Here is a 230686-nt window from a genome sequence, read left to right on the forward strand (position 1 = left end):
CTCGCCTCCCGGACGTCAGAGCGCGGACAACAGGCCGCCGAGGAACAGCAGCACGCAGATGCCGCCGTTGATCACCTTGTGCGACAGGAAGATCGCCACGAACTCGCGGATCGTCGCGCTCGGCCAGTAGTAGCGGGCGGTGGGCGAACCGATCACCTGGCCGTTGACCTTCTCGGCGCGGGCGATGCGCGCGGCCCGCATCACGTGGAAGTTGTTGGTGACCACCACGCACCGGAAGTCGGGCTTGCGCTGGGCCATGAGCGCCTTGCTGAACCGCAGGTTCTGCTCGGTGGTGCGCGACTGGTCCTCCACCAGGACCTGGTCCGCGGGAACGCCCTTGTCGATGAGGTAGTCCGCCATGGCCCGCGCCTCGGGCAGGTCCTCACCCGGCCCCTGCCCGCCGGAGGTCACCAGCACCGGCTGCCGTCCCTTCGCGCGCTGGGCCTCGAACACCTCGAGCCCGCGGTCGAGGCGGCTGGCCAGCAGCGGCGGGACCCGGGAGCCGAGCAAGCCCGACCCGAGCACCACGATGAAGTCGACCTCGGTCCGGTGCGGGAACTTCCCGTAGACGAACGAGTAGAGCAGGAAGCACACGAAGACGAACGACACGTAGAACAGCACGTTCCCGATCGCCTCCACGAGGGCCACCAGCGGCTCCCACTGGATGAGACCGGCGACGGAGGTCACCACGACCCACGCCACGATCCCGAGCCCGGCGGCCAGCGACAGCAGGTTGGCCACGCGCCTGCCCTCGCGGCGCAGCATGGTGATCCCGTTGGCGATGAGGAACACGGCGAGCACCAGCACGGTGACCGGCACCAGCAGCACCATGCACATGAAGAGCAGTGCCGCGGCCCACTCGGAGACCCCGGCCAGCGAGATCAGCCCTCCGGCGATCAGGAACATCAAGCAGAAGAACAGGTACACGCCGTTGCGCACCCGACGGCGATCCCGGACGAAGCTGATGACGAAGAGGAGGAACAGCGCAGCGGAGATGGCGAGGAGGAGCACGACAGCAGGCTAACCGACCGATGATCAAGGTCTCGCACGCCAGGTGCGATCGGCCTCGGGACGTCGGCTCCTCCGCCGCCCGCCGCTCACTCCTTCTTGTCGTCTTCGTCGACGATCTCGGCGTCGACGACGTCGTCGTCCGCGGTGGTGCTCTGGCCCGTCGTCCCGGCGTCCTGCGGTTGTTGGTGCTGCTGCCCGTACATCGCCTGGCCGATGCTCTGCGAGGCGGTCGAGAGGCGTTCCACCGCCGAGCGGATGCGGTCCACGTCGTCGCCCTTGAGGGCCTCGTTGACCTCCTTGATCGCGTCCTGCACCTGGTCGCGGGTGTCCGCCGGGACCTTGTCCGCGTTGTCGGTGAGCACCTTCTCCGTCTGGTACACCAGGGTTTCGGCGTGGTTGCGGGTCTCCGCCTCCTCGCGGCGCTTCCGGTCCTCCTCGGCGTGCGCCTCGGCGTCCTTGACCATCCGCTCGATGTCGTCCTTCGGCAGCGCCGACCCACCGCTGATCTTGATGGACTGCTCGCGGCCGGTGCCGAGGTCCTTCGCCGAGACGTGCACGATGCCGTTGGCGTCGATGTCGAAGGTGACCTCGATCTGCGGCACGCCGCGCGGGGCCGGCGGGATGCCGGTGAGCTCGAAGCTGCCGAGCTTCTTGTTGTGCGCGGCGATCTCGCGCTCGCCCTGGAAGACCTGGATCTGCACCGACGGCTGGTTGTCCTCGGCGGTGGTGAAGGTCTCCGAGCGCTTGGTCGGGATCGTGGTGTTGCGCTCGATCAGCTTGGTCATGATGCCGCCCTTGGTCTCGATGCCCAACGACAGCGGGGTGACGTCCAGCAGCAGGACGTCCTTGACCTCACCGCGGAGCACACCGGCCTGCAGGGCGGCGCCGACCGCGACGACCTCGTCCGGGTTCACACCCTTGTTCGGCTCCTTGCCGTCGGTGAGCTCGCGCACCAGCCCGGTCACCGCGGGCATCCGCGTCGCGCCGCCGACCAGCACCACGTGGTTGATGTCACCCACCTTGATCCCGGCGTCCCGGACCGCGTTGGCGAACGGCTTGCGGCAGCGCTCCAGCAGGTCGGAGGTGATCCGCTCGAACTCGGCGCGAGAGAGCGTCTCGTCCAGGAACAGCGGGTTCTTGTCCGCGTCCACCGTGATGTACGGCAGGTTGATGCTGGTCTGCGAGGAGCTGGACAGCTCGATCTTGGCCTTCTCCGCGGCTTCCTTGATCCGCTGCATGGCCATCCGGTCCTTGGTCAGGTCGATGCCGTGCGAGGCCTTGAACCGGTCCACCAGCCACTCGACGATGCGCTGGTCCCAGTCGTCCCCGCCCAGGTGCGTGTCACCCGAGGTGGCCTTGACCTCGACCAGGCCCTCACCGACGTCGAGCAGGGACACGTCGAAGGTGCCGCCCCCGAGGTCGAAGACCAGGATGGTCTGCTCCTTCTCGCCCTTCTCCAGGCCGTAGGCCAGCGCCGCCGCGGTCGGCTCGTTGATGATCCGCAGCACGTTCAGGCCGGCGATCTGGCCGGCCTCCTTCGTGGTCTGCCGCTGCGCGTCGTCGAAGTAGGCCGGGACGGTGATGACCGCGTCGGTGACCTCCTCACCGAGGTAGGACTCGGCGTCCCGCTTGAGCTTCATGAGCACGCGGGCGCTGATCTCCTGCGGGGTGTAGGTCTTGTCATCGATCTCGACCGTCCAGTCGGTGCCCATGTGCCGCTTGACCGACCGGATGGTGCGGTCCACGTTGGTGACCGCCTGGTTCTTCGCGGGCTGACCGACGAGCAGGTCACCGTTCTTGGAGAACGCCACCACCGAAGGCGTGGTGCGCGAGCCCTCGGAGTTGGCGATCACCGTCGGTTCGCCGCCCTCCAGGACGGCCACGACGGAGTTCGTCGTTCCCAGGTCGATACCAACCGCGCGCCCCATCCCAGACTCCTCTCCGACTCGCCCGCGTCGAGTCCTGCGAGGCCGACACCCCCAGTATGGGAAGGGCTCACCACCGCGGCCACCTGGGCAAACCGCGCAGGTGGGAGGGCTGTCAGCGGCTCACGCGGAGCGCGGCTTCGCCCGGACGTGCATGCGCTCGCCCTGCGGACCGAAGAGGCTCAGCACCTCCACCGGGGCCTCGCCCGTGCTGCCGAACCAGTGCGGGAGACGGGTGTCGAACTCGGCGGCCTCCCCCACCTTGAGCACCACGTCGTGCTCGGCGAGCACCAGCCGCAGCCGCCCGCTGAGCACGTACAGCCACTCGTAGCCCTCGTGGGTGCGCGGGTCGGGTTCGCAGCGCTGCACCCCGATGATCATCTTGAACGCCTGCAGGCCGCCCGGCTGCTGGGTCAGCGGCACCACCGTGGTGGCCTCGCCCAGCTGGTACGGCTTCATCCGCACCCGCGGGTCGCCGACCGGTGGCGCGCCGACCAGCTCGTCCAGCGGCACCTGGTGGGCGTGGGCGATCGGCAGCAGCAGCTCCAGGCTCGGCTTGCGCCGACCCGACTCCAGGCGCGACAGCGTGCTGACCGAGATCCCGGTCTTCTCCGACAGCGCGGCCAGGGTGCACCCGCGCTGCCGGCGGATGCTCCGGAGGCGCGGTCCGACCGCGGCGAGCACGTCATCCACGGTCGTATTGCAGAACCGGCAAAGCGGTTTGTCAACTCGGCGAAGTCGCGCGCACCGTGGTGCCCAGGACGGACAGGAGGGTGCATGACCGATCACGACTGGGCCGCGATGGCCGAGGTGCTCGAACTCGAGGGCGAAGCGCACCAGCCCTCCGTGCGGCAGGCGCTGGCCGAGTTGGCGGGACTGGAGCCGCGGCGGGTGGTGGACGTCGGCAGCGGCCCCGGAGTGGCCGCCTGCCTGCTGGCCGATGCCTTCCCCGAGGCGGAGGTGATCGCCGTCGACGGGTCACCGGAGCTGCTGCACCGCGCCGAGCAGCGGGCGCAGCGGCTCGGCGTCCGGCTGCACACCCGGGTCGCCGAGTTCCCGGCGGGGCTGGCCGACCTGGAGCCCGCGGACCTGGTCTGGGCGGCGCAGGTCCTGCACCACGTCGGCGACCCGCGGGACGCGCTGCACCGGCTGGTGCGCCTGCTCCGGCCGGGCGGCGCGCTGGCCGTCGTGGAGGGCGGGCTGCCGACCCGCTGGCTGCCGCACGACGTCGGGTTCGGCCGCCCCGGCCTGCAGGCCCGCCTCGACGCGGCGGCGTCCGAGCGGTCCCACCGCGAGCGCACCGCACTGCCCGTCCCGGAGTCCTGGGCGGACCTGCTGCGCGCGGCCGGGCTGGAGCGGGTGTGGAGCCGGACGTTCCTGGTCGACCGCCCGGCTCCGCTGGACGACCGCACCCGGCGGTGGGTGCGGGGCACGGTCGAGCGGTTCCGGCACGGCCTGCGGGACCACCTGGACGCCGAGGACCTCGCGACCCTGGACCGGCTGCTGGACCCGGCCGACCCGCTGGGGCTCGACCGCCGCCCGGACCTGTTCCTGCTCACCGCGAAGACGGTCCACTTCGGACGGCGACCCGCGGTCACGGGGTGAACGGCAGCGGCGGGGGCACCGGGTCCGGCACCGGCTGGCGCGGGGCGTTCTGCGAGCCGCGGACGTTGATCACGCTGCCCTTCGGCTCCGCGCAGTGGATGTTCTCGTTGACCGGGCCGGGAGACGTCTCGCTGCCCGGCCGGCGCGGGGTGTCCTCGTAGCCGCGGGTGCAGGCCATCGGGTTGAAGAAGTTCAGCGTCAGGCCGAGGTGCCCGGTCCCGTCCGGTGACAGGGTGTGCGTGAAGGACGAGACCACCGGCAACGCCACCAGCAGCTGCTCCACGCCCGCCGTGCGCACCTCGGTGAGCTTCATCGTGGTGAGCATGTTCGCCGCCACCACGCCGAAGTCGGTGGCCGCGCTCGCGAGCAGCGCGTCGACCTCGTGCGTGGCCTCCGGAGCGCGCTCGACGATCCCGCGGAGGTCGGGGTCGGACGCCGCGAGCCGCCCGGTGATCTGCCGCAGCCCGCTGCTGAAGGACCGGATCTCCTCGGTCTGCTCCTGCTGGGTGCGCAGCACGACGTCGGCGTGGGTGAGCAGGTCCGTGGTCTGCGGGAGGTGCTGGTCGGCGGCTGCGACGACCGAGCTGGTGGCGTCCAGCACGCGTTGCAGGTGCGTGCCGGTGCCGGTGAAGGCGGTGCCGACCTCGTCGACGACCGTGCGCAGGTCGTCGGTCGGGACGCTGCCGACCAACCGGTCCAGGTCCACCAGCAGCGATTCCGGCGGCAGCGGCAGCTCGGTGCGGTCCTGCTCGATGACGCTGCCCGCCTCCAGGCGCGGGCCGTCGGCGCGCTGCGGCCGCAGGTCCAGGTACTGCTCGCCGACCGCGGACCGGTTGGCCACCACCGCCCGGGTGTCGGCGGGGATCGGCGGTGCGGAGTCGTCGATGTGCACCTCCACGTCGATGCCCTCCTCGGTCAGCCGCATCCCGGTGACCCGGCCGACCGAGACGCCGCGGTAGGTGACCTCGGAGTTGGTGAACAGCCCGCCGGACTCCGCCAGCCGCACCGTCACCGGGAAGCCGTCGCCGCCGAACAGCCGGCCCAGCCCGGCGTACTCGCCACCGGTGTAGCCGATGCCGACCACGGCGAGGACGAGGATCAGCGCCAGGTGGACCTTGGTCTTGCGGCTGAACATCAATCGCCTCCCTGCTGGGGTGGGCCGGGCAGCGGCAGCGGCGGCAGCGGCGGGACCGGGGGCGGCAGCCGCAGGCCCGACTGGCCGGCGTCGGTGAGCCCGGGCAGCGGGAGCAGCGGCCCGGAGGAGCGCGTCAGGTTCTCGAGGATGCTGCCGAGGTCGATCTCGACGCGGACGTCGGCGTTGACGAAGTCGCCCTTGAGCGCGTTCATCGCGTACTCCGGGAACGGGTAGGTCATCAGGAAGCCGATGGCGTCCGGCAGCGCGTCGCCGGTGTCGGCGAGCCGCTGCAGCGTGGGCGCGAGCGCGTGCAGGTCGGCGAGCATGTCGTCCTTGCTGCGGTGGACGGTGTCGACCGCGACACCGGAGAGCCGGTCCAGCGACTCCAGCATCGTCACCAGCTGGTCGCGCTGCTCGTTGAGCACCCGCAACCCCGGCCCGATGTCGTCGAGCGCGGTCGCGATCGTGCCGGTCTGGTCGCGCAGCGTCGCCGACAGCCGGTCGAGCGCGTCGATGGCCCGGGTGATCTCCTCCTTCTGACCGTCCAACCTGGACACCGCTTCGTCCAGGTTCGCCAGCAGGGACCGGATCTGCTCCTCGTTGCCGGCGAAGGCGCTGTTGAGCTCGCGCACGATGTCCTGCAGCTGCGTCACCCCACCGCCGTTGAGCAGCATCGACAGCGCACCGAGCACCTCTTCGACCTGGGGGTTGCGGTTGGTGCGCTCGAGCGGGATCACCGCGCCGTCGGTGAGCTCGCCCGGCGCCGGGTCCGGGGGCTCGGCGAGTTCGACGAACTTCTCCCCCAGCAGGCTCGCCTGGCGCAACCGGGCCACGGCGTTGGCGGGCAGCCGGACGTCACCGTTGACCGACATGAACACCTGCGCCGTGGTGTTGTCCAGGCTGAGCTCGATGCGCTCCACCCGGCCGACCGGCACGTCGTTGACCTTCACGTGGGACTGCGGCACCAGGTCCAGCACGTCGGCGAAGTGCGCGCTCACCTCGTACGGGTGGTCGCCCAGCTCGGCGCCGCCGGGCAGCGGCGCGTTGTAGAGCCCGCTGAAGCCGCCCGTCGAACAGCCGGCCACCAGCAGCAGGGACAGCAGCAGTGCGCACCGCCTCACGGGTTGCCACCCCCGGGCACCTGGCCGACCAGCGGCAGCGGCGGCAGCTCCCCCTGCTGGACGTGGTGCAGGGCCTCGCCGACCGACGGCAGCTGCAGGGCGTCGTCGAGCAGCGGCGCCAGTTCGTCGCACGCCTTCTTGATCTCCCCGGGCAGCGGCTCGGGCGTGGTGTTCTGCACCAGCTTGCAGATCATGAGGATCGGCGACTGGGTGAGCTCGTTGAAGTGGCCGCGCACGCTGACGCTGCCGGAGGCCGCGTCGTAGGCGTTGATGAAGTTCGTCGCCCCCAGCGGGGCCACGTCCAGCACCTCCGCCAAGGCCTCCCGCTCGTCCACCAGCGCCTGCGTCACCCCGGTCAGGTTCTCGACGTTGGAGGCGATCTGCTCCCGGTTGTCCCGGATGAAGGTCGTCACGTCGCCCAGCGCCGCCGACAGCGACGACAGCGCCGCGCCCATCTCGTCCTGGTCCTCGGCCAGGAACCCGGTGACGTCGGCGAGCCGGCCGTGGAACTGGCGGATCTGCTCGTCGCTGGCGGCCAGCGCGGCGGTGAACCGGTTGAGGTTGTCCACGGTGGAGAAGAGGTCGCCCTGGTTCTCCTGGAGCGTTCCGGCGAGCTCCCCGAGCCGCTGGACCGTGGCGTTGAGGTCCGCCCCGTTGCCCTCCAGCACGTCGGCGGAGGTGCCGAGCAGGTCCGTCACCGCGCCCTCGCGGTTGGCGCCGTCCGGCCCGAGCGCCTCGGCGAGCGCCTTGGCGCTGCGGTAGAGGTCGTCCAGCTCCGCCGGGGTCGCCGTGCGGTCCTCCCCCAGCACCGCACCGGCTTCGAGCTCCGGTCCACCGGAGTAGGCCGGGGTCAGCTGCACGTAGCGGTCGCTGACCAGGCTGGGCGCCACCACCACGGCCTTGACGTCCGCGGGCACCGGCACGTCGTCGTCGAGGTGCATGTCCACCCGGACCACCTCGCCCTGCGGCACCACCGCGTCGATGCGGCCCACCTCGACGCCCAGCACCCGCACGCTGGAGCCCGCGTAGAGGCCGACCGCCTTGTCGAAGAACGCGGTGAGCGGCTTGCCCGGGTCGCTGAACACCCACCACAGGCCCGCGGCGGCCACCAGCACCAGCGCGCACCCGATCCCGACCAGCTTGCGCATCAGTCACCTCCGACGGGTCGGCTCGGCACCGGCAGCTCGCAGGACGTGGGGTTGGTCTGCAGCGGGCCGGCGTTGACCACCGGCGGCAGCAGCCCGCAGATGTAGCCCTCGAACCACCGGCCGTTGCCCACGGTGTTGTTGAACCCGCGCACGTACGGCGCCATCGCGGCGATGGTCCGCCCGACGTCGTCCTGGTTGCGCTGCAGCATCTCGGTGAGCTGGTTGAGCTGGTCCAGCGTCGGCTGCAGCTGCGCCTGGTTGTCGGCCACCAGGCCGCGCAGCTCGTCGGAGAGCCGCTGGGTGCCCCGCAGCAGCGACGAGATCGCCTCGCGGCGCTGCTGCAGCTCGGTCAGCAGCGCGTTGCCGTCGGAGACCAACCGCTGCACCTGCTGGTCGCGGTCGGCGGCGATCTCGGTGACCCCGCTGGTGCTGCGGAGCAGCTCGGCGAGCTGCTGGTCGCGCGAGGCGATGGTCTGCGACAACGCGGCGAGCCCGTCCACCGCCTCGCCGAAGTGCGCGGGTGCGCCGCGGAGCGTGTCGGCGAGCACCGCGAAGCTCTGCCCGAGCTGCTGGGTGTCGATCTGGTCGGTGGTGCGGGTGAGCTCGGTCAGCGCGTCGGGGATGTCGAACGGCGTGGTCGTGCGCTCCACCGGGATGGGCTCGGACAGCTCCTGCTCGCCGTCCGGGTGCAGCGCCAGGAACTTCTCGCCGAGCAGCGTCTTGATCTCGATGCCGGCCCGGCTGCGGTCGCCGACGTCCGCGTCGTCGACGCGGAACGACACCAGCACCCGGTCGCCCTCCAGCGCGACGTCGGTGACCTCGCCGCTGCGGATGCCGGCGATGCGCACGTCGTCGCCCGCGGAGAGCCCGGCCGACTCGGTGAAGTAGGCCTGGTAGGTGCGTCCGCCGAGCACCGGGAGGTCCTTGGCGAAGAACGCGGCCGCCGTCGCGCACACCAGCAGCACGATCGTCACCACGCCGACGACCGCCTGGTCGCGCTCCTTGAGGGGTTTCACGGCTTGCACCTCTCTGGCATCTCGGTCGCGGGGACGGGCAGGATCGGGACCTTGACGTCGAGCTCGGCGATGCCGACGGTGCCCGACAACCGGCACAGGTAGAAGTTGAACCAGCTGCCGTAGCTCACCGTCCGGGTCAGCGCGCCCAACCGGTCCGGGACGGTCTGCAGGTCGTGCTCGAGCTTCGGCATCTCGGCGTTGAGCACGCTGGTGAGCCGGTCGAGCTCGACGATGTCGCGCCGCAGCGGTTCCCGGGCCTCGTCGACCAGACCGCCGGTGGTGGCGGCCAGCTCGTCCAGCGCGGCGATGGCCTCGCCCACCGGTTCGCGCTGCTCGGCCAGCCCGGTCGTCAGCTGCTGCAACGAGCCGATCAGCTCGCCCAGCTCCGGGCCACGCGCGTTCACCGCGCTGATCGTGGTGTTCAGGTTGTCGATCACCTGGCCGATCACCTCGTCCTTGCGGGCGATGGTGCTCGTCAGTGACGCGGTGTGCGCGAGGAGGCTGTCCACTGTGCCCGCTTCGCCCTGCAGCACCTGGACGATCTCGGCGGACAGCTGGTTGACGTCCTGCGGCGAGAGCGCTTGGAACAGCGGTTTGAAGCCGTTGAACAGCACGGTGAGGTTCAGCGACGGGTGGGTGCGCTCCACCGGGATCTCCCCGCCCGGCGGGAGCACGTCCTCGCCTCCCTCGAGCGCGGCGTCCAGCGACAGGTACCGCTGCCCGGCGAGGTTGCGGTACTTCACCGTGGCCGAGACGTCCGCGGGCAGCCGCCGGTGGGAGTCGACGTCGAAGCCGACCAGCGCCTGATCGCCGTCGACCAGCTCCAGGTCGGTGACCCGCCCGACCTTGACCCCGGCGATCCGCACGTCGTCGCCGACGTCGAGCCCGGAGGCGTCGACGAACCGCGCGGTGTAGCGGTGGGACGCGCTGGACGTGGACGCGGCGATGGTCATCGCCAGCACCCCGGTCAGCACCACCGTGATCAGCGCGAACAGGGAGAGCTTGAGCAGCGGTGCCGTGATCGACCTCATCTCACCTCCACCTCGGCTCCGCGGTAGACCGGCCCGACCAGCAGCCCGCTCCACTCCGGGACGTCCTGGCGGGCGACGCCGAGCTGCGGCGCCAGCAGCGTCGAGAGCAGGTCCTGCTCGGCGGGCGAGTTCACCACCGACTGCGCCGTGGTCGGCGCGGGATCGGCCCACGGGAACACCTCGTCGCGGTCCAGCGGCGGTTCCGGGAACGTCGAGCCGTCCTGCACCGGTCCACCCGGCGGGTACTGCGGGAAGGTGTCCGGCGGTTCGACCCACGGGTAGCAGCGCGGGCCGCGCTGGTCGAGGTACTCCGGGTCGTCCTTGCCAGGCACGTACTTGCCGCGGCTGCCGGTGATCTCGATGGTGAACTTCGCGATGTTGGGGTGCTCGGTGCCCTTGCCGAACGAGAACTCACCGTTGGGGATGGAGTCGGCGAACTGCTTGAGCATGCACGGGTACTCCGGGGAGTACTCGGCCAGCAGCTCCAACGTGGACCGCGACGTGCTGGTGAGCTGGATGAGGTTGTCCTTGTTGAGCGAGAGGAACCGGTCCAGCCGCTCGGCGCTGCCGGTGGTGCTGCTGATCATGGTCTGCAGCTGGGTGCGCTGCTCGGCGATCGTCCGGCTGGTGGTGGTCAGGTCGCCCAGCGCCTGCACCAGGTCCGGCGCGGCGTCGCCGTAGGTGTCGGCCACCTCGTCGATGCGCGCGACGACCGACTCCAGCTTCGGCAGCGACGGGTTCAACCGCTCCAGGTAGCTGTCGAGCTGCACCAGCGTGTCGCCCAGCTGCTCGCCGCGGCCGTCGAGCGCCTGCGAGACCGCGGTCAGCGTCGTGGACAGCTTCTCCGGCTGCACCGCCTGCAGGACGGGCAGCAGGTCCTCGAGCACCTGCTCGATCTCGATGGCGGAACTGCTGCGGTCCTGCGGGATCACGTCGCCCGCCTCGAGCGCGCGCGTCCCGGCGGTCGGCGGGACCTGCAGGGCGACGTAGCGTTCGCCGAAGAGCGTCTTCGGCAGCAACCGCGCCGACGCGGTGGCCGCAATCATCTCCGCGTGCTCGGGCCGCAGCCCCAGTTCCAGCACCGCGCGGTCGCCGACGGTCCGCACCGCGCGGACCTCGCCGACCACCACGCCGCGCGCCTTCACGTCGGCGCCGACCCGCATCTGGTTGCCGATCCGGTCGGTCTCCAGGCTCACCGTCACGACCGGGGTGAACGCCTTGCGGTACATCGCGATGGTGCCCGCGAAGAACAACCCGGCCAGCACCAGGAACGCCATCCCGAGCGCCTGGTAGCGGCGCCTGCCCTCCCCGGCCCTCATCCGGAGATCCGCACGGTCGTGGTGGAACCCCAGATGGCCAGGCTGAGGAAGAAGTCCAGCACCGTGATGAGCACGATCGACGTGCGCACCGCCCGGCCCACGGCGACCCCGACCCCGGCCGGCCCACCGTGCGCGGTGTAGCCGAAGTAGCAGTGCGTCAGGATCACCGCGATGCTGAACAGGATCACCTTGCCGAAGGACCACAGCACGTCCTCCGGCGGCAGGAACAGGTGGAAGTAGTGGTCGTAGGTGCCCGCGGACTGGCCGTAGAAGGACACGGTGATGAACCGCGAGGCGAAGTACGAACCGAGCAGACCCACCACGTAGAGCGGGACCACCGCGGTCACCCCGGCCAGCACCCGGCTGGTCACCAGGTACGGCACGGTCCGCACGCCCATCACCTCCAGGGCGTCGATCTCGTCGGAGATCCGCATCGCGCCGAGCTGCGCGGTGAACCCGCAGCCCACCGTCGCCGACAGCGCGAGGCCCGCGGCCAGCGGCGCCACCTCGCGGGTGTCGAAGTAGGCGGCGATGAACCCGGTGAGCGCGGAGGTGCCCAGCTGGTCCAGCGAGGAGTAGCCCTGCAACCCGACCACCGCGCCGGTGGCCACGGTCATGCCGATCATCACGCCGAGCGTGCCGCCGATCACCGCCAGCGCCCCGCTGCCGAAGACGACCTCGGTCAGCAGCCGAGCGGTCTCCCGCGGGTACTTGCGCAACGTGACCGGGGCGAGGGCCACAGCGCGCAGGTAGAAGGACAACTGCCAGCCCAGCCCGGCGAGCGCGTTGCCGGGCGCGTGCCGGAAGCGTCGGCTCGCCGGAGCTGCGGTGATCGGTTCGAGCACGGCCATCGGCTCACAACCCCTTCGGTGGCACGAGCTGCAGGTAGATCCCGGTGAGCAGCAGGTTGATCAGGAACAGCAGCAGGAACGTGATCACCACGGCCTGGTTGACGGCGTCGCCCACGCCCTTCGGCCCGCCGGCCGGGTTGAGGCCCCGGTAGGCGGCGACCACGCCGGCCACGAACCCGTACACCAGCGCCTTGAGCTCGCTGATCCACAGGTCCGGCAGCTGCGCCAGGGCGTTGAAGCTCGCCAGGTAGGCGCCAGGTGTCCCGCCCTGCAGCACCACGTTGAAGAAGTAGCCGCCGAGCACGCCGACGACGCTGACCAGCCCGTTGAGCAGCAGGGAGACCAGCATCGCGCCGACCACACGCGGCACGATGAGCCGGTGGATCGGCGAGACGCCCAGCACCTCCAGGGCGTCGATCTCCTCGCGGATGGTGCGCGCCCCGATGTCCGCGCACACCGCCGACCCGCCCGCGCCAGCGACCAGCAGCGCGGTGATGAGCGGGCTGGCCTGCTGCAGGATGGCCAGCGCGCTCGCGGCGCCGGTGAAGGACTGGGCGCCGATCTGCTGGATCAGCGACCCGAGCTGCATGGCGATGACCGCGCCGAAGGGGATCGCGACCAGCGCGGTGGGCAGGATCGTCACGCTGGCGAAGAACCAGGCCTGCTGGATGAACTCGCGGAACTGGAAGGGACGCCGCGGGATGCCCCGCAGCACCGCCCACGCCAGCGTCGCCATCCGTCCGACGTGGACGAGCGCGCCGGCCCCAGCGCTGCGCACCGCCATCTGGTCCCTCCCGATCCGCGTTGATCCGGGGTGGGCGCCTCCCGTCGAGGAGCGGGGCGGGAGGCGCCCGCGACTCGCCGCCGGTCAGGCCAGCGAGTGCGTTGCCGTGGCGCCGCCGTCGGCGACGAACTCCGCGCCGGTGCAGTAGGAGCTCTCGTCGCTGGCCAGGAACAGCACCAGCTCCGCGATCTCCTCGGGCTGCCCGACCCGGCCCAGCGCGACCCGCTTGCCGATCTGCTCCATCGGCACCGGAGCGCCCACCGCGTCGGGGATCATCTGCGTGTCGACCGCGCCGGGGTGCACCGAGTTGACCCGGATGCCGTGCTTGCCCAGCTCCATCGCCGCGACCTTGGTCATGCCGCGGATGGCGAACTTGCTCGCCGCGTAGGCGACCATGAGCGGCATCCCACCGAGACCCTCCACCGAGGACACGTTGATGACGGACCCGCCTCCGTCGGACATCGCCGGGACGACTTCCCGCATGCCCAGGAAGGTGCCGATCTGGTTGACCCGGATGACCCGCTCGTAGTCGACCAGGCTGGTGTCGGCCAGCTCCGAGAAGTGCAGCACCCCGGCGTTGTTGACCAGCACCTGCACCCGGCCCAGGTCTCCCGCCGCGCGCACCGCGTCCACCCAGTCGTCCTCGGAGGCGACGTCCAGGTGCTGGTAGACGGCGGCCGGGCCGAGCTCGTCGGCCAGCGCCTGGCCCGCCTCGTCGGCCACGTCGGCCAGCAGCACCCGCGCGCCCTCGGCGACGAACCGCCGCGCGGCGGCCGCGCCCTGCCCGCGCGCCGCACCCGTGATGATCGCGACCTTGCCCGCCAACCGCATGTCACATCAACTCATCGGTCAGCGGCAGCAGCACCGTCTTCAGCTCGGTGTAGGCCTCGAAGGACGAACGGCCGCCCTCCCGGCCCAGACCGGACTGCTTGTACCCGCCGAACGGCAGGTGCGGCTCCACCTGGAACCCGTTGATGCCGACCGTCCCGCAGCGCAGCCGCTTGGCCACCCGGAACGCCCGCTGCACGTCCTTGGTGAACACCCCGGCGCCGAGGCCGTACTCGGTGTCGTTGGCCAGCCGCACCGCCTCGTCCTCGTCGCCGAAGGGCACCACCGTCAGCACCGGGCCGAAGATCTCCTCCTGGGCGATGGTCATCGAGTTGTCCGCGTCGGCGAAGATGGTCGGCTGCACGAAGTTCCCGGCGCTGAGCTCGCCGTCGGACCTGCCACCGCCGGTGACCAGCCGGGCGCCCTCCTGCTGCCCCTTCTCGATGTAGCCGAGCACCCGGTCCAGCTGGCGCTGGTTGATCAGCGGGCAGGACATGACACCGGGGTCGAAGGGGTCGCCGTAGGTGACCGAGCCCGCGATCATCTCGGCCGCGCCGATGAACTCGTCGTAGGCGTCGCGGTGCACCAGCGCCCGGGTGGCCGCCACGCACGCCTGTCCGGACAGCCCGAGGGTGACCATGCCCATCGTGGTCATGCCGGCCAGCCCCACGTCGGCGTCGGGGAACACGATGGCCGGGCTCTTGCCGCCGAGCTCCAGCGACACCCGCTTCATGGTGCCCGCCGAGGCCTCCACGATCCGGCGGCCGACCGCGCGACTGCCGGTGAAGCTGATCTTGTCCACCAGCGGGTGGGTGATGAGCGCTTCACCGGTCGGGTCGCCGGGCCCGGTGACGACGTTGACCACGCCGTCCGGCACCCCGGCCTCCTGCAGCAGCTCCACCATCCGCAGCACGCTGAACGTGGCGTGCTCGGAGGGCTTGAGCACCACCGTGCAGCCGGCGGCCAGCGCGGGGGCGAGCTTCTGCGCGAAGAGCAGGAACGGCGCGTTCCACGGCAGGATCGCGGCCACCACGCCGACCGGTTCGCGCAGCGTCATCGCGAGGTGGTCACCACCCTGGTACGGCGGGAAGGTCTCGCCGCCGGCCTTGTCGATCCACCCGGCGTGGTGGTCGAAGACGTCCGCGGCCACCTCGACCGACCCGGCGTAGACGGTGGCGAACGACAGCGGGACGCTGTTGTCCAGCGCCTGCCGCGCCCGCAGGTCGTCGGCGTTCTCCCGGAGCAGGTCGGAGCACCGGCGCAGCAGCCGGGACCGCTCCCCCACCCGCATCCCGGGCCACGGCGACTCGTCGAACGCGCGCCGCGCGGCCCGCACCGCCTCGTCGACGTCCTCGGCGCCGGCGACGGCGACGTTGCCGATCACCTCGCCGGTCGCCGGGTGGTGGTGGGTCCAGGTGCGGCCCGCTCGGGCCTGCCGCCACTGGCCGTCGACCAGCAGCAATCCGTCCTTGAGCCCAGCAGCGTCGCGGTGCTGCTGCACGGTCAGCGCCATCGCATCCTCCAGGGGAGTGCACAGCTCGTTGTGCGTACCAGGGCCGGACCGGTCCCGCCGCGGACTCGGTGCCGCGGCGGTGCGGTCGCTCGTCGTCTCGGTCCGCTCCTCAGGGGAGGGACATCAGTTCTGCGGCCGCGAAGACGCGCTCCGGGTCGCGGTCGGCGAAGTAGCTGCCGACGGTCTTGTCCAGCTCTTCTTGGGTCCACAGTGGTCCGCTGGTGTCGAACCGCTGCTCGACGGTGGGCGGGGACATCAGTGCGACCATCCCGCTGTGCACGACGAACACCTGGCCGCTGATCGCCTCCGCGGCGGGCGAGGCCAGGTAGACCACCAACGGAGCGACGTGGTCCGTCGACAGTGGATCGACGCCGTCCTCCGGCGGCGGGCCGAACACCTCCGCGGTCATCGCCGTCCGCGCGCGCGGGCAGATCGCGTTCGCGCGCACGCCCATGCGCGCCAGCGCACGCGCGGTGGAGACGGTGAGCGCGGCGATCCCGCCCTTGGCCGCCGCGTAGTTCGGCTGCGCCGCCGCGCCGAGCAGGAACGCCTCCGAGGCGGTGTTGATCACGCTGCCCCAGGTCGACCCGGTCTGCTTGTACTGGTCCCGCCAGTACGCGGCGGCGTTGCGGGACAGCAGGAAGTGGCCGCGGAGGTGGACCCGGACCACGTCGTCCCACTCCTGGTCGGACATCGTGAACAGCATCCGGTCCCGCAGCACCCCGGCGTTGTTGACCACCACGTGCAGCCCGCCGAACCGCTGCACCGCGGTGGACACCAGCTCCTCCGCGGTCTCGCCGGCCGAGACGTCCCCCCGCACCGCGACCGCCGCGCCGCCGTCCGCCTCGATCTCGGCCACCACGTCCGCAGCGCCCTCGCTGACGTCGTTGACCACCACCGCGGCGCCGGCGCGGGCCAGCGCGAGCGCTTCCGCGCGCCCCAGCCCCGCTCCGGCCCCGGTGACGACCGCGACCTTGCCCTCCAGGTTCCGCACCACCACTCCTCGCTGTCGCTCGTGCGTGCTCGCGCGCCGTCAGTCGAACTCGACGATCTGGCGGACGATCGCGCCGCCCGGCTCCTGCAGCGCGGCCAGCCCGTCGTTGATCTCGTCCAACCGGATGCGGCGGGAGATCATGCCCTCCAGGTCCAGCTGCCCGGCCCGCCAGAAGTCGAGCATCCGGGCGGTGTCGCGCCGCGGGTCGGACGAGCCGTAGAAGGACGGCAGGATCTTCTTCTCGTTGATGAACAGCTCTTGGGCGTTGAGCTCGACGGCCTGCTCCGGCCCGCCGGCGCCGACGACGACCACGCTGCCGCCGCGGCGGGCCGCGTCGTAGGCGGAGCGGATGGTGGCCGCCAGGCCGACCACCTCGATGGCGTAGTCGAAGCCCCGTCCACCGGTGACCTCGTTCTTCAGCTCCTCCAGGCCCTCCGGTGTGGTCGTGTGCGTGGCACCGAACCGCTTCGCCACCGCGTGCTTGTCGGTCACCGGGTCCACCGCGACGACCCGCGACGCCCCGGCCAACCGGGCGCCCTGGATCACCGAGATGCCCACGCCACCGCAGCCGATCACGACCACAGTGGACCCCGGTTCGACCTTCGCGGTGTTGAGCACCGCGCCGACCCCGGTGAGCACCCCGCACCCGACCAGCGCGGCGATCTCGAACGGCACGTCCGGGTCGACCTTGATGGCTCCGACGCTGGGCACCACGACCTCCTCGGCGAAGGCCCCGCAGCCGCCGAAGCCGAACGCGGGCTCGCCGGCGACCTCGAAGCGCGGCGAGACGAAAGCGGCCACGGTGTGCACCTCGCACAGGTTCGGCTGCCCGCCCAGGCAGTACGCGCACCGCCCGCACTGCGGCACGAACGACAGCACCACGTGGTCGCCGGGCTGCAGGTCGGTGACCGAGCTGCCGACCTCCAGCACCTCACCGGCGCCCTCGTGCCCCATCACGCCCGGGGCCAGCGCGGGCAGCCCGCCCTTCATCGCGGACACGTCGCTGTGGCACACCCCGGCCGCCCGGATGCGCACGCGCACCTCGTCGGGACCAGGCTTGGTGGTGGCGACGTCCTCGCGCACGTCCAGCTCGCCATCACCGATCTGCTTGAGCACCGCCGCCTTCACCGGTTGGTCACCTCACCGAGAGTCAGGGACTGTAACTCGCAACACACTAGAACGTGTTCTTTCACAGAGGCAAGAGCGATGTGAAAACCACGTGTCAACGAACGATTTGCACGTCACGGCGCATGGAACGTGTTCTCATCGATTCAGATGCGCACCACCACTCGGCTGCTCAACGACCCGTTCGAGCCAGTGTCACTGCTCCATTCGGTGCGCATCCGCTCGCCCAGCCAAACCTAGAACCAGTTCCGACGCGGGTACGCGACCGCACGCAGCCTTCCCACGAGCGACTTCTCGACCAGGGCGGCTCGACCGGACTATGGTTGGTGAAACATGTTTCATGACCGCAGGAGGGGTGCATGCGCATCGCCTACACACCCGAGCAGGAGCAGCTGCGCGAGGAGCTGCGGCGCTACTTCGACAAGCTCATGACGCCCGAGATCCGCGCGGAGCTGACCGCGCACGGCGACTACGGCGACGGCGAGGCGTACCGGCACGTGGTGCGGCAGATGGGCGAGGACGGCTGGCTCGCGCTCGGCTGGCCCACCGAGTACGGCGGGCAGGACCGCAGCACGCTCGACCAGCTGATCTTCACCGACGAGGCCGCGATCGCCGGCGCCCCGGTGCCCTTCCTGACGCTCAACAGCATCGCGCCGACCATCATGCGCTTCGGCACCCCGGAGCAGAAGGCGCACTACCTGCCGAAGATCGCCGCCGGGGAGATCCACTTCTCGATCGGCTACTCCGAGCCGGAGGCCGGCACCGACCTGGCCTCGCTGCGCACCACCGCCGACCGCGACGGTGACGAGTACGTGGTCAACGGCCAGAAGATGTGGACCAGCCTCATCCAGTACGCCGACTACGTGTGGCTGGCCTGCCGGACCGACCGCACCGCGAAGAAGCACAAGGGCTTGAGCATCCTCATCGTGCCCACCGACTCCCCCGGCTTCTCCTGGACGCCGGTGCGCACCGTCGCCGGACCGACCACCAGCGCGACCTACTACCAGGACGTCCGCGTCCCGGCCTCCGCGCTGGTGGGCGCGGAGAACGAGGGCTGGCCGCTGATCACCAACCAGCTCAACCACGAGCGCGTGGCGCTCACCTCGGCCGCCCCGCTGCGCTCCGCGTTGAGCGAGGTGGTGCAGTGGGCTCGCACGACCCGGCTGACCGACGGGCGCCGGGTGATCGACCAGGAGTGGGTGCGGCACCACCTGGCCCGGGTGCACGCCGGAGCGGAGTTCCTCAAGCTGGTCAACTGGAAGATCGCCACCACGGTCGAGCAGCAACCCGCGCCCGCGACGGCGTCGGCCACGAAGGTGTTCGGCACCGAGTTCGCCACCGAGGCCTACCGCCTGCTCATGGAGGTCCTCGGCAGCGCGGCCCACGTCCGGCAGGGCTCCCCCGGCGCGGCGCTGCGCGGGCGGATCGAGCGCATGCACCGCTCCTCGCTGATCCTCACCTTCGGCGGTGGCACCAACGAGGTGCAGCGCGACATCGTGGCCACCGTCGGACTGGGCCTGCCCCCGGCCAAGCGCTGACGCCCCACTCCCCTGCCTGCGGCAGGGGCCGGACTTCGGAGGAGAACCCGTGGACTTCACCCTGACCGAGGCGCAGGACGACCTGGCCGACCTCACCCGCAGGATCCTCGACGACCACGTGACCAACGAGCGGTTGCGCGAGGTGGAGCGCGGCGAGGACCGGTTCGACCGTGCACTGTGGACTCAGCTGAGCGCCGCCGAGGTGCTCTCCGCCGCGCTGCCCGAGTCCGTCGGCGGGGGCGGTTTCGGGCTGCTGGAGCAGTGCAGCGTGCTCATCGAGCTCGGCCGCGCCGTCGCGCCCGTCCCGTACCTGAGCTCGATCACCGCCGCCGCGTCGGCGATCGCGCGGTTCGGCACCGACCAGCAGCGGCTCCGCTGGGCCGCGCCCGCCGCCCGGGGCGAGCTGGTGCTCACCGCCGCGCTGACCGAGGAGCACAACCCGGACCCGCGCGTCCCGGCCAGCCGCGCCGAGCAGCACGACGGGGAATGGCGACTCACCGGCAGCAAGACGGGCGTCCCGGCCGGCGCGGTGGCCGACCTCGTCCTGGTCCCCGCGTCCACACCGGACGGACCACGGGTGTTCCTGGTGGAGCGGGACCGGCTGTCCGTGCAGCGCCAGCGCGTCGTCGACGGCGACAGCGAGGCCTGGCTGGACCTCGACGGCGTCCGGGTCGGCGAGGACCGGGTGCTCGGCGGGGCGGAGGTGCTCGACTGGCTGCTGACCCGCACCACCGTCGGGGTGTGCGCGCACCAGGTCGGCGTCCTCTCCCGCGCCCTGGAGCTGACCAGCGACCACGCCCGCGAGCGGGTGCAGTTCGGGCGGCCCATCGGCACCTTCCAGGCCGTGGCGCAGCGGCTCGCCGACGCCTTCATCGACGTGGAAGCGGCGCGGCTGACGCTGTGGCAGGCCGCGTGGCGGGTGGCCGAGGGGCTGCCCAGCGCGGAGGAGGTGGCCACCGCGAAGTTCTGGGCCGCCGACGCCGGGCACCGGGTCGCGCACACCGCGGTCCACGTGCACGGTGGGGTCGGCATCGACCTGGACCACCCGCTGCACCGCTACTTCGTCGCGGCCAAGCGCAACGAGTTCACCCTCGGTGGCGCGGAGGCGCAGCTCGGCCGGCTCGGCGACGCCTTGGCGGGTTGACATGACGCCCACCGTGACCGAGCTCCTGCTCGCGCGCGCCGACGACGGGCGGTGCGGGCTGCGCTTCGAGGACAGCTCGTGGACGTGGGCCGAGGTCGTGCGGCGCTGCGCGGAGCGCGCCTCGCTGCTGCGCTCGCTGCGCCGCCCGGGCCCGTTCCACGTCGGCGTGCTGCTCGGCAACGTCCCCGAGTTCACCTTCCTGCTCGGCGGGGCGGCGTTCTCCGGCGCGGTGCTGGTCGGCCTCAACCCGACGCGGCGGGGCGCGGCGCTGGCCCGCGACGTGCGGGTGACCGACTGCCAGCTGGTGCTCACCGACGCCGCGCACGCGGACCTGCTCGCGGACCTGGACCTCGACGTGCCGGTGCTGGAGGTCGACTCCCCGGCGTGGTCGGACCTGCTCGCCGAGCACGCCGGGGCCGAGCTCGCGCCGGTGGCGGCCGGACCCGACGACCTGCTGGTGCTGGTGTTCACCTCCGGCACCGGCGGTGACCCGAAGGCGGTCCGCTGCACGCACGCCAAGATCGCCTTCCCCGGCCGGATGCTGGCCGAGCGCTTCGGGCTCACCGGCGAGGACGTCACGTACGTGGCGATGCCGCTGTTCCACTCCAACGCGCTCATGGCGGGGTGGGCGGTCGGGCTGGCCGCGGGGGCGACCATCGCGCTGCGCCGGCGCTTCTCCGCCTCCGGCTTCCTGCCCGACGTGCGGCGCTTCGGCGCGACCTACGCCAACTACGTGGGCAAGCCGCTGGCGCACGTGCTGGCCACCCCACCGCGGCCGGACGACGCCGACAACCCGCTGCGCGTGGTGTACGGCAACGAGGCCAACGAGCGGGACCTGCGGCGCTTCGCCGAGCGGTTCGGCTGCCTGGTGGTCGACGGGTTCGGCTCCACCGAGGGCGGGATCGCCATCTCCCGCACCCCGGACACACCGCCGGGTGCGCTCGGCCGGCTGCCCGAGGGGGTCGCCGTGCTCGACCCCGAGACCGGGAAGCCGTGCGCCACCGCGGAGTTCTCCCCCGACGGGACGCTGCTCAACCCCGACGAGGCCATCGGCGAGCTGGTCAACACGGCCGGTGCCGGCTGGTTCGCCGGGTACTACAACGCCCCGGAAGCCGACGCGGAGCGGATGCGCGACGGCATGTACTGGAGCGGTGACCTGGCCTACCTCGACGCCGACGGCTTCTGCCACTTCGCCGGCCGCACCGCCGACTGGCTGCGGGTGGACGGCGAGAACCTGGCGACCGCGCCGATCGAGCGGGTCCTGCAGCGGCACCCGGAGGTCCGCGAAGCCGCCGTCTACGGCGTCCCGGACCCCGTGGTGGGCGACCAGGTGATGGCGGCGTTGGTCACGACGGGCGCCTTCACCGTCGAGGAGTTCGCGGGCTTCCTGTCCGCCCAGGCGGACCTGGGCCCGAAGCAGTGGCCACGCTACCTCCGCCTCGCGAGCGACCTGCCCCGGACGGCGACGCACAAGGTCCTCAAGCGCCAGCTGCAGTCCGAAGCCCTCGGCACCGAGGACCCGGTCTACCGCCGCAGCGACCGCGGCACGTACGTCCGCCACCGGGCGTGACCAGCGGTCCGCGGGCCCCCTGCCGGTGCGCCAGGGGGCCTGCGGGCCAGGTGGTCAGCGCAGGTCGGACAGCTTGACGATGGTCTCGTCCAGTTCGGCCAGCAGGTCGGCCATGACGTCGGCGACCGGCCGGACCTTGTTCATCCGGCCCACGACCTGCCCCACCGGCATCGACACCACGGTCGGGTCCGCGGAGCGTGTGATGCGCTGGTGCGCCTCGCTGACCAGGACGTTCTGCAGCGGCATCGGCAGCGGTTCCGGCGCGCCGGGCGCCGACCACGCGTCGGTCCACCGCGTCTTGAGCAGCCGGGCCGGTTTGCCGGTGTAGATCCGGGTGCGCACGGTGTCGCTGGAGCCCGCCGCCAGCAGCGCCTGCTGCGTCGCCGCGTTGCCCGGGATCTGCTGGTACTCCGTGGTGGTCAGCCAGTACGAGCCCATCCACGCACCGCTGGCGCCGAGCGCGAGCGCGGCCGCGACCTGCCGCCCGGAGCCGATGCCGCCGGCGGCCAGCACCGGGACCCGGTCACCGACCGCGTCGACGATCTCCGGCACCAGCACCATGGTGGCGATCTCCCCGGTGTGCCCACCGGCCTCGTGGCCCTGCGCCACCACGATGTCGACCCCCTTGTCGACGTGCCGCACCGCGTGCTCGGCCTTGCCGGCCAGGGCGGCCACCAGGAGACCGTGCCCGTGCGCCCGCTCGATGACGTCCACCGGCGGCGAGCCCAGCGCGTTGGCGATCAGCCGCACCGGGTGCCGCAGCGCGACGTCCACGTGCGAGCGGGCGACCGAGTGCAGCCAGCCCAGCACCCCGTCCTGCTTCTGCTCCCCCTCGGGCAGCTCGGGCACGCCCAGCTCGTCGAGGGTGCGGCGGACGAACTCCCGGTGCTCTGGCGGGATGAGCTGTTCCAGGTCGACTGCGGCGCCCTCGGTGGGGACCTTCGCCGGCATGACCACGTCCACCCCGTAGGGCTTGCCGTCGGTGTTGGCGTCCATCCAGTCCAGCACCCCGTCGAGCTCGTCGGGGTCGTTGAACCGCACGCAGCCCAGCACACCGAGCCCGCCGGCCCGGCTGATCGCCGCCGCGACGTGCTCGGACGGGGTGAACCCGACGATCGGGTGCTCGATGCCCAGGGTGTCGCACAGTGTCTTTCGCATGGCTCCTCATCGGTCCTCTCGGGAGTGCGGCCGCGAGATGCGTGGCCGGTCCTGCCGCGCGCGGCCCGTCAGCGCGGCTCCGGGGCGGTCGCGGGCTCGCGCACCTCGGTCGGCGGGTGCGTCGCGGTGTGCTGCTGGGCCCACGGGTAGTCGGGCTTGCCGCTGGGCGAGCGGGCGATCTGGTCGACCAGCCACAGGCTGCGCGGCACCTTGTACCCGGCGATCCACTGCCGCACGTGCGCGTCGAGGTCGGCGAGCTCGGGGCGCGCACCGGGCCGGGGCTGCACCACCGCGGCGACCCGCTGCCCCATCCGCTCGTCCGGCACGCCGACGACCAGCGCGTCGAAGACGTCCTCGTGCGACTTCAGCGCGGCCTCCACCTCTTCCGGGTAGACCTTCTCCCCGCCGGTGTTGATGGACACCGAACCGCGGCCCAGCATGGTGACGGTGCCGTCGTCCTCGATCCGCGCGTAGTCGCCCGGCACCACGTAGCGGGTGCCGTCGATCTCGACGAACACCTTCCGCGTCTTCTCCTCGTCCTTGTAGTAGCCCAGCGGCACGTGCCCGCTGCGCGCCAGCCAGCCGACCTCACCGGGCTCGGCGAAGGTGCCGTCGTCGCGCAGGACCGTGGTCGAGGAGTCGGCCTGGACCCGCGGTCCGCCGGACTGCTCGCCGTCGCCGGTGACCACGCCGATGCCGCTGAACCCGGTCTCGGACGAGCCGATGGAGTCGGTGAGGACGACGTTCGGCAGCGCCTCGACGTACTGGCGCTGCACCGACGGCGAGAACAGGGCCGCACTGCTGGAGATCGCCACGAGCGAGGACGCGTCGTAACCGCCCTCGTGGTAGGCCTCGATGAGCGGCCGGGCCATCGCGTCCCCGGTGATCGCCAGCACGTTGACCCCCTCCCGCTCGATGGCGCGCCACACCTCGTGCGCGTCGAACTGCGGGACGAACACCACCGGGCTGCAGGCGAAGAGGTTGCCGAAGCTGGCCCACTGCGCGGCACCGTGGATGAACGGGGCCGCGGGCAGCCGGACCAGACCACCGCTCTCGGCACCGGCGCGGGCCTGCTGCCACTCGTCCTGCATCGCTTCCCCGGTCATGAAGTCGATGCCGCCGCCCAGCACGCGCCAGACGTCCTCGTGCCGCCACATCACGCCCTTCGGCATGCCCGTGGTGCCACCGGTGTAGAGCAGGTACAGGTCGTCCGCGCTGCGCTCCGGGAAGTCCCGAGCACCGGACTGCCCGAACAGCGCGGACTCGTACTCGGTCCCGTCGTGGTCGAGGTCCGTGCCGTCCTCGATGACCAGGACTTCGCGCAGGTCCGGGAATTCCGGGCGGACCTCGGCGACCTTGTCGCTGAAGCGGCGCTCGTGCACCAGCGCCGCCAGGTCGGCGTTGTCGAAGATGTAGCGCAGTTCCGCGGGCACGTAGCGGAAGTTGACGTTCACCGGCACGGCGCGGATCTTGTAGGCCGCCAGCATGGCTTCCAGCGCCTCGATCCCGTTGCGGGAGTAGATCCCGATGTGCGAGCCGCGGCCGAGTCCGCGAGAGGTGTAGTGGTGCGCCAGCTGGTTGGCCCGCGACTCCAGCTGCGCGAAGGTGAGCCGTCGCTCGCCGCAGACCACGGCGATGCGATCCGGCGTCAGATCGACGGCGTGCTCGAAGAGATCTGCGATGTTGTACGCCACCCTGATGAAAGTAGAACGTGTTATCGTTGCGAGCAAGAACCCGAAGGGGCCAAAAGGGTTTTCCCGACAGAAACGGGTTCGCTCGCACGATCCAGACCCGTTCTTCCCCTTGACACAGCGGGGAATCCGTCACGCGGAAGGTTGACCATGACGTCGAGCACCGAGGTCGTCGAACAACCCCACTGCCTGGTCGAGCGCCGCGGGCCGGTGCTCGTGGTGACCATGAACCGGCCCGAGGCGCGCAACGCGCTGTCCGGGCCGATGCTGCAGATCATGAAGGAAGCCTGGGACGAAGTGGACCGCGACGACGGGATCCGCGCGTGCGTCCTCACCGGAGCGGGCGGTGCGTTCTGCGCCGGGGCGGACCTCAAGGCGATGACGCGGTCGCACCCCGGTGACACCGCTCGCGGCATGGACATGTCCGTCATCGAACCGCTGCTCAAGGGACGCCGGCTGACCAAGCCGCTGATCGCCGCGGTGGAGGGACCGGCCGTCGCAGGCGGCACCGAGATCCTGCAGGCCACTGACATCCGCGTCGCGGGCGAGAGCGCCCGGTTCGGCGTCTCGGAGGCGCGCTGGGGGCTGTTCCCGCTCGGCGGCTCGGCGGTCCGGCTGCCGCGGCAGGTCCCGTACACCGTCGCCGCCGACATCCTGTTGACCGGCAGGCACATCCGCGCCGCCGAGGCCAAGGAGATCGGCCTGATCGGTCACGTCGTCCCGGACGGGCAGGCACTCGACAAGGCCCTCGAACTGGCCGAGCAGATCGCGGCCAACGGCCCGCTGGCGGTGCAGGCGATCCTGCGCACGATGCGGGAGACCGAGGGCATGCCGGAGAACGAGGCGTTCACAGTGGACGCACGGCTGGGCATGGAGGTCTTCGCCAGCGAGGACGCCAAGGAAGGACCGCGGGCGTTCGCGGAGAAGCGCACCCCGCAGTTCCGCGCCCGCTGACCGGGCGGAGGGCGCCTCCCGCGCGGGGGCGCCCTCCCACCGCGCTCGGTGTCAGATCGCGCGGTCCCGGTCGGCCCAGTACGGGTCGCGGAGCTTGCGCTTGTAGAGCTTGCCGTTGGGGTCCCGGGGCAGCTCGTCAACGAAGTCGACGCTGCGCGGCGTCTTGAACTTCGCCAGCCGGTCGCGGGCGTGGGCCAGCAGCTCCTCGGCCAGCTCGGGTCCCGGCGCGACGCCCTCGGCGGGCTGCACGACCGCCTTGACCTCCTCGCCCCACTCCTCGTTCGGGACGCCGAACACCGCCACGTCCCCGACCTTGGGGTGCACCGAGAGCACGTTCTCGATCTCCGCCGGGTAGATGTTCACCCCGCCCGAGATGATCATGTCGCTCTTGCGGTCGCACAGGTACAGGTAGCCGTCCTCGTCCAGGTAGCCGACGTCGCCGAGGGTGAACAGGTCGCCGACGCGGGACTGCTCGGTCTTGCGGGCGTCGCGGTGGTACTCGAAGGTCGAGCTCCCCATCCGCATGTACACCGTGCCGACCTCGCCCGGCGGCAGCTCCGCGCCGTCGTCGCCGAGGACCTTGACCGTGGAGCCCGGCCACGGCTTGCCCACCGAGCCCGGCTTCCGCAACCACTCCTCCGCGCTGATCGCGGTGCCCCCGCCCTCGGTGGCGGCGTAGTACTCGATCACCACGGGCCCCCACCACTCCAGCATCGCCCGCTTGACCTCCGGCGGGCACGGTGCGGCACCGTGGATCGCCGCGCGCAGCGACGACACGTCGTAGCGCTGCCGGACCTCGGCGGGCAGCGCCAGCAGCCGGCGGAACTGGGTGGGCACCATGTGCGTGTGCGTCACCCGGTGCCGCTCGATCAGCCTGAGCATCTCCTCCGGGTCCCACCGGTCCATCAGCACCGCGGTGTGCCCCAGCTGGATGGAGTGCGTGACGAAGTTGAGCACGGCGGTGTGGTAGAGCGGTGAGCCGCACAGGTGGACGTGCCCGTCGAAGGGCTCGAGCCCGAAGATGCCGAAGAACCACGTGGCCGCGGCGGGCACCACGTCGGGGTCGGCCCCGGTCAGCGGGCGCCGGACCCCCTTGGGCCGGCCGGTGGTGCCCGACGTGTAGAGCATCGGCGAGCCCATCGTGCGCACGTCCGGCCGCTTCGCCGGTTCCTGCGCGCCGAGCCGGGAGAGCTGCTGGAAGCCCGGCACCTCCCCCACCGCGAAGCGCGCCGACGCGGGCAGCCCGGAACGCGCGGCGGCGTCGGAGGCCGCCGCGCCGAAGCGCTCGTGCGCGATGAACGCCTTGGCGCCGCTGTCCTCGATCAGGTACGCGACCTCGGCGCCGACCAGGTGCCAGTTCACCGTCACGACGTACAGACCGCACTGCAGGGCGGCGAAGTAGGCGGCCAGCAGGTCCGGGCCGTTGGGCAGCATGAGCACCACGCTGTCGCCCACGTCGAGCCCCATGCTCTGCAGGCCGCGCCCGTAGCGGTCGGCCGCCGCGGCGAGTTCGGCGTAGCTCACCGAGCTGCCGTCGGGGGCGACCACGGCCACCCGGTCCGGTTCCTGCTCGGCGATCTTCCACAACCCGATGTCAGACACGGTGGGACTCCTGTCGACGGTGACGGGGGACGATCCCACGAATGTAGAACGTGTTACAGTCGAGCGGCAAGACCCCGCACCCGAGGCGAGCAGCGCCCACACCGTCTACAGAGGACGTCAGCTCAGCTCCAGCGCCGCCGCGACGCTGCGGACGTGGTCCACCGAGCGGCACCCGACGAGCAGGGTGTCCACACCGGACTTCTCCCACTCCGCCACCTTCGCCCGCACGGTCGCGGTGTCACCGATGATCGCGATCTCGTCGACCATCTCGTCCGGCACCGCCTCCACCGCCTCCTGCCGGCGCCCCGCCCCGAACAGCCGCAGCACGTCGTCCACGACCGCGTCGTAGTCCATCCGGCGGAACAGCTCCGCGTGGAAGTTCATGGTCGGCGCTCCCATGCCGCCGATGTAGAGCGCGAGCGACGGCTTGAGCTTCGCCCGCTCGGCGGCCGGGTCGTCGGTCACCACCACCTGGCAGCTGGCGGCCACCTCGAAGTCCTCCCGGCGACGGCGCGCGCCCGGCCGGGCGAAGCCCTCCGCCAGCCAGTCCTCGTACATCCCGGCCACGCGCGGCGAGTAGTACACCGCGATCCAGCCGTCGGCGATCTCGGCCGTCTGCGCCACGTTGCGCGGCCCCTCCGCGCCCAGCCAGATCGGCAGGTCCGCCCGCAGCGGGTGGGTGATCGGCCGCAGCGGCTTGCCCAGCCCGAGCGACCCCGGTCCGTCGTAGGGCAGCCGGTAGTGCGGTCCGTCGTTGCGCACCGGCGCCTCGCGGGCCAGCACCTGGCGGACCACGGAGACGTACTCCCGCGTCCGCGCGAGGGGCTTGGCGAACGGCGCGCCGTACCAGCCCTCCACCACCTGCGGGCCGGACACGCCGAGACCGAGCACGCAGCGACCGCCGGAGAGGTGGTCCAGGGTCAACGCGTGCATCGCGCACGACGCCGGGGTCCGCGCGGCGATCTGCGCCACCGAGGTGCCCAGCCGCACGCGGCCGGTCCGCGACCCCCACCAGGCCAGCGGGGTGAAGGCGTCCGAGCCCCAGGACTCCGCCGCGAAGACCGAGTCAAACCCGACCCGTTCGGCTTCGAGAACGAGTTCCTCCGCGTTCTGCGGCGGCTGGGCCCCCCAGTAGCCGAGCTGCAGCCCGATCCTCATCAGCGGTCCTCCTCTTCCCGACGTCTCCACCAGCCCCCATCCTGCCGGGATGTTGCCCCAAAATCGAGAACATGTTTCACTTCAATTCGTGACTGGGCTCTCCGAACCACTCAGCGCACCGCTCGAAGTCGGCTTCGACTACACCCGCTCCCTGGGACCGGTGCACAGCCGGTTCGCCACCGAACTGAGCCGCCGCCGCATCGTCGGCGTGCGCGGCAGCGACGGCCGCGTCCACGTGCCGCCGATCGAGTACGACCCGGACACCGCCGCACCGCTCGACGAGTTCGTCCCGGTCGGCTCGCAGGGGACCGTGGTGAGCTGGTCGTGGATGCCGGAACCACTGGAAGGCCAACCGCTGCAGCACCCGTTCGCCTGGGCGCTCGTGCTCCTCGACGGCGCGGACACGCCGGTGCTGCACGCCGTGGACGTCGGCTCGCCCGAGGACATCCGCACCGGGATGCGGGTGCAGGTCCGGTGGGCGGAGCAGCGCGGCGGCGGGATCCGCGACATCGCCTGCTTCGAACCGGCGACCGGGACCCCCGCGGCACCGGACGAGGCCGAACCCGAACCGGTCACCATGATCACCGCTCCGGTGCACCTGCACTACCAGCACTCGGCTTCCCCCGAGGAGAGCCGCTACCTGCGCGGTCTCGCCGAGGGGCGGCTGCTCGGGCAGCGCTGCCCGCAGTGCGGGAAGGTCTACATCCCACCGCGCGGGGCCTGCCCCACCGACGGCGTGCCGACCGAGGAGGAGGTGGAGCTGCCGGACACCGGGACCGTCACCACCTTCTGCATCGTCAACGTGCCGTTCCTGGGGCAGCGCATCACACCGCCGTACGTCTCGGCCTACGTCCTGCTCGACGGCGCCGACATCGCCTTCCTGCACCTGGTCCTGGGCTGCGACGCGGCGGACGTGCGGATGGGCATGCGGGTGCGCGCGCAGTGGAAGCCCCGCGAGGAGTGGGGCTACACGCTGCAGAACATCGACCACTTCCGGCCCACCGGCGAGCCCGATGCGCCGTTCGAGTCCTACGCCCAACACCTCTAGGGCGGTCGCGGTGCCCGGCCTCGCGGGGCAGCACGGGGCCCCACGACCGGCACCCGGCCGGACCGCTCCGACATCCGAGACGCCGAGGAGTACACCGTGGCAGACGTAGCGGTCGTCGGGTTCGCGCAAGCACCGAACGTGCGCGCCACCCACGGCACCACCAACGGGGTCGAGATGCTGGTCCCGATCTTCCAGGAGGTGCTCGCCGGCACCGGGCTGAGCACCTCCGACATCGGGTTCTGGTGCTCCGGCTCGTCGGACTACCTGGCGGGCCGCGCGTTCTCGTTCATCGCGGCGGTGGACGCCATCGGCGCCTTCCCGCCGATCAACGAGTCCCACGTGGAGATGGACGCCGCGTGGGCGCTGTACGAGGCGTGGGTGAAGATCCGCACCGGCGAGGTCGACACCGCGCTGGTCTACGGTTTCGGCAAGTCCTCGGCCGGCGACCTGCGCCGGACCCTGGCGCTGCAGCTCGACCCCTACACCACCGCTCCGCTGTGGCCGGACTCGGTGAGCATCGCCGGGCTGCAGGCCCGGCTCGGGCTGGACTCCGGCGCGTGGACCGAGGAGGACATGGCCGCGGTCGCCGCCCGCAGCCTCGCCTCCGCCGGGCCCGGCGCGCAGCGCTCCGGGAAGGTCGAGGTGGCCGACCTGCTCGCCGAGCCCTACGTCGCCGACCCGCTGCGCAAGCACGACTGCGCTCCCATCACCGACGGAGCCGCCGTGGTCGTGCTGGCCGGCGCCGACCGGGCGCGGGAGCTGCACGAGCGCCCGGCGTGGATCACCGGCCTGGAGCACCGGCTCGAGTCCGGCAGCCTCGGCGCCCGCGACCTGCTCCGCTCCCCGTCGACCACCGCCGCGGCCCGCGCCGCCGGCACCGACGGGGTCGAGCTCGCCGAGCTGCACGCGCCGTTCACCCACCAGGAGATCGTGCTGCGGCGCGCGATCGGGCTCGGCGACGACGTGGAGATCAACCCCTCGGGCGGCCCGTTGTGCGGCAACCCGATGTTCGCCGCGGGGCTGGCGCGCATCGGCGAGGCCGCGTCCCGCGTGATGTCCGGTGCGGCGGAGCGGGTCCTGGCGCACGCCACCAGCGGCCCGGCGCTGCAGCAGAACCTGGTCTGCGTGATGGAGGGAAGGTCCTGATGGGCAAGCGGTTGGCGGCGGTCCTCGGGACCGGCCAGACGCACCACACCAGCAAGCGCCACGACGTCTCGATCGCCGGGCTGTGCCGGGAGGCCGCCGAGCGCGCGCTCGCCGACTCCGGCCTGGACTGGCCGGACATCGACGCCGTCGTGGTCGGCAAGGCGCCCGACCTGTTCGAGGGCGTGATGATGCCCGAGCTGCACCTGGCGGACGCGCTGGGTGCCACGGGCAAGCCCATGCTGCGGGTGCACACCGCCGGATCGGTCGGCGGCTCGACGGCCAACGTGGCGGCGAGCCTGGTGCAGGGCGGCGTGCACCGGCGGGTGCTGGCGGTAGCGTTCGAGAAGCAGTCCGAGTCCAACGCGATGTGGGCGCTGTCGATCCTGCCGCCGTTCACCATGCCGGTCGGCGCGGGCGCGGGCGGCTACTTCGCGCCGCACGTGCGCTCCTACATCCGCCGGTCCGGCGCGCCCGAGCACATCGGCGCGATGGTGGCGGTCAAGGACCGCCGCAACGGCGCGAAGAACCCCTACGCCCACCTCAAGCAGGGCGACATCACCCTGGAGAAGGTGCTGTCCTCGCAGGTGCTGTGGGACCCGATCCGCTACGACGAGACCTGCCCGTCCTCCGACGGCGCGTGCGCGGTGGTCCTGGGCGACGAGAGCTCGGCCGGCTCCTCCGCGGCGTGGATCCACGCCACCGTGATGCGCACCGAGCCGACCACCTTCGCCGGGCGGGACCAGGTCAACCCGCAGGCCGGCAAGGACGCCGCGGCCGCGCTGTGGCGGGAGGCCGGCATCACCGACCCGTTGTCCGAAGTGGACACTGCGGAGATCTACGTGCCGTTCTCCTGGTTCGAGCCGATGTGGTTGGAGAACCTCGGCTTCGCCCCCGAGGGCGAGGGCTGGAAGCTCACCGAGTCCGGGGACACCGCGCTGGGCGGGCGTCTGCCGGTGAACCCCTCGGGCGGCGTGCTGTCGTCCAACCCGATCGGCGCCTCCGGGCTGCTGCGGTTCGCCGAGGCGGCGATGCAGGTCACCGGCAAGGCGGGCGAGCACCAGGTGGACGGGGCGCGCACCGCGCTCGGCCACGCCTACGGCGGTGGGTCCCAGTACTTCTCGATGTGGGTGGTCAGCGCCCGGAAACCGGGGGAAGCATGAAGTTCACGCTGTCCGTGGCGATGAGCCCGCTGGACCAGCTCACCGGGCTGGCCCGCACCGCGGAGGAGTGCGGCTTCGACGCCATCGCCCTGCCCGACTCGCTGTTCTACTCCGAGCAGGTCTCCGCGGCCTACCCCTACACCCCGGACGGCTCGCGGATGTGGGACGCCGAGACGCCGTGGGCGGACCCGCTGGTGGCCGCCGCGACGATGGGCGCGGTGACCTCGCGGCTGCGCTTCTACACCTCGGTGCTCAAGCTCGGTCCGCGCAACCCGGTGCTGCTGGCGCGGCAGGTGGGCTCGGTCGCGGTGCTCACCGGTGGCCGGTTCGGGCTCGGCATCGGGCTCGGCTGGGCACCGGAGGAGTTCGAGTGGTGCGGCGCGCCGTACGCCAGGCGCGGGGCGCGCGTGGACGAGGCCATCGAGGTGCTGCGGTTGATCCTCGGCGGCGGGATGGTCGAGCACCACGGCGAGTTCTTCGACTTCGACCGGCTGCAGATGAGCCCCGCGCCGGAGGACCCCGTGCCGATCTACATCGGCGGGCACACCGAGCCCGCGCTGCGGCGGGCCGCCCGGGTCGGCGACGGCTGGGCCTCGGCGATGATGACCCTCGAGGAGCTGCGCACCACCATCGACCGCCTCACCGAGCTGCGCGCCGCCCACGGCCGCGCGGACGAGCCGTTCGAGGTCCAGGCGGTGTGCGTGGACCGCTTCGGCGCCTCGGGCTACCGGGAGCAGGCCGAGATCGGCGTGACGGACGCGATCGTGGTCCCGTGGCTGTTCGACGGCCACGGCTTCGACGCCGACCTGCGCACCAAGCAGGACTCGATCCGCAAGTTCGCCGACGAGGTCATCAGCAAGGTCTGACGCGCCCCATCCGGGGGTGCCAGGTCCAGGCGGACCTGACGGCGCCCGGAGGCCTGGGCGGCCTGCCAGGTCCAGGCAGGACCGGCGAGCCTCGCGGCCGAGGTCGCGACTGGCTGGACGTTGGCGGGGCACGGCTCGAACGCACCGGTGATGGGAGGGAATCGATGGTCGAGGGAGTGCACTGGTCGGCCAGCACCGAGCCGCACCCGGCGCGCGAGGCGGCGCTGAAGTCGATGAGCGCGGTGACCCGGGGCGCGAAGGACGAGTGGGTGGCGCTGTTCACCCCGGACGGCGTGGTGGAGGACCCGGTCGGGCCGTCGGTCTTCGACCCGGAGGGGTTCGGCCACCACGGCCACGACGGCATCGCGGCGTTCTGGGACGTCGCGATCGCCCAAGCCTCCCGGATCGAGTTCCACATCCACGACTCGTTCGCGGCCGGCCGCGAGGTCGCCAACGTCGGCAGCATCACGACGTACCTGCCGGACGGCAACGTCATGGACGCCGAAGGGGTGTTCGTCTACCGCGTCGACGAGTCGGGTCTCATCCGCTCCATGCGCGCCTTCTGGGAGTTCGACCGCGCCACGGCCACCCTCCGCCCCGCCGAGTGACGACACGAGGTGGAGGGCACTTCTCGCCGACCGGGTTGGCGGAAGGTGCCCTCCACCCTTCACCCACACGCGTCCCCGCCCCGGCGGCTACGCGACTCCGAAGGGAGCCGCTCACCACCGCGCAGCACCGGAACCGGTCCCCACCACGCAGCCCAGAACAACGCCGCTCCCCACCACGCCGCGCCGGGAGCCGACCCGCACCACCCAGCGCCGCAGGCGTGGAGTCCGCCTGCGGCGCTGGGGTGTGGGGTGTCGGTCAGGCGTACTGGACCTGGACCTCCTTGATGCCGTTGAGCCAGCCGGAGCGGAGGCGGCGGGGTTCGCCGACCCGCTTGATGTCCGGCATGTGGTCGGCGATCGCGTTGAAGATGAGGTCGATCTCCAGCCGCGCCAGGTTCGCGCCGAGGCAGTAGTGGGCACCGGTGCCGCCGAAACCGACGTGCGGGTTCGGGTCGCGGGTGATGTCGAAGCGCTCCGGCTCGTCGAAGACCTCCGGGTCGAAGTTCGCCGAGCTGTAGAACAACCCCACGCGCTGGCCCTTCTTGATCGGCACACCGCTGATCTCGGTGTCGGCCAGGGCGGTGCGCTGGAACGCCACCACCGGGGTCGCCCAGCGGACGATCTCGTCGGCGGTGGTGCTCGGACGCTCGCGCTTGTACAGCTCCCACTGGTCCGGGTGGTCCAGGAAGGCGAGCATGCCGTGGGTGATGGCGTTGCGGGTGGTCTCGTTGCCCGCCACCGCCAGCAGGATCACGAAGAAGCCGAACTCGTCGGCGGTCAACGCGTTGCCGTCGATGTCGGCCTGGACGAGCTTGGTGACGATGTCGTCCATCGGGCACGTGCGCCGTTCCTCGGCCATGGTGCTGAAGTAGCCGAGCATCTCCGCGGCCGCGGCGGTGGGTTCGATGTCGTACTCGGGGTCGTCGTAGCCGACCATCTGGTTCGACCACTCGAAGATCTCCTTGCGGTGCTCCTGCGGCAGGCCCAGCAGTTCCGCGATCGCCTGCAGCGGCAGCTCGCAGGCCACGTCGGTGACGAAGTCCCCGGTGCCGTTGGTGCGGGCCTCGGCGACGATGTGCTCGGCCCGCTCCTGCAGCGCCGCCTTGAGGCTGTTGATGGCGCGCGGGGTGAACCCGCGCTGCACGATCTGCCGCACCTTGGTGTGCTGCGGCGGGTCCATGTTGAGCATGATGAAGCGCTGCATCTCGATCTGGTCGCGCGTCATGCTGTCGTTGAACCGGATGATCGCGGTGTTCTCCCAGGTGGAGTAGATGTCGGAGCGCCGTGAGACCTCCTTGACGTCGGCGTGTCTGCTCACCACCCAGAACCCGCCGTCGTCGAAGCCGCCGCACCGGTTGGGCTGCTCGTTCCACCACACCGGCGCGGTCCTGCGCAGTTCGGCGAACTCCTCCAGCGGTAGCCGCTCGGCGAGCAGGTCGGGATCGGTGAAGTCGAAGCCCTCCGGGATGCGCGGTGCGACCACGGCTACCTCCTACGCGAGAATCCGATCAAGAACTGAAACGAGTTCTATGCTAGAGAGAAGCACATTCCTCGCGCCCAGTAAACCCCTGTAACTCGCGCCTGATCGAGCAAGAGGCGAATTCATCCGCTCGCGCGCGGCGAACACCTTGTCGAACAAAAGGAACATGTTCTAGTTTTGATCGACACTGCTGTGCGAAGGGAGGACCAGGTGGGCAACCCGGTGATCGTGGACGCGGTCCGCACCCCGATCGGCAAGCGCCGCGGCCGGCTCTCCGGCCTGCACGCGGCCGAGATCCTCGGCGTGGTGCAGCGCGGCCTGCTCGACCGCACCGGCCTCGACGCCACCGAGGTCGACCAGGTGATCGGTGGCTGCGTGACCCAGGCCGGCGAGCAGTCCAACAACGTCACGCGCACCGCGTGGCTGCACTCCGGCCTGCCGCACCACGTCGGCTGCACCACCGTCGACGCCCAGTGCGGCTCGGCGCAACAGGCCACGCACCTCATCGCCGGGCTCATCGCCGCCGACGCGGTGCGCGTCGGCGTCTCCTGCGGCGTGGAGGCGATGAGCCGGGTCCCGCTGCGCAGCAACCTCGGTACCGACGTCGGCACGCCGCGACCGGACAGCTGGGACATCGACCTGCCGAACCAGTTCCTGGCGGCCGACCGGATCGCCGCCCGCCGCCAGCTGACCCGCGAGGACGTCGACGCCTTCGGGTTGCGCTCCCAGGACCGCGCCAAGCAGGCCTGGCGGGAGGGGCGGTTCGACCGCGAGATCGTCCCGGTGCGGGTGCCCGACGGCGAGCTCGTCACCCGCGACGAGGGGCTGCGCGACACCAGCATGGAGGCGCTCGCCGGGCTGCGGCCCGTGCTGGAGGGCGGCCTGCACACCGCGGGCACGTCCTCGCAGGTCTCCGACGGCGCGGCGGCCGTGCTGCTGGCCGACGCCGACCGCGCGGCCGAGCTCGGCCTGCGCCCGCGCGCCCGCATCGTCGCGCAGTGCCTGGTGGGCGGCGAACCCTACTACCACCTCGACGGACCGGTGCAGGCCACGCAGCGGGTGCTGGAGCTCAGCGGGATGAAGCTGGGCGACATCGACCTGTTCGAGGTCAACGAGGCGTTCGCCTCGGTGGTGCTGTCCTGGGCGTCGGTGCACGAGCCGGACATGGACCGGGTCAACGTCAACGGCGGCGCGATCGCCCTCGGCCACCCCGTCGGCAGCACCGGCGCCCGGCTGATCACCACGGCCCTGCACGAGCTCGAGCGGCGCGACGCCACCACGGCCCTGATCACCATGTGCGCGGGCGGGGCGCTGGCCACCGCGACCATCGTCGAACGCCTGCGCTGACGCCGGGGCGCTCCGGGACCCCAGCCCCCGGAGCGCCGGGCTCAGGCCCGCGCTTCGTGCAGCCCGCCCTCGAGCACGGAGTCGAGCAGACGCAGCAGCTTCGCGGTCTCGCCGGGAGCGCCGAGCACCACGACCTTCAACCGGGTCCGCACCTCGTCGTAGACGGTGTGCACGCGCAGCGAGCGGGACGTCCCGCAGTCCCCGCCCACCGCGCCCAGCGCGAGGGCGCTCAGCCGGTCGGCCGCGCTCCGGTCCACGCCGTCGACCTGCACGATGCTCGACACCTCCGCCGAGGTGCCGCCGACGGGCTCCGACCGCCCGGTGAAGGCCTCCAGGGCGGCGCGCGCGATCCGGTACTGCTTGCCGATCCGCACCGCCTGGAGCCGGCCCGCGCGGATGTAGCCGCGCACCGTGCGCTCGTGCAGTCCGAGCAGGGCAGCCACCTGCTCCACCGAGTACATCTCTTCCGCCATCGCCCCGAGAAACTACTCGATCATGGAACCGGCGGCGCTCCGCAGCGGCCGGCTACATCCAGTCGTCGGGGTGCAGGCCGGTGAGGAAGGCGTCGAGGTCCGGCGGCGGTGGTTGCGACGTCGGGCCGAGCCCCGCGTAGGCACCGCGGTAGAACAGCAGCGGGCGTTCCCCGGTCGTCTCGCCCAGGGTCTCCACGCGGCCGACGACGATGTAGTGGTCCCCCGCTCCGTGCACCGCCGCCACGCTGCAGTCGATCCAGGCCAGCACGCCGTCGAGCACCGGCGCCCCGGACGGCGCCGGCCGCCAGCGCACCCCGGCGAACTTGTCCGGCGCGCTGCGGCCGAAGACCGTGCTCACCGACTGCTGGGACTCCGACAGCACGTTGACGCAGAACCACCCGGAGCGCTCCAGCACCGGCCAGGAACGGGACGTGCGCGCCGGGCAGAACAGCACTAGCGGCGGGTCCAGCGACAGCGCCGCGAAGGACTGGCAGGCGAACCCGACCGGCTGCGCCCCGTCGGAGCCGGTGATCACCACGACGCCGGTGCCGAAGTGCCCGAGCACCCGCCGGAACGCGGCCTGGTCCACCGCCACCTGTTCCACGCTCATCGGGCGCCGACGCTGAAGTCGTGGCCCCACAGGCTGACCGCGGTGCTCTCCCGCGCGATCCACTCCTCGTCGTCGACCTGGCGCCCCTCGCAGCCGAACTCCACGTCGAAACCACCAGGGGTCTTCATGTAGAACGACAGCATCAGGTCGTTGACGTGGCGCCCGAGCGTCGCCGACAGCGGCACCTTCCGGCGCATCGCCCGGTCCAGGGTCAGGCCCACGTCGTCGACGTCGGCCACCTCGACCATCAGGTGCACGATCCCGCTGGGCGTGGGCATCGGCAGGAACGCCAGGCTGTGGTGGCGCGGGTTGCAGCCGAAGAACCGCAGCCAGGCCGGCTCGCCGTCGGCCGGGCGACCGACCAGCTCCGGGGCCAGCCGCATCGAGTCGCGCAGCCGGAAGCCCAGCACGTCCCGGTAGAAGTGCAGCGCGGCGGCGTCGTCGTGGGTGGACAGCACCACGTGCCCGAGCCCCTGCTCCTCGGTGACGAACCGGTGCCCGTAGGGGCTGACCACGCGGCGGTGCTGCAGCGCCATCCCGTGGAAGACCTCCAGCCCGTTGCCGGAGGGGTCCTCGAACGTGATGAGCCCGTTCACCCGCCGGTCCGCCAGCTCCTCGGCCGTGCCCTCCTTGTAGCCGACACCGGCGGCCTCGAGCCGTCCCCTGACCTCGTCCAGCTCCTCCTCGTTGGCGACCTCCCACCCGGAGGACCCCAGCCGGTCCTGCTCGCCCGGCAGGATCACCAGCCGGGCGGGGAACTCGTCCATCCGCAGGTAGAGCGCGTCCGGGTCCGGGCCGCTGCCCTCGACCATGCCGAGCACTTTCAACCCGAACACCCGCCACGCCTCGACGTCGGTGGCTTCGATGCGCAGGTAGCCGAGCGAACGAATGCCCACGGCGGGCCTCCTCCCACGTGCCAGGACCTCAGTCGAGCAGGAAGTCCTTGGCGATCCGGTTGAACTCGTCGAACTTCTCCAGCTGGGCCCAGTGCCCGCACCGGCCGAACACGTGCAGCTGCGCGCGCGGGATCAGCTTGAGCGCGACCAGTGCGCCGTCCAACGGGTTCACCCGGTCCTCCCGCCCCCAGACCAGCAGCACGCGCTGCCGGAGCCGGTGCACCTCGCGCCACAGCAGGCCTTCCTCGTAGGTGTCCGGCTGCATGAACGACTTGCCCATGGCGCGCATGGCGGCCAGCGACTCCGGGGTGGCCGCGGCGGCGTAGCGCTCCTCGACCAGCTCCTCGGTGATCAGCGACTGGTCGTGCACCATGGTCCGCAGGAAGTCGGCGAGCTTCTCCTTGCTCGGCCCGGGCGGTGCCGCGAAGGCGCTGAGCTTGCGCACGCCCTCGGTCGGGTCGGGCGCGAACACGTTGAGGCTCAGCCCGCCCGGCCCCATCAGGACCAGCCGGCCCGCGCGGTCCGGGTGGTCGAGCGCGAAGCGGACCGCGGTGCCGCCGCCGAGGGAGTTGCCGAGCAGGTGCGCCCGCTCGATGCCGAGCTCGTCGAACAGCTCCCGCAGCGCCGAGGCGCTGTGCGTGAAGTACTGGCCGTGCTCGGTGGGCTTGTCGGACTGCCCGAACCCCGGCTGGTCAACCGCGATGGTGTGGAAGTCCTCGGCGAACACCGGGATGTTCCGGCCGAAGTTGCTCCACGCCGAGGCCCCGGGACCACCGCCGTGGAGCATGACCACAGTGGACTTCTCCGGGTCACCGGCCTCGTGGTAGTGCAGGGTCCGCCCGGACGGCAGCTTCGCGGTCCGGCTCGTGCTGTCGGAAGTGGTGGTCATACCATCGTGTCCTTCACCGGTTGGCCGAACTCTCCAGAACCGAACATCAGGTAGGCGCGTTCCAGGTCGTTGGCCGCGTGCACGCGCCCGGCGTGCGCGTCGCGCCAGAACCGCTGGATGGGCGTGCCCGTCCACAGCGCGCGACCACCGGAGTTCTCGAAGAGCCGGTCCACCGCCGAGATCGCCCGCGCGGTGCCGCGCACCTGGTCCCGGCGGGCGCGCAGCCGCAGCGAGAACGGGATCTCCTCACCGGCCTTCGCCAGCTCGTACTCCTCGGCGAGGTTGTGGGTCAGCTGCAGCCACGCCGCGTCGATCTCGCTGGCCGCCTCGGCGATGCGGACCTTGGCGAACGGGTCCTCCTTGACCTTCTCCCCCGCGAACGCCGCCCGGACGCGCTTGACCTGGTGCTCCACGTGCGCGTCGTAGGCGCCCTGGGCCATGCCGATGATCGGGGCGGTGATGGTCGACGGGTGCACCGTGCCCCACGGCATGCGGTACAGCGGCGCGGGGTTGACCTCGTGGCCCGGGCACCGGTTCTTCGACATCGCGAGGAAGCTCAGCGCGCGGTGCCGCGGGACGAACGCGTTCTCCACCACGAGGTCGTTGCTGCCCGTGCCGCGCAGGCCCACGGTGTCCCACACGTCCTCGATCCGGTAGTCACCGAGCGGCAGCAGGTAGGTGCAGAAGTCCACCGGCTTGCCCTCGGCGTCCTCCACCGGGCCGCCGACGAACGCCCACGTGGCGTGGTCGCAGCCGGAGGAGAAGCTCCAGCGCCCGTTGAGCAGGTAGCCGCCGTCGACCAGCTTCGCCTTGCCCATCGGCGCGTAGGAGGAGGAGATCCGGGTGTTCGGGTCCTCGCCCCACACCTCGTCCTGGGCCTGCTGCGGGAAGAGCGCCAGGTGCCACGGGTGCACGCCGAGGATGGAGGCCACCCACCCGGTCGATCCGCAGGCGCTGCCGAGGAGCTTGACCGCGGTGTAGAACTCCACCGGGTCGGCCTCGTACCCGCCGTAGCGTTCCGGTTGCAGCAGCGAGAAGAACCCGGTCTCCTGCAGGTCCGCGATGGTCTCGTCCGGGATCCGGCGCAGTTCCTCGGCTCGCTGCGCCCGCTCCCGCAGGTCCGGCAGCAGTCCCCGCACCCGCTCCACGACTGCTCGACTGTCCTTCATCGGCGCTCCCGTTCCCACACAGGCTAGAACATGTTCTCGTTCGTTGTCGACGGGCTCGGGGCCCGCTCCCGGGATCTCGTCACGAACTCCGCCGCAGTTCCAGGGCGATGTCGATGAGCTGGTCCTCCTGACCGCCGACCAGCTTGCGCTCCCCCGCCTTGACCAGCAGCTGGGCTTCGCTGACGCCGTAGCGCTCCGCTTGGCGCGCGGCGTGCTTGAGGAAGCTGGAGTACACCCCGGCGTAGCCCATCACCAGCGCCGAGCGGTCCAGCAGGCACTCCTCCGGCATGGCCGGGCGCACCACGTCCTCGGCGGCGTCGGTGATGGCGAAGAAGTCCACGCCGGTGCGGATGCCGAGCTTGTCGCACACCCCCACGAACGCCTCCACCGGCGTGTTGCCCGCGCCGGCGCCGAAACGCCGTGCGCTGCCGTCGATCTGCACCGCCCCGGCACGCGCCGCCGCCACCGAGTTGGCCACCGCGACACCGAGGTTCTCGTGTCCGTGGAACCCGACCTGCGCCTCGTCGCCGACCTCCGCGACCAGCGCGGCGACCCGCTCGGACACCTGTTCCAGCACCAGCGCGCCGGCCGAGTCGACCACGTAGACGCACTGGCAGCCGGCGTCGACCATGATCCGCGCCTGCGCGGCCAGCACCTCCGGCGGCTGCGAGTGCGCCATCATGAGGAACCCGACGGTCTCCAGGCCGAGGTCCCGCGCCAGGCCGAAGTGCTGCACCGACACGTCGGCCTCGGTGCAGTGGGTGGCGATCCGGCACACCGCGGCGCCGTTGTCCCGGGCCACCACGATGTCGTCCTTGACGCCGACGCCGGGCAGCATGAGCACGGCGATCTTGGCCCGCTGCGCGGTCTCCGCGGCGATGGTGATGAGCTCCTGCTCCGGCGTGCGGGAGAAGCCGTAGTTGAACGACGACCCGCCGAGCCCGTCGCCGTGGGTCACCTCGATCACCGGCACGCCCGCACCGTCCAGCGCGGCGACGATGTCGCGCACCTCGGTGGCGGTGAACTGGTGGCGCTTGTGGTGCGAGCCGTCGCGCAGCGAGGTGTCGGTGATGCGCACGTCGAGGGTGTCCGAATAGGACTTCGCGAGACCGGTCATCGCAGTGCCTCCCTCTGCACGAGCTGTTCGGCCACCCGCACCGCGGCGGCGGTCATGATGTCGAGGTTCCCCGAGTACGGCGGCAGGAAGTCGCCCGCGCCCTCGACCTCGACGAAGATCGCCACCCGCGCCGTGCCGCCGGTGGCGGCCGACGGCGGGTCGAACTGGGGCTCGGCGAGCAGCCGGTAGCCGGGCACGTACTCGGCGATCTCGGCGGCCATCCGCTCGACGGAGGCGGCGATCGCGTCGGTGTCGGCGTCGTCGGGGATCGCGCAGAAGATGGTGTCGCGCATGATCACCGGCGGGTCGGCCGGGTTGAGCACGATGATCGCCTTCCCGCGCCGCGCCCCGCCGAGCACCTCGATCCCGGTGCTGGTCGTGCGGGTGAACTCGTCGATGTTGGCGCGGGTTCCGGGGCCCGCCGACACCGAGGCCACCGAGGCCACGATCTCGGCGTACTCGACCGGCACCACCCGCGAGACCGCGTGCACCACCGGGATGGTGGCCTGGCCACCACAGGTGATCAGGTTGAGGTTCGGCGCGTCGAGGTTCTGGTCCAGGTTCACCGGCGGCACCACGTACGGCCCGACCGCCGCCGGGGTGAGGTCGATGGCGCGGATGCCGGCTTCGGCGTAGCGGGGCGCGTTGGCCCGGTGCACCCCGGCCGAGGTGGCCTCGAAGACCAGGTCGGGCCGGTGGTTGTCCAGCAACCAGTCAACACCCTCGGCGCTGACCGTCACGCCCAGGTCCGCGGCCCGCCGCAGCCCGGCGCTGTCCGGGTCGATGCCGACCATCCACCTCGGTTCGATGTGCGGGGAGCGGACCAGCTTGTGCAGCAGGTCCGTCCCGATGTTGCCGGACCCGACGATCGCCGCCGTCGCGGTGCCGCCCCGGTGGCCCGTTTCCCTCTCGCGTTCCGCGGTTCCTGGTGTCTGGTTCACGTCACGTCCCCTGAGGTGCGGTTGGGCAGGACTGGAGTCGACGGGGGTCGTCCCACCTCCTTCCCGAGACGTCCCCGCTCATGACCGGAACTCCAGGGACACCGAGCCGAGGTCGGCCCCGGCGCACTGGAAGTCGGCCCGGAACTGCTCGCCCGGGGCGACGTCGACCGCCCTGGTGCAGGAGCCGGGGAGCACCACGTTGCCCGCGCGGAGCTGGACCCCGTAGGCGGCGACCGTGCGGGCCAGCCAGGCGACCGCCGTCGCCGGGTTGCCCAGCACCGCGTCGGACCGGCCGCGCTCCACCGGTTCCCCGTTGCGCAGCAGGGTCGCGTCGATCGCGCGGAGGTCGACGTCGCCGGGGTCGATGCGCGCGGAGCCGAGCACGAACCCCGCGGACGAGGCGTTGTCGGCGATGGTGTCGACCAGGCTGATCCGCCAGTCGACGATCCGGCTGTCGATGAGCTCGATCGCCGGCACCAGCGCCTCGGTGCCGGCCAGCACGTCGGCCTCGGTGCACCCGGTCGGCAGGTCCGCCCCGAGCAGGAACCCGACCTCCACCTCCACGCGCGGCACGCAGTAGCGGCTGACGGGCACCGGTACGTCCTCGGACAGCCGCATGCTCGCCAGCAGGTGGCCGTAGTCGGGCTCGTCGACGCCCATCATCTGCTGCATGACCGGGGAGGTCAGGCCGACCTTGTGCCCCACCACGGGTTCGTCGCGGCGCTGCACGTTGATCAGCTGGATCTGGTAGGCGTCCGCGGCGTCGAGCTGCGGGTGGGTCTCCACCAGCGGCGGGATCGGGGCGCGGTCGACCTCGGCGTCCCAGAGCCGCTGGGCGAGCTCGGCGCGTGCCTCAACGGTCAGCATCGGTCAGCTCCTTCACCGAGTGGAGTCCGGCGCGGCGGCCGGAGAAGACGCAGTCGGCCAGCGAGAGCCCGCTGACGTAGGAGTTCGAGCAGATCCCCACCGCCGAGCGCCCGGCCGCGAACAGGCCCGGCACCGGATCGCCGCGCACGTCGAGCACCTGCCCGGTGTCCTCGTCGACCCGCAGCCCGCCGAGGGTGAGCATCGGGCACGGGTAGGCCACGGTGGGGCGCACCGACAGGTCCAGCAGCGCGTACGGCGGCTGGTCCAGGACCTGCACGAACTCCGCGGGCTTGCCCGCCGGGTCGGGCTCGCCGGACCGCGCCGCCCGGTTGTGCCGCTCCACCGCGTCCGCGAGCGCGCGCGGGTCGATGCCCGCCTTCCCCGCCACGGCCTCGAGCGTGTCCCCGGTGGCCGCGGTGGCGAGCAGGTACTCCGCCTGCAACCGCTGGAACCACACGGTCTGGCTGCGGAGCTGGCTCCGGGCGGCGCGGCGCACCCGCTGGTCGATGAGCAGCCAGGCGCGCCGGCCGTGCTCCTCCACGACCTCCTGGCCGAGCGCCGCTCCGTAGCGGGACTCGTCACCGATGCGCGTCCCGCTGGGTCCCACCACCAGTCCGGACAGCAGCGCGCTGGGCGGGGTGATGAACCGCCACGCCGACACCCGGTCCAGCTTCGCCGTCGCACCGCCGACGGCCTGCCCCAGCCGGATGCCGCTGCCGTCGTCGCCCTGGGTGCCCAGCGGCAGCCCGCCGCGGTAGGCCGGTGCGTGCTCCCGGAGCATCTGCCGGTTGGCGATGAACCCCCCGGCGGCGATGACCACCGCGCGGTCGGCGTGGACGCGCAGTGGTTCCGCGCGGCGTTCGAGGCGTTCCACCTGCCGGTGCAGGACCCGGGCCAGCTTCGGCACGTACAGGCCCGGTTTGGCCGCCACCTCGCCGATCACCCGGTGCGCACGGGCAGCGGGACCGGTGAGCCGTTCGCAGTCCACGGCGCACACCCGGCCGTCGGCGTCGACGACGAGCTCCCGCGCCCGCGTCTGGGTCAGCACCCGCACGCCGGCCCGCCGCACCGCCGCGGCGAGCGCGGCGTGCAGCACCTTCCCCGACGTGCCCCGCCCCTTGGCGCGGTGACCGCGCGGCGCCGGGGGTGCGGCGTCGCGGAAGCCGCCGGCGGCTTCGCTGCCCGAGTAGTAGAGGTAGTGCCGGTTGCTCGGGTACGACGTCTTGTACGGGCACAGGCTGCCTTCGAAGGGCACGCCGTGCTGGGCCAGCCAGCGGACCATCTCGGCACTGCCCTCGCAGAACCGGCGCAACGTGCGCTCCGAGACCGCGTCCCCCACCTCCTGCCGCAGGTAGGCGAACATCGCCTCGGGCGTGTCGGAGACCCCGGCGGCGCGCTGCACGTCCGTGCCGCCCCCGGCGTAGACGACACCGCCGGACAGCGCAGTCGCCCCACCGCCGGCGAACCGGTCGAGCACCACCACCCGGGCCCCGGTGCTCGCCGCCTCCAACGCCGCGCAGGCCCCGGCCGCGCCGAAGCCGATGACCACCACATCGGCGTGCAACGTGCTGCGCTGGACCATCACGACCTCACGTCTCTGAAACAGGTTCTCCCGATCGGCTTCGCCGGACAACTGCTTGATTTCTCGCTACACCATAGCGCCACTGGCGAAGAAATCTATAACATGTTTCAGTATGGATCGCGAGTTCGGTCGCGAGGAGGTGCGATGGCCGCAGACAGGTTCGACGTCGTGGTGGTCGGCAGCGGAGCCGCCGGCATGGCGGCGGCGCTGACGGCAGCGTTGCACGGGCTCGACACCGTGGTCGTCGAGAAGGCCGCCAAGTTCGGCGGCTCCACGGCCCGGTCCGGCGGCGGTGTCTGGATCCCGAACAACCACGTCCTGGCCGCGGCCGGCATCCCCGACACCCCGGAGGCCGCCCGCGACTACCTGGCCCACATCGTCGGCGACGACGTCAGTCCCGAGCGGCAGGAGGCGTTCCTCGACGCCGGACCGCGGATGCTCGCCGAACTGCTCCCGCGCACCCCGCTGCGCATGCGCTGGGTGCCCGGCTACTCCGACTACTACCCGGAAGCTCCCGGCGGACGGGCCGGTGGGCGCTCCATCGAACCGGCCCCGCTGGACGGCCGCGTGCTCGGCGACCTGCTCGCCGACCTCGAGCCCGACTACGGCAAGGCCCCGGCGGGCATGGTGGTCACCCAGGCGGACTTCCGCTGGCTGAACCTGCTCGCCCGCCACCCCCGCGGCCCGCTCCGCGCGGTGCGCGTCGGGTTGCGCTGGATGCTCGCCCGACTCCGGCGGCAACCGCTGCTCGGCCGGGGCCAGGCGCTGGCCGCCGGGTTGCGGGCCGGGCTGCGCGACGCCGGCGTCCCGGTGTGGCTGAACACCCCGCTGGTCGACCTGCAGCACGAGGACGGGCGGGTCACCGGTGTCGTCGTCGAGCAGGACGGGCGGCCGCGCACGCTGCACGCCCGGCGCGGGATCGTGCTCGCCGCAGGCGGTTTCGAGCACAACGAGGCGATGCGCAAGCAGCACCAGCGCGATCCCATCGGCACCGACTGGACCGTGGGCGCCAAGGCCAACACCGGGGACGCCATCCTCGCCGCGCGGCGCCTCGGCGCCGCCCTGGAGCTGATGGACGACGCCTGGTGGGGACCGTCCATCCCACTGCCCGGCGGACCGTGGTTCTGCCTGGCCGAACGCACCTTGCCCGGCTGCATCATGGTCAACGGCGAGGGCGAGCGGTTCGTCAACGAGGCCGCACCCTACGTCGACGCGGTGCACGCGATGTACGGCCCCGGTGACGGGCCCGCGCGCAACGTGCCGACCTGGTTGATCGCCGACCAGCGCTACCGCAACCGGTACATGTTCGCCGGGCTCGGTCCGCGGCAGCCGTTCCCGGGGCGCTGGTACGAGCACGGCGCCATCCACCGCGCCGCCACCCTCGAGGAGCTCGCCGAACGCATCGAGGTGCCGGCCGCCGCGCTGCGCACGACCGTCGAGCGGTTCAACGGGTTCGCGCGCAGCGGCGTCGACGCCGACTTCCACCGGGGCGAGAGCGCGTACGACCACTACTACGGCGATCCGCGCAACAAGCCCAACCCGAGCCTGGCCGCCCTGGAGGTCGCGCCGTTCTACGCGGTGAAGATCGTGCCAGGCGACCTCGGCACCAAGGGCGGTCTGCGCACCGACACGCACGCGCGCGTGCTGCGCGAGGACGGCACCCCCATCGAGGGCCTCTACGCGGCGGGCAACACCAGTGCCGCCGTGATGGGCCACACCTACGCGGGGCCGGGTGCGACGCTCGGGCCGGCGATGGCGTTCGGGTACCTGGCCGCGCGGCACCTGGCAAGCGGAGCGGAACGAGCGGGAGGGACGAGATGACCGCGACGAGCAACGACGAAGTGCGCACCATCGACGTCGGCGCGCCACCCACGAGGTTCGCCCGCGGCTGGCACTGCCTGGGTCTGGCCGAACCGTTCAAGGACGGCAAGCCGCACGCGGTGGAGGCCTTCGGCACCAAGCTCGTGGTGTTCCAGGGCGAGGACGGCGAGCTCAACGTGCTCGACGCCTACTGCAGGCACATGGGCGGTGACCTCAGCCAGGGCACCGTCAAGGGCAACGCGATCGCCTGCCCGTTCCACGACTGGCGCTGGTCGGGCAACGGCCGCTGCACCGGGATCCCCTACGCCAAGCGGATCCCGCTGCGCGCCCGCACCCGCGCGTGGCTGGCGATGGAGCGCAACAAGCAGCTGTTCGTCTGGAACGACCCGGAGGGCAACCCGCCGCCGGAGCACGTCACCATCCCCGAACTGCCCGAAGTGGACTCCGGGGAGTGGAGCAACTGGACCTGGGACACGGTGCGCATCGAGGGCTCGAACTGCCGCGAGATCGTCGACAACGTGGTCGACATGGCGCACTTCTTCTACATCCACTACGCGTTCCCGACGTACTTCAAGAACGTCTTCGAGGGCCACATCGCCACCCAGTACCTGACCACGAAGGGCCGGCCGGACATCGGCGCGGGCAGCTACTCCGGTGCGGACAACCTGGTCCGCTCGGAGGCGTCGTACTACGGGCCGTCGTACATGATCGACCGGCTGTGGAACGAGTACAAGGGCTACACCATCGAGACGATCCTGATCAACTGCCACTACCCGATCACCGCGGACTCCTTCGTGCTGCAGTGGGGCGTGCTGGTCAAGAAGCTGCCCGGGCTCTCCGACGAGGACGCCGACCGGCTGGCCGCCAAGATCGCCAAGAACACCGGCGTCGGCTTCCTGCAGGACGTGGAGATCTGGCGGAACAAGACCCGGATCGACAACCCGCTGCTGTGCGAGGAGGACGGCCCGGTGTACCAGCTGCGCCGCTGGTACGAGCAGTTCTACGTGGACGCCGACCAGGTCACCGAAGACATGGTGGCGCGCTTCGAGTTCGAAGTGGACACCACGCGGGCCAACGAGGTGTGGGAGCGCGAGGTCGCGGAGAACCTGGCGCGCAAGGAGGCGCAGAGCTGATGTCGACCTGGGCCAAGGCACCCGACCTCGCCGACCGGCCGGACCAGCGGGCGGCCGTGCGCGAGAGCACGGCCGCCGACCGCGACGCCTACCTGCGGGGCGGGCTGCGTCCGGTCGAGTGCGAGCGGTGCGCGGCGACGGTGCTGGCGAAGAAGAACAGCCCGCAGCACACCAGCGTCCAGTGGAGCACCGAGAGCACCCGGCAGTGCGCGGTGTTCGCCGCGCTGGCACCGGGCGAGGTCGCGGAGTCCTGCCCCGACCTGCAGCGCAGCATCGCCGCCGCAGCCCAGGACGGCCGGCTCACCGGGGACGAGCCGGAGCCGGTCCCCGGTCCCCCGCGTCGTTGACGTGCCGATCGTCGCGGTGTTCACCCAGAGGAGCCTGTGATGCCTGAGCCTGCGCGGTTGCGGGTCGTCGCCGTCGTCGACGAGACGCCCGACAGCCGCTCGCTGGTGTTCGACGCGCCACCGGGCTGGTCCTACCGACCCGGTCAGTTCCTCACGTTGCGGATCCCCAGCGACCGCACCGGATCGGTGGCGCGCAGCTACTCGCTGTCGAGCTCCCCGCACGTGGACGACACGCTCCAGGTGACGGTGAAGCGCGCTGGGTACGGGTCGAACTGGTTGTGCGACAACGTCGTACCGGGGTCCGAAGTGGACGTCATGCCGCCGTCCGGGGGGTTCGTCCCGCGGTCGCTGGACGAGGACGCCGTGCTGCTCGCGGCGGGCAGCGGCATCACCCCGGTGATGTCCATCGCGAAGTCCGTGCTGGCGGCCGGCACCGGGCGCATCGCGCTGGTGTACGCCAACCAGCGCGAGGAGTCGGTCATCTTCGCCGACGAACTCCGCGAGATGGTGGCCCGGCACCCCGACCGGTTGCTGGTCGTGCACTGGCTGGAGTCGGTGCAGGGTCTGCCGACGACGGCGACGTTGCGCGAGCTGGTCCGGCCGTTCGCCGACCGCGAGTGCTTCGTGTGCGGGCCGAGCGGCTTCATGGACGTCGCCGAAGCCGCGCTGCGCGAGCTCGGCGTCCCCCGCGCCCGGACGCACGTCGAGCGGTTCGTCTCCCTCCGCCGCAACCCCTTCCGGCCGAAGACGCGCGAGCCGCGCGACACCGCACCTCCCGGCACGACGTCCTCCCGCACCGACCGCGGCACCGGGACCGAGCGGGAGGACGCTCCCAGCACCGGACAGCTCGTCCCGGACGCGCAGGACCACGAGACCGACGCCGGAGGCGCGGACCTGGTCACGACGGCCACCGCTCCCGAGCCGGGTGGACCGGCCACCGACAGCACTGACCACGCCGCGGACTGCCCGGAACCCCCAGCGGGGTCCGCGGACGCGACGGTCGAGGTCGAGCTCGACGGCGAGCACCACGAACTGCGCTGGCCGCGCGAGAAGCGCCTGCTCGACCTGCTGCTGGAGAACGGCGTGGCGGCCCCGTTCTCCTGCCGCGAAGGCGCGTGCAGCGCTTGCGCCTGCCGCCTGGAGACCGGCGAGGTGCGGATGCTGCAGAACGAGGTGCTCGAGCAGGAGGACCTCGACGAGGGGATCATCCTGGCCTGCCAGTCCCTCCCCCTCACCGACAAGCTCCGCATCACCTACGAATGACCCGGTCGACTGGTGGGTGAAGGGCACCCTTCGCCGGCTGGATCGGCGAAAGGGGCCCTTCACTCCGGCAGAATCACCCGATGGGGATCGGCCCACGCCCGGAACGCGCGCTCGCCGGTCCGGCCGCTCCGCCTGTGTCGCCCGACGGTGTCGGTTGCTCCGGGGCGTCGAACGGGTGTCACCGGTCCGGAGTCGCTCTTCGGTGGGAGTGGCGCGTCGCCGGATTCGTCGTCGCAGGTCACGGGCGCGCTCGCGATCGCCCGCGCGGTGCGTGCCGGGCCGTGGCGGCACCCGAGCGGTGAGCCCGCCGGGTGGGGTGGATCCCGTCTCGGCCGATCGGGGGCTGCTGCTCCGCCGAGAATTCGCCCAGAGGGCCGACCATGTGGACCTTTTCTTCGAGGCGATCTCAGCCGACTTGAAGTCCTGAGAGCACGATGATCAGGAGCGAACCCATGGGTGTCAGCGGCGCACTCCAAGCCGACCGCGCGCGATCCGGGAGCCGGACCACACCGCCCCGCGGCTGCACGAACCTCCCGCGCATGGACGAATGCCCGCAAGGCGGGGCCCACGCCCCGATCCCCAAGCAGGGCGGCGGCTTGGTCTGCATCAAGTGCGGCCAGAGCTGCTGAGCACCACCGCACCGGGGTCCGCTGCCCAGCCCGCGCTCCGCCTCACGCGCGCCGGCGCACGGACCGCCGGACGGGCGCCGTCACCGAGGGACCCGCAGACACCCAGACCACCCACCACCGGCCCGAAGCTCCGGCCGGGTCACGCCGCGGACAGCACCAGACCGCTGGTGGGGACCCCGGTGCCTGCGGTGACGAGCACGTGGTCGACGTCGGCGACCTGGTTGACCGCCGTGCCCCGGACCTGGCGGACCGCTTCCGCGATGCCGTTCATGCCGTGGATGTAGGCCTCGCCCAGTTGGCCGCCGTGGGTGTTCAGCGGCAGCCGACCGCCGAGCTCGATCGCGCCGTCGGCGATGAAGTCCTTGGCCTCGCCGCGCCCGCAGAACCCCATCTCCTCCAACTGCACCAGGACGAACGGGGTGAAGTGGTCGTAGAGGATGCCGACCTGCACGTCCTGCGGCCCGATCCCGGACTGCTGCCACAGCTGCCGGGCGACCACGCCCAGTTCCGGCAGCGACGTCAGGTCGTCGCGGTAGTAGCTGGTCATGGTGAACTGGTCCGGCCCGCTGCCCTGCGCCGCCGCGGCCACCACGGCCGGCGGGTGCGGCAGGTCGCGGGCCCGCTCCGCGCTGGTCACCACGACCGCGACCCCGCCGTCGCTCTCCTGGCAACAGTCCAGCAGCCGCAGCGGCTCGGTGATCCAGCGCGACGCCTGGTGGTCGGCCAGCGTGATCGGCCGCTGGTAGAACCAGGCGTTCGGGTTGGCCGCGGCGTGCTTGCGGTCGGCCACCGCGACCCGGCCGAAGTCCTCGCTCGTCGCGCCGTAGGCGTGCATGTAGCGCCGGGCGAACATCGCGACCTGCGCTCCGGGCGTGGCCACGCCCATCGGGTAGGACCAGCTGTTGTCCAGCCCCGTCGAGGTCGGTGCACCGGTGAGCGCGGTCTGCACCCGGCCGAAGCGGTTCCCGGAGCGCTCGTTGAACGCGCGGTAGCAGACCACCACCTCGGCCATGCCGGTCGCGACGGCCATCGCGGCCTGCTGCACCGTCGCGCACGCCGCCCCGCCCCCGTAGTGGATGCGGCTGAAGAAGCTGAGCTCCGGGATGCCCAGCTCCCGCGCCACCGCGACCTCGGTGTTGGTGTCCATGGTGAAGGTGACCAGCCCATCCACATCGGACGGTTCGAGACCGGCGTCAGCGAGCGCGGCGCGCACCGACTCGGCGGCCAGCTGGAGCTCGCTGCGCCCGGAGTCCTTGGAGAACTCCGTGGCCCCGATGCCCACGATCGCCGCGCTCCCGGAGAACCCGTTCATCCCGCCACCTCCGGCAGTTCGACCCGGACCGTGCCGCTGACGTGCGTGCCCAGGCTGTTGCGTCCCAGCACCTCCACGACCAGCACCGAGCCGTCGCGCTCCAGCACCTGGCCGTGCAGGGTCAGCACCTCGTGGGCGTAGCAAGGCACGCCGAGCTTGATCGCCACGCCGCGCACCAGCGCCTCCGGGCCCGCCCAGTCGGTCACGTAGCGCTGCACCAGGCCGGTGGTGGTGAGGATGTTGACGAAGATGTCCTTCGACCCCTTGGCCACGGCCAGGTCGCGGTCGTGGTGGACGTCCTGGAAGTCGCGCGTGGCGATGGCGGTGCTGATCACGAAGGTCGGGGTGACCTCGATGCGCTCCTCCGGGAGGGCGTCACCGATGGCGACCTCGTCCAGCGTCCTCGTGCGAGCGAGCGTCATGGCAGTCCCACCTCCTCAGTGGCGGTCAGCGCGTCCTGCGGTGGTGCGCAGCCGACGTGGGTACCGCTCATGGCTCCTCCCCGGCGGGCCGCCAGACGGGCAGTGTCAGGTCGTCGTCGACGCGCACGAAGTCGGCCTCGACCCGCTGGCCGATCTCGACCTCCTCCGGTGCGACGCCGTGCAGTTCGCCCAGCACGCGCACTCCCTCGTCGAGCTCGACCAGGGCGACCACCAGCGGCAGTTCCTTGCCCGGCACGGGCGGGTGGTGGTGCACGACGTAGCTGTAGACCTCGCCGCGGCCCTCGGAGACGAGGTGGGTGCGCTTGGTGGCGCCGCACTCCGGGCACATCGGCCCGGGCGGGTGGCGCAGCAGCCCGCACTGGCCGCAGCGCTGGATGCGCAGCTCACCGGCCGCCGTGCCTTCCCAGAAGTAGGCCGTGTCCGGGCCGATGGCGGGCCGGAGCACCGCGCTCCCCACCGCCCTGGGCTCGCTCCTCTCCGGCTGCTGCTCCGCAGGGCGGAACTTCAGCACCCGGAACAGCATCTCGGCCACCGGCTCGTCCCCGACGAACCAGGTGTTGCGGGTGGTGACGAACCAGCCCTCGCCGAGCGAGGTGGTCTTCGGCCCCACCACGCTGTCCAGCCGGGTCGTCACGGTGAGGTGCTCGCCGTGGCGCAGGTACCGGTGGTAGGTCTGCTCGCAGTTGGTCGCCACCACGGAGGTGTACCCGGCCTCGTCGAGCTCGGCCATCATCGCGTGCAGCGGGTCGTCCGGGTCGCGCTGCGGGTCCAGACCGCCCATCGTCCACACCTGCACCATCGCCGGCGGGGCCACGAGTCCACCGTGGACGGACTCGGCCGCGGCGGACTCGGAGGTGTAGACCGGGTTGCGGTCGCCGAGGGCCTCCACCCAGTTGTTGATCATCGGCAGGTTGACCGGGTCGCGCGCGGCACGGGGCGCGCTGGGCCCCCGCTCCTGGATCCGGTGGGCCGCTTCGGTGATCGAGCTGGTCATGTTCCCTCCGGCTCAGCGAGGAACTCGGGGCAGGTCGAGCCCGGCGGTGGCGATCAGTTCGCGTTGCACCTCGTTGACCCCGCCACCGAAGGTCAGCACCAGGTTCCGCTTGTAGTGGGTGTCCAACCAGGACAACAGCTCCGCGGTGTCCGGATCGGACGGATCGCCGTGCCGCCCGACCACCTCGGCCAGCAGCCGTCCCAGGTGCTGGATGCGCTCCGAGGAGAACACCTTGGTGGCCGACGCGTCCGCGATCTCCACCGGCCCCTGGGACGCGGCGGCGGCGACCTGCCAGTTCAGCAGCTCGTTGACCCGCTCGTCGGCCCGCGCCCGGGCCAGCGCGCGGCGCACGTCGGGCAGGTCGAGCAGCGGCGTGCCGTCCGGGGTGGTCCGGGTGGCGGCCCAGGCGCGCACCCGTTCGCGCAGACCCGCGATGCGCCCGGCCGGGCCGAGCATGACCCGCTCGTGGTTGAGCTGCGTGGTGATCAGCCGCCACCCGCGGTCCAGCTCGCCCACCAGCATCGACGCGGGCACCCGCACGTCCTGGTAGTAGGTGGCGTTGACGTGGTGCGCGCCCTCGCAGGTGATGATCGGCGTCCACGAGAAGCCGGGATCGCGGGTGTCGACGATGAGGATCGAGATGCCCTTGTGCTTGGGGGCGTCCGGGTTGGTCCGGCAGGCCAGCCAGATGTAGTCCGCGTCGTGCGCCCCGGTGGTGAAGACCTTCTGTCCGTTGACCACGAACTCGTCGCCGTCGCGCACGGCCGTGGTGCGCAGCGAGGCCAGGTCGGTGCCCGCGTCGGGTTCGGTGTAGCCGATCGCGAAGTGGACCTCCCCGGCCAGGATCTTGGGCAGGAAGAACTCCTTCTGCTCCGGGGTGCCGTGGGCCTGCAGCGTCGGCCCCACCGTCTGCAGCGTCACCGCGGGCAGCTGCACGTCGGCGCGGGCGGCCTCGTTGGCGAAGATGAGCTGCTCGACGTCGCCGAACCCGCGCCCGCCGTACTCCACCGGCCAGCCCACGCCGAGCCAGCCGTCGCGCCCCATCCGGCGCACCACGTCGCGGTGCGCCCGGCAGTGCCGGTCGACGGCCAGCTGCGCGCGCTCCTCCGGCGTGACGAGGGTGCTGAAGTACTCGCGGAGCTCGGCTTCGAGCGCGCGCTGCTCGGCGGTGAGTTCGATGAACATCGGCACCTCTCCTCAGGCTCGCGCCGCGAGCGCGTCCAGGCGGTGGTGCGCACCGCCGACGAGCCGGGCCAGGTCGGCGACCAGCGACGAGTAGCGGTGCAGCGGGTAGGTGACGTCGAGGCCGAGCCCGCCGTGCAGGTGGTGGCAAGTGCGCAGCAGCGGCGGGGCCTCCTCGGCCAGCCACCACGCGGCGACGTCGAGGTCCTCGGTCGCGTCGAGCCCGGAGCCCAGCCGCCAGCACGCCGAGAGCGTGGCCAGGTGCAGGGTGCGGGCGGCGACGTAGGCGTCGGCGATCTGCTGCGCCACCGCCTGGAACGCGGCCAGCGGCTTGCCGAACTGGTGCCGGGTGCGCACGTGCTCCGCGGTCAGCGCCAGGGCGCCGGCGACCGCGCCGTCCCCGAGCGCGCAGATCCCGGCGAGCGCGCAGGCGTGCAGGTCGGCCAGGGTGTCGGGTCCGCCGAGCTGCTCGGCGGGGGCACCGTCGAACCGGACCGCCCACTCGTCGCCCGAGGAGGCGCGGGTCCGGTGCAGCGTGACGCCGGGGCCCGCCGGGTCGACCAGCACGACGCGCGGACCGTCCGGGGTGCTCGCCGAGACCAGCAGCCGGTGGGCGCGGTCCACGTCCAGCACCCCGGTCTTGGTGCCGGTCACCGTCCCCCCGTCCACCGTCGTCCGCGGCTCGGCGGGCATGGGGGCCGACGGCTCGTTGAGCGCGGCGGTGAGCGGTCCGGCACCGAGCAGCGCCTCCTGCTGCTGCGGGGTGCCGTGCCGGACGACCGGCAGGACGCCGAAGGCGAGCGCGCTCAGTGCCGGCACGTCGGCCGCGGCCCGGCCGACCTCGGTGAGCACGAGCGCGGTCTCCAGCACGCCGAGCCCGGCACCGCCGAGCTGCTCCGGCACCGGCAGGGACAGCAGTCCGGCGTCCTCCAGCGCCTTCCACGCGCTCTCGTCGAAACCGGTTCCATCGCCATCGCCGGACTCCCGCCGCAGCACCTCGGCAGCCAGATCCTGGACGTCCTGCTGCGTTTCGTCGAGCGCGAAGTCCATCATCCCGCCTCACCGAGCGCCATGGAGTGAAACTTGTTCTAGTGATACCTGCCGAGCACACCCGGGCGCAAGACCCAGCGTCTCCACGGCGGCGCCGACCACCCCGGGCCCAGGGAGAACAGCTTCTACCGGAACTGCGTCGTTCAGGAGGTAGGCTCCGGGGGCACGACCACCCACCCGGCGAAGGAGCACCAGTGACGCAGGGATCGGCCACCGAACGACCGCAGCACCCCCCGATCCCGGCGGAGCTGCGCGAGCTGGCCGAGCAGGCCACCGGCTTCATGCCCGCCGACGAGGGGCAGGCGCTCTACGAGACCGCGCTGGAGCACCTGGGCACCGGGCTGGCGGTGGAGATCGGCACCTACTGCGGCAAGTCCGCGGTCTACCTCGGCGCGGCGGCCCGCCGCACCGGAGGGCGGATCGTCACGGTCGACCACCACCGTGGCTCCGAGGAGCACCAGCCCGGCTGGGAGTACCACGACCCGGCCCTGGTGGACCCGGAGGTCGGCAAGCTGGACACGTTGGGCGAGTTCCGGCGCACCATCGCCCGCGCCGGGCTGGAGGACGAGGTGACCGCGATCGTCGGCCGCTCCGGCGACGTCGCCGCGTTCTGGCGCAGCCCGCTGGCGCTGCTGTTCATCGACGGCGGGCACACCGACGAGGCGGCCAGCACCGACTACGAGGGCTGGGCGCCGTGGGTCGCCCCCGGCGGCGTCCTGGTGATCCACGACGTGTTCCCGAACCCGGAGGACGGCGGCCAGGCCCCGTACCGCATCTACTGCCGGGCTCTGGACACCGGGTCCTTCGACGAGGTCCGGGTCGTCGGCTCCCTCCGCGTCCTCCAGCGCACCTCCGGAACTCCCGGCTCCCTCCCCTGACCCGGTCAGGGTGCACGCGGTCCGCACCGGCACGTGCGCCAGCCCCGGGTGTCCGCAACTCCGGTGGGATCGGACGTCTGGTCCCCACCGGGATCACGGGCACCCGCACGGCAGGGCCCCCGCCGGGCCCCTGCGTCGCGGCGGGTCAGGTGCCGGGGACGTGCTCCAGCTCGCAGCAGGGAGGGTTCTCCAGCGGGAGCCCGGTGGGCAGCTTCTCGCCGCGGAAGATGCCGTTGCCCGGCGTCGCGCGGGACAGCGCGTCAGCCGCCAGCACCACCGCACCGGCCGTCCAGGTCGACAGCTCGACCGGCCAGCGCTTGCCGTCGGTGTAGACCAGGCCCGTCCAGTAGGAGCCGTCCGCTTCGCGCAGGTGCTGCATGGACGCCAGCAGCTCCCGCGCGCGGTCGTACTCGTCGAGGGCCTCCAGGCTCAGCACCAGCTCGCAGGTCTCCGCCCCGGTGACCCACGGGTGGTCGTCGACGCAGCGCACCCCGAGGCCGTCGACCACGAAGTCCGACCAGCGCTCCCGCAGCCGCTGCCGGCCGGCCTCGCCGCGCAGCGCACCGCCGAGCACCGGGTAGTACCAGTCCATCGAGTACCGGGTCTTCGGCGTGAACGCCTCCGGGTGGCACCGCACGACGTGGCCGAGCTGGCCGAGCGCCACCTCCCAGCCCGGCTGGGGCTGGTCCAGGTGCTCGGCCAGCGCCAGCGCGCACCGCAGGCTGTGGTGGATGCTGGAGCAGCCGGACAGCAGGGCCTCGCCGGTCGGCACCCCGGAGGCACCGATCGCCCAGTCGATCTCGCCGCGGTCGCGCTGCGCGGTGAGCACGAAGTCGATCGCCGCGCGCACCATCGGCCACATCCGCTCGGCGAACCCGTCGTCACCGCTGATCAGCACGTGGTGCCACACGCCGACCGCGGGGTAGGCGCAGAAGTTGGTGTCCGCCCCGGCGTCCTCGACGCGGCCGTCGCGCACCTGCAGCGGCCACGACCCGTCCGCGCGCTGCGTGGTGCGCAGCCACTCGTAGGCGCGCTCGGCCTCGGCCAGCAGACCGGTCGCCGACAGCGCCATCGCCGACTCGACGTGGTCCCACGGGTCCACGTGCCCGCCGGTGAACCACGGGATCGCGCCGGAGGCCAGCTGCGTCGACGCGATCGCCCGACCGGTCTGCACCGCCTGCTCAGCCGAGATCGCGCCGGGGACCTCAGGCCCCAGCACGGGCCGCCCCCGGCTTGCCCAGGTAGACCGCGATGCTCTTGCCCATGACCGGGTTCAGCAGCCGTTCCGCGGTGCGGGTGACCCACGGACCCTTCATCAGGTCCCAGACCAGGAGCTTGTGGTAGAGCTTGGGCAGCGGGTGGTCGTCGTTGTCCGTGCCCACCGCGCACTTGATCCACCAGTACGGCGAGTGCAGCGCGTGGGCGTAGTGGTGGAACACCGGGCGCAGGCCCGCGTCGCGGAGCTTGCCGATCAGCTCGCCGGTGCTGTAGATGCGCACGTGCCCGCCCTCGACCTGGTGGTACTCGTCGGACAGCGCCCAGCAGATCTTCTCCGGCCAGGCGCGCGGCACGGTGACCACCACGCGGCCGCCGGGCTTGACCACGCGGACCATCTCGCGCATGGCCTTCTCGTCCTCGGGGATGTGCTCCATGATCTCCGAGGCGATCACCACGTCGAAGTGCCCGTCGGGGAACGGCAGGTCGAGCGCGTCGCCGGAGACGGTCTGCGCGTTGGCGCCGTCGGGCACCTGGTTCTCCGCCTTCATCGCGGCGAACATGGCCGCCACGTTCTCCAGCTCCGCGACGTCCTGGTCGAAGGCGATCACGTCGGCGCCGCGGCGGTAGAGCTCGAAGGCGTGCCGCCCCGCACCGCAGCCCAGGTCCAGCACCCGCTGGCCCGCCCGCACGCCGAGCCTGTCGAAGTCCACCGTCAGCAAAGCGTTGCTCCCTTCCGTGCGCGCGGCGTGCGCGCGATCGCTTCCGCGTAGCAGTCGACCGTCGCCGCTGCCACCGACTTCCAGTCGTACTTCGCCAGCACCCGCGCCCGGCCGGCCTCGCCGAGCCGCTGCCGCCGCTCCGGCGAGTCGAGCAGCCCGGCCAGCGCGGCGGCCAGCGCTTCGGCGTCCCCGGGCGGCACCAGGTCGGCGCACTCGCCGTCGGGCCCCGCGACCTCCGGGATCGCCCCGGCGCGGCTGGCCACCAGCGGGGTCGCGCAGGCCATGGCCTCGACGGTGGGCAGCGAGAACCCCTCGTACAGCGAGGGCACGCTGGCGACCTCGGCCGAGCCCAGCAGCTCGGCGAGCGCCGTGTCGCTGAGCCCGCTGACGGTGCGGACGACGTCGCCGATGGCCAGTTCTTCGATGAGCTGCTCGGTCGGCCCGCCGGGCGTGGGCTTGGCGACCAGAACCAGTTCCACCTCGCGCTCGGTGCGCAGCTTGGCCACCGCCTCCAGCAGCGTGCCGATGCCCTTCATCGGGGTGTCCGCGCTGGCCATCGCCACGATCCGGCCCGGGACGCGCGGCGCGGTCGGCGGCCGGAACACCTCGGAGTCCACGCCCAGCGGCACCACCCGCAGCTGGTGCGGGTCGACGCGGAAGTCGCGCTGGATGTCGGTGGCCGAGGACTCCGACACGGTCAGCAGGTGCGGGATCCGGCGTGCCACCCGGGCCTGCATGCGGGTGAAGCCGTACCAGCGGCGCACCCCGATGCGGCGCCACCCGGTGGCCCCGGCCAGGTCCACCCGGCGGTCGTGCGTGATCGGGTGGTGGACGGTCGCCACCAGCGGGATCCCGGCGCGCTGCAGGTTGAGCAGCCCGTAGCCGAGGCACTGGTTGTCGTGCACCACGTCGAACTCGTGGGAGCGGGCGCGCAGCAGCTTGGCCGCGCGCAGGCTGAACGTCAGCGGCTCCGGGAACCCCGCGGTCCACATGGTGCCGACCTCGAGCAGGTCGACGGCGTCCCGCAGCTCGCGCCAGTGCGGGGTGCGGAAGGGGTCAGCGTCGTTGTAGAGGTCGAGGCTGTCCACCGCGGTCAGGTCCACCCCGGGATCGAGCTCGGGGTAGGGCTGGCCGGAGAACACCTCGACGTGGTGGCCGAGCTCGGCCAGCCCCCGGCTGAGGTGCCGGACGTAGACGCCCTGCCCGCCGCAGTGCGGCTTGCTCCGGTAGGACAGCAACGCGATCCGCACGGCTCACCTCACACAGCCCGCGCCGGGACGACTGGGTAGACTGGAACATGTTCTGATCGAACCACGTCGATCACCTTAACCCGTCAGGGTGGTGGGGCGACGAGCCGCGTGGCGACGAACACGCGGTTTTCGACAACCTGTCTTCGAGGGGACCCACGCCGCATGGAAAGCACCTCGCGCAACGTCCTGCAGGCCCTGCGGGACGACGAGTCCGGTTCCACGGCCCAGCACGAGCGCCGCAAGCGGATCATCGACGCCACCATCGCGCTGGCCACCAAGGGCGGCTACGACGCGGTGCAGATGCGGACGGTGGCGGAGAAGGCCGACGTCGCGCTGGGCACGCTCTACCGCTACTTCCCGTCCAAGGTGCACCTGCTGGTCACCGGCCTGGCCCGGGAGTTCGAGCGGGCGCAGGAGAAGCTGGACCGGACCAAGATCCCGGGCAGCACGCCGTACGAGCGGGTCATGTTCGTGCTCAACCGCACCACCCGCTCGCTGCAGCGCAACCCGCAGCTGACCGAGGCGATGACGCGCGCGTTCATGTTCGCCGACACGTCCGCGGCGGCCGAGGTGGACACGGTGGCGGCGCTGGTCGAGCGGTTCTTCACCAACGCCATGACCGACGGCGAGCCGACCGACGAGGAGAAGGCGATCGCCCGGGTGATCGGTGACGTGTGGCTGTCCAACCTGGTCGCGTGGGTGACCCGTCGCGCCTCGGCCTCGGACGTCTCCAACCGGCTGGAGCTCACCGTCCGCCTGCTGCTGGCCTGACCGGCGCGGCGGTCACCGGGCGAGCCCGTACTCGCGGATGCCGTCCTCGCCGGTGGTGGCGGTCAGGACACCGCGGGTGACCAGGACCTCCAGGTGGGCGTTGGTCTCGCCGACCGCGAGGACCTGGTTGAACAGGTCCATGTCCAGCAGGGCGCGGTTGCGGCGGGTCCAGCCGAGCTTGAGGGCCGCTTCGTAGGCGGTGCCCGCGCCGTCGCGGACGGCGTCCGCGGTCTGCTCCAGCCGTTCCTCGTGGTGCTGGAGCAGTTCGGCGATCCGCTGGTGCGAGCTGCCGCCGGCCGGGCCGTGCGCGGGCAGCAGCCGCATGTCCGGGTAGGACTGCACCAGGCGCAGCGAGTCCAGGTAGTCGCGCAGCGGGAGTTCCGGGCGGGCCGGCTCGACGCCGATGGACGGCGTGATGTGCGGCAGCACGTGGTCGCCGGAGAACAGCAGCGACGACGCCGAGTCCAGGAACACCACGTGCCCGGCGGTGTGCCCCGGGGTCGGCACCGCGAGCAGCGTGCGGGACTGCAGCGGGACCTCGACCTTGCCGTCCAGCCACTCGTCGGGCAGCTCGTACGGGGTGCGGGGCCCGGGCTCCTCCGAGCCGTAGGCCTCGGCGAGCTTGACCAGCAGGTCCTGCGCTCCCCAGCGGTGCAGGCGCTCGGCTTCGACCTCCTTGTCGCCGGCGCGGATCAGGTCCAGGGACGGCTGTTCGCCGAGGCCGAGGCTGATCCGCGAGCCGAAGGTGCGGCGCAGCGCGACCGCGAGGGTGTAGTGGTCGCGGTGGACGTGGGTGACCAGGAAGCGCCGGACGTCCTCGAAGCCGTACCCGATCTGGCCCAGCGCGGACTCGAGCTGCTGGCGGGCCTCGTCCAGCGCCCAGCCGGAGTCGATGAGCACCAGGCCGCCGCCGTCCTCGATGGCGTAGACGTTCACGGCGCGGAGGCCGTCGTTGGGCAGCGGCAGCGGGATCCGGTGCACGCCGGGTGCGACTTCGTACACCCCCGGCTCGGTCCAGGCGTGCCTCGACTCCACCGCACCGTCGCTCACCGAACACCTCCAGCCACTCGCCGTGCTCCCCCGGGAGGGTAACCCCCTCTGCGGACGGCACCGCCACGGGACGCGAGCACCGCCGTCACGTGCCGTACACCGGTTCCGGGGTCGGGGCTTCGGCGAGGAGGTCGCGGACCGCCGGCCCGATCTCCTCCGGCTGCCAACGACGTCCCGCATCACGGGACGGCCCGCGGCCCCACCCGGTCGCCACGGTGATCTCCCCGCCCTGGACCTCGAACACCCGGCCCGTCACGTCACCGGACTCCGCGCTGCCCAGCCAGACCACCAGCGGGGACACGTTCTCCGGTGCCATGGCGTCGAAACCGTCGTCCGGCCGGGCCATCATCTCGGCGAAGACCTCCTCGGTCATCCGGGTGCGCGCCGACGGGGCGATGGCGTTCACGGTCACGCCGTACCGGGCGAGCTCGGCGGCGGTGTTGAGGGTGAGCGCGGCGATCCCCGCCTTCGCCGCGGCGTAGTTGGTCTGCCCGACGCTGCCGAACAGACCGGCCCCGGACGTGGTGTTGATCACCCGGGCGGCCACCCGCTCCCCCGCCTTGGACCGGTCGCGCCAGTGCTGGGCGGCGTGGCGCAGCGTCGCGGCGTGGCCCTTGAGGTGGACGCTGATCACCTGGTCCCACTCGGCTTCGGACAGGTTGACGAACATCCGGTCCCGGACCACCCCGGCGTTGTTCACCAGCACGTCCAGCCGACCGAAGCGCTCGACCGCGAAGTCCACCAGCTCCCGCGCCTGCTCCCAGTCGGAGACGTCGGCGCCGTGCACCTCGGCCTTCCCGCCCAGCGCGCGGACCTCCTCCGCGACCCGCTCGGCCGGCTGGTCGTCGCCGCCGCTGCCATCGAGCTGCACGCCGAGGTCGTTGACCACGACGTGCGCGCCCTGCCGGGCGAACTCCAGCGCGTGCGCCCGTCCCAACCCGCGTCCCGCACCGGTGACGATGACGACCCTGCCTGCGCAGATCACCTGGCTGCCTCCTGTCCACAGCGGACTCCTGACCCGAGGGGCGCGAGCACCGCGCGGTCCCGGCGCTGGCGGGGCGTCCTCGGGTGTTGCTACGGTAACAACCCGACCAAACAAGTGCTAGGTTTGGCAGGTGCCATGGGTACGCACATCGACCGGCGGCCCCACGGGGTCGTGGTCCTGACCGTCGACCATCCCCCGGTGAACGCGCTGCCGGTGCGGGGCTGGCACGAACTCGCCGAGGCCCTCAACGTCACCGGCGCCGAACCGCAGACCCGCGCCGTGGTGCTGCAGGCCGCCGGGCGCGGCTTCAACGCGGGCGTGGACATCAAGGAACTCGCCGCCGATCCCGGGCACACCAAGCTCGTCGAGGTCAACCGGGGCTGCTACGAGGCCTTCAAGGCCGTCTACGAGTGCCCGGTGCCGGTCATCAGCGCGGTGCACGGGTTCTGCCTGGGCGGCGGGATCGGCCTGGTGGGCAACTCCGACATCATCCTCGCCAGCGAGGACGCCACCTTCGGCCTGCCCGAGGTGGACCGCGGCGCGCTCGGCGCGGCCACGCACCTGTCCCGGCTGGTGCCGCAGCACACGATGCGCGCCATGTTCTACACCGGACGCTCGGTGACCGCGCAGCAGCTGCTGCACTTCGGCTCGGTGTGGCAGGTGGTGCCCCGCGCGGAACTGGCGGACGCGGCGGTCGCGCTGGCCGAGGAGATCGCCGCCAAGGACCCGCTGGTGGTGCGCAGGGCCAAGGAGTCGCTCAACGGCATCGACCCGGTCGACGTCAACCGCAGCTACCGGTTCGAGCAGGGTTTCACCTTCGAGCTCAACCTCACCGGCGTCAGCGACCGGGCTCGCGCCGAGTTCGTCCACAACGGACCGGAGGAGGCGTAGTGCAGGACAAGGTGCTCACCGCCGACGAGGTGGTCGCGGAGCTGTCCGATGGCATGACCATCGGCATCGGCGGCTGGGGCTCGCGGCGCAAGCCGATGGCGCTGGTCCGCGCGATCCTGCGTTCTCCCCTGCGGGACCTGACGCTGGTGTCCTACGGTGGCCCGGACGTCGGGCTGCTCTGCGCCGCGGGCAAGGTCCGCAAGCTCGTGCACGGGTTCGTCTCGCTGGACTCCATCCCGCTCGACCCGCACTTCCGCGCCGTCCGGCAGCGCGGCGAGCTGGAGGTGGCCGAGTTCGACGAGGGCATGGTGCTCGCCGGGCTGCGCGCCGCGGCCTCGCGACTGCCGTTCCTGCCGACCCGCGCCGGGCTCGGCTCCGACGTCATGGCGCTCAACCCCGACCTGCGCACGGTCACCTCGCCCTACGCCGACGGCGAGGAACTGGTGGCGATGCCCGCGCTGCGGCTGGACGTCGCGCTGGTGCACCTCAACCGCGCCGACCGCCACGGCAACGCCCAGTACCTCGGCCCGGACCCGTACTTGGACGACCTGATGTGCGCGGCGGCGACGCGCAGCTTCGTCAGCTGCGAGCAGATCGTGCCGACCGAGCAGCTGCTGGAGAACAGTCCGCCGCAGACCCTGCTGCTCAACCGCACGCACACCGACGGCGTGGTCGAGACCCCGCGCGGCGCGCACTTCACCAGCTGCGCTCCGGACTACGGCCGCGACGAGGCGTTCCAGCGGCACTACGCGGCCAGCGCCGGGCCGGACGAGTGGGAGGCGTTCCGCGCCCGGTTCCTCGACGGCGACGAGCAGAGCTACCAGGAGGCCGTCGCCGACTTCCACGCCCGGCAGGCCGAGACGGTGTGAACGACGAGCGAGATCCCGCGCCCAGCGCGGCCGACCCCGAGGGGACCTGGCGATGATCACCAGAGCTGAAGTGTGCGCCGTCGCCTGCGCCGACACCTGGCGGGACGCCGGGGCGGTGCTGGCCTCGCCGTTCGGGACCATCCCGTCGATCGGCGCGCGGCTGGCGCGGCTGACCACCGCACCGGACCTGCTGCTCACCGACGGTGAGGCGATGCTGCTGGCCGGAACGCCCGCGCTGGGCGAGGAGTCCAGCAGCCCGGTGGAGGGCTGGATGCCCTTCGGCCGGGTCCTCGACATGCTCACCGGCGGGCGCCGGCGGGTCATGATGGGCGCCTCGCAGGTGGACCGCTACGGCAACCAGAACATCAGCCGCATCGGCCCGTGGGACCGCCCGGTGGTGCAGCTGATCGGGGTGCGCGGCGCGCCGGGCAACTCGGTCAACCACACCACGAACTACTGGGTCCCCAAGCACAGCACGCGGGTGTTCGTGGAGTCGGTCGACCTGGTCTCCGGGGTCGGGCACGACCGGGCGCGGCAGGTCGGCGCGCGCTTCCACGACGTGCGGGTGGTGGTGACCGACCTGGCGGTGCTGGACTTCACCGGGCCGGGCGGCAGCATGCGGCTGCGGTCGGTGCACCCCGGGGTCGCGGTGTCCGACGTGCAGGAGCGGACCGGGTTCGAGCTGGCGGTGGACGAGGTGACCGAGACCCGGCTGCCCACCGACGAGGAGCTGGAGCTGATCCGCACCACCATCGACCCGCGCAACCTGCGCGACCGGGAGGTGCCGGCGTGATCGAGCAGCTCCTGCGCACCCCGCTGTGCGACCTCACCGGCGTCCGCCACCCCGTGGTGCAGACCGGGATGGGGTGGGTCGCCGGCCCCAGCCTGGTGTCGGCCACCGCGCGCGCGGGCGGCCTGGGCTTCCTGGCCTCGGCGACGATGACGCTGCCCCAGCTCGCCGACGCGGTGCGCGAGGTCAAGGAGCGCACCGACGAGCCCTTCGGCGTCAACCTGCGCGCGGACGCCGCCGACGCCGAGGAGCGCGTGGACCTGCTCATCCGCGAGCGGGTCCGGGTGGCCTCCTTCGCGCTGGCACCGAGCGAACGGCTCATCGGCAAGCTCAAGGACGCCGGGATCGTGGTGATCCCCTCGGTCGGGGCGCGGAGGCACGCCGAGAAGGTGGCGGCCTGGGGCGCGGACGCGGTGCTGGTGCAAGGCGGCGAAGGTGGTGGGCACACCGGGTCGGTGGCCACGACGCTGCTGGTGCCGCAGGTGGTCGACGCGGTGGACATCCCGGTGATCGCGGCGGGCGGGTTCTTCGACGGGCGCGGCCTGGCCGCCGCCCTGTGCTACGGCGCGGCGGGCGTCGCGATGGGCACGCGGTTCCTGCTCACGTCCGACAGCCGGGTGCCGCGCGAGGTCAAGCGGTCCTACTTGGACGCTTCGGTGTCCGGCACCGTGGTGACCTCGCGGGTCGACGGGCTGCCGCACCGGATGCTGCGGACCGCGGTGACCGACGCCGCCGAGTCGCGGAGCCTGCTGCGCCGGTTGCCCGCCGCGCTGCGGCAGGCGGTGCAGTTCAAGTCGATGACCGGCATGAGCTGGCGACAGCTCATCACCGACGGCTTGGCCGTGCGGCGCAACCACGGGCTCCCGCTGAGCCGCGTGCTGCTGGCGGCCAACACCCCGATGCTCATCAAGGCCGCGCTGGTGGACGGTCGTCCCGACGCCGGCGTGCTGCCCGCGGGCCAGGTCGTCGGGATGATCGACGACCTGCCCAGCTGCGAGGAGCTGATCGACCGCGTCGTCACCGACGCCGCCCGCACGCTCTCCGGCACCAGCGGCACCTGGACGCTGAAGACCTGACGGCACGTGCGAGCGGTCAGTCGCGGACCGCGATGCCCTCGCAGAGGATCGTGACGTACTGGTCCGCGATGGCCTCGGCGGTGAGCGTGCCGCGCGGGTCGTACCAGTGCACCGCCGTCCACACCATGTCGCGGATGAACCGGTAGGCGAGCTTGACGTCGAGGTCCGCGCGGAAGACCCCGGCGCGCTGGCCGTCCTGCAGGACGCGGGTCCAGGTGCGTTCGAAGTCGGCGGCCGCCCGCGTCAGGTAGTCGAACCGGTCGAGCTGCTCGAGGTACTTCGCCTCGTTCTGGAAGATCGCGATGGCGGCCCGGTGGTGCTGCATCGCGGCGAAGGACTGCCGGACCAGCTCGGTGATCGCGCTGCGCGGGTCCGGTGCTTCCCGCAGCACCCGCTCGTTGGTGCGGCGCTGGTCGTCCAGGAACTCGCGCAGGATCTCGTCGACCATCGACTCCTTGGAGTCGAAGTGGTGGTACAGGCTGCCGGAGAGGATGCCCGCGGCGTCGGCGATGTCGCGCACGGTGGTGGCCAGGAAACCGCGGGTGGCGAACAGCTCGGCGGCGATGGCCAGCAGCTCGGCACGCCGCTCGGAACCGGACTCCCGCGCGGGGCGGTTCCGGGTGGACAAGCGCTTGGTCGATACCACGGTGCCATCCTCTCAAAGCCCGCTGACCCGCACCTCCGCAGGTCTGCCACGTCCACCCGGACCAGCGTCCCCACCCGGCCGTCCGCAACTCCCGTTGGAGTCGACGGTCCGATCTCCACCGACAGCGCACCCGTCCACAGGCACCGGTGCGCCCGGGATCACGGGTGCTGGTTGCTGACCGAGACGACCTCGCCGGTCAGGTAGGTCGAGTAGTCACTGGCCAGGAACACGATCACGTTCGCCACCTCCCACGGCTCGGCCGAGCGGCCGAAGGCCTCGCGCCGGGTGAGCTCGGCCAGCAGCTCCTCGGACGTCACCTTGGCCAGGTTCTCGTGCATCACCAGGCTCGGCGCCACGGCGTTGACGCGCACACCCAGCGGCGCCGCGTCCAGCGCCGCGCAGCGGGTCAGGGCCATCACCCCGGCCTTGGCCGCCGCGTAGTGCGCCTGCCCGGCCTGCGCCCGCCACCCGACCACCGAGGCGTTGTTGACCACCACCCCGGCGCTGCCCTGGTCGCGGAACAGCCGCACCGCGGCGCGGGTGCAGCGGAAGGTCCCGTTCAGCGTCACGTCGAGGACCCTGTGCCACTGCTCGTCGGTCATCTCCAGGATCGACGCGGTGCCGCCGAGGCCTGCGTTGTTCACCACGACGTCGACCTGCCCGAACGCGCTGGTGGCGGATGCGAACATCCGCTGCACCTGGTCCTCGTCGGTGACGTCGCACGGCACTGCGGCGACCTCCGCACCGGGCAGCTGCGCGAGCTCGGCGCGGGTCTGCTCCAGGCGCCGCTCGTGCCGGTCGCTGATCAGCACGCGCGCGCCCTCCTCCAGCATCCGGCGGGCCACGGCGGAGCCGATCCCGGTGCCGGCTGCGGCGGTGACCACCGCGGTCTTGCCGGTGAGCAGTCCGTGCGCGGGCGGCGGTGCGGTCATGCCAGGCCTCCTCCTGGTGCGGTCACGGCCGGGGTTCGCGGGGCAGACCGAGGACCCGCTCGGCGATGATGTTGCGCTGGATCTCGTTGGAGCCGCCGTAGATCGTGTCGGCCCGGGTGAACAGGAACAGCCGCTGCCAGGAGTCGAGGCCGTAGGGCTCCTCCTCGGCCAGCAGTCCGCCCGCCCCGGCCACGTCCATCGCCAGCTCACCGAGACCGCGGTGGAAGTTCGCCCACAGCAGCTTGATCACCGAGGACTCCGCGCCCGGCGGCCCGGCGGCGCCCAGGGTCCGCAGCACCGTGCAGCGCAGCGCCTCCAGGTCGACCCAGGCGCGGGCGATGCGGTCCCGCAGCAGCGGGTCGTCGATCGCGCCGTTCTCCCGGGCCATCGCGGTGATCCCGGCGAGCTCGCGGCGGAAGACGACCTGCTGGTCGATGGTGCCGACGCCGCGCTCGAACCCGAGGGTGCCCATCGCGACCTGCCAGCCCGAGCCCACCTCACCGACCACGTTGCCGGCGTCGGTGCGCGCGTCGTCGAAGAACACCTCGTTGAACTCCGAGGTCCCGGTCAGCTGCACGATCGGCCGCACCTGCACGCCCGGCTGGTCCATCGGCACCAGCAGGTAGGACAGGCCGCGGTGGCGCTGCTGGGTGGGGTCGGTGCGCGCCAGCACGAAGCACCAGTCGGCCACGTGCGCCATCGACGTCCACACCTTCTGGCCGTTGATCACCCACTCGTCGCCGTCCCGGTGCGCGGTGGTGGAGACCCCGGCGAGGTCGGACCCGGCACCGGGCTCGGAGTAGCCCTGGCACCACAGCTCGCGGACACCGACGATCCCGGGCAGGAACCGGCGCTGCTGCTCGGGAGTGCCGAAGGCGATCAGCGTGGGACCGAGCAGTTCCTCGCCGATGTGGCCGACCCGCACCGGCGCGTTGGCCCGCGCGTACTCCTCGTGGAAGATCACCTGTTGCTGCACGGTGGCCTCGCGCCCGCCGAACTCGCGCGGCCAGCCCAGGCACGTCCAGCCGTGGTCGGCCAGCAACCGGTCCCACGCCAGCCGCACGTCGAACCCCTCGTGCTCGCGCCCCGGGCCGCCGAGCCCGCGGGCCGCGGCGAACTCGCCGGTCAGGTGCTCGGCGAGCCAGTCCCGCACGTCGCGGCGGAAGGCCGCTTCCTCGGCGTTGTCGGTGAGGTCCACGCACCCCTCCTCGCTCGACGCGGCTCGTGCTCCGCGGCCGCTGGCCGGGGAGCCACGCCAGGACTCTACCAAGCACTTGCTTGTTCGGCTATCTTCGAGCTGCCGCAACCGCAACGCCGAGCGAGGAGCGCCCCATGGCAGCAGAGCAAGCGGTCGTCACCTACGAACGCCGGGGCCGGGTGGCCGTGGTGACGATGAACCGGCCGGACTACCGCAACGCGCAGAACTCCGTGATGACCTACGCGCTCGACGACGCCTTCTACCGCGCGTGCGAGGACGACGAGGTCGGGGTGGTCGTGCTGGCCGGGGCGGGCGAGCACTTCTCCGCCGGGCACGACATCGGCTCTCCCGGGCGCGACATCGACGTCAGCTACCCGCGCCGCGCCGGCCTGTGGTGGGACCACACCCGGCACGAGGGCGGCGCCTCGCGCTTCGCCCGCGAGCAGGAGGTCTACCTGGGCATGTGCCGCCGGTGGCGGGAGATGCCCAAGCCCGCGATCGCCTCGGTGCAGGGCGCCTGCGTGGCGGGCGGGCTGATGCTGGCCTGGGTGTGCGACCTCATCGTGGCCAGCGAGGACGCGTTCTTCGCCGATCCGGTGGTGCGCATGGGCATCCCCGGCGTCGAGTACTTCGCGCACCCGTGGGTGCTCGGTCCGCGGATCGCCAAGGAGTTCCTGTTCACCGGCGGCCGGATGCCCGCGCAGCGCGCCTACGAGATCGGCATGGTCAACCGCGTGGTGCCGCGCGAGGTGCTGGAGAGCACCACGATGGAACTGGCCGAGCAGATCGCCGAGATGCCCTCGTTCGGCCTCTCGCTGACCAAGAAGGCGATCAACCAGGCCGAGGACCTGATGGGCATGCGCGACGGGATGGACTCGGCCTTCGGTCTGCACCACTTCGCGCACGCGCACAACGCCGAGGTGAGCGACGACTCGCTGAGCGGGATGGACGCGCGCAGCATGAAGCGCGCCGCGCAGGGGCAGGGGTGAGCACAGTGGACCTCGACCTCTCCCCCGCGGACGTGGCGTTCCGCGACGAGGTGCGGGAGTGGCTGCGCGAGCACGTACCGCGCGAGCCGCTGCCGTCGCTGGAGACCGAGGAGGGCTTCGCCGCGCACCGCCGCTGGGAGCAGGAGCTGCACGAAGCCCGGTTGTCGGTGGTGTCCTGGCCGGAGGAGTTCGGTGGACGCGGCGCGTCGCTGCTGCAGTGGGTGCTGTTCGAGGAGGAGTACTACGCCGCGGGCGCGCCCGGCCGGGTCAGCCAGAACGGCATCTTCCTGCTGGCGCCGACGCTGTTCGAGCACGGCACGCCGGACCAGCAGCAGCGCTACCTACCGCGCATGGCCGCAGGCACCGACATCTGGGCGCAGGCCTGGTCGGAGCCGGAAGCGGGCAGCGACCTCGCCTCGATCCGCTCCACCGCCCGCCGCGTCGACGGCGGATGGCTGCTGTCCGGGCAGAAGACGTGGAGCTCCCGCGCCGCATTCGCCGACCGCGCCTTCGGGTTGTTCCGCAGCGATCCCGAGGCGCAGCGGCACCGCGGGTTGACCTACTTCCTGTTCCCGCTGGACGCCGAGGGCGTGACGGTGCGGCCGATCGGGCGCATCGACGGCAAGCCGGCCTTCGCCGAGCTGTTCCTGGACGACGTGTTCGTGCCCGACGAGGACGTGCTCGGCGAGGTCGGCGAGGGCTGGCGGGTGGCGATGAGCACCGCGAGCAACGAGCGCGGGCTGACGCTGCGCAGCCCGGGGAGGTTCCTCGCCACCGCGCAGCGGCTCACCGAGCTCCCGGGCGCCCTGGACGACGACCGGGTGGTGGACGCGTGGATCGCCGCGCAGGCCTACCGCTTGGCCACCTTCGAGACGGTGACCCGGGTGACCGAGGGCGGGTCGCTCGGCGCGGAAGCGAGCCTGAACAAGCTGTTCTGGTCCGAACTGGACGTCGCGATGCACGAGACCGCGTGGGACCTGCTCGGACCCGACGCCGAGGTGTCGTCGTGGGTCGAGGGCTACCTGTTCTCCCTGGCCGGGCCGATCTACGCGGGGACCAACGAGATCCAGCGCAACGTGGCGGCCGAGCGCCTGCTCGGGCTGCCGAGGGGGTCACGATGAGGTTCGCACCGGACCGCGAGCAGCAGGACATGGCCGCCACGCTGAGGGACCTGCTCGCCGACGCGGGCACGGCGAGGATCGCCCGCTCCTGGGCCGACGGGGAGAGCGCGCCGTGGTGGGAGGTGTGGCACCAGCTCGCCGAGCTCGGGGTCACTGGGCTCACCGTGCCGCCGGACCGCGGTGGGCTGGGGCTCGGCGCGGTGGAGATGGTGCTGTGCCTGGACCAGCTGGGGTACGCGGCGCTGCCGGGCCCGCTCGTCGAGTCCCTCGCGTTCCTGCCGCGCCTGGTGCCGGAGTCGCCGTGGCTGGCGGAGCTGGCCGAGGGGCAGTCGGTCGGGACCGCGGTCGTCGCCGAGCACGTGCCGCGGGCGCTCGACGCCGACCAGGCGGGTGCGGTCTTCCGCTCAGACGGTGAGGAGGTGCGCCGGCTGAGCGGTTTCCGGTTGCAGCGGGCGGAGTCGGTCGACCCGGCCCGCCGGTTGTTCACCGTCGAGCACGCCACGGCCGAGCCGGTGGCCGCGGCCGACCCCGGTGCCGCCTTCGACCACGGGGTGCTGGGGTGCGCCGCCTACCTGCTCGGCCTCGGGCGGCGGATGCTCGACACCGCCACCGAGCACGTCACGCAGCGGCACCAGTTCGGCCGCCCGGTCGGCGAGTTCCAGGCGGTCAAGCACCACCTGGCGAACGTGCTGCTGGAGCTGGAGTTCGCCCGCCCGCTCGTCTGGGGTGCCTGCCTGTCGGTCGACGGCCCGCGCGGTCCGCGCGACGTCTCGGCGGCCAAGCTCGCCGCGGGCGAGGCGGCCCGCACCGCCGCGCGCACCGCGCTCCAGGTGCACGGCGCGATCGGCTACACCGCCGAGCACGACCTGCACCTGTGGCTGACCAAGGCGACCGCGCTGCGCACCGCCTGGGGAACTCCGGCCTGGCACCGCGCCCGCGTCGCCAGGGCCCTGGCCACCGACACGGCGCCGATCGGCGCATGACGTCCGGAGGAGGAACCGTGCGCTTCGCGTTCACCGAGGAGCAGGAGGAACTGCGCCGCACCGTGCGCACGCTGCTCGACCGCCACGGCGGCCCGACCGTCCCCAGCCCCGACGAGCCGGCGCCGAGCCCCGACCCCGTGCTGTGGAAGCAGCTCGGCGAGATCGGCGCGCACGGCCTGGCCATCCCGGAAGAGCACGGCGGGGTGGGAGCGACCCTGCTGGAGACCCTGATCGTCGTCGAGGAACTGGGGCGCCGGCTGGTCCCCGGCCCGTTCCTCGGCAGCGCCGTGCTCAGCGCGCAAGCGCTGCTGGCCACCGGCAACGCCCGCGCCTGCGAGCGGCTGCTCCCGGGGATCGCGTCCGGTGAGCGGGTGCTCGCGCTCGCGTGGGCCGAACCGGGATCACCGCCGCTCCGCGACCGCTTCGCGACGACCGCGCGGGCGAGCGGGACCCACGGCTGGCTGCTGGACGGCACCAAGACGCTGGTGCTCGACGCGGTCCAGGCGGACACCCTGCTGGTCGTGGCGATGAACGACGGGGTGGCGTCGCTGTTCGAGGCGGCACCGCAGTCCACCGTGGCCTCGGCCGTGCCGGTGGACCTCACTCGGCACATGGGCGAGGTCCACCTCGCGGGCACGCCGGCGAAGCTCATCGGGCGGGCACCGTTGCAGCGGATGACCGACGTGGCGGCGGCCGCCCTCGCCGCCGAGCAGATCGGTGCGGCGCAGCGCTGGCTGCACGAGATCGTGGAGCACACCAAGCTGCGCACGCAGTTCGGCCGTCCCATCGGTTCGTTCCAGGCGATCAAGCACCGGCTCGCCGACTGCTACGTGGCGGTCGAGTCCGCCCGCTCGCTGTCGTACGCGGCCGGCTGGGCGGTGTCCACGGGGGACGAGCGCGCGTCCGAGCTCGCCGCGATGGCGAAGTCCGCGTGCACCGAGGCGTACTCGCTGGTCGCGGCGGAGGGGATCCAGCTGCACGGCGGGATCGGCATCACCTGGGAGCACGAGGCCCACCTGCACCTGAAGCGGGCGCACGCGTCCAAGCACCTCTTCGGCACCCCGGAGCACCACCGCGCGACCCTGACGCTGCCGCGGAGCTGAGGGGGCGCTGTGGCCCTGGCGTCTGGACCCCAGCGCACCGGGATGTCCAGTGTGGACGCGCGTCCTCAGCCGAGGCGGACGACCGCCCGCGCCTTGGCGAGGACCTCGACGTCGCCGCAGGTGGCCGTGAGGTCCACCGCGACCTGCCGGTCCGGGAGCTTCTCGGCCACCCGGCCGGAGACCACGACCTCCACCCCGGTGTCGTCGTCGGGCACCACCACCGGTTTGGCGAAGCGGACGCCGTACTCCACCACCGCGCCGGGATCACCCGCCCAGTCGGTGACCAGGCGGGCCGCTTCGGCCATGGTGAGCATGCCGTGCGCGATCACGTTCGGCAGGCCCGCCTGCCGGGCGAGCCGCTCGTTCCAGTGGATCACGTTGAAGTCGCCCGACGCACCGCAGTACTTCACCAGCGTCAGCCGCTGGATCGGGTAGCGCTCGGGGCCGATCTCGGCGCCGACCGCCACGTCGTCGTAGCGCAGGTCCGCCGCCATCGTCACTCCCCCGCCCCGGCCGCGGTCCCCCGCGACACGATCACGTTGACCGCCGTGCACACCAGTTCTCCGCTCTCGTCGCGGATCTCGGTCTCCACCCGCACCAGCTCGTTGCGCCCCGCGTCGCGGATCTCGGCGATGCGCCCGGTCGCGGTGAGCACGTCACCGGCCCGGATCGGCCGCTCGTAGCGGAACCTCTGCTCGCCGTGCACCACCAGCCGCATGTCCAACCCGAACTCGGGCCGCCGGATCGGGTTGCTCTCCGCCGCGGCTCCGGCCGCCACGATGCCGAAGGTGGGCGGCGCGATGACGTCCGGCTGCCCGCGCTCCCGCGCGGCCTCGACACTGCGGTAGACGGGGTTCGGGTCGCCGATCGCGTCGGCGAACTCCCGGATCTTGCCCCGCGTCACCTCGTACGCCTCGCCGGCAGTGAACTCGTGGCCGACGAACTCCCTGTTGACCGGCACGCCACTCCCCTCGCTTCCCGATCCGCGCGACCCTCGCGGTGTCAGAGGCGTTCGATGATGGTGACGTTGGCCGTGCCGCCGCCTTCGCACATCGTCTGCAGGCCGTAGCGGCCGCCGGTGCGCTCCAGTTCGGACAGCAGGGTCGTCATCAGCTTCGCACCCGTCGCGCCCAGCGGGTGGCCGAGCGCGATCGCCCCGCCGTTGGGGTTGACCTTGGCCGGATCGACGTCGATCTCCTTCAGCCAGGCCAGGACGACGCTGGCGAACGCCTCGTTGATCTCCACCACGTCGATGTCCGATGTGGACAGACCGGTCTTGGCCAGCGCGTGCTTGGTCGCCGGGATCGGCGCGGACAGCATGAAGACCGGGTCGTCACCGCGCACGCTCATGTGGTGCACCCGCGCCCGCGGGCGCAGCCCGTGCTCGGCGACCGCCCGCTCCGACGCCACCAGCAGCGCCGCCGAACCGTCGGAGATCTGGCTGGACACGCCCGCGGTGATCCGGCCGCCTTCGCGCAGCAGCTTGAGCCCCTCGAGCTTCTCCTTGCTGGTGTCGCGGCGCGGGCCTTCGTCGTGCTCGACCCCGGCGATCGGCGCCAGCTCCTCGGTGAAGCGCCCCTCGTCGATCGCCGTGATCGCGCGGCGGTGGCTGGCCAGCGCCCACTCCTCCATGTCGTCGCGGGAGATCTGCCACTTCTCGGCCATCAGCTCCGCGCCGCGGAACTGCGTGACCTCCTCGTCGCCGTAGCGCTCCTGCCACCCGGTCGAGCCGGAGCCCGGGCCGTAGGCCACGGGGAAACCGAGGTCCGCGGCGCCCCGCAACGCGCTGCCGATGGGGATGGCGCTCATGTTCTGCACCCCGCCGGCGATCACCAGGTCCGCGGTACCGCTGAGCACCGCCTGCGCCGCGAAGTGCACGGCCTGCTGCGACGAACCGCACTGCCGGTCCACGGTCACGCCGGGCACGTGCTCGGGGAACCCCGCCGCGAGCCACCCGGTCCGCCCGATGTTGCCGGCCTGCGCGCCGACCGCGTCCACGCACCCCCACACGACGTCGTCCACCGCGGCCGGGTCGATCCCGGTGCGCGCGACGAGGCTGCGCAGCACGTGCGCGGAGAGGTCCGCCGGGTGGATGCCGCTGAGCCCGCCCCCGCGCTTGCCGACCGGGGTCCGCACCGCGTCGATGATGTACGCCTCGGCCATGACCGTCCTCTCCGCCGCGCAGTCCAGCCCGGCAGCGCCTCGATCCGCCAACGCCCGCCCGCAGTCTAACGAAACAAGCAAGCGTTTGGTAGACATGTGGGTGCGCAGAACCGGGTGCCCCCTCCGGAGGCACGGTGCCGCAACGCCGGGGGAGATCAGACGGCTGATCTCCGCTGGGACCGCGTTGATCACGATCACGCGGGACAGGCACCCGGCGGCGAAGGCCGAGTGCGCCGCACGACGCAGGATCCGCCTGCACGACCGGCACCGACGGGCGGGGCGAGCCGGGAACACCGGCACCGGTCACGGTTTGCGGCCGACCGCTCCGGCGATGCAGTGCTGGACCGGGGAGAGCGGCGTGAGGCGCGGGCCGGTCGGCCACCAGTCCGCGCAGCGGACCAGGCCCGGCTCCACGAGCTCCAACCCGGGGAACATGCCCTCGATCTCAGCGCGGGTGCGGAACGACCCGGTGCCCATGGGGCTGTGCAGGAAGGTCTGCTCCATGCGCCGCGCCAGGTCGCTGTGCTCGTCGTCCTCGGGGTCCAGGAAGTGGCTGAGGGCGACGTAGGAGCCCGACGGCAGCGCGTCGACGTACTCGCGCATGATGTCCTGCGGCGGCCGCTCGCCGTCGTGGTGGTGCAGGGTCCCGATCTGGAACAGCGCGATCGGTTCGCTGAAGTCGAGGTGGGTGCGCACCACCTCGTCCTGCAGGACCTGCGCCGGCTCGAAGATGTCGGCCGCGCTGAAGGAGGTCTGGGGGTTCTCCTCCAGCAGGGCGCGCCCGTGCGCGAGCACCACCGGGTCGTTGTCGACGTACACCACCCGCGCCTCGGGCGCGAGCCGCTGCGCGACCTGGTGGGTGTTCTCCGCCGTCGGCAGCCCGGAACCGCAGTCCAGGAACTGGGTGATGCCGGTCTCGGCGGCGATGAACCGGGTGACCCGGATGAGGAACTGGCGGTTGTCCCAGGCGAGCTGGGCCGCCTCGGGGGCCACGTCGCGGACCCGGCGGAAGACCTCGCGGTCGACCTCGTAGTTGTCCTTGCCGCCGAGGAAGGCGTCGTAGACGCGGGCGATGCTGGCCTTGGTGGTGTCGATGTGGAGGGGGAGCTCGTCGCCGGAGGCGCTGAGGTCAGCGGTCATCGGTGTCCTCGCTGGGGCGTGCGTTCGTGGTGTGGGACTGGGAGTTGCACAGAGTACGAGCTTCGATGCGTTGAGTAAACGCCGGATGTGCTATGAACGGGGAGGGGCATCGGGGAGGTGCGGTGATGGCGCGGGACGACGCTGCCCTGGACAGCAGCCCGACAGCACGGCGCATCATCGTGGGGGCTCAGCTGCGCCGCCTGCGGGAGGCCGCGGAAGTGCCGCCCGCGGAAGCGGCCCGGGCGATCCGCGGTTCGGAATCCAAGATCAGCCGCATGGAACTGGGCCGGGTCGCGTTGAAGGAGCGCGACATCGAGGACCTGCTCACCCTCTACGGCGTGCACGACGAAGCCGAGCGCGCGCACTTCCTCCAGCTGGTCGCCGAATCCCGCCAGCCGGGCTGGTGGAACCGGTACGCGGACTCGATGCCGCAGTGGTTCCAGGACTACGTGGGCCTGGAGGGAGTCGCGTCCCGGATCCAGACCTACGAGCTGCAGTTCGTCCCGGGACTGCTGCAGATCGAGGACTACGCGCTCGCGCTGGCCAGCTCGGGACATCCCGCCCTGGCCGACGAGGACGCCCGCCGGCGGGTGGCGCTGCGGATGAAGCGGCAGAGCGTGCTGGCCCGCCCGGGCGCCCCGCGGCTGTGGGCGGTCATCGACGAGTCCGTGCTGCACCGCCCGATCGGCGGTGTCGCGGTGATGCGCGCGCAGATCGACCACCTGCTGGAGATGACCAGGCACCCCAACATCGCGCTGCAGGTGGTGCCGTTCGCGCTGAGCGGGTACGCGGCCGAGGGGTCGTTCACCGTGCTGCGCTTCGCCGAACCGGAACTGCCGGACATCGTCTACCTGGAGCACCTCAGCGGCGCGCTGTACCTGGACAAGCGGGAGGAGATCGAGCGCTACAGCCGTACACTCGATCGGCTGATGGTGGACGCGCGCACTCCGGAGCAGACCCGGCAGATGCTGCGAAAAGTCCGTGCCTCGCTGTGATTCACCGGTTCGTCTGACACGCTGAGTGATCGTCTCGTCGCGCAGCGCTGTGCTACCGTCTCGCGCAATGGCGTGTGCAATTGCATGTGCGGTCGGCCCGGGGAGGCCCGATGAACGGTAGGTTCGAAGTTCCCGTCACCGCCCTGGAAGGCGTGACCTGGCGGAAGTCCCGGCACAGCGGCAAGTGGGGCAACTGCGTCGAACTGGCGGCCCTGGACGACGGCACCATCGCGCTGCGCCAATCGCGCGAGCCGCAGGGCACCGCGCTGATCTGCACCAGAGACGAACTGGCCGCGTTCCTGCGCGGCGCCAAGGATGGTGAGTTCGATGACCTCGTCCGTTGAGGAAGACCCGTCAAGAACCGAGGAAGACCCGTCGAGCGCCCGGCTGCGCCAGCTCGTGGCCCGCGGTTTCCGCCTGATGCCCCCGGTCCGCGACGCCGACGGCGAGCTGCTGGCGCTGATCTACGTGCGTCCCCACGGCGACATCGTCGACGTCGTCGAACTGCGCGGCGAAGACGACGTCCGCGCCGCGCGCGTGCTGCAGGAGCAGAGCCCGACCACCGCGGAGGCGAAGACCGAGTGGCACGCGGTCGGGCGCGCCTGCGAGGTCCTGGACCAGGTGCTGGCGCTGCCCGACCGCCTCGTCGTCGCGCGCGCCTGACCCCGGCGGCACTCACCCGAGCCGCCGCAGCAGCTCTTCCGCCTGCTCCGCGAAGGTCTCGTCCCCGGTGCGCCGCGCCCGGTCGAGGTGTTCCCGCGCAGCGTCGAGGTCCCCGCGCTGGTAGTGGAACTCACCGACGCGGTAGGCGGCTTCGGCGATGAGCTCCGGGTCGTCGGTGTGCGCGAGGGTGTAGCCGTAGTGCTGGGCGGCTTCGGCGAGTTCCCCGCGCCAGTGGTGGAGTTCCGCCAGGTGCGCGGCGGCCAGCGCCGCCGACGGGTGCCCGAGGTCGACCAGCACCTGGAACCACGGGGCGGCCTCCTCGACGTCCCGCCGCCGCTTGGCGATCACGCCGAGGTTCATCGCCGCCTTCGCCGACAGCTCCGGGTCGTCGGACTCCCACGCGCGCAGGTTCCACGCGCGGGCTTCCTCGTCGTCGCCCTCGTGGAAGGCGATGGCCGCCAGTTCCAGCATGGCCTCGCCCGCGTAGCGGTCGTACGGGGCGGCTTCGACCAGCTGCTGGAAGGTCCGCCGCGCCTGCTCCACCTCGCCGTCCTGGTACAGCGACTGGGCCAGTGCGTAGATCGCCACCGGGGAGAACTCCTCACCGGCGCCGTCGGCCGCGTCGCGCAGCATCTCGATCGCCCCGGCCGTGTCGCCCGCGTCGCGGCGCTGGAGCCCCAGCACCGCCTTCAGCTCCGGCCCCAGCGGCTCGTCCGTGCGCTGCACGAGATCGGCGACTTCCGGGGCGTCCCAGCCGAGCAGCTCCACCAGCCGGTACTTCGCCACCGCGGCCGTGCGCTCGTCGCCGGTGGCGAGCACCCGCTCGTAGGCCTGTCGCGCGCCCGCGTCGTCGCCGCGGCGGTGCAGGGCGTCGCCCAGCGCCAGGACCGCCGCCGGTTCCGGGTCCGGCGCTCCGATCTCGACCGCGCAGCGCAGGTAGACCAGCGCCGAGTCGGTGTCCTCGGCGTCGAGGAACTCCGTGCCCGCGTCGTGGGCCCACTCGGCCACGTCGCTCTCCGGCACGACTTCGGCCAGCCGGCGCAGCGTGTCCGTCGCGGCGTGGTGGTCGCCGTTGGCGTGCTGCTGCTCCAGCACCACCCGGGCACCCTGGACCGCGTCCTCGGCCAGGCCCTCGTGCACCGCGTGGACGGCGGCGTCGACGTAGGCCGCGACCGCACCGGGCAGGTCGCCCTCCTCGTGGCGGACCATGCCGATGCCCAGCTCGCCGCGCGCCGCGATGTCCGGGTTGGCGGACCGCGCGACCCGCTCGTACTCGATCCTCGCCGCGTCGCGATCCCCCTGCGCCAGCAGCATGTTCGCCAGCCTGCTGCGCGCCGCCTCGGACTGCTCCGGCACGCCGAGCTCCGCGGCCTGGCCGAACCAGTGGACCGCGGCGTCGAGGTCCTCGGCCTGCACCGCGCGTTCGCCGAGCCAGAGCATCGCGTTGATCGCCGTTCCCGGGTCCTCCGAGGCGGAGGCACGGTGCAGCAGTTCGCCGGCTTCGGCCGCGGTCTCCCCGATCTGCGCGATGCGGCGGTGCACCACCTCGCCGAACTGCGCGGCGCTCTCGGCGGACGCCTCCGCCTGGTCCCAGACCCGGCGCGCCTCGACGGGGTCACCGGACTCGTGGTGCAGCTGCCCGAGCAGGACGCCGGCGTCCAGCGCGGGGACACCCGCCCCGGAGGTGAAGGCGTTGCGGCACGCGGACACCGCGCCTTCGACGTCGTCGAGCCGGGAGAGCAGCTGCGCGAGCAGCACCCCGGCCCGCGCGGCGTGCTCCGGGTCCGCGGCTCCGGTCGCGCGGCGGTACCAGCCCAGCGCGATCGCGTGCTCGCCCTGCTGCTCGGCGAGCTGCCCGAGCAGCAGCCGGGCCTGCGGCGCCAGGTCGGGGTGCCCGCGGTCGGCGACCACGCGGAACCACGTCCGCGCTTCGGCCGGGTCCTTCGCCGCGGCACCGAAGTCCAGCGCCAGCTGTGAGCAGGTGCGCAGGTCCTCGCCGCGGAACCCGGCCAGCAGCGCCGCCGCGCCGGGCAGGTCGGTCCACGCCGCGCACCAGAAGTCGGCCACCCGCGCCGAGCCGAACTCCTCGACCACCGCCGCGCGGGCGCCGTCGACGTCGCCCTCCGACATCAGCCGGTACGCGCGCAGTTCCGCGGTCTCGCCGCCCCGCTCCTGGTGGACGCGGAGGCTGACCTCCGGGTCGCCGAACTCCAGCGCCCGCTCGAAGGCGGCCTCGGCCCCGGCCTCGTCACCGAGGTCCCGCAGCAGGGTGCGGAGCCCCAGCGCGGCGCGGGCCTGCACCTGCGGCACCCCGGAGGCGATCGCGCGCTCGTAGGCGTCCTCGGCGAGCTCGGTCTCCCCGCGCTCGGCGAGCAGGGGAGCGCTGTGCGCGAGCGCCCAGGCGACCTCCTCCCGGTCCCCCACCGACGCAGCGCGGTCGAAGGCCTCCAGCGCGCCCTCGACGTCCGCCCGGTCCCGGCGCAGCACGCCCAGGCGCAACGCGGCCTCGCCAGCGCTGTCGGTGTCGCCCGCGGCGACCTCGGCCAGTTGCGCGTCCGCGCCGTCCAGGTCGCCTTCGTCCTGCAGCAGCCCGGCGAGGCTGCACCGGGCGACGGCTGCTTCGTGCGGTCTGTCCCCCAGCGCCGCCTGTTCCCACGCCGTGCGCGCCCGCGCTCGGTCGCCGGACTCGTGGTGCAGGGCGCCGAGGAACAGCAACGCCTCCTGCCGCCGGTCGGGGTCACCGGACCCGACGGCCAGCGTCAACGCCGCCTCGGTGAACGCGACGTCCCCCGTCGCCTGGTGCTGGTGCGCCAGGTTCAGGCAGAACTCGGTGGCGCTGCCCCGCAGTTCGGGTCGGTCGGCCAGCTCCACGAGGACGGCCCGGGCGCTGTCGAGGTCACCCCGGACCGCGTGCGCGCCGAAGGCCGCCAGCGCGGCGACCTCCGACTCCGCGCCGGCGGCCCGCTCGAAGTGCTCCAGCGCCGCGCCGGGCTGGTCGGCGAGCGCCAGCTTCTCGCCCAGCAGGTAGGACGCGCGGGGCACGAGCTCGGGGTGGCCGCTGTCGATCGCCGTCCGGTAGAGCGCCTCCAGCTCCTCGTCGTGACCGGCGATGCGGTAGAGCACCTCCAGCTTGCCGAACACCTCCGCCAGCAGCGACGGGTACCCGGCTCCCGCCGCGGTGGCGAACGCGGCGATGACGTCCTCCGGTTCGCCGTGCTCCACCAGCAGGTCGCCGAGCTGCGCCGCCGACCACGGCACCAGCAGCGGGTGCCCGCCGTCGACGACCCGCTCCAGCAGCTGCACCGCCTCGTCGGTCCGCTGCTGCCGGACCAGCCAGGTCGCCAGCCGCTGGGCGGCCTTGGTCCACACCAGCTGGTTCGGCGAGTCGACCAGCAGGTCCAGCTGTTCCACGGCGGCGGTGACGTCGGAGACCAGCAGTGCCTCCGCCCGGACCAGCTGGGCCAGGTCACGCACCTGCGGGTCGTCGCTGGCGGCGAGCTCCTCCAGCCCGGCGTCCTGGCCCTGCTCGAGGTGGAACAGCGCCTCCAGCACGGGCCGGGCGCCCGGTTCGTCGACGAGCGCGCAGCGGAAGGCGGCGTCCTGCACGAGCGCCGCCTCGTCGGAGGTCGCCGCGCGCTGGAAGGTCCGGCGGGCCTGGTCGAGGTCGCCCGCGAGGGCTTCCACCAGGCCGAGCGAGTTGGCCGCCATCGCCGACCACGTCCGCACGTCCATGTCGATGACCTGCTGGTACACCCGGCGTGCGCTGTCCAGGTCGCCCTCACCGGCCGCCTGGTGGGCGCGCAGCGCGAGCTGCCGGGCGTCGTCGGCGGCCGGGTCCGCGTCCATGACGTCCACCATGGACAGTGCGAGCTCGGCCTGGTGCGCCAGCTGCGGGTCGCCGGCCTGCGCTGCGCGGCGGAACGCCGCCACGGCCGCCTCCGCGTCGCCGCGCTCGTACTCCAGCACCCCGAGGTTGTAGGCGGCCAGCGGGGCCTTCTCCGGGTGCCCGGAGGCCACGACCCGGTGGAAGGTCTCGACCGCGCCCGCGACGTCACCGGTGTCGCGCTGCAGCTCGGCCAGCACGCCCAGCGCCTCGACGGAGAAGTGCGGGTGGCGCGTCCTGATCACCCGCTGGTAGGTCTCCCGGGCCTGGTCCACCTGCCCCAGCCGGCGCTGCTGCATGCCCAGGTGGATGAGGGCGTGCAGCCGGACGTTGGGGCGCGGGTCCTCGGCCGCCGCCCGGAACTGCTCGGCCGCTGCCGCCGCGTCGCCCAGGTCCTCCAGCACCCCGCCCAGCAGCACGTGGCCCCAGCCGAGGTGCTCGGGGTGCCGGAAGGCGATGATCCGCTCGGCCATCTGCCGCGCGATCGCCGGGTCGTCGGCGTGCAGCGCGTAGAGCTTCGCGGCGCTCAGCGACCCGTGGTGCGGGTGCCCGCTGTCCAGCAGCCGCTGCAGGATCGGTTCGGCGTCCTGGTCGCGCCCCTGCTCCAGCAGTGAGCAGGCCTGCTCGTAGGCGACCTGGAGGTACTGCTCGGTGGTGCGCTCGCCGGGCGCGGGCAGCTCCAGCTCCGAGGCGATCTCGAGCACGCCGGGGTCGTTGCTGGTCAGCGCCCGGTCCCGGGCTTCGCGGGCACCGTCGAGGTCGCCGAGCATGTGCAGCACCTGGGCCAGCAGCGCGTCGGCGCGACCGGCGGCGTCCGGGTCGGCGCCGTCGGCCGCGAAGCGCAGGACGGCTTGGGCTGCGGTCAGGTCGTCGGCGTCGAACAGCAGCAGGCCGAGGGAGATCGCGGCGAGCTGCGCGTAGATCGGGTGCCCGGAGTCGATGGCCCGCTGGTGCATCGCGCGGGCCTGCGCGCGGTCGCCGCGCTGCTCGAGCAGCCCGCCCAGCAGGTAGGCGGCGTGCGCGGCGGTGTCGAAGTCCCCGTCGTCCAGCACGGGGCGCAGCTCCCGCTCCGCGGCGGCGAGGTCACCGTTGCTCCACAGCTGCCGAGCCATGGTGACCCGCTGTTCCCACAGTGACACGCCCGCGCCTCCGATCAGGTGATCATCGTCGGCGCGAGGATATCGGTCGGCGGCTTCCCGGGTCCGGACCTTCCCCCGCTTCGCCAGGACCGGGTGACCTGCGGGTCCCGCCGCCCGCCCGGCGGGCGGGACACCCGTGTCCACACAGGACGGACGACGCGCCTGCGCACGGAGGAGCGGGCCGCCCGCTCTCGCGGACGGCCCGCTCTCGTCCAGACGGCGCGGAGGCCGTGGTCAGCGCGCCAGCTTCTCCAGCCGGGCCATGCCTTCCTGGAACTGGTTCAGGTCGGTGTAGCCGCTGATGCCGTCAACGCTGCCCTTGTCGGTGTACTGCCAGAAGTGCCAGTTGCTGAAGCCGCTGGGCACGGTCGGGCTGTCCACGCCGTAGGAGGCCAGCCACAGCGGGTGCCCGTCGAAGCTGTCGGTGCTCCCCATGCACTGCCGCCAGAACGACGGGTTGGCGTAGATGATCGGTTCCTTGCCGGTGCGCTCCTTGACCTTGTCGTTGAAGGTCTGGGTCCACTGGCGCATCTCGTCGACCGACATCCCGTAGCAGCCGCCCGAGTTCGGGTCGACCTCCAGGTCCAGCACCGGCGGCAGGGTCTTGCCGTCGGACTGGTAGTCGGCGACGTCGAGGAACCGGTCGGCCTGCGCCTCCGCGGACGACTCGTCCGGCCGCGCGAAGTGGTAGGCACCGGCGATCAGCCCGGCGTCCTTGGCACCGTGGTACTGCTCGCTGTACCGGGGGTTGCTGAAGTCGGTCCCGTCGGTGGCCAGCACGAAGGTGAACTTCTTGCCGTCCGCGGCGACCTCGTTCCAGTCGATGGACCCGTTGTGGTTGGACACGTCGATGCCCTCGACCGGCGGGCCGAGCGGGGCCTCCGGCTCGGGTGCCGGCTCAGCCGCCTTGGCCTCCGCCTGCTGCGGGGTCGGCTGCTGCTGCAGGGTGGCGTGCTGCTGCAGCACCTCCTGCTGCTGGGGGGCCTGCTGCATCGGGGCGGCCACCGCAGCCTTGTCGACCTCGGGGGTGGACGGGCCGCCGGCGGCGGTGCCGACCACCAAGCCCACCACGCCGACGGCGGCGACGGCGGCACCGGCCTGCACCGACCGGTTCCGGGACGCCCGTGCGAGGGGTTCGGGGAGCTTGTCCTGTACCGCGGTCACGTGCGGCGCGACCCTCTCCCGGAAGCGCCGCAGCAGTCGCTGCGCGGTACCAGCCTTGTCGTTGGTTTCGGGGGACATCTGTTGGTCGGGCTTCTCGGGGTTCACGTGTCCCCACACTCCAGCACGGAGCGTGTACCTGCATCGCGGTTTGTACGTGCCCAGATACCTAGATTACCCCTTCTGGGGTACAGCGGGCCGCCCAATCCGTCACGGTTCGTGACGAAGACGGGTTCACCTTCCGCGTTCGTCGTGGTCCAGGTCACAGCACCTGCGGCGCGAGCACTGGGCCGGTGGGGCCGGCTCGCGCGCGCGGGGCCGGCGTCCGGACGGGCATCGTAGTGACCACCAACGACACGCCCGCGCCCACCTCTCCGGGTGTCGCGCCCCGGCCGGTCAGACGACCGCAGCGTCCGCGCGCGAGCACGCGCCGTGGGCGGGGTGGGGCGCCCGGTGCTTCGCGACCGCAGACGGTCCCGGACCGGGCACGCAGCGCACCGCGCGGACCGGCCTCCCTCCTCCCCCAGCCGCACCGCGGCGGGCGGACCTGGGGCGATGCCGGGGGCGCGGACGTGACGTGCGGCATCCCGACACGCCGACGTGAGCGGCGACGTAGCCTGCGGTCGCCGTCCGGCAGAATGTCCGGTCGGATCTGGCGAAGATCGCAGAGAAGGCGGAATCAGCATCGTGACGACTGTTCATCAGAAGATCGCCGAGGAGCTCGGCGTCCGCGAGCGCCAGGTGCAGTCCGCCGTCGAGCTGCTCGACGGTGGGGCGACCGTGCCGTTCATCGCCCGCTACCGGAAGGAAGCGACCGGCGCCCTCGACGACGCCCAGCTGCGCACGCTCGAGGAGCGCCTGCGCTACCTGCGCGAACTCGAGGAGCGGCGCGCCACGGTGCTGGAGTCCATCCGCTCCCAGGGCAAGCTGACCGACGAGCTGGAAGCGCAGATCAACGCGGCCGACTCCAAGGCCCGCCTGGAGGACATCTACCTCCCCTACAAGCCCAAGCGCCGCACCAAGGCGCAGATCGCCATCGAGGCCGGCCTGGAACCGCTGGCCGACAAGCTGCTCGGCGACCCCAGCCTCGACCCGCACGAGACGGCGGCCGGGTTCGTCGACGCCGACAAGGGCGTGCCTGACGCGCAGGCCGCGCTGGACGGCGCGCGGTCGATCCTGGTGGAGCGGTTCTCCGAGGACGCCGACCTGATCGGCGAGCTGCGCGAGAAGGTCTGGACGCGCGGTCGGCTGGTCTCCAAGGTCCGCGAGGGCAAGGAGGACGAGGGCGCGAAGTTCGCCGACTACTTCGACTTCTCCGAGGCGTTCACCGACCTGCCCTCGCACCGCGTGCTGGCACTGTTCCGCGGCGAGAACGAGGAGGTGCTGGAGCTGGCCCTGGAGCCCGACGACGGCTCCGAGCAGGTCGGCCCCACCGACTACGAGCTGCGCATCGCCCAGCGGTTCGGCATCGCCGACCAGGGCCGCCCGGCGGACACCTGGCTGTCGAACGTGGTGCGCTGGGCGTGGCGGACCCGCATCCTGACCCGGCTGAGCGTGGACCTGCGCCTGCGGCTGCGGCAGAACGCCGAGGACGAGGCGGTCCGGGTGTTCGCGGCCAACCTGCGCGACCTGCTGCTGGCCGCGCCGGCGGGGTCGCGCGCCACGATGGGCCTGGACCCGGGCTACCGGACCGGTGTCAAGGTCGCGGTGGTGGACGGCACCGGCAAGGTGGTGGCCACCGACACCATCTACCCGCACCAGCCGCAGCGCCAGTGGGACCAGGCACTGGCCAAGCTCGCGACGCTGGCCGAGCAGCACGGCGTCGAGCTGATCGCGATCGGCAACGGCACGGCCTCCCGCGAGACCGACAAGCTGGCCGGTGAGCTGATCAGCAAGCACCCCGAGCTCAAGCTCACCAAGATCTCGGTGTCCGAGGCGGGCGCGTCGGTGTACTCGGCCTCCAGCTACGCCTCCCGTGAGCTGCCGGACCTGGACGTCTCGCTGCGCGGTGCGGTGTCGATCGCCCGCCGCCTGCAGGACCCGCTGGCGGAGCTGGTCAAGATCGACCCGAAGTCGATCGGTGTCGGCCAGTACCAGCACGACGTGTCCGAGACGAAGCTGTCGCGCTCGCTGGACGCGGTGGTCGAGGACTGCGTGAACGCGGTCGGCGTGGACGTCAACACGGCGTCGGCCCCGCTGCTGACCCGCGTGTCCGGCATCAGCGAGACGCTGGCGGCCAACATCGTCCAGCACCGCGACACCCACGGCCCGTTCCGCACCCGGCAAGCCCTCAAGGACGTGGCGCGGCTGGGTCCGAAGGCGTTCGAGCAGTGCGCGGGCTTCCTGCGCATCCAGGACGGCGACGACCCGCTGGACGCCTCGGCGGTGCACCCGGAGGCCTACCCGGTGGTGCACCGGATCCTGGACCGCACCGGCACCGGGATCCGCGAGCTGATCGGCAACACGCGGGTGCTGAGGTCGCTGAAGCCCCAGGACTTCGTGGACGACACGTTCGGCCTGCCGACGGTCACCGACATCCTCGCCGAGCTCGACAAGCCGGGCCGCGACCCCCGCCCGGAGTTCAAGACGGCGTCCTTCGCCGAGGGCGTGGAGACCCTCGCGGACCTCAAGCCCGGCATGACCCTGGAGGGCGTGGTCACCAACGTCGCCGCCTTCGGCGCCTTCGTCGACGTGGGCGTTCACCAGGACGGCCTGGTCCACGTCTCGGCGATGTCGAAGAACTTCGTCAACGACCCCCGCGACGTGGTCAAGTCCGGCGACATCGTCCGCGTCAAGGTCCTCGACGTCGACATCCCCCGCAAGCGCATCTCCCTGACGCTCCGCCTCGACGACGAACCCGGTGCCGGCGGCAAGCCCGACCGCGAAGCGGGCCGAGGCGGCGGCCGGGGCCAGGGCGGCCGCGGTGGCGGCGGCCGGAACGGCGGCCGCGGCGGCAAGGGCCGCGGCGGCCAGCGCGGCGGCGCCCCCACCGGCGCCATGGCCGAAGCCCTCCGCAGGGCCGGCTTCGGGAACTGACAACCGCGAAGGGCGCCTTGACGGCAGCACCGTCAAGGCGCCCTTCGCTCGCACCTCGATCTGGTCAGCCCTTCTCGTGGCTTCATGCGGCTCCACCCGCCACGTGTCCCGTCAACTGAGCCCGGTCTCCGCACCGTCGGACACGATGGCCGCGATCTGTTCTTCGACTCCCTCAGGCAGCTACTGACCAGTGTGACCTCCACCGACCGCGGAGCAAGCGATGTCGAAGCACGGGCGCAACAGCTCAGCAGTCCTGCTGTCGGATGCGGGAGGGGGCGAGGGGAGCCGTCGTGCTCTCGACCGCTCGCACGGCGACGGCACAGCGCTGCGCGGGTGACGGTCGGCCGATCTGAGGCCGCACCGATGTCATCTCGCTGTCCCAGAGCAGCATGGTCGCCACGGTGTCGGCGCGATGGTGGCCCAGTCGCTATCACGCCCGACGGCACGAGGCGAACCGCCGTATTTCCACTTGCGCTCGGCTGCATGCCAACCGACGTCCTTGGATCAGGTGATCCGCTAGCAGACCTCGTCCCAGGTGAACGGCGTGTCGAACCGCAAGGCCGGTTCCCCGCTGGTGTTCGCGGAGATCTCCGAGAAGCACGCGAGCACCACGCAACAGCAGGCGGCCGCAGCTTTCCACGCGATCAAGAGCCCCTGAACGACGAAGCTCCGCGGAAGGTCTTCACTGACGCAAGATGGAATCAATCTTCCTGAGCTCGCCTGAATAGCGGTCTTGCCGAAGAAGTGAATTCATGTCCTGGAAGAACTCTTTTGCGGCGCACCCCAGCCTCTCGACCAACTCCTCTTCGTCTACAGAGACCTTCCTGATATCGTCACCAGCCTCGATCGAAACCAGGACGAGCGAGCTGGGAAGTCGTTCGAACTTCAGCTCGATCGGCTGATCAGGGAAGTACGTTCGAGACGTCCCGCTGCTACGGAGATCCTGGAGCATGGTGCAGATGTAGGCCCACAGCTGGTCGACATAGTCCCACATTTCCGTGTCGATGATTTGGGTGCCATTGATTTCGAGGTCGATGGCACCCGCTAGGTAGTACTCGTCAAGGTCGCCGGGATCAGCTTCGAGCACCGGGACGAAGGCGCCATCGGGCGTCCGCAGGAGCGACTGCACACCAATCATGAGATCCTCAAGGTTTCGGGTAGAGCTGACCAACGCGGCCGCGGTTCAATCCGAGAACGTATTCTTTTCCGTCCACCACCCCGGAAATCTGGTACATTCCATTGGTTCCCTTTTCGATGAGCTCGCCCCGGTTCTGGTGCATGACCTCGACTGCGACATTTTCTATGTCCTTGACGGACATACTCCTGTCGAAGAAGGTTTGCGTCTTCTTGGTTTCCCCGGTCCAGTAGTCCGGATGATGCCGCTCCAGGAAGTGCTTCATCCCAGCCTTGTCGAGGAGGAACTGCTCGTTCCCGAACCACATCTTCCTGCTCTTCCAGTCACGCAGCGCCTCTTCTGCGCTAGTGCACTTCAACCCGAGCGGGTCGAGCCAGGTATGGGGGTTGGGAACGTACAGATGCGGGTTCACACCTCCTTCCAGACCGATCGGGTCACTGCTGCCGTACCGCCCGGTCACCGCGTCGTAATGGCGGTGGAAGTTGTAGTTGAAGCCCGTTTCCGGATCAGCGTACTGGCCCGGGAAGCGTAGCGGAGTGTAGACGCCGGTGCGACTTCGGTCCGTTGTGACACCCCACAACGTGGTCCGGTGGTACCAAGCGATGCCGCCTTGGTCGTTCACCAGTTCTGTCGGCGTGCCGACAAGGTCAGTGACGATCGAGTAGAACTGCTCGTCAAACCACTGCTGGGGCGCGTCGCGGAGCTGCGAGCGTTCCCGCTGGACCAGAGGACGAAACGTGCCAGGTTCGTAGTCCCACACCATCACCCGGCGATCGGCCAGCTGCGGGCCGTTGGGCACACCGTCAGTGTGTGCCTGTTCCACGAGAACCGTGTCGTCCCAGGTGAACTCAACTTGCTCAACAATACCTGAGCCATCCGGCGTCAGCCGCTGTTTCGCCACCCGGCGTCCGAGCGGATCATAGCGATAGCGCCAGCGTGCCCCGGTCGGGGTGAGGACTTCGACCAAGCGGTCATCAGCATCCCAGGAGTAACGCCAGGTTTCTGGCTTGTGAGACAGGCGCTTGCGCTGGCGCAACACGACGCGACCTTGAGCATCGTACTCGTAGCGAACCCTGCCCGCGCGGCGGATCAGGGTACCGCTGTACTCGCGGTCACCAAGCGCTTCGGCATCCGCACCAGGCGACGTCGGCCATGAGGCGTGAGTGAGGTTGCCCGCAGCGTCATAGGCGTAGCGCTCGGTCCAGCCAGTTCCAGCGACGACGGTGACACGGCCTGCTCGGTCGAGTTCGAACGTGCGCGAGCCGATGAGCTTGTCGTCTACGCTCGTCAAACAACCGTCAGCGCGGTAGGTGTACGAACGCTGCTGGATCTGCCGCCCGGCCGCCCCGGTGACTGTCTGCGAAAGCAACCGGTGGTTGGCGTCCCATGCCTGGGTGAGGACAGCCGTCGGTCCCATCTCCCGCTGGATCTCATTGCCAACGCGGTCGTAGCCGAAACGTAGCGTGCGCCCGGCCATGTGCAGGGCAACGGGCCGGCTGTTGGCGTCGTATTCCCACACGCTCTCCGCACCGGAGGGCGTGTGCCGCCGGATCCGGCGGCCCAGTGCGTCATAGACCGAGGCAACGGTGCGACCGTTGATGGTCTCGGCGAGGACGCGCCCGGCCGCGTCCCTCTGGAAAGTCACCCGCGTGTCGCCGTCCATCGCTTCGACCAAGCGCCCCAATGGGTCGTAGGTGAACGTCGCTGTGACCGCACCGCTGCGACGCTCGACGACGTTGCCGAAGGCATCGCGGGCGAACTGCGTGGTTTCGCCGACACCGTTGGTACGCGCGACCAGCTGCCCGGTGGCGTCGTGCTGGTAGGTGACCACGCGGCCGTTGAAGTCAGTCTCCCGGATCAGGTTGCCCACCGCGTCGTAGTCGTAACGCCACACTGCGCCTAGCTCGTTGGTGACGCACACGAGGCGCAGTTCGGTGTCGTAGCCGAACCGCAGGCGTGTGCCGTCTGGGCGAATCTCTTCCGACGGAAGGTCGAAGTGCGTGAACTCAGTGCGTGTTTCCTGCCCCAAGACGTCGACGTGGACCCGTAGGTTTCCTTCCCCGTCGTAGATCCAACGCTCAGTTGCACCGTCCGGCAGCGTTCTCCACGCAGGCTTGCCATCGACGGTCCAGCCGAGTCGCGTGACAGCACCCAGCGGATCGATCACTTCCGTGACGTGGCCAAACGGATCGCGCACACAACGGGTTGTGTTGCCCTGTGGATCAGTCAGGGCCACCGGCAAGCCTGCCGCATCCGTCTCGATACGCCGCACGTTGCCCAACGCATCTGTGATGGTCGTCAGATGCCCGCGATCGTCATAGGTGTAGCTGGTGACCGCCCCGACGGGATCGATCGATGTGATGAGGTTGCCGCGCTCGTCGTACTCCCGCCGAGAGACCGAACCATCCGGCGCGATGACGGCAACTGGAAGACGAAGAGCGTTGTACTCGGCGCGAGCTTGGCTTCCGTCCGGTCGCGTGACGGCGATCAGGTTGCCATCATCGTCGTAGTCATAACGGACCGTTCGGCCGAGAGGGTCTGTGCGCGAGAGCAGTTGATCATGCTCGTTCCACTCGAACCGGGTCTCGGCACCCAGTGGATCGATCTCGCGGATCGTTTGGCCCGCTTCGTTGAGGTGGTAGGTGGTGCGGGCGCCCTGGGAGTTCGTCCACGTGGTGATCCGGTTCTCGCGGTCGTACTCCATCGTGCCGCTGAGGAAGCCACCAGACCCCTCACCAGCCACCACACGACCCTCGGAGTCGTAGGTGAAGCGGTACCACGCGTCGTTGCGGTCCGTCCAGCTGGTGATGCGGCCGGCGTGGTCGTAGGTGAACCGCATCGGCAGGCCCGACGCGTTGATCACCTCAGTGAGCCGTTGCTCTTCGTAGACGTAACGCATGAGCGCCACGTCTTCGCCGTTGTCGGCTTCGCGGAGGTGCAGCGCCCTCACCAAGCCGTCCTCGGAGTCGACGCGGATGCGGTAGCCACCCGAGTGCCGCACTTCTACCGCTGTTCCGTCGGCATCGCGGTCGAACTCGATGCGGTGGCCGTTGCGGTCCACGACCGTCGCCAGCCACAGCACCCGGTCACCCGGGGAGAAGAGCAGCTTCCGACCGGTGTCGTGTTCGGTGAGGGTGTAGCCACCGTCTTCGCCGCGGGTGAGCTCATGGCGCGAGCGAGCGAACCGCACCGTGGCACCGACCGCTGGAGTCGGGGCGAGCAGCAGCTTGCCGTCTTCCGCGGCGAAGGACACACCGGCGCTGGTCAACTCCAACCGCTGGTCCAGGGTGGACGCCCAGGAGGGACCGAAGTGCTGTCCGACCCGGTACGACGACAGGTGCATCCGCTTCAGGACCAGGGGGAGGACCGCCTGCAGCTCCACGTCGACCTGACGCAGGACCATCTCCCCGGTGGCGACGTCGATGGGATCGCCCTGGGTGTTGCGGTTGTCCGCGTCCCTGGTCGGGCTCTGCGGGTCGTCGGACCTGTCGTGCAGCGGGGTGTCGTCCTTGCCGCCAGGCTTCGTCGAGTGCGGGTCCGACGTGTTCGTCTTCGGCGGCGGTGTGTGGCCTGCCGGGGTCGTGGGGCTGTGGCCGTTGGAGCCGGCGCGGCCTGCGGTGGCGTACTGGTGTGTGGCGTCTTGGGCTTTGGAGACGCTGGAGCTGGCGTCTACGTGACCGACCTTCTGCGATGGCCGCGTCTTGTGGGAACTCCCGCCGGTATCGCCTCCACCATTGCCTCGGGGCCTCTTCGGTGCCACGGACTCCCCCTCATCCGTTCAAGAGCTTGCTCAGGTTCGTGAGGCTGTCGATCAGGCTCGTGACGTAGGTGAAGATGCGGCCGACCCACTTGACCACCGCGGAGGTGATCTGGGCCGCGATCACCGGGATCGTCACCACGAAGATCGCTTCCGCCGCCCACACGATCACCCGTGCCACCAGGTCGGCGATGAGGTCGCGGACGATCTCCCGGGTCATCTCCACCAGGCCGCCGGCGCCTTCGGTGGCCGAGGCCATCGCTGCCGAGATCGCGGCCAGACCGCCGATGGCCTCCACGTTGTTGGCCATCATCGCCTGGTAGGCGTCGGCCGCCTCCCCCTGCCAGTCGGGAAGGTCGTTCTCCAGGCTCGACTTGAGGTCTTCGGCCATGGAGCCGAGTTCCTCGGCCATGTTGTTCCACGTCGCGGCGTGGGACCTGACCACGTCCGGCATGCCGGTGAGCTCGTCGAGGATCTCCCGCAACGGCTCGAAGTACTCCATGGCCCAGCCGATGCCGTTGGACAGCAGCGCGCTGAACGGGTCGAGCACGGTGGAGGCGACTTCGAGCCCCAGCCCCATCCCGGCCAGCGCGCCGGACACCCAGTCCTCGTTCTGGATGGAGGTGACGAGCCCCTCGACGCCCTCGGCCAGCCCGGAGCCGGTCCACGGCTTGCGGGTCGATTCGACCGGCGCGACCAGCGCACCGTCGCTCATGGCATGTCTCCACCGGAGGCTTGGATGAGGTCCGCGTGCTCCTGGTCGAGGCTCTCGTAGTCGTCCGCGGTGGCGCGCAGCGACTCCGCGGCCAGCGAGAGGTTCTCCGCCACGAAGTCGATGAGCTCGTTCTGCCGGGCGTGCCGGCTTTCCAGGACGCCGGCGATCCAGCCGCAGAGCAGGCCGTAGGCCTGGTCGTCCTGCTGGATGTGCGCGCTGGCGGACTTCACCGCGTCGAAGCGGGCCTGGATCTGTTCGACCTTGCTCGCGTGCGCGCGGATCTGCTCGGCGCTGACAGCGAAACCGTCACCCATGGTCACCACTTCTCCAAGAAGGACTGGTTCTCGGGGTCCTCCTCGACATCGGGCTCAGGGGCGGCCTTCTTCTCGGCCGGTTCGGTGCGCAGGTGGTTGCCGACGGATTCCGCGATGGCGCGCGCTGCCGGGGACTCGGTGCCCACCGTCTCGGCGATGATCTCCTGGGAGCGGTCGGCCAGCTGGTTCTTCGCCGCGGCGAGGGTCTCCATGATCGTGCGCGAGACCTCGTCGGGGCGGGTGCTGGTCATCTTGTTGGTCAGCCTCAGGTCGACCAGCGCGCCCGTCGAGTCGATGGTGAGCTCGACCAGGCCCTTCGGGTCCGTCGTGGTGACCCGGACTTCTTGCAGCCGGTCGCTCATCGTCTTGGTGTCAGCGGCGAGCTTTTCGATCCGGCCCTTCCACGCGGCCAACCGCTCGCGGGCTGCGTCCGGATCGAGGATGTTGCCGTCCATGTCCTCCCCCCCAGGTCAGAGGTCGTGAGTGCATGAACCGGTTGGAGCCGGTCTGGGCACTCACGAGCCCATCGCGGTCGGCTCTCGTCGTTGGGACACAAGGCGTCGCAGCCGCGAGCCTAACCAGCAGGGAACAACCGTGGGGACGGAATCGATCAATTCGCCCACCCAGACCGCAGGACGTTCCGCTGGATGACGCAACGCGACAGGGCCGTCGATGCGGCCGTTCGGAGTCGTGAGTGCGTGGACCGGCTGGAGCCGGACTACGCACTCACGACACCCATCGCGGTCAGCCGTCGAAGCGGCCTGCCTTGACGGCCGAGACGAACAGCTGCCACTGATGAGCCGTCGTCGTGAAGTAGCCGGCCTCCCGGTCCTTCGAGTCCCGAACCGCCGCGCCGTCATCGACCCGACCGACCTCGACACACGCAGTCTGCTGATGTGAACGGCTTGACTTCCGCCAGCCAGTCGGCTCCCGCGTCATGTCATGTTCTCCATCTCCTCGGCGACCTCTGCTATGAGCTTGACCGAGTCGTCAGGGCTCATCGCCAGCCCGCGCAGCGTATCTGTCGCGCTTCGATAGGCATCGGTTTGTTCGCGCTCGTGGAGGAACACAGCAGATGCGTACTGCTCCAGGTGAACGATGGGATCCGCCTTCGGGAACTCGAACAAGATGTAGGAGCCGTGCAGTGCCGGGTGCCAGATGTTCAGGTCTGCCGGGATGACTCGCACGGTGACGCTCGGCCACTCCGACATGGTCACGACCTGCCGGAGCTGGTCGGCCATGACCACCGGTCCACCGATCTTGGTGCGCAGCGCCGTCTCCATCACGAGGAACGTGAAGCGCGGCCCCTTCTTGCGGGTCAGCACATCACGCCGCCCCACGCGCAGAGTCACGCGAGTTTCGAGGTCTCCGGGAGACTCGGTGCCAGACGTCATCACTGCACGGGCGTAGTTTGAGGTCTGGAGCAGACCAGAGATGACGAACGGTGAGACTTCCGTGATCTCGCTGGCCGTCTTCTCGAACTCGATCAGCGTGGTCAGCTCGTGGTCCGCGCTTGGGAGACCGGGAGAGAGCCAGTTCGTCCGATCCGCTCCGCGGGCCAACTCGATGACACGCTCGCGCTCAGCCTCCGGAACCCCCAGCGCTGCAAGCACACTGGCCACGAACTCGGGCGAAGCAGCGGTCTTCCCACTCTCGCAGCGAGACAGCTTCGAATGGTCCATCCCGAGCCTGCGCGCCAGTTCGCGCACGCCTACGTCATGTTCCTCTCGCGCTCGTCGCAGCTCAGCGCCGACGATCCGGGCCTTCGGACTTCCTCCGGTGGTGCGCGTCATGCACCAATCCTAGCTCTTCAAGACCACGTGTGGATCACCGAATAGTGGAATTGTGCAGGGAAAACGTGGTGGTGCACTCTGGTGCACACCAGTTGCACCAACTATTCCTGGGGGCGCCGATGCATCCGTTCCACTGGGTGCCTGCTGCTGGGCAGCGGCACGCGAGCTGCACCGAGAAGCCCGTCGGGTGCGCCTACCCGACCGGGACGCAGGTGACGACGCTGTGCCAGCGGGACGTCCGGGCGGACAACAGCGAGGTGGCGTGGTTGTGGGCCACCTGCGCCGAGTGCAACCGGGAGGCTCGGCGGCTCGCCGGTGTCGAGCCGTGAGCACCAGGACTGCCGCGCTGGCGACGTTCCTGCGCCGCGCCCAGTGGCTCCTCGACGACGTCGCGTTCCTCGCGGGCGCCGGTCGCCTCGACGCCGACCAGGTCGACGCGACGGCCTCCGCTCTGGAGGAGGTCGTCCGCCTGCTGCGCGAGGTCCGACCGACCGTGATCGACCAGCTGGGAGAAGACTGATGTCGCTGCTCTGGCCCGAACACCCACCGCTGGAGCTCCAGCAGCGCGTCCTGGAATCCCTGCGACGCCTCTAGGACTCGGCTCGATGCACCTCCCCCGAGCGTCGAGCCGCGCGGCCGGGCGGTTTCGCCCCCTCCCCGACCCCGCCCGGCCGCACCCCATTGGGTGAGGAGTGAAGGGCATCTTTCGCCAATCCAGTTGGCGAAAGGTGCCCTTCACCTCGGAAAGATCACTTCGTGGTGCCGGTGACGGTGTGGAGGGGGAGCCGGTGGCCGGTGAGCCATTCGGTCCAGTCCGCGGTGTCGCGGAGGGAGCTGGTGCCCGCTCGTTCGGCTGCGGCGAGGCGGGGTGGGCGGAGACCCGCACGGCGCAGCGCGTCCCACTGCTGGGCGTTGAGGACCAGCACGCGCAGACCGGGCAGGTCCGCCAGCGGGGCGAGGTCCGCGGCCTCCACTCCCGAGAGGTCGAGCCGGGTGAGGGACGGCAGGGTGCGCAGCACCGTCAGGTCCACCGCCTCGGCGGAGCCGGCCAACTTCAGGTCCCACAGCGTCTGCTGGTGCGCCAGGGCGTCGAGGTCGATGCGTCCCGCCTCAACTGCCAGGCACTCCAGGGCGGGGAGGTCGGCCACCGACGGCACGACCAGCTTCGCGCGGTTGATCCGCAGCTCGCGCAGGGTCCGCAGCGGCGCCAGCGCCGCCGGGTCCAGCTCGACCGCGTCGTTGAGCACGAGGCGCTGCGCGTCGTGGGCGGTCTCGACGACCTCCGCCAGGTCCCGGCTGCCGAAGTCGTGGTAGACCCGCTCGCCGAAACCCCCGCCCGCGGAGCCGGCGTGCGTCTGCAGGTAGTCCGACTCGGGGTCCTCGTCCTCGTAGTCCCCCTCGCGGAGCGCGGTGACGACACCCTCCAGCAGCTCGGTCACCGAACCCGCCACGTACTCCGGCGGACCGGGGACGTCGCGCCCGTACTCGAAGACCTGGCCCGGCCTGCCGTGCTCGGCCGGGTCGAGGTCGACGGCGAGGTTGTTCATCGCGAAGTCGGTGGCGAAGGTGATCCACCAGTCGTTGCGGGACAGGCGCTTGATGGTGCCCGGCGGGTTCGACTCGAAGACCACCGCGTCGTCGAACGGCCCGTCGTTCCAGCCCAGCGAACCCGGCTGGTGGTACTCGACGACGTCGTCCAGCGGGTAGGGCGAGAACCGGCCCAGCAGACCGGTTTCCGCCGCGTCGTCGCGGGTCATCCGGTACAGCGCCCGGAGGTCCTCCGGCAGCCTCACGCCCAGGTCGGCCTCGGCCGCGGCGATCTCCTGCTCGGAGTAGCCGGGGCGCAGCGCGGGCGGGCGCCCCTTGATCTGCTCGTACCGTTCGACGAACTCCTCGAACAGGGCGGAAACCTCGGCCAGCACGGCCGGATCGGTGGGCGCCCCGGTGTGCGCCGACCCCGGCGGCAGCGCCATGCCGGGCAACGGGTGGTTGGGCAACCGGAAGTCCTCGTCGAGCACCACGCGCGACTCCGACTCCAGGTCCGTGCTGTGGGCCAGCTCGAACCGGCCGGACTCGTGCACCACCAGCTCCACGACCAGCGGCCGGCTCCCGGACGGCACGGGGAGCAGTTCGGTCAGCGCCGACTTGGCGTCGAAGAAGTCGGGTTCGAGGTCGACCTCGACACCCACCGGGTACGTGATCCGCGTCGCGCCGCCCCCGATGCGCAGCCACACGACCGCAGGTCCGGTGTGCCCGGTGCGCACGCCTCGCGCCAACCGCCGGGCCGCCGCCTGGAGTCCCGTCGTCATGCGCGGGATTGTCCTCCTGCGCGCGGAGGGGACCGAACCCGACTCCCCCTCCGGCCCGTGGAGGGCGCAGAACACCCACGTCTGAGGGGTGCTCTGCGCGCCTCCTCGACGGGGACCACGGTGGAACGATCGAGGCTTGCGTGCCAGGCAGGACGCGGTGAACACGCCCCCGCCACGCCCGGCCTGGCACACCCCCAGCACCTCGATTCCACGATCGTGGAATCTCGACAAACGTTAGTCCAAGATGCGAGAATCCGTCAATCGGCGAAACGGTCCAAGCCCGGTGATGTCGGAGTGATGTGATGGAAGACGCTGGTGCTGCCCTGGCCGAGCGGCTGGCGTGGTTGCGGGAGAACTTCCCCAACCCGGAGACGGGGAAGCCCTACGAGGTCAAGGCGATCGCCGCAACGACCGGGATCTCCGTGTCACAGCTGTACAAGATCCTCTCCGGCGAGTCCCCCAACCCCGGCTGGCAGCACCTGAAGGCGCTGGCCGGGTTCTTCGGCGTCCCGCTGGACACGTTCGCCGACACCGAGCACGGCGAGAAGGTCCGCAGCCAGCTGGCCACGCTGGTGGAACTCCGCGGCCTCAAGGAGGACGGCGTGGAGTCGGTGAGCCTCCGCGGCCTCACCCCCGCCCAAGCCGACCGCATCCGCGGCGTGGTCGAGGACCTGCGCCGCTCCAACACCACCTCCGGTCACGATGGCGCATGATCGGGATCACGAGTCGGAGCCGATGCCGTTCCGCTGCGCCCGGCTGGTGTTGGTCATGAGCGACGATCACGACGTGACACGGTCCCAGCAACGCGACCTCGCCGCCCGGTGCCAGGAGCTGGCCGCTGCCCTCCCACTGCCGTCGCCGTGGGACCTGGACACCTTCATCGCCGAGCTCGCCGAGCTCCGCGGCCGGCCGATCGAGCTGCGCCGGGTCTCCTCCGTGGAGTCCGAGAGCCCGTGCGGGGCGCTGGTCTCGCTCTCCGACCGGGACGTCATCGGCTACGTGCCGAGCACGCCCCTGCACGAGGAGCACATCATCCTGCACGAGGTGGGTCACCTGGTGTGCGGGCACTCCGACACCAAGCTCGCCGACTCGCCGCTGGTCGAGGCGCTGGTCCCCGACCTGCCGCGCGAGCTGGTGCAGAGCGTGCTCGGCCGCTCGGCCTTCGACGCCTCCACCGAGCAGGAGGCCGAGCTGGTGGCCAGCCTCTACCTGTACCGCGCGGGTCGCGCGCCGGCGCCGCTGCGCCGCGTGCGCAAGCTCGACGCGAAGTCCGGCCGGACGCTGCGGGAGATCCAGGCCACGTTCGACAGCGCGCGGCGCAGTCCGGAGAAGCGCCGATGACCAGTGTCGTCCTCCAAGCGGCGGGGACCATCGCGGTGCTGGCCGCGATCGCCAAGCTCGTCCAGTCCCGGCGCTCGCTGACCCCGAGCGTGCTGCACCTGTGCGGCGCGATCGGGGCGGTGGGGGTGTCGGCCGCGCTGGTCGCCCAGGGGACCCTGGACTGGGTGGCCACCTGGGAGCCGGTGCCGAACCTCGGTCGCCTGGTGGCGAACCTGCTGGCCATCGTGGCGGCGGTGTGCGTGCACGGGCTGCTGGCACACCTGCTCCACGAAGACGCCGAGGCGCGCCGCGTGGTGCGCGTCCAGGTGGTGGTGGCCGCGCTCGCCGCGGTCGTCATGACGGTGCTGCTGCTGTCCGCGGGCATCCCGTTCGACCCGGACTTCCTGGCCGCGTTCGCCGACCGGCCGCCGGTCGCCGCCTACCTCGTGGTGTTCTCGCTCTACATCGGCTGGGCGACCCTGGCGTTCGGCTGGTTCCTCCGCCACTACATCTCCCAGACCAGCAGCCGCTGGCTGCGGGCCGGACTGCGCACCATCCAGGCGGGGTGCGTGGCGTCGGGGTGCTGGGCGGCGAGCAAGATCGCCGTCGCGGTCTGGTCGGCAACCGGTCACCAGCCCGGGATCCTCGACCCGATCGGCGGTGCGTGCGCGGCGGCGTGCGTGGCGCTGGTGGCGCTCGGCGCGACCATGCCGGTCTGGGGCCCGCGGGCGGTGCTGCCCTGGACGTGGTGGCGCGCCAAGCACCTCGACCGACGGCTTCGTCCACTGTGGAGCCGAGTGGCCGAGGAGCTGCCGCAGATCACCCTGCCCGCCGGGGCGATGGGGTCCAACGCGCAGTTCGCGCTCTACCGGCGGGTGGTGGAGGTCCGCGACGCCCAGCTCGTCCTGCGCCCCTACGTGCACCCGGAGGTCAGCGCCTGGGCCCGCCGGGCGGCCGAGGACGCCGGGCTCGACGAGCGGGCGGCCCACCAGACCGCGGAAGCCGCCTGCCTGGTCACCGCGCTCGACGCGCACGCCGCGGGCCACCGGCAGGACCCCGACGAGACCAGCGCGCCGTACCGGGGCGTCGCCTCGGACACCCACACCGAGGCGCGCTGGCTGATCGAGGTGGGCCGGGCGATCGAGCGCTCACCGATCGTGTCCGAGGTGCGGGAGCGGGCGCGCGCCGACCTCCCCGCGTGACGGTCAGACCAGGGCGGCGAACACGCCGCCGCCGACGACCGCGCCCACGACCGCGCCGACGACCACCTGGGCTGCCGTGTGGTCCTGCAGCCGCACGCGGGACCACGAGATCGCCGCCACCACCAGCAGCAGGGCCCAGCACACCGGGTGGAAGAGCACCGCGAGGACCACCACCGCGCCCGCGGCCACCGCCGAGTGCATCGAGACCTTCCACCAGACCGTGATGCCCCCGGTGACCAACAGCGACACGATCATGGCGATGTCCAGCGCGACGAGCAGCCACGGCGCGTGCAGCAGCACCAGCAGCCCCAGCCCGACCAGGCTCATCACGAGGAGCGCGACGAACGGCACGAACCGGCCCGCCCGGTCGCGCACGTGGTGGCTGTCCCAGCGCCCGGTGCGGGCACCCCACACGATGACGCCCATCGGCAGGACGCTGCTGGTCACCGCGACCAGCAGGCCCCACCCCAGCGCCGGACCGACGGCGGCGGTGGCCCGCCACGCCACGGCCAGCGGCAGCAGCACGACGATCACCCAGGGCGCGAAGACCTCGGTCAACAACCGCGCCACGCGGTCCTCGGTCGTGCGCGCTGCTGCGGTCTCAGGTGCTGCGTTGGTCATCGCTTCCTCTGACGCTCGGACGGGCACGACGGAGTGTCACACACGCGCCTTCCCCGGCCGCGCGCGTGTCCGGTGCCGTCGCACGTCACACCGTCTCGTCCAGCGCGGAGACGACCAGGCCGACGGCCAGCGCCCCGACGGTGAACAGCGCTGGAGCGAGCCCGGCTCTCGTGGCACAGCCGGGCCGCCACGGACACGGTGGCACCGACGACCACCAGCACCGGGGGCACGGCCACCGCCGCCACCGGCCAGTTCGCCGCCGCCAGCTCGGCCGGGGCCTCCCGCCCGCGGTCGACGGCGACGCGCTGCGCCACCACCTGGGCGTACGGCCGGGCGACGAACAGCACCCGCCCCGCCCGCGATCGTCAGCGCCGTCTCCGCTGCGCCGCGGTGCTCGTCGGAGATGGAGTCGAGCGCGGGCAGCAGCACGATCGTGCCGTGGACCGCTTCGGCGAGGCGGCGACCTCGCTCGTGCGGCACCGCGCGCTGCTCGGTCCTCGACCTCGTGGCCATGGCGCCAGGGTGGGCGAGGCGGTCGTGGCGGGACCAGGGACTTCCGGTCACGGAGTCCACATCGGGCACCTGCGCGGGGTCAGGCCCGCTTGGCCTGGTCCTCGTTGGCGAGCATCTCGATCAGGCGGTCGCCGAGCACTTCCGGGATGACCCGCGCCGCGGAGCGGGCTGCCGCCGCGTTGAGCGCCGACATCACCAGCGGGCGCAGGCGGTGCAGCACCTCGCTGTAGTACGGGATCTCCTCCTGGGTCGGCACCGGACGGGTCAGCACGTGCTTGCGCACCACCTCCACCAGGTGGCCGGCGACGTGGTCGATGTCCTGCTGGAGCTGCTCGGCCAGGTCCAGCACCTCGCGGAGCGGGACGCCGAGGCTGACCAGCTCGGCACCGGCGTCCAGCAGCTGCGGGCTCGGCGAGACGAACCCGCGCCCGCGCCGCTCCAGCAGCCCGAGCTCGACCGCGCGCTTGACGTTGGCGGTGCTGAACTGCGTGCCGAACATCCGGCGCAGCTCAGCGGCGGACACGGCGCGCGGCGCCTCCTCCGCCCAGGACTCCCCGACGACCTCCTCCAGCCCGAGCACGTCGCCGAGGCTGCGCCCCGACTCCCAGGCCGTGATCATCTCCTTGATCTGGGCGAACGCGTAGCCCCGCTCCAGCATGTTGATGATCAGCCGAAGCCGGACCAGGTGCGCGTCGGAGTAGATCGCCGTCCGCCCCTGCCGCCGAGGTGGTGGCAGCAGCTCCCGGTCCTGGTAGACGCGCACGTTGCGCACCGTCGTACCCGCCGCCCGAGCAAGATCGTCGATCCGGTATTCCGCCACTCGACGCAGTCTAGTTCCCGTGTTCGACCCCTGCCTCGGGGTCGTGCGGCGTCACTCGTGCTCGCCGTCGACGTAGGACCAGGCGCCGCCCTCCTTGGTGAAGCGGCTGTGCTCGGTCAGCACCCCGGTACCGCCCGGAGCCCGGTAGTGCGCGCGGAAGCGCACGGTGCCCTCGGTGTCGAACGGCCCGCCCCCGGTGCGGTCGAGGACCTCCAGCCGCACCCAGCGCAGCTCGGGGTCGAGGTCGACCTCCGCCGGCCGGGTCGAGGGGTGCCAGGTGGCCAGCAGGTAGTCCGCGTCCCCGACCGCGAAGGCGCTGAACCGCGACCGCACCAGCTCTTCGGCGGTGGCCGCGCGGCGCTCCCCGGAGTGCAGGCGGGCGCAGCACTCGGCGTAGGGCTCGCCGAGTCCGCAGGGGCATCGTTCGGCAGTGCTCACCGCACCAGCTTCTCACCACCGGCCCGGGCTCAGGACAGGAAGCCGCGCAACAGCGACGCGGTGCCCTCCAGGTGCTCGGCCATGGCCCGCCGGGCGGCGTCCGGATCGCCGTCGAGGATGGCGCGCACGACCTCCTCGTGCTGCTCGTTGGAGTGCGTGATGTTGCGCTCCAGCAGCGGGATCGCGTCGAGCAGTTCGTTCAGCCGCATCCGCACGTCGGCGACCGCCGAGGTCAGCGACGCCGAGCCGGTCAGCTCGGCGATCGCCAGGTGCAGGCGCGAGTCCATCCGCCGGTAGTTGTGCAGCTCCGCGTTGCCCGCGTCGGACAGCCGGGAGACCAGGTGGGCGCGTTCGGCTTCGCTGAGCTCCCGGGCCGCGGCCTGCTCGGCCGAGCCCACCTCCAGGACGTGCCGGTGGGTCAGGGCGTCGTGCAGGTCGACACCCATCTCCCGGGCGATCCGGCGCGGCCCCTTGCGGCTGGACCGGGGCGGTTCGACGTTGACGAAGGTGCCGCCGTAGCGGCCGCGCCGGGACTCCACGTACCCGGCCTCCTGCAGTGCCCGGATCGCCTCCCGCAGCGTCACCCGGCTCACGCCGAGGCGGGTCGCCAGGTCCCGCTCCGCGGGCAGCCGCTCCCCCGGCGCCACCACGCCGAGGCGGATCGCCTGCAGCAGGCGCTCCACCGTCTCCTCGAACGCGTTGCCGGTGCGCACGGCGCGGAACAGCGCCTCGCTCGCCCGGCTCTGCAGCACCAGCGGCTCGTCCTGGCTCACGCCACCCCCTGTCCTCACGCGGAGGTCGTGAGTGCGCGGACCGGCTGGAGCCGGTCTTCGCACTCACGACCCACCCCGACGATACTCACAGGGGCGTGACGTAGGCGCCGGAGATGCCACCGTCCACCAGGAACTGCGAGGCGGTGATGAACGAGGCGTCGTCGCTGGCCAGGAACGCGACCGCGGCGGCGATCTCGGTCGCCTCGGCGAAACGGCCCATCGGCACGTGCACCAGCCGCCGCTGGGCCCGCTCCGGGTCCTTGGCGAACAGCTCCTGCAGCAGCGGCGTGTTCACCGGCCCCGGGCACAGCGCGTTGACGCGGATGCCCTCGCGCGCGAACTGCACGCCGAGCTCGCGGGACATCGCCAGCACGCCGCCCTTGCTCGCGGTGTAGGAGATCTGGGAGGTCGCCGCGCCCATCACCGCCACGAACGACGCGGTGTTGATGATCGAACCCCGCTGCTGCCGCCGCATGTACGGCAGGACGTGCTTGCAGCACAGGTAGACCGAGGTGAGGTTGACCTCCTGCACCTTCCGCCACGCCTCGATGTCGGTGTCCAGGATGGAGTCGTCCTCCGGCGGCGAGATGCCCGCGTTGTTGAAGGCGATGTCGATGGAGCCGTACTCGGCGTCGGCGGTGGCGAACAGCCGCTGCACGGCGTCGGCGTCGGTGACGTCGGTCTGCACGAACAGGCCGCCGACCTCGGCGGCCGCCTCCTTCCCGGTGTCCGGGTCGACGTCGGCGATGACGACCCGCGCTCCTTCGCTGGCGAACCGGCGCGCGGTGGCCAGGCCGATCCCGCTGGCGCCGCCGGTGATGACGGCCACGCGGTCCTGCAGACGTTCCGGCATGCTGTGACTCCCTGTCTCGTGCTGGACACCCGGTCGGCGCGGCGCGGACCCGCTCACGCGCCGGTCGGGATGAAGACGTTCTTGGTCTCGGTGAAGGCGTCCACCGCATCGGGCCCGAGCTCGCGGCCGAGCCCGGACTGCTTGAACCCGCCGAACGGCGTGTTGTAGCGCACCGAGGAGTGCGAGTTGACCGACAGGTTCCCGGCCTCCACCGCGCGCGAGACGCGCAGCGCACGGGACACGTCGCGCGTCCAGATCGACCCGGACAGCCCGTACTCGGTGTCGTTGGCGATGCGCACCGCGTCGTCCTCGTCGTCGAACGGCACCACGCAGACCACCGGGCCGAAGATCTCCTCGGTGAACGCCGGGTCCGCCGGGTCGGGCGTGAGGACCGTGGGCGGGAACCAGAAACCGCTGCCGCTCGGCGCCTCGCCGCGGAACGCCACCGGGGCGCCGTCGGGCACGTAGCCGGCGACCTTGGCGCGGTGCTCGGCCGAGATCAGCGGCCCCATCGCGGTCTTCGGATCGGCGGGGTCACCGACGACCACGCTCCGCACCGCAGGCTCCAGCAGCTCCATGAACCTCTCGAAGACGGGGCGCTGCACCAGGATCCGGGACCGCGCGCAGCAGTCCTGCCCGGCGTTGTCGAACACGCCGTCCGGGGCGGTCGCCGCCGCGCGCTCCAGGTCGGCGTCGGCGAAGACGATGTTGGCGCTCTTGCCGCCGAGCTCCAGCGTCACGCGCTTGACCTGCTCGGCGCAGCCCCGCATGATCCGCTTGCCCACCTCGGTGGACCCGGTGAAGACGACCTTGCGCACGTCGGGGTGGGTGACGAAGCGCTCCCCGACGACCTCGCCCACGCCGGGCAGCACCTGGAACAGCCCCTCCGGCAGGCCCGCCTGCAGCGCCAGCTCGCCGAGCCGCACCGCGGTCAGCGGGGTGAGCTCCGCGGGCTTGAGCACCACCGCGTTGCCGGCGGCCAGCGCCGGGGCGAACCCCCACGCCGCGACGGGCATCGGGAAGTTCCACGGCACGATCACGCCGACCACGCCCATCGGCTCCTGGAGCGTGACGTCCACGCCCCCGGCCACCGGGATCTGCTTGCCGAAGAGGCGGTCGGGTGCGGCGGCGTAGTACTCCAGCACGTCGCGGACGTTGGCCGCCTCGCCCCGGGCGTTGCCGATGGTGTGCCCGGAGTTGCGGACCTCCAGCTCGGCGAGGTGCTCGAGGTCGTCGTCCACCGCAGCGGCGAAGCGGCGCAGCAGCCGCCCCCGCTCGGCGGGGGCGAGCGAGCTCCACGCGCGCTGCGCCCGGACCGCGCGGGCGATCGCGGCGTCGGTCTCCTCGACGGTGCGCATCGGCACGGTGGCCACGACCTCCTCGGTGGCCGGGTTGATCACGTCATGTGCGGTGCTCACCGCGTCCCTCCCTCGCAGCCGCGGCCAGTGCCGCGAACAACCGATCGTCCACAGTGTCCTCTTCCGGGTGCCACTGCACCCCGATGGCGAACCGCCGTCCCGGGAGCTCGACCGCCTCGACGGTGCCGTCGTCGGCCCGCCCCACCACGTCGAGCTCCGCGGCGACCTCGGCGATGGCCTGGTGGTGGTAGCAGGGCACCACCACCTCCTCGCCCAGGACCGCCGCGATCCGGCTGCCCGCGCGCAGCGCGACCCGGGTGCTGCCGAAGACCGCGGGTTCCGGCTGGTGCCGCCGGTGCTCGACCAGCTCCGGCAGGTGCTGGTGCAGCGTCCCGCCGAAGGCGACGTTCATGACCTGCGCGCCCCGGCACACCCCGAGCACCGGCAGGTCGCGGTCGAGCGCGGCGCGCAGCAACCGGACCTCCCAGGCGTCCCGCTCCGGCCGCACCGGGCCGAGCTCGTGGTGCGGCGGCTGCCCGTACCCCGCGGGGTCGACGTCCGGCCCCCCGGCCAGCACCACGGCGTCCACAGCGGACAGGTCGGGTCCGTCCGGCAGGACGGGCAGCAGCACCGGGACACCACCGCCGCGGTGCACGGCCTGGACGTAGCTGGTGGGAAGCAGCGCGGCTTCGCGGTGCCACACGCCCCACCTCGCCGTCTCGACGTAGGTGCTGATGCCGATGATCGGACGGTCAGAGCCGTTCGAAACCACGGATGCGCTCCCAATCGGTGACCGCCGCGTCGAAGGCGGCCAGTTCCACCCGGGCCGCGTTGACGTAGTGGTCGACGACGTCCTGGCCGAACGCCTCGACCGCGACCTTGCTCCGGGCCAGCAGGTCGGCCGCCTCCCGCAACGTCGTCGGCACGGTGCCCTTGTCGGAGGCGTAGGCGTTGCCCGCCAGCATCGGTTCCAGCGGCAGCTCCTCGGCGATCCCGTGCAGGCCGGCCGCCAGGATCGCCGCCACCGCGAGGTAGGGGTTGACGTCGCCACCGGGCACCCGGTTCTCCACCCGCAGGCTCGGCCCGTGGCCGACCACGCGCAGGGCGCACGTCCGGTTGTCCCGGCCCCAGGCGATGGTGGTGGGCGCGAAGCTGCCCGCCGCGAACCGCTTGTAGGAGTTGATGTTCGGCGCCAGGAAGTACGTCAGCTCCGGCAGGCACGCCAGCTGGCCGGCGATGAAGTGCGCCATGAGGTCGGAGAACCCGTGCTCGCCGTCGCCGGGCATCGCCGAGCCGTTCTCGTCGTGCAGGCTCACGTGGATGTGGCAGGAGTTGCCCTCGCGCTGGTCGTACTTGGCCATGAAGGTGAGGCTGAGGCCTTCCGCGGCGGCGATCTCCTTGGCGCCGTTCTTGTAGAAGACGTGGTTGTCGCAGCTGGTCAACGCGTCGGCGTAGCGGATGGCGATCTCGTGCTGACCGAGGTTGCACTCGCCCTTGGCCGACTCGACGTACAGCCCGGCGCCGGCCATGTCGTTGCGGATCCGCCGCAGCAGCCCCTCCACTCGGGCGGTGCCGGCGATGGAGTAGTCCACGTTGTACTGGTTGACCGGCGTGAGCCCGTGGTAGCGCTTGTCCCACGCGCCCTCGTAGCTGTCGCGGAAGGCCAGGAACTCCAGCTCGGTCCCGACGTGCGCGGCGAGCCCGAGCTCGGCGAGCCGGTCGAGCTGCCCGCGCAGCACCTGCCGCGGTGACGGACCGACCGGTTCGCCGGAGTGCCACTGCACGTCGCAGAGCACCAGCGCGGTCGCCTCCTGCCACGGGACGAGGCGCAGCGTGTCCAGGTGGGGCTTCAGCACGAAGTCGCCGTACCCCTTCTCCCACGAGGTCAGCGCGTAACCGTCCACAGTGGTCATGTCGACGTCGACGGCGAGCAGGTAGCTGCACGCCTCGGTGCCGTGCGCGAGCACCTCGTCCAGGAAGTAGCGGGCCGAGCAGCGCTTGCCCTGCAGCCTTCCCTGCATGTCGGTCAGCGCGACGACGACCGTGTCCACCTCGCCGGACTCGACCAACTCGCGCAGGCGTCCGAGTGTCAGCTGCTCGTTGCGCGGCACCGGCGTCTCCCTCCGGCCGGACCGTCCCGGCCTTGATTGGTATGGGATCAGACCTTTGAGTGCGGACATGCAAGCACCCGCTCCACCGCGCCGTCAAGCGTCCGAACGGTTTCACCTGATTGAAACGAGGTTTTTCCGCCGCGCTGTTGACATCCGCGATCCCCCGCAGCACGCTCCTGGACCAACCAATGGGCCACGGTCATACCAATCCTGGGGAGGACCCGCGATGGCCGAGAAGCGGCGGCAGGTGGACTACGAGCAGGTCGGCAGCGACTACCTGGACAAGCGGCGGCTCCGGCGGGGCGCAGCGGGCTGGCTCCTGCTCGCCGGGCTCGGTGTCTCGTACGTGATCTCCGGCGACTTCGCCGGCTGGAACTTCGGGCTCGCGCAAGGCGGCTGGGGCGGGTTGCTGGTGGCCACGGTGCTGATGGCGACCATGTACACCTGCATGGTGTTCGGCCTGGCCGAGATGGCCTCCGCGCTGCCGGTGGCCGGTGCCGGGTACGGCTTCGCCCGGCGCGCGCTCGGCCCGCTCGGCGGGTTCGCCACCGGCACCGCCATCCTCATCGAGTACGCCATCGCACCGGCCGCGATCGCGGTGTTCATCGGCGGCTACGTGGAATCGCTGGGCCTGTTCGGGTTGACGAACAGCTGGCCGGTGTACCTGGCCTGCTTCGTGGTCTTCATCGGCATCCACATCTACGGCGTCGGCGAGGCGCTGCGGCTGATGTTCGGCATCACCGCGGTGGCCGTGGTCGCGCTGGTCGCCTTCGTGGTCGGCATGGTCCCCGAGTTCTCCACGGCGAAGCTGTTCGACATCGCGCCCACGGACGCGGTCGGCGCCAGCACCTTCCTGCCGTTCGGCTACGCCGGGGTGCTCGCCTCGCTGGTGTACGGCATCTGGTTCTTCCTGGCGGTGGAAGGCGTCCCGCTCGCCGCGGAGGAAGCGCGCGACCCGCGCAAGGACATGCCGCGCGGGATCATCGCGGCGATCACGGTGCTGCTGCTGTTCGCCGCGGCGATCCTGGTGGTCGCGCCGGGCGGGGCGGGGTCGTCGGCCATCTCCGGTGCCGACAACCCGCTGCCCGAGGCGGTGCGCGTCGCGGCCGGCGGGAACAGCGTGCTCGCCGAGGTGGTCAACTACGTGGGCCTGGCCGGGCTGGTGGCCAGCTTCTTCTCCATCATCTACGCCGCGTCCCGCCAGCTGTTCGCGCTGTCCCGGGCCGGCTACCTGCCGCGCTGGCTGTCGGTCACCAGCAAGCGCCGCACCCCGCACCTGGCCCTGGTCGTGCCCGGCACCATCGGGTTCGCGCTGGCCACCGCCACCCGCGACGGCGCCGTGCTCATCGACATCGCCGTGTTCGGCGCCACCGTCTCGTACGTGCTGCTGAACCTCTCGCACATCGTGCTGCGCCGCCGCGAACCGGGCCTGGAGCGCCCGTACCGCACGCCGGGCGGCGTCGTGACCACGGCGGTGGCCCTGGTGCTGGCCGTCGCCGCGGTGGTCGCGACGTTCATCGTCGACATGCTCGCGGCGGCGATCACCGCGCTGATCTTCCTGGCGGCGCTGGCCTACTTCTGGTGCTACAGCCGCCACCACCTCATCGCCTCGGCCCCCGAGGAGGAGTTCGCCGCCCTCGAAGCCGCCGAGTCCGAACTCACCCAGCGCGACGGGTCGTGAGTGCGCAGACCGGCTGGAACCGGCCTGCGCACTCACGACCCCCTACCTGCCGCAACGGTGGCAGCCGTGCGAGGGACCGCGCCAGCCTCCTCGGCGCAGCACGGCCAGGACCTCCGCTGCGACCGCGCACGGGTCCTCGCGGACCTCGTGCCACCCGTAGACGAGTCGAGCCCGCCCAGCGAGCTCGGCAGCGTTGTCGCGACGGCGGTCCCGGAACGCGACCCGGCTGCTGGCGTGGAACTGCCGACCGTCCAGCCGGACCGTCAGAGGCACCCCGGCGGCGTCGTAGGTGACGTCTTCCCAGAGCACGACGCCGTCGACCGAGAACGGCGTCTGCCTGGACGCTGCCGGCAACCCGTGGGCCTGTTCCACCTCCAGCTGGTACTCGGCTTCGAGCACGGAGAGGGCACCACCTGCCACGAGGTCGAGAGCAGCCCTCACGGCACTCCGATGCCGGTACGGCGGCCTCAGCTCGAGCTGGCTGTGCACCCTCCACAGCGGTACCCGGTTCGCGCCGACGAGCTGGACCACCACGTCACGCGCCCGCTCCGGTGTCGGTTCGGCGGCAGCCAGGTCGATGATGGTGTCCTCGCGGCTGGTCCTGGGCGGCTCCGCCGGCGCGACGATGTGCGAGAACGCCCGCGACCGGTGGACGTGCACCAGCGGGAGCTGGGACACGGCGGAGCGGGCGTAGGGGACCGTGATGTGCACCGGCGAGTCGTCCGCGACCGGCAGCATCCCCCACTCCTCCGCAGCCGTGCGGTGGCTGAGCACCGCCCACGGTCCTCCGTACAGCAGGGCCGCGCTGATCAACGACGATCTCGGCGGGGGGCCGGTGAAGGTCGCGAACACGTTCGGCAGCACCCGCTGCCACCGCCGCGCTTCCAGCTGCGCGGGCCCCACGTGCCGGGACAGGCCGAAGTCCTGGAGCTGCCCGCCCGACACGATCCCGTGCTGGGAGTCCACCAGCTCGTTCCAGCGCTCGTGGTCCTCGGGACCGAACGACACGTGCCGCGACCACTTGTGGTTCTCCTGCATGTCCCCCAAGATCGGCGCGCCCGGCCGGAGCCGGTAGGGCGGAACCGGAATCTGTGGACAGCTGACCCACCTGTGGACACGTCGTGAGTGCTCGAACCGGTGGGGACCGGCTTGCGCACTCACGACCACCCGCTCGGGTCAGGACTCGCAGCAGTGGGAGTGGGTGCTCGTGGTGGGTGGGACGTCGAGGGTGGGGTTGCGGTCGAGGAAGCCGACCGGCTTGAGGGTGAAGCCGCACGTGTCCACCGGCATGACCGGCCAGTCCTCGGTCCGCGGGAAGTGCGTGAGGCCGAAGGTGTGCCACAGGACGATGTCCTCGCCGTCGACGCTGCGGTCCTGCGCCGCGTAGGCCGGGAGCCCCGCCCCGCCGTGGTGCTGGTTCACCCACTCGCCCGCCGGGTACCGCTCGTCCGGCGAGCACTGGGTGACCCACAGGTGCTTGGTCGCGAACGCCGCGCGCCGGGCGATCGAGGACTCCGGGTCGGCCAGCAGCAGCGGGCCGCCCTGCGGGTGCAGCGCGTAGCCGACCGGTTGACCGAGGCGGTTGGTGCGCTCGGTGTTGACCACGTGCCAGACCCGGCCCGACGCCGGGTCCGCTTCGCGCGCCGCCTCGCTCTCCCGCGCCAGCCTGGTGACGCGCCGGGTGAAGGCGTTGCCGTGCGGGTTGTCCGCGCCGATCGGCACCCGCTGCACCTCGACCTCGTCCACCGCGTTGCGGGTGCCGTCCACCGTCATGTCCAGCCGCGCGCTGAACAGGTGCTGGTGGTACGGGCCGCCGAGCCCGGGAGCGAGCTCGGTGGCCCAGCGCGACCCCTCCTCCGGGTAGGCGGAGGTGAACACGATCCCCGTCGCCTTGGTCTCCAGCTGGATGGTGCCGTCCAGGTAGAGGTACCAGTAGAAGCCGTAGTCGTAGTTGCCGACCGAGACGAAGAACGACACCACCAGCCGCCGCTGCCGGCGGGTCTCGGCCGAGCCGGTGAACACGTCGGTGTGCTTCCACAGCACCCCGACGTCCTCTTCGTGCAGGCACACCGCGTTGCGCAGCGTGCGGGGCGTGCCGTCCTCCTGCGCCACCACGGCGTCGAAGTACCGGATCTCGCCGAGGCAGTCGCAGCCGAGCACCAGTTCGTTGGCGAGCTTGCCCAGCGAGTACTCGCCGGCGTCGAAGTAGTTCTGCCAGAACCGGGCCGGGGACGGGTCGCCGTAGTTGACCACCATCTCGCTGATCGACGCCCGGTGGACCACCGGCCGCTCGTGGAAGGACAGCTGGTGCAGCACCAGGCCTTCGCGCGGGTCGAACCCGATGCGGAACCGCCAGTCCTCCCACCGCACCTCGTGGCCGTCGACGTGGAAGCTCGGCCCCTCGGGCTGGGTGATCTCGATCGGTCGCAGCGACTCGCGGTGCGGGCCGCGCACCGCTTCGTCGGTGTAGTCGCCGCTCTCGGCCGGCACCGGGAGCGTGCGGTCGTCGACGACCTCCAGCACCCGCTGCTCGATCACGTCGACGTAGGCCACCAGCCCGTCGATCGGGTGCGCCCACGGCAGTTCGTCCGGGCTGTCCTGCAGGAACGCCAGGGCGCGCAGCATCCGCCGACCGCGCTCCGCCGGGTCGCCGAACCACCCCGCCGACAGCGGGCACACCCGCACCGTGGACACGTCCTCGATGCCGCGGTCGCGGATCGCCCGCAGCCAGGTCTCGTCGGCACGCACGATGCGCTCGACCAGCTCGTACTCGTCGAGCATGACCGGCGGCTGACCCTCGTCGACCGGGTTGACCACGGCCTTGTCCACCAGTTCGCCGCTGGTCAGCGAGACCACGGTGGTCATCACCTCACCGGTCTCGACGTCCAGCAGCACCGAGCGCGCCCGCCGCTCCACCGGATCGCCGTCGCGGTGCGCGAACACCGCGGCCTTGTCCGGTTCCGCCAGCTGCACCAGGGGGAACCGGGTCGACGCGCGCAGCAGGCCGGCCTGCTGCAGGACGTCGCGGTTGCGCAGGACCTCCTCCGCGCTCAGCGGATCCAGCGGGTGCATCGCCATCACGCCCCACCTCTCGGTCTGGACTGGTCGACACGGGCGCGCCCAGGCTCTCCCGGCTCCGGTGGGGACGTCCAGTGCGAACCACCCGTTCGCCGCACCCGTTCGTGCCGAACGTGGACCGGGTGGGTGGTGGCCCGGCGGCGTCGCGGCGGTGGAGAGCGGGGGCGCCGCCGGTGGGTCTTGACGACGTCGTGAGTGCTGGGACCGGCTCCAGGCGGCTTTCGCACTCACGACCCCGGCGGGCACCCGGACCAGCGCACGTCGGTGGCCCGGTCGCCGGGGGATTTCACGACCGGGCCGCCTTCCACGACGGTGCCCGGGGGTGGACGGGCACCCGTTCCGCGCGTTTCCGCGGCCTGCGCCTCGCCGCCGCGGAACCACGCCCAGCGGCAGGCCGCTGGTCCGGGGCCGACGCGACCTCTCGCGAAGGCCGGGAACGTGATCCCCGCCATGCTGCACCGCCCCCGCGCACGCTGTCGCGCTTTTGCAGCTATCGACACTTCTGTCACTTGTGGAACCGGACGAAACGGCCGCGCTCGGGCGACGACCAGCGGAGGGTTACCGTTCGGCGCACCGGTCGTCGCGGAGGTGGACGTGCTGCGCGTGCAGACATCGCTGTCCCGGCAGCTGCTCAGCTGGCAGCTGCTGATCATCTTCGTGCTGCTCGCCTCGGTCGCGGTGTTCTCGGTGGCGCAGACGAACATCGCCTTCCGGAACAACGAGGGCCGCCGGATGCTCTCGGTCGCCGAGGACCTGGCCGCCACCACCGGCGTGCGGGAGAGCCTGCAGGACCCCTACCGGCGCGACGCCCTGCCGATCTTCGCCGAGAGCGCCCGCAGCCTCTCCGGCGCGGACGACGTGATCATCGCCGACGAGCGCGGCGTCGTGCTCACCTCGCCCGACCCCGCGCAGCGCGGCAAGCCGCTCCCGCTGGGCGAGAGCACCGTGCTGCAGGGCCGGTCGTGGATCGGCGTGGTCACCACCGACGGCGTCGAATCGCTGGTGGCGCACGTGCCGGTGCTCTCCGACGGCCTGCGCACCATCGGCGTGGTCGCCGCCGGCAGCAACACCCCGGACGTGCTGCAGGGCCTGCGCGAGGCCCCGGAGAACCCGCTCGCGCTGCTGGCCTTCGCCACGGTGCTCGGGGTGGCCGGGTCGGTGCTGCTGGCGCGCCGGGTCAAGCGGCAGACGCTGGGGCTCGAGCCGCGCGAGATCACGCGGCTGGTCGAGCACCGCGAGGCGCTGCTGCACGGCGTGCGGGAAGGCGTGCTCGGCATCGACGAGCAGAACCGCATCACGCTGGTCAACGACCAGGCGCGGCAGCTGCTCTCGCTGCCGGACGACTGCGTGGGCCGTGACATCGACTCGCTGGACCTCAACGACCGCGCCCGCGACGTGCTCACCGGCCGCACCGACGGCGTGGACCAGATCGTGCTGCGGCGCGGCAAGGTCGTGGTGCTCAACCGGATGCCGATCTCCTCGGTCGGCGCGGTGGTCACCATGCGCGACCGCACCGAGCTGGTCGACCTGCAGCGGGAGCTCGCCGTGCACCGGGACACCACCGACACGCTGCGTGCGCAGGCGCACGAGTTCAGCAACCGGCTGCACACCATCTCCGGGCTCATCGAGCTGGGCGAGTACGAGGAGGTGCAGCGCTACGTGATGCGCATCAGCCACCGCCACGAGCAGTGGCACGCCGAGGTCACCGCGCGCATCCACGACTCGGCGACCGCCGCGCTGCTGATCGCCAAGGCCAGCCTGGCCGCCGAGCGCGGCGTCGGGCTGCGCCTGGACGAGGGCAGCTACCTGCCCGCGCTCGACGACCGGCTCTCGGCCGACCTGGTCACGGTGCTGGGCAACCTGGTCGACAACGCCCTGGACGCGCTGGAGGGCGCGGGGGAGGCCGACGACCGCTGGGTCGAGATCGACGTGCGCTGCACCGACGAGGTCGTCGTCGTGGTGCGCGACTCCGGGCCCGGGGTGGCCGCCGAGATCGTCGAGGAGGTCTTCCGGCACGGCTTCACCACCAAGGCCGCGCGCGGCGGCGAGCGGGGGCTGGGGCTGGCCTTGACCAGGCAGATCTGCCATCGTCGCGGCGGCTCGGTGCACGTGCACAACGCACGCGGCGCGGTGTTCACCGCGACGCTGCCGCTGGGAGGACCGCAGGCATGATCAAGGTGTTGGTGGTGGACGACGACTTCATGGTCGCCAAGGTGCACAGCGGGTACGTGGCCCGGGTGCCCGGCTTCGAGGTCGTCGCGGCCGCGCACACCGGCGCGGAGGCCATCCGGGCGGTGGACGAGCTGCGGCCCGACCTGGTCCTGCTGGACATCTACCTGCCCGACATCGACGGCCTCTCGGTGCTGCGGGAGCTGCGCGCGCACCCGACGGCCGACCCCGACGTCATCATGATCACCGCGGCCCGCGACCTGGACGCGGTGCGCGGCGCCCTGCGCGGCGGCGCGCTGCACTACCTGATCAAGCCGTTCAGCTTCGAGGCGCTGCGCGACCAGCTGGAGGGCTTCCGGGCGCTGCACAGCAAGCTCAGCGAGCTGCCCGGCGACGCCCCGGCCGCGCAGCAGGACATCGACCGCCTCTTCGGCGCCCGCGTCCGGCGCACGGCGCTGCCGAAGGGGCTGACCACCGAGACCTCGGAGGTGGTCGAGCGCGTCCTGCGCGAGGCGACCGAGGCGGGCGGCGACCTGTCGGCGTCCGAGTGCGCCGAGGCCAGCGCGCTGTCGCGGGTCAGCGCCCGCAAGTACCTGGAGCACTTCACCGACACCGGCCGCGCCGAGGTCCGCCTCCGCTACGGCGGCACCGGCCGCCCCGAACGCCGCTACCGCTGGATCGGCTGACCCCGCGCGGCCGGTGCGCCCCCGGTGGTGGCGCCGGGCGCACGGCCCGGCGCCCCGCGCTCAGGCGGTGGGCAGGCGCAGGCCGTTGTGGCCGGCCCGGGCGTCGGCGAAGCGCCGGGAGACCTCGTCCCAGTTGACGACGTTCCACAGGTTCTTGACGTAGTCCGCCTTCACGTTGCGGTACTGCAGGTAGTAGGCGTGCTCCCAGATGTCGAACACCAGCAGCGGCGTGGTCGCGATCGACAGGTTCGCGTGGTGGTCCCGCAGCTGCTGGGTGATCAGCCGCCGCCCCACCGGGTCCCACGCCAGCACACCCCAGCCGTTGCCCTGGATCGTGGTCGACACCGCCTCCATCTGGGCCCGGAAGGCGTCGAAGGACCCGAAGTCCTCGTCGATCGCCGCCGCCAGCTCACCGGTCGGCTCGCCCCCGCCGTCCGGCGAGAGGACCTTCCACCAGACCAGGTGCAGCGAGTGCCCCGCCAGGTTGAACGCCAGCGTCGTCTCCAGACCCACGATCGAGGAGAAGTCACCCTTCTCCCGCGCCTCGGCGATCTTCTCGATCGTGTCGTTGGCGCCCTTGACGTAGGTGGCGTGGTGCTTGCTGTGGTGCAACTCGTTGATCTCACCGGAGATCGCCGGCTCCAACGCCCCGTAGTCGTAGTCCAGCTCCGGCAACACGTACTGCGCCATCGAGATCGTCCTCCTTCGTCCGCGATGCGTGGAGGAGTCTCGAACTTCCAGCGCGCTCCAGGTCAACAGCGCGGGGCGCGTGTCCTCCGTCACCTCAGGCCTGTTCGCCGAGCGCCCGGGTCACTACCCTGCGCACCAGCACGGTCACCCGGAGGAACGATGCCCGAGATCCCCGACTTCCCCTACGACCTGGACCTGGACCGCCCCAGCGGGGCACGGATGCACGACTTCCTCCTGGGTGGAGGCAACAACTTCTCGTCGGACCGCGAGCTGGCCCGGGCGGTGCTCGCGGTGGCGCCGGACATCCGCCTGGACGCGCTGGCCAACCGGGCGTGCCTGCACCGCGTGGTGCGCGCGTGCCTGGACCTGGGCGTGCGGCAGTTCCTGGACATCGGCTGCGGCATCCCGACCGTCGGCACCGTGCACGAGACCGCGCAGCAGGTCCCGGACGCGCGGGTGGTCTACGTCGACAGCGAGCCGCTGGCGGTCACCCAGGGCGAGCTGCTGCTGGCGGGCAACCCGGGCGCGACGATCGTGCAGGCCGACCTGCGCGACGTGGACGCGGTGCTGAGCTCCGAGCGCGTCCGCGCCCTGTTGGACCCGTCCGAACCCGTGGCGGTGCTGATGTTCTCCGTGCTGCACTGCATCGCCGAGCACCCGGCCTCCGTGATCCGCAGCTACCTGGCGGCCTTCGCGCCGGGCTCCCTGCTCGGCCTGACCCACCTGACCGCCGACCACGCGCCGCAGACGGTGCAGGCGGCGCTGGACCTGCTGGCCTCCAGCCAGCACCCGGGCACCGCGCGCAGCCGCGCCGAGGTGGAGTCGCTGCTGGAAGGTCTGGAGCCGCTGGAGCCCGGCGTGGTGCCCACCACGGAGTGGCGGCCGGAGCAGGGCGACGCGGACCTGCGGACCGAGGACCCGTTGAGCTACGCCGTGCTGGCGCGGAAACCGTGACCAAGCCGACACAGCGCCCGCGGGTCACGCTGTTGGGCCATCTGCCCAGCTCAGAACGCGATGATCCTTCGGTATTCCGACAAACTACCCTGGTACGGTGACGTGCGTGCCCGAGATGACACCTACTGCCACGAAACGGAGCTCGGGCCGGAGCAAGCGCAAGATCAGCTGGGACGTGGTGCGCACCGCCTGCGTCGTGCTGGTGATGCTCTACCACTCCACCTTCCTGAGCACCTACCTGCACCCCGAGATGACGCCCCGCACGTTCGTCTTCCCGTTCCAGGTGGGGGCGAGCCTGCTGCTGGTGATCTCGGCGTACTTCGCGTGCGTGACCATCGGGCGCGGACCGTTGCTGCGCTACTGGTGGGGTCGGATTGCCCGGCTCGTGCCGCCGTTCCTCGGCGCCGTCGTGTTGATCTTCCTGGTGATGCGCTGGGCCGCCGTGGAGGGCTGGTTCTACCCCACCGGCAGTGACCTGGCGGCGAACCTGTTGATGCTGTGGAACTGGAAGCCCGCGGACTACTGGTTCATCGACGGTTCGCACTGGACGGTGCCGCTGCAGCTGATGGGCTTCACCGCCGCCGCGGCCCTGTTCGCCACGAAGTGGGGGCACGGGCGGCGGATCATCGTCGTGCTGTGGCTGGCGGTGCTGCTGCCGATCGTGCAGTGGCCGCTGCGGGTGAGCGACCCGTCGGAGCTGTACCGCACCGTCGTCGACGGCATCGGGGTGCACCGGTGGCACCTGTTCGTGGTCGGGGTGGCGATCTGGCTGTGGTCGACGCGGCGGATCTCGCTGCCGCACTTCCTCGGGCTGCTGCTCGCGTGCATGACCGGGCAGGCGCTGCACAACTACGCCGAGACCCCCGAGGGCCTGGTGGCCGACTGGGGGTCCACGATCGCGGTGTGCGTGGGCATGGTCGTGGTGGCGCTGACCGCCCACGGCCCGGACTGGGACCGGGTGGTGCCGAGCTGGCTGGCCGGGCGGATCACCTGGTTCGCCGGCATCTCCTACGGCGTGTTCCTGACGCACCAGACGATCGGCTACATCGTGATGCGCGAGCTCGACGACCTCGGGGTCGACCCGCTGCTGCAGACGCTGGCGATGCTGGTGACCGGGACCGTCCTCGGCTGGGCCCTGACCCGCGTGGTCGAACGCCCGTCGCACCGGTTCCTGATGAACGCCTACGACAAGCTCGCGGCGCGCCGCGCCACCCGCGCCGAGGTCGCCTGACGGTGGTGCGGGCCCGGGACCTCGGCGTCGCCGGGCGTCCGGCCGGACGCCGTGCTGACCGGCGGGCTCGGCCGCGTCAGAGCGGGTGGCGTTCGAGCCGCTCGGCGTCGAGGACCGCGGAGCGCGCCGCCGGCGCGTCGGCACCGGCCCAGCGGCGCACGGTCGCCTCGGCCTCGGCCCGCTGCTCGGCCGGCAGGCCCTCGATCTTGGCGCCGTGGTTGGCACCGGGCACCAGGTAGCGGTACGAGTCGCGGGTGCCGGGGCCCAGCTCGAACGGTTCCGCGCTCCACGGGTCGCGCTCGCCGTTGACGAACATCAGTTCCGACCCCTGGCTGCGCACCCACGTGTCGACCTGGCGCATCACGCCCGGTTCGAAGCGCATCGGGATCTCGCGCGGCACCAGGTTGCGGGGCTGGCTCAGCTCGCGGTGGTGCAGCAGGTCGGCCAGCGGCTCGTCGGAGACGTGCGGCCAGCCCAGCTGCGTGCCCGCCTGGTAGTAGTACGGCGCGTACGGCTCGATGCCCTGGTCGGTGTAGAAGCGGAACTCGACGGTCTCGTCGAAGAACGCGTAGATCTCGTCGGTGCTGGCGGTGGTCGCCGGCACCTGGGCGCAGTCGTCCTGGCCGCGGTACTGCCAGAACGCGAACGGCGCGTCGAGCACCACCATCTCGAAGCCGCGGTCGACGTCGCCGATGATCCGGTCGAAGGTCAGCCCCTCGGCGTCGGCGTAGGCCTGGAACTTCGCCAGCAGCTCGTCGCGGCGGAGCAGCGCTTCCCGCTGCACCGCGGTCAGCGCGGCGCGGCAGGCCGGGTCGGTGCCGACCTCGGCCAGGAACTCGTCGTAGCGGTCCCGGTCGTTGTCGACGTCGTTGGGCGCCACGTAGGCGATGGTGCCGTCCACGTCGTCGGGGTAGAAGCGCCGGTGGTAGACGGCCGTCATGCCGCCCTTGCTCGCCCCGGTGGTGAGCCACCGGCCCCCGTAGACGGAGCGCAGCGCGGTGATCACCCGGTGCTGGTCGGTCGCGGCCTGCCAGATGTCCAGGTCGCCCCAGTCCGCCGGGTCCGGCCGGGACGGGGTGAAGAAGCGGTGCTCCAGGCTCACCTGGTTGCCGTCGACCAGCCGGGTCGGTTCGGCGCGGGTGGCCTCCGCGGGCAGGCCGTAGCCGGAGGTGTGGAGCACGGTCGGCCGGTCCAGGCCGCGGTGCAGCACGGTGAGCCGCTGCTCGAACTGCCCGGCCTCCGGGTGCCGGTGGTCGGCGGGCTGGGTGAAGGTCAGGTCGAACAGCCGGTACCCCGGTTCGGTGGGCCGCTCCCCCACCACCGTCAGCCCGGGGACCGCCTCCAGCCGGTCGCGCACGTCATCGACCGGTGGCGCCGCGCCCACCGGTGCGCCGACCAGCAGCATGCCGCACACCGCGGCGATGGTGACCAGACCGCGCCAGTTCATCCCGCCTCCCGCTGCACTCCGAGTCACGTCGAACCTAGTGATCACGCGCGGTGCCGGGAAGGTCTCGGCGAGTTCCCGCAGCACCGCTGGTGGGATCTTCGCGGTTCGTGATCGGTTCCGCCCGCCGGGGCGTGCGCGGGCACCCGTGCGCGCAGCAGACGGCGGTGCCGCGGGAGGACACCCTGGGTGGGCGTGCCCCCTCGCGGCACCGCGGCGCCGTCCGGTGAGCGTCAGGCGCGGCTGGCCGCCGCCTCCTCGGGGAGCGGCTCCTCGTGGCGCTGCTCCGGGACGTCGACCGGCTCGGTCGGCACCTGTCCGTTGTGGACGACCTCGGCGACGTAGCGCTCCGAGCTCTCGCTGGCCGCCCCCGTCTCGGTCGCGGTGAGGAACGGCTCGGCCGCGGCCAGCACCTCGTGCGCGGCGCGGACCCGCTGCGCCAGGTCCTGGCGCATGCGCAGCATGGTCTCGGCGTACTCGTCGGCCCGCCGGATGCGCCGCTCCGCCTCCGCGGTGGCCTCGCGGACCCGCCGCTGCGCGGCCTCCCGGCTGGCCTGCTCGCGCTCGGCCATGATGCGCATCGCCTCTTCGCGGCGCGCCGCCATGGAGACCTCGAAGTCGTGCTCGACCTGGGTGCGCCGCTCCTCGGCCTCGGCGTCGAGCCGACGGCGGTGCTCCTCGGCCTCCTGCTTCATGGCCTGGACTTCCGCGCGGGTGCGGGCGAGCATCTCGTTGCGCTGCCGCTCGGACTGCCGCCGCCACTCGTCGGCCTCGGCGACCAGCTTCTCGTAGCGTTCGCGCAGCTCGGCCGCGGCCTGCTCGCTGCGCGCCCACTCGTGCTCGGCCGCTGCCTGCGCAGCGGCGACCACCTCGTTGGCTTCGTCGTGCGCGAGCCGGACCATCCGCCGCAAGCGGTCGCTGAGCGCGGACTCGTCGATCGGCGTGCGCGCCTGCTCGTCGAGCTGCTTCTTGAGCTCCTCGATCTCGGCGCGCGCCTGCTCCAGCTGCGCGGTCAGCTCAGCGACCTGGCTGAGCGCCGAATCCCGGTCCTCGGCGAGCATCCGGAGCTCGGTTTCGGTCTGCTGGATGTAGAACTTGACCTGCGATCGCCGGAATCCGTACCAGACTGTGTCGAAATCTGACTTCAGCGGCACCAATTCGCGGTCTTCGTTGTGCCCCACGGTCTCACCCCACCTGATGTCGATCAATCGTGCTGGGAGCGAGCCACGCCCCGACGCGGCAAGTTCCGTTGTACACCGGGGGAACGCACGGCGATGTGCTCCACCGGACTGAAACCGGCAGATCGGACGTCACGGCGCTGACGGTGCCACGGATCGCTGGCACCCATTCTTCACCTCCCGCGCGCGTAGATCAACAGCGCGGGATTCGGCGCAATGCAACGGACATCCGAACTTGACCGACCGGACACCCGGGGGAAAATGCCTGGCGGAATCAGCTTTCCACGGGTCCGTCGAGCACCCTGCGGAACACCATCTCGATCTCGTCTCGACTCGGCACCGATTCCCGGACGATCCCCTGCATCAGCAGGCCGCAGATCACCGCGGTCAGCGCCGCGCCGGTGGCCTCGTCGGTGTGGGCGGAGAACAGCTCGGCCATCGCGGTGTCCCACTCCTGGCTCACGTGGCGCAGCGCGGGCTTGTGCAGCGCGGCCACGTAGAGCTCGTGCTCGACCGCGGTCTGCGCCCGGGCCGGGCCGAGGTAGTGCAGCACCAGGTCGGTCAGCGCGGCGGCCAGGTCGTCGTTGTCGGCCAGGCTCTCGGCCCAGCGCCGCAGGTGCGCCACGTCGTCGGCGGCGGCCTGCCGCAGGGCGCTGGCCAGCAGGTCGTCCAGGGTGGCGAAGTAGTAGGTGGTCGACCCCAGCGGGACACCGGCCTCGGCAGCGACCGCGCGGTGGGTGAGCTTGTCCACGCCGCGCTCGGCGACGACGGCGATCGCGGCGCGCGCGATGCGCTCGGGCCGGGCCGGGTCCTTCCGGCGGGCGGCGGGCGCGGGCTGCGTGGTCGACATGCGCTTCGGCGTCCCTCCTGTGGCGTGGACCACTCCGCGGGCGGGCGAAGCGGATGACCATGTCCAGCCTGCCATGCCGGGGCGCCTGAACGATGCGGTCCACGTCACCGGAATCGCGTTCTGCCTGTTCGGAGCGCACTTTTCCGCTGGATGACCATCCGGCGAGGACCTCGAGATGTACAGATGTACACCAACGGTGTTAGGGTCTTCCGCAGCACTGAGACCGCTGACGCACCGGAGCCGAGGAATCGACCCGGCGCTGGAATTGGACGAAGACCGCGCACGGCCGCCACCGAATGCACCGCAGGAGGTGAAATCGCAGCACGGCGCGCCGACGCACCATTCGACGAATTCGCCCGGGTGCGGCGAGACGAATCGCGAGGCCAGTGCCCGCTCTCGCTGCAGTGATCACGCCGCGCAGTCGCGGCCGTGCGGTTCCAGCCCGGAATGCACGAATCAGACTTCACGGGGATACGAGCATGTCGCAAGCTGAGAATTCGGCCCCCACGCTGTTCATCGACGGCGAATGGGTGCGGGCCGCGGACGGCCGCGTCCGCGAGATCCGCTGTCCCGCCGACGGGACGCTGGTGGCCACCGTGGACGAGGCCGGGCGGGCCGACGCCGAGCGCGCCATCGCCGCAGCTCGCCGCACCTTCGACGAGGGCACGTGGGCGAGCAGCTCCGCGTGGGAGCGCGGGGACCTGCTGCTGCGGGTCAGCGACATCCTGAAGCGCGACAAGGCCGAGTTCGCCCGCGCCGAATCGCTCGACACCGGCAAGCGGCTGGTGGAGAGCGAGTACGACATGGACGACATCGCCGCCTGCTTCCGCTACTTCGGCAAGCTGGCCGGCACCGACGCGGGCCGGGTCGTCGACACCGGCTCGCCGGACTCGATCAGCCGCGTGCAGTACGAGCCGGTCGGCGTGTGCGGCATGATCACGCCCTGGAACTACCCGCTGCTGCAGGTGGCGTGGAAGGTCGCACCGGCCATCGCGGCGGGCGACACCTTCGTGCTCAAGCCCAGCGAGCTGACCCCCAGCACCGCGATCCTGCTGATGCGCGCGCTGCAGGAGGCCGGCCTGCCCGCCGGCGTCGGCAACCTCGTCCTGGGCACCGGCGCCGAGGTCGGCGCGGTGCTGTCCGAACACCCCGACGTGGACCTGATCTCCTTCACCGGTGGCCTGCACACCGGCCGGAAGATCTCGGCCGCCGCGGCGCCGACGGTCAAGAAGGTCGCCCTGGAGCTGGGCGGCAAGAACCCGAACGTCGTGTTCGCCGACGCCGACTTCGAGACCGCCGTGGACTACGCCCTGACCGCGGTGTTCCTGCACTCCGGCCAGGTGTGCTCGGCCGGTGCGCGGCTGATCGTGCAGGACGAGCTGCACGACGCGCTGGTGGACGAGATCGTGCGCCGCGCCGAGCAGATCCGCATCGGCGGTCCGTTCGACGAGGACGCCGAGACCGGTCCGCTGATCTCGGCCGCCCACCTGCAGAAGGTCGAGGACTACGTGGCCAAGTCCGTCGCCGAGGGCGCGGTGCTGCGCACCGGTGGCCGCCGCCCCGAGGGCGAGCGCTACGCCAACGGCCACTACTACCTGCCCACGGTGCTCGACGAGGTCGAGCAGGGCTCGTACGCGGTGACCGAGGAGTCCTTCGGCCCGGTGCTGACCGTGGAGCGCTTCTCCGACGAGGACGACGCGGTGCGCATCGCCAACGACACCCACTACGGCCTGGCCGGGGCGGTCTTCACCAGCGACCCCGCCAAGGCGCAGCGGGTCGCCAACCGGCTGCGGCACGGCACCGTCTGGATCAACGACTTCCACCCCTACCTGCCGCAGGCGGAGTGGGGCGGGTTCAAGCAGTCCGGCATCGGCCGGGAACTCGGCCGCGGCGGGCTCGGCGAGTACCAGGAGGCCAAGCACGTCTACCAGAACCTGCGGCCCGGCCCGCAGAACTGGTTCACCGGCAAGTGAGTGAGGTCCGTCGCTGCGGTGGTGTCCGGTCCACCGCAGCGACGGCCGCGCTGCCGCACGCGCCGCGCCAGCGAGTACGCGCGACGACAGCGACCACCCGGTCCAGCCCGCTCGCACCCGGCGGGCGGCGTTGACCGGGAAAGGAGTTCGGGGCATGAGCGCGCCCAACTACGACGCCGAGCTCAACGAGTTCGGCTACACCAACAAACTGAAGAGGAGCCTCGGGGGTTTCCACACCTTCGCGGCCGGCATCAGCTACATCTCGGTGCTCACCGGCACCTTCCAACTGTCCTACTTCGGCTTGTCCCTCGGCGGACCCGCCTACTGGTGGTCGTGGCCGATCGTCTTCATCGGGCAGTTGCTCGTGGCGTTGAGCTTCGCCGAGCTGGCATCCCGCTACCCGATCGCCGGCTCCGTCTACAACTGGGCGAAGAAGCTGGGCGGGCAGCACGTCGGCTGGTTGGCGGGCTGGATGATGCTGCTGGCCTCGATCGTGTCGATCTCGGCCACCGCGCTGGCCTACCAGAACACCCTCCCCCAGATCTGGTCCGGGTTCCAGGTGGTCGGGGACAGCTCCAACAGCACCGACGCCGCGGTCAACGGCATCCTGCTGGCGCTGGTGCTGATCCTGTTCACCACGCTGGTCAACGCCTTCGGCGTCAAGCTGATGGCCCGCATCAACAGCAGCGGTGTGTTCATCGAGCTGATCGCCGCCGTGCTGCTGATCGTCGCGCTGGCGCTGGTCGCCGTGAACCCGCCGACCGTGGTGCTGGACACCAACGGCACCGAGAGCGCCTACGGCGGCAGCTACCTGACCGCGTTCCTGGTCGCCGGCATCGCCTCCTCGTACGTGATGTACGGCTTCGACACCGCCGCCTCGCTGGGCGAGGAGTCCATCGACCCGCACCGCAACGCGCCCAAGGCGATCCTGCGGGCGCTGATCGCCTCCTTCGTCCTCGGCGGCCTGATCATCCTGCTGGGCCTGATGGCCACCCGCGACTTCTCCGCGCCGGAGCTGAGCTCCAGCGGTCTGCAGTTCGTGCTCAACGACGCGCTGGGGCCGTTCATCGGCCGGTTGTTCCTGCTGGCCATCTTCGTGGCGATCACGGTCTGCGTGCTGGCGGTGCACACCGCGGCCATCCGGATCGCCTTCGCCATGGCCCGCGACAACGCGCTGCCGGCGGGCAAGCTGCTGGCCCGCGTCAGCCCGCGGTTCCAGACTCCGGTGGTCCCCGCGATCGTCATCGGCGTGCTCGCGGTGGCGCTGCTGCTGGTCAACATCGGCCAGCCGCAGATCTTCACCGCGGTCACCAGCCTGGCGATCATCCTCATCTACATCTCGTACCTGCTGGTCACCGTGCCGATGCTGGTCGCGCGACTGCGCGGCAGGTGGAAGCCGGTCAAGGAGGAGGGCCGGTTCAGCCTCGGCAAGCTGGGGCTGCCGATCAACGTGCTGGCCGTGCTGTGGGGCGCCGGGATGACCATCAACCTCGCCTGGCCGCGCCGCGAGGTCTACAACGCCGAGCCGCCCTACCACTGGTACCTGCAGTACAGCTCGGTCCTGTTCGTCGGGATCGCGGCGGTTGCCGGATTCGCGTACTACTGGTTCGTCCAGCGCCACAAGGTCGGCGTCCTGGCCGAGCACTCGTCCACTGCGGACGAGGACGAGACCATCCCGGTTGGCTGAGCAGAAACGGAGATTCGGACACATGACGGAACAGTTCGACTACGTGGTCGTCGGCGGCGGGAGCGCGGGTGCGGCCGTCGCGGCGCGGCTCTCCGAGGACCCGGACGTCACCGTCTGCCTGCTGGAGGCGGGCCCCTCGGACGTCGGCGACAAGGCGGTCCTGGAGCTCAAGCGCTGGATGGCGCTGCTGGAGTCCGGCTACGACTGGGACTACCTGGTCGAACCGCAGGAGAACGGCAACTCCTTCATGCGGCACGCCCGGGCCCGGGTGCTCGGCGGCTGCTCCTCGCACAACTCCTGCATCGCCTTCTGGGCGCCGGCCGAGGACCTCGACGAGTGGGAGTCGATGGGCTGCACCGGCTGGGGCGCCAAGGACGTCTTCCCGCTGTACCAGCGGCTGGAGAACAACGACGGGCCGGGCGACCACCACGGCCGCAGCGGCCCGGTCACCCTGCGCACCGTCCCGCCGAAGGACCCGTGCGGCGTCGCGCTGCTGCAGGCCTGTGAGCAGCAGGGCATCCCGACCACGCAGTTCAACTCCGGCAAGACCGTGGTGAACGGCGCCAACTGGTTCCAGATCAACGCCCGCGAGGACGGCACCCGCTCCTCGTCGTCGGTGTCCTACCTGCACCCGGTCCTGGACCGGCCGAACCTGGAGATCCGGACCAACGCGTGGGCCAAGAAGGTCGTCTTCGACGGCACCCGCGCCACCGGCGTGCAGTACCTGGACCCGGACCTGATCCACACCCGCACGGTGTCGACGCGCCGCGAGGTCGTGCTGTCCGCCGGTGCCATCGACACGCCGAAGCTGCTGATGCTGTCGGGCATCGGCCCGGCCGACCACCTGCGCGAGATCGGCATCGACGTGCTGGTCGACTCCCCCGGCGTCGGCTCCAACCTCCAGGACCACCCGGAGGGTGTGATCAGCTGGGAGGCCAAGAAGCCGATGGTCACCGACTCGACGCAGTGGTGGGAGATCGGCATCTTCACCACCACCGAGCCGGGCCTGGACCGGCCGGACCTGATGTTCCACTACGGGTCGGTGCCCTTCGACATGCACACCGTGCGGCAGGGCTACCCGACCTCGGAGAACAGCTTCTGCCTGACCCCGAACGTCACCCACGCCCGCTCGAAGGGCACGGTGCGGCTGCGCAGCCGCGACTTCCGGGACAAGCCGAAGGTCGACCCGCGGTACTTCACCGACCCGCACGACATGCGGGTGATGACCGCCGGCATCAAGCTGGCCCGCGAGATCGTGGCGCAGCCGGCGATGCAGGAGTGGGCGGGCGCGGAGCTGTTCCCGGGCCCGGACGTGCAGACCGACGACGAGATCGCCGACTACATCAAGCGCACCCACAACACCGTCTACCACCCGGCGTGCACGGTGGCGATGGGTGCCGACGACGACCAGAGCAAGCCGCTGGACGCGCGGCTGCGGGTCAAGGGCGTCCAGGGCCTGCGCGTCGCCGACGCCTCGGTGATGCCGTTCCTGGTCACGGTGAACCCGAACATCACCACCATGGCGATCGGTGAGAAGTGCTCGGACATGGTGAAGGAAGACAACCGCTGAGCCGGGTGCGGGGCCCCGCACCCCGCAGCACCCGACGATCTCACCCGATCGATGCCGTCACCGGTGCTGTTCCCCGGGAGCAGCGTGGTGTTCGGTAGTTGTGAAGGCCCCTCCGGTCCCCCGCCCTGGAGGGGCCTTCACCCTTCCCGACGCGGCTTCAGCGCAGATCGGACATCCCGTCGCTCCGAGCGTCCCCGAGCGGAGCGGGTCACGTTCCCACCGCGGACAGGAGTCATCCCGCCGGGGTGCGCGCGGGGCAGGTCAGGTGGCCGGTGCACCGTTGTGTCCGCTTCGGCGCGTTCCCCGCGCGGCGACGTACGGGATCCCCCCCCCAGCGCCACGGCTCCGCGGTCAGCGCTGCGCGCTGCGGCGGACGAAGACCGCCACCGGGAGGAGGTCCGGGTCGAGCGGTGGTTCGCCGGACCGGCGGAGGTCACCTGCGACTGGACCGCCACCGCCTGGAAGTCCTCCGGCCTGCACACCGGGGCGGAGGGCCGGCCCGGGGCGGCAGTCCACCGAGGAGCTCATCGAGAAGGCCGGCCGGAAGATCCGCAGCGTCAACCGGGTCCGGAGCGGGTTCAGCCGGACGGCACAACGGCGGCGGGGCGTGCGCCCCGCCGCCGTGCTCGAGGGATCAGCCGATGGTCGTGGTCGTCAGGATCGGGTTGGGGTTGGGGAAGCAGCCTGACGGCACCTCGATGTCACCGATGATCGAGGACACCACCGCGGTGAAGGTGAGCCCCGGGTCGTCGTAGCTGGTGCCGTACAGCTTCGTCTCGATCGTGCCGGACTCACCGGCGGTGAGGTGCGCGGTCACGGTGGGCAGCTCGAACTCCGCGCCGCCCGCGATCGGACCGTCCAGGTGCAGCGTGGCGATGTCGCCGTCCACGGTGAGGGTCGGCTCGTTCTCGCCGAGCCCGGAGCCGCCCTCCAGGTCGGCGGAGACGAACGTGGAGTTCTCCGGGATCGGGATCTTCAGGTCGATGCCCTCGATCTGCTGGACCGTGAAGCCGTTGACCTCGGAGGGGACGGTGTTCACGGCCGGGTCGATCACGATGTCCAGGGTGCCGCCGGGAGACACGGTCTCCGGGGCGGTGACGTCGGCGCTCTGCTGCAGGCTGAACTGCTGCTCGCCCACCGGGGAGTCGCCGGAGCAGTCGAAGTTGACGTCGAAGGCCGCAGCCAGGGCTTGGGGGGTGAACGCGAGCGCCGCGGCCGCGGTCAGGGCGACAGCAGTGGCAGCACGTCTGCCACGGAGCAGGGACGTCATTGGCCTCACCTCGCAACTTCGGGGTCTGACAAGGGGGCCGCGCGGCGATCCGAATGCTTACCGACGAGTAGGCACGGCGTCAACGCGCTCGTCGTTCCCACAATTCCCACCGGACACCCAGCGCTACCCGTGATCGTCCGCCGCGTCCCGCACAACCGCCTGCCGGATGAACGCCGTTGCGATGAACGAGGATCCGTCACCGCGAGTGCGCGACGCGCGGTGATCACCGCCCTGCCGTCGGGGTGGTTGCACGCTCACCCGGAGCGTGCCGGGCCGGTGAGCGTTGCCGCTGGTCCGAACGCAGTCCCCGGTGCACCCGTTGTGACGAGGCCGCGCGGTGCACCTCTCGGACAAGATGATCGGCATGCGACTGGGACTGACGCTGCCGCAGTTCGGCCCGTTCTCCGACCCGACCCTGGTGCCCACGGTGGCCGCCGAAGCCGAAGCGCTCGGCTTCGAGAGCCTCTGGACGGGCGAGCGCGTGCACGCCGCGACCGACCCGATCACCCCGTACCCGGGTGGCACCATGCCCGAGGAGTTCCGCAGCGCGCTCGACCCGCTGCTGGTGCTGACGCTCGCGGCGCACGCCACCACCCGCCCGCTGCTGGGCACCAGCACGCTGAGCGCCCCGCTGCACGCCCCGGTCCACCTGGCCCGCAGCCTCGCCGGGATCGACCGGCTCAGCGGTGGACGGCTCATCGCCGGGTTCGGGCTGAGCTGGTCGCGCGACGAGTACGACGCGGTCGCGGTGCCGTGGCGGGAGCGCGGGGCGCGGCTGGACGAGACGCTGGACGTGCTGGCGGCCCTCTGGTCTGACGACCCGGTGCAGCACCGCGGCCGGTTCTGGACCGTCACCCCCGGCACGTTCCAGCCCAAGCCCGCCCAGTCACACGTGCCGATCTACCTGGGCGGGGTGTCGCCGGCCGCGTTCCGCCGCATCGGCCGCCGCGCGGACGGCTGGCTGGGGGTGGCGATGCCGGTGCCTGCGCTGCGGGACGTGCTGGCGAGCATCGCCGAGCAGGCCCGGCAGGCCGGGCGCGGCCCGATCGCCACCGCCGTGCGCATCAACGCCAAGCTCCAGGCCACCGCGACCGACACCCCGGGCACCGGCCCGGTCGAGCAGCTCGCGGACCACCTGCACGAGCTCGCCGAGCTGGGCGTCGAGGACGCCTTCGTCGACCTGCAGTTCAGCACCTCCACCCCGGCCGAGCTGCTGGACACCGCCGCGCGCATCCGCACCGCCTTCCAGCCCTGAGCCCGCCCCCGGCCCGCAGCCCCGGCGGGTGCGTGCCGCCGATTCGGCGGGTCGGGCACTAGCGCGACATACCGGCTAGTCGGTACGGTCCTGGGTCATGGGTTCCGGTGACGCAACCCGCCCGGCGCGGGCGGTCGTCTTCGACTACGGCGGAGTGCTGACCACCCCCAGCCGCGTCGCCCTGCGCGGGTGGATGGAGCAGGAGGGCGTCCTCCCGGAGACCTTCTCCGCCGCGCTCAAGGAGTGGCTGTCGCGCAGCGCCCCGCCCGGCACCCCGATCCACCGGCTGGAGACCGGTGAGATCAGCGCCGAGGAGTTCAACCGCACCCTCGCGCAGCGGCTGCGCACCCGCGACGGCGGCCCGGTCGCGCCGGAGGGACTGCTGCAGCGCATGTTCGCGCGGTTGGACAGCGAACCGGCCATGCTCGACCTGGTGCGCGCCCTGCGGCAGCGGGGCGTGCGCACCGCGCTGCTGTCCAACAGCTGGGGCAACGAGTACCCGTGGGACGTGCTCGACGGGCTGTTCGAGGTCACCGTCGTCTCCGCGGACGTCCGGCTGCGCAAACCCGACCCGCGGATCTACCGCCTGGTGCTCGACCGCCTCGGCCTGCCCGCGGAGCAGGTGGTGTTCGTCGACGACGGCGCCCCCAACGTCGACGCCGCCGAGCAGCTGGGCATGCGCGCGGTGCTGCACACCGACCCGGCGGACACCCGCGCCCGGATCGCCGAGCTCACCGCGACACCCGTGGACGTCGAACCCCCGATCGCACCGGACGGCGCAGCAGGAGCCGCCCCGCGAGGCAAGGAGACCCGATGACCGCCGAACCGCTGCCCGGTCTGGACCTGGACCGGCTGCGCGCCCACCTCGACGCCGAACTGCCCGGCCTGCTCGCCGGCCCGCTCACCGGCGAGCTCGTCCAAGGCGGACGGTCCAACCTGACGTACGTGGTCAGCGACGGCCGGCAGCGCTGGGTGGTGCGCCGCCCGCCGCTGGGCCACGTGCTGGCCACCGCGCACGACATGGGCCGCGAGTTCCGGGTGATGTCCGCGCTGGCCGGCACCCACGTGCCGGTCCCGCGCACCCACCTGCTCTGCCAGGACGACAGCGTGCTCGGCGCCCCGTTCTACGTCATGGAGCACGTCCCGGGCACCGTGTACCGGACCCCGCAGCTGACCGAGCAGCTGACGCCGCAGCAGCGCGTCGAGCTGTCCTGGCAGCTGGTGGACGTGCTCGCCGACCTGCACGCCATCGACCCGGAGTCGGTGGGGCTGGGCGACTTCGGCCGGCCGCAGGGCTTCCTGGAGCGGCAGGTGCGGCGCTGGAGCAAGCAGCTGGCCGCGTCCCGCAGCCGCGACATCGACGGCATCGAGGAGCTGGCCTCCCGGCTGGGTGAGCGCGTCCCCAGCACGCCGCGCGCGGGCATCGTGCACGGCGACTACCGGCTGGACAACGTGATCGTCGGCGACGACCAGCGGATCCGGGCCGTGCTCGACTGGGAGATGGCCACCCTCGGCGACCCGCTCACCGACCTCGGCCTGCTCGCGGTGTACTGGGAGGGGTTCAGCGGGGTCGAGCAGAACCCGATCGCCAAGGGCGTCGGCCCGGAGTACGGCTTCCCCACCGCGCAGCAGCTCATCGACCGCTACGTCGAGCGCAGCGGCGACCCGCTGGCCGACCTGGACTGGTACCTCGCCTTCGGCTTCTTCAAGATCGCGGTGATCTTGGAGGGCATCCACTACCGCTTCATCCACGGCCAGACCGTCGGCGACGGCTTCGAGCACGTCGGCGCCCTGGTGGCACCCCTCGTCGCGCAGGGCTTGGCGACCCTCAAGGAGGAATGATGGATTTCGGCTTCGACGCACGCACCGAGGAACTGCGCGAGCAGCTCCTCGACTTCATGGACTCCCACATCTACCCAGCCGAACCGGTCTTCCTGCAGCAGCTCGCCGAGGCCGAGGACCCGTGGGCAGCGCACCCGCCGATCATGGAGGAGCTCAAGGCCGAAGCGCGCAAGCGCGGGTTGTGGAACCTCTTCCTGCCCGGTGAGCACGGCGCCGGGCTGACCAACCTGCAGTACGCGCCGCTGGCCGAGATCATGGGCCGGTCCGGCAGGCTGGCCCCGGAGGCCACCAACTGCTCCGCCCCGGACACCGGCAACATGGAGGTGCTGGCGCAGTTCGGCACCGAGGAGCAGAAGAAGCAGTGGCTGGAACCGCTGCTGGCGGGGGAGATCCGCTCCGCGTTCTGCATGACCGAACCCGACGTGGCCTCGTCCGACGCCACCAACATCGGCACCCGCATCGAGCGCGACGGCGACCACTACGTGATCAACGGTCGCAAGTGGTTCTCCTCCGGGGCGATGAGCCCGCGCTGCAAGGTCCTCATCGTCATGGGCAAGACCGACCCGAACGCCGAGCGGCACCGCCAGCAGAGCCAGGTCCTGGTGCCCAAGGACACCCCGGGCGTGCGGATCGTGCGCAGCATGAACGTCTTCGGCTACACCGACGCCGACCACGGTGGGCACGCCGAGATCGTCTTCGAGGACGTCCGGGTGCCGGTGGAGAACGTCATCGCCGGGGAGGGCGAGGGCTTCGCCATCGCCCAGGCGCGGCTCGGCCCGGGCCGCATCCACCACTGCATGCGCGCGATCGGGATGGCCGAACGGGCGCTGGAGATGATGTGCCGCCGCACCAACGAGCGCGTCGCCTTCGGCAAGCCGCTGGCCGACCAGGGCGTCATCCAGCACTGGATCGCCGAGTCGCGGGTCAAGATCGAGCAGGCGCGGCTGCTGGTGCTCAAGACCGCGTGGCTGATGGACACCGTGGGCAACAAGGGCGCGCACACCGAGATCCAGGCGATCAAGGTGGCGGTGCCGGAGATGGCCACCTGGGTCATCGACCGCGCCATCCAGGCCCACGGCGGCGGTGGCGTCAGCCAGGAGTTCCCGCTGGCCAACCTCTACGCCCACGCCCGGACCCTGCACATCGTCGACGGCCCCGACGAGGTGCACCGCCGCTCGCTGGCCCGCCGCGAGCTGAAGAAGTACCGCTGACCGCGCACCGTCGTTGAGCACGGTGCACGACCACAACGCACGAGGAGAACCCATGGCAGACAGTCGAGTCGCGATCGTCACCGGTGCCGCCCGCGGGATCGGCGCGGCCACGGCCAAGCGGCTGGCGGAGGACGGCTTCGCCGTCGCCGTCATCGACCTCGACGAGAAGAACTGCGCCGACACGGTCTCGGCGATCGAGTCCGCCGGCGGCAAGGCGCTGGCCGTCGGCGCCGACGTCAGCGACGCCGAGCAGGTCAAGACCGCGGTGGACCGGGTCGCCAACGAGCTCGGCGCCCCCACCGTGCTGGTCAACAACGCCGGGGTCATCCGGGACAACATGCTGTTCAAGATGACCGAGGACGACTGGGACACGGTCATGGGCGTGCACCTGCGGGGCGCGTTCCTGATGAGCCGCGCGACCCAGGAGCACATGGTCGCGGCGAAGTGGGGCCGCATCGTCAACCTCTCCAGCACCTCGGCGCTGGGCAACCGCGGCCAGGCCAACTACTCCACGGCCAAGGCCGGCCTGCAGGGCTTCACCAAGACGCTGGCCATCGAGCTCGGCAAGTTCGGCATCACCGTCAACGCCATCGCCCCCGGCTTCATCGCCACCGACATGACCCGCGCCACCGCCGAGCGGGTGGGCATGGAGTTCGAGGAGTTCACCAAGGCCGCGGCCGCGAGCATCCCGGTGGCCCGGGTGGGCCAGCCCGAGGACATCGCCAACACCGTGTCCTTCTTCGTCGACGAGCGCTCCGGGTTCGTCTCCGGCCAGGTCATCTACGTGGCGGGTGGGCCGAAGGCATGACCGTGGACGCCGCCGAACTCCGCGGCCGGGTCGAGGAGTTCCTCGCCGCGCACGATCCACAGCGGACCGACCGGCTGGAGTTCCTGCGGGCGCGCTTCGACGCCGGGCTGGCGTGGGTGCACTTCCCCGTCGGCCTCGGCGGCCTCGGCGCCGCGCGGGAGCTGCAACCGGTGGTCGACGAGGCGTTCGCCGAGGCGGGGGCACCGGACAACCAGCCGCAGCTCAACGTCATCGGCCTGGGCATGGCCGCGCCCACCATCCTGCGCTTCGGCACCGACGAGCAGCGCCAGCGCTACCTCCGCCCACTGTGGACCGGCGAGGAGACCTGGTGCCAGCTGTTCTCCGAACCGGGTGCCGGCTCGGACCTCGCCGCGCTGTCCACGCGCGCGGTGCGGGACGGCTCGGACTGGGTGGTCGACGGGCAGAAGGTCTGGACGTCGCTGGCGCACCGGGCCCGCTGGGCGATCCTCGTCGCCCGCTCCGACCCGGACCTGCCCAAGCACAAGGGCCTGACCTACTTCATCTGCGACATGACGGACCCGGGCGTGGAGGTCCGCCCGCTGCGGCAGATCACCGGTGAGGCCGAGTTCAACGAGGTGTTCCTGACCGGGGTCCGGATCCCGGACTCCCAGCGCATCGGCGAGGTCGGCCAGGGCTGGCAGGTCGCCATGGGCACCCTGATGAACGAGCGAGTGGCCATCGGCGGGCGCACGCCACCGCGCGAGGGCGGCATGATCGGCGAGGCCGCCGAGGCGTGGCGCGCGCACCCGGAGAAGCGCACCCCCGCGCTGCACGACCGCCTGCTCACGCTGTGGGTGGCGGCCGAGGCGACCCGGCTGACCAGCATCCGGCTGCGCCAGCAGCTGGCCATCGGCGAGCCCGGGCCGGAGGGCTCGGCGGTCAAGGTGGCCTTCGCCGAGCAGAACCAGGCGATCACCGGGTTCGAGCTGGAGTTCCTCGGCGAGGACGGGCTGACCTACGACGACTGGACGTTCCGCCAGCCCGACTACGCCTCGCTCACCAAGCGCGGCGCCGGGTTCCGGTACCTGCGGGCCAAGGGCAACTCCATCGAGGGCGGCACCACCGAGATCCTGCGCAACGTGATCGCCGAGCGGGTGCTGGGGCTGCCCCCGGAGATCCGCACCGACAAGGACCGGCCGTGGAAGGAGTTGCCGCGATGAGCGCTCCGGACCTGCTCTACACCGAGCTGGAAGAGGACCTGCGAGCGACCGTGCGGCGACTGCTGCGCGAACGCTGCGACTGGACCGCGGTGCTGGCCCGCTGCGAGTCCGAGGAGCCCTACGACCTCGACCTGTGGCGCACCCTCGCCGGCGAGCTCGGCCTGGCCGCGCTGCTGGTGCCGGAGGACCTCGGCGGGGCCGGGGCGAGCGCCCGGGAGCTGGCGGTGGTGGCCGAGGAGGTCGGCCGCGCGGTCGCCCCGGTGCCGTTCCTGGGCAACGTGCTGGTCACCGCGGCGCTGGTGGCCTGCGCGGAGCGGGAGGTCCTGCCGCAGCTGGCGGACGGTTCCCGCATCGGCACCCTCGCCGTCGGGCTGACCACCGCGCCGCACGCGGCGTTCCCGCGGTCGGTCAAGGCCGACGGCACCAGCCTGACCGGCACGGTGTCCGCGGTGGTCGACCTCGAGGTGGCCGACCACGTCGTGGTGCCGGCCGTGGACGGCGACGGTGCGGCGCTGTACCTGGTGGACACCGCGGCCTCGGGGGTCACCCGGACGCCGACCACGCCGCTGGACCTCACCCGGCGGTTCGGCACCCTCGAGCTGGCGGGCGCGGTCGGGAAGCGGCTGGCCTCCGGGGCGGACGCCGAGCGGGCGCTGCGGCGGGCCCTGCTCACCGCGGCCGGGCTGCTGGCCTCCGAGCAGGTCGGCCTGGCTCAGCACTGCCTGGACTCCACAGTGGACTACGCGAAGACCCGCTACCAGTTCGGCAGGCAGATCGGGTCCTTCCAGGCGGTCAAGCACCGGCTGGCCGACCTGTGGGTCGAGGTCAGCACGGGGCGCGCCGTGGCCCGCAACGCCGCGGACGCGCTGGCCCAGGACACCGAGGTCGACCTGGCGGTGGCACTGGCGCAGGCCCACTGCTCGGACCTGGTGGTGCTGGCCGCCGAGGAGCACCTCCAGCTGCACGGCGGCATCGGCATGACCTGGGAGCACCCGGCGCACCTCTACCTCGGCCGGGCCAAGAGCTCCCAGCTGACCTTCGGCATCGCCGAGACCCACCGGCAGCGCATCGGCGAGCTCGCCGACCTGCCCACGCCGTAGCCGCGCCCGCGAGCGGCGGTGGGCGCCCGCCGCCGCTCGCGGCACCGCGCCCACCCAGCACACGAGGAGGTACCCGCAGTGCGAGTGTTCACGAGCAAGGACGAGATCATCGCCGCCAAGGGCGAGCAGCTCGGCGCCAGCGAGTGGCTGACCATCACCCAGGAGCAGATCAACCAGTTCGCCGACGCCACCCTGGACCACCAGTGGATCCACGTCGACGTCGACCGCGCCCAGCAGGGACCGTTCGGCGCGCCCATCGCGCACGGGTTCCTCACGTTGAGCCTGCTGTCGAAGCTCAACTCGGAGAACTACCGGTTCGAGGGCGCGAAGATGGGGATCAACTACGGCCTGAACAAGGTCCGGTTCCCCAACCCGGTCAAGGTCGGCTCCCGGATCCGCTCCGTCGCCGAGCTCGCCGACGTCACCGAGGTCGACGGTGGCGTGCAGCTGACGGTCAAGTCCACCATCGAGATCGAGGGCGAGGCGAAGCCCGCCTGCGTCGCCGAGGGCCTCACCCGCGTGATCTTCTGACACCCCGTGCGGGGTACCCGCGCCCCTCGCGGGTACCCCCGGGTTCCTCCCCCGACGCGATCGTCACGGCGCGATGTGGATGCCCATGCCGGGCCCCAGCGGCAGGTCGGCGAAGTAGAAGACCGTCAGGACCACGGCCCAGAGGAGCCAGAACGGCACCACGAACGGGGTCATGCGGGCCACCAGGGTGCCCATCCCCGCCGCCGGTTCGTAGCGGCGCAGGTAGCCCAAGATGATGATCATGTACGGGTTCAGCGGCGTCATGATCTGCGTGGCCGAGTCGCCCACCCGGAACGCCGCCTGCGCGAAGCCGGGCTCGAAGCCCAGCAGCACGAACATCGGCACGAACACCGACGCCATGAGCGTCCACAGGCTCGACCCGGAGATGATGAACAGGTTGAGCAGCGAGGCCAGCACCATGAACCCGAGGAACGCCGGGTAGCCGTCCAGGCCGATCGCGCGCAGCAGGTCCGCGCCCGAGACCGCCACCCAGGCACCGAGGTTCGTCCAGCCGAACAGCGCGATGAACTGCCCGAGCATGAACGCCAGCACCAGGAACCCGGCCAGCTCCCGGACCGCCTCGGCCATCAGCTTCGGCACGTCCGCGGCCCGCCGCACCACGCCCACCAGCGCGCCGTGGACGATCGCCGGGACCGCGAACCCCAAGAAGATCAGCGTGGTCACCGAGTCCAGCAGCGGCGACTCGGGCAGGAACCCACCGGCCTCGTTGCGCAGCGGCGAACCCGGCCACACCACGAGCAGCACGACCGCGGCGGCGGTGAGCAGGAACGCCACCCCGGCCCACACCAGACCGCGGCGCTCGGCGGGTTCCAGCGCCGCCGTGATCTCCGGACCGTCCCCCGACGCCTCGCGCGGCACCCCGGTGCGCACCAGGCGCGGCTCGATCACCTTGTCGATGAGCAGCCCGGCGAGCAGGCCGAGCACGATCGACGACACTGCGTTGAAGTAGTAGTTGGACACCGGGGTGACCGTCGTGCCCGGGTCCGGCAGGGTCGCGGCGACCTCGTTGCTGATCCCGGCGAACAGCGCGTCCAGGCTGGTGACCAGCGGCGAGGTCGAGTAGCCGGCGCCGACGGCGGCGAACCCGCCGAGCAGCCCGGCCACCGGGTGCCGCCCGGCGGCCTTGAACACCAGCGCCGCCAGCGGCGGGACGATGATCATCGAGGAGTCGGCCATCACGCTCGCGGTGATGCCCACCAGGCCGACCGCGTACGGCAGCACCCAGCGCGGCGCCCCGCCGAAGGCGACCCGGATCAGCGCGGTGAGCAGCCCGGTGCGCTCGGCCAGCCCCACCGCGAGCATGATCGTGACCACCGTCTCCAGCGGCGGGAACCCGATGAAGTTCTCGGCCATGCTGGTGAACAGGAACTCCAGGCCCTCGCCGCTGAGCGCGCCCCGGATCGGCGTCACCTCGTCGTCGCCGGGGACGTGCACGGTGACGCCGAAGGCGGCCACCACGGTGGAGACCACCACCACGAGCAGGAACAGCAGTCCGAAGAGGATGAAGGGCTCGGGCAGCTTGTTCCCCACTCGCTCCACCAGGTTCAGCACCCGGTCGATCCGCGGCGGCCGGCTGGCCCGGGTCTCGCTCATGCTCGCTCCTGCGGTGTGAGGGGGTGAGCGGTAGCGAACCTCCCCGTCCTCGGCCAGCGCAACCCCTCGCCCCGAACGCAACGAACCCGAAACAACTTCACTCCCCGCTGACCCCACAGGGAACGTGAAACTCCTCCACGCCCGGGCCCGCTCGCGTGAGCGCGCACGAGGTGCGGCGGCCCTTCGCGCACCGCGCGGTCGGTGGTGCGCGGTCCCGTCGCGGTCACTGGTCGCGGAGCTGGCGGCGGAGGATCTTGCCGGTGGGGGTCTTCGGCAGCTCGGGCACCAGCTGGACCTGGCGCGGGTACTTGTAGGCCGCCAGGCGCGCCTTGCAGTGGTCGACCAGGTCCTCCTCGGTCGCCGCGGCCCCCGGCTTCAGCACCACGAAGGCCTTGACCGTCTCCCCGCGGTAGGGGTCCGGGACCCCCACCACCGCCGCCTCCAGCACCGCCGGGTGGTCGTAGAGGACGTCCTCCACCTCGCGGGGCCACACCTTGTACCCCGCCGCGTTGATCATGTCCTTCTTGCGGTCCACCACGTAGAACCAGCCGTCGGCGTCCATGAACCCGACGTCGCCGGTGCGCAGCTCGCCGCCGGGCAGCGCCGCCGCCGTCGCCTCCGGCTTGCCCCAGTACCCCGGCACCACCTGGCGGCCGGCGATCGCGATCTCGCCCACCTCGCCGACCGGCACCTCTTCGCCGGAGTCGTCGAGGATGCGCACCGAGGTGCCGAAGATCGGCAGCCCGATCGACAGCGCCCCGGAGGTGGGGTCCACCGGCGCCCGCGCACCCGGCGGCACGAGGTGGGTGATCGACGTGGACTCGGTCAGGCCGTAGGCGTTGTGGATGTAGTGCCCGGTCCGCTCCAGGAACTGCTGGTTCACCGCGGGCGGCACCGGTGCCCCGCCCGAGTAGACCAACCGGAACGAGCGGAAGTCCTCCGCCGTCAACCCCTCCACCCCGCTCAGCGCGATGAACGCGGTGATCGCCCCGACGGTGAAGGTCGGGCGGTGCTCGCGGATCGCGTCGAGCACCACTTCCGGCTGGAACCGGTGCGTCAGCACCAGCGGGCACGGCACCAGCAGGGCCAGCGCGAAGTGCCCGACCAGCCCGGTGATGTGGAACAGCGGGGCGACGGCCAGCACGCTGTCGTCCGGCGTCATCCCCATCCAGTCGCGGAACGCCTGCGCGTTGAACGCGATCACGGCGTGGGTGTTCATCGCGCCCTTGGGTTCCCCGGTGGTGCCCGAGGTGTAGGTCAGCACCGCGACGTCGTCGGGCGACGGCGGGTCGGCCACCGGCGTGCGCCCCGCGCAGCGGTCCAGCAGCTCGAGCAGGTCCAGCGTCCCGCCGCGGCGCACCTCCCGCTGCGGCAGCACGCGCGGGTCGTCACGGGTCTGCCAGTCCCGCGCCGAGCAGGTGATGACGGTCAACACCCGCGTGGCGCCGGAAGCGAGGACCTCCGCCGCGACCGACTCGTGCAGTTCGTCCAGGCACACCAACGCCGTCGCGCCGGAATCGGCCAGCAGGTAGGTGAGTTCCCGCGCCTTGTTCATCGGGTTGATGACCACGGCCGCGCCCCCGGCCTTCCACGCGGCCACCACCGCGATCACGAACGCGGGGTCGTTCTGCACGTAGACGCCGAGCCGGTCACCGGAGCGGAAACCGCCGTCCTGCAACGCGACCGCGAGCGCGTCGGACGCGGAGTCCACATCGGCCAGGGTGAGTTCGGCGTCGAAGTACCGGATCGCCGTGGTCCCCGGGGCACGGGCGACGGAGGCGCGGAACATCTCGAGCGCGGTGCCGTGCTCGACCTCGATGTCCGCCGGGAGGTCTCCGTAGTGGGCCAGCCAAGGACGGCGCGCGTAGCTGCTCATGTGACCACCAGTGTCCGGAGCGGGAACGGCCGCTTCGCTGCGACCGCGAGGAATCTCGCACCTCGGCAACGCCCGGTCAAGACCGGTGGAGACCGCCCGGCGCCAGCGGGATCAGGGGCGCAGCGAGGCCAGCAGCAGGTCGGCGAACTGCTCCCCGACCTGCTCCCCGGTGAGCTCGCCGTCGTGGCGGAACCAGGTGCCGAGGTGGTGCACCGCACCGAAGAAGAAGTCCACCACCAGGTCCGGTGACTTGTCCGCGCGGAACACCCCGGCGCGCTGGCCCTCCTCGATCAGCGCGCACACCCGCTCGTGGTAGCGGCGGCGCTCCGCCCGGACCTCCGCCTGCTTGTCCGGGTGCAGCAGGTGCATCGAGCGGAAGAAGATCTTCGTGTCGTCCAGGTTCGCCGCCGTCGTGGCGACGACGTCGGCGGCCACCGCGTGCAGCCGCTCGTCCACCGGAGCGTCGCTGTCGGCCGCGCTCTCCATCCGCGCGTGCTGCACGCGCAGCACCCGCGCGTAGATCTCGTAGAGCAGGTCGTCCTTGGAGCCGAAGTAGTGGTACATCGCCCCCTTGGTGACCCCGGCGGCGTCGACGATCTGCTGCACCGAGGTCAGCTCGTAGCCCTGCTCGGCGAACAGTCGCGTGGCCACCGACAGCAACCGCTGCGGGACCGGCTCGTCCCCCGTCGCCATCACCGCGGTGGTGCGGCCGTTGGCCACCCGCGCCATGGTCCACCTCCCCTGTCCATCCCCGCTCCAGCGTATCGACCCGCCGGCCCGCCGCAGCGGCGGACCGGCGGACCCCGCCCGTCAGCCGAGCTTGCGCTGGAGCTTGCGCATGCCCGCCTGCCACCGCTGCGGCTGGGCGGCGCGCAGCGCGTAGTAGTCGGCGACCTCGGGGTGCGGCAGGACGAGGAACTCGCCGCTGTCCAGCGAGTCGGCGACCACGTCGGCGACCTGCTCGGGTTCCAGCGCTCCCTCGTCGAGCAGCACCTTGCCCGCGCTCCCGCTGGAGCCGAGCATGTTCGTGCGCACCCCCTGCGGGCACAGCGCCTGCACGGTGATGCCCCGGTCGGCGTAGGTGATCGCCAGCCACTCGGCGAAGCCGAGCGCCGCGTGCTTGGTCACCGAGTACGGCGCGGCACCGAGCATGGTCAGCAGCCCCGCGGCCGACACCGTGGCCAGGAAGTGCCCCTGCCCGCGCTCCAGCCAGTGCGGCAGCACGGCGCGGGCCGCGCGGACGTGCGCCATCACGTTGGTCTCCCAGGAGTCGGCCCACGCCGCCTCGTCGGCCTCCGGGCCGCCACCGCGGGAGATCCCGGCGTTGGCGCAGAACAGGTCGATCCGCCCGTGCTCGCCCAGGGCGGCGTCGACGAGCGCGCGCACCCCGTCCTCGCTCGCGGCGTCACCCGGCACCGCCAGCCCGCCGACCTCCGCCGCCACCCGCTGGACGGCCTCGGTGTCCACATCGGCCAGCACGACCCGCGCCCCGAGCCCGGCGAACTTGCGGGCCATCGCGGCACCGATCCCGTTGCCCCCACCGGTGATCACCACCGCGGAACCAGCGAGCTGCACCTCACACACCGCCCCTCAGCGTCACGCCGCCGTCGAGCACCAGGACCTGCCCGGTGATCCAGGACGCCTCGTCGGAGAGCAGGAACGCCGCCGCGCCGCTGATGTCCTCCGGGATCCCCAGCCGCTGCAACGGGTACTGCGCGGCCACCTCCTCCTCGCGGCCCTCGTAGAGCGCGGTGGCGAACTTCGTCTTGACCACCGCCGGCGCGATGGCGTTGACCCGGACCTTCGGGCCGAGCTCCACCGCGAGGTCCTTGGTGATGTAGGACAGCATCGCCTTGGTGGCGCCGTAGAAACCGATCCCCGGCGCGGGCCGCTGGCCGGCCACCGAGGACACGTTGAGCACCGCACCGCCGTGCTCGCCCATCCACGCCCGGTGCACCCGCTGGGTCCACGACAGCGCGGCGAGCACGTTGACCTCCAACGACTTGCGCGCGATGCCGAGGTCCACGTCGAGCAGCGGGCCGTAGGCGGGGTTGATCCCGGTGTTGTTCACCAGCAGGTCGACCTTGCCGAACGTCTCGACCGTCCGCTCGACCACCTCGGCCTGGTGCTCGGCGTTGTCCGCCTTGCCCGCGATGCCGAGGGCGTGCTCGGCGCCGCCCAGCCCGGAGACCGCCTCGGCCAGCGGCTCGGGCTTGCGCGCGGTCACGGTCACCTTCGCGCCCTCGGCCACCAGCCGCTGGGCGATGGCCAGGCCGATCCCCCGGCTCGCGCCGGTCACGATCGCCACCCGACCGTCGAAGCGCTTGCTCATCTACTTCCTTCCTCTCCGCCGACCACCCGACCCGAGCGGCTTCCGTTCGATTCCCTGGACGCGGCCCCACGGGGATCGCGGCGCGCTACTCGGCCGTCCGCGCGGTGTCCCGCAGCTGGCGCCGCAGGATCTTCCCCGTGGCCGTCTTCGGCAGCTCGTCGATGATCTCGACGCTGCGCGGGTACTTGTAGGCCGCCAGCTGCGCCTTGCAGTGCGCGACCAGTTCCTCCGGCTCCGCCGAGGCGCCGTGGCGCAGGCTCACGAACGCCTTGACCGTCTCACCGCGGTAGGGGTCGGGCACGCCGACCACGGCGGCCTCCCGCACCGCGGGGTGGCCGTAGAGGACGTCCTCCACCTCCCGCGGCCACACCTTGAAGCCGGACGCGTTGATCATGTCCTTCTTGCGGTCCACCACGTAGAACCAGCCCTGGGCGTCCATGAACCCGATGTCGCCGGTGTGCAGCCGCCCGTCGCGGATCCCGGCCGCGGTCTCCTCCGGCTTGTCCCAGTAGGAGGGCACCACCATCGGGCCCTCGATGACGATCTCGCCGACCTCGCCCACCGGCACGTCGGCGCCGTGGTCGTCGACGACGCGCACCACGGTGTTGTAGGTGGGGAGCCCGACGCTGAGGGTGCCGGACGCCTCGTCCACCGGCGCCTCCAGGTGCGCGGGCACCGAGGTCGCGGTCGCGGTGGTCTCGGTGAGCCCGTAGCCGTTGCGGATGTAGTGCCCGAACCGCTCGCGGAACGCCTCGACCACCGCCGACGGCAGCGGCGCCCCGCCGGAGTGGACCAGCTGCAGCGACGAGAAGTGGTCGGGCGTGACGTCCGGGTGGTTCATCAACGCCATGTACGCGGTGGAGGGGCCGACCATGAAGCACGGCCGGTGCTCGGCGAGCGCGTCGAGCACCACCCCCGGCTCGAAGCGGTACACCAGGTCGAGCTGCCGACCGGCGGCCAGCGCCCCGCCCAGCTGGCAGACCAGGCCGGTGATGTGGAACAGCGGCGCCAGCCCGAAGATCCCGCCGCCGGGCACCTCCCGGATCCGGATGGCCGAGCCCTCGGAGTTGAACACCACGTTGGCGTGGGTGTTGGTGGCGCCCTTGGGCACCCCGCTGGTGCCGGAGGTGTAGACGAGCAGCGCGATGTCCGAGCCGGACAGCTGCGGCGCTGCCGGGCGGCGGCCGACGTTGGCCCGCGCCACGGCCAGCAGGTCCGCGCACCCGGCGGCGGGCCGCCGCTCCGCGCGGGCGAACAGCCGCGGGTCGTGGCGGGTCTGCAGGTCCAGCTCGCTCGTGGTGACCGCGACGCGCACCCCGAGCGCTCCGGCGAGCTCACCGAGCACCTCGTGCCACCCCTGCTCGGAGGACACCACCGCGGTGGGCCGGCAGTCGCCGAGGATCCGGGTCAGCTCGCGGCTGCGGTACATCGGGTTGAGCGGGACGGCGATCGCCCCCACCTTCCACGCGGCCAGCAGGGCGATGGCGAACTGCGGCACGTTCTGCAGGTACAGCGCGACCCGGTCCCGGGCGACGACGCCGTGGTCGGCGAAGTGCTGCGCCAGTCCGTCGCTGAGCTCGTCGAGCTCGCGGAAGGTGAGCCGGCCGTCGAAGTAGGTGATGGCGACGCGGTCCGGGTGCTGCTCACGGACGGCCGCGAACAGCTCGAGCATGGTCTCGTACGGCGGTTCGATCGCCTTCGGCATCGCGTCGCCGTAGAGCTCCAGCCAGGGTCGTGCGTCGTACGGGCTGCCCACCTCGCCACCTCCACGTTGAGACCGACCAGTCGGTACGTCACAGTCAACGACCCACGCCCGGCCGCGTCAACCCTCCCGGCTTCGCAAGCTCGCCAAACCGTTGACCACGCGACTGGTCTAGTCCACTGTGCGAACACACGTCCGGTCCCGATCCCCGGAGGTACGCATGATGAGACGCCTGGCCACGCTGGCCACCGCGGCAGCGGCCGCGCTCGCGCTCGCCCCGACGGCCACCGCCGACGCGCCGCAGGCCCTGCCGAAGCACCAGCTCACCGGCTACTGGCAGAACTTCGTCAACAACGCCCAGCCGCTGCGGGTCAGCGACATCTCCCCGAACTACGACCTGGTCGCCCTGGCGTTCGCCAACGCCGACCCGGACCGCCCCGGCGCGGTCACCTTCGGCGTCGACCCGGAGCTGTCCGAGGCGCTCGGCGGCTACACGGACGAGCAGCTCAAGGCCGACATCGCGGCGAAGAAGGACGAGGGAACGTCGTTCGTGCTGTCGGTCGGCGGCGAACTGGGCAACGTCGACTTGAGCTCGGAGGCCAATGTGGCCAGCTTCGTCGATTCGGTTGGAAAGGTACTTGCCGAATACGGCATCGACGGGTTGGACATTGACTTGGAGCACGGGATCGACGTCGACGGCACCACCAGCGCAGTCCGGCAGTTGCGCGAACAGGTGGGCGACGGGTTCCTGCTGACCATGGCGCCGCAGACGCTCGACGTGCAGCCCGGCGGGGCCTACCTGCAGCTGGCCGAGAACCTCAAGGACGTCATCACCGTCGTGCACACCCAGTACTACAACTCCGGTTCCATGAACGGCTGCGACGGCCAGGTCCACGACCAGGGCTCGGTCGACTTCATCACCGCACAGGCGTGCACCCTGCTGCAGGTGCTGCGCCCGGACCAGGTGTCCCTGGGACTGCCCGCCGCACCGTCGGCGGCCGGCAGCGGCTACGTGGAGCCGTCGGTGGTCACCGCCGCGCTGGACTGCCTGACCGCGGGGCAGAACTGCGGGCAGTACACCCCGGACCAGCCGCACCCCGAGCTCAGCGGCGTCATGACGTGGTCCATCAACTGGGACGCCAGCAACGGCAACGCCTTCTCTGACCCGGTCCGGGCCCACCTGGACACGCTGCCGTAATCATCCGCGACTCCGGTCGGGCATTCGGCCCACGACCACGCCGCCCGCACGACCCGACCGGAGTCGCACCTCCGTCACGGTGCGCAATCCACATGCTACGAAAAGTGAGATTTCGCACCAGGCGCACGTTCGCGCACACATTTCCCGCTCCCCGCGTTACCCTGGAGGCATGTCAGTCGCGCTGGAGACCGTGTTGGCCCGAGCCGGTTTAAAGGTCACCGCCAACGAATTCCTCACCCTGGTCGAGGACGCAGCCAAGAAGCTCACCTCGCCCCAGGGGGACCCAGCCGCGCACTTCACCGACGCGGAGCGGGTCGCCCTCAGCGAGGCAGGGCTGGACCTGACGCCGCTCAGCGATGTCGACGTCGACCCCCGGGCCCGCACCGTCGCCGAGCAAGCCGTGCTGCGCGACACCGCGCTGTCGGTCAGCCAGGCCGCCGAGCGGATCGGGGTGGACACCAGCCGGATCCGCCACCGGATCAGCGAACGCAGGCTGATCGGCTGGAAGGACCGCGGCGGGTGGCGGCTGCCCGCGTGGCAGTTCACCGACTCCGACGTGCTCCCGGGCCTGGAAACCGTGCTCGCGCTGATGCCCGTCGACCAGCCCGCGCTGGTGCTGGCCAACTTCATGACCACGCCGCAGGAGGACCTCGAACTCGGGGACCGCCCCGCGAGCCCGCGCGAGTGGCTGCTGGCCGGCGGCGACCCGCAGCGGGTGGCCGAGCTCGCCGCGACCATCGGCACCCCGGCCTGAGCGCTTCACCCCCACCTTCGAGACACCACACCAGGACCTCCATGGCACGGCTACCCCAGCCGCCTGCTCCCGCTGTGCTGCAGGCGATGCTCCGGCGCACCGAAGACGTCATCGCGGTGCCGGCCGGTACTCGCCTGGTGCGCGTGTTCACCACTGAGGGCAACCACCCGCAGCAGTGGAACAGCTTCCGCTACGCCGGGCCGCTGCCGCACGCCCGGTTCGACCCGCACCTGCCCAACTCGCAGGGCGGGCCGACCGTCACCCGGGAGCACGGCGTGCTGTACTTCTCGCTGTCCGTGCAGACCTGCATCGCCGAGGTGTTCCAGGCGACTTCCACAGTGGACCGGCGCACCCGCGGCCCGTACCTGGTGCTGTTCCGTCCACGGCGGACGCTGCGGCTGCTGGACCTGACCGGCCTGTGGCCCACCCGCGCCGGCGCCTCGCAGGCGATCGCCACCGGTCCGAAGCTGCGCACCCAGGCGTGGGCCCGCGGCATCCGCGCGGCCTACCCCGAGCTGGACGGCCTCTGGTACCGGTCGTCGATGGACGCCGGGAACCCGTCGCTGTGCCTCTGGGACCCGCCGGCGGCCACGGCCCTGCCCGACTCCCCCGACGTCCTGCTACCGCTGAGCCACCCGGGGCTGGACGTACCGCTGGGACGCGTGTGCCGGGAGCTCAGCTACACACTCCTCGACTGACGCTCGAACGTCCGCGGCCGCGGGCCCTCGGCGAGGGCCCGCGGCCGCGCTGCGCTGGGTCGGGCGATCAGGCCCTCTTCTCGGCCTGCTCCTGCTCCGCTCCCTCTTCGCCGTTCTTCCTGGCCTTGGCCAGGCTGGCCCACGTGGTGATCAGCAGCACCACCACGATGAAGCCCAGGGACATCCAGTTGTTGATCTCCAGCCACTCCGGCACCAGGTGGTACTCGTGGAACGCGTGGAGGATCAGCTTGATGCCGATGAACCCGAGGATCACGGCCAGGCCGACCGACAGGTAGATCAGCTTGTCCACCAGCCCGCCGAGCAGGAAGTACAGCTGCCGGAGCCCCATGAGGGCGAAGGCGTTGGCGGTGAACACCAGGAACGGGTCCTGGGTGATGCCGAAGATGGCCGGGATGGAGTCGACGGCGAACAGCAGGTCGGCGCTGCCGATCGCCACGATCACCACGAACATCGGGGTCAGGAACTTCTTGCCGTCGATCTTCACGACCGACTTGTGACCGTGGTACTCCTCGGTCACCGGGAACACCTTCCGCACCCAGCGGACGACGGCGTTCTCCTCGTACTCCTCGTCCTCGTCCTTCTTGCGGACCATGCTGATCGCGGTCCAGATCAAGAAGGCACCGAAGATGAAGAAGATCCAGACGAACTTCGCGATCAGCGCGGCGCCGACAGCGATGAACACACCGCGCATCACCAGGGCCAGCAGGATGCCGATCAGCAGCACGCGGTGCTGGTGGATCGACGGCACCGCGAAGCTCGACATGATCACCATGAAGATGAACAGGTTGTCGATGCTCAGCGAGTACTCGGTGATGTAACCGGTGAAGTACTGGATCGCGAAGTGCGGGTCGCCGAAGACCCAGACACCGATGCCGAACACGATCGCGCACGCGATGTAGAAGGTGACCCACTTCGCCGCTTCACCCGTGGTGACCGTGTGCGGCTTGCGGTCCACGATCACCAGGTCGAGGAGCAACAGGAGAGCCAAGCCGCCGAGCGTGGCGACCCACACCCACCACGCGACATCGAGCCGGTCGACCGCTCGCTGTGCCTGCTGGGCGAGCAACGTCACGTCGGCACCCATGGATCACCTCCGGTTCAGGGCATCATGCGCCAAGGGACCGGAGGTCTCTTCCACCGACCTGAGGCCGGTCGACGGCACCGGGCTTGTCCAGGCAAGTTCCGTGATGACGACGCCGCCGCGAAGGAATACTCCCCTCCACTTGCCAAGATTGTCGCCGATGCGCGGCTCGCGGCACCAGTGGGGGTGGCCATGAGCAACGCACGTCACGCAGGGACCGTACGGCCAGGGCCCACCCTCGGCAAAGGGGAACGCCCGCACATCCCCCCGACGGCGGCCGACGGGACCATTGCGTTTCCTCCGATCACCGCTATGATCACCGGCACCCGGCCGTGACCGGGACCGCACGCGGGGATGCGGCCACGACCCGACACCGGGCACGACGACGTGTCCGGTTGCTGTTTGGTCTCTGGTTCATAGCGTCTTGTCTTCGCACTCGTCTGGATCCGAACCGGTGCTGCCGTCTTCCCCTACTGTCGAAAACGTGTCCGCCTCCCGTCGCCGCCGCACGCGCCTCGTGCTGGCCGCGCTGTCCTGCATCGCCGTGGTGGTGATCACGGTCGTCCTCTGGGCCGGCGAGCAGCCGCCCCGAGCCGCGCCCGAGCCACCGCGCGAAGCGATGGTGGACGTGCTGGACGGACCGAACGACGACCAGCGGGTCCAGATCGACGTCACCCTCTACGCCCCGGCCGAGACGCCGGCGCCGGCGATCCTGCTCGCGCACGGGTTCGGCGGCAGCAAGGCGGACACCGCCGCGCAGGCGCGGGAACTGGTGCAGCGCGGCTTCACCGTGCTCACCTACTCCGCCCGCGGCTTCGGCCGCAGCACCGGCAAGATCGCGCTGAACGACCCGGACTACGAGGTCAAGGACGCCCAGCAGCTGCTGGACTGGCTCGCCCGCCAGCCCGAGGTGTCCCGCGACGGCGACGGCGACCCGCGGGTCGGCGTCACCGGCGCCTCCTACGGCGGGGCGCTGAGCCTGCTGCTGGCCGGCAAGGACCCGCGGGTCGACGCGATCGCGCCGGTGATGACCTACAACGACCTCGGCCAGGCGCTGCTGCCCAACAACGCCAGCCGCAGCGCCGAGCCCGGCACGACCCCGGCCCGGGGCTCGTCGACCGACCACGGCGTGTTCAAGCAGGCGTGGGCCGGGATGCTGTTCGCCACCGGCAGCGCGCCGCGGGCCGCCGCACCCTCCGGGTCCGGTCCCGCCGGTGGCGCCACCGACCCCCAGGGACAGCCGCTGACCTGCGGCAACTTCACCGAGCAGGTGTGCGCCGCCTACAGCGAGGTGGCGCAGACCGGGCGAGCCGGGCGGGCGACGCTGGACCTGCTGGACCGGGTCTCGCCGAAGTCGGTCACCGCGGGCATCGACATCCCCACCCTGCTGGTGCAGGGCGAGCGGGACACCCTGTTCGGCCTCGACCAGGCCGACGCCAACGCCCGGCAGATCGCCGCGGCCGGCGGCAAGGTCAAGACGATCTGGTTCGCCGGGGGCCACGACGGCGGTCAACCGGGTCCCGAGCTGCGCCGGCAGATCGGCGACTGGTTCGCCGCGCACCTCGGCGGGGTGGAACCGGTGCCCGACCCCGGTACGGGCTTCCTGTTCGACATCGCCGGGCGGCCGCAGCGCAACGGCGAGATCCCGGTCCGCACCATCACCGCCGAGGCCTACCCGGGGGTGGCGGGCACCGAGCGCACCCCGCGCTTCTCGCTCGGCCTGCACGGGCCGCCCACCGAGGTGGTCAACCCGCCCGGCGGCAGCCCGGCGACGACCAGTTCCCTGCCCGGTGCCGGGCAGGTGCTCGACGCGGCGGGCAGCCTCGGCCAGTCGCTGGCGCGGGACCTGCCCGGGCAGACGGCGGTGTTCCGCACCGACCCGCTGGAGAGCCAGCTGCTGATCTCCGGCACCCCCCGGACCCGGCTGTCGGTGGCCTCGGTGCCGGGCCAGCCCAGCACCGGCAGCGCGGTGCTGTTCGCCAAGCTCTACGACGTCGACCCCGAGCAGAAGCGCACGCTGCTCGGCAACGCGGTCGCCCCGATGCACGTCACGGGCCTGCCGCCGGACGGGACGCCGGTCGAGGTCGACGTCACGCTGCCCGGCGTGGTGCACCCGCTGGAGGCCGGGCACCGCCTGGAGCTGGCCGTGACCACCACCGACCAGGCCTACGCGGTGCCGCGGGAACCCGCCGTGCACCTGGTCGGGCTGGCCGGGGACGGCTCGGTGTCGGTGCCCTCGGTGCACGGGACGGCGACCAGCGGTCAGGAGGTCCCGGTCGCACCGCTGGTGGGCATCGGGGTGCTGGCCGGTCTGGTGCTGCTCGCCTGGGTGATCTCGCGGATCCGGCGCGGCACCGCCGACGCCCCCGACCCGCTGCTGGCCGACACGCCGCTGGTGATCGCCGGGCTGACCAAGTCGTACCCGGACAAGCCGGCCGCCGTGCAGGAGCTGTCCATGCGGGTGGAGCGCGGCCAGATCGTCGGCCTGCTCGGCCCCAACGGAGCGGGCAAGACCACCACGCTGCGCATGCTGCTGGGGCTGCTGCGGCCGAGCAGCGGCCAGATCCGCGTCTTCGGGCACCGGCTGGTGCCCGGGGCGCCGGTGCTGTCGCGGGTCGGCGCGCTGGTGGAGTCCCCGGGCTTCCTGCCGCACCTGTCAGGTGTGGACAACCTCCGGTACTACTGGGCGGCGACCGGGCGGCCCATGCTGCAGGCCCGCTTCGACGAGGTCCTGCAGATCGCCGGGCTGGGCAGCGCCGCGCACCGCCGCGTCCGCGGCTACAGCCAGGGCATGAAGCAGCGGCTGGCGATCGCCCAGGCGATGCTCGGGCTGCCCGAGCTGCTCGTGCTCGACGAACCGACCAACGGGCTGGACCCGCCGCAGATCCACCAGATGCGCGAGATCCTGCACCGCTACGCCGCCACCGGGCGGTCCGTGCTGGTGTCCAGCCACCTGCTCGCCGAGGTGGAGCAGACCTGCACGCACGTGGTGGTGATGCACAACGGGCGGCTGGTGACCAGTGGCAGCGTGGCCGACATCGCGGCCGTCGACGGGGCGGCGACCTTCCGGGTCGACCAGCCGCAGCAGGCCGCCGCGGCGCTGCGCACCATCGAGGGGCTCGGCCAGGTGGAGGTCGACGGTGACCTGGTGCACGCCGACCTGGCGGGGCACACCGCCGCCATCGCGGTCAACGTGCTCGTCGACGCCGGGATCGCGGTGCACCGGGTCGGACCGCGCCGCCGGTTGGAGGACGCCTTCTTGCAGCTGGTCGGAGAGGAGAACCGGTGACCGACGAGCCGCAGCCCGTCGCCAAGGTCGGGCAGCTGGACACCACCGAGACCGCGGTGGTGCGCTCGGGGCGCAGCCACGCGGTGCAGCCGGACGGCGGCGTCGAGGGCTACCGGGCGGAGCGGACGCTGCCGGTGCGGGTGGAGCTGGCCCGCCAGCTGCGCCGCCGCCGCACCCGGCTGACGCTGGGCTTCCTGGTCGTGCTGCCGGTGGTGCTGCTGCTGTCGTTCGAGATCGGTGACGCGGGCAGCCGGGGCCGGACCTTCGCCGACATGGCCACCGCGAGCGGTCTGAACTTCGCGGTGTTCACCCTGTTCGCCTCGACGAGCTTCCTGCTGGTCGTGGTGGTGGCGTTGTTCTTCGGTGACACCGTGGCCAGCGAGGCGTCCTGGTCCAGCCTGAAGTACTTGCTGGCGGCGCCGGTACCGCGCGTGCGGCTGCTGCGGCAGAAGGCCGTCGTCGCCGGGCTGCTCTCGGTGTTCGGGCTGGCGCTGCTGACCGCGATCTCGCTCGGCGTGGGCGTGCTCTGGTACGGCGCGGGGCACATGGTGACGACCACGGGCGAATCGGTGCCCTTCCCGGCCGGCGTCGCGAGCCTGGCGGCGGCCACCGCGTACCTGGCCGTGCACCTGAGCTGGATCGCGGGTCTGGCGCTGTGGCTGAGCGTGAGCACCGACGCCCCGCTGGGCGCGGTCGGCGGGGCGGTCCTGGTGTCGATCCTGTCGGAGATCCTGGACCAGATCACCGCGTTGGGGAGCCTGCGCACCTACCTGCCGACGCACTACTCCACCGCGTACGCCGACCTCCTCGGCGCGGAGGCGGACTGGACGGAGGTCGCGCACGGGGCCTTCTCCGCGCTGGCCTACGCGACGCTGTTCGTGGTCCTGGCGGTCTGGCGGTTCCAGCGCAAGGACATCACCAGCTGATCAGGCACGGTCCCGGACTGCGACCATCGATCGGTTTGTCCAAAATCACCCGAACGGTCCAACGCATGATCGCGCCCGGTCGCCGGAGGAGGGCCGTTCGCACAGGTCAACTGCCCGTTCCGGGGGAGCACAGGACCGCACCACCCGCCCGGTGGCGCCCACGCCGCGCGCGGCGCGACCGTCGGCACCCGTCGCGGTCGTTTTCCGCGCACACGCTGGGAATTCTGCCCACGCACGCGGCCCTCTGCACCGATTCCGCAGGCCAGCCAGGAACTTCCTGGGTGCGCAACACCCTCACTACTGGGACTCCCCCGAGGTCGCTAGGATCAGCCGGGTGCTCAAGTTGATCAACAACTGAACAACACCAGTAGTCCCGCGGCGACGCCCCGACCCCGGCCCTCGCGCCCGTCGCCGACCCCCCGACCAAGGACGCTGATGTCTGAACATCCTCATACCGCATCGGAGCCCGAGCGGTTATCCGCTCCGTCGCCCGGTGCGGACGAAGACCTGCGGCCCGAGCTGCAACGCATGGTCATGCTCCCGCTGGCCGTGATGGCCGTGCTGGGGATCGCCGCGGCGATCGTGCTGGCCATCGACCTCCCCGTCGAGGCGAACTACGCAGTGCTCGGCGTCGGGGGCATCGCCTGCACCACCCTCCTCGTCCTCGCCTTCCGCAAGGCGACCGCCACGGCCACCGAGCTCAACGAGCGGGTCGAGGACTCCTCCCGGGACGTGCAGCGGGCCCTCGAGGAGACCGCGCGCCGCGAGCGGCAGTGGATCGACGTGCTGCGCCGCGAGATCACCCAGGGACGCGAAGAACTCCCGCAGCTGGTGGAACGGGTGCAGGCGGGCGAGCAGCCCGCGCCGACGTGGCCCACCGGAGAACCCGGACCGTCCTCCGACCCCTTCGAGCTGCTGGCGCACGACATCCGGCAGGCGCAGGCCGCCGCCGAGTTCGCCGTGGTGCGCATGCACCAGTTCGCCGAGAGCGGCGCGGCCGGTGACCCGAGCGTGGCGGTGTTCGCCAACATCGCCCGCCGCGTGCAGTCGCTGGCGCACCGCGCCATCCAGCGGCTCGACGACCTCGAGCAGCGCGTCGAGGACCCGGACCTGCTCAAGGGCCTGTTCGCGGTCGACCACCTGGTCACCGGGGTCCGCAGGCAGGCGGAGAGCCTCGCGGTGCTGGGCGGCTCGATGCCGCGGCGCCAGTGGAGCAAGCCGGTCGCGATGTACACCGTGCTGCGCTCGGCGGTCGCCGAGGTCGAGCACTACGCCCGCGTGAAGGTGATCCCGCCGGTCGACGGCACGCTGCACGGCCACGCGGTCGCCGACGTCATCCACCTGGTCGCCGAGCTCGTCGAGAACGCGACCTCCTTCTCCGAGCCCGACACCCAGGTCACGGTGAGCACCCAGCGGGTGACCGCGGGTCTGGCCATCGACATCCGGGACCGCGGGCTCGGCATCGGGACGGCCGACCGCGCCGCGCTGAACCAGCTGCTCGCCGACCCGGGCGCGGTCGACCGCGACGAGCGCCTCAAAGACGGCCGGATCGGCCTGTACGTGGTCGCGCAGCTCAGCCAGCGCCACCAGGTCGCCGTCGAGCTCGAGAACAACATGTACGGCGGAACGGACGCCCACGTGGTGATCCCCAACAAGCTGCTCGGCGAGGACGACGGCACCGAGCCGGAGAAGTCCCCCGTCGACGCCATCGTCGCCCCGGAGCCCGCTCCGCAGCCGGAGCCGGCCGCCGAGCTCGAACCGGCCGCGTCCGAACCGGCCACCCGCGCCACGCCGGCGCGGACCTTCGAGGCCTGGCCGTCGCCGGAACCCGTCGCCGCGCCCGAGAACGGCACCCGCCGCGGTGTCCACCGCGCACCCGTGGAAAGCCTGTCCGGCGCCAACGGGAACGGGACGCGGGGCTACGGGAGGCACTCCGGCACCGTCCCCACTCCGTCCACTCCAGACTCGACCGCGCAGTTCTCCACCGCGCAGTTCCCGAGCGAGCAGGGTCACACCGGGCAGTTCCCCGGGGAGAAGGTTCTCAACGACGAGAAGCGCCCGCCGCTGCCCCGGCGCGACCGCACCAAGAGCTACGTCGCGCCGCAGCTCGCTGGAGGCGGCTCGCAGGCCGACAACACACCACGGGGTGGCCCCAACCCCGGCTTGTGGGCGGCCTATCGGCAGGGCGTCGAGGGCGGCAGCTCCGACAGCCGTCCCGACGACCGCGCCGTGTGATCCGCCCGCACGTTCCCTCTCCCCTGCATCCCAAGGAGTTCTCGAACCATGGCCAATGAGGTGCCCGGTTCCACATCGGACCTGAGCTGGCTGCTCGCCGACCTCGTGCGACGGGTCCCGCACACCCGCTGCGCGCTGCTGGCGTCCTCGGACGGGCTGCGCCGCTACCACCACGGGCTGGAGGCTGACGAGGCCGACGCGCTGGCCGCCTGGGCGGCCGCGCAGTGCTCGCTGGCCCGCAACGGCGGGCAGCGCTTCGGCTCGGGCGGCGGAGTGCGCCAGGTGGTGGCGGAGTTCGACGACGTGATCTTCTTCGTCTCCGCGGCCGGACCGGGCGCGGTGCTCGTCGTGGTGGCCACCCCGGAGGCCGACGCCGCCGTGCTGGGCTACGAGATCGCCCAGCTGGTCAAGCGGGTGCCGTCGCACCTCAGCACGGCGTCGCGGCAGCCCGCGGCTGCCCGGAGTTCCGGCGACCTGGGCAGGTGAGCATGTCGAGACCGCCGGAGAAGATGTGGGTGGACGGCGAGGCCGGCCCCCTGCTGCGGCCGTACTCGCTCACCAACGGCCGGACCAAGCCGTCCACCGCGCTGTCGCTGCAGTCTCTGGTGCGCTCGACCGGTCGCGTCTCCCCGGACCGGGTGGAACCGACGCACGCGAAGATGCTGGAGCTCTGCCGGGTCGCCACCTCGGTCGCCGAGGTCTCCGCCCACCTGCGGCAGCCAGCCGTGGTCACCAAGGTACTGCTGTCCGACCTCATCGACTGGGGCGCGGTCACCACGCGCGTGCCGACCGAGATGCCGGACCGAGAACAACTGGAGGCGTTGCTGCATGGTCTCCGACAGCTCTGAGCTGTTCCCGACCGCATTCAAGTTCCTGATCGCGGGCGGGTTCGGGGTCGGGAAGACCACGTTCGTCCGGTCGGTCAGCGAGATCGAACCGCTCACCACCGAGGAGACCCTCACCGTCGCCAGCATCGGCACCGACGACCTGTCGGGCGTCGGTGACAAGACCACGACCACCGTGGCCATGGACTTCGGGCGGATCACGTTCGACCCGCAGAACATCGTGCTGTTCCTCTTCGGCACGCCCGGCCAGGAGCGGTTCTGGTTCATGTGGGAGGACCTGGTGCGCGGCGCGCTCGGTGCCGTGGTCCTGGCCGACACCCGGCGATTGGAGGACTGCTTCGCCGCCGTCGAGTTCTTCGAGCAGCGCGGCATCGACTTCGTCGTCGCGGTCAACCAGTTCGACGGCAGCTACTACTACCGCCCCGAGGAGGTGCGGGAGGCGCTGGACATCAAGCCGCACATCCCGGTCGTGATGTGCGACGCGCGCGACCGCCGCTCGGCGGCCTCGGTGCTCGTCCAGCTGACCGAGCACGTCCTCACCTCCCGTCCACTGTAGAATCCGATGGAACCTGGAGCCTCCTCATGACCACCTTCGACGACGCCGGCAACCGGCACCTGACCCCGGTGGACAAGCACGCGGCGGAACGCGCGGCGCGGTTGCGGCAGCTGGGGTTGGGCGAGAAGGCCGAGCCGGAGTTCGACGCGTTCGCGCAGCGGGTCGCGCAAGCCCTGGGCGTGCCCAACGCGATGGTCAACTTCATCAGCGACTCGCGCCAGTACCTCAGCGGTCTGTACTCCTCGGTGGGCGCGGACGCCGCGCCCGACACCGACCCGCGCACGGCCCCGATGGAGACCGGCTACTGCCCGCACGTGATCGCGCGCGGCATGGCGCTGGTGCTCGAGGACGTCTGCGACTACCCGCGGTTCGCGGGCAACGACGTCGTGGACCGGATGAACGTCCGCTCCTACCTCGGCGCGCCGCTCATCGACCGCACCGGGATCGCCCTGGGCACCGTCTGCGTGATCGACAGCGAACCGCGCCCGTGGGGTCGCGAGGGCCTCAACGTGATCAAGACGCTCGCCGCGGAGGGCGTGGAGCTGATCCACCGGCGCGAACGCGAGATCCTCGGCTGACCCACGCACGGAGGAGCCCGTGGGCGCCGCGGCGTCCACGGGCTCTCCGCTGTGCGCCCCGCGGCCGCTCGGTGACGGCAGCCGCGGGGCGCGTGCGTCAGCAGCGCAGCAGGGCGTCCATCTCGTTCTGCTCGCCCGGGCGGCGCTGGTCGATGTCACCGATCAGCTCCTGGTACCCGGTGATGTGGTCCGCGACCTCGTCCACAGTGGGCAGGTCGACGAACGGCACGCCGTCCTCGGCGCTGCGCAGCCGTTCCCGGAGCTGCCGCTCGCACCAGGCCGCGGTGTGCGGGTGCACGGTCGAACGTCCGGCGGCCTCGCTGGTCAGCGCCGCGAGGACGCTCCAGCAGGCCAGCTCGCCCACCACGTTGGCCAGCACGTGCTGCTGCTGCGCGCTGGTGGGCGCCACCGTGGCCAGCTTGCCGACGCGGTCGGCCAGGTCGTGCACCTGCGTGGCGGCGTCGAACTGGTCCATGAGCGCGGTGAACCGGCCCGGGGCGGACAGCAGGGTGGTTCCCAAGTAGACGGTGATCGCCTCGGTGGAACCCTCGAAGATCCGGAACAGCCGGTAGTCGCGGAAGTGCTGGGCGACGACGTTGGTGTCCACGTAACCGCGCGCGCCGAGCAGCTGCACGCACCGGTCCACCACGTCGAACGCGAGCTCGCAGCCGAGGATCTTCGCGACGAAGAACAGCGGTTCGGCGACCTCCTCACCGGAGTCCAGCCGCGCGGCGATGTGGCGGACGAGCGCCTCGACGGCCTGGGTGGCCGCCACGCTGTCGGCGAGCAGCTGGTGGATCCGGCCGTTCTCGGCGAGGTTCCCGGTGGCGACCTCGCGCCGCTGCGTGAAGCGCAGCGCGAGCTCCAGCGACCGCATCATGGCGCCCAGCGCGCCCGCGGCGAGGGTCACCCGGCCCTTGGTGAACGCGGTCTTCGCCGCGACCAGTCCCTGGCCCTCCTCGCCGAGCAGCGATTCGGCGGGAACGCGGAGGTCCTCGAACGTCAAGCTGTTCTGCGGCACGACCTTCAGGCCGAGGGTGAGCACTTCCGGTCCGCCGAGGAAACCCGGGGTCGTGGTGTCGACCATGAAGCCGGTGATGCCGGCGTCCTGGCCGTGCTCGTCGACGAGGCGGGCGAACACGTTGACGTAGGCGGCGTCAGCACCGAGGCTGATCCACTGCTTGCCGCCGTTGACCAGGTAGGACCCGTCGGCCTGCTTGACCGCGCGGGTGCTGATCGCGCGCACGTGGGAGCCCATGCCCGGCTCGCTGATGGCGCTGGTGACGAGCCGCCGCCCCCGCGCTACCTCGGGCAGCACCGCGTCGCGCACCGCGGGCTGGGCGAAGCCCTCGATCGGCGGGACGCCGAGGGTGTTGTGCACGGCGGTGAGGATGAGCAGGTTCGCGTCGATCGCGCCGAGCTGCGTCATCACGCGCAGCGCGTCGGTGTGCGACAGGCCCAGTCCCGAGTGGCTCGTCGGGATCTGCAGCCCGAACAGCCCTTCGGCGGCGAGGTCGGGGATGAACGACACCGGGAAGGCGCGCCGCTCGTCCATCCTCCGCGAGTCGATGCGCTCCCGCGCGTACCTGCGCAGGAAGTCGAGCAGGTGCGACACGGTCGTCGGGGTCGTGGCGCACTGGTCTGTTGGTTCCATTCCGTCCCTCCTCTGCGGACTGCCGGCACGCGGCGCGGCGCGCTGACCGCGGTTCGGGGCGCGCGGTGGTGCCGCGAGGCGGGCGGTCAGGGCGCGAGCGATCCCCCCGCCCTGGAGGTGTCCGGGCAGGCCGGGGGCGAGTCGGTCTACGGTGGGAAGGCGACTCCACGGCCAGCAGTCGCTGGCTCCTGTCCAACGCGGGGTGTCAACGGCCTGGTTTCCCGGCCGTGGGGCGGATCCAGGGCCGCGGCGGGTCGGGGCGCGCCGGTGCGCTCCGACGTCACCGCACGGGTCGGGGTCCGTGCTGCCCCGGAACGGTCGTGGCGGTTCCCACTGGCACGCAGCGACTGGGCGGCGTCCATGCACGAGCTCCGTTCCGCGACGACCTGCTGAATCCGTCCCTTGCGAACAGTGCGGTCAAAACTACCGTGTTTACTTCTTACGGGGTACCACCTAAACGGTGAGTTACGCCGACCATGTCCGGAGTGTCGTCACCCAGAGCAACGAACTCCCAGGGGGCGCTCACGATTTCCCACTGTTGAGCGATCTTTTGGGACACCGCTGGAACCCGACTGCCCGCACCGGTCACCCTGTGTTGATCTTGGTTGACTCCGTGATGTCGACAACACACCAACCGCGCGCCGATCCCGTCAAATCCCCCGCAGTGCCCGAACTCGGGACCAGGCAAGGGAAAACTCCGCTGCGTGCTAGCCTGGGGGCGGAGTGAGCGGCCCGGTACGACAGCGCGGGTGAAGCGATGGAGATGTTCCACCTGCGGTACTTCGTGGCCGTCGCCGAGAACCTCTCGTTCTCCGGCGCCGCGCGGCAGCTGCACATGGCGACCTCGCCGCTGAGCCAGCGGATCCGCGACCTGGAACGCGAACTCGGCACGGTGCTGTTCGAGCGCGATTCCCACCACGTCCAGCTGACCGAGTCCGGAACGGCGCTGCTGCCGATCGCCAAGGACGTGCTCCGACGCTTCGACGACATCCCCTGGCGGCTGCGCGAGGCGATCAGCCCGCCACGCCCGGTGTTCTACGTCGGCATCCCGCCCGGCCTGCACTCCGCGCTGCGCGAGCGGCTGCGGGACTTCGAGCAGCGGTGCGCGGACGAGTGCGACCTCAAGCGCTGGCCGGGCGGGAGCAGCGACCTGCTCGCCGGGGTGCAGCGCGGCGAACTCGCGATGGCGCTGGTGCACCTGCCCGTGCACGCGGAGGGCATCGAGGTGGCCGAGGTGATGCGCGAGCCGCTCGGCGCGGTGCTGCCCGCGGCCGAGTTCGGGTCCCGGACGTCGGTGTCGCTGCACGAGCTGGTCGACCACACCTACGTCAGCCCCGCCCCGCGGATGCTGCCGAGCTACTACGAGGAGGTCGAGGTGCGGCTGCGGGCCGCCGGGATCCACCGGCGGATGACGTTGGACACCGGCGACTACGGCAGCACCAGTGAATTCGTCGCGAACGGCGGCGCTTTCTCCATTTCGATGCTCGATCCCGGAAGCGGAATGCACAAGCACCGCAACGAGAACACCGTGGTCCTGCCCTTCGCAGATTTCGCACCGATGTTGGCGACCGGTCTGATCTGGCGGACCGACCGCGCCGAGAGCCACCGTGACCTGCGCGAACTCGTCGAGTCCGCCACCTCGGCACTGTCCGGCCCCGTGGCGTGACCGCTGCGGTCACGCCACCGTTCGCGAAACGGTTCCGCTCGCCGATTGAACCGCCCCCTCCCGCCGACCTAATGTAGTTAGCGAAGCGAAAGAACACGTCGGGAAATCTCATCCCGGGAGTGGCGAATGACATCGACGAAACCCTCAGAAGGCCCTTTGGCGGGCGTGCGCGTGATCGACATGGCCACCGTCGTGATGGGCCCCTACGCCGCCCAGGTCCTCGGTGACCTCGGCGCCGACGTGATCAAGATCGAGTCCCCGAAGGACACCGTGCGCCACGGCACGCTGCACCGCACCCCCGGCATGACGCCGCTGAACCTCAACGTCAACCGCAACAAGCGCAGCGTGCGGCTCAACCTCAAGGACGAGGCCGACCGCGAGCGGGCCCTGGAGCTGATCGGCACCGCCGACATCCTCATCACCAACATGCGGATCGGCGCGCTGCGCCGCCTCGGCATGGACTACGAGAGCCTGGCTCCCGGCAACCCGCGGCTGGTCTACGCGCACGCGCAGGGCTTCCGCCCCGACTCCGACCGCGCCGACCTCGCCGCCTACGACGAGACCGTGCAGGCCGCCTCCGGGCTGCTCGACCTGGCCCGGCGCGCCGGCGACATCGGACGCCCGGTGGTGCTGCCGAGCATCTTCGCCGACAAGGTCGCGGCGCTGACCATCGCCTACTCGACGCTGGCCGCCCTGGTGCACCAGCGGGCCACCGGGCAGGGCCAGCTGGTCGAGGTGCCGATGGCCGACACGCTGCTGGCGTTCAACCTCGTCGAGCACCTGCAGGGGCAGCTGTACGAACCGCCGATGGGCCCCACCGGCTTCGCGCTGTCGATGAACAAGGGGCACCGGGCCCGGCCCACCAAGGACGGCCTGGTCATGATCATCCCCTACACCCCGCAGAACTTCCGCGACCTGTTCTGCGCCGCCGGACGGCCGGACCTGGCCGAGGACCCGCGGCTGGCCGGGGAGTTCGTGGACAGCAGGCGGGACGGCGAGGCGCTGGCCGAACTGGTCGAGTCGGTCACCCCGAACCTGACCACCGCCGAGTGGATCGAGGTGTGCAGCAAGCACAGCATCCCGGTCGGCCCGGTGCTCGAGCTCGACCAGGCGGCCGACGACCCCTACGTGCGCGACGGGCACCTGCTCGACGTCGCCGAACACCCCAGCGAGGGCAGCTACCGCGTGGTGGGCGTGCCGATGACCTTCTCGGCCACCCCCGCCTCCGTGCGGCGGCACGCGCCGCTGCCCGGCCAGCACACCGAGGAAGTCCTCGCCGAGCTCGGGAGGGACGCGTGAGCGAGCCGAACACCGCGGTGCGGACCGAGGCGGTGGGCTCCGCGCTGGTCATCACGATCAACCGCCCGCACGTGCGCAACGCCGTGGACGCCGCCGTGGCCCAGGGGATCGCCACCGCCGCCGACGAGCTGGAGAGCCGCGCGGAGCTCGCCGTCGGCGTGCTCACCGGAGCGGCGGGCACCTTCAGCGCGGGCATGGACCTCAAGGCCGCGGCACGCGGCGAGTCGCCGGTGGTGCCGGGCCGGGGGTTCGCGGGACTGGTGGAGGCCGAGACCACCAAGCCGCTCATCGCCGCCGTCGAGGGCCCCGCGATGGGCGGCGGGTTCGAGCTGGCGCTGGCCTGCGACCTCATCGTGGCCGCCGCCGGGGCGCGGTTCGCACTGCCCGAGGTCAAACGCGGGCTGATCGCCGGGGGCGGCGGCGTGGTCCGGCTGCCCAAGCGGGTCCCGCACCACCTGGCGATGGAGCTGCTGCTCACCGGCCGCACCGTCGACGCCCGGCGGGCGCAGGAGCTCGGCCTGGTCAACCGGGTGGTCGACGACGGCGGAGCGCTCGAAGCGGCCCTGGAGCTGGGCGCCGAGGTCGCGGCGAACGCGCCCCTGGCACTGGCCGCGGTCAAGGAGGTGGTCCGGCGCGCTGACGGCGCCCCCGACGCCGAGGCGTTCGCCGCGCAGCGCACCGCGGCCGGGAGGTTGCGGGAGAGCGAGGACTTCGCCGAAGGGGTGCGGGCGTTCACCGAGAAGCGCGCTCCGGTCTGGAGGGGACGATGAAGCGCGACGACGTCGTGCGGCGGCTGGCCACGCCGTTGACCAGCCCGGCCTACGCCCCGGCCGCGGTGCGGTTCACCGACCGCGAGTACCTGAACATCGTCTACCGCACCGACCCCGAGGCGCTGCGCGCGGTGGTGCCCGAGCCGCTGGAGGTCGACGAGCCGCTGGTGCGCTTCGAGGTCATGAAGATGGGCGACGCCACCTCGTTCGGCCCGTACGTCGAGGCCGGGCAGGCGATCCCGGTGCGGTTCGGCGACGAGCACGGCGAGTACCTGCACGCCATGTACCTCGACAACTTCCCCGCCATCGCGGCCGGACGCGAAGCCAGCGCCTACCCCAAGGTGCTGGGCTCGCCGGCGCTCTACGTCGACCACGCCGCGCTGGTGGGCACGCTCGACTGCGGCACGGTGCGGGTGGCCACCGCCACCATGGGCTACAAGCACCACCCGATGGACCTGGCCGAGGCCGAGGCGCAGATCACCACACCCACCTACATGCTCAAGATCGTGCCGGGCGCGGACCACCGCCCGCGGGTGTGCGAGCTGGTCCGCAGCCAGATCACCGACATCACCGTCAAAGCCGCCCACACCGGTCCCGCGCGGTTGCAGCTGTTCGAGCACGCGCTCGCGCCGCTGGCGGACCTGCCGGTGCGCGACGTGGTCTCGGCCAGCCACGTCCTGACCGACCTCACCCTGGGCGGCATCGAACCCGTGCACGACTACCTGGCCTGATCGAGGAGGAACCATTGAGTCCTGAGTGGACACGGGTCGCCGTGGTCGGGGCCGGGACGATCGGACTGTCCTGGGCGGCGCTGTTCGCCGCCCACGGTGTCGAGGTCCGCATCACCGACCCGCGCGGGGACCTCGGCGACGCGGTGCGCGCGGCGATGCCGCCGCTGGCCGCGAGCATCCCGGGGGCGGACCTCGACGACCTGCTGGACCGCGTCCGGGTGGCGGACGACCTCGCCGAGGCGGTGGCGGACGTCGACCTGGTGCAGGAGAACGGTCCGGAGCGGCTGGAGCTCAAGCAGCAGCTGTTCGCCGAGATCGCTCGCCACGCTCCGGGACGCGCCGTGCTGGCCTCGTCCAGCTCCGGCATCGTCGCCACCGCGATCGCCGCCGAACTGCCCGACACCGTGGCCGCGCGGCTGCTCATCGCGCACCCGTTCAACCCGCCGCAGGTCGTGCCGCTGGTGGAGGTCGTGCCGGGCGAACGCACCGCCGAACCCGTGGTCGAGGCCGCGACCGCGTTCTACCGCAGGCTGGGCAAGACCCCGGTGCGGCTGCGCCGGGAGGTGCCCGGCTTCGTCGCCAACCGGCTGCAGAGCGCGATCATGCGCGAGGCGATCTCCTTGGTGCTGCGCGGAGTCGTCCGCGTCGAGGAGCTGGACACCGTGATGAAGTCGTCGCTGGGCGGGCGGTACGCGACCGTCGGACCGTTCGAGAGCTTCCACCTCGGCGGCGGCCCCGGCGGCATCCGGCACATGATGGCCCACCTCGGCGTCGGCATGGCCGAGCGCTGGGAGGACCTCGGCCGCCCGGAGCTCACCCCGGAGACCATCGCGCTCCTCAGCGAGCAGACCGAAGCCGCCTACGGCGCCGGCCCGGCCGCCTACCAGCAGCGCGCCGCCCTGCGCGACCGCAAGCAGACCGCGATCAACGCGGTCCTCAGCGACCTGGCGGAGAACTGACCCCGGGCGCCGCCACCGCACCGGTCCCCGACCAACCAACGCACCGCAGAGGACAGAGGAATGCCCAAGCCCGTCAACACCAACCCCGACTTCTTCGGGTACGCCGAGCTGCTCAGCGAGGCGGAGCGCGCCGAGCTCGCCGAGATCCGCGCGTACCTGGAGCGCGAGATCAAGCCGCTGGCGAACGACGCCTGGGAGAAGGCGGAGTTCCCGTTCGAGGTCGTCGAGAAGTTCGCCGCGCTGCGGCTGGCCGGGTACTACTACCCCGAGCACGGTGACGGCACGCCGCGCAGCCCGCTGTTCACCGGGTTCCTGAGCATCGAGCTGAACCGGATCGACCCGTCGCTGGCGGTCTTCTCCGGTGTCCACACCGGACTCGCGATGGGCAGCGTCTACAACGGCGGCGACCAGGAGCAGCGGGACCGCTGGATCCCGGACATGGTCGACATGAACAAGATCGGCGCGTTCGCGCTCACCGAGCCGGAGGGCGGCTCCGACGTGGCCGGCGGCATGCGCACCACCGCACGCCGCGAGGGCGACGAGTGGGTCCTCAACGGCGCCAAGCGCTGGATCGGCAACGGCACCTTCGCCGACCTGGTCGTGGTGTGGGCCCGCGACGTCAGCGACGACCAGGTCAAGGGCTTCGTGGTGGAGAAGGGCACGCCCGGCTTCCACGCGAGCAAGATCGAGGGCAAGATCGCCCTGCGCACGGTGCAGAACGCCGACATCGTGCTCGACGACGTCCGCGTCCCGGAGGCCAACCGGCTGCAGAACGTCAACAGCTTCCGCGACACCGCCAAGGTGCTGGCCAAGACCCGCGGCGGCGTGGCCTGGCAGGCGCTCGGCGTCGCCGTGCGCGCCTACGAGCTGGCCCGCGAGTACGCGGTGGACCGGGTGCAGTTCGGCAAGCCGATCGGCGCCTTCCAGATGGTCCAGGACCTGCTGGTGAAGATGCTCGGCAACATCACCGCGATGTTCGGCGTCGTGGTGCGCCTCAACGAGCTGGTGGCCGAGGGCCGCGGTGGCGCCGCGCAGGCGGCGCTGGCCAAGGCGTTCACCACGACGAAGATGCGCGAGGTGGTGGCCTGGGCGCGCGAGCTGTTCGGCGGCAACGGCATCGTCCTGGACCACGAGGTCGCCAAGTTCTTCTCCGACGCCGAAGCGGTCTACTCCTTCGAGGGCTCCCGCGAGATGAACACCCTCATCGTCGGCAAGTCCATCACCGGGCTCAGCGCCTTCGCCTGAGCCCGGAGGTCCGGGGCACCGTCGTCGACGGTGCCCCGGACGCGTCTCACAGGTGGGTCGGCAAGGGGGTGTGCCAGGTGAGGAGGTCGGTGGGGTCGTCGGTGGAGGGGGCGTCGCGGTGGCGCCGCTCCAGGCGCTCGACGGCGTCCGGGAGTTCCGCGTGCTGCGCTCCCAGCATCGCGGTCAGCTGGGCGCTGCGGACGATGTTGCGCTCCACCCGGGGTCGCCGCAGGCGCTCGTAGGCGTCCAGGTCGCCGTGGTCGCGCACGGCCTTGGCCAGGACCACCGCGTCCTCCAGCGCCATCGCCGCGCCCTGACCCGTCGCCGGGGAGGCCGCGTGCGCGGCGTCGCCGATGAGCAGCACGCGGCCGTCGCGCCACCGCGGCGGCTGGGCGAGATCGCGCGCTTCGGTGACGAGCACCTCGTCGCTGGCCGCGACGATGGCCGCCGTCGGGGTCTCGTCCGGTTCGAGGGCCCGGAGGAGCCGGGCTCGCCGGTCGTCCGCGGACTCGCCGGCGTCCAGCGGGGGCGCGGGGACCCGGGCGAACCAGTACGTCCGGCCCTCGGGCGAGACGGCGTAGCCGAAGGCGCTGCCGCTCCCCCGGACCATCTCGATGCGTCCCGGCCGGTGCGGCGGCGCGGCGCGGTCGGAGTGACCGAAGAAGACGTGCTGGCCCGCGTAGCGCTTCGGCACCGGGTCGATCCGCTCGCGCACCGCCGAGTTCAGCCCGTCCGCGCCGACGAGCAGGTCGCCCTCGGCCTCCCGGCCGTCGGAGAACCGCGCCACCACCCCGTCCCCGTCCTGCTCGGCGGAGACGAACCGAGCCCCGTGCTCGACGCGCAGACCGCGGCGGTGGGCCTCGGCCCGCAGCTCCGCGCACAGCTCGGCACGGCGGACGCAGCGGTAGCCGTCGAGGACGGACCCGCCCACCTCGGCCCCGCTGCTGTCGGTGAGGCGCATCGCGGTGAGCGGGAAACCCGCGGTCGGGGTGAGGCCGAGCTCGTCCAGCACCCGCGTCCCGGTGCCGGGGAGGGTGAGGAACGCCCCGAGGTCCGCCCCGCTGTCCGGGTGCGCCTCGTGCACGCTCACCTCGAACCCGGCCATGTCCAGTGCCAGTGCAGCAGCGGTGCCCGCGATCCCGGCACCGACGACGACCACGCGCATCGCACCCCCAGAGGTCGATCACACCCGCCGAGCACGGTAGCGCACACCACCGCCCCACCGGGGCGGAAGAGCTGGGTGTCGCAGGGCTCAGCCCTGGTCGACCAGGGCGTGATCAGTCTGCGGGAAGCCGGCACCGACGCAGCGCAACGGCCGACCGGACACCGAGGCCCCGGCGTGGGTCAGGCAGTCCCCGCAGTCCGGGCCCGCCGGACGGCGTCCCGTGCCGGACCGCTCGCGGGCCTCCACCGCGACTCCCCCGTGCTCTCTCCACACGCCCCTCGGACCGCAGCCGAGAACGGCCTCGCGCTCGTCCTCGGTGATCCCTGGCCCAGCAGTGCGTGCGGCGGTCGCACCATCACTCGATGCCGGCGGCGTCCATGCCGCGGATCTCCTTCTTGAGGTCCTGGATCTCGTCGCGCAGCCGGGCCGCCAGCTCGAACTGCAGCTCGCGGGCCGCGTTCATCATCTGCTCGTTGAGCTGCTGCACCAGGTCCGCCAGCTCCGCGCGCGGCATGGACCCGATGTCGCGGTCCTCGAGCAGGCCCGCGGTGGCCACCGCCTCGCCGGTCGGCTTCTTGCCGCGGGAGGCGTTGCGGCCCGAGCCGCCCACCGCCACCGACTCCTCGGTGTCCTCGGCCTCGCTGTAGACCCGGTCCAGGATGTCGGCGATCTTCTTGCGCAGCGGCTGCGGGTCGATGCCGTGCTCTTCGTTGTAGGCGATCTGCTTGGCGCGGCGGCGGTTGGTCTCGTCGATGGCGTGCTGCATCGACTCGGTGATCCGGTCCGCGTACATGTGCACCTGGCCGGAGACGTTGCGCGCCGCCCGGCCGATGGTCTGCACCAAGCTGGTGCCGGAGCGCAGGAAGCCCTCCTTGTCGGCGTCCAAGATGGACACCAGCGAGACCTCCGGCAGGTCCAGGCCTTCGCGGAGCAGGTTGATGCCGACCAGCACGTCGTACTCGCCCAGCCGCAGCTGCCGCAGCAGCTCGACCCGCCGCAGCGTGTCCACCTCGGAGTGCAGGTACCGCACCCGGATGCCCAGCTCCAGCAGGTAGTCGGTGAGGTCCTCGGCCATCTTCTTGGTCAACGTGGTGACCAGCACCCGCTCGTCGCGGTCGGCGCGCTCGCGGATCTCGTGCACCAGGTCGTCGATCTGGCCCTCGGTGGGCTTGACGATGACCTCGGGGTCGACCAGCCCGGTCGGGCGGATCACCTGCTCGACGAACTCGCCGCCGGCCTGCCCCATCTCGTAGGGCCCCGGCGTCGCCGACAGGTACACCGTCTGACCGATCCGGTCGGAGAACTCCTCGAAGGTCAGCGGCCGGTTGTCCAGCGCGCTGGGCAGCCGGAAGCCGTGCTCGACCAGGGTCCGCTTCCGCGAGGCGTCGCCCTCGTACATGCCGCCGATCTGCGGCACCGTCACGTGCGACTCGTCGATGATGAGCAGGAAGTCGTCCGGGAAGTAGTCGAGCAGGGTCGCCGGCGCCGAGCCGGGCGCGCGGCCGTCGATGTGCCGCGAGTAGTTCTCGATGCCGGAGCAGAAGCCGACCTGCCGCATCATCTCGATGTCGTACTGGGTGCGCATCCGCAGCCGCTGGGCCTCCAGCAGCTTGTTCTGCTTCTCCAGCTTCTCCAGCTGCTCCTCCAGCTCGGCCTCGATGTCGCGGATGGCCTTCTCCATCCGCTCCGGGCCGGCCACGTAGTGCGTCGCCGGGAAGATCCGCAGGTCCTGCACCTCGCGCACGATCTCGCCGGTCAGCGGGTGCAGGTAGTACAGCCGGTCGATCTCGTCACCGAAGAACTCCACCCGCACCGCCAGCTCCTCGTAGGCGGGGATGACCTCCACGGTGTCGCCGCGCACCCGGAAGGTGCCGCGGGCGAAGGCGATGTCGTTGCGGGTGTACTGCACGTCGACCAGCGCCCGCAGGAACACGTCCCGGTCGACCTCCGCGCCGACCGCCAGCGGGATGGACCGGTCCAGGTACGACTGCGGCGTGCCCAGGCCGTAGATGCACGACACCGACGACACCACCACGCAGTCGCGGCGGCTGAGCAGGTTCGAGGTCGCCGAGTGGCGCAGCCGCTCGACGTCCTCGTTGATCGAGGAGTCCTTCTCGATGTAGGTGTCGGTCTGCGGGACGTAGGCCTCGGGCTGGTAGTAGTCGTAGTAGCTGACGAAGTACTCCACGGCGTTGTCCGGGAAGAACCCGCGCAGCTCGTTGGCCATCTGGGCGGCCAGCGTCTTGTTCGGCTCCAGCACCAGCGTGGGGCGCTGCACGCGCTCGATCAACCACGCCGTGGTCGCCGACTTGCCGGTACCGGTGGCCCCGAGCAGCACCACGTCCTTCTCACCGGCCTTGATCCGGCGCTCCAGCTCGTCGATCGCCTGGGGCTGGTCACCGGCGGGCTGGTAGTCGCTGACCACGCGGAACCGACCGTCGGTCCGCGGGATGTCGCTGACCGGCCGGAACTCGGAGTGCGCCAGTACGGGGTGCTCAGTCGCGAATGCCACGCTCCCAGCGTACGAGCCCGCCCCGACATCATGTCGCGCCACGGGATGGCCACGAGGCTCGCGGAGGCGGACAATGGGGTGCGTCACCCCAGCTCCACCTGGAGGTGGTCATGTCGAGCAGCGCACCGATCGCCGGGCATCCCGATCTCACCGAGATGCGCATGCGCTACGAGCGAGCGGCGGAGACACCGACCGCTCAGGTGGCGGACGGCTTCACCGTTCTGGGTGGGCTGTTCGTCGCGTTGTCACCGTGGATCACCGGGTTCGCCGCCACGACCCCGTCGCTGGCGCTGAACAACCTGGTCGTCGGCCTCGCCGCCACGGTGCTCGGGCTCTCGTTCGCGGCCGCGTTCCACCGCACGCACGGCATCGCCTGGACAGCGCCGGTGCTGGGTGTGTGGACCATCGTCGCCGTGTTCGTGATGAGCGGGTCCGTCATGACGACCAGCACCGTGCTGTGCAACGTCATCGGCGGGGCCGTCCTGGTGCTCGCGGGTCTGGGCACGATGGCTCCGGCCTTCGCCACCCGCGCTTCGACCTGAACCCGACCGAAGGGGAGGTGACGGGACACCAGTGGTGAAGAAACAGCGGGCGCGACGACCTTCGGACGTCGCGCCCGCCGCATACAGTGGCACCGTGACCACGCAGCGCGAGATCGCCGACCAGCTGGGCCTGCCCGTCCACCCGCCGAAGGTCGAGGTGTTCGACCTCGTCGCGGGTACCAACACCGACCCCAAGGGCCACGTGCGCACCGTGCGGCACTTCCATCGCGAGCCCTTCGGCCTCTACCTCGCCCGGACCATGCCGGGCCACCCGCGGCTCGCCTCCTTCGAGTCCTGGTTGCTGCCGGACCTCGGCCTGCGCGTCACCCGCTGGGCCTGGCACCCGGGCCACGAGCGGGACCTGGACTTCTACCTGGACGTGGTGGACGTCGAGGTCGGCGAGCAGCAGTGGCGGACCCTCGACCGCTACCTGGACGTCGAGGTGCGCGACGGCCGCTCGGCGGACCTGCTGGACGTCGACGAGTTCGTGCTCGCGGTCCAGGCGCGGCTGCTGGACGCGGCCACCGCGCAGCGGGCGGTGGAGCGCGCCTGCGCCGCCGTCGACGGGCTCGCGCGCCACGGCTACCAGCTGTCAGCGTGGCTGCGCGACAGCGGGATCGAGCTGTCGTGGCGCGGGCAACCTCTCGAGGATCTCGTACCCGGGCAGCGGGCGACTACCGCCAACCCGGTGACGCCCGCTGCCAGCGCGGATTCGATATGCGACGAGCACTGGAAAGTTATGTGAAAACCGAACGACGTCGCTCTCCGACCAGTGCTGATGCGGCTACTCTCTGGAGCCGTGGCGGCTGTGACCTCTCCTCAACTGGTTGAAGTCATCGACGTGTTCAGCTCGCAACGTAGGCATCCCTCTGGTCGCGTTCACCAGTTGGAGGTATGCCACGTCGAGCGGTGGGGCCTCGCGGTGGAGTGCCCAACACCGGACGCGCCGGACCACGCCGCCGAGATCACCTGGCTGCTGCCCGACCTCGGGCTGCGGCTGACCCGGTACCGCCCGCGCAGCAGGCACTCGCTGCCCGGCCCGAGCACCCTCACCGCGGTCCGCATCGAGCGGGAGCCCCGGTCCTGGACCACCACCGACCTGCTGCTCGGCCTGGAGGTCCAGAACGGCGGCCGCACGCGGATCACCCACGCCGCGGAGTTCGCCACCGCGGTCGCCACCGGGGTGCTGCGCCGCGAGGAGGCCGACTACGCGCTGCGCACCGTGCACCGGACGCTCGACGAGGTCACCCGCCACCGCGACCTGAACCAGTGGCTGGCGTACCGGGGCATCTTCGACGTCTGGTGACGCCGTGCCGGTTCACCGGTCCGCGGTCCAGCCGGTCCGCGCCGCCCAGTCCCAGGCCTTGGGCAGGGCCTCGGCGAACCACGGCTCCTTGGCGTCGGCGTAGGCGTCGTGGTCCGGGTCGTCGGCGTGGGCGCGGGCGACCTCGCGCTTGAGCGCCAGGTAGTCCGCCCTGGTGGCCCCGTCGGCGCGCAGCCACGCCGGGAACAGCAGCGCGATCCGCTGGCCCGGGGACCCGGCCACGCGAACGTGCAGGAGGGCGGCCCGGCCCGGGTCGGCCGAGACGTGCAGGCGCTTGGCCCACTGCTCCGGGTCCGGGGCGAAGGCGTGCGGGGTGTCGCCGCGGACCTCCGGGACCCGCGGGAAGCCCGCGTCCGCGAGGGGCTCGGCGAGCTCGTCGGCGTCAGCCAGGGTCCGCACCGTCAGCTGCAGGTCGATGACGTCCTTGGCGGGCAGGCCCGGCACCGAGGTCGATCCGATGTGGTCGACGCGCACCGCCCGGCCGCCCGCGGCCCGCTGGACCCGCTCGACGAGCCGGCGCGCTTGTCGCGCCCAGTCCGGGTCCGGGTCGACCAGCCGCGGTGACCGCTTCGGCGGGCGGCGGCGCAGCCGGACGTTCTCCTCGAACGGCACCAGCCGGTCCCGCCACAGCGCGTCGACCTGCGCGAGCACCTGCTCCACGGAGCCGCTGTTGTCCAGCCACACGTCGGCGACCTCCCGCCGCTGCTCGGTGGTGGCCTGCGCGGCGATGCGGGCCCGGGCGTCCTGCTCGGTCAGCCCGCGGCCCACCAGCCGCTGCACGCGGACGTCCTCCGGCGCGTCGACGATGACCACCAGGTGGTAGTCCGGGGCGTACCCGGCCTCCACCAGCAGCGGCACGTCGTGCACCACGACGGCGTCCTCCGGGGCCTCCGCCATCCGCTGCTCGGTCAGCTCGCGGATGCGGGGGTGCGTGATGGCGTTGAGGTCCGCGCGGGCCCGCTCGTCGGCGAAGGCCTTGGCCGCCAGCGCGCGCCGGTCCAGCGCGCCGTCGGCGTCCAGCACGTCCTCGCCGAACCGCTCGACGATCTCCGCCAGTCCCGGGCTGCCCGGCCGCACGACCTCCCGCGCCAGCACGTCGGCGTCGATGAGCACCGCGCCGAGCTCCACCAACCGCCGGGCGACCGTCGACTTGCCCGACCCGATCCCACCGCTCAGTCCCACGCGCAACACGCGGCCCATCTTGCCAGCCGACCCGCCCGCCCGGGAACGTGAGCGGCCCCGCACCTCGTCGCCAGGTGCGGGGCCGCCGCGATGCCTCAGCTGTCAGGCGTCAGTGCTCACGCACCGCCGGAGAGCTTCTCCCGCAGCGCGGCCAGCTGCGCGTCGCTCGCCAGCGAACCGCTGTCCTGGTCGTCGCTGGAGGCCGAGGAGTAGTTGCCGCCGGTCACGTCGTCGCCACCGGCCGCGGCGGCCGCAGCGGCCTCCGCGTCGGCCTGGCGGGCCTTGGCGACCTGCGCGATGTGCTTCTCGTAGCGGGCGTGCGCCTCGGCGTACTGCCGCTCCCACTCCTCGCGCTGCTTCTCGTAGCCCGGCTGCCACTCCTGGGTCTCCGGGTCGAAGCCCTCGGGGTAGATGTAGTTCCCCTCGGCGTCGTACTCGGCGGCCATGCCGTACTGGGTGGGGTCGAACTCCGAGTCGGGGCTGAAGCCCTCGTTGGCCTGCTTCAGCGACAGCGAGATCCGACGGCGCTCGAGGTCGATGTCGATGACCTTGATCATGACCTCGTCGCCGACCTGGACGACCTGCTCCGGGATCTCCACGTGGCGCTCGGCCAGCTCGGAGATGTGGACCAGGCCCTCGATGCCCTCGTCGACGCGGACGAACGCACCGAACGGAACCAGCTTGGTGACCCGGCCCGGCACGATCTGGCCGATCGCGTGGGTGCGGGCGAACTGGCGCCACGGGTCTTCCTGGGTGGCCTTGAGCGACAGCGAGACGCGCTCGCGGTCCATGTCGACGTCGAGGACCTCGACGGTGACCTCCTGGCCGACCTCGACGACCTCGGACGGGTGGTCGATGTGCTTCCAGGACAGCTCCGAGACGTGCACCAGGCCGTCAACGCCACCGAGGTCGACGAACGCACCGAAGTTGACGATGGAGGACACGACGCCCTTGCGGACCTGGCCCTTCTGCAGCTGGTTGAGGAACTCGCTGCGGACCTCGGACTGGGTCTGCTCCAGCCAAGCGCGGCGGGACAGGACCACGTTGTTGCGGTTCTTGTCCAGCTCGATGATCTTGGCCTCGAGCTCGCGGCCCACGTAGGGCTGCAGGTCGCGGACACGGCGCATCTCGACCAGGGACGCGGGCAGGAAGCCGCGCAGCCCGATGTCGAGGATGAGGCCGCCCTTGACGACCTCGATGACGGTGCCGCGCACGGGCTCGTCCTTCTCCTTGAGCTCCTCGATGGTGCCCCAGGCGCGCTCGTACTGGGCGCGCTTCTTGGAGAGGATCAGCCGGCCTTCCTTGTCCTCCTTCTGGAGGACCAGGGCCTCGACGAAGTCGCCAACGGTGACGACCTCGGCAGGATCGACGTCGTGCTTGATCGACAGCTCGCGGGACGGGATGACGCCCTCGGTCTTGTAGCCGATGTCAAGCAGCACCTCGTCACGGTCGACCTTGACGATGGTGCCCTCAACAATGTCGCCATCGTTGAAGTACTTGATGGTCTGGTCGACGGCGGCGAGGAAGTCCTCCTCCGTCCCGACGTCGTTCACTGCGACCTGCGGCTTGGCGGCGGCTGCAGTCGGGACGGTGGTGGTGTCGGTGGACATCAGGTGGGTTGCTCCGGTACGGATAGTTGGTCGCTGGTTCTACAGTTCTTACCGCGCTGCGGGCGTCCAGACCAGGGCCAACCGGACGGTTGGACCAGAAGATCCGATTCGTTGACCGCTCCGCCTGGCCGGGAACCGGTGACGGCGAAGATGACGACGAAAGACCCACGGCGCGTGCGGTATCGTACGCGCTCTCTCGATCGCCGGGCAAACCGCGGTGGGGCCCGACGGCAGTCGGCCCCGGACGACCACAATGGTTCCACGTCCGAGCAGTACCCACTATCGGCGGGGAGAACCCTGTGACACGAGCCGACGACCCGGGAGACGCCGAGGTCCAGCGTAGCGCGGCGGAGCACGTCCTGGGCACCGTCGGTGTGACCAAACGCACCGCGGGAGCCGTGGAGTCCCGGACCGCGAGCCGGCTGTGGTGGGACGCCGACGCCGACGACTACCAGGCCGAGCACGGCGAGTTCCTCGGCCTCAGCGACTTCGTCTGGTGCCCCGAGCGCCTCCGCGAGGAGCGGGCCGGGCTGCTCGGCGACGTGCGCGGCAAGCGGGTCCTGGAGGTCGGCTGCGGTGCGGCGTCGTGCGCGCGCTGGCTGGCCGACCAGGGCGCGCAGCCGGTCGGCCTGGACATCTCGGCGGGGATGCTGCGGCACGCCGCCGAGGGCGGGCGGCGCAGCGGCACGGTGGTGCCGCTGGTGCAGGCCAGCGCGGACTGCCTGCCGTTCGCCGACGACTCCTTCGACCTGGCCTGCTCGGCCTTCGGCGGGGTGCCGTTCGTCGCCGACGTCGGCGCGGTGTTCCGGGAGGTCGCGCGGGTGGTGCGACCGGGCGGCCGGTGGGTGTTCGCGGTGACCCACCCGATGAGGTGGATCTTCCCCGACGACCCGGGACCGACCGGGCTGACCGTCACCCAGTCGTACTTCGACCGCACGCCCTACGTGGAGGTCGACGCGCACGGCCGCGCGACCTACGTGGAGCACCACCGCACCCTGGGCGACTACGTGCGCGCGCTCTCCGACGCCGGGCTGCGCCTGGTCGACCTGGTCGAACCGGAGTGGCCGCCGGACAACACCGAGGTCTGGGGACAGTGGAGCCCGCTGCGCGGCCGCTACTTCCCCGGCACCGCGATCTTCGTCTGCACCCTCGACGGCTGACCGCCCGCCCGTCGCCGCCGCTTCGCGCTGAAGGTCCGGCCCGGCGCTGGTTCGATGTGCCGCGGACCACCCGTTCGCCGAGGAGCAGCCGTGACGACCGCGCAGGAGCTGGTGCGCGCGCAGTGCGCGCGGTTCGCCGCGCTCGACCCGCAGCTGCCCGACGACTACCCGGTGCCGCGCGGGGAGCCGCTGGTGGCGCGGACGCCCGGCGGTGACGTGGTCGCCGGGATCGTGACGCGGACGTCGAACCCGCCCGGCACGGCGCAGAGCCTCTGGCAGGCCGCGTGCGTCTTCGAGCTGTTCCCCCTCCTCGGCGAGCACCCGCGGGAGGGGATGGCGGCGCTGCTCGCGGCGTGGCGGGACTGGCTGCGCGACCAGCGCGTCCCGGAGCGGGACTCGGCGTGCTCGGTGGTCTGGCCGAGCCGGGACGTGCAGGCCGCGAGGGCGTTGCTGGACGGCGGTCTCACCCCGCTGTCGTGCTTGGCTGTGCGCCCACCCACTCCGCCTGACAGATTTACGGAACTACGTGGTACCGTAACTGTGCGTCGCGCCGGACCGGCCGACTTGGACGCCGTCGTCGAGCTCGCCCTGCTCGAGCTCCGCTACGCCGCCCTGGTCGGTTCCTCGACGTACCGCCCCGACGCACCGCGGCTGAAGCGGGCCGCTGCGCAGGTGCGACTGCACTCCAGCGATCCGGTCTGGCTGGCGGAGCGGGGCGGCGTCCCGGTCGCGGTGGCCGAGTGCGGGTGGGTCGACGCTGACCGCCCGTCCGCCGGCCACCGGCTCCGCCCCGGCACCTGGGCCTACGTGAACTGCGTGTCGGTGCGCGAGCAGGACCGCGGGTCCGGCGTCGGCCAGCGGTTGATGACCGCGGCGCACGAGGAGTTCGTCCGCGCCGGAGTCGTCGGCAGCTTCCTGCACTACAACCCGCCCAACCCGCTGTCCTCGGTGTTCTGGCCCCGACAGGGCTACCGACCGCTGTGGACCACGTGGGAGGTGCGTCCGGCCACCGCGCTGCGCTGACCGGCGCACCGGGCCGTGACAACGTCGAGGAGTCGGCTTGGAGATCGTCGCCACCGGCGTCGAGGTGAACGGAGCGCACGGCCCCCTGCTGGCACCGACCTCGCTGCGCGTGCGCAGCGGCCAGGTGCTGCTGGTGGCCGGTGACCCGAACGCCGGTCACACCGCGCTCGCGCTGGTGCTGTCGGGACGGCTGCGCCCCAGCGGGGGCACCGTCCGCCTGGACGGCGAGCTCGACGCCGGCGCGCTGCGCCGGCGGGTCGCGGTCGTCGACGCACCCGACATCACCGAACCGGACGGGTCCCTGTCGGTCCGCGACGTCGTCGCGGAAGGACTCACGCTGGCCGGTCGCTGGTCCACGCGGCGCCGGGTGCGGGCCTGGCTGTCGGCGCGCGAGCAGGACGCCGACGAACGCTTCGAGAACCTCGCGGCGCACCAGCGCACCACGCTGCTGGTCGAGCTCGCCCGCGAGTCCCGCACCACGACAGCCCTGGTCCTGGACCGCCCGGACCGCCACGGCGGGGACCCGGCCGACTGGTACGCGCTGGCCGTCCAGCAGGCCGAGCGCGGCCTGGCCGTGGTCGCCCTCTGCTCCCGGCACTCGGCTGCCGAGCTGGGCGTGACGCCCGCTCGCATCGGTGCCGACAACCCCGAACTGTCCACATCGGATTCGACTGAGGCGCGCGATGACTAGTCTCCGGCTCGCTGCCACCGAGCTGCGCCGGCTCACCTCCGGCAAACTGCCCAAACTGGCGCTGCTGGCGGTGACCCTGGTGCCGCTGCTGTACGGCGCCATGTACATCTACGCGAACTGGGACCCCTACGGGAAGCTCGATTCGGTGCCCGCCGCCGTGGTGATCGACGACGCCGGCGCCGAACGCGAGGACGGCACCCGGCTGGACGCCGGGCAGGACGTCTACCAGGAGCTGATCGACTCCGGCACGTTCCACTGGTCGCGCACCGACGAGCGCACCGCCCAGCAGGGCGTGGCCACCGGTGACTACACCTTCGCGCTGGTGGTGCCGCGGGACTTCTCCGCGGCGCTGCTCTCCCCCGGTGACTTCGAGCCGCGCCAGGCCCGGTTGCGGCTGATCACCAACGACGCGAACAACTACCTGGCCGGCACCATCGCCGACCAGGTGGCCTCCGAGGTGCGCAAGGGCGTGGCCGCCAACGCGGGCAGCGAGGCGGCCAAGCAGTTCCTGCTCGGGTTCGCCACGGTGCACGACAAGACGCGGGAGGCCGCCGACGGCGCCGGGCAGCTCGCCGACGGGGCCGGACAGCTCTACGACGGGCTCGGCGAGGCCCAGCAGGGCTCGGCGCAGCTCGCCTCCGGCGCCCACCAGCTGCTCGACGGCCAGCGCCGGCTCGCCGACGGTGCCGAGCAGCTCGCCGACGGCACCGGGGAGCTGCGCGGCGGGCTCGTCCAGCTGCAGCAGAAGACCGCGCCGCTGCCCGAGCAGACCGCGAAGCTGGCCGACGGCGCCGAGCAGGTCGCCGCGGGCAACGAGCAGCTGGCCGAGAAGGCCGACGTGCTGGGCAAGGTGTCCCAGAAGGTCGTGGACCACCTGGACGGCGCCAAGGACCGCATCGCCGACCAGCTGCGCCGGGCCGGGGTGGACGAGTCCACCATCGACGCGGTCACCGCCCGGATCGACGAGCTCAACAGCCCGGTCACCGACGCCAACGGCAAGGTGCAGACCCAGGTGGGGCTGCTGCGCAAGCTGGCCGACGGCTCGCGCCAGGTCGCCGACGGCAACCGGCAGCTGGCGAACGCCATGCCCGCCCTCACCGACGGCATCGACCAGCTGGCCACCGGGGCCGACCAGCTCGACGACGGCGCCCGGCAGCTGCGCGACGGCGAGCAGGAGGCGGTCAGCGGCACCGAGGAGCTCGCCGACGGGGCCGACCAGCTGGCCGGCGGTGCCCGACAGCTGCGGGACGGCTCGGGGCAGCTCAAGGACGGCTCCGACACGCTGGCCACCGAGCTGGGTCGCGGCGTCGACGACATCCCCGCCCCGGACGAGCGGACCCGCGAGGCCACCGCGGACACCATCGGCGACCCGGTGGCCGTCGACACCCTGGCCCAGGTCAAGGCCGACACCTACGGCGCCGGGCTGGCGCCCTACTTCATGGGCCTGGCGCTGTGGATCGGCGGGTTCGTGCTGTTCCTGCTGATGCGACCGCTGTCCAGCCGCGCGCTGGCCGCCGGGGTGGCGCCGTGGCGGATCGCGCTCGGCGGCTGGCTGCCCGCCGCGGTCGTCGGGTTCGTGCAGGCGGTGCTGCTGTACCTGGTGGTGGTGCACGCCGTGGGCGTGCAGCCGGCGCACACCTGGCGGACGCTGGGCTTCCTGGTGCTGACCTCGTTCGCCTTCACCGCGGTGGTGCACTCGCTCAACGCCGCCTTCGGCCCGAAGGGCAAGTTCATCGCGCTGGTCGTGCTGGTGCTGCAGCTGGTCACCGCGGGCGGCACCTTCCCGTGGCAGACCATCCCGGAACCGCTGCACCCGCTGCACCAGGTGCTCCCGCTGGGCTACGTGGTGACCGGTCTGCGCCACCTCATCTACGGCGGCGCGATGGGGCCGGTGGGCACCTCGGTGGCGGTGCTGCTCAGCTACCTCGTCGCGGCGCTGGTGCTGAGCACCATCGCGGCCTGGCGCCAGCGGGTCTGGACCCCGGCCCGCCTCAAGCCGGAGCTGTCGCTGTAGTCGCCCGGGTCACGGGTCCTGGGTCGGCCACCGCACCTCGTCATCGGGGTCGGGCGGGCCGTCGTCGTCCGACGGCTCGCCCCACCGGTGGCCGTCCCCGAGCCAGACCTGGCGGGTGCACAGCCGGTCCCGCAGCGACAGCAGCACGCAGAACTCGTAGGCGATGCGCTCGACGCGGCCCTCCCGGTCCAGGACCGCGGGTCGCCACTCCGGCGGCACGACGCCCTCGAGCGGGGCGCCGTGCCCCGGTTCGTAGAAGCGTCCCCGGCCCCAGCAGGCGGTGTAGTCGCCGACCAGCTCCCCCAGCGCGGCCAGCAACGGCCAGCAGTCGGGGTCGCGGCTGCGGAACTCCAGGCTGGCCAGCACCGACCGGAGCACCTGCTGGTAGCAGGCCGAGTAGGCGGCGCGCAGCACCCCCCGCTTGCGCCGGGTGACCGCGGCGGCGCGGGCCGCGCTGTCCAGCATGAGCTGCTTGAGCAGCTGCTCGCCGGCGACCGGGTACAGCGCCGTGCGCACGGTGTCGTCGGGGTGCTCGACCGCGGCGCGGGCGAGCTTGAGCAGCAGCACCTCGCTCATCGCCCCGGGCAGCGACGCGTCGGCGGCCGCGGCCCCGAGCCGGTGCTCCGCCCGGGCCCGGACGTGGTGGAGCAGACCGACCAGCGCCTGCCCGAGCAGGTCGGTGATCTCCGCGCGCCGCACCACGCACAGCGCGGTCAGCACCGCGACCCGGACCGGCCGCGGCAACGCGCGCAGCTCGCTGCGCCGCGCACCGGCCGCCCGAGCGCTCCACGCCGCCACCACCTCGGCCGGCACCCCGGCCAGGACCTCGGAGGGCAGGCCGAGCTCGCGCACGGCGGTCAGCTTCTCCGCCTCGGTCAGCAGGCTCCGCAACCAGGCGTGGTCGGTCGACCCCACGGCGAGGTCGGTCGGCAGGCCGAGCGCCTGCAGCGACATGACGTCGTCCAGCTCGCGGACCAGGCAGCGCAGGTCGATGGGGCGCGCCCCGGAGCACAGCTCGCCGAACAGCCAGCTGTCCTCCTCCAGCAGCGCCTCCAGCGACTCGACCGCGTCCCCGACCTCGTCCGCGACGCGCTGGCAGAGCCGCAGCTCGAAGTCCCGCAGCTCGCGGGCCGCGGCGAGGCGGGCCTGGTCGTGCTCGGGCACCGGCAGACCCCGGTCCCGGCATTGCGTGACCAGCGCGGTGGCGAGCTGGTCCCGGCCGCGGCGCTCGACCGACTCCGCGGCCAGCCACGCCAGCCACTGCTGCTCGTCCCCCACGTCCACCGGGACCCGCGGGGTCTCGGCGAGCTGACCTTCGAGCGTGCGGGAGCCGACCGTGTCACGCGTGAACTTCGAGGCGGCGAGACCCACGTTCTTAGCTCCCGACAAGCTGCACGCACGTTCTCCGACGAGCCGAACGCTATCGCTGCACCGCGGAACACGATCGAGCGATCACCACCCGTTCGGCCGCAGGGCCACCGCGCGGGAGCTGGGATTTCGCGTGCATATGCCGAATCCACTGTCGACCGATCAGACCAGTGGGAGCACGACTGCACACCGCCCGTGGTGCCGAGGTCTCGCCCGGGCGTCCACCACGAGCGCGGTCTCGCCCCGGACCGGACACATCGGACGAGACGGCCCGGCCGGGGAAGCGGAACGTGCGACGAGCGCGGACCCCGCCCACCGGGGCGAGGCCCACCGGCGTCAGTCTGCCGGCTCGTCGTCGTAGCGGGCGATCTCGATGAGGTTGCCGTCGGGGTCGCGGAAGTACAGGGAGGTGATGGGGCCCTCGGAGCCGGTGCGGCTGACCGGGCCCTCCTCGATGCGCACGTCGTTGGCGCGCAGGTGCTCCTGGACCTCGCTGAGCGCGTTGGTGGTCACGAAGCACAGGTTCGCCGAGCCGGGCACGGGGTGCGTGGCGGTCGGCTCCACCAGCTCGTCGGCCGCGTGCAGCTTGATGGTCTGCTGACCGAAGCGCACCGCCCGCCGCTCGCCGGGGAACGTCACCGGCGTCATGCCGAGGATCTGCTCGTAGAACTGCACTGCCCGATCGACATCGGCGACGGTGAGGACCAGGTGGTCCACTCTGTCGATGTTGATCATGCTCCTCCTCGAGGTCGGCGTGGAAGCGGCTCGACGCGCCCCCGCCGCGCCCGGCCACGCGTACGGCAGGCTAACCGCACGCGGCGTTCGCGGGAACGGGCGGGGGGACCCACGGTGATGTCCGCCATTCAAGGCGGCCGGGGCACCCACGCACCCGCACAACGCCGGTTTCGTGATCGAAAGGATGTGGAAGCGGTCCCCGCGCCGCACCGGCAGCCGTGCGCGCGGCGTCCTCAGTGGGCGGCGGCGTCCCAGGAACGGCCCGAGCCGACCGAGACCTCCAGCGGCACCGACAACTCGTACGCCGACCCCATCTGCTCGCGCAGCAGCCGCTCCACCGCGTCGTGCTCGCCCTCGGCCACCTCGACGATCAGTTCGTCGTGGACCTGCAACAGCATCCGTGACCGCAGGTCGTTGTCCCGCAACGCTCGGTGCACGCCCAGCATCGCGACCTTGATGATGTCGGCCGCGCTGCCCTGGATCGGGGCGTTGAGCGCCATCCGCTCGGCCATCTCCCGCCGCTGCCGGTTGTCACTGGTCAGGTCCGGCAGGTAGCGGCGGCGCCCGAGGATGGTGGAGGTGTAGCCGTCCTTGCGGGCCCGGTCGACGACCTCCCGCAGGTAGTCGCGCACCCGGCCGAACCGCGCGAAGTAGGCGTCCATCTGCTCCTTGGCCTCCTCGGCCGAGATGCGCAGCTGCTGCGCCAGGCCGTAGGCGGACAGCCCGTAGGCCAGGCCGTAGGACATCGCCTTGACCCGGCGGCGCAGCTCCTGGTCGACCTCCTCGATCGGCACCCCGAACGCCCGCGAGGCCACGTAGTTGTGCAGGTCCTCACCGGTGCGGAACGCCTCGATGAGCCCCTCGTCGCCGGACAGGTGCGCCATGATGCGCATCTCGATCTGGCTGTAGTCGGCGGTCATCAGCTCCGCGTAGCCCTCGCCGACCACGAACACCTCGCGGATCCGGCGCCCTTCCTCGGTGCGGATCGGGATGTTCTGCAGGTTCGGGTCGGTGGACGACAGCCGCCCGGTGGCCGCGATGGTCTGGTTCAGCGTGGTGTGGATCCGGCCGTCGTCCGAGATGGACTTCGCCAGTCCGTCCACAGTGGTCTTCAGGCGGGTGGCGTCGCGGTGCTCCAGCAGGTGCTGCAGGAACGGGTGCTCGGTCTTCTCGAACAGGGTCTGCAGCGCTTCGGCGTCGGTGGTGTAGCCGGTCTTGGTGCGCTTGGTCTTCGGCATGCCCAGCTCGTCGAACAGCACCACCTGCAGCTGCTTCGGCGATCCGAGGTTGATCTCCTTGCCGATCACCGCGTAGGCGTCCTGCGCGGCCTGCTTGACGCGCGCGGCGAAGCGCGAGCCGAGCTCGTCGAGCTGCTCGGCGTCGACCGCGATGCCCGCGGCCTCCAGCTCGCTGAGCACCACCAGCAGCGGCAGCTCCAGGTCGGTGAGCAGGTGGCGGCTGTCGATGCGGTCCAGCTCGGCGTCGAGCGCGTCGGCCAGCTCGGCCACCGCGCGCGCCTTGACCAGCTCCGCGGCGGCCTCCTTCTCCTTGGTCTCCGACTCGTCCTCCAGCAGGGACAGCTGGCCGTCCTCCTCGCCGGTCTCCACCCGCAGCTCGCGCTGCAGGTAGCGGACCACCAGGTCGGGCAGCTCGAAGGAGCGCTGGCCCGGCCGCACCAGGTAGGCCGCGAGCGCGGTGTCGCTGGTCAGCCCGGCCAGCGACCAGCCCCGGTCGCGGACGGCGTGCAGCGGGCCCTTGACGTCGTGCGCCGCCTTGGTGGTGGCCGGGTCGGCCAGCCAGGACGCCAGCGCCTGCTCGTCCTCGGCGGTCAGGGTGCTGACGTCCACGTAGGCGGCCGCGCCGTCCGCGGTGGCCAGCGCCACGCCGGTCAGGTCACCGCGGCCCCGCGCCCAGTGCCCGGTGAAGGACAGGCCGACGCGGTCGCCGTTGCGGGCGTGCTCGTCCAGCCAGCCGGGCAGCTGCCCGGGCTGCACCACGCCGCCGGAGATCTCGAAGCCCTCCTCGACCTCCGGCTCGGCGCTGGACAGCGTCGCGAACAGCCGGTCGCGCAGGACGCGGAACTCCAGGTCGTCGAACAGCCGGTGCACGGCCTCCCGGTCCCAGGCGCGCACCGCCAGGTCCGCGGGCCGCACGTCGAGCTCCACGTCGCGCACCAGCTCGGTCAGCTGCCGGTTGAGCAGCACCGACGACAGGTGGTCCCGCAGCGCCTGGCCCGCCTTGCCCTTGACCTCGTCGACCCGGTCCACCAGCTCGGCCAGCGACCCGAACTGCTGCATCCACTTGGTGACGGTCTTCTCGCCCACGCCGGGGATCTTCGGCAGGTTGTCCGACGGGTCGCCGCGCAGCGCGGCGAAGTCCGGGTACTGCTGCGGGGTCAGGCCGTACTTCTCCTCCACCGCCTGCGGGGTGAAGCGGGTCAGCTCGGAGACGCCCTTGGTCGGGTACAGCACGGTGACCTGGTCGGTGACCAGCTGCAGCGCGTCGCGGTCGCCGGTGCAGATCGAGACCGTGAAGCCCTCCGCGGTGGCCTGGGTGGCCAGCGTCGCGATGACGTCGTCGGCCTCGTAGTTCTCCTTGCTCAGCACCGGGATGTTGAGCGCGCCGAGCACGTCCTGGATGAGGCTGACCTGGCCGCGGAACTCGTCCGGCGTGGTGCCGCGGTTGGCCTTGTAGTCGGCGTAGGCCTCGGCGCGGAAGGTCTTGCGCGAGACGTCGAAGGCCACAGCCAGGTGGCTGGGCTGCTCGTCGCGCAGCAGGTTGATCAGCATCGAGGTGAAGCCGTACACCGCGTTCGTGTGCTGCCCGGTGCCGGTCTGGAAGTTCTCCTTCGGCAGGGCGTAGAAGGCGCGGTAGGCCATCGAGTGGCCGTCGATGAGCAGCAGGCGTCGGTCCTCGGAATGCGTCACGGCGGCGAGTCTAGGCTGAGCTCCCGACAGCTCGTGACCGGAGGCGACGGGAGGCACCAGGGGTGGCCGAGGTGACCGATGGGGAGTCGATGACCAGCGACGACGGCTTCTCGGTGGAGCTGCTGACGGCGAGCGCGGAGCAGCTGGCCGACAAGCTGGGGATCGAGTACGTGACACTGGAACCCGATCGTGTGGTCGGGACCATGCCGGTCGCCGGCAACCGCCAGCCCTACGGCCTGCTGCACGGGGGCGCGAACGCGGCGCTCGCCGAGACGCTGGGGTCGGTCGCCGCGGCGCTCGGCGCGGGCGCGGGGCGCGTCGCGGTGGGACTGGAGCTGTCCTGCACCCACCACCGCGCGGTCACCGAGGGCCGGGTCACCGGGGTCGCGACGCCGGTGCACCGGGGCCGGTCCACCGCGACCTACGAGATCGCCATCACCGACGAGCAGGACCGCCGGACCTGCACCGCGCGACTCACCTGCGTGCTGCGCGACCGGCCGCCGCGCTGACGCGCCGGGCCCGTGGGCACGTGCGCCCACGGGCCCGCAGCCGCTGGGCCGGGGGTCAGGAGAGGTTCTCGAGCACCGCTTCGGCGACCGCCTTCATCGTGGTGCGGCGGTCCATGGCGGTGCGCTGCAACCAGCGGAACGACTCCGGCTCGGAGAGGTTGTGCTTGCTCATCAGCAGGCCCTTGGCCCGCTCGATGGTCTTGCGCGCTTCCAGCCGCTCGTTGAGGTCCGCGACCTCGGCCTCCAGCGCCTGCACCTCGGCGAACCGGGAGACCGCCAGTTCGATGGCGGGCACCAGGTCCCGCTTGGCGAACGGCTTGACCAGGTAGGCCATCGCGCCGGCGTCACGGGCCCGCTCCACCAGGTCCCGCTGGCTGAAGGCGGTCAGGATGACCACCGGCGCGATCCGCTCACCGGCGATGTTCGAGGCCGCCTCGATGCCGTCCATCTTCGGCATCTTCACGTCCAGGATCACCAGATCGGGTCGCAGCTCCTCAGCGAGGCGAACGGCCTCCTGACCGTCCCCGGCCTCACCGACGACCTGGTAGCCCTCCTCGCGGAGCATCTCCACGAGGTCGAGCCTGATCAACGCCTCGTCTTCGGCCACGAGTACGCGACGTTCGACGGGCTTGGCCTCGCGTGTGTCCTCGGTAGCCGGCGTCGTCACCGGGGTCCTCCACTAGAGCTCGGGTCCTCCCGGTGCGATCTGCACCGGGAGTCCGCAGAATACCGGTCGCGACTTTACGGCGATGTGAACACGCGACGTGACCGTGGCGACATCACCCCGAACGCCGCCGCGCCAGCCACGGGCGCACGAACAGCAGGTAGACCAGCAGGATCGCGCCGAGGCTGACCAAGCTCAGGGTGAGCTGCGAGCGGACCTCCTCGATGGTCCCCATGGTGATGATCACAGCGCCGATCACCACGAGCGTGGCCCACGTCAAGTAGGGGAAGAGCCACACCTTCAGCTTCAGCCGCTCGGGCGCCTCCTGCTCCAGCCGCCGCCGCATCCGCAGCTGCGAGGCGGCGATGATCGCGTAGATGAACAGCGCGACCGCGCCGGCGGAGTTGATGATGAAGTAGAAGATCGCGTCCGGTGACACGTAGCTGGCCGCGACCGCGACGTAGCCGATCAGAGTGGACAGCAGGATCGACTTCCACGGCACGCCGCGCCGGTTGACGTCGCGCACCCAGCTCGGCGCGAACCCGCGCCGCTGCAGGGCGAACAGCATCCGGGAGGCGGTGTAGAGCCCGGAGTTGAGCACCGAGATCACCGCGGTGAACACCACCACGTTCACCGCGACCTCCGCGGCCGGCAAGCCGAACCGGGTGAACGCCGCGGCGTACGGGCTGCCGTCGGTCGGGATCTCCCGCCACGGCGTGATCATCACCAGCAGCGCCACCGAGCCCACGTAGAACAGCAGCACGCGCCACACCACGGCCTTGGTCGCCTTGGCCACCGAGCGCTCGGGCTCGTCGGACTCGGCGGAGACGATGGTGACGATCTCGGTGCCGAAGTAGGAGAAGATCACGATCACCACGCCGTGCAGCACGGCGAACCAGCCGTTGGCGACGAACCCGTCCTGCGCGATGTTGCCGACGGAGAGCTCGGCGCCCGGCCACAGCCCGAGCACGAAGATCGTGCCGCACAGCAGGAAGATGACGATGGTGATGACCTTGATGGAGGCCAGCCAGAACTCGGTCTCGCCGAAGGAGCGGACCGAGATCAGGTTGGTGGTGGTCAGCGCCAGCATGAGCACCAGCGACAGCACCCACTGCGGCACCACCGGCACCAGCGGGTTGAGCAGCTCGGCGCCGACGACGGCCTCGAAGGCCACCACGCCGACCCAGTAGTACCAGTACAGCCAGCCGATGGTGAAACCCGCCCAGTCGCCGAGCGAGGCGCGGGCGTACTCCATGAAGGAGCCGAGCGTCGGCTGGGCGGTGGCCATCTCGCCGAGCATCCGCATCACCAGCACGACGATCAGCCCGCCCAGCGCGTAGGACAGCACCGCGGCGGGGCCGACGGTGGAGATCACCGCGCCGCTGCCGATGAACAGGCTGGCGCCGATGATCCCGCCGAGCGCGATCATCTGCAGGTGGCGGTTCTTCAGGCTGCGCCGCAGCCCGGCGTCCTCGCGCGCGACCTCGACCTCGTCGACCATCTACCGTCCTCGCTCCCCAGGCGACCCAGGACCGAGCTGAGAACCTAACTCCGCGATCACCCGTCCACCAGGGTCCCGAACCGGGAGGAACCCGACGGTCCCGGCACACCGGACAGGACGCGAGCGTGGCCGACTCGTCACGCCGGGCAGTCACCCTGCATGACAAATTCCATAGATAACGGTTTGATCTCACCCTCTTGGGTAGCTTCCCCCGGCATGAAGACCCCGACTCTTCGACGCTCCGTAATCACCGCGACCGCTGTGCTGCTCGGATCCGCCGCGTGGGCCCCCGCCGCGACGGCGTCCGAGTCCCCCGAGGACCAGGTCGTGGCCCTGGTGAACGAGGCGCGGGCCAAGGTCGGCTGCAGCGCCGTCACGGTGGACCCCCGACTCACCCAGGCGGCGGCCGGGCACAGCGCCGACATGGCGAACCGCTCGTTCTTCGACCACACCAACCCCGACGGCGTGACCTTCGACCAGCGCATCAAGAACGCCGGCTACCCCGAGCCCGGCGCGGAGAACATCGCGCAGGGCCAGCGGACGGCCGCCGAGGTCATGGACGGCTGGATGGGGTCCGCGGGCCACCGGGCCAACATCGAGGACTGCTCGCTGAAGACCATCGGCGTCGCGGTCAGCGAGACCGGCAACTACTGGACCCAGGACTTCGGCCGCTGACCCGCTCCTGCGGCGACGTGGTGGGGCCGGTCCTGCCGGCTACCCGAGCGCGACCTGGTTGACCTCACCGGAGGCCCGCACGCGGACGCGGGCTCCGAGCGGTTCGCCGGCGGAGAGCAGGTCGAGCAACTCCTCGTCGTCGTCCCGCGCGACGGCGAGGAACCGGCGGTCGTCCCGCTCCAGGCGGCCGACGACGATCCCGGTGCGGCGACCGTCCCTGGCGTGCTTGACGGTGCAGGTCTCGATCGTCGCCCAGCCGTCGGCCGCCCTGGCCTGCTCGGGAGCGGGCCAGGCGTCCACCTCGGCCTGCAGCTCGGCGCTGCGGTCGGGCCGCCACTCGGCCGGCGTCGTCGAGTAGACGCCGACCGAGTACTTGCTCAGCGACCCGCCGTTGGCGCCGACGAAGCCGTGCGCGCCGGGCTCGGCGCGCATCCGGACAACGGTCTCGGCGATGGCGTGCATCGAGTAGTTGTTGCCCGCCCCGCCGAAGAAGGGCAGCCCACCGGTGAGCGTGAGCCCGCGCGGGTCGTCCGGCGCCAGCCCCAGCCCGTCGCAGATGGTGAACACCGCGATCGGGAAGCAGCTGTACAGGTCGAAGGTGGCCACGTCGGCGAGCGAGATGCCGGCGACCTCCAGCGCGTGCCGGGCCGCGAGCACCGCGGCGGGGCTGCGCGACAGGTCCGCGCGGTCCAGCAGGTCCCGCTCGCGCAGGTCCGCGTGCCCGTGCAGGAACACCCACTTCTCCTCGGGGACGCCGAGCCGGCGCGCCGCCGCCACCGACATCAGCAGCACCGCGGCACCCTGGTTGACCTGGTCGCGGGCCACCAGGAACCGCGGGTACGGGTCGGCGACCACCCGGTTGCGCTCGGTGGGCGTGCTCAGTTCGCGGGCGTCGCGCTCGACCGGGGCGGCGGCGTGCGGGTTGGCCGCGGCGACCGTGGTGAACGGGGCGAACAGCTCGCCCATCTGCCGCGCGTACTCCGCGCGGGACAGGCCGAGCCGGGCCCGGCGGGCGTTGTCGAACAGGGCGTACTGGCTCACGGGCTCGGTCAGCCCGTGCGCGGCCAGGTGCTCGGACACCAGGCCCTCGAGCCCGGGGCCGCGGTCCTCCAGGTCTCCCTCGACGTGCTCGGTGAAGTCCGGGGCGTCCGCGGTGCCCGCGAGGTGGCGGGCCGTCGAGATCGCCTCCGAGCCGAACACGAGCGCCACCTCCGACCCACCGGCCGCGATCGTCCCGGCCAGCTCGGTCACCAGGTGCTGCGGTGCCTGCCCGCCGACCACCTCCAGCACCGCGCGCCGCGGCGCGGCCCCGATCCGGCCGGCGACCGAGCGGGGGTAGTTGTTCGACCGGCCCAGCGGCGCCGTGGCACCGGGGATCGAGATCTCGAACTGGCGCACCCCGGCGACCGTGTCGATCGCGGCAGCCAGCCCGTCGGCCCCCGCGTCGGCCAGGGCCTCGCGGGCCGCCTCCGCGGCCAGGTCCACCGCCGACAGCCGCCGGTACCCGGGGTCGTCGACGCGCTCGGACGCCTGCCCGACCCCGACCACCACCGGGGTGCGGAGATCCAGTCCACCCATCGGTCCTCCTGCTCCGCCCGCGCTGCCCGCGCCGGACCGTCCTGCCGTGCCGACCGCCTCAACGAGCGCACCGGCCCGGCGCAACGGGTCGGCCCGGAGTTCGCCGTCCGGCCGGGGCCAGCTGCGGCCGTCACCGCTGAGCGCGGCACGCAGGACGACTCCCAGCGGACCTCCGCGAGGAGTCGCTCGCGTCCGGACGTCCTCCGTCGCGCACCGGGCGGTGCGCGGCAACGACTCTCGCGGACCGGACCGATCCGCCCCGCCCACCGGCACGCTGCCGAGTCCGCTGTGGACGCATCGCACGTCCCGGTCACGAGCCCGACGACTCCCGCGCCCGGTTTGCCCGGTCGGCACCGGGGGAACCGAAGGAGAACAGCTCCGTCGCGAGCGGGAGGTGTGTCATGGGAACGCCCAGCGGCCTGCGGCGCGTCGTGGTGGTCGGGGCGACCGGGAACATCGGCACCAGCGTGGTCGCCGCCCTCGACACCGACCCGACCGTCGGGGAGATCATCGCCCTGTCCCGCCGGGAACCCCCGGTCACCAGCAGCAAGGTCCGCTGGGAGCGGACCGAGGTCCAGGACGACGACCTCGTCGCGCGGTTCACCGGCGCCGACGCCGTGGTCCACCTGGCCTGGCTGTTCCAGCCGACCCACGACCCGGTCGTCACGTGGCGCAACAACGTCCTGGGCAGCATCCGGGTGTTCGACAGCGCCGCCGAAGCCGGCGTGCCGCGCCTGGTCCACGCCTCGTCGATCGCCGCCTACAGCCCGGCCGGGGGAGACCGGCCGGTGGGCGAGGTCTGGCCGACGCACGGCTGGCCCGGCTCCGCCTACAGCCGGGAGAAGGCCTACCTGGAGCGCTGCCTCGACGCCTTCCAGGCCCGGCACCCCGAGGTCGGGGTGGTGCGGATGCGCACCGCGTTCTGCTTCAAGCACGCCTCCGCCTCGCAGCAACGACGGCTGTTCCTGGGACCGCTCGTGGTCCAGCGGCTCGCCCGGCCGGAGCGCCTCCCGGCGCTGCCGATCCCGGCCGGGCTGCGGTTCCAAGCGGTGCACAGCGACGACGTCGGGGAGGCCTACCGGCTGGCCGTGCACGCCACGCAGGTCGGCGCCTTCAACGTGGCCGCGGACCCGCTCGTCGACGCGGAGGTGCTCGGGGAGCTCCTGGGCACGCGGACGGTGGACGTCTCGCCCAGGGCGGTGCGCACCGCCCTGGCCACGGCGTGGAACCTGCACCTCGTCCCGGCGTCCCCCGGTCTGTTCGACACCTTCATGCGGTTGCCGGTGATGGACACCTCCCGCGCCCGCGAGGAGCTCGGGTGGGCGCCGCAGCACAGCGCCACCGCCGCGGTGCAGGAGTTCCTGCGCGGTCTGCGGGAGGTCGCCGGCGGCCGGACACCGCCCCTGCGTGCCCGCATGCCCGGCGGACGCCGGTACGAGCTCAGCACGGGGGTCGGGCAGCGCCCGTGACGCCCGCGGTGGGGCGGGCTCGGCCTGCCCACCGCAGGCGCGCTACCCCCGACGCTGCGCACCACGGCGGGCGCTCGCACACCCCGAGCGCGATCGGCCGAGCCCTGGGGGCGGAGCCCCACCCCGACCAGGGCACGCACCCTCGCACCCGGGTACCCGGCGCACCCCGGCCCCACGCGACCGCGCTCACTCGCCCGGGTGGTCCGTGACGGTGTCCTCGTGCGCGTGCTGGGACTCCGACCAGTAGCTGCGCGCGTCGACCACGGCGGACGCCAGCACCTGGTTCAGGTGGCGCAGGTCCAGCGCCTCCTGCGGGTAGTCCTGGCTCGCGCGCGCGAACAGCTCGGCGCGGTCCACCTGCTCGATCTGCTCGACGAGCGTGCTCGTCAGGTGCTCGAGCGACTGGAGCACGCCGGCGAGCGCGGAGCCGTAGGCGGGCCAGTCCTCCTGCACGAGGTCCAGGCGGCGTTGGCGCGTCGCCGCGTTGTCGATCGCGTCCCGGGCAGCGTGGACCCCTTCGAGCGGGTGCGACTCGGCTCGCCCCATCGGTGCGCCCCCACGGCTCGTCGGTCCGGTGCGGAGTGCCGGGGCCGGCGGCTGACACCGCCCTGCGCGCACCGCGGCAGACGCCGCCGTGCTCGTCGCGACCGCCCTTCGTCTCCTCCGCTGGGGTATCCGGGTCGTGCGCCGAGTAGTCCTGCTGCGGAGGAGTTCACCCGCGGCCGACGCCGTGGACGACGGCGCCCGCGCGGCGCAGCACCGCCACGTCGACCGCGTTCCGGGTGTCCACGACCACCGGGCTCTCCGCCAGGTCCAGCACCTGCGACCAGTCCAGGTCGGTGAACTCCGGCCATTCGGTGAGCACCACGACGGCGCGCGCGCCCTTCACCGCCTGGTAGGGGTTGTCCACCACGGCGACCTCGGCGGGCAGCCCCCGTTCGTCACCGCGCAGCGCCGGGTCGAAGGCGACCAGCTCCGCGCCCTGCCGGGCCAGCTCCCCCGCGACCGCGACCGCCGGGGAGTCGCGCAGGTCGTCGGTGCCCGCCTTGAAGGCCAGGCCGAGCAGCCCCAACCGGACCCCGGCGACGCGACCACCGCAGGCGGCGACGACCTTGTCGACCGCCCGGCGCTGCTGCCGGCGGTTGGTCTCGACGGCGGCGCGGACCAGCGGCAGGTCGACGCCGACGGCCTCGGCGGTGTGCAGCAGGGCCGCGGTGTCCTTGGGCAGGCACGAGCCACCCCAGCCCGGTCCCGGCCGCAGGAAGGAGTTCGCGATCCGGTGGTCGTGGCCCAGGCACGTGGTGATGCCGGTGACGTCCGCCCCCACCCGCTCGCACAGCTCGGCCAGGTCGTTGACGTAGGACAGCTTGGTCGCCAGGAAGGAGTTCGCCGCGTACTTGACCACCTCGGCGGTGGCCGGGTCGGTGCGCACCACCGGCGCGTCCACCCCGGCGTAGAGCTCGGCGACCCGCTGCGCCGCCGCGTCGGCCGCGGCGCCCACGACGATCCGGTCCGGGGCGAGGAAGTCCTGCACGGCCCGGCCCTCGCGGAGGAACTCCGGGTTGCTCACCACGGCCACGTCGCCGCGCCCCACGAGCTCGGCCAGCCGCGCCGCCGTGCCGACCGGGACGGTCGACTTGGTCACCAGCAGGCCGTTCGCGGGCAGGTGCCCGCGCACCTCCCGGACGACCTCCGCCACCGCCGCCAGGTCCGCGCCCCCGTCAGCCGCCATCGGCGTGGGCAGGCACAGGAAGACGGCGTCCGCGTCGCGCACCGCCGACACCGAGGAGCGCGTGAAGCCCAGCCGTCCGGCGCTGATGCCGGCGCGGACGAGCTCGCCGAGACCGGGCTCCCGGATCCGCACCTCACCGCGGCGCAGCTCGGCCAGCTTGTCCCGGTCGGCGTCGCAGCACGTCACGTGGTGGCCGAGCGAGCACAGGCAGGCCCCGGTGGTCAGCCCGACGTAGCCGGTGCCGATGACCGCGATCCGGCGGTTCGGGGAGCGCTGCGTCGTGGGTTCCACACGGCCTCGCAACGGGTCACGGGCGCACGTCGAGCGCGCGGAAGGTGGGTGGGACGTCGTCCCCGGCCAGCGCCCGCAGGCGGGCGGCGCGGCGGCGCTGGCCGGGGTCGAGGCGGTCGGTCGCGGCGCAGGTGTGCGGTCGGCCGATCCGCTGGTCGACCCGCAGGCACTCCACGACGCTGCCCACGTCGGCGCCGACCGCGCGGCAGAAGCGCTCCAGCTCGGCGAAGAACTGCTGCTTCACCGCGCAGAGCCCGTCGCGCGCCGGGCCGACGAGGTCCGCGGTGCGCGGGTCCGCGCGCACCACCGGCGCGGGCACCGCGGCGTAGAGACCGGCGACCGCCTCGACGGCCGCCGGGTCGTCGGAGCCCAGCACGAGGCACTCCGGTGCGAGGAAGTCCCGCAGCGCGGACCCGCGCCGCAGGGTCAGCGGGTGGCTCACGAAGCGCAGGTCCGCCCGGCCGAGGGCGCTCGCCAGCGCCGGCGTCGACCCCCACGGCGGCAGGCAGCTGTTCACCACGGTGCCGCCGACCGCCGCGCGCCCGTCCAGCTCGCTGACCCGGTCCGCACCGCACACGAACACCGTCCGCGCCGCCGCGCCGGAGCACCGCAGGCGGCCGGAGCGCAGCAGGTCGGCGCACGCGTCGCCGAGGCCGGGTTCGGCGGACAGCTCCGCCCGCGGCAGCTCCGGGGAGCACGCCACCGCGTGGCCCAGCCACCCCAGCCCGGCCGCGACCGCGGCCGCGGTGCGCCCCTCCCCGCAGACGGCGATGGTCACCTCGTTCCCGCACATCGCTCCCCCACCGCGATCAGCCGGTCCCGACCAGGAGTCCCTCGACCGCCTCGATGACCCGGCCGGCGGACAGCGCCAGCAGGCCCGCGTCCGGTTCGGCGGCGAAGGTGTCGCCGTTCCGGCCGTGCCAGAGGGCGACGTGGCGGTCGTCGTCCGGCGGACCCCACAGCGCCGGGGACACCGGGCCGAACAGCACCACCGAGGGCGTGCGGAAGGCGGTGGCCAGGTGCGCGATGCCGGTGTCCCCGCAGACCACCAGCTTCGCGCCCGCGACCAGGCACGCCAGCTGCCACAGGCCGGTCGTGCCGGCCAGCACCGCGTCCGGCGGCAGCCCGCCCAGCTCGGCCACCCGCTGCGCGAGCACCCGCTCGTCCGCCGATCCCGTGACCACCACCGGGTTCCCGGTGTCCGCCGATCGCCGGGCCACCGCCGCGAAGCGCTCCACCGGCCAGCACCGCGCCCCGTGGCTGGCCCCCGGGTGCACGACCACGGCACCGGGCGCGAACTCCTCGGACGGTGGCGCCAGCCGCAGGTCGGTCGGGTCGGCGGCGATGCCGTGGTGCTCCAGCAGCCGGCACCAGCGCTGCACCTCGTGCAGGTCGCTGCGCCACTCGGGACCGGCGAGCCCCGGGAAGGCCGGGTGCCGGTGGGTGAGCAGGCGCCGCGGTCCCGTGCCGCACAGGGCGGACACCGACTCCGGGCCGCTGCCGTGCAGGTTGACCGCCACCTCGGGAGCGCCGTCCGACCAGGAGAACTCCCGCAGCCCCGGGGTCCGGTGCAGCGCGTCGACCTCCGGCAGCAGCGGCAGCAGCTGCTCCAGCGCGCGCGGGGCGGCGAGCACCAGCCGGTGCTCCGGGAAGTGCCGGCGCAGCCCGCGCAGCGCGGGCACGGCCGTGAGCAGGTCGCCCAGGCCGAGCGCCCGGAGCACGAGGGCGGTCGCCCTCACGGCCACGACGGCTCCTCCGAGTGGCACACCACCATCTCGCGCACCTCGCACCCGGGTGGCTGCCGCAGCGCGAAGACGACGGTCGCCGCCACGTCCGCCGGGTCGTTGAGCTTGGCGCCCGGCGGCGGCTTGTACTGCTCGTCGCGGCCGTCGAAGAACGCGGTGCGCATCCCGCCCGGCACGAGCAGCGTGACCCCGACGCGGCCGCTGGTCTCGGCGGCCAGCGCGCGGGTGAAGCCGACGACGCCGAACTTCGAAGCGCAGTAGGCGGTCGCGTCGCTGACCGCGCTGAGCCCGAGGGTGGACGCGCAGGTCACCACGGTGCCCCGCACCCGCTCCAGGTACGGCAGCGCGGCGCGCACCACGGCGGCGGTGCCGAGGAGGTTGACCTCGAGGACGCGTTCCCAGTCCTCCGCGGGCACCGACCCCAGCGTCCCGCAGCTGTCGACGCCGGCCGCGGTGAACACCGCGTCGAGCCCGCCGACCGAGTCGGCCAGCTCCCGCACCGCCCGCTCGGCCGCGCGGCGGTCGGCCAGGTCGACGCAGGCGTACTTCACCGGCGCCGAGGGCACCGCCCGGTCGAGCACCAGCGGCGTCCCGCCACCGGCGGCCACCGCCTCGACGGTCGCCGCGCCGAGACCGGACGCACCGCCGGTGATCAGCACGTTGCCCAGCTCTCTCATCCGTTCCTCCCGTTCAGGCCGGCAGTTGCAGGTCGCGCAGCATCCGGCTCGTCGAGTAGCCGTCCACCAGCGGGACGAGCACGGTCCGCCCGCCGTGGCGCTCGACCACGCGCGCCTCGGGCAGCTGCGAGAGCTCGTAGTCCCCGCCCTTGACCCAGACGTCCGGGCGGAGCCGGTCCAGCAGCGCGCACGGGGAGAGCTCGTCGAACACCTCCACCGCGTCCACGCACTCGAGCGCCTCGAGCAGGCACCGGCGGTCGTCGGCGCGCACCAGCGGACGCGGCGGTCCCTTGAGCCGCCGCACCGACTCGTCGGAGTTCATGCACACCACGAGCACGTCGCCGAACGTCCGGGCCCGGTTGAGCAGCTCGACGTGGCCCGGGTGCAGCAGGTCGAAGCACCCACCGGCGGCGACCACCCGGCCGCCCCACGCCCGGACCCGGTCCACGCGGTCCAACGACGAGCCGGTGCGCCGCGGCGGCGGGGGCTCGTCGCCGTTGCACGCCCACGCCCCGGCACCGCCCTCGGCCACGAAGCGGCTGGCGCAGTTCACGCCGTAGCGCACCGCTCGGCGCAGCGAGACCCCGCGCCCCAGGGCCAGGGTCGTGGCGACGGCGAAGCTGTCGCCCGCGCCGCAGACGTCGGGCGTGCTGCCGACCAGCTCGGGCGCGGGCAGCACCTCGCCCGGCGGGGCCAGCACGGCGCCGCCCGCGCCGAGGGTGATCGCCACCGCGCCGCACCCCCACCGCAGCCGCAGGGCGCTCGCCCCGTCCGCCGACGCCGAGCCCGCCCCCAGCAGCAGCGCCTCCGGTCGGTTGGGCACCACCAGGTCGGCGCGCGGCAGCGGTTCGCTGCCGCGGGGGTGCGGGTCCCACACCAGCGGGACGTCGGAGGGCAGCCGGGCCAGTTCCCGGCGCAGCCAGGAGTTGGCCGTGATGCCGCGCCCGTAGTCGGCGACCAGGACGGCGTCCGCGCTGCGCAGCGCCTCCAGCGGTCCCTCCCCCAGCGGCAGGTCCGGCACCGTCCCGTCCCCGGTGTCCAGGCGCACCAGCGACTGCCCGTCCGCGCGCACCCGGGTCTTGCTCGGCGTGCCCCCGGTGAACGGCGCGTCCAGCAGCACGCACCGCGCGGCCAGCACCCGGCCGAGCTCGCGGCCCGCGGAATCCCCGCTGCGGCCCGTGATCAGCGTGACGTCGGCGCCCTGGGCGTCGCCCAGGACGGCGGCCAGCGCGGCACCGCCCGGCCGGCACTTGCGGGCCCGTCGACCACCGGGACCGGGGCGTCGGGGCACAGGCGCTCCGCGCCGCCGGTCAGATCGACGTCCAGCATCGCGTCCCCGACGACCGCCAGCTTCACGGCTGCACCTCCGCGGGGCCGACGGTGAGCGCGTCGAACTCGGCGCACAGCGCGTGCACCAGCGCCAGGTGGATCTCCTGGACGGTGGCGACCTCGGCGGCCTCGACGCAGATCGCGTCGTCGCAGGTGGCGGCGAGGCTGTTCGGCGCGGGCCCGGTCAGCGCCCAGGCCCGCACCCCGATCTCCCGGGCGGTCTTGGCCGCGGCGATGACGTTGTGGCTGCGGCCGCTGGTGGACAGCGCGATGAGCACGTCCCCGGGCCTGCCGTGCGCCCGCACGCCCCGGGCGAAGACCTCCTGCTCCCCGTAGTCGTTGAGGATCGCGGTGAACGCGGAGGTGTCGGCGTGCAGCGGGATCGCCGCGTAGGGCCGGCGGTCGCGCAGGAAGCGCCCGGCCAGTTCGCCGCTCAGGTGCTGTGCCTCGGCCGCGCTGCCGCCGTTGCCGCACGTCAGCAACCTGCCGCCGCCCTCCAGCACGGTGACGAGCCGGCGGGCCCAGGCGCGGACCTTCGGAGCTGCTGCGCGGGTGCGGTCCGCGGTCGCGCTCAACGCGGTGAAGTGTTCCTCGATCACGGCGCTCCCCCTCCCGAAACGACCGTCGGAGCCGCCACCACCTGCCGGTAGACGACCTCGGTCTCCTGGACGAGCTTGTTCCAGTCGTAGCGCGAGCGGGCCCACTCGACCCCGGCCTCGCTCATCTCCTGCCGCCACCGCGGGCGGGCCAGCAGCTCCCGCACCGCCTCGGCCACCGCGGCGGGGTCGTGCGGGGGCACGCGCAGCCCGGTGCAGCCGTCGATGACCGTGTCCAGGTGCCCGCCGACCGCGCTGACCACCGGCGGCACGCCGCACGCCATCGCCTCCACCGGCACGGTCCCGAACGGCTCGTACCAGGGCACGCTGACGACCACGTCGACCGACCGGTACAGCTGCGGGGCCCGGTCGTGCTCGACCTGCCCCAGGAACCGGGTCCGGTCGGCCACCCCGGCCTCCAGGGCGACGGCCTCGAGGCGGGCGACCTCCGGGTCGCTGCTCCACTGGGCCGGCGGCGGTCCGCCGGCGATGAGCAGCTCCGCGTCCGGGACGTCGGCGAGCGCCCGGATGGCGATGTCGACGCCCTTGCGCTCGACGAGCCGGCCGATGCACAGGACCCGGGGGCGGGCGCGCACCGGGACGCCGCGCGGGTCCGGCCGGAACCTCGCCAGGTCGATGCCGCAGGGCACCACGGCGGCGCGCTCGGGTGGCAGCCCCATCTCGGCGAGCTCGGCGACCTCGTCGGAGCAGGTCGCGATCACCGCGTCGGCGCTGCGCGCGAGGTCGGCCTCGACGTCGATGCGCTCCGGCGGGCTGGTGTCCTCGGCTCCCTGGTGCCGTCTCTTGACCCGGCCCAGCGCGTGGAAGGTCTGCAGCACCGGCACCCCCGACCCGGCCGCGCCGCGCTGGGCCGCCAACCCGCTCATCCAGAAGTGCGCGTGCACGAGGTCGGGTGGGTCGTGCGCCCACCGCTTCGCCAGCTGCCGCCCGAACTCCTCCATGTAGGGCAGGAGGTGGTCCTTCGGGACGTGGGTCGGGGGACCGGCCGGCACGTGCTCGACGGTGAACCCGGCGCTGGTGCGCACGACCTGCGGCAGCGAGGTGTCGTCGCGTCGTGTGTGGACGACGACGTCGTGGCCGCGGCGGGCCAGCCCACCGGCCAGCTCCGCGACGTGGACGTTCTGCCCGCCCGCGTCCACGCCGCCGAGGGCCGCGAGCGGGCTCGCGTGCTCGGAGACCAGGTCGATCCTCATCTCGACACCTCCTGCAACAGCTCGTCCCAGTCGGCCAGGAAGCGCTCCAGCGAGTACCGGCGCAGCGCCGCGGTGCGCGCCGCCGCACCTGCTTCCCGGGCGAGGTCGAGGTCGGCGGTGAAGGCCGCGACGGCCTCGGCGAGCACCTGCGGACGCGTGGTGAGCACCCCGGCCGCCGGCGGGACCGCCTCGACCGCTTCGGTGCTGGCCAGCGCCACCACCGGCAGCCCCAGGTGCATCGCCTCCAGCAGCGCGAGCCCGAGGGAGGTCCAGCGGAACGGGTGCAGGTACACGCGGCGGGTGGCCAGCGCGGCGTGCATCTCGTGCTGCGGCAGGTCCTCGTGCGCGGTGATCCGCGGGGAACCGAGGTGCTGCGGCAGCTCGCGCACGCCCATGCCGAAGACGTCCAGCGGGGCGGCGTCCGCGCACCGCGGCAGCAGGTCGGTGCCGACCAGCCTGCCGCGCCGGAGCGGCTCGTTGATGACCGCCCCGGCCCGCGGGAGCTCCCCGGTGAAGCGGTGGCCGGGGTCGACGATGCCGTGCTCGATGACCGTGGTGGGTGCCCGCCCGCAGTCCCAGAAGACCTGGTTGAAGTGCGTCACGTGCCACCACCGGGACGTCGTCGCGGTCGGCGAGCGGGTGCCGGGTGGCCACCGCGGGACCGCGCGGGGTGTTGTGCTCGAGGTAGACCGCCGGGACGTCGGTGCCCGGGCGGCGGCCGAGCCACTTCTCGGTCAGCTCCACCTCGTGCGGCCGCTGGAGCACGACGACGTCGACGTCGGTGTCCCGCAGCTGGTCCGGCTCGACCTCCACGGCGCGGTCCGGCCAGTCGAAGGTCCGCGCCCGGCCGCGGCCGTCGGCGTCGCGGTTCGGCGTGACCGGAACCAGGTAGGTGTGCTGGCCGCGGACGAACGCCGTCGTCCACGACCCGTGCACGTGCCAGACCAGGACCCTCATGCCGCTCCCTCCCGCACCCGCTCCACCGCCGCGAGCACGTCGTCGGCGGTCACCCGCGACAGGCACGGGTGCCCGGGGACCGGGCAGACCCGCGCCCGGGTGTCGGCGCAGGGCGCGTGCTGGTCGCCGAGCAGGACGGTGGGCACGCCGTAGGGCGCCCACCGCGCCGCCCGCACGACCGGCGCGAACAGCGACACCACCGGTGTCCCGACCGCGGCCGCGAGGTGCGCCGGGCCGGTGTTCGGGGCGATGACGACGTCGGCGCCCGCGAGCACGGCGGCGAGCTGCGGCAGGTCGGTCCGCCCGCCCAGGTCCAGCGCGTCGGTCCCGGCGACCCGGGCGGTGAGCTCCCGCTCGGCGGCGGCGCCGGTGACCACCACCCGCCTGCCGGCCGCGGCCAGCGCGCGCACGAGCGCCGCGCACCGGGCGGCGGGCCACTGCCGTGCCGGGACCGACGCTCCCGGGTGCACCACCACGTACCCCGGCGCGCCGACCACGGTGGACACGTCGGGCAGCGGCTCCCGCACCCGGAGCCTGCCGTCGTCGCCGGGCGGCAGCGGGAACCCGGCCGCCGCGGCGAGGGACAGTGCGCGTTCGGCTTCCGGGGGGTCCCCGTCCACCCGGTGCCGGACGTCGAGCAGCGAACCCGGGTAGTCCTCGCTGATCGCGGCGATGCGCGGCACTCCGGCCAGCCGCAGCAGCAGCGCCAGCGGCAGCGGGGACTGGTGGAAGGAGGTGAGGACGACCGCGTCCGTGGGGCCGAACCGCCGGACCCGCGCCACAAGACCGTCCACATCGGACTCGGAGACCGGGCGGGGCTCCGGGTCGATCCACGGCGCGCACCACTCCACGACCTCGTCGACCCCCGGCAGCAGGTGCGCGCCCGCCGAGCCGCGCGGTCCGGCGAGCACGCAGACCCGGTCGGCGTGCGCGGCCACCGCCCGCACCGCCGGCCCCCGCGAGCAGCACGTCGCCGACGTTGTCCAGGCGCGCGACGAGGACCCGCCGGGTCATGTCGTCCTGCCCAGCATCCGCGCGACCGCGTCCTCGACCGTGGGCGCCACCTCCGCGGTGAGCAGCGCATCGGTGATCTCCTCGGGCCGCGTCCGGTCGGTGGGCACCAGGACCGCCCGCGCACCGGCGGCGGTCGCCGCCGCCACGTCCGCGCCGGTGTCGCCGATGACCACGCACTCCCCCGGCGGGACGCCCAGGTCCGCCGCGGCGCGCTCGACGAGCCCCGGTGCCGGTTTCCGGCAGTCGCAGCCGTCGTCCTCGCCGTGCACGCAGCACTGCCAGGTGTCGAACGGGCCCAGCTGGCGGCGCACCTCGGCGTTCACCGCGGCGAGGTCGTCCTCGGTCAGCAGCCCGCGCGCCACGCCGGACTGGTTGCTCACCACCCCGATCGGGACGCCGTCCACCCGCAGCCGGTCGAGCGCGGCGCGGACGCCGCGCTTCGGCCGCACCTGGGCCGGGTCGCCGTTGTAGGGGACGTCGTGGACGAGCGTGTCGTCCCGGTCGAACAGCACCGCGGCCGGCTTGCGCTGCCCGGCGCGGGCGGTGCGCCACTCCCCGCGCAGCCGGTGCCAGCACGCCGCCGGCGGGATGAGCACGCTGGTGACCAGCATCCGCGCGAGTTCCCCGGGCGCGCGCGGTCCGGGGGCGATGCGTCGCGTCGCGAACTCCGCGGTCAGCGCCAGCCACACCGCGGCGGCGGCCTTCGCCGTCGTGCGCCACCGCCGTCCCCGCCCGCACGCGGCGAGCGCGGCCGTGAGCCCGGCGACGGTGGTCGCGAGGTGCCGCCGGGTGCGCCCGGGGCCTTCCCCGATGCGCCGCCGCCACCGGGTGCCGTGCTTGCGGCGCATGATGGCGTTGTCGGCGTTGCCCGCCTGCGCCCGCACGCTCGCGAAGAACCCGGCGGCACGCACCGGGTGCTCGGTGGCCCGGCTCCCGGTGACCAGACGGTGGCCGGTCGCCTGCACCCGCAGCGCCAGGTCGGCGTCCTCGCGGAAGGCGCGGCGGAACCGCTCGTCGAAACCGCCGCAGCGCTCCAGGACCTCGCGCCGGTAGGCCATGTCCGCGGTGATCCACCACGCGTCGGCGAGCCCCGCGGTGCCGCGCTCCCAGTCGGTGGGGCGGCGGGATCCCGGCAGCGGCACGGTGATCGTGCCCTGGCACCCGGCCACGTCGGGCGGCACGTCGAGGTCGCCGACGAGCGACTTCCTCCACAGTGGACCGGGGACCACGTCGTCGTCGAGGAACACCACCCACTCGGCGTCCACACGGCGCCAGCCCTCGTTGCGCGCGGCCGCCGGACCGCGCCCGCCGGACCGGACGACCGCGCACGGCAGCGCCGTCTCCGGCAGGTCCAGCGGCGGCCCCGGTTCCGGGCGGTCGTCGACGACGACGACCTCGCGCGGCGCCGGGCCGCTGTCGGTGTCCAGCGCCCGGAGCAGGGCGCCGAGGCTGGGCCGCCCCGTCGTGGGGATCACGACGGCGTAGTCGAGGTGCTCCCCGCTCATCGCGCACCGCCGTGGCGCCGGACCGCGAAGGGCCCGAGGACCAGCAGGTCGATCGCCGAGGAGCCGAAGCACTCCAGCGCGTCGACCGGGCTGTCGACCATCGGGCGGCCCGCGGTGTTGAAGCTGGTGTTGACCAGCGTGGGCAGACCGGTGCGCTCGTGGAAGCGGTCCAGCAGCCGGGCCAGCAGCGGTTCCCGCTCCCGGTCGACGGTCTGCGGCCGGGCGGTCCCGTCGACGTGCACCGCGGCCGGGACGCGGTCCTGCCAGTCCGGTGCCACGTCGTGCACGAAGAGCATGTACGGGCTGGGCAGCGGTCCGCGGGAGAACAGCTCGCCCGCGCGTTCGGCCAGCGTCATGGGCGCCACCGGGCGGAACTGCTCGCGTCCCTTGATGTCGTTGAGCCGCTCGGCGTTCGCGGCGTGGCCGGGGTGCGCGAGCAGCGAGCGGTGCCCCAGCGCCCGCGGCCCGAACTCGCTGCGGCCCTGGAACCACCCGACCGCCTCGTCGCGCGCCAGCGCCTCGGCGGCCACGTCGGCGACGTCGTCGGGCCGCTCGTAGCGCACGTCGGCGGTCCGCAGCAGCGCTTCGACCTCCGCGTCGGACCACTCGCGGCCGAGGTCGGCGCCGGTCATCGGCTCGATCGGCTCGCCGTGCGCGGCGGCGACGTGCAGCGCCGCGCCCAGCGCGGTCCCCGCGTCACCGGCAGCGGGTTGCACCCACACCTCGCGGAAGGGACCCGCCGCGGCCAGGCGGGTGTTCGCCACGCAGTTCAGCGCGACCCCACCGGCCATCGCCAGCCGGTCCCGCCCCGTCCGGCGGTGCAGCCACCCGGCGAGGTCGAGCAGCACCTCCTCCAGGCGGGCCTGGACGCTGGCGGCCAGCTGGGCGTGCACCTCCTCGATCTCGGCGTCCGGCGCCCGGCGGGGCGCCCACCGCTGCCAGTCGATCGGGTCGACCTCGACGTGCCCGTCGCCGGTGCTCCGGACGAGCTCGGCGAAGTCCGGCAGGAACGTCGGTTTCGCGTAGGAGGCCAGCGCCATGACCTTGTACTCGTCGCTGGACCGGTGGAAGCCCAGGTGCTCGGTCAAGTCCTCGTACACCAGTCCGAGCGAGTGCGGCAGGGTCTGCGTCGCGTGCACCCGCAACTGCCCGTCGACGTACTCGCCGGCCAGGGCCGATGTGGACTCCCCGCGGCCGTCGAGGGTCAGCACCGCGCAGTCGCCGAGCGGCCCGGCCAGTCCGGCGGACGCCGCGTGCGCCTCGTGGTGCGGCACGAACCGCACGACCTCCGGGTCCAGCCCGGGCAGTGCGGTGCGCAGGAACTGCGGCGCGCGGAGCGCGAAGGTGGTGCGCAGGTGCTCCCACTTCGCGTCGACCCCGGGCAGCGCGTGGTCCACCAGGCTCGGGTCGTAGGAGTAGGCGACCGCGTCGAGGTCCGCGGGTGTGAGGCCGGCGTGGCGCAAGCACCACGCGGCCGCGAGCTCCGGTTGTTCCCACGCGGAGAAGGGGACCGGGCGCTTGCCGTGCTTGCGGCGGGAGAACCGCTCCTCCTCCGCCGCGGCGACGATGCGGCCGTCCACCACCAGAGCGGCTGCCGGATCGTGGAAAACGGCGTTGATCCCGAGGATGCGCACGGTTCCCCTCCCGTCGGCGATGGGTCACGCGCCGGGGCTGCCGCGGTCCGCGGCGGCCACAGCGCCCCGACCACATCGCTACCCTGCGAAGCGACCCTCAAACCTCGCGTGCCCGGAAACCCGTGCTGCAGCGGCGGTTCCTCGATCCACACCGGTCAGTCGTTCACCGTCCGGAGCCGACTGGCACGTGCGCGGCCGATCCCGGGTAGGCCGGTAGGACCCGGCAGGCGAGGAGGTCTCGTGCGTGTCCTGATCACCGGGTGGGCCAGCTTCCTGCACGGCGAAGCCACCGCGGGCGACGTGCTGAGCGCGCAGCACGTGGCGGCGGCGCTGACCGAACACGGGATCGACCACGACACCGCGTGGAGCCCGCGGTTCGCACCGCGCGCCCTGCACCTCGACGACGCGCGCCCGGAGGACTACACCCACCTCGTCTTCGTGTGCGGTCCCGCGCACGGCTGGCAGGTGCGCGAGCTGCACACCCGGTTCCCGGACTGCCACCGCGTCGCGGTGGGCGTGTCGGTGCTGCGGTCCGACGACCCCGCGGTGACCGGCTTCCACCGCGTCCTCCCGCGTGACGGGGCGGACACCGCCGCGGTCGACCTCGCCGCCCCGGTGGCGGTGCCGGGGACGGTCCCGGTCGTGGGCGTCGCGCTCGCCCCGGACCAGCCCGAGTACGGCGAGCGGCGCGCGCACGACGCGGTGCACCGGGCACTGCTGGACTGGCTCACCCGGCTCGACTGCGCCCGGCTGGAGCTGACCACCCGGCTGGCGATCGACGACTGGCGCTGCTGCGCCACCGCGGAGCAGTTCGGCGCGCTGGTCGACCGGGTCGACGTGGTGGTGACGACGCGGCTGCACGGACTGGTGTTCGGGTTGTCCCGCGGCAGGCCCGCGCTGGCGGTCGACCCGGTGCGCGGCGGCGGGAAGGTGTCCGCCCAAGCCGCCGCCTGGGGCTGGCCCGCGGTGGTCCGGCCGGAGGACCTCGACGACGCGGTGCTGGACCGGTGGTGGACCTGGTGCCGGTCCGACCGGGCGCGCGCGGCCGCGCAGGAGCACCGCGCGACCCGCTCTCCCCTGGTGCGGGCGGGGGTCGAACACCTCCTCGGCACCGGAGCGCTGGAGCACCGATGACGCGCGACACCACCGTCGTGATCGCCACGCGCGACCGGTGCGCGGAGCTCGACCGCACGCTGCGCCGGCTCAGCGCGCTGCGGCACCCGCCGCCGGTCGTCGTCGTGGACAACGCCTCCACGGACGGCACCGCGCGGCTGGTGGCCGAGCAGCACCCGCAGGTCGACCTGGTCCGCGCCCCGGAGAACCTCGGCGCCGCGGGGCGCAACCTGGGCGTCGACCGGGCGAGCACCAGCTACGTCGCCTTCAGCGACGACGACTCGTGGTGGGCCGAGGGGGCGCTCGACCGCGCCGAAGAGGTCTTCGCGGCGCACCCCGAGGTCGGGTTGGTCGCCGCGCGCACGCTCGTCGGGCCGGAGGAGCGCCTGGACCCGGTGAACGTGGCGATGGCGCGCTCCCCGCTGCCGACACCGGCCGGGCTGCCCGGGCCGCGCGTCCTCGGCTTCACCGCGTGCGCCGCGGTGGTCCGGCGCCGCGCGTTCCTGGCGGTCGGTGGCTTCAGCGCCACGCTCTTCTTCGGCGCCGAGGAGAAGCTGCTCGCCTACGACCTCGCGGCGACGGGCTGGGACCTGGTCTACGAGGCGCGCGTGCAGGCCCACCACCACCCGTCCACGGTGCGGGCCGCGCCCGAGGTGCGGCGGGCGCTGGAGGAGCGGAACAACCTGCTCATCGCGTGGATGCGCTACGCGCCGGGTGCGGCGCTGCACCGGACGTTCGCGGTGCTCCGCGCGTGTCCCACCGACGGGGCGAGCCGCCGCGCCCTGCGCGCGGCCGTGCGGCAGCTGCCGACCGCGCTCGCGCAGCGCAGGCAGCTGCCCGCACGGGTGATCCGGGAAGTCGACGTGCTGGAGGGGACGAGCTGACGACGGGCCCACCAGCGACCGACGGGGGGCGACAGGCGTGGACGGACGCCGCGAGCACACCGGGGCACCGGTGCTGGGCGCGCTGCTGTCCGGGCTCGTGCTGACCGTTCCCGGCGCCGCGATGGGCTGCCTCAGCAGCGCCGCCCCGGTCCGGCTGTCGCTGCACACCGACTCACGCGCCGCCGCGATCGACGCCGGCCAGCTCCGGGAGGGCTCGGGTCCGCGGGTGGAGGTGGCGCGCACGCGCCGCGCGGTGCACGCCGACGTCACCCAGGTCCGGATCTGCTGGCCCCGCTTCGCGCGCGCCGCCCGCGAAGCGCACGTGTTCAGCTTCCTCATCGTCCCGCTCACCGGCAGCCCGCAGCTGGACGGCGCGGTGAGCCTCTACGGGGGGCGCTCGCACGCCTTCACCGACGCCGACGTCACGACCGCGCTGCGCGCGGTGGCCGGGATCCGCCGGGAACTGCTCGGACTCGCCGCTGACCGGACGCCGCGTCGGCGGTGAACCACTCCATGGTGCGGCGCAGGCCCTCCACGACACCGACCTCCGGGCGCCAGCCGAGCTCGCTGATCGCCACGGTGATGTCCGGGCAGCGCCGACGGGGTTCGCCCGCGGCGGCGGCGACGTGCTCGATCGGCGAGCGCGACCCGGCGAGGCTGCGGACCAGCTCGGCCAGGCCGCGCACCGGGATCTCCCCCGGCCGCCCGATGTTCACCGGCGTCGGCCGGTCCCCGGCCGCGACCGCGAGCAGCCCGCGGACGGTGTCGTCCACATAGCACAGTGAGCGGGTCTGGTTCCCGTCGCCGTGCACGGTGATCGCCTCGTCCCGCAGTGCTTGGCGGACGAACGTGGACACCACCCGCCCGTCGTCGGGACGCATGCGCGGGCCGAAGGAGTTGAACACCCGAGCGATCCGGGTCGCCACCCCGCGGTGCCTGCCGTAGGCGGAGGTGAGCGCTTCGGCGTAGCGCTTGGCCTCGTCGTACACCGCGCGCGGCCCGACGGGGTCGACGTTGCCCCAGTAGTCCTCGGACTGCGGGTGGCGCAGCGGGTCGCCGTAGACCTCGCTGGTGGAGGCGAGCAGGAAGCGGGCCCCGTTGCGCTCGGCCAGTTCCAGCGCGTGCTGGGTGCCGCTGCTGCCCGCGCGCAGGGTCTCCAGCGGCATGCGGGAGTAGTCCACCGGGGACGCCGGCGAGGCGAGGTGCACCACCAGGTCGACGTCGTCGACGTGGTAGGCGTCGCGCGCGATGTCGTGCGCGACGAACTCGAAGCGCGGGTCGGAGCGCAGCCCGGCGAGGTTGCGTTCGGTGCCCGTGCACAGGTTGTCCACGCAGATCACCGACGTCCCGCGCGCGATGAGCTCCTCGCACAGGTGGGAACCGAGGAAACCGGCCCCACCTGTGACCACGGCCCGGCGGAAGTGCCATCCCACGAGGTCCACCCCTCCCCAGTCGCTCGCTGGGCTACCCCGCGCGGCCGCACCGCAAACCGGCGGTTGACACCGCTGCCGCCGGGGTAACCGGGGCGCGTGCCGGGGAACGGGGAGAACGACCGCATTTCCGTCGTCGTCATGACGCACGAGCGGTGCGCGGAGCTGCTCCGGACGCTGGAGCACATGACGCGCATCCCGGACGCCCCACCGATCATCGTGGTGGACAACGGATCTCACGACGGCACGGCCGCGCGGGTGCGCGCCGAGTTCCCGGGCGTGCGCCTGCTGCGCCACGACCACAACCTCGGGGCGGCCGCGCGGAACTGGGCGGTCGAGCACGTCACCACGCCCTACGTCGCGTTCTGCGACGACGACACCACGTGGCAGCCCGGGTCCCTGGACCGCGCCGCCGACGTGCTGGACGAGCACCCCAGCGTGGGCGCGGTGATGGGGCGGTGCCTGGTCGAGCCGGGCCTGCGCGAGGACCCGCTCGTGCCGGAGCTGCGCGCGTCCCCGGTCCCGGCCCCGCACTGGTTGCCCGGCCCGGCGCTGATGAGCGTGATGGCCGCGCTCACCGCCTTCCGCGTGGACGCGTTCCGCGCGGCCGGCGGTTTCTCCGCGCGGTTGTGGCTCGGCGGCGAGGAGGAGCTGCTCGCGCTCGACCTGGTGGCGAGCGGCTGGTGGCTGTGCTGGCGGGAGGACGTCGTGGTCCACCACCGGCCGTCGACGGCCCGCAACGCCCGCCTCCGCCGGCAGCTGGGCATCCGCAACACCTTGCTGACCGCGTGGTTGCGGCGGCCGGTGCGCGACGCGCTGCGGCGCAGCGCCGCGGTGCTGGCGAGCGCGCCCAAGGACCGCTGCACCGCGGGTGCGGTGCTGCGCACCTGCCGGCTCGCCCCGTGGGTGGTGCGGGAGCGGGAGGTGGTCCCGGACGAGGTCGAGCGGCGGCTCCGGCTGCTGGAGGAACCGCAGCGGAACTCCCCCGCGCGCCGCTACGTGGGCTAGTCGCGGGCGGGCCGCGCGGCGCGCCCTCTCCGGGTGAGCCGCCCGCCCGGCCCGGTCCACCGTGGTCCGCGAGCGGGCCGGCGCGTCGCCTTCCCCCGTGCGGCGGGCTTCTCGGCCGGGACGGAGGTCGGGGCCACCAGGTGCGTCCAGCGGGCGTGCGCGGGCAGCGCGCGGCGCTGCGGGGACCGGGCGAACAGCACCCAGGCGACCACCGTGGCCAGCACGGTGACCAGGCCGGCGACCTCGAGCGCACGACCGGGGCCGGCGAACTCCGACAGCCACCCCAGCAGCGGGCCGCCGACCGCGCCGGAGGCCGCGGTCACCATGCTCTTGGCCGCCAGCACCCGGCCGCGCATGTCCTCGTCGGTGTCCAGCTGGATCCGCGTGCTGGTGGCGGTGTCCAGCACCACGGCCCCGACAGCGATCGGGAACAGGTACGCGGCGAAGGCCCCCAGCACGGGGGCGGACCCGCTGGACAGCTGCAGCACGCTCGTGACCAGGGCCATGACCAGCACCAGCCGCAGCGTCAGCTGCTTGCACGCCGCGGCGACGAACCCGCCGACGATGGTGCCCGCGGCGAAGACCACGGAGAGGAACCCGTACCCCTGCGGGCCGCCGTCCAGCGGCCCCTCGCTCATGGCCGCCATCGTGACCTGGTAGTTCCGGCCGAGGCAGGACAGCACGAAGCTGAGCAGGAACAGCACGACCAGCGGCCGGTGCCCGAGCACGTAGCGCAGCCCGGCGGTGACCCCGGACCGCTCCGGGGTGCTGGTCCGCAACGCGAACATCCCCTCCGGCCGGACGCGGGCGAGCGCGACCAGCACGGCGCCGAAGCTCAGCGCGTTGAGCAGCAGGAGCACCGGGACGCCGGTGACCACCACGAGCGCGCCGGCCAGGCCCATGCCGAGGACGCGACCACCGGAGCTGATGATCGACCCGAGCGCCAGCGCGTTGCCCAGGTCCTCCCGCGGGACGAGCTGGGACCCGAAGCGGCCGAGCGCCGGGCCGTCGAACACGGTGACCACGCCGCCCACCAGCGCGGTGGCGTACACCGCGGGCAGCGGCCCGTCGGCCCAGGCCAGGCCGGCGAGCACGAGCGCGAGCACGCCGTGCAGCGTCTGGGTCACGAACAGCACGCGCCGGGTCGGCCAGCGGTCGGCCAGCGCACCGGCGAACGGGGACAGGACCACGCTGGGGAGGACCTGGAACAGCAGCGACAGCCCGAGCATCCCGGGCGATCCGGTCTTGACGAGGACGAACCAGTTGAGCGCGAGGTTCTGCATCCACGCCCCGGTCACCGAGACGACGTCTGCGCACGCCCAGCGCCGGTAGTTCGCGTGTGTCAGCGCGCGGAACATGGTCGCGGCGGAGGCGCGCACGGTGGGGTCCTTTCCGGGGGAGGAGTGACCGGCGGCCGGAGGTTCGGGGCAGCACGCCGGGCCGCGCCGGATCGCGGCGCACCACGCACCGTGGCACTCACGCGCGGAAGCTGAAAACCATTTGTGTTCGGCTTCTCAGGGTGCGGCCGGAATCCGTTGCCACTCGGGACTTTCCGCAGAACGACTGGTCACGAGCAGTCAGCGCGCTCACCGCGCCGGCGGTTTCCGCCGATCGCCGTCGGGGTACTCGCCGTGGAGTCGCAGCCGCCGCGGACGGCGGGACCGAGCCGACACCGGCGGACCCCGCCCAGGCGGACCGGCGCCCTGCCGGGCCACGCACGAGGACGTCATGACCGATCTCACCCGTCGAGCCCGGCGCGCCGAGGGCAGCACCGCGGTGCGGGTCCTGGGCGTGCTCGGGTGGTCCTCCTACGGGACCGTCCACCTGGTCATCGCCTGGCTCGCGGTCGAGGTCTCGCTCGGCGAGCGGCAGGAGCAGCCGGCTCCGCAGGGTGCGATCGCCAAGCTCGCCCAGCAGCCCGTCGGCTCGGCCCTGCTGGCCGCCCTCGCGGCGGGACTGGGCGCGTTCGCGGTGTCACAGCTCGTCATGGCGGTGATCGGGTTCCGCTGGGTCCAGGAGCGACCCACCCGGATCGCCCGGAAGCTCGGCGCGCTCGGGCGCGCGGTGTTCTCGCTCGGCCTCGGGCTGCTGGCGGCGCGGCAGTGCGCCGGCGAGCGGATCGGCTCGAGCAGCGCGCAGCAGCAGCACCTCACCGCCGACCTGCTCCGGCTGCCCGCCGGCTGGGTCCTCGTCGCGGTGGTCGCCGTCGCGGTGCTGGTGGTCGCCGTGGCGACCGTCCGCCGCGGGCTGCTCCGCAGCTTCCGCGAGGACCTCGACCTGAGCGGGCTCTCCGAGCGCACCCGGTGCTGGGTCGAGCGGGTCGGGCTGGTCGGCTGGGTGGCCAAGGGACTCGCCTACGCCGGCATCGGCGTCCTCCTCGCCGCGGCCGCGGTGTCGAGCGACCCCGGCAAGTCCGGCGGCCTGGACCGGGCCCTGCACCTGCTCGCCGGTCCCCTGGCCGGCCGGATCGCGCTGTGGTCGATCGCCACCGGCTTCGTCGCCTTCGCCGCCTTCTGCCTCACCGCAGCCGCGACCCACCGCCGCTGAGCCGCCCGCAGCCGGCACCGGGCCTGGTCGTCACGTGCCTGGTTGCAGCAGGACCTTGATCGCGCCGTCGACCTTGCGCTGGAAGATGTCGTAGCCGTGCGGCGCCTGTTCCAGCGGCAGCCGGTGGGTGGCCAGGTCGAGGACCCCGAGCGGGTCGGACTCGTCCTGCACCAGCGGCAGCACGTCGGGGATCCAGCGCCTGACGTGCGCCTGCCCCATGGCGATCCGCACGCCCTTGTCGAACATCGTCAGCATGGGCAGCGGGTCGGCGGTGCCCGCGTAGACGCCGCTGAGCGAGATCGTCCCGCCACGCCGCACCGCGTCGATGCACTGGTACAGCACCGTCAGCCGGTCCACGCCGGCCTTGGTCATCATCGGCTCCGCCACCGCGTCGGGCAGGGCGGTGACCATCTTCTGCAGGAACTCCGCCCCCGGCGAGCCGTGCGCCTCCATGCCGACCGCGTCGATCACCGAGTCGGTGCCGCGCCCCTCCGTCCGGTCCCGGACCACGGCCGGCACGTCGTCCTCCTCCCGCGCGTCGATCACCTCGACGCCGTGCCGCGCCGCCATCTCCAACCGCTCCGGGACCAGGTCGACGCCGATCACCCGCCTCCCGAGGTGGGCCGCGATCCGCGCGCACATCTGCCCGATCGGGCCGAGCCCGAGCACCAGCACCGAGCCCCGCTCGGGGACCGACGCGAACGCGACCGCCTGCCACGCCGTCGGCAGCACGTCCGAGAGGTAGACGAACTGCTCGTCCGGTGGGCCCTCGGGCACCTTGATCGGCCCGAACTGCGCCTGCGGGACCCGCAGCAGCTCGGCCTGACCGCCCGGCACGCTGCCGTAGAGCTTGGTGTAGCCGAACAGCGCCGCACCGGACCCCTGGTCGCGCACCTGCGTCGTCTCGCACTGCGCGAACAGCCCGCGGTCGCACATCCAGCAGTGCCCGCAGGCGATGTTGAACGGGACGACGACCCGGTCCCCGGGCTTGATGTGCTCGACGGCCGCCCCGGTCTCCCGGACGATGCCCATCGGCTCGTGGCCGAGGACGTCGCCCTGCTCCAGGAAGGGGCCGAGCAGCTCGTAGAGGTGCAGGTCGGACCCGCAGATGGCGGTGGTGGTCACCTCGACGATCGCGTCGGTGTCGGCTTCCAGCCGCGGATCGGGAACGTCGGTGACCTGGACGTTCCGCGGTCCCTGCCAGGTGAGCGCTCGCATGGGCACCTCCGTGTTCGGCTGCGTCAGTCCGTCCCGCGTGCGGGCTTGCCTGCGTCGAGGAAGACGTGCAGGTCGCAGCTGAGCGCCGCCCGCACCTCGACCAGCGTCTGCGCGTCGACCACCCCGTGCAGCAGCTCGAACACCACCCGCGCCCCGTAGGTGCTCTCCGGCGTGCCGAGGCCCGAGTACGTGCTGACCCGGTCGATGAACTCGCAGATGTCGAACTCCTCCGGGGCGGCGCCCGGGGTGCCGCGCAGGTACCGGGCGAACCCCGGCTCCACCTCGGCCGCGAGCCGGCTCGCCGTGGCACCGGGCACCCGCTGCGCCAGGGTCAGCAACGTCGCCCGCACCACGGCCGCCGCCTCCCGCTCGGGCAGGCCGGTCCGGCGCCCGACCTCCGCCACGAACGCCTCACCGCGCATGGCCCCTCCCCGGTCGGGCTCCGCCGGGCGACGGCAGCGCCGGCGCCCCCGGCCGGCCGGGACCGGTGTCCGCCGTGCCGGTGCCGGAGCGGTGGGCGCGGACGTCACGACCGCGCCCGTCGCGTCTGGCGACCGCTCTCCTTGCGCAGCGCCTCCACCAGCTGCTGCTTGGTCATCGACGAGCGCCCGGAGATGCCGAGCTCGCGCGCCCGCTCGTACAGGTGCTTCTTGCTCGCCTGCGCGTCGACCCCGCCGCTGGTCCGCTTCTGCGGCCGGCCGGCGCCGCGCTTCGCCTGCTCGTCCGACGGGCCCTTGCGCTGCTTGGGCATCCACCGGTCGCCGACCTTCTCGTAGGTGTGCTTGAGGGCCGAGTAGGCCGTCTGGTGCGCGCGCCGTCCTTCCCCGTAGGACTCGACCGCGCTGTCGTGCGCCTTGATCCACGTCTCCTGCGCGCCCTTCGGTGAACGGCGCAGTGTGGAGGGGAGTTCGTCACGAGCAGGCATGTCCGGTGACCTCCGATCTGCTCGTCGTGGGGCGTCCCGCACCGGAACACCCGGTTCGCTCCGGCGGTGACCGGGTGACGAGCCCGGTCTCCGCGTTGTCCCCGGAGGACCTCCGTCACCCGGGGTGGGTCTCGCCCCCCACCGGCGCGAGCACTTCGCCCGAGTAGTAGCTGGAGAGCCGGTCCGAGGCGAAGAAGACGTAGGAGGGCGCGATCTCGTCGGGGTGCGCCATGCGCCCCATCGGCGTCTGCTCACCGAACCCCTCCACCTTCTCCTCGGGGAAGGTGGACGGGATCAGCGGTGTCCACACTGGACCGGGTGCCACGCAGTTGACCCGGATCCGCCGCCCCACCAGCGCTTGCGCGAGCGACTGGGTGAACGCGTGCACCGCGCCCTTGGTCGCGGAGTAGTCCATCAGGGTCTTGTTGCCCCGCAAGCCGTTGACCGAGCCGGTGTTGATGATCGCGGCACCGTCCGGCATGTGGTCGAGCGCGGCCCGGCACAGCCAGAAGACCGCGTAGACGTTGACCTTGAACGTCCGGTCGAACTGCTCGTCGCTGATCGCCCGCAGGTCCTGCTGCGGGGCTTGCGTGCCGGCGTGGTTCACCAGCACGTCCAGGCCGCCCAGCTGCTCGACCGCGTCCCGGACCAGCGCGACGCAGGTGTCCTCGCTGCCGAGGTCGCGGCGGTGCACGTGGCAGGACCGACCTTGCTCCTGCACCAGCGACGCGGTGTGGCGCGCGTCGTCCTCCTCGTCCTCGCTGACGTAGCAGATGGCCACGTCCGCGCCCTCCTTGGCGAAGGCGACGGCCACCGCTCGCCCGATCCCCGAGTCACCGCCGGTGATGAGCGCCTTCTTGCCGGCGAGGTGGCCCGCGCCGACGTAGTCGCGCATCTCGTCGCGGGGCCGCGGTTCCATGTCCCCGGTGGCCCCCGGTGGCCGCTGCTGCTGGGCGTGCGCGGTCTCGGGCAGGTCCGACATGGCGAGTCCCCTTCCGCCGGGCACGAGTGCTCCGTCCTGTTCGGACGCTGTGGTTCCCGCGCGCCGCCGGCGCGCCCACGACCGAGGTGTTCCCCGTGGGGACGTCGGGGCAAACGTGCCGCGGGCGGGGCCGTGGTGCTCCGGACACCGCGGCCCGCGCTAGCGGCCGCGCCCGGAGAGCGCGTCCCGCAAGCGGTCGATCATGCCCGCGCCCGGGTCCAGCAGCATGTTCGCCGGCGGCTTGTCCGGTGCCGACGGGTGCGGCCGGGTCGGGGCGCGCTCCTTGGCCTGCACGATCTTCGCGCCGAGGTCCTGCAGGTCCTCGGCCGAGCAGCGCTGCTGCAGCTGCGGGAAGAGGTCCTGCTCCTCGTCGTCGACGTGGTGCCGGATGTCGGAGATGAGCTCGCGGACCAACCGGTCGTACTCGGCGTCCGTCGGCTCCATCCCCTCCAGCTGCTTCATGACCTCCTCGGCTTCGGCGTGCTCCTGGATCTCGTGGTCGGCCACCTCGTCCCCGTCGGGCAGGACCTCGCGCGCCGTCGGGTAGAGGTACTGCTCCTCGGCGACGGAGTGGCGGACCAGTTCGGTGATGATGTGGTCCACCAGCCCCTGCCGGGCCTGGTCGGACATCCCCCCGCGTTCGTACTCCTGGAAAGCGCTCTCGACCGCACGGTGGTCCTTGGTCAGGACGTCGATCAGGTCGCCTTCGCGCGTACCGGCGTGCACCATGTCGTCCCCGCTCTCCGTTGGTGCTCGGAACGCGCCCAGGGTGCCCGGGCCGGGAAGGTCGGCAAACCACGCGCGGACGCGTCGGCGAGATCGGCATGGTCGGCGATCGGACTGGGTAGGTGACGTGTCGTGATGGCAACGACGCGGGCGAGGGGAGGACGTCCATGCGGGTCGTGAACGAACTGCCCCACGCCGTCAAGGAAGAGGAGCAGGTCTGGGTACCGCTCTCGGACGGGACGAGGCTGGCGGGACGCATCTGGCGCCCGACGAGCTCCGACACGCACGCGGTGCCGGCGGTCCTGGAGTTCATCCCGTACCGGCAGCGCGACCTGACCGCCCGGCGGGACTCGATCAACCACCCGTACCTGGCCGGCCACGGCTACGCCTGCGCACGCGTCGACCTGCGCGGCAGCGGTGACTCCGAGGGCGTCCTCACCGACGAGTACCTCGGGCAGGAGCTCCAGGACGGCGAGGAGGTGCTGGCCTGGCTCGCCGAGCAGCCCTGGTGCAACGGCCGGACCGGCATGATGGGCATCTCCTGGGGCGGGTTCAACGCCCTGCAGATCGCCGCGCGCCGGCCGCCGAGCCTGGGCGCGATCGCGGCGCTCAGCTTCAGCGACGACCGCTACGCCGACGACGTGCACTACATGGGCGGGTGCCTGCTCAGCGACAACCTGTCGTGGGCGTCGACGATGTTCGCCTACACCTCCTGCCCGCCCGACCCGGCCAGCGTCGGCGAGCGGTGGCGGGACATGTGGTTCGAGCGGCTGTCCGGCAGCGGGCTCTGGCTCGACGAGTGGCTGCGCCACCAGCGCCGGGACGACTACTGGCGGCACGGTTCGGTGTGCGAGGACTACTCCAGCGTCCAGTGCCCGGTGCTCGCGGTCAGCGGCTGGGCGGACGGCTACTCCAACGCCGTGTTCCGGGTGATGGAGCACCTCCAGGCACCGCGGTTGGGCCTGATCGGCCCGTGGTCGCACAAGTACCCGCACCTCGGCGAGCCGGGGCCGCCGATCGGGTTCCTGCAGGAGCTCGTGCGCTGGTGGGACCACTGGCTCAAGGACGTCGACAACGGGATCATGGACGGCCCGACGCTGCGCACCTGGATGCAGGAGAGCGCGCCGCCGTCCACCGCCTACCGCCAGCGCCCGGGGCGCTGGGTGGGGGAGCCGTCGTGGCCGTCCCCGCACGTGGACCGGGTGCGCTGCCCGCTCGGCCAGAACCTGGTCGCGCGCCCCGACGACCGGCCGGCGTCCCGCCCGCTGTCGATCAGCTCACCGCTGTCGCTGGGCCAGTTCGCCGGCAAGTGGTGCTCCTACAACGCCCCGCCGGACCTGCCCTACGACCAGCGGGAGGAGGACGGCGGCGCGCTGGTGTTCGACACCGACCCGCTCATCGAGCGCTGCGAGATCCTCGGCGGCCCGGTGGCCGACCTGAACCTGGAGGTCGACCGGCCGGTCGCGTCGCTGGCCGTGCGGCTGTCCGACATCGACCAGGACGGGCGCGCCACTCGCGTCACCTACGGGCTGCTCAACCTGTGCCACCGCGACGGGCACGCCGAGCCGCGCGCCCTGGAGCCGGGGACCCGCTACCAGGTGCAGGTGCAGCTCAACGGCGTCGCGCAGGCGTTCCCGCCCGGGCACAAGATCCGGCTCGCCCTGTCGACCTCGTACTGGCCGCTGGCCTGGCCACCGCCCGAGCCGGTCCGGCTCACCGTGCACCCGCAGGACAGCGCGCTCATCCTGCCCGTCCGGCGGTCCGGGGACACCGACGAGATGCCGACACCGGCGTTCGAGGAGGCCGAGGGGGCGCCGCCGCTCACCACCACCCCGGTGCGGCCCGGCGAGGGGCGGTGGACGGTGTCGCGGGACCTCGTGGACTACGAGGCCTCGCTGGAGGTGGTCAAGGACCTCGGCGTGGTGCGGTTCGAGGACATCGACCTCGACGTCACCCGCAGGGCCGAGGAGCGCTACAGCTGGAACGCCGACGACTTCGACTCGGTGCGCGGCGAGGTCACGTGGGTGATGGCGTTCGAGCGGGGCCCGTGGTCGGTCCGCACCCGGACGCGCACCGTGCTCACCTCGACGCCGACCGAGTTCCACCTGGACGCCGAGCTGGACGCCTTCGAGGGCGGCGCCCGGGTCTACTCGCACAACTGGCGGCGCCGCATCCCCCGCGACCACGTGTGAGGTCACGACGAGCTGCGCCGCCACCACCGGGAGCGGACGGTGTGCCGGCGGCCGCGGCTCGTCCACGACCACGGCCCGAGGCCCAGCGACCACGTCCGCGCGCCCCGCCGGCCGCGGCGCCAGGTCAGCGGTCCGATCCGTCCGCTGCGCTTCGACCCCATCTCGTGCCTCCCTCCGGTCGGTCCACGCCGGCGCGGTGGCACCGGCGCTGCGGCCGGGTACCCGGTGCGGGGACGTCCCACGCTCCCCGCCAGTGCAACGGAGGTGACGATGACCAAGTCGGACGACCGACGCGTCAGGAAGGCGCTGCAAGGCGCGGACTTCCCGGCGACCAAGCAGGACCTGATCACCTACGCGGAGGAGCGCGGCGCCGACGCGAAGACCATGCTCGCGCTGCGCGCCGTGCCGGACGGCACCTACGACGACGCCGATCAGGTCGAGGACGCGGTCCCGCAGCAGCCGCGGTGAGGCCGCCGGACGGCGGGAGCGGAGCACCGCCTCCGGGGATGCGGTGGTCCGCTCCCGCCGGTGCCCTGGTGCGGAGGGGGCGGTTTGCGTGCTCCCCCGCGCGGGCAGTCCCAGGACGCCGGTGCGCGGCGCACCGGACGACCACGGGAGGGAGCACATGGCTGACAACGCGGTGGCGCAGATGACGGTGGAGCAGCTCGCCGACACCCTGGCCGGGCTCATCGAGAGCGGGGCCGGGGAGACCCCGGTGGTCGTCAACGTCAGCGACCGCATCGTGCTGCCCGTGCTGGGCACCGCGGTGAAGGCCCACAAAGGACACTCCTACTTCGAGGTGCGTGCCGCCGACCTCACCCCGGACGAGGACGTCACCGCGTAGGGACCGGCGGTCCCGGGTACCTGGGGGTCGTGGCAGAACGATCGAAGAACGTCTTCGTCCTCGGACCCGACGACCGGAACCTGGCGCTGCTGCGCGAGCTGGAGCAGCGCAGCCCCTACCGGTTCCACCCCCTGCTCGACAAGGGGGACCTCATGTTCCGCGAGGTGACCCCGGCCGACCACATCGAGGCGGCGCAGCGCCTGCTCGACTCGTTCGACGGGTCGGTGGACGCGATCATCGGGTACTGGGACTTCCCCGTCAGCTCGCTGGTGCCGATCCTGTGCACCCGGAACGGCTTGCCGGGCCCCAGCCTGGAGTCGGTGGTCACGTGCGAGCACAAGTACTGGAGCCGCCTGGAGCAGCGCAAGGTCACCGATGCCCACCCCGGCTTCGGCCTCGTCGACCTCGACGACCCGCGTCCACCGCCGGGCCTGTCGTTCCCGATGTGGCTCAAGCCGGTCAAGTCCTACTCCTCCGACCTCGCCTTCGAGGTCACCGACGAGTCGGGGCTCGCCGACGCCGCCGCCGAGATCCGGCAGGGCATCGGCCACGTCGGCGAGGCCTTCGACTTCCTGCTGTCGATGCTCGAACTGCCCCCGGAGATCGCCGAGGCCGGCGGGCAGGCGTGCCTGGCGGAGGAGGAGGTCAGCGGTGTGCAGCTGACCGTGGAGGGCTACTGCCACGGCGGGGAGACGCACGTCTACGGCGTGATCGACTCGGTGTGCTACCCCGACACCTCCAGCTTCCTCCGCTACCAGTACCCCTCCGCGCTGCCGGAGCAGGTGCAGGACCGCGTCGCGAGCACAGCGGTCGCGGTGATGCAGCAGATCGGGTTGGACGACTCGATGTTCAACATCGAGTTCTTCTGGAACGAGGAGCAGGACGCGCTCTACGTCCTGGAGATCAACCCGAGGCTGTCGCAATCGCACGCCCCGCTGTTCAAGCACGTCGACGGCGCCTCGAACCTGGAGTGCATGGTGCAGCTCGCGCTCGGCGAGACGCCGGAGATGCCGCACCGGCAGGGCGAGCACGCCGTCGCGGCGAAGTGGTACCGCCGCGCCTTCCGCGACGCGTTCGTCCGCGCGACGCCGTCGGCGGAGCACGTGGCGCAGCTCCAGGAGGAGATGCCCGACGCGATCATCGACATCGTGGCCGAGGAGGGCCACCGGCTCTCCGAGCTGCCCACCCAGGACAGCTACAGCTACGAGCTCTTCGCCGCCTACCTGGGCGCCCAGGACGCCGAGGACCTGACCGCGAAGTACGAGAAGTGCGTGTCGGCGCTGCCGTTCACCCTCACGTGACCGTGTCCCAGCAGCGCCGCACCCGATGCGACCACGGGTCACCGTGGCCGCAGCACGGAGAGGAGCCACCATGACACGCGGTTCGGACAAGCACGGACCGGCCAAGGACGACGCGCTGGAGAAGGAGATCGAGGGCGAGCTGCGCGGTGGTCACCCGACGCGGGCGGACGAGTCGCTGGACGCCGAACCACCGGCCGACGACGACCCGGCCACCGACACCCGGCCGCCGCCGCGCCCGACGCGCGACTGAGCGCACGCGGTCCGCGCACCGCTCCAGCGGCGGTGCGCGGACCGCGTGCGTTTCGTCTCAGCTTCCGCCGAGGGCTTTGTGCAGGTCAGCGGCCTGACTACCGTGGCGGGCGCTGCCCGGAGAACAGCGTGGAAGCGAGACCCCCGACGTGTCCTCGGCCCTCACCCCGATCATCGCGGCCACCGCCCGGTGGCTGACCACGGCCTACCCCGCGCCCCGCGGGGGTGCCCTCAGCCGCGCGCTGGCCGAGGCCCAGGCCACCCAGGCCGTGACCGCGGCGGCCTGGCTGCGCTACCCCACCGACGTCGACGCCGACCTGGTGCACCTCGCCGGGCCGGGCGGCGCCGAGCGCCTGGACGCGCTGGTCGGGGGTTCGACCGGCGCGGACGGCGAGGACGACGCCTGGCGGACGTGGGTCGACGAGGTCGTCGCCAGCTGGGCCGCCTGCCTGCTCGCGGACCCGGCGCTGGCTGCGCGGGCCATCGCCTGCCTGACCAGCGACGACGGGCTTCCGGAGTTCCGCCGTCTGCTCGAGCCCGGTGACCGGGAGCTCGCCGCGGCGGCCTTCCTGCGCCACCCGGACCTGCTGGCGCCCGTGGCGGAGCTGCACCGGGACGCGCTCCACGAGGCGCTGAGCACCACCTCGTCGAACGCCGCCTGACGCCGCGGCGGAGTGTTTCCCCGTGGCGTGCGGCGGGGACCCGGACGGTGTCCTGCACTCGAGCACCCCGTGGAGGCACATCGTGGCCGTACCGAACCGGGTCCAGGTGACGCACCGCCTCGGCAGCGCCGTGCTGGGCGTGCTGCTGGTCGCGTTCGCGGTGGTCGGGGGGTTGTCAGGACCCGCGCCGACGATGAGCACCGCGGTCGCGATCGCCACCGGCGTGGCGGGGTTGGTGCTGTTCGGCACCGCCCTGGCGAGCAGCACGATCGCCTCGACCGCCAGCATCGCGCTCGGCGTCCTCTTCCTCGTGGTCGGACTGCTGCACCTGGCCGTGCAGCACACGTCCTGGAACGTGCTCGGCTTCGTGCTGTCGACCACCCTGTTCTGCACCATCGCCGGGCTCGTCATGTTCCTGTTCGGCTTCTACGGCCGGGTGTCCGGTGGGCTTCCCCCGGACAACCCGTACCGGCGGTCGCACCCGATCCGCACCCAGCGCCCCGGCCCGGACGAGCAGGTCCAGGCGGACCGCGCCGACGAGCGCGAGCAGCGCATGGTCGACGCCGAGGTGTCCATGGCGGAGGGGACGGCGACGCCGGAGCAGCACCGCGCGGTCCAGCAGGAACGCGCCCGCAAGCGGGCCGAGGACCAGCGCGGCGCCGAGCGCCGCACCGACGACGAGCAGTAGCGCGGGTCACGGCGGGGTGGTGCCCCCGCGGGCGGCGCGGCACGCGATCTCCACGGTCTCGCCCCGCTCCACGACGGTGACCTCGTCCTCCAGGCCGCGGCTGCGGACCTCCGCCAGGAAGTCGGCGAGGGAGGACTTCATCACGGTGTAGTCGTCGGTGTGCACCGGGATCAGGGTCCGTGCGGGGACCACCTCCAGGAGGTCGGCTCCCTGTCGCGCGTCCATCGTCACCATCAGCCCGCCGGGGATCGTGGTGCCGCCGAGGTGCGCGATCACCACGTCGATGTCCGGACAGCGACGCGCGATCTCCCGCACCCCGTCGAACAGCAGGGTGTCGCCGGTGATGTAGAGCCGGAGCAGGGGCCCGCCGCCCACCGTGCAGAACTCGACGAGGCTGCCCATGACCGGCGGCAGCAGGTAGCGCACCAGGCCGGGCGCGTGCACCGCGGGCAGTGCGGTGACCCGGACGTACGTGTCGTGCTTGAGCAGGTCCTGCGACTCCCACGTGCGCAGCCCGGTCGCCCGGCGGAAGCCGTGCCAGCCCTGGAGCCGGCGCGAAGCGTGCGGTGTCGTCACGATCGGTGTGCCGCGGTCGAGCTTCCGGCGGACCGCGCGGTCCCAGTGGTCCCCGTGCAGGTGGGAGAGCAGGACGGCGTCGAGGTCGGCCGGCAGCTCCTCGACCTGCATCGCGGGTTCGAGCAGGCGCTTGGAGGTCAGCCCGTGCCCGAGGTGGGCCAGTTGCCCGGCGTGCAGGAAGTTCGGGTCGGTGAGCAGCGTGAACGAGTGCCACCGGAGCACGGTCGTCGCGTTGCCCACGAACGTCACCGCCAACGAGTCCCGGCCCCGCTCCATCGACCTCACCTCAGCCCAGTCGTCCCGTACCGGACTTCCCCGCGCGGGAGGGGACGAACCGTCTCCCCGACTGACCACTGAGGAGGGTCGCCCCGACGTCAGGACACCGCCCCGATCGCCCAGAACACGAAGAACCCGGCGACGAGCACCACCACGACGGCGATCACGACGAGCCACACCCACTTCGTGGGGTTCGCGGAGGCGCGGCTCGTGTGGGAGAGGCCTTCGGTCGCGGACGCCGACTCGGGCGGCGTCTCCCCCGGCGGTACGGACCCGCCCGCCTCCAGGCCCGGCGTGCGGTCCGGCTCCGGGTCGGGTTCGGGCGACGACGTGTGCTCCGACATGCCTGAGGGGTAGCCACCCGGCGTGCGCCCCGAAACGCCGCGGCGTGGGCCGGGCGGTGCCGGTCGTGCGCCGACCACCGCCCGCGATCTCGACGGGGATCGACCGCCCGACTTCCACGGGAGCCGCGGCACCACGGCCCGTCGCCCGCGGCCGTCAGCCGTCGAACCGCGCGAGCCGGTTCTCCAGCCCGTCGTCGGCGTTGGGCAGCCGGAACGCCGGCGGCGCCAGGGTGCCCGGGCTGCGTCCCCGGATCGCGTCGAGGAGGAACTCCTGCACCGTCTCGGGAGCGGGCAGGATGCTCTCTCCCAGGAACTCCAGCGAGACGGTCTCCCCGGCGTCGTCGGTCAGCACGCGCAGGGCCCAACCACTGACCTCGTCCCAGGTCAGCAGCAGCGGGTACTCCGGCAGCGCGGGGACGCGCGAACGCACCTCGACCAGCACCGTCGCCAGGCCGCTGTCGACGTCGACGTCGATGTCGCAGACCTCGCTGCCGAGTCCTCCGGACACGCTCCGGACGTAGTTGACCAACCCACCGACCGCTCGGCTCGTCATGTCCATGGTTCCCGCCCCCCTCCCTCAACACCGGTCCTTCGGGTAACCGCTCCACCCCCACCACGAACACACCCAGGGCCTGAACCGATGCAGGGCGGCGGGGACGGTCGTCGAGGGGAACGGGCACTGCGCGGGAGAACGCTCACCGCGAGCTCGCCCCAGGGGTTCCTGCACCGACGGCGGGACCTTGCAACTCCGAGGACCCTCGTCGCCGCATCGCTGCCCGCCTCATCCCAGTCCACATCGGATCACCGGGATCGAGCCGCTTCAGAAGCGTGCTCAGCAGCGCTTCGCAACTGCCTCGCCGCACGTGGGATCTGTGCCACGAACTCTTCCAGCTTCCCCGAGGAACTGATCGTCTCGTCCAGGCGTGCCACATCGTCACCGAAGTCACCGAGACCGTTCCGCAGCGACTCGACCGAGTACTTCTCCTCCGCTCCGCGCTCATCGATGGTCTTGTGGTGCACAACGCAGAGGAAGATGAGAGTGTCGAACGACTTGCGCTCCTCATCACTCATGTCCGGGACCTAGCGCTCGCCGTTCGGGTTCGCCGCGCAGATGAGCGCCATCTCGAGGGCGATCGTGTACGCCCCGGCCAAGAGCATCGACCGCCGCTGAACGAGATCAGAGCCGCTCGGTCGCCCCGCGAACGCTCCCGCTTCCCGCCTGACACGATGACCTCTCCCGATCTTCTGCGACGGCGATCAACGTTGCCAGGCTGCTCGAGCCGAAGCACAGCTCAGTTCAGCGTTCACTCAATCGGACGCGGCTGATGTTGGGCTCAGCGGGCGATGATGCCAGTCGCACCGCACATGCGAACCCACACCGCCCCATCGAGCAGGGGGGAAACGACTTCCCCTCATGCGCGAAGAGCACGTGGCGATGTCGCGCTCGTCAACAAGGCGTCACCCTCACGTCCTGGAGAACGCACTCCCATGCCTGATCCTCGCTCCGCGCCAGCTGGCTCGACAGGCCGATCACGCCGGGCGAGGTCATCATGGGTCCATGGATCGCGTGGACCAGCCAGCACCCGAGCACCAGCGCCCCGAGGGGGTCGACGACGCGACGGTGGCCGCTGTCGGCAAGCTCTCCGAGGCGCTGGAGACCGTCGAGCGCGCTCGCGGGCACCTCTACGAGTTCCACCAGCTGATCGGCTCCAGCGACGCGAAGCTCTCCGAGGCCGTGTCGGCCCTGCGGGACTGCGACCAGGACGAGCTGGCCGACACGATCGAGCGGGAGCTCGTCGGCCGCAACGTCATCCACGGACGGTGGACCTTCCAGATCGTCGAGGACTTCGACGACGGCTACTGGAGCTGCGTCCGCGAGCACGAGCGGCGAGCACGGGACCAGCTGCTGAAGGGCCGCAGGCACGTCTTCGAGGCCGAGATGAAGGAGCGGGAGCGGAGCGTCCGCGACGACGGTTCGCCGCTCCCCGGGCACGAGGCGACGCCGGACTGACGCCCCGCGCACAGCGGTTCGACGACTGAGCCGTACCGGTGGCGGGCCTTCGAGAAAGCGCTGAACCGCCCCACGGCCGCCGCCGCTGGTGGCACGGTGTTGACCATGCGACGAGCTCGCCCGCCAGCCGCTGCCCGGTCGCGTCGACGACGGTCCCCGGCCCGCCCGGCCGGATTGGGGCTGCGCCGCCCCACCCCTCCGCGCTGGCCGCGCCTCGCGCGAGCGCGCAGGAAGCTGGACCTGACCCAGGTGGGCACCTTGATCGCCGCGCTGGCCACCCTGGCGTTGGCCATCCCCAGCTGGTACACGGCCCAGTCCCAGGCCCACAACGCCGAGTAGGGCCAGCTCACCGACCGGTTCAGCACGGCCATCGAACAGCTCGGCTCGGACGAGCTCCAGATCCGGCTGGGCGGGATCTACGCCCTGGAGCGCATCGCCCGCGACTCCGCGCGCGACCACCCCACCGTGGTGAACGTGCTCGCCACCTTCGTCCGCGAGGAGACGAGGGCACTGCGGCCGACCCCGCACGGGGCCTGCCCCGACGCACCGCCCACAGCGGACGTGCAAGCCACGGTGACCGTGCTCGGCCGCCTGCACTCCCGGTGGGGCAGCCAGGAGGTGGACCTCTCCGGCGCCTGCCTCCCCCACGCCGACCTCAACGACGCCCACCTCTCGGGAGCTGACCTCACCGGCGCCGACCTCACCCAGGCCTCACTCGACCGCGCCGATCTCGCCCACGCTGATCTCGGCGAAGCCGACCTCTCCGACGCCCACCTCACCGAGGCGAACCTGGCCGACGCCGGCCTCACCCTCGCCGTGCTCGACCGCGCCGAGCTCACCGACGCCGTGCTCTCCCACGCCGTCCTCGCCCGTGCCCACCTGTCCCGGGCCTGGCTCGACCGCGCCGACCTCTCCGATGCCTCCCTCATGGAAGCCGACCTCACCGACGCGCACCTCTCCGGAGCCGACCTCACCCAGGCCGACCTCAACGGTGCCCGCTTGCGCGGAGCCGAACTCACCTCCGCCGACCTCAGCGAGGCCTGCCTCGGCCACGCGGACCTCACCGAGACAGACCTCGCCGGCGCCGACCTCACCGAAGCCATGTTGTTCCAAGCCGACCTCACCGGCGCCGACCTCACCGGAGTGCTCGGCTGGGACACCGTCAGGGGAGCCCCACCCCTCGGAGACCCGTGACCGGAGGTTCCCACGCCACCGCACGCGTGGGGACCGACCTGTCGCTGGTGAGGAGCAGGGGCCCACACCCCAGATCACGTGCAGACGCGGGCCGGTCTTCCACTGCGACCGTCGCAAGTGGAGGGACCGGTTCGGTACCGGGAGCGCGCTGTTCACCGCCCTGGTACCACAGCGGCCCCCGGAGCGCTGCGCTCCAGGGGCCGCCCCCGTGCTCGTCGTGGTCGTGCGTCGTTCGCTCACCGGCTCATCCCGTTGTCGGCTGCGAGGAGCAGGGACCTCGCTGTCCTCAGTGGAGTGGAGCCCGCCGGGGACCGCTAGTCCGACGCCACGTCACACGCCGTGTCGGCGTGTTCGTAGCCGACGCCGAGACCGGTCAGGGTGAGGTAGCAGCTCTGGCGTCCGATGGCGCTGCCGTCACTGGCTGCGTTGCAGGCGGCGAGCGACTGCTCGCCGACCACGTAGCCCTGGTGGACGAGGTAGGTCACGCAGTGTTCCACTTCGGCGTGGGCTGCCGGCGTGGTCACGACCAGCGGTACGGCAGCGGCGGCCACCAGCGCGCCGAGGCCGGTCGCGGCGCGACGCCACAGTGTTCGACTCATGCAGAAGTCCTTCCCTCCCCAGACCCGGAGCCCCCTGCTCCAGGCGATGCGGACGATCGTGACCGCCACCCCACCCGAGCGATGCCGAAACCACCGCACGTCACTCGATCGGCCCAGTCGACCCCACCGAGCACCTCGCCGGGAGATCCACGTCGCCGCACGCGACCGGCGTTCGCACGTCAAGCGCACGGTGAGCCGGAACTCTGCCGCGAATGTGCCGTGAACCGCCGCAGTCGGGCGCAGCCGGCCGGGTGCAGCCGCAGGAGCAGAACCGGCCTCTCCCTGCCGTTTCCGCAGGTGAGAGGCCGGTTCCATGTGGTCATCCATGGTGCCCCCGGTGCGACTCGAACGCACACTGGACGGATTTTGAGTCCGCTGCCTCTGCCGATTGGGCTACGGGGGCTTGCTCGCCACAGGATACGGGATCTCTGATCACCGACCTCCACAGGGGTGCGCCGCACCCCTCCTGACCTGCGGACCGACCGCCCCGAGAGCCGCACACCCCCGCGCCGAGCGCTCCACCGCGCGCGATCGACCACATCTCACCCTAGTTGACAATGATTGTCATTTTCGTCAGAGTGGGCACCGGTTCGGGGGACACATCGAGATCGGGGACGACATGCTTCTCACACGCGCCAGGACGCCGGTGCCCGAGTTGGCGCCGCGCGTGCCGCTGGTGCTCATCGCTGGGCCGCTCACCGCGGTGCTGCTGGTGTCCGCACTGGTCGCGATCGCGGTGGGGCCGACGGCCGTGCCGGTGGCCGACACCGCGCGCTACCTGTGGGCCGCGGTCACCGGCGGGTCGATCAGGGCCGAGGAGTTCACCGACTACGCGGTGGTCTGGCAGGTCCGCGCGCCGCGCGTGCTGCTGGCCGCGGTCGTCGGGGCCGGGTTGAGCGCCATCGGCGTCGCGGTGCAGGCGTTGGTGCGCAACGCGCTCGCCGACCCGTTCATCCTCGGCGTCTCGTCCGGGGCGTCGGTGGGCGCCAGCGCCGTCGTGTCCTTCGGGCTGTTCTCCTCGCTGGGCGTCCTCGCGCTGTCCGCGGCCGCGTTCCTCGGGGCGCTCGGGGCGACCGCGCTGGTCTACCTGGTCGCCCGCACCCGGACCGGGTTGAGCCCGCTGCGGTTGGTGCTCATCGGCGTCGCCCTGGCCTACGGGTTCCAGGCCGCCATGAGCGTCATCGTGTTCTTCGCGCCGTTCGGGGAATCCGCGCGCACCGTGCTGTTCTGGCTGCTGGGCAGCCTCGGCGGCGCCACCTGGGAGTCACTGCCCATCGCCGCCGTCGCCGTCCTGGTCGCCGTGGTGCTGCTGGTGCGACAGGGGCGCGCGCTGGACGTGCTGGCGATGGGCGACGAGACCGCCGCCAGCCTCGGTGTCGACGCGACGCGCCTGCGGCGCGGACTGTTCCTGCTCACCGCCGTGGTCACCGGGGCGATCGTGGCCGTCAGCGGCGCCATCGGGTTCATCGGGCTGGTCATGCCGCACCTGGTGCGCATCGTGGTCGGTGCCGCGCACCGCCGGGTCCTGGTGGTCGCGCCGCTGGCCGGTGCCGTGCTGCTGGTGTGGGTGGACCTGGTCTCCCGCACCGCGTTCGCGCCGCGGGAACTGCCGCTGGGCGTCATCACCGCGCTCATCGGGGTGCCCGTGTTCGTCACGCTGATGCGCCGCCGCAGCTACCTGTTCGGGGGGAACTGACGTGGACGTGGTGCTGGACGACGTGTCCGTGGAGGTCGCCGGCTCGACGCTGGTCGACCGGCTGGACCTGTCCGTGGGCAGCGGCGAGGTGGTGGGCCTCGTCGGCCCCAACGGCAGCGGCAAGTCCACCGCGCTGCGCTGCCTCTACCGGGCGCTGCGCCCCACCACCGGCGCGGTGCTGCTGGACGGGACGGACCTCGCTTCGCTGCCGCTGGCCGAGAGCGCGCGCTCGGTCGCCGCGCTCACCCAGGAGAGCCGCACCGAACTCGACTTCACGGTCGCGGAAGTCGTCGCGCTCGGCCGCGCCCCGCACCTGCGCGGCAACCAGCAGCTGACCGACGCGGACTGGGAGCTGTGCCGCCAGGCCATGCGGCGCACCGACGTCGAACACCTGGCGGGGCGCAGCGTCCTGTCGCTGTCCGGCGGCGAGCGGCAGCGCGTGCTCATCGCCCGCGCGCTCGCGCAGCGACCGCGGGTGCTGGTGCTCGACGAGCCGACGAACCACCTCGACGTGCGCCACCAGGTGGCCCTGCTGTCGTTCCTGCGCGAGTGCGGGCTCACCGTGCTCGTCGCGCTGCACGACCTCAACCTCGCCGCGGCCACCTGCGACCGGCTCGCCGTGCTGTCCCGAGGCACGGTCGTCCGCACCGGGAAGCCGCACGAGGTGCTGGACCCCGAGCTCGTCCGCGACGTCTTCGGCGTGTCCGTGTCGCTCGTGACGCACCCGCGCACCGGTGCGCCGCAACTGCTCCACGACCTGACCGAACCGGGAGGAACCCCATGACCCTGCGTCGCACCACGGCCTTGCTGGGCACCGCCGTGCTCCTCGCGGGCTGCGGCGCGACCGTGCAGCCACCGGACCCCGGCGACGCCGCACCGGTGGTCGTCGAGAACTGCGGTGAGCGCATCAGCTACCCGCTGCCGCAGCGCGCGGTCGCCTACGACATGAGCAGCACCGAGAAGATGTTCGCGCTCGGCCTGGCCGACCGGATGCGCGGCATCGTGATGCCCTCCACCGCCGACCCCGCCGTGCAGCGCTCCCCGTACCTCGACGACTACCGGTCGGTGGAGACGCTCAGCACCGACGTGCTCAGCCGCGAAGTGGTCGTCGCCGCCAAGGCGGACTGGGTGCTCGCCGGCTGGAACTCGGGCTTCAGCGAAGCACGCGGCATCACCCCGCAGCTGCTGGCCGACGTCGGCATCCGCAGCTACCAGCACACCGAGAGCTGCTTCACCTACGGCTCGCACCCGGTGAAGGTGCCGCCACTGGACGCGCTCTACACCGACCTGCGGCAGATCGGCGCGATCTTCCACGTGCCGGAGCGGGCCGAAGCGCTGGTCTCCGACCTGCAACGGCGCGCCGAAGCGCTGCGGCAGCAGCGCCCGGCGGGCGAACCGGCGCGGGTGTTCCTCTACGACTCGGGCACCGACCAGCCCTTCACCTCCGGCGCACAAGCCGCACCGGACGCGCTCATCTCGTTGGCCGGCGGGCGGAACATCTTCAGCGACCTCGACCAGCGCTGGACCACCGTCGGCTGGGAGGACGTGGTGCGAGCGGCACCGGAGGTGATCGTCGTGGTCGACTACGGCGACCGCCCGGTCACCGACAAGATCGCGTTCCTGCAGTCGCACCCGGCGCTCGCCGACAGCCCCGCTGTCCGAAGTGGACACTTCTACGTGCTCGACTACGGGCAAGCCGTCAGCGGACCGCGGAACATCGACGGCGCCGAGCAGTTCGCCGCCTACCTGCGCTCGATCGGACGATGAAAGGCACCAAAACTGTGGCACACCCAGTGCTCCCCGACCAGCTCCCCGAACCCCTGCCCGCAGCGCAGATCATCGCGCTCAACCGGCCCGGGCCCGACCTGCACACCACCCGCTGCTACGAGTGGAACGGGTGGACCTTCACCGTGCCGCCCGGCGTGTTCCGCCCCGGGGCGACCAGCCGGATGGTCCACGAACGCCTGCTCGACGGGACCATCGACGTCGAGGGCCGGGTGTACGTGGCGATGGGTGTCGGGCTCGGCGTGGAAGCCGTGGTGGCCGGGCGCCGCGGCGCTGCCGAGGTCCACGCCTGCGACGTCGACCCCGCCAGCGTGCGCGCCGCGCAGCAGTGCTTCGACGAGCTGGCCGCGCCCACCAGCAGCAGCACCTTCGTCCCGGTCGTCTCCGACCTCTTCGAGGAGTTCCCGCCCGGGTTTCGCGCCGACGTCATCACCTTCAACCCGCCCGCCGTCAGCCAGCGGGTCAGCGACGACCCGGCGGTCGTGCGCAACGTCTGCACGGGCAGCCCGCTGGTGGCTCGGTTCTTCACGCAGATCGCCGAGCGCCGCCTGCTGGCCCCCGGCGGCGAGGTGTTCCTGATCGTGTCCAACACCGCGGACCTGCGGGCCATCATCGGCCACGCCACCGGGCTCGGGTTCGCGACCGAGATCGCCCACCTGCACGACTGGCAGGACGGCGTGCTGACCTACCTGTTCCGGCTGACCGAGGAGGACCGATGACCGTGGCCACGGTCGCCGAGCTGACCACCCAGGTGCTCGCCGGGGAGCACGGCCCCGACCCTGCGGAGCTGACCGCGACCAGCGTGTTCTGGCTGCACCACGGGACCCGGCTGGCCGGCGGCGACACCACCTACCTCAACCAGTACGTGCTGGTGCGCGTCGGCGGGTCCTTCGGCGCCTGCGCCTTCGAGGCCGGGGAGCTCGACCCGGCGATCGGCCGGGAAGCGTCCGGATCCCCGCTCGACGAGCTGCTCCGCGACGCCCGCACCCCGCTGCGCATCGCCGCGCTCGACGCCTACCTGGCCGAGGTGCGCCCGCACCGCGAGTCGGACGCCGAGCCGGTCACCCTCCCCGCCGGCACGCCCGAACGGCGCGCGCAGGCACGGGACGCCGCGATCGCGGAGCTGTTGGACATCGCCCCCGGCGCGCGGGTGGCGCTGATCGGGGTGGTCAACCCGCTCGTCGCCGCGATCCGGGAGCGCGGCGGGGCGTGCCTGCCGTGCGACCTCAACCTCCGCCGGACCCAGTGGGGCGATCCGGTCGCCGAGTCCATGACCGAGGTGCTGGCACCGGCCGACGCCGTCGTGGCCACCGGGATGACGGTGAGCAACGGCACGTTCGACCACGTCCTGGAGCACTGCCGCGAGCGAGCGGTGCCGCTGGTGGTCTACGCGCAGACGGGCAGCGCGGTGGCGCGGGCGTTCCTCGGCTCCGGCGTGACCGCACTGTCGGCGGAACCGTTCCCGTTCTCGCAGTTCAGCGCCGATCCCACGGTGCTGTACCGGTACCGGGCGGAGGCGGCGTGAGCGTGCACGCGCGGGCAGCGGTGCTCGACGGGAGCAGCACAGTCCTGTGTGGACCTGGGCGTCCGCGGGCCGTGCCGGGAGTGGGGATCGGCCGCGCGCCGGGCCACCACGGGGAGCTCCTGCAAGGCGTCTTCTGGGACACGCTGGGCGAACCGCGCCGTGGTCTGGTCACGCTGCCGATCAGCGGGTCGGGCACCTGCGCGGAGTTCCGGCCGGACCTCGGTACGGCACCGGACGCCCTCACGGTGGTGCCCGCGGACCGGGCCAAGGCCCGGCGCGCGGCGGTGCTGACGTTGGACCTGCTCGGGTCCGCACTGGACACACCGGTGTGCGGCGGGCTGCTGCGGCTGACCGGCGACCTGCCGGTCGGGCTCGGCATGGGCTCGTCGACCAGCGACATCATCGCGGCCGTGCGCGCGGTCGCGGACGCCTTCGGCGTGCGGATGCCCGCGAGCACCGTGGCCGCACTCGCGGTCCGCGCCGAGCAGGCCAGCGACCCGCTCATGCTCGACGACCGCCCGCTGCTGTTCGCGCAACGCGAGGGACGCGTCCTCGAAGTGTTGGGCAACGCACTACCCCCGATGGTCCTCCTCGGCTGCCTCACCGGCGCCGGTCGACCGGTCGACACCCTGCGTCTGCCCACAGTGGACACCTCGTGGGTCGAGGCGTACGAACGGCTCCGCCGCCGGCTGAGGCGCGCGGTCCGCACCGCCGACCTCGCCCTGCTCGGCGCGGTCAGCACCGAGAGCGCCCGGCTCAACCAGCACCTGCTGCCCAAGGAAGAACTGCCGGTCCTCACCGAGGTGGCGCGGTCCTCCAGCGCGGTGGGGATCCAGGTGGCGCACAGCGGCAACGTCGCCGGCGTGCTGTTCGACCCCGCTGCCGCCGACCTGCCGCACCGGCTGGAGCGGTGCCGCACGGCCCTCGCCCGCGCCGGGATCGCGGTCACCCGGGTCTTCCACACCTCGGCAGCTCGTTCAAGGAAGGACACCCCCGTTGTACGACCACGTCGCTGACGCGATCGGCCGGCCGGACCTGGTCCGGCTCGAGGACGGCCTGGTGTGCCTGCGGTTCGAGACGATGAAGGTGGTCTCCGCGCTCGGCGCGGTGCGCCACCTGCTCGACCACGGCGTGGTGCGGCCGGGCGACACCCTGCTGGACAGCTCCAGCGGCATCTACGCCTACGCGCTCGCCCTGGCCTGCCACCGCTACGGCCTGCACTGCCACATCATCGGCTCCACCACCGTCGACGAGGCGCTGCGCACCCAGCTGGCGGTGCTGGGCGCGACGCTGGAACAGGTGGAGCCCTCCCACGACCTGAAGCTGGACCAGAGCCGCCGGGTGCAGCGTCTCCGCGAGGTCCTCGCGGAGAACCCGCACTTCCACTGGATGCGCCAGTACCACGACGACATCCACTACCTCGGCTACCGGGCGGTGGCCGAGGAGCTGGAGCGGCAGCTGGGTGCCGAGGCCATCACGATCGTCGGCGGCGTCGGGTCCGGCGCGTCCACCGGTGCGCTGGCGACGTTCCTGCGCGACAGCTCCGACGACGTGCAGCTGGTCGGGGTGCAGCCGTTCGGCAGCGTCACCTTCGGCAGCGAGCACGTCGCCGACCCCGACATCATCATCGCCGGCATCGGCAGCTCGATCCCGTTCGGCAACGTCGCCCACGAGCTCTACGACGCGATCCACTGGATCTCGTTCACCGCCGCCCTCTCCGGCAGCGTCGACCTGCTGCGCAGGCACGCGGTCTTCGCCGGGCTGTCCACCGGCGCCGGGTACCTGGCGGCGCGCTGGGAACGCGACGCGCGCCCGGAGCGGACGGTGGTGTTCATCGCGGCGGACACCGGCCACCGCTACACCGACTCGGTCTTCCGCCGCCACCACGAGGCCGTCGACCTCGCCGCGCTCGCTCCGCGCCACGTGTCCACGACGGACGACCTCGCACTCCCCTGGTCGCGGATGCGGTGGGGCCGCTCCTCCGCTCCGCGGCAGGCCGCCGCCTGACGACACCCGTCCCCCGACTTCGAGGAGCACCTCCCCGGTGACCACCCCGACCGCACCGCACGTGCCCGAAACCCGTTCAGCCTTCCGCGATCCGGCCTTCCTGCGGCTGTGGGCCGGGACGACGGCGTCCGGCCTGGCGACCTGGGCGCTGCCGTTCGTGCTGGGTCTGGCGGTCCTCGACCGCTCGCTCACGCCGGTGGCGCTCGGGCTGCTGCTGGCCGCGCGCACGGCGGGCTTCCTCACGGCGGTCCCGATCAGCGGTGTCGTGGCCGACCGGTGCTCGCGCCGCACCGTCGTGCTGTGGTCCGGACTGGCCGCCGCGCTCGCGCTGCCGGTGATCGCGCTCGGGCTGGGCTGGTCGGTGCCGGTGACGGCCGCCGCAGCCGCCGTGGCGGGCGCCGGGCAGGGCGCGTGCCGCCCCGCGTTCCAGGCGCTGACGGCGGAAGTCGTCGCCGAGGGGCACCGCCAGCAGGCCAACGCCGCCATGACCGTGGCGGTGCGCGTCAGCACGCTGGTCGCGCCGGGGGCCACCGCGCTGCTGGCGGTGCTCGTCGACGTCCCGGTGCTGCTGCTGGGCATCGGCGGCCTCTGGCTGGTCGCCGCCCTGCTCCCGCCGGCGGGCACCGCGACCGCACCCGAGGCGGGTCCCCGGACGTCGTTCACCGCCGACTTCGTCAACGGGCTCCGCGAAGCGCGCCGGCACCCGTGGTTCCTCGCCGGGCTCGGCGCGCTGACCGCGGTGATCGCCACCGGGTACTCGGCCACCGGTGTGCTGCTCCCCGTGATCAGCCGGGACCGCTACGGCGGTGAAGCCGTGCTCGCCGCGGCGACCACGGCCTACATCGTCGGGGCGCTCCTCGGCGCGGTGGTCGTCGCGCGCTGGCGGCCCCGCGCCCGGGGCTGGGCCGCGCTGGCCGGGCTCGGCTGCTACGCGTTCGCCCCGCTGAGCCTGCTGGTCCCCGTCCACCCGGCGGTCGTCGTCGGCGCCTACGTGGTGGCCGGGCTGGGCATCGAACTGTTCAACGTCCCCTGGTTCACCGCGATCCAGCGCGAGGTCGAGCCGGGCACGCTGGCCCGGGTGTCCGCCCTGGACTTCCTGTTCTCCTACGGCCTCGCGCCGCTGGGCCTGGCCCTCGTCGCCCCGGCGGCCGAGCTGGTCGGGGCCCCGGCGGTCCTGCTCACCTGCACCCTGGTCTGCGCCCTGGCCCCGGCGATCGCGGCGCTGGCGCCGACCAGCCGGACCTTCTCCCGCAGCGGCGTCAAGCCGGCCGCAGGGTGAGGTGCGCGCCCTGCCAGCGCCGGCGCAGCCGGCGGTCGTGGCTGACGACCACGAGGGCACCGCGGTAGTCGGCGAGGGCGGCCTCCAGCTCCTCCACGAGGTCGGGGGACAGGTGGTTGGTGGGCTCGTCGAGCAGCAGCGCATCCGTCGGCTCGGTGACCAGCCGCGCGAGCGCGAGCCGCTGCCGCTGGCCGGTGGACAGCTCCGCCACCCGCGTGGAGAACTGGTCCTCGGGGAACAGGCCGAGGGACAGCAGCTGTTCGGCGTGCTCGGCCGGCCGCCCAGGACGTCCGCGGGCGAACGCGGCCAGCAGCGTCTCGTCCGGCACGGCGGGGCTCGGCTCCTGCGGGAGGTGACCGATCCGGCCGCGGCGGGTGAGGGTGCCGCGGTCCGGTGCGAGGTCGCCGGCCAGCACGCGCAGCAGGGTTGACTTGCCCGCTCCGTTCGGACCCGTGATCAGCACGCGGTCGCCCGGCGCGACCTTGACGCTCGCCGGGGCGAGCCGTCCGGTGACCGCGATGCCGGTGGCGTCGAGGACCACGCCCTGCGCGCTCCCCGCCTGCGGGGTGGTGGTGAAGCGCAGCGGTTC

The 230686-nt window shown here is 72.2% G+C and carries 209 protein-coding genes, 1 tRNA gene and 3 pseudogenes (1 of these 213 only partly in view); 98 read left to right on the forward strand and 115 right to left on the reverse strand.

Annotated features, from left to right (window positions below; translation table 11 throughout):
• Positions 1-15: 15 nt before the first annotated feature.
• From HNR68_RS20325 to HNR68_RS20335, 3 genes are all read right to left on the reverse strand, one after another.
• Entirely contained in the window at positions 16-1011 is a 996-nt protein-coding gene (locus HNR68_RS20325; RefSeq protein WP_179723359.1) for an ElyC/SanA/YdcF family protein, read from the reverse strand.
• An 86-nt stretch (positions 1012-1097) separates the two neighbouring features.
• Positions 1098-2939, reverse strand: coding sequence for a molecular chaperone DnaK (gene dnaK, locus HNR68_RS20330; RefSeq protein WP_179723360.1), 1842 nt, complete (start codon positions 2937-2939; stop codon positions 1098-1100).
• A 120-nt stretch (positions 2940-3059) separates the two neighbouring features.
• Positions 3060-3629 (reverse strand): helix-turn-helix domain-containing protein, encoded by a 570-nt coding sequence (locus HNR68_RS20335; protein WP_179723361.1) that lies wholly within the window; start codon positions 3627-3629, stop codon positions 3060-3062.
• An 84-nt stretch (positions 3630-3713) separates the two neighbouring features.
• Here HNR68_RS20335 and HNR68_RS20340 point away from each other — a divergent pair, with 84 nt between their 5' ends.
• Positions 3714-4541 (forward strand): class I SAM-dependent methyltransferase, encoded by an 828-nt coding sequence (locus HNR68_RS20340; protein ID WP_179723362.1) that lies wholly within the window; start codon positions 3714-3716, stop codon positions 4539-4541.
• Here the strand turns inward: HNR68_RS20340 and HNR68_RS20345 are convergent.
• The 12 genes from HNR68_RS20345 to HNR68_RS20400 form a co-directional block, all read right to left on the reverse strand.
• Positions 4531-5676: an MCE family protein gene (locus HNR68_RS20345; protein WP_179723363.1), complete on the reverse strand. Its 1146-nt coding sequence runs from the start codon at positions 5674-5676 to the stop codon at positions 4531-4533. The genes HNR68_RS20340 and HNR68_RS20345 overlap by 11 nt on opposite strands.
• Complete coding sequence (locus HNR68_RS20350) at positions 5676-6797, reverse strand: MCE family protein (RefSeq protein WP_343050283.1); 1122 nt, start codon at positions 6795-6797, stop codon at positions 5676-5678. Before HNR68_RS20350 ends, HNR68_RS20345 begins: the two co-directional genes overlap by 1 nt.
• Entirely contained in the window at positions 6794-7945 is a 1152-nt protein-coding gene (locus HNR68_RS20355) for an MCE family protein (RefSeq protein WP_179723364.1), read from the reverse strand. The genes HNR68_RS20350 and HNR68_RS20355 overlap by 4 nt, the downstream gene beginning before the upstream one ends.
• Positions 7945-8961: an MCE family protein gene (locus tag HNR68_RS20360; RefSeq protein WP_179723365.1), complete on the reverse strand. Its 1017-nt coding sequence runs from the start codon at positions 8959-8961 to the stop codon at positions 7945-7947. Before HNR68_RS20360 ends, HNR68_RS20355 begins: the two co-directional genes overlap by 1 nt.
• The gene (locus tag HNR68_RS20365) at positions 8958-9992 is read right to left on the reverse strand and encodes an MCE family protein (protein ID WP_179723366.1); all 1035 of its coding nucleotides are present in this window, start codon (positions 9990-9992) and stop codon (positions 8958-8960) included. The genes HNR68_RS20360 and HNR68_RS20365 overlap by 4 nt, the downstream gene beginning before the upstream one ends.
• Positions 9989-11311, reverse strand: a complete 1323-nt coding sequence (locus tag HNR68_RS20370) for an MCE family protein (RefSeq protein ID WP_179723367.1) — start codon at positions 11309-11311, stop codon at positions 9989-9991. Before HNR68_RS20370 ends, HNR68_RS20365 begins: the two co-directional genes overlap by 4 nt.
• A complete protein-coding gene (locus HNR68_RS20375; RefSeq protein WP_179723368.1) occupies positions 11308-12162 on the reverse strand; it encodes an MlaE family ABC transporter permease in 855 nt (284 codons plus the stop codon). The genes HNR68_RS20370 and HNR68_RS20375 overlap by 4 nt, the downstream gene beginning before the upstream one ends.
• Before the next feature lie 4 nt (positions 12163-12166).
• Positions 12167-12946, reverse strand: a complete 780-nt coding sequence (locus HNR68_RS20380) for an MlaE family ABC transporter permease (protein WP_179723369.1) — start codon at positions 12944-12946, stop codon at positions 12167-12169.
• Positions 12947-13030: 84 nt separating this feature from the next.
• On the reverse strand, positions 13031-13777 hold the full coding sequence (locus HNR68_RS20385) for a glucose 1-dehydrogenase (protein WP_179723370.1): 747 nt from the start codon (positions 13775-13777) through the stop codon (positions 13031-13033).
• 1 nt (position 13778) lies between these two features.
• Complete coding sequence (locus tag HNR68_RS20390) at positions 13779-15287, reverse strand: aldehyde dehydrogenase family protein (RefSeq protein ID WP_179723371.1); 1509 nt, start codon at positions 15285-15287, stop codon at positions 13779-13781.
• 109 nt (positions 15288-15396) lie between these two features.
• Positions 15397-16284: a 3-oxoacyl-ACP reductase gene (locus HNR68_RS20395; RefSeq protein ID WP_343050284.1), complete on the reverse strand. Its 888-nt coding sequence runs from the start codon at positions 16282-16284 to the stop codon at positions 15397-15399.
• A gap of 36 nt (positions 16285-16320) precedes the next feature.
• A complete protein-coding gene (locus HNR68_RS20400; protein WP_179723373.1) occupies positions 16321-17409 on the reverse strand; it encodes a zinc-binding dehydrogenase in 1089 nt (362 codons plus the stop codon).
• Positions 17410-17765: 356 nt separating this feature from the next.
• On the opposite strand from HNR68_RS20400, the gene HNR68_RS20405 reads away from it, so the two are divergent.
• From HNR68_RS20405 to HNR68_RS20415, 3 genes are read left to right on the forward strand one after another with little or no spacing between them, the layout of a single operon-like run.
• Positions 17766-18944: an acyl-CoA dehydrogenase family protein gene (locus HNR68_RS20405; RefSeq protein ID WP_179723374.1), complete on the forward strand. Its 1179-nt coding sequence runs from the start codon at positions 17766-17768 to the stop codon at positions 18942-18944.
• A 49-nt stretch (positions 18945-18993) separates the two neighbouring features.
• A complete protein-coding gene (locus HNR68_RS20410; RefSeq protein WP_179723375.1) occupies positions 18994-20088 on the forward strand; it encodes an acyl-CoA dehydrogenase family protein in 1095 nt (364 codons plus the stop codon).
• Position 20089: 1 nt separating this feature from the next.
• A complete protein-coding gene (locus tag HNR68_RS20415; RefSeq protein WP_179723376.1) occupies positions 20090-21658 on the forward strand; it encodes a long-chain-fatty-acid--CoA ligase in 1569 nt (522 codons plus the stop codon).
• Between the two features lie 54 nt (positions 21659-21712).
• Here HNR68_RS20415 and HNR68_RS20420 read toward each other — a convergent pair whose 3' ends face one another.
• Both HNR68_RS20420 and HNR68_RS20425 read right to left on the reverse strand, forming a co-directional pair.
• Positions 21713-22816 (reverse strand): NAD(P)H-dependent flavin oxidoreductase, encoded by a 1104-nt coding sequence (locus HNR68_RS20420; protein WP_179723377.1) that lies wholly within the window; start codon positions 22814-22816, stop codon positions 21713-21715.
• 68 nt (positions 22817-22884) lie between these two features.
• Entirely contained in the window at positions 22885-24510 is a 1626-nt protein-coding gene (locus tag HNR68_RS20425; protein WP_179723378.1) for an AMP-binding protein, read from the reverse strand.
• A 147-nt stretch (positions 24511-24657) separates the two neighbouring features.
• Between HNR68_RS20425 and HNR68_RS20430 the strand changes: the two genes are divergently transcribed.
• Entirely contained in the window at positions 24658-25461 is an 804-nt protein-coding gene (locus tag HNR68_RS20430) for a crotonase/enoyl-CoA hydratase family protein (protein ID WP_179723379.1), read from the forward strand.
• Positions 25462-25512: 51 nt separating this feature from the next.
• On the opposite strand, the gene HNR68_RS20435 is transcribed toward HNR68_RS20430, so the two are convergent.
• Both HNR68_RS20435 and HNR68_RS20440 read right to left on the reverse strand, forming a co-directional pair.
• Positions 25513-27063: an AMP-binding protein gene (locus HNR68_RS20435; protein WP_179723380.1), complete on the reverse strand. Its 1551-nt coding sequence runs from the start codon at positions 27061-27063 to the stop codon at positions 25513-25515.
• A 117-nt stretch (positions 27064-27180) separates the two neighbouring features.
• Positions 27181-28221, reverse strand: coding sequence for an LLM class F420-dependent oxidoreductase (locus HNR68_RS20440; RefSeq protein ID WP_179723381.1), 1041 nt, complete (start codon positions 28219-28221; stop codon positions 27181-27183).
• 49 nt (positions 28222-28270) lie between these two features.
• On the opposite strand from HNR68_RS20440, the gene HNR68_RS20445 reads away from it, so the two are divergent.
• The 5 genes from HNR68_RS20445 to HNR68_RS20465 all read left to right on the forward strand — a co-directional run bounded on the left by HNR68_RS20445 (position 28271) and on the right by HNR68_RS20465 (position 33049).
• Positions 28271-29269 (forward strand): Zn-ribbon domain-containing OB-fold protein, encoded by a 999-nt coding sequence (locus tag HNR68_RS20445; protein ID WP_179723382.1) that lies wholly within the window; start codon positions 28271-28273, stop codon positions 29267-29269.
• 96 nt (positions 29270-29365) lie between these two features.
• Positions 29366-30415: a thiolase domain-containing protein gene (locus HNR68_RS20450; protein WP_179723383.1), complete on the forward strand. Its 1050-nt coding sequence runs from the start codon at positions 29366-29368 to the stop codon at positions 30413-30415.
• Positions 30415-31575: a thiolase domain-containing protein gene (locus HNR68_RS20455; RefSeq protein ID WP_179723384.1), complete on the forward strand. Its 1161-nt coding sequence runs from the start codon at positions 30415-30417 to the stop codon at positions 31573-31575. The genes HNR68_RS20450 and HNR68_RS20455 overlap by 1 nt, the downstream gene beginning before the upstream one ends.
• Positions 31572-32441 (forward strand): TIGR03619 family F420-dependent LLM class oxidoreductase, encoded by an 870-nt coding sequence (locus HNR68_RS20460; protein WP_179723385.1) that lies wholly within the window; start codon positions 31572-31574, stop codon positions 32439-32441. Before HNR68_RS20455 ends, HNR68_RS20460 begins: the two co-directional genes overlap by 4 nt.
• A gap of 164 nt (positions 32442-32605) precedes the next feature.
• A complete protein-coding gene (locus tag HNR68_RS20465) occupies positions 32606-33049 on the forward strand; it encodes a nuclear transport factor 2 family protein (RefSeq protein WP_179723386.1) in 444 nt (147 codons plus the stop codon).
• Positions 33050-33305: 256 nt separating this feature from the next.
• Here the strand turns inward: HNR68_RS20465 and HNR68_RS20470 are convergent, their stop codons facing one another.
• Positions 33306-34532 carry a cytochrome P450 gene (locus HNR68_RS20470; RefSeq protein ID WP_179723387.1) on the reverse strand — a complete coding sequence of 409 codons (1227 nt, stop codon included), beginning with the start codon at positions 34530-34532 and terminating at the stop codon, positions 33306-33308.
• A 207-nt stretch (positions 34533-34739) separates the two neighbouring features.
• On the opposite strand from HNR68_RS20470, the gene HNR68_RS20475 reads away from it, so the two are divergent.
• Positions 34740-35876, forward strand: coding sequence for a steroid 3-ketoacyl-CoA thiolase (locus HNR68_RS20475; RefSeq protein WP_179723388.1), 1137 nt, complete (start codon positions 34740-34742; stop codon positions 35874-35876).
• 41 nt (positions 35877-35917) lie between these two features.
• On the opposite strand, the gene HNR68_RS20480 is transcribed toward HNR68_RS20475, so the two are convergent.
• The 9 genes from HNR68_RS20480 to HNR68_RS20520 all read right to left on the reverse strand — a co-directional run bounded on the left by HNR68_RS20480 (position 35918) and on the right by HNR68_RS20520 (position 44420).
• Complete coding sequence (locus HNR68_RS20480) at positions 35918-36349, reverse strand: helix-turn-helix domain-containing protein (RefSeq protein WP_246330499.1); 432 nt, start codon at positions 36347-36349, stop codon at positions 35918-35920.
• 52 nt (positions 36350-36401) lie between these two features.
• A complete protein-coding gene (gene hsaB / locus HNR68_RS20485; RefSeq protein WP_179723389.1) occupies positions 36402-36959 on the reverse strand; it encodes a 3-hydroxy-9,10-secoandrosta-1,3,5(10)-triene-9,17-dione monooxygenase reductase subunit in 558 nt (185 codons plus the stop codon).
• Positions 36956-37855: an iron-dependent extradiol dioxygenase HsaC gene (gene hsaC, locus HNR68_RS20490; RefSeq protein WP_179723390.1), complete on the reverse strand. Its 900-nt coding sequence runs from the start codon at positions 37853-37855 to the stop codon at positions 36956-36958. The genes hsaB and hsaC overlap by 4 nt, the downstream gene beginning before the upstream one ends.
• A 28-nt stretch (positions 37856-37883) precedes the next feature.
• On the reverse strand, positions 37884-38744 hold the full coding sequence (gene hsaD / locus HNR68_RS20495) for a 4,5:9,10-diseco-3-hydroxy-5,9,17-trioxoandrosta-1(10),2-diene-4-oate hydrolase (protein WP_179723391.1): 861 nt from the start codon (positions 38742-38744) through the stop codon (positions 37884-37886).
• On the reverse strand, positions 38741-39913 hold the full coding sequence (hsaA, locus tag HNR68_RS20500; RefSeq protein ID WP_179723392.1) for a 3-hydroxy-9,10-secoandrosta-1,3,5(10)-triene-9,17-dione monooxygenase oxygenase subunit: 1173 nt from the start codon (positions 39911-39913) through the stop codon (positions 38741-38743). Before hsaA ends, hsaD begins: the two co-directional genes overlap by 4 nt.
• A gap of 79 nt (positions 39914-39992) precedes the next feature.
• Positions 39993-41030 carry a 4-hydroxy-2-oxovalerate aldolase gene (gene dmpG / locus HNR68_RS20505; protein ID WP_179723393.1) on the reverse strand — a complete coding sequence of 346 codons (1038 nt, stop codon included), beginning with the start codon at positions 41028-41030 and terminating at the stop codon, positions 39993-39995.
• Positions 41027-41899: an acetaldehyde dehydrogenase (acetylating) gene (locus HNR68_RS20510; protein ID WP_343050477.1), complete on the reverse strand. Its 873-nt coding sequence runs from the start codon at positions 41897-41899 to the stop codon at positions 41027-41029. Before HNR68_RS20510 ends, dmpG begins: the two co-directional genes overlap by 4 nt.
• Positions 41900-42049: 150 nt before the next feature.
• Positions 42050-42838: a 2-keto-4-pentenoate hydratase gene (locus tag HNR68_RS20515; RefSeq protein WP_179723395.1), complete on the reverse strand. Its 789-nt coding sequence runs from the start codon at positions 42836-42838 to the stop codon at positions 42050-42052.
• The gene (locus HNR68_RS20520; protein WP_179723396.1) at positions 42825-44420 is read right to left on the reverse strand and encodes an FAD-binding protein; all 1596 of its coding nucleotides are present in this window, start codon (positions 44418-44420) and stop codon (positions 42825-42827) included. The genes HNR68_RS20515 and HNR68_RS20520 overlap by 14 nt, the downstream gene beginning before the upstream one ends.
• A 144-nt stretch (positions 44421-44564) precedes the next feature.
• Here HNR68_RS20520 and kstD point away from each other — a divergent pair, with 144 nt between their 5' ends.
• The 4 genes from kstD to HNR68_RS26965 are packed head-to-tail and all read left to right on the forward strand — an operon-like array spanning position 44565 to position 48984.
• Positions 44565-46241 (forward strand): 3-oxosteroid 1-dehydrogenase, encoded by a 1677-nt coding sequence (gene kstD, locus HNR68_RS20525; RefSeq protein WP_179723397.1) that lies wholly within the window; start codon positions 44565-44567, stop codon positions 46239-46241.
• On the forward strand, positions 46238-47374 hold the full coding sequence (locus HNR68_RS20530; RefSeq protein ID WP_179723398.1) for a 3-ketosteroid-9-alpha-monooxygenase, oxygenase component: 1137 nt from the start codon (positions 46238-46240) through the stop codon (positions 47372-47374). Before kstD ends, HNR68_RS20530 begins: the two co-directional genes overlap by 4 nt.
• Positions 47374-47721 carry a hypothetical protein gene (locus tag HNR68_RS20535; RefSeq protein WP_179723399.1) on the forward strand — a complete coding sequence of 116 codons (348 nt, stop codon included), beginning with the start codon at positions 47374-47376 and terminating at the stop codon, positions 47719-47721. The genes HNR68_RS20530 and HNR68_RS20535 overlap by 1 nt, the downstream gene beginning before the upstream one ends.
• Positions 47722-47760: 39 nt before the next feature.
• Positions 47761-48984 carry a ferredoxin--NADP reductase gene (locus HNR68_RS26965; protein ID WP_246330500.1) on the forward strand — a complete coding sequence of 408 codons (1224 nt, stop codon included), beginning with the start codon at positions 47761-47763 and terminating at the stop codon, positions 48982-48984.
• A gap of 768 nt (positions 48985-49752) precedes the next feature.
• On the opposite strand, the gene HNR68_RS20545 is transcribed toward HNR68_RS26965, so the two are convergent.
• From HNR68_RS20545 to HNR68_RS20565, 5 genes are all read right to left on the reverse strand, one after another.
• Positions 49753-50925, reverse strand: a complete 1173-nt coding sequence (locus HNR68_RS20545; protein ID WP_179723400.1) for a lipid-transfer protein — start codon at positions 50923-50925, stop codon at positions 49753-49755.
• The gene (locus tag HNR68_RS20550; RefSeq protein ID WP_246330501.1) at positions 50922-51347 is read right to left on the reverse strand and encodes a MaoC family dehydratase; all 426 of its coding nucleotides are present in this window, start codon (positions 51345-51347) and stop codon (positions 50922-50924) included. Before HNR68_RS20550 ends, HNR68_RS20545 begins: the two co-directional genes overlap by 4 nt.
• Before the next feature lie 67 nt (positions 51348-51414).
• Positions 51415-52362, reverse strand: a complete 948-nt coding sequence (locus HNR68_RS20555; protein ID WP_179723401.1) for a bifunctional MaoC family dehydratase N-terminal/OB-fold nucleic acid binding domain-containing protein — start codon at positions 52360-52362, stop codon at positions 51415-51417.
• Between the two features lie 12 nt (positions 52363-52374).
• The gene (locus HNR68_RS20560) at positions 52375-53547 is read right to left on the reverse strand and encodes an acyl-CoA dehydrogenase family protein (RefSeq protein ID WP_179723402.1); all 1173 of its coding nucleotides are present in this window, start codon (positions 53545-53547) and stop codon (positions 52375-52377) included.
• Between the two features lie 12 nt (positions 53548-53559).
• Positions 53560-54594 carry an acyl-CoA dehydrogenase family protein gene (locus tag HNR68_RS20565; protein ID WP_179725303.1) on the reverse strand — a complete coding sequence of 345 codons (1035 nt, stop codon included), beginning with the start codon at positions 54592-54594 and terminating at the stop codon, positions 53560-53562.
• A gap of 194 nt (positions 54595-54788) precedes the next feature.
• On the opposite strand from HNR68_RS20565, the gene HNR68_RS20570 reads away from it, so the two are divergent.
• Positions 54789-55472 (forward strand): class I SAM-dependent methyltransferase, encoded by a 684-nt coding sequence (locus HNR68_RS20570; RefSeq protein WP_343050286.1) that lies wholly within the window; start codon positions 54789-54791, stop codon positions 55470-55472.
• Positions 55473-55617: 145 nt separating this feature from the next.
• Here HNR68_RS20570 and HNR68_RS20575 read toward each other — a convergent pair whose 3' ends face one another.
• From HNR68_RS20575 to HNR68_RS20585, 3 genes are read right to left on the reverse strand one after another with little or no spacing between them, the layout of a single operon-like run.
• A complete protein-coding gene (locus HNR68_RS20575; protein WP_179723403.1) occupies positions 55618-56691 on the reverse strand; it encodes a glucosidase family protein in 1074 nt (357 codons plus the stop codon).
• Complete coding sequence (locus HNR68_RS20580) at positions 56678-57400, reverse strand: class I SAM-dependent methyltransferase (RefSeq protein WP_343050478.1); 723 nt, start codon at positions 57398-57400, stop codon at positions 56678-56680. Before HNR68_RS20580 ends, HNR68_RS20575 begins: the two co-directional genes overlap by 14 nt.
• A gap of 2 nt (positions 57401-57402) precedes the next feature.
• Positions 57403-58659 (reverse strand): glycosyltransferase, encoded by a 1257-nt coding sequence (locus HNR68_RS20585; protein ID WP_179723405.1) that lies wholly within the window; start codon positions 58657-58659, stop codon positions 57403-57405.
• A 162-nt stretch (positions 58660-58821) separates the two neighbouring features.
• Between HNR68_RS20585 and kstR the strand changes: the two genes are divergently transcribed.
• A complete protein-coding gene (gene kstR, locus HNR68_RS20590; RefSeq protein ID WP_179723406.1) occupies positions 58822-59430 on the forward strand; it encodes a cholesterol catabolism transcriptional regulator KstR in 609 nt (202 codons plus the stop codon).
• 12 nt (positions 59431-59442) lie between these two features.
• On the opposite strand, the gene HNR68_RS20595 is transcribed toward kstR, so the two are convergent.
• Both HNR68_RS20595 and HNR68_RS20600 read right to left on the reverse strand, forming a co-directional pair.
• Positions 59443-60480, reverse strand: coding sequence for an MBL fold metallo-hydrolase (locus HNR68_RS20595; protein WP_179723407.1), 1038 nt, complete (start codon positions 60478-60480; stop codon positions 59443-59445).
• An 85-nt stretch (positions 60481-60565) separates the two neighbouring features.
• On the reverse strand, positions 60566-61462 hold the full coding sequence (locus HNR68_RS20600) for an SDR family oxidoreductase (RefSeq protein WP_343050479.1): 897 nt from the start codon (positions 61460-61462) through the stop codon (positions 60566-60568).
• A 138-nt stretch (positions 61463-61600) separates the two neighbouring features.
• On the opposite strand from HNR68_RS20600, the gene HNR68_RS20605 reads away from it, so the two are divergent.
• The 4 genes from HNR68_RS20605 to HNR68_RS20620 are packed head-to-tail and all read left to right on the forward strand — an operon-like array spanning position 61601 to position 65091.
• Positions 61601-62356 (forward strand): enoyl-CoA hydratase family protein, encoded by a 756-nt coding sequence (locus HNR68_RS20605; RefSeq protein ID WP_179723409.1) that lies wholly within the window; start codon positions 61601-61603, stop codon positions 62354-62356.
• Complete coding sequence (locus tag HNR68_RS20610) at positions 62356-63225, forward strand: CoA-transferase (protein ID WP_179723410.1); 870 nt, start codon at positions 62356-62358, stop codon at positions 63223-63225. Before HNR68_RS20605 ends, HNR68_RS20610 begins: the two co-directional genes overlap by 1 nt.
• Before the next feature lie 52 nt (positions 63226-63277).
• Complete coding sequence (locus tag HNR68_RS20615) at positions 63278-64018, forward strand: CoA-transferase subunit beta (protein WP_179723411.1); 741 nt, start codon at positions 63278-63280, stop codon at positions 64016-64018.
• Between the two features lie 11 nt (positions 64019-64029).
• On the forward strand, positions 64030-65091 hold the full coding sequence (locus HNR68_RS20620; protein ID WP_218889552.1) for an NAD(P)H-dependent flavin oxidoreductase: 1062 nt from the start codon (positions 64030-64032) through the stop codon (positions 65089-65091).
• A 16-nt stretch (positions 65092-65107) separates the two neighbouring features.
• Here the strand turns inward: HNR68_RS20620 and HNR68_RS20625 are convergent, their stop codons facing one another.
• The 3 genes from HNR68_RS20625 to HNR68_RS20635 all read right to left on the reverse strand — a co-directional run bounded on the left by HNR68_RS20625 (position 65108) and on the right by HNR68_RS20635 (position 67867).
• Positions 65108-65737, reverse strand: coding sequence for a TetR/AcrR family transcriptional regulator (locus tag HNR68_RS20625; protein WP_343050287.1), 630 nt, complete (start codon positions 65735-65737; stop codon positions 65108-65110).
• A 158-nt stretch (positions 65738-65895) separates the two neighbouring features.
• Positions 65896-66669 carry an SDR family oxidoreductase gene (locus tag HNR68_RS20630; RefSeq protein WP_179723412.1) on the reverse strand — a complete coding sequence of 258 codons (774 nt, stop codon included), beginning with the start codon at positions 66667-66669 and terminating at the stop codon, positions 65896-65898.
• Between the two features lie 22 nt (positions 66670-66691).
• Positions 66692-67867 carry an acyl-CoA dehydrogenase family protein gene (locus HNR68_RS20635; RefSeq protein WP_179723413.1) on the reverse strand — a complete coding sequence of 392 codons (1176 nt, stop codon included), beginning with the start codon at positions 67865-67867 and terminating at the stop codon, positions 66692-66694.
• Between the two features lie 134 nt (positions 67868-68001).
• On the opposite strand from HNR68_RS20635, the gene HNR68_RS20640 reads away from it, so the two are divergent.
• From HNR68_RS20640 to HNR68_RS20655, 4 genes are read left to right on the forward strand one after another with little or no spacing between them, the layout of a single operon-like run.
• Positions 68002-68856, forward strand: a complete 855-nt coding sequence (locus HNR68_RS20640; RefSeq protein ID WP_179723414.1) for an enoyl-CoA hydratase — start codon at positions 68002-68004, stop codon at positions 68854-68856.
• A gap of 5 nt (positions 68857-68861) precedes the next feature.
• Entirely contained in the window at positions 68862-69977 is a 1116-nt protein-coding gene (locus tag HNR68_RS20645) for an acyl-CoA dehydrogenase family protein (protein WP_179725311.1), read from the forward strand.
• A complete protein-coding gene (locus HNR68_RS20650) occupies positions 69974-70960 on the forward strand; it encodes an acyl-CoA dehydrogenase family protein (protein ID WP_179723415.1) in 987 nt (328 codons plus the stop codon). The genes HNR68_RS20645 and HNR68_RS20650 overlap by 4 nt, the downstream gene beginning before the upstream one ends.
• Positions 70961-70977: 17 nt before the next feature.
• The gene (locus HNR68_RS20655; RefSeq protein WP_343050288.1) at positions 70978-72063 is read left to right on the forward strand and encodes an acyl-CoA dehydrogenase family protein; all 1086 of its coding nucleotides are present in this window, start codon (positions 70978-70980) and stop codon (positions 72061-72063) included.
• A 65-nt stretch (positions 72064-72128) separates the two neighbouring features.
• Here HNR68_RS20655 and HNR68_RS20660 read toward each other — a convergent pair whose 3' ends face one another.
• The 4 genes from HNR68_RS20660 to HNR68_RS20675 form a co-directional block, all read right to left on the reverse strand.
• A complete protein-coding gene (locus tag HNR68_RS20660) occupies positions 72129-72557 on the reverse strand; it encodes a MaoC family dehydratase (RefSeq protein WP_179723417.1) in 429 nt (142 codons plus the stop codon).
• Positions 72558-72559: 2 nt separating this feature from the next.
• On the reverse strand, positions 72560-73024 hold the full coding sequence (locus HNR68_RS20665) for an FAS1-like dehydratase domain-containing protein (protein WP_179723418.1): 465 nt from the start codon (positions 73022-73024) through the stop codon (positions 72560-72562).
• 41 nt (positions 73025-73065) lie between these two features.
• Positions 73066-74226 (reverse strand): acetyl-CoA C-acetyltransferase, encoded by a 1161-nt coding sequence (locus HNR68_RS20670; RefSeq protein ID WP_179723419.1) that lies wholly within the window; start codon positions 74224-74226, stop codon positions 73066-73068.
• A 303-nt stretch (positions 74227-74529) separates the two neighbouring features.
• On the reverse strand, positions 74530-75366 hold the full coding sequence (locus HNR68_RS20675) for an SAM-dependent methyltransferase (RefSeq protein WP_179723420.1): 837 nt from the start codon (positions 75364-75366) through the stop codon (positions 74530-74532).
• A 125-nt stretch (positions 75367-75491) separates the two neighbouring features.
• Between HNR68_RS20675 and HNR68_RS20680 the strand changes: the two genes are divergently transcribed.
• The 3 genes from HNR68_RS20680 (at position 75492) to HNR68_RS20690 (ending at position 77024) form a co-directional block, all read left to right on the forward strand.
• Complete coding sequence (locus HNR68_RS20680; RefSeq protein ID WP_179723421.1) at positions 75492-76361, forward strand: helix-turn-helix domain-containing protein; 870 nt, start codon at positions 75492-75494, stop codon at positions 76359-76361.
• Between the two features lie 110 nt (positions 76362-76471).
• Positions 76472-76705: a DUF397 domain-containing protein gene (locus HNR68_RS20685; RefSeq protein ID WP_179723422.1), complete on the forward strand. Its 234-nt coding sequence runs from the start codon at positions 76472-76474 to the stop codon at positions 76703-76705.
• Positions 76689-77024 (forward strand): hypothetical protein, encoded by a 336-nt coding sequence (locus HNR68_RS20690; RefSeq protein WP_179723423.1) that lies wholly within the window; start codon positions 76689-76691, stop codon positions 77022-77024. Before HNR68_RS20685 ends, HNR68_RS20690 begins: the two co-directional genes overlap by 17 nt.
• Positions 77025-77036: 12 nt before the next feature.
• Here HNR68_RS20690 and HNR68_RS20695 read toward each other — a convergent pair whose 3' ends face one another.
• On the reverse strand, positions 77037-82046 hold the full coding sequence (locus HNR68_RS20695) for a tetratricopeptide repeat protein (RefSeq protein WP_179723424.1): 5010 nt from the start codon (positions 82044-82046) through the stop codon (positions 77037-77039).
• 234 nt (positions 82047-82280) lie between these two features.
• Positions 82281-83315, reverse strand: a complete 1035-nt coding sequence (locus tag HNR68_RS20700) for a lysozyme (protein WP_343050289.1) — start codon at positions 83313-83315, stop codon at positions 82281-82283.
• A gap of 576 nt (positions 83316-83891) precedes the next feature.
• On the opposite strand from HNR68_RS20700, the gene HNR68_RS20705 reads away from it, so the two are divergent.
• Positions 83892-86243 (forward strand): Tex-like N-terminal domain-containing protein, encoded by a 2352-nt coding sequence (locus HNR68_RS20705; protein WP_179725315.1) that lies wholly within the window; start codon positions 83892-83894, stop codon positions 86241-86243.
• 682 nt (positions 86244-86925) lie between these two features.
• On the opposite strand, the gene HNR68_RS20710 is transcribed toward HNR68_RS20705, so the two are convergent.
• From HNR68_RS20710 to HNR68_RS20740, 7 genes are all read right to left on the reverse strand, one after another.
• The gene (locus tag HNR68_RS20710; protein WP_179723425.1) at positions 86926-87381 is read right to left on the reverse strand and encodes a hypothetical protein; all 456 of its coding nucleotides are present in this window, start codon (positions 87379-87381) and stop codon (positions 86926-86928) included.
• Between the two features lie 7 nt (positions 87382-87388).
• Positions 87389-91138 carry an RHS repeat-associated core domain-containing protein gene (locus HNR68_RS20715; protein WP_179723426.1) on the reverse strand — a complete coding sequence of 1250 codons (3750 nt, stop codon included), beginning with the start codon at positions 91136-91138 and terminating at the stop codon, positions 87389-87391.
• A 10-nt stretch (positions 91139-91148) separates the two neighbouring features.
• A complete protein-coding gene (locus HNR68_RS20720) occupies positions 91149-91850 on the reverse strand; it encodes a WXG100 family type VII secretion target (protein ID WP_179723427.1) in 702 nt (233 codons plus the stop codon).
• On the reverse strand, positions 91847-92164 hold the full coding sequence (locus HNR68_RS20725) for a type VII secretion target (RefSeq protein ID WP_179723428.1): 318 nt from the start codon (positions 92162-92164) through the stop codon (positions 91847-91849). Before HNR68_RS20725 ends, HNR68_RS20720 begins: the two co-directional genes overlap by 4 nt.
• 2 nt (positions 92165-92166) lie before the next feature.
• The gene (locus HNR68_RS20730; RefSeq protein WP_179723429.1) at positions 92167-92619 is read right to left on the reverse strand and encodes a YbaB/EbfC family nucleoid-associated protein; all 453 of its coding nucleotides are present in this window, start codon (positions 92617-92619) and stop codon (positions 92167-92169) included.
• Positions 92620-92908: 289 nt separating this feature from the next.
• Complete coding sequence (locus HNR68_RS20735) at positions 92909-93103, reverse strand: DUF397 domain-containing protein (protein ID WP_179723430.1); 195 nt, start codon at positions 93101-93103, stop codon at positions 92909-92911.
• Entirely contained in the window at positions 93100-93957 is an 858-nt protein-coding gene (locus tag HNR68_RS20740) for a helix-turn-helix domain-containing protein (protein WP_179723431.1), read from the reverse strand. The genes HNR68_RS20735 and HNR68_RS20740 overlap by 4 nt, the downstream gene beginning before the upstream one ends.
• Positions 93958-94076: 119 nt before the next feature.
• Here HNR68_RS20740 and HNR68_RS20745 point away from each other — a divergent pair, with 119 nt between their 5' ends.
• Together HNR68_RS20745 and HNR68_RS20750 are read left to right on the forward strand one after the other, a co-directional pair.
• On the forward strand, positions 94077-94286 hold the full coding sequence (locus HNR68_RS20745; protein WP_179723432.1) for an HC3 family zinc finger protein: 210 nt from the start codon (positions 94077-94079) through the stop codon (positions 94284-94286).
• Complete coding sequence (locus tag HNR68_RS20750; RefSeq protein WP_179723433.1) at positions 94283-94477, forward strand: hypothetical protein; 195 nt, start codon at positions 94283-94285, stop codon at positions 94475-94477. Before HNR68_RS20745 ends, HNR68_RS20750 begins: the two co-directional genes overlap by 4 nt.
• A gap of 229 nt (positions 94478-94706) precedes the next feature.
• On the opposite strand, the gene HNR68_RS20755 is transcribed toward HNR68_RS20750, so the two are convergent.
• Positions 94707-96266: an SMI1/KNR4 family protein gene (locus HNR68_RS20755; RefSeq protein WP_179723434.1), complete on the reverse strand. Its 1560-nt coding sequence runs from the start codon at positions 96264-96266 to the stop codon at positions 94707-94709.
• Positions 96267-96568: 302 nt separating this feature from the next.
• Here HNR68_RS20755 and HNR68_RS20760 point away from each other — a divergent pair, with 302 nt between their 5' ends.
• The 3 genes from HNR68_RS20760 to HNR68_RS20770 all read left to right on the forward strand — a co-directional run bounded on the left by HNR68_RS20760 (position 96569) and on the right by HNR68_RS20770 (position 98788).
• Complete coding sequence (locus HNR68_RS20760) at positions 96569-96979, forward strand: helix-turn-helix domain-containing protein (protein ID WP_179723435.1); 411 nt, start codon at positions 96569-96571, stop codon at positions 96977-96979.
• 73 nt (positions 96980-97052) lie between these two features.
• Entirely contained in the window at positions 97053-97607 is a 555-nt protein-coding gene (locus tag HNR68_RS20765) for a M48 family metalloprotease (protein WP_179723436.1), read from the forward strand.
• A complete protein-coding gene (locus HNR68_RS20770; protein ID WP_179723437.1) occupies positions 97604-98788 on the forward strand; it encodes an MAB_1171c family putative transporter in 1185 nt (394 codons plus the stop codon). Before HNR68_RS20765 ends, HNR68_RS20770 begins: the two co-directional genes overlap by 4 nt.
• A 3-nt stretch (positions 98789-98791) precedes the next feature.
• Here HNR68_RS20770 and HNR68_RS20775 read toward each other — a convergent pair whose 3' ends face one another.
• The 8 genes from HNR68_RS20775 to HNR68_RS20810 all read right to left on the reverse strand — a co-directional run bounded on the left by HNR68_RS20775 (position 98792) and on the right by HNR68_RS20810 (position 106275).
• Positions 98792-99409 (reverse strand): hypothetical protein, encoded by a 618-nt coding sequence (locus tag HNR68_RS20775; protein ID WP_179723438.1) that lies wholly within the window; start codon positions 99407-99409, stop codon positions 98792-98794.
• A gap of 592 nt (positions 99410-100001) precedes the next feature.
• Positions 100002-100742 (reverse strand): MerR family transcriptional regulator, encoded by a 741-nt coding sequence (locus tag HNR68_RS20780; protein WP_179723439.1) that lies wholly within the window; start codon positions 100740-100742, stop codon positions 100002-100004.
• A gap of 51 nt (positions 100743-100793) precedes the next feature.
• Positions 100794-101180, reverse strand: coding sequence for a YchJ family metal-binding protein (locus HNR68_RS20785; RefSeq protein WP_179723440.1), 387 nt, complete (start codon positions 101178-101180; stop codon positions 100794-100796).
• 29 nt (positions 101181-101209) lie between these two features.
• Entirely contained in the window at positions 101210-101953 is a 744-nt protein-coding gene (locus HNR68_RS20790; RefSeq protein ID WP_343050290.1) for a FadR/GntR family transcriptional regulator, read from the reverse strand.
• An 85-nt stretch (positions 101954-102038) separates the two neighbouring features.
• A complete protein-coding gene (locus HNR68_RS20795) occupies positions 102039-102806 on the reverse strand; it encodes a 3-oxoacyl-ACP reductase (RefSeq protein WP_179723441.1) in 768 nt (255 codons plus the stop codon).
• 53 nt (positions 102807-102859) lie between these two features.
• A complete protein-coding gene (locus HNR68_RS20800) occupies positions 102860-104164 on the reverse strand; it encodes an aldehyde dehydrogenase family protein (RefSeq protein WP_246331288.1) in 1305 nt (434 codons plus the stop codon).
• A 43-nt stretch (positions 104165-104207) separates the two neighbouring features.
• Complete coding sequence (locus tag HNR68_RS20805) at positions 104208-104936, reverse strand: gamma-glutamyl-gamma-aminobutyrate hydrolase family protein (RefSeq protein ID WP_179723443.1); 729 nt, start codon at positions 104934-104936, stop codon at positions 104208-104210.
• Positions 104917-106275 carry a glutamine synthetase family protein gene (locus HNR68_RS20810; RefSeq protein WP_343050291.1) on the reverse strand — a complete coding sequence of 453 codons (1359 nt, stop codon included), beginning with the start codon at positions 106273-106275 and terminating at the stop codon, positions 104917-104919. Before HNR68_RS20810 ends, HNR68_RS20805 begins: the two co-directional genes overlap by 20 nt.
• A 226-nt stretch (positions 106276-106501) precedes the next feature.
• Between HNR68_RS20810 and eat the strand changes: the two genes are divergently transcribed.
• Positions 106502-107956, forward strand: a complete 1455-nt coding sequence (eat, locus tag HNR68_RS20815; protein ID WP_179723445.1) for an ethanolamine permease — start codon at positions 106502-106504, stop codon at positions 107954-107956.
• Between the two features lie 42 nt (positions 107957-107998).
• Here eat and HNR68_RS20820 read toward each other — a convergent pair whose 3' ends face one another.
• Both HNR68_RS20820 and HNR68_RS20825 read right to left on the reverse strand, forming a co-directional pair.
• A complete protein-coding gene (locus HNR68_RS20820; RefSeq protein ID WP_246330502.1) occupies positions 107999-108994 on the reverse strand; it encodes a hypothetical protein in 996 nt (331 codons plus the stop codon).
• A gap of 138 nt (positions 108995-109132) precedes the next feature.
• Positions 109133-111034 (reverse strand): primary-amine oxidase, encoded by a 1902-nt coding sequence (locus HNR68_RS20825; protein ID WP_179723446.1) that lies wholly within the window; start codon positions 111032-111034, stop codon positions 109133-109135.
• 594 nt (positions 111035-111628) lie between these two features.
• Between HNR68_RS20825 and HNR68_RS20830 the strand changes: the two genes are divergently transcribed.
• Both HNR68_RS20830 and HNR68_RS20835 read left to right on the forward strand, forming a co-directional pair.
• Positions 111629-113206: a sensor histidine kinase gene (locus HNR68_RS20830; RefSeq protein ID WP_380574875.1), complete on the forward strand. Its 1578-nt coding sequence runs from the start codon at positions 111629-111631 to the stop codon at positions 113204-113206.
• Positions 113203-113889 (forward strand): response regulator, encoded by a 687-nt coding sequence (locus HNR68_RS20835; RefSeq protein ID WP_179723447.1) that lies wholly within the window; start codon positions 113203-113205, stop codon positions 113887-113889. Before HNR68_RS20830 ends, HNR68_RS20835 begins: the two co-directional genes overlap by 4 nt.
• Positions 113890-113949: 60 nt before the next feature.
• Here the strand turns inward: HNR68_RS20835 and HNR68_RS20840 are convergent, their stop codons facing one another.
• Positions 113950-114579, reverse strand: a complete 630-nt coding sequence (locus HNR68_RS20840) for a superoxide dismutase (RefSeq protein WP_179716655.1) — start codon at positions 114577-114579, stop codon at positions 113950-113952.
• A gap of 159 nt (positions 114580-114738) precedes the next feature.
• On the opposite strand from HNR68_RS20840, the gene HNR68_RS20845 reads away from it, so the two are divergent.
• Both HNR68_RS20845 and HNR68_RS20850 read left to right on the forward strand, forming a co-directional pair.
• Positions 114739-115533 (forward strand): SAM-dependent methyltransferase, encoded by a 795-nt coding sequence (locus HNR68_RS20845; protein ID WP_179723448.1) that lies wholly within the window; start codon positions 114739-114741, stop codon positions 115531-115533.
• A 97-nt stretch (positions 115534-115630) separates the two neighbouring features.
• A complete protein-coding gene (locus HNR68_RS20850) occupies positions 115631-116764 on the forward strand; it encodes an acyltransferase family protein (RefSeq protein ID WP_343050294.1) in 1134 nt (377 codons plus the stop codon).
• A gap of 76 nt (positions 116765-116840) precedes the next feature.
• On the opposite strand, the gene HNR68_RS20855 is transcribed toward HNR68_RS20850, so the two are convergent.
• The 3 genes from HNR68_RS20855 to HNR68_RS20865 all read right to left on the reverse strand — a co-directional run bounded on the left by HNR68_RS20855 (position 116841) and on the right by HNR68_RS20865 (position 120236).
• A complete protein-coding gene (locus HNR68_RS20855) occupies positions 116841-118211 on the reverse strand; it encodes a S28 family serine protease (RefSeq protein ID WP_179723449.1) in 1371 nt (456 codons plus the stop codon).
• Between the two features lie 230 nt (positions 118212-118441).
• Complete coding sequence (locus HNR68_RS20860; RefSeq protein ID WP_179723450.1) at positions 118442-119389, reverse strand: coiled-coil domain-containing protein; 948 nt, start codon at positions 119387-119389, stop codon at positions 118442-118444.
• A gap of 271 nt (positions 119390-119660) precedes the next feature.
• Positions 119661-120236, reverse strand: a complete 576-nt coding sequence (locus HNR68_RS20865; protein WP_179723451.1) for a TetR/AcrR family transcriptional regulator — start codon at positions 120234-120236, stop codon at positions 119661-119663.
• Positions 120237-120715: 479 nt separating this feature from the next.
• Between HNR68_RS20865 and HNR68_RS20870 the strand changes: the two genes are divergently transcribed.
• From HNR68_RS20870 to HNR68_RS20880, 3 genes are all read left to right on the forward strand, one after another.
• Positions 120716-122209, forward strand: coding sequence for an aldehyde dehydrogenase family protein (locus tag HNR68_RS20870; RefSeq protein ID WP_179723452.1), 1494 nt, complete (start codon positions 120716-120718; stop codon positions 122207-122209).
• 154 nt (positions 122210-122363) lie between these two features.
• Positions 122364-123896 carry an APC family permease gene (locus HNR68_RS20875; RefSeq protein ID WP_179723453.1) on the forward strand — a complete coding sequence of 511 codons (1533 nt, stop codon included), beginning with the start codon at positions 122364-122366 and terminating at the stop codon, positions 123894-123896.
• A 22-nt stretch (positions 123897-123918) separates the two neighbouring features.
• Positions 123919-125466, forward strand: a complete 1548-nt coding sequence (locus HNR68_RS20880) for a GMC family oxidoreductase (RefSeq protein ID WP_179723454.1) — start codon at positions 123919-123921, stop codon at positions 125464-125466.
• A 634-nt stretch (positions 125467-126100) separates the two neighbouring features.
• Here HNR68_RS20880 and HNR68_RS20885 read toward each other — a convergent pair.
• Positions 126101-126736: a cyclase gene (locus HNR68_RS20885; RefSeq protein WP_179723455.1), complete on the reverse strand. Its 636-nt coding sequence runs from the start codon at positions 126734-126736 to the stop codon at positions 126101-126103.
• Between the two features lie 364 nt (positions 126737-127100).
• On the opposite strand from HNR68_RS20885, the gene HNR68_RS20890 reads away from it, so the two are divergent.
• The 8 genes from HNR68_RS20890 to HNR68_RS20925 all read left to right on the forward strand — a co-directional run bounded on the left by HNR68_RS20890 (position 127101) and on the right by HNR68_RS20925 (position 134664).
• Positions 127101-127991 carry a TIGR03619 family F420-dependent LLM class oxidoreductase gene (locus tag HNR68_RS20890; protein ID WP_179723456.1) on the forward strand — a complete coding sequence of 297 codons (891 nt, stop codon included), beginning with the start codon at positions 127101-127103 and terminating at the stop codon, positions 127989-127991.
• A gap of 97 nt (positions 127992-128088) precedes the next feature.
• Positions 128089-128808: an HAD family hydrolase gene (locus tag HNR68_RS20895; protein ID WP_179723457.1), complete on the forward strand. Its 720-nt coding sequence runs from the start codon at positions 128089-128091 to the stop codon at positions 128806-128808.
• Entirely contained in the window at positions 128805-129833 is a 1029-nt protein-coding gene (locus HNR68_RS20900) for a phosphotransferase family protein (protein WP_179723458.1), read from the forward strand. Before HNR68_RS20895 ends, HNR68_RS20900 begins: the two co-directional genes overlap by 4 nt.
• Positions 129833-131044 (forward strand): acyl-CoA dehydrogenase family protein, encoded by a 1212-nt coding sequence (locus HNR68_RS20905; protein WP_179723459.1) that lies wholly within the window; start codon positions 129833-129835, stop codon positions 131042-131044. Before HNR68_RS20900 ends, HNR68_RS20905 begins: the two co-directional genes overlap by 1 nt.
• A 52-nt stretch (positions 131045-131096) precedes the next feature.
• Entirely contained in the window at positions 131097-131852 is a 756-nt protein-coding gene (gene fabG / locus HNR68_RS20910) for a 3-oxoacyl-ACP reductase FabG (protein ID WP_179723460.1), read from the forward strand.
• Positions 131849-133033 carry an acyl-CoA dehydrogenase family protein gene (locus HNR68_RS20915; RefSeq protein WP_179723461.1) on the forward strand — a complete coding sequence of 395 codons (1185 nt, stop codon included), beginning with the start codon at positions 131849-131851 and terminating at the stop codon, positions 133031-133033. The genes fabG and HNR68_RS20915 overlap by 4 nt, the downstream gene beginning before the upstream one ends.
• The gene (locus tag HNR68_RS20920; RefSeq protein WP_179723462.1) at positions 133030-134133 is read left to right on the forward strand and encodes an acyl-CoA dehydrogenase family protein; all 1104 of its coding nucleotides are present in this window, start codon (positions 133030-133032) and stop codon (positions 134131-134133) included. Before HNR68_RS20915 ends, HNR68_RS20920 begins: the two co-directional genes overlap by 4 nt.
• A gap of 78 nt (positions 134134-134211) precedes the next feature.
• Positions 134212-134664, forward strand: coding sequence for a MaoC/PaaZ C-terminal domain-containing protein (locus HNR68_RS20925; protein WP_179723463.1), 453 nt, complete (start codon positions 134212-134214; stop codon positions 134662-134664).
• A 63-nt stretch (positions 134665-134727) separates the two neighbouring features.
• On the opposite strand, the gene HNR68_RS20930 is transcribed toward HNR68_RS20925, so the two are convergent.
• The 6 genes from HNR68_RS20930 to HNR68_RS20955 form a co-directional block, all read right to left on the reverse strand.
• Positions 134728-136278, reverse strand: a complete 1551-nt coding sequence (locus HNR68_RS20930; protein ID WP_179723464.1) for an AbgT family transporter — start codon at positions 136276-136278, stop codon at positions 134728-134730.
• A 223-nt stretch (positions 136279-136501) separates the two neighbouring features.
• Entirely contained in the window at positions 136502-138154 is a 1653-nt protein-coding gene (locus tag HNR68_RS20935) for an AMP-binding protein (RefSeq protein ID WP_179723465.1), read from the reverse strand.
• A gap of 111 nt (positions 138155-138265) precedes the next feature.
• The gene (locus HNR68_RS20940) at positions 138266-138883 is read right to left on the reverse strand and encodes a TetR/AcrR family transcriptional regulator (protein ID WP_179723466.1); all 618 of its coding nucleotides are present in this window, start codon (positions 138881-138883) and stop codon (positions 138266-138268) included.
• Between the two features lie 81 nt (positions 138884-138964).
• On the reverse strand, positions 138965-139738 hold the full coding sequence (locus HNR68_RS20945; RefSeq protein ID WP_343050298.1) for an SDR family oxidoreductase: 774 nt from the start codon (positions 139736-139738) through the stop codon (positions 138965-138967).
• Entirely contained in the window at positions 139731-140486 is a 756-nt protein-coding gene (locus tag HNR68_RS20950) for an SDR family oxidoreductase (protein WP_179723467.1), read from the reverse strand. Before HNR68_RS20950 ends, HNR68_RS20945 begins: the two co-directional genes overlap by 8 nt.
• A gap of 85 nt (positions 140487-140571) precedes the next feature.
• Positions 140572-142242 carry a class I adenylate-forming enzyme family protein gene (locus HNR68_RS20955; protein ID WP_343050299.1) on the reverse strand — a complete coding sequence of 557 codons (1671 nt, stop codon included), beginning with the start codon at positions 142240-142242 and terminating at the stop codon, positions 140572-140574.
• Positions 142243-142408: 166 nt separating this feature from the next.
• Here HNR68_RS20955 and HNR68_RS20960 point away from each other — a divergent pair, with 166 nt between their 5' ends.
• From HNR68_RS20960 to HNR68_RS20970, 3 genes are all read left to right on the forward strand, one after another.
• Entirely contained in the window at positions 142409-143386 is a 978-nt protein-coding gene (locus HNR68_RS20960; RefSeq protein WP_246330503.1) for a chitinase, read from the forward strand.
• A gap of 169 nt (positions 143387-143555) precedes the next feature.
• Positions 143556-144140, forward strand: a complete 585-nt coding sequence (locus HNR68_RS20965; protein ID WP_179723468.1) for a DNA-binding protein — start codon at positions 143556-143558, stop codon at positions 144138-144140.
• A gap of 41 nt (positions 144141-144181) precedes the next feature.
• A complete protein-coding gene (locus tag HNR68_RS20970) occupies positions 144182-144838 on the forward strand; it encodes an RES family NAD+ phosphorylase (RefSeq protein ID WP_179723469.1) in 657 nt (218 codons plus the stop codon).
• A 67-nt stretch (positions 144839-144905) separates the two neighbouring features.
• Here the strand turns inward: HNR68_RS20970 and HNR68_RS20975 are convergent, their stop codons facing one another.
• Positions 144906-145943, reverse strand: coding sequence for a TerC family protein (locus HNR68_RS20975; protein ID WP_179723470.1), 1038 nt, complete (start codon positions 145941-145943; stop codon positions 144906-144908).
• A 481-nt stretch (positions 145944-146424) separates the two neighbouring features.
• Here HNR68_RS20975 and HNR68_RS20980 point away from each other — a divergent pair, with 481 nt between their 5' ends.
• From HNR68_RS20980 to HNR68_RS21010, 7 genes are all read left to right on the forward strand, one after another.
• Positions 146425-149229, forward strand: coding sequence for an alpha/beta fold hydrolase (locus HNR68_RS20980; RefSeq protein ID WP_425502896.1), 2805 nt, complete (start codon positions 146425-146427; stop codon positions 149227-149229).
• 35 nt (positions 149230-149264) lie between these two features.
• Complete coding sequence (locus HNR68_RS20985; protein WP_218889562.1) at positions 149265-150155, forward strand: ABC transporter permease; 891 nt, start codon at positions 149265-149267, stop codon at positions 150153-150155.
• 528 nt (positions 150156-150683) lie between these two features.
• On the forward strand, positions 150684-152390 hold the full coding sequence (locus tag HNR68_RS20990; RefSeq protein WP_179723472.1) for a sensor histidine kinase: 1707 nt from the start codon (positions 150684-150686) through the stop codon (positions 152388-152390).
• Between the two features lie 48 nt (positions 152391-152438).
• Positions 152439-152876 (forward strand): roadblock/LC7 domain-containing protein, encoded by a 438-nt coding sequence (locus tag HNR68_RS20995; RefSeq protein ID WP_179723473.1) that lies wholly within the window; start codon positions 152439-152441, stop codon positions 152874-152876.
• Between the two features lie 2 nt (positions 152877-152878).
• A complete protein-coding gene (locus HNR68_RS21000) occupies positions 152879-153238 on the forward strand; it encodes a DUF742 domain-containing protein (RefSeq protein WP_179723474.1) in 360 nt (119 codons plus the stop codon).
• Positions 153219-153791, forward strand: a complete 573-nt coding sequence (locus HNR68_RS21005) for a GTP-binding protein (RefSeq protein ID WP_179723475.1) — start codon at positions 153219-153221, stop codon at positions 153789-153791. The genes HNR68_RS21000 and HNR68_RS21005 overlap by 20 nt, the downstream gene beginning before the upstream one ends.
• Before the next feature lie 26 nt (positions 153792-153817).
• Entirely contained in the window at positions 153818-154369 is a 552-nt protein-coding gene (locus HNR68_RS21010) for a GAF domain-containing protein (RefSeq protein WP_179723476.1), read from the forward strand.
• Between the two features lie 97 nt (positions 154370-154466).
• Here the strand turns inward: HNR68_RS21010 and HNR68_RS21015 are convergent, their stop codons facing one another.
• A complete protein-coding gene (locus tag HNR68_RS21015; RefSeq protein WP_179723477.1) occupies positions 154467-156023 on the reverse strand; it encodes an acyl-CoA dehydrogenase family protein in 1557 nt (518 codons plus the stop codon).
• Between the two features lie 757 nt (positions 156024-156780).
• Between HNR68_RS21015 and HNR68_RS21020 the strand changes: the two genes are divergently transcribed.
• The 6 genes from HNR68_RS21020 (at position 156781) to HNR68_RS21045 (ending at position 162693) form a co-directional block, all read left to right on the forward strand.
• Positions 156781-157689: a LysR family transcriptional regulator gene (locus HNR68_RS21020; RefSeq protein WP_179723478.1), complete on the forward strand. Its 909-nt coding sequence runs from the start codon at positions 156781-156783 to the stop codon at positions 157687-157689.
• 126 nt (positions 157690-157815) lie between these two features.
• Positions 157816-158988: a CaiB/BaiF CoA transferase family protein gene (locus HNR68_RS21025; RefSeq protein ID WP_179723479.1), complete on the forward strand. Its 1173-nt coding sequence runs from the start codon at positions 157816-157818 to the stop codon at positions 158986-158988.
• On the forward strand, positions 158985-159758 hold the full coding sequence (locus HNR68_RS21030) for a crotonase/enoyl-CoA hydratase family protein (protein WP_179723480.1): 774 nt from the start codon (positions 158985-158987) through the stop codon (positions 159756-159758). Before HNR68_RS21025 ends, HNR68_RS21030 begins: the two co-directional genes overlap by 4 nt.
• Positions 159755-160489 carry an acetoacetate decarboxylase gene (locus HNR68_RS21035; protein ID WP_179723481.1) on the forward strand — a complete coding sequence of 245 codons (735 nt, stop codon included), beginning with the start codon at positions 159755-159757 and terminating at the stop codon, positions 160487-160489. Before HNR68_RS21030 ends, HNR68_RS21035 begins: the two co-directional genes overlap by 4 nt.
• A 14-nt stretch (positions 160490-160503) precedes the next feature.
• On the forward strand, positions 160504-161448 hold the full coding sequence (locus HNR68_RS21040) for a 3-hydroxyacyl-CoA dehydrogenase family protein (RefSeq protein WP_218888372.1): 945 nt from the start codon (positions 160504-160506) through the stop codon (positions 161446-161448).
• A gap of 60 nt (positions 161449-161508) precedes the next feature.
• Positions 161509-162693 (forward strand): acyl-CoA dehydrogenase family protein, encoded by a 1185-nt coding sequence (locus HNR68_RS21045; protein ID WP_179723482.1) that lies wholly within the window; start codon positions 161509-161511, stop codon positions 162691-162693.
• 46 nt (positions 162694-162739) lie between these two features.
• On the opposite strand, the gene HNR68_RS21050 is transcribed toward HNR68_RS21045, so the two are convergent.
• The gene (locus tag HNR68_RS21050) at positions 162740-163858 is read right to left on the reverse strand and encodes an FAD-dependent oxidoreductase (protein WP_179723483.1); all 1119 of its coding nucleotides are present in this window, start codon (positions 163856-163858) and stop codon (positions 162740-162742) included.
• Between the two features lie 355 nt (positions 163859-164213).
• Positions 164214-166370, reverse strand: coding sequence for an excinuclease ABC subunit UvrB (uvrB, locus tag HNR68_RS21055; protein WP_343050300.1), 2157 nt, complete (start codon positions 166368-166370; stop codon positions 164214-164216).
• Between the two features lie 110 nt (positions 166371-166480).
• On the opposite strand from uvrB, the gene HNR68_RS21060 reads away from it, so the two are divergent.
• From HNR68_RS21060 to HNR68_RS21070, 3 genes are all read left to right on the forward strand, one after another.
• Positions 166481-166912 (forward strand): SPW repeat protein, encoded by a 432-nt coding sequence (locus HNR68_RS21060; RefSeq protein ID WP_179723484.1) that lies wholly within the window; start codon positions 166481-166483, stop codon positions 166910-166912.
• Between the two features lie 94 nt (positions 166913-167006).
• Entirely contained in the window at positions 167007-167657 is a 651-nt protein-coding gene (locus HNR68_RS21065; RefSeq protein WP_179723485.1) for a DUF402 domain-containing protein, read from the forward strand.
• Between the two features lie 141 nt (positions 167658-167798).
• A complete protein-coding gene (locus HNR68_RS21070) occupies positions 167799-168218 on the forward strand; it encodes a ribonuclease FAU-1 family protein (RefSeq protein WP_246330505.1) in 420 nt (139 codons plus the stop codon).
• A gap of 12 nt (positions 168219-168230) precedes the next feature.
• On the opposite strand, the gene coaE is transcribed toward HNR68_RS21070, so the two are convergent.
• Both coaE and rpsA read right to left on the reverse strand, forming a co-directional pair.
• Positions 168231-169427 carry a dephospho-CoA kinase gene (gene coaE, locus HNR68_RS21075; protein WP_179723487.1) on the reverse strand — a complete coding sequence of 399 codons (1197 nt, stop codon included), beginning with the start codon at positions 169425-169427 and terminating at the stop codon, positions 168231-168233.
• Positions 169428-169534: 107 nt separating this feature from the next.
• Positions 169535-171028, reverse strand: coding sequence for a 30S ribosomal protein S1 (rpsA, locus tag HNR68_RS21080; RefSeq protein WP_179723488.1), 1494 nt, complete (start codon positions 171026-171028; stop codon positions 169535-169537).
• A 299-nt stretch (positions 171029-171327) separates the two neighbouring features.
• On the opposite strand from rpsA, the gene HNR68_RS21085 reads away from it, so the two are divergent.
• The 4 genes from HNR68_RS21085 to HNR68_RS21100 all read left to right on the forward strand — a co-directional run bounded on the left by HNR68_RS21085 (position 171328) and on the right by HNR68_RS21100 (position 175916).
• Positions 171328-172188, forward strand: a complete 861-nt coding sequence (locus HNR68_RS21085; RefSeq protein WP_179723489.1) for a methyltransferase domain-containing protein — start codon at positions 171328-171330, stop codon at positions 172186-172188.
• A 90-nt stretch (positions 172189-172278) separates the two neighbouring features.
• Positions 172279-173211, forward strand: a complete 933-nt coding sequence (locus tag HNR68_RS21090; protein ID WP_179723490.1) for a GNAT family N-acetyltransferase — start codon at positions 172279-172281, stop codon at positions 173209-173211.
• Positions 173212-173248: 37 nt separating this feature from the next.
• Positions 173249-173902 (forward strand): ATP-binding cassette domain-containing protein, encoded by a 654-nt coding sequence (locus HNR68_RS21095; RefSeq protein WP_179723491.1) that lies wholly within the window; start codon positions 173249-173251, stop codon positions 173900-173902.
• Positions 173895-175916, forward strand: a complete 2022-nt coding sequence (locus HNR68_RS21100) for a YhgE/Pip domain-containing protein (RefSeq protein ID WP_179723492.1) — start codon at positions 173895-173897, stop codon at positions 175914-175916. Before HNR68_RS21095 ends, HNR68_RS21100 begins: the two co-directional genes overlap by 8 nt.
• A gap of 9 nt (positions 175917-175925) precedes the next feature.
• On the opposite strand, the gene HNR68_RS21105 is transcribed toward HNR68_RS21100, so the two are convergent.
• The 3 genes from HNR68_RS21105 to polA form a co-directional block, all read right to left on the reverse strand.
• Positions 175926-177287 carry a hypothetical protein gene (locus HNR68_RS21105; RefSeq protein ID WP_179723493.1) on the reverse strand — a complete coding sequence of 454 codons (1362 nt, stop codon included), beginning with the start codon at positions 177285-177287 and terminating at the stop codon, positions 175926-175928.
• Positions 177288-177620: 333 nt separating this feature from the next.
• Complete coding sequence (locus HNR68_RS21110; RefSeq protein ID WP_179723494.1) at positions 177621-178019, reverse strand: VOC family protein; 399 nt, start codon at positions 178017-178019, stop codon at positions 177621-177623.
• Between the two features lie 233 nt (positions 178020-178252).
• On the reverse strand, positions 178253-180946 hold the full coding sequence (gene polA / locus HNR68_RS21115; RefSeq protein WP_179723495.1) for a DNA polymerase I: 2694 nt from the start codon (positions 180944-180946) through the stop codon (positions 178253-178255).
• Positions 180947-181035: 89 nt separating this feature from the next.
• Here polA and HNR68_RS21120 point away from each other — a divergent pair, with 89 nt between their 5' ends.
• The gene (locus tag HNR68_RS21120; protein WP_179725337.1) at positions 181036-181455 is read left to right on the forward strand and encodes a hotdog fold thioesterase; all 420 of its coding nucleotides are present in this window, start codon (positions 181036-181038) and stop codon (positions 181453-181455) included.
• Positions 181456-181510: 55 nt separating this feature from the next.
• Here the strand turns inward: HNR68_RS21120 and HNR68_RS21125 are convergent, their stop codons facing one another.
• Together HNR68_RS21125 and HNR68_RS21130 are read right to left on the reverse strand one after the other, a co-directional pair.
• Positions 181511-182122 (reverse strand): response regulator, encoded by a 612-nt coding sequence (locus HNR68_RS21125; protein WP_179723496.1) that lies wholly within the window; start codon positions 182120-182122, stop codon positions 181511-181513.
• A 112-nt stretch (positions 182123-182234) separates the two neighbouring features.
• A complete protein-coding gene (locus HNR68_RS21130; RefSeq protein ID WP_179723497.1) occupies positions 182235-183620 on the reverse strand; it encodes an amino acid permease in 1386 nt (461 codons plus the stop codon).
• 327 nt (positions 183621-183947) lie between these two features.
• Between HNR68_RS21130 and HNR68_RS21135 the strand changes: the two genes are divergently transcribed.
• Positions 183948-184295, forward strand: a complete 348-nt coding sequence (locus HNR68_RS21135) for a CAP domain-containing protein (protein WP_343050301.1) — start codon at positions 183948-183950, stop codon at positions 184293-184295.
• Between the two features lie 39 nt (positions 184296-184334).
• Here HNR68_RS21135 and HNR68_RS21140 read toward each other — a convergent pair whose 3' ends face one another.
• Positions 184335-185873: an acetyl-CoA acetyltransferase gene (locus HNR68_RS21140; protein WP_179723499.1), complete on the reverse strand. Its 1539-nt coding sequence runs from the start codon at positions 185871-185873 to the stop codon at positions 184335-184337.
• A 401-nt stretch (positions 185874-186274) separates the two neighbouring features.
• Here HNR68_RS21140 and HNR68_RS21145 point away from each other — a divergent pair, with 401 nt between their 5' ends.
• Positions 186275-187342, forward strand: a complete 1068-nt coding sequence (locus HNR68_RS21145) for an NAD-dependent epimerase/dehydratase family protein (RefSeq protein WP_179723500.1) — start codon at positions 186275-186277, stop codon at positions 187340-187342.
• A 186-nt stretch (positions 187343-187528) separates the two neighbouring features.
• Here HNR68_RS21145 and HNR68_RS21150 read toward each other — a convergent pair whose 3' ends face one another.
• The 12 genes and pseudogenes from HNR68_RS21150 to HNR68_RS21205 form a co-directional block, all read right to left on the reverse strand.
• The gene (locus HNR68_RS21150; RefSeq protein WP_179723501.1) at positions 187529-187888 is read right to left on the reverse strand and encodes a hypothetical protein; all 360 of its coding nucleotides are present in this window, start codon (positions 187886-187888) and stop codon (positions 187529-187531) included.
• A gap of 166 nt (positions 187889-188054) precedes the next feature.
• Entirely contained in the window at positions 188055-189365 is a 1311-nt protein-coding gene (locus HNR68_RS21155) for a nucleotide sugar dehydrogenase (protein WP_179723502.1), read from the reverse strand.
• 16 nt (positions 189366-189381) lie between these two features.
• Complete coding sequence (locus tag HNR68_RS21160) at positions 189382-190158, reverse strand: UDP-glucose 6-dehydrogenase (RefSeq protein ID WP_179723503.1); 777 nt, start codon at positions 190156-190158, stop codon at positions 189382-189384.
• A 16-nt stretch (positions 190159-190174) separates the two neighbouring features.
• On the reverse strand, positions 190175-191104 hold the full coding sequence (locus tag HNR68_RS21165) for a glycosyltransferase family 9 protein (protein WP_380573888.1): 930 nt from the start codon (positions 191102-191104) through the stop codon (positions 190175-190177).
• Complete coding sequence (locus HNR68_RS21170) at positions 191101-191787, reverse strand: SDR family oxidoreductase (protein WP_179723505.1); 687 nt, start codon at positions 191785-191787, stop codon at positions 191101-191103. The genes HNR68_RS21165 and HNR68_RS21170 overlap by 4 nt, the downstream gene beginning before the upstream one ends.
• A gap of 13 nt (positions 191788-191800) precedes the next feature.
• Positions 191801-193078, reverse strand: coding sequence for a PfkB family carbohydrate kinase (locus HNR68_RS21175; RefSeq protein ID WP_343050302.1), 1278 nt, complete (start codon positions 193076-193078; stop codon positions 191801-191803).
• Between the two features lie 61 nt (positions 193079-193139).
• Complete coding sequence (locus HNR68_RS21180) at positions 193140-193715, reverse strand: SIS domain-containing protein (RefSeq protein WP_179723506.1); 576 nt, start codon at positions 193713-193715, stop codon at positions 193140-193142.
• Entirely contained in the window at positions 193712-194926 is a 1215-nt protein-coding gene (locus HNR68_RS21185; RefSeq protein ID WP_179723507.1) for a glycosyltransferase, read from the reverse strand. The genes HNR68_RS21180 and HNR68_RS21185 overlap by 4 nt, the downstream gene beginning before the upstream one ends.
• Positions 194923-195883, reverse strand: a pseudogene (locus HNR68_RS21190) (glycosyltransferase). The gene HNR68_RS21185 and the pseudogene HNR68_RS21190 overlap by 4 nt, the downstream one beginning before the upstream one ends.
• Positions 195880-196897: pseudogene (locus tag HNR68_RS21195) on the reverse strand (glycosyltransferase family 9 protein). The pseudogenes HNR68_RS21190 and HNR68_RS21195 overlap by 4 nt, the downstream one beginning before the upstream one ends.
• Positions 196894-198402, reverse strand: a complete 1509-nt coding sequence (locus tag HNR68_RS21200; protein ID WP_179723508.1) for an HAD-IIIA family hydrolase — start codon at positions 198400-198402, stop codon at positions 196894-196896. The pseudogene HNR68_RS21195 and the gene HNR68_RS21200 overlap by 4 nt, the downstream one beginning before the upstream one ends.
• Positions 198399-200036: a carbamoyltransferase C-terminal domain-containing protein gene (locus HNR68_RS21205; RefSeq protein WP_179723509.1), complete on the reverse strand. Its 1638-nt coding sequence runs from the start codon at positions 200034-200036 to the stop codon at positions 198399-198401. The genes HNR68_RS21200 and HNR68_RS21205 overlap by 4 nt, the downstream gene beginning before the upstream one ends.
• A 240-nt stretch (positions 200037-200276) precedes the next feature.
• On the opposite strand from HNR68_RS21205, the gene HNR68_RS21210 reads away from it, so the two are divergent.
• From HNR68_RS21210 to HNR68_RS21220, 3 genes are read left to right on the forward strand one after another with little or no spacing between them, the layout of a single operon-like run.
• Positions 200277-201170, forward strand: coding sequence for a polysaccharide pyruvyl transferase family protein (locus tag HNR68_RS21210; protein WP_179723510.1), 894 nt, complete (start codon positions 200277-200279; stop codon positions 201168-201170).
• On the forward strand, positions 201167-202033 hold the full coding sequence (locus tag HNR68_RS21215) for a glycosyltransferase family 2 protein (RefSeq protein ID WP_179723511.1): 867 nt from the start codon (positions 201167-201169) through the stop codon (positions 202031-202033). Before HNR68_RS21210 ends, HNR68_RS21215 begins: the two co-directional genes overlap by 4 nt.
• Positions 202034-202070: 37 nt before the next feature.
• Complete coding sequence (locus HNR68_RS21220; protein WP_179723512.1) at positions 202071-202538, forward strand: GAF domain-containing protein; 468 nt, start codon at positions 202071-202073, stop codon at positions 202536-202538.
• Here the strand turns inward: HNR68_RS21220 and HNR68_RS21225 are convergent.
• Positions 202456-203466, reverse strand: a complete 1011-nt coding sequence (locus HNR68_RS21225; protein ID WP_179725339.1) for an NAD-dependent epimerase/dehydratase family protein — start codon at positions 203464-203466, stop codon at positions 202456-202458. The genes HNR68_RS21220 and HNR68_RS21225 overlap by 83 nt on opposite strands.
• A gap of 96 nt (positions 203467-203562) precedes the next feature.
• Here HNR68_RS21225 and HNR68_RS21230 point away from each other — a divergent pair, with 96 nt between their 5' ends.
• Positions 203563-204471 (forward strand): glycosyltransferase, encoded by a 909-nt coding sequence (locus HNR68_RS21230; RefSeq protein WP_179723513.1) that lies wholly within the window; start codon positions 203563-203565, stop codon positions 204469-204471.
• Here the strand turns inward: HNR68_RS21230 and HNR68_RS21235 are convergent.
• Entirely contained in the window at positions 204468-205850 is a 1383-nt protein-coding gene (locus HNR68_RS21235; RefSeq protein WP_343050303.1) for an MFS transporter, read from the reverse strand. The genes HNR68_RS21230 and HNR68_RS21235 overlap by 4 nt on opposite strands.
• A gap of 349 nt (positions 205851-206199) precedes the next feature.
• On the opposite strand from HNR68_RS21235, the gene HNR68_RS21240 reads away from it, so the two are divergent.
• Positions 206200-207018 (forward strand): DUF1206 domain-containing protein, encoded by an 819-nt coding sequence (locus tag HNR68_RS21240; protein WP_179723514.1) that lies wholly within the window; start codon positions 206200-206202, stop codon positions 207016-207018.
• Positions 207019-207048: 30 nt separating this feature from the next.
• Here the strand turns inward: HNR68_RS21240 and HNR68_RS21245 are convergent, their stop codons facing one another.
• The 5 genes from HNR68_RS21245 to HNR68_RS21265 all read right to left on the reverse strand — a co-directional run bounded on the left by HNR68_RS21245 (position 207049) and on the right by HNR68_RS21265 (position 210872).
• Positions 207049-208236, reverse strand: a complete 1188-nt coding sequence (locus tag HNR68_RS21245) for a zinc-dependent alcohol dehydrogenase (protein ID WP_179723515.1) — start codon at positions 208234-208236, stop codon at positions 207049-207051.
• Positions 208237-208259: 23 nt separating this feature from the next.
• Entirely contained in the window at positions 208260-208658 is a 399-nt protein-coding gene (locus tag HNR68_RS21250) for a DUF2267 domain-containing protein (RefSeq protein ID WP_179723516.1), read from the reverse strand.
• Positions 208659-208762: 104 nt separating this feature from the next.
• Positions 208763-209161, reverse strand: coding sequence for a ChaB family protein (locus HNR68_RS21255; RefSeq protein WP_179723517.1), 399 nt, complete (start codon positions 209159-209161; stop codon positions 208763-208765).
• Between the two features lie 115 nt (positions 209162-209276).
• Entirely contained in the window at positions 209277-210143 is an 867-nt protein-coding gene (locus HNR68_RS21260) for an SDR family oxidoreductase (protein ID WP_179723518.1), read from the reverse strand.
• A gap of 159 nt (positions 210144-210302) precedes the next feature.
• Positions 210303-210872, reverse strand: a complete 570-nt coding sequence (locus HNR68_RS21265; RefSeq protein WP_179723519.1) for a hemerythrin domain-containing protein — start codon at positions 210870-210872, stop codon at positions 210303-210305.
• Positions 210873-211036: 164 nt separating this feature from the next.
• Here HNR68_RS21265 and HNR68_RS21270 point away from each other — a divergent pair, with 164 nt between their 5' ends.
• The 7 genes from HNR68_RS21270 to HNR68_RS21300 all read left to right on the forward strand — a co-directional run bounded on the left by HNR68_RS21270 (position 211037) and on the right by HNR68_RS21300 (position 216805).
• Positions 211037-213061, forward strand: coding sequence for a CocE/NonD family hydrolase (locus HNR68_RS21270; RefSeq protein WP_179723520.1), 2025 nt, complete (start codon positions 211037-211039; stop codon positions 213059-213061).
• 270 nt (positions 213062-213331) lie between these two features.
• Positions 213332-213529: a DUF2795 domain-containing protein gene (locus HNR68_RS21275; protein ID WP_179723521.1), complete on the forward strand. Its 198-nt coding sequence runs from the start codon at positions 213332-213334 to the stop codon at positions 213527-213529.
• Between the two features lie 157 nt (positions 213530-213686).
• Positions 213687-213905 (forward strand): hypothetical protein, encoded by a 219-nt coding sequence (locus HNR68_RS21280; protein ID WP_179723522.1) that lies wholly within the window; start codon positions 213687-213689, stop codon positions 213903-213905.
• Positions 213906-213934: 29 nt separating this feature from the next.
• On the forward strand, positions 213935-215206 hold the full coding sequence (locus HNR68_RS21285; RefSeq protein ID WP_179723523.1) for an ATP-grasp domain-containing protein: 1272 nt from the start codon (positions 213935-213937) through the stop codon (positions 215204-215206).
• Positions 215207-215276: 70 nt separating this feature from the next.
• Positions 215277-215456, forward strand: a complete 180-nt coding sequence (locus tag HNR68_RS21290) for a hypothetical protein (protein ID WP_179723524.1) — start codon at positions 215277-215279, stop codon at positions 215454-215456.
• A gap of 148 nt (positions 215457-215604) precedes the next feature.
• Positions 215605-216117, forward strand: a complete 513-nt coding sequence (locus HNR68_RS21295) for a hypothetical protein (RefSeq protein WP_179723525.1) — start codon at positions 215605-215607, stop codon at positions 216115-216117.
• Positions 216118-216199: 82 nt separating this feature from the next.
• On the forward strand, positions 216200-216805 hold the full coding sequence (locus tag HNR68_RS21300) for an APC family permease (RefSeq protein WP_179723526.1): 606 nt from the start codon (positions 216200-216202) through the stop codon (positions 216803-216805).
• A gap of 6 nt (positions 216806-216811) precedes the next feature.
• Here the strand turns inward: HNR68_RS21300 and HNR68_RS21305 are convergent, their stop codons facing one another.
• From HNR68_RS21305 to HNR68_RS21320, 4 genes are all read right to left on the reverse strand, one after another.
• Positions 216812-217657, reverse strand: a complete 846-nt coding sequence (locus HNR68_RS21305) for an MBL fold metallo-hydrolase (RefSeq protein ID WP_179723527.1) — start codon at positions 217655-217657, stop codon at positions 216812-216814.
• A gap of 98 nt (positions 217658-217755) precedes the next feature.
• Positions 217756-218001, reverse strand: coding sequence for a DUF6480 family protein (locus HNR68_RS21310; RefSeq protein WP_179723528.1), 246 nt, complete (start codon positions 217999-218001; stop codon positions 217756-217758).
• A 154-nt stretch (positions 218002-218155) separates the two neighbouring features.
• Positions 218156-218554: a DUF6292 family protein gene (locus HNR68_RS21315; protein WP_246330507.1), complete on the reverse strand. Its 399-nt coding sequence runs from the start codon at positions 218552-218554 to the stop codon at positions 218156-218158.
• Positions 218555-218802: 248 nt separating this feature from the next.
• Positions 218803-219072 (reverse strand): hypothetical protein, encoded by a 270-nt coding sequence (locus tag HNR68_RS21320; protein ID WP_179723530.1) that lies wholly within the window; start codon positions 219070-219072, stop codon positions 218803-218805.
• Positions 219073-219559: 487 nt separating this feature from the next.
• Here HNR68_RS21320 and HNR68_RS21325 point away from each other — a divergent pair, with 487 nt between their 5' ends.
• Both HNR68_RS21325 and HNR68_RS21330 read left to right on the forward strand, forming a co-directional pair.
• Positions 219560-220012 (forward strand): hypothetical protein, encoded by a 453-nt coding sequence (locus tag HNR68_RS21325; RefSeq protein WP_179723531.1) that lies wholly within the window; start codon positions 219560-219562, stop codon positions 220010-220012.
• A gap of 474 nt (positions 220013-220486) precedes the next feature.
• The gene (locus tag HNR68_RS21330) at positions 220487-221206 is read left to right on the forward strand and encodes a pentapeptide repeat-containing protein (protein ID WP_179723532.1); all 720 of its coding nucleotides are present in this window, start codon (positions 220487-220489) and stop codon (positions 221204-221206) included.
• A 314-nt stretch (positions 221207-221520) separates the two neighbouring features.
• Here the strand turns inward: HNR68_RS21330 and HNR68_RS21335 are convergent, their stop codons facing one another.
• Positions 221521-221805 (reverse strand): hypothetical protein, encoded by a 285-nt coding sequence (locus HNR68_RS21335; protein ID WP_179723533.1) that lies wholly within the window; start codon positions 221803-221805, stop codon positions 221521-221523.
• 326 nt (positions 221806-222131) lie between these two features.
• Positions 222132-222208, reverse strand: a tRNA-Leu gene (locus HNR68_RS21340).
• Between the two features lie 243 nt (positions 222209-222451).
• Between HNR68_RS21340 and HNR68_RS21345 the strand changes: the two genes are divergently transcribed.
• The 8 genes from HNR68_RS21345 to HNR68_RS21380 all read left to right on the forward strand — a co-directional run bounded on the left by HNR68_RS21345 (position 222452) and on the right by HNR68_RS21380 (position 230097).
• A complete protein-coding gene (locus tag HNR68_RS21345) occupies positions 222452-223501 on the forward strand; it encodes a FecCD family ABC transporter permease (protein ID WP_343050304.1) in 1050 nt (349 codons plus the stop codon).
• A 1-nt stretch (position 223502) separates the two neighbouring features.
• Positions 223503-224285 carry an ATP-binding cassette domain-containing protein gene (locus tag HNR68_RS21350; RefSeq protein WP_179723535.1) on the forward strand — a complete coding sequence of 261 codons (783 nt, stop codon included), beginning with the start codon at positions 223503-223505 and terminating at the stop codon, positions 224283-224285.
• Complete coding sequence (locus HNR68_RS21355; RefSeq protein WP_179723536.1) at positions 224282-225268, forward strand: ABC transporter substrate-binding protein; 987 nt, start codon at positions 224282-224284, stop codon at positions 225266-225268. The genes HNR68_RS21350 and HNR68_RS21355 overlap by 4 nt, the downstream gene beginning before the upstream one ends.
• Positions 225269-225282: 14 nt before the next feature.
• Entirely contained in the window at positions 225283-226005 is a 723-nt protein-coding gene (locus HNR68_RS21360) for a methyltransferase (protein WP_343050305.1), read from the forward strand.
• Entirely contained in the window at positions 226002-226811 is an 810-nt protein-coding gene (locus HNR68_RS21365) for a Rossmann-like domain-containing protein (RefSeq protein WP_179723538.1), read from the forward strand. Before HNR68_RS21360 ends, HNR68_RS21365 begins: the two co-directional genes overlap by 4 nt.
• Before the next feature lie 80 nt (positions 226812-226891).
• Entirely contained in the window at positions 226892-227827 is a 936-nt protein-coding gene (locus HNR68_RS21370) for a GHMP family kinase ATP-binding protein (RefSeq protein ID WP_343050307.1), read from the forward strand.
• Positions 227808-228818, forward strand: a complete 1011-nt coding sequence (locus HNR68_RS21375) for a pyridoxal-phosphate dependent enzyme (protein ID WP_179723539.1) — start codon at positions 227808-227810, stop codon at positions 228816-228818. The genes HNR68_RS21370 and HNR68_RS21375 overlap by 20 nt, the downstream gene beginning before the upstream one ends.
• Positions 228819-228855: 37 nt before the next feature.
• Positions 228856-230097, forward strand: a complete 1242-nt coding sequence (locus HNR68_RS21380) for an MFS transporter (RefSeq protein ID WP_179723540.1) — start codon at positions 228856-228858, stop codon at positions 230095-230097.
• Here the strand turns inward: HNR68_RS21380 and abc-f are convergent.
• Positions 230078-230686: pseudogene (abc-f, locus tag HNR68_RS27690) on the reverse strand (ribosomal protection-like ABC-F family protein) (it continues 989 nt past the right edge of the window). The gene HNR68_RS21380 and the pseudogene abc-f overlap by 20 nt on opposite strands.

This window comes from Saccharopolyspora hordei (assembly GCF_013410345.1).
Classification (GTDB): Bacteria; Actinomycetota; Actinomycetes; order Mycobacteriales; family Pseudonocardiaceae; genus Saccharopolyspora; species Saccharopolyspora hordei.

Bases quoted from the DNA above. Each gene is read 5' to 3' on its own strand.
- HNR68_RS20670 (WP_179723419.1), bottom strand. From the start codon at position 74,226: ATGGCCGAGGCGTACATCATCGACGCGGTGCGGACCCCGGTCGGCAAG.
- dnaK (WP_179723360.1), bottom strand. From the start codon at position 2,939: ATGGGGCGCGCGGTTGGTATCGACCTGGGAACGACGAACTCCGTCGTG.
- HNR68_RS20875 (WP_179723453.1), top strand. From the start codon at position 122,364: ATGAGCGCGCCCAACTACGACGCCGAGCTCAACGAGTTCGGCTACACC.
- HNR68_RS20760 (WP_179723435.1), top strand. From the start codon at position 96,569: ATGGAAGACGCTGGTGCTGCCCTGGCCGAGCGGCTGGCGTGGTTGCGG.
- HNR68_RS20775 (WP_179723438.1), bottom strand. From the start codon at position 99,409: ATGACCAACGCAGCACCTGAGACCGCAGCAGCGCGCACGACCGAGGAC.
- HNR68_RS20995 (WP_179723473.1), top strand. From the start codon at position 152,439: ATGGCCAATGAGGTGCCCGGTTCCACATCGGACCTGAGCTGGCTGCTC.
- HNR68_RS20940 (WP_179723466.1), bottom strand. From the start codon at position 138,883: ATGGCGCGGGTGGCCAACGGCCGCACCACCGCGGTGATGGCGACGGGG.
- HNR68_RS21305 (WP_179723527.1), bottom strand. From the start codon at position 217,657: ATGGAGCGGGGCCGGGACTCGTTGGCGGTGACGTTCGTGGGCAACGCG.
- HNR68_RS21120 (WP_179725337.1), top strand. From the start codon at position 181,036: ATGACCAGCGACGACGGCTTCTCGGTGGAGCTGCTGACGGCGAGCGCG.
- HNR68_RS20480 (WP_246330499.1), bottom strand. From the start codon at position 36,349: ATGGCGGAAGAGATGTACTCGGTGGAGCAGGTGGCTGCCCTGCTCGGA.
- HNR68_RS20970 (WP_179723469.1), top strand. From the start codon at position 144,182: ATGGCACGGCTACCCCAGCCGCCTGCTCCCGCTGTGCTGCAGGCGATG.
- HNR68_RS20555 (WP_179723401.1), bottom strand. From the start codon at position 52,362: ATGACCAGCTCGATCACCGAAGCGGCCCACCGGATCCAGGAGCGGGGG.
- HNR68_RS21035 (WP_179723481.1), top strand. From the start codon at position 159,755: ATGAAGCGCGACGACGTCGTGCGGCGGCTGGCCACGCCGTTGACCAGC.
- HNR68_RS20880 (WP_179723454.1), top strand. From the start codon at position 123,919: ATGACGGAACAGTTCGACTACGTGGTCGTCGGCGGCGGGAGCGCGGGT.
- HNR68_RS21110 (WP_179723494.1), bottom strand. From the start codon at position 178,019: ATGATCAACATCGACAGAGTGGACCACCTGGTCCTCACCGTCGCCGAT.
- HNR68_RS20835 (WP_179723447.1), top strand. From the start codon at position 113,203: ATGATCAAGGTGTTGGTGGTGGACGACGACTTCATGGTCGCCAAGGTG.
- dmpG (WP_179723393.1), bottom strand. From the start codon at position 41,030: ATGACCGGTCTCGCGAAGTCCTATTCGGACACCCTCGACGTGCGCATC.
- HNR68_RS20675 (WP_179723420.1), bottom strand. From the start codon at position 75,366: ATGACCGCTGACCTCAGCGCCTCCGGCGACGAGCTCCCCCTCCACATC.
- HNR68_RS20355 (WP_179723364.1), bottom strand. From the start codon at position 7,945: ATGCGCAAGCTGGTCGGGATCGGGTGCGCGCTGGTGCTGGTGGCCGCC.
- HNR68_RS20615 (WP_179723411.1), top strand. From the start codon at position 63,278: ATGATCACCAGAGCTGAAGTGTGCGCCGTCGCCTGCGCCGACACCTGG.
- HNR68_RS21170 (WP_179723505.1), bottom strand. From the start codon at position 191,787: ATGAGAGAGCTGGGCAACGTGCTGATCACCGGCGGTGCGTCCGGTCTC.
- HNR68_RS20755 (WP_179723434.1), bottom strand. From the start codon at position 96,266: ATGACGACGGGACTCCAGGCGGCGGCCCGGCGGTTGGCGCGAGGCGTG.
- HNR68_RS20965 (WP_179723468.1), top strand. From the start codon at position 143,556: ATGTCAGTCGCGCTGGAGACCGTGTTGGCCCGAGCCGGTTTAAAGGTC.
- HNR68_RS21325 (WP_179723531.1), top strand. From the start codon at position 219,560: ATGGATCGCGTGGACCAGCCAGCACCCGAGCACCAGCGCCCCGAGGGG.
- kstR (WP_179723406.1), top strand. From the start codon at position 58,822: ATGGAAAGCACCTCGCGCAACGTCCTGCAGGCCCTGCGGGACGACGAG.
- hsaD (WP_179723391.1), bottom strand. From the start codon at position 38,744: ATGACCACCACTTCCGACAGCACGAGCCGGACCGCGAAGCTGCCGTCC.
- HNR68_RS21365 (WP_179723538.1), top strand. From the start codon at position 226,002: ATGACCGTGGCCACGGTCGCCGAGCTGACCACCCAGGTGCTCGCCGGG.
- HNR68_RS20960 (WP_246330503.1), top strand. From the start codon at position 142,409: ATGATGAGACGCCTGGCCACGCTGGCCACCGCGGCAGCGGCCGCGCTC.
- HNR68_RS20730 (WP_179723429.1), bottom strand. From the start codon at position 92,619: ATGGACGGCAACATCCTCGATCCGGACGCAGCCCGCGAGCGGTTGGCC.
- HNR68_RS20840 (WP_179716655.1), bottom strand. From the start codon at position 114,579: ATGGCGCAGTACGTGTTGCCGGAGCTGGACTACGACTACGGGGCGTTG.
- HNR68_RS20565 (WP_179725303.1), bottom strand. From the start codon at position 54,594: ATGGACTTCGCGCTCGACGAAACGCAGCAGGACGTCCAGGATCTGGCT.
- HNR68_RS21145 (WP_179723500.1), top strand. From the start codon at position 186,275: ATGGGAACGCCCAGCGGCCTGCGGCGCGTCGTGGTGGTCGGGGCGACC.
- HNR68_RS21355 (WP_179723536.1), top strand. From the start codon at position 224,282: ATGACCCTGCGTCGCACCACGGCCTTGCTGGGCACCGCCGTGCTCCTC.
- HNR68_RS20660 (WP_179723417.1), bottom strand. From the start codon at position 72,557: ATGGCGGCGGACCTGCGCTACGACGACGTGGCGGTCGGCGCCGAGATC.
- HNR68_RS21270 (WP_179723520.1), top strand. From the start codon at position 211,037: ATGCGGGTCGTGAACGAACTGCCCCACGCCGTCAAGGAAGAGGAGCAG.
- HNR68_RS21320 (WP_179723530.1), bottom strand. From the start codon at position 219,072: ATGAGTGATGAGGAGCGCAAGTCGTTCGACACTCTCATCTTCCTCTGC.
- HNR68_RS20905 (WP_179723459.1), top strand. From the start codon at position 129,833: ATGGATTTCGGCTTCGACGCACGCACCGAGGAACTGCGCGAGCAGCTC.
- HNR68_RS20680 (WP_179723421.1), top strand. From the start codon at position 75,492: ATGGCGCGGGACGACGCTGCCCTGGACAGCAGCCCGACAGCACGGCGC.
- kstD (WP_179723397.1), top strand. From the start codon at position 44,565: ATGGCCGCAGACAGGTTCGACGTCGTGGTGGTCGGCAGCGGAGCCGCC.
- HNR68_RS20770 (WP_179723437.1), top strand. From the start codon at position 97,604: ATGACCAGTGTCGTCCTCCAAGCGGCGGGGACCATCGCGGTGCTGGCC.
- HNR68_RS20405 (WP_179723374.1), top strand. From the start codon at position 17,766: ATGCGCATCGCCTACACACCCGAGCAGGAGCAGCTGCGCGAGGAGCTG.
- HNR68_RS20890 (WP_179723456.1), top strand. From the start codon at position 127,101: ATGCGACTGGGACTGACGCTGCCGCAGTTCGGCCCGTTCTCCGACCCG.
- HNR68_RS21215 (WP_179723511.1), top strand. From the start codon at position 201,167: ATGACGCGCGACACCACCGTCGTGATCGCCACGCGCGACCGGTGCGCG.
- HNR68_RS21265 (WP_179723519.1), bottom strand. From the start codon at position 210,872: ATGGTGCACGCCGGTACGCGCGAAGGCGACCTGATCGACGTCCTGACC.
- HNR68_RS21140 (WP_179723499.1), bottom strand. From the start codon at position 185,873: ATGGGTGGACTGGATCTCCGCACCCCGGTGGTGGTCGGGGTCGGGCAG.
- HNR68_RS20800 (WP_246331288.1), bottom strand. From the start codon at position 104,164: ATGCGCACCGTCGAGGAGACCGACGCCGCGATCGCCCGCGCGGTCCGG.
- HNR68_RS20520 (WP_179723396.1), bottom strand. From the start codon at position 44,420: ATGGTCCAGCGCAGCACGTTGCACGCCGATGTGGTGGTCATCGGCTTC.
- HNR68_RS21315 (WP_246330507.1), bottom strand. From the start codon at position 218,554: ATGACGAGCCGAGCGGTCGGTGGGTTGGTCAACTACGTCCGGAGCGTG.
- HNR68_RS20430 (WP_179723379.1), top strand. From the start codon at position 24,658: ATGACGTCGAGCACCGAGGTCGTCGAACAACCCCACTGCCTGGTCGAG.
- HNR68_RS20455 (WP_179723384.1), top strand. From the start codon at position 30,415: ATGGGCAAGCGGTTGGCGGCGGTCCTCGGGACCGGCCAGACGCACCAC.
- eat (WP_179723445.1), top strand. From the start codon at position 106,502: ATGGCCGAGAAGCGGCGGCAGGTGGACTACGAGCAGGTCGGCAGCGAC.
- HNR68_RS20720 (WP_179723427.1), bottom strand. From the start codon at position 91,850: ATGAGCGACGGTGCGCTGGTCGCGCCGGTCGAATCGACCCGCAAGCCG.
- HNR68_RS20370 (WP_179723367.1), bottom strand. From the start codon at position 11,311: ATGAGGGCCGGGGAGGGCAGGCGCCGCTACCAGGCGCTCGGGATGGCG.
- HNR68_RS20710 (WP_179723425.1), bottom strand. From the start codon at position 87,381: ATGATTGGTGTGCAGTCGCTCCTGCGGACGCCCGATGGCGCCTTCGTC.
- HNR68_RS21200 (WP_179723508.1), bottom strand. From the start codon at position 198,402: ATGAGCGGGGAGCACCTCGACTACGCCGTCGTGATCCCCACGACGGGG.
- HNR68_RS21310 (WP_179723528.1), bottom strand. From the start codon at position 218,001: ATGTCGGAGCACACGTCGTCGCCCGAACCCGACCCGGAGCCGGACCGC.
- HNR68_RS21260 (WP_179723518.1), bottom strand. From the start codon at position 210,143: ATGTCGGACCTGCCCGAGACCGCGCACGCCCAGCAGCAGCGGCCACCG.
- HNR68_RS21160 (WP_179723503.1), bottom strand. From the start codon at position 190,158: ATGTGCGGGAACGAGGTGACCATCGCCGTCTGCGGGGAGGGGCGCACC.
- HNR68_RS20605 (WP_179723409.1), top strand. From the start codon at position 61,601: ATGGGTACGCACATCGACCGGCGGCCCCACGGGGTCGTGGTCCTGACC.
- rpsA (WP_179723488.1), bottom strand. From the start codon at position 171,028: ATGTCCACCGACACCACCACCGTCCCGACTGCAGCCGCCGCCAAGCCG.
- HNR68_RS21280 (WP_179723522.1), top strand. From the start codon at position 213,687: ATGGCTGACAACGCGGTGGCGCAGATGACGGTGGAGCAGCTCGCCGAC.
- HNR68_RS20820 (WP_246330502.1), bottom strand. From the start codon at position 108,994: ATGCAGGAGAACCACAAGTGGTCGCGGCACGTGTCGTTCGGTCCCGAG.
- HNR68_RS21060 (WP_179723484.1), top strand. From the start codon at position 166,481: ATGTCGAGCAGCGCACCGATCGCCGGGCATCCCGATCTCACCGAGATG.
- HNR68_RS20545 (WP_179723400.1), bottom strand. From the start codon at position 50,925: ATGAACGGGTTCTCCGGGAGCGCGGCGATCGTGGGCATCGGGGCCACG.
- HNR68_RS20745 (WP_179723432.1), top strand. From the start codon at position 94,077: ATGCATCCGTTCCACTGGGTGCCTGCTGCTGGGCAGCGGCACGCGAGC.
- HNR68_RS21130 (WP_179723497.1), bottom strand. From the start codon at position 183,620: ATGGTCGACGAGGTCGAGGTCGCGCGCGAGGACGCCGGGCTGCGGCGC.
- HNR68_RS21185 (WP_179723507.1), bottom strand. From the start codon at position 194,926: ATGAGGATCGACCTGGTCTCCGAGCACGCGAGCCCGCTCGCGGCCCTC.
- HNR68_RS20390 (WP_179723371.1), bottom strand. From the start codon at position 15,287: ATGGCGCTGACCGTGCAGCAGCACCGCGACGCTGCTGGGCTCAAGGAC.
- HNR68_RS21025 (WP_179723479.1), top strand. From the start codon at position 157,816: ATGACATCGACGAAACCCTCAGAAGGCCCTTTGGCGGGCGTGCGCGTG.
- HNR68_RS20420 (WP_179723377.1), bottom strand. From the start codon at position 22,816: ATGCGAAAGACACTGTGCGACACCCTGGGCATCGAGCACCCGATCGTC.
- HNR68_RS20920 (WP_179723462.1), top strand. From the start codon at position 133,030: ATGAGCGCTCCGGACCTGCTCTACACCGAGCTGGAAGAGGACCTGCGA.
- HNR68_RS20845 (WP_179723448.1), top strand. From the start codon at position 114,739: ATGCCCGAGATCCCCGACTTCCCCTACGACCTGGACCTGGACCGCCCC.
- HNR68_RS20900 (WP_179723458.1), top strand. From the start codon at position 128,805: ATGACCGCCGAACCGCTGCCCGGTCTGGACCTGGACCGGCTGCGCGCC.
- HNR68_RS21045 (WP_179723482.1), top strand. From the start codon at position 161,509: ATGCCCAAGCCCGTCAACACCAACCCCGACTTCTTCGGGTACGCCGAG.
- HNR68_RS20515 (WP_179723395.1), bottom strand. From the start codon at position 42,838: ATGCTGACCGTTGAGGCACGCGCCGAGCTCGCCCAGCGGCTCTGGGAC.
- HNR68_RS20535 (WP_179723399.1), top strand. From the start codon at position 47,374: ATGTCGACCTGGGCCAAGGCACCCGACCTCGCCGACCGGCCGGACCAG.
- HNR68_RS20465 (WP_179723386.1), top strand. From the start codon at position 32,606: ATGGTCGAGGGAGTGCACTGGTCGGCCAGCACCGAGCCGCACCCGGCG.
- HNR68_RS21275 (WP_179723521.1), top strand. From the start codon at position 213,332: ATGACCAAGTCGGACGACCGACGCGTCAGGAAGGCGCTGCAAGGCGCG.
- HNR68_RS21255 (WP_179723517.1), bottom strand. From the start codon at position 209,161: ATGCCTGCTCGTGACGAACTCCCCTCCACACTGCGCCGTTCACCGAAG.
- HNR68_RS20885 (WP_179723455.1), bottom strand. From the start codon at position 126,736: ATGACGTCCCTGCTCCGTGGCAGACGTGCTGCCACTGCTGTCGCCCTG.
- HNR68_RS21250 (WP_179723516.1), bottom strand. From the start codon at position 208,658: ATGCGCGGTGAGGCGTTCGTGGCGGAGGTCGGGCGCCGGACCGGCCTG.
- HNR68_RS20530 (WP_179723398.1), top strand. From the start codon at position 46,238: ATGACCGCGACGAGCAACGACGAAGTGCGCACCATCGACGTCGGCGCG.
- HNR68_RS21050 (WP_179723483.1), bottom strand. From the start codon at position 163,858: ATGCGCGTGGTCGTCGTCGGTGCCGGGATCGCGGGCACCGCTGCTGCA.
- HNR68_RS20385 (WP_179723370.1), bottom strand. From the start codon at position 13,777: ATGCGGTTGGCGGGCAAGGTCGCGATCATCACGGGTGCGGCGCGCGGG.
- HNR68_RS20560 (WP_179723402.1), bottom strand. From the start codon at position 53,547: ATGTTCATCGAACTCACCGCCGAGCAGCGCGCGCTCGAAGCCGAGCTC.
- HNR68_RS20725 (WP_179723428.1), bottom strand. From the start codon at position 92,164: ATGGGTGACGGTTTCGCTGTCAGCGCCGAGCAGATCCGCGCGCACGCG.
- HNR68_RS20640 (WP_179723414.1), top strand. From the start codon at position 68,002: ATGGCAGCAGAGCAAGCGGTCGTCACCTACGAACGCCGGGGCCGGGTG.
- HNR68_RS20685 (WP_179723422.1), top strand. From the start codon at position 76,472: ATGAACGGTAGGTTCGAAGTTCCCGTCACCGCCCTGGAAGGCGTGACC.
- HNR68_RS20930 (WP_179723464.1), bottom strand. From the start codon at position 136,278: ATGAGCGAGACCCGGGCCAGCCGGCCGCCGCGGATCGACCGGGTGCTG.
- HNR68_RS20340 (WP_179723362.1), top strand. From the start codon at position 3,714: ATGACCGATCACGACTGGGCCGCGATGGCCGAGGTGCTCGAACTCGAG.
- HNR68_RS20935 (WP_179723465.1), bottom strand. From the start codon at position 138,154: ATGAGCAGCTACGCGCGCCGTCCTTGGCTGGCCCACTACGGAGACCTC.
- HNR68_RS20345 (WP_179723363.1), bottom strand. From the start codon at position 5,676: ATGTTCAGCCGCAAGACCAAGGTCCACCTGGCGCTGATCCTCGTCCTC.
- HNR68_RS20895 (WP_179723457.1), top strand. From the start codon at position 128,089: ATGGGTTCCGGTGACGCAACCCGCCCGGCGCGGGCGGTCGTCTTCGAC.
- HNR68_RS20795 (WP_179723441.1), bottom strand. From the start codon at position 102,806: ATGCCGGAACGTCTGCAGGACCGCGTGGCCGTCATCACCGGCGGCGCC.
- HNR68_RS20445 (WP_179723382.1), top strand. From the start codon at position 28,271: ATGTTGCCCCAAAATCGAGAACATGTTTCACTTCAATTCGTGACTGGG.
- HNR68_RS21005 (WP_179723475.1), top strand. From the start codon at position 153,219: ATGGTCTCCGACAGCTCTGAGCTGTTCCCGACCGCATTCAAGTTCCTG.
- HNR68_RS20440 (WP_179723381.1), bottom strand. From the start codon at position 28,221: ATGAGGATCGGGCTGCAGCTCGGCTACTGGGGGGCCCAGCCGCCGCAG.
- HNR68_RS20550 (WP_246330501.1), bottom strand. From the start codon at position 51,347: ATGACGCTCGCTCGCACGAGGACGCTGGACGAGGTCGCCATCGGTGAC.
- HNR68_RS21020 (WP_179723478.1), top strand. From the start codon at position 156,781: ATGGAGATGTTCCACCTGCGGTACTTCGTGGCCGTCGCCGAGAACCTC.
- HNR68_RS21290 (WP_179723524.1), top strand. From the start codon at position 215,277: ATGACACGCGGTTCGGACAAGCACGGACCGGCCAAGGACGACGCGCTG.
- HNR68_RS20855 (WP_179723449.1), bottom strand. From the start codon at position 118,211: ATGAACTGGCGCGGTCTGGTCACCATCGCCGCGGTGTGCGGCATGCTG.
- HNR68_RS20630 (WP_179723412.1), bottom strand. From the start codon at position 66,669: ATGACCGCACCGCCGCCCGCGCACGGACTGCTCACCGGCAAGACCGCG.
- HNR68_RS20365 (WP_179723366.1), bottom strand. From the start codon at position 9,992: ATGAGGTCGATCACGGCACCGCTGCTCAAGCTCTCCCTGTTCGCGCTG.
- HNR68_RS21245 (WP_179723515.1), bottom strand. From the start codon at position 208,236: ATGCGAGCGCTCACCTGGCAGGGACCGCGGAACGTCCAGGTCACCGAC.
- HNR68_RS20865 (WP_179723451.1), bottom strand. From the start codon at position 120,236: ATGTCGACCACGCAGCCCGCGCCCGCCGCCCGCCGGAAGGACCCGGCC.
- HNR68_RS21335 (WP_179723533.1), bottom strand. From the start codon at position 221,805: ATGAGTCGAACACTGTGGCGTCGCGCCGCGACCGGCCTCGGCGCGCTG.
- HNR68_RS21010 (WP_179723476.1), top strand. From the start codon at position 153,818: ATGACCACCTTCGACGACGCCGGCAACCGGCACCTGACCCCGGTGGAC.
- HNR68_RS20650 (WP_179723415.1), top strand. From the start codon at position 69,974: ATGAGGTTCGCACCGGACCGCGAGCAGCAGGACATGGCCGCCACGCTG.
- HNR68_RS21015 (WP_179723477.1), bottom strand. From the start codon at position 156,023: ATGGAACCAACAGACCAGTGCGCCACGACCCCGACGACCGTGTCGCAC.
- HNR68_RS21240 (WP_179723514.1), top strand. From the start codon at position 206,200: ATGACCGATCTCACCCGTCGAGCCCGGCGCGCCGAGGGCAGCACCGCG.
- HNR68_RS20825 (WP_179723446.1), bottom strand. From the start codon at position 111,034: ATGGCGATGCACCCGCTGGATCCGCTGAGCGCGGAGGAGGTCCTGCGC.
- HNR68_RS20990 (WP_179723472.1), top strand. From the start codon at position 150,684: ATGGTCATGCTCCCGCTGGCCGTGATGGCCGTGCTGGGGATCGCCGCG.
- HNR68_RS20975 (WP_179723470.1), bottom strand. From the start codon at position 145,943: ATGGGTGCCGACGTGACGTTGCTCGCCCAGCAGGCACAGCGAGCGGTC.
- HNR68_RS21000 (WP_179723474.1), top strand. From the start codon at position 152,879: ATGTCGAGACCGCCGGAGAAGATGTGGGTGGACGGCGAGGCCGGCCCC.
- HNR68_RS20870 (WP_179723452.1), top strand. From the start codon at position 120,716: ATGTCGCAAGCTGAGAATTCGGCCCCCACGCTGTTCATCGACGGCGAA.
- HNR68_RS20740 (WP_179723431.1), bottom strand. From the start codon at position 93,957: ATGACGCGCACCACCGGAGGAAGTCCGAAGGCCCGGATCGTCGGCGCT.
- HNR68_RS20950 (WP_179723467.1), bottom strand. From the start codon at position 140,486: ATGAGCAAGCGCTTCGACGGTCGGGTGGCGATCGTGACCGGCGCGAGC.
- HNR68_RS20375 (WP_179723368.1), bottom strand. From the start codon at position 12,162: ATGGCCGTGCTCGAACCGATCACCGCAGCTCCGGCGAGCCGACGCTTC.
- HNR68_RS26965 (WP_246330500.1), top strand. From the start codon at position 47,761: ATGCCTGAGCCTGCGCGGTTGCGGGTCGTCGCCGTCGTCGACGAGACG.
- HNR68_RS21150 (WP_179723501.1), bottom strand. From the start codon at position 187,888: ATGGGGCGAGCCGAGTCGCACCCGCTCGAAGGGGTCCACGCTGCCCGG.
- HNR68_RS20735 (WP_179723430.1), bottom strand. From the start codon at position 93,103: ATGACGCGGGAGCCGACTGGCTGGCGGAAGTCAAGCCGTTCACATCAG.
- HNR68_RS20415 (WP_179723376.1), top strand. From the start codon at position 20,090: ATGACGCCCACCGTGACCGAGCTCCTGCTCGCGCGCGCCGACGACGGG.
- hsaA (WP_179723392.1), bottom strand. From the start codon at position 39,913: ATGAAGGACAGTCGAGCAGTCGTGGAGCGGGTGCGGGGACTGCTGCCG.
- HNR68_RS21100 (WP_179723492.1), top strand. From the start codon at position 173,895: ATGACTAGTCTCCGGCTCGCTGCCACCGAGCTGCGCCGGCTCACCTCC.
- HNR68_RS20380 (WP_179723369.1), bottom strand. From the start codon at position 12,946: ATGGCGGTGCGCAGCGCTGGGGCCGGCGCGCTCGTCCACGTCGGACGG.
- HNR68_RS20915 (WP_179723461.1), top strand. From the start codon at position 131,849: ATGACCGTGGACGCCGCCGAACTCCGCGGCCGGGTCGAGGAGTTCCTC.
- HNR68_RS20690 (WP_179723423.1), top strand. From the start codon at position 76,689: ATGACCTCGTCCGTTGAGGAAGACCCGTCAAGAACCGAGGAAGACCCG.
- hsaB (WP_179723389.1), bottom strand. From the start codon at position 36,959: ATGAGCGTGGAACAGGTGGCGGTGGACCAGGCCGCGTTCCGGCGGGTG.
- HNR68_RS20460 (WP_179723385.1), top strand. From the start codon at position 31,572: ATGAAGTTCACGCTGTCCGTGGCGATGAGCCCGCTGGACCAGCTCACC.
- fabG (WP_179723460.1), top strand. From the start codon at position 131,097: ATGGCAGACAGTCGAGTCGCGATCGTCACCGGTGCCGCCCGCGGGATC.